The sequence below is a fragment of the Tomitella biformata AHU 1821 genome (assembly GCF_000524475.1).
GTDB classification, from domain to species: domain Bacteria; phylum Actinomycetota; class Actinomycetes; order Mycobacteriales; family Mycobacteriaceae; genus Tomitella; species Tomitella biformata.
In genome coordinates, this window is the sequence record NZ_BAVQ01000023.1 from 57,488 (window position 1) to 266,969 (window position 209,482).

The 209,482-nt window shown below is 67.8% G+C and carries 207 protein-coding genes, 4 tRNA genes, 1 pseudogene and 1 riboswitch (1 of these 213 only partly in view); of the genes and pseudogenes, 94 read left to right on the forward strand and 118 right to left on the reverse strand.

The genetic code is table 11. The features are described 5' to 3' along the window. Nucleotides 1-152, forward strand: the end of a protein-coding gene (locus TBIF_RS09065) for a 2-isopropylmalate synthase (protein ID WP_439654227.1). It extends 1,633 nt beyond the left edge of the window; only the last 152 of its 1,785 coding nucleotides appear in the window; the start codon falls outside the window, past its left edge; it ends in the stop codon at nt 150-152. Nucleotides 153-232: 80 nt separating this feature from the next. On the opposite strand, the gene TBIF_RS09070 is transcribed toward TBIF_RS09065, so the two are convergent. Both TBIF_RS09070 and TBIF_RS09075 read right to left on the reverse strand, forming a co-directional pair. After that, nucleotides 233-1,093 (reverse strand): Bax inhibitor-1/YccA family protein, encoded by an 861-nt coding sequence (locus tag TBIF_RS09070; RefSeq protein WP_024794502.1) that lies wholly within the window; start codon nt 1,091-1,093, stop codon nt 233-235. 202 nt (nt 1,094-1,295) lie between these two features. Further along, nucleotides 1,296-3,620: an ATP-binding cassette domain-containing protein gene (locus tag TBIF_RS09075; protein WP_024794503.1), complete on the reverse strand. Its 2,325-nt coding sequence runs from the start codon at nt 3,618-3,620 to the stop codon at nt 1,296-1,298. Between the two features lie 80 nt (nt 3,621-3,700). On the opposite strand from TBIF_RS09075, the gene TBIF_RS09080 reads away from it, so the two are divergent. Continuing rightward, nucleotides 3,701-5,356: a serine/threonine-protein kinase gene (locus tag TBIF_RS09080; RefSeq protein ID WP_024794504.1), complete on the forward strand. Its 1,656-nt coding sequence runs from the start codon at nt 3,701-3,703 to the stop codon at nt 5,354-5,356. Nucleotides 5,357-5,428: 72 nt separating this feature from the next. On the opposite strand, the gene TBIF_RS09085 is transcribed toward TBIF_RS09080, so the two are convergent. From TBIF_RS09085 to TBIF_RS09120, 8 genes are all read right to left on the reverse strand, one after another. Then, a tRNA-Leu gene (locus tag TBIF_RS09085) sits at nt 5,429-5,502 on the reverse strand. Nucleotides 5,503-5,533: 31 nt separating this feature from the next. Continuing rightward, the gene (locus tag TBIF_RS09090; protein ID WP_024794505.1) at nt 5,534-6,484 is read right to left on the reverse strand and encodes a Ppx/GppA phosphatase family protein; all 951 of its coding nucleotides are present in this window, start codon (nt 6,482-6,484) and stop codon (nt 5,534-5,536) included. Beyond that, on the reverse strand, nt 6,481-7,086 hold the full coding sequence (locus tag TBIF_RS09095; protein WP_051461441.1) for a DUF501 domain-containing protein: 606 nt from the start codon (nt 7,084-7,086) through the stop codon (nt 6,481-6,483). Before TBIF_RS09095 ends, TBIF_RS09090 begins: the two co-directional genes overlap by 4 nt. Beyond that, complete coding sequence (locus TBIF_RS23300; protein WP_051461442.1) at nt 7,087-7,620, reverse strand: FtsB family cell division protein; 534 nt, start codon at nt 7,618-7,620, stop codon at nt 7,087-7,089. Nucleotides 7,621-7,781: 161 nt separating this feature from the next. Further along, nucleotides 7,782-9,077: a phosphopyruvate hydratase gene (gene eno, locus TBIF_RS09105; RefSeq protein WP_024794508.1), complete on the reverse strand. Its 1,296-nt coding sequence runs from the start codon at nt 9,075-9,077 to the stop codon at nt 7,782-7,784. 136 nt (nt 9,078-9,213) lie between these two features. Next, a complete protein-coding gene (locus tag TBIF_RS09110) occupies nt 9,214-9,957 on the reverse strand; it encodes a lytic transglycosylase domain-containing protein (RefSeq protein ID WP_307810583.1) in 744 nt (247 codons plus the stop codon). Between the two features lie 225 nt (nt 9,958-10,182). Beyond that, complete coding sequence (locus tag TBIF_RS09115; RefSeq protein ID WP_038170526.1) at nt 10,183-10,821, reverse strand: hypothetical protein; 639 nt, start codon at nt 10,819-10,821, stop codon at nt 10,183-10,185. An 840-nt stretch (nt 10,822-11,661) separates the two neighbouring features. Continuing rightward, nucleotides 11,662-12,474, reverse strand: coding sequence for a hypothetical protein (locus TBIF_RS09120; RefSeq protein WP_024794511.1), 813 nt, complete (start codon nt 12,472-12,474; stop codon nt 11,662-11,664). A gap of 877 nt (nt 12,475-13,351) precedes the next feature. On the opposite strand from TBIF_RS09120, the gene TBIF_RS09125 reads away from it, so the two are divergent. Next, a complete protein-coding gene (locus tag TBIF_RS09125) occupies nt 13,352-14,284 on the forward strand; it encodes an EfeM/EfeO family lipoprotein (protein WP_024794512.1) in 933 nt (310 codons plus the stop codon). Then, complete coding sequence (gene efeB / locus TBIF_RS09130; protein ID WP_024794513.1) at nt 14,281-15,567, forward strand: iron uptake transporter deferrochelatase/peroxidase subunit; 1,287 nt, start codon at nt 14,281-14,283, stop codon at nt 15,565-15,567. Before TBIF_RS09125 ends, efeB begins: the two co-directional genes overlap by 4 nt. A gap of 324 nt (nt 15,568-15,891) precedes the next feature. Here the strand turns inward: efeB and TBIF_RS09140 are convergent, their stop codons facing one another. Further along, nucleotides 15,892-16,515, reverse strand: a complete 624-nt coding sequence (locus tag TBIF_RS09140; RefSeq protein ID WP_024794514.1) for a hypothetical protein — start codon at nt 16,513-16,515, stop codon at nt 15,892-15,894. 1,088 nt (nt 16,516-17,603) lie between these two features. Here TBIF_RS09140 and TBIF_RS09145 point away from each other — a divergent pair. The 3 genes from TBIF_RS09145 to TBIF_RS09155 are packed head-to-tail and all read left to right on the forward strand — an operon-like array spanning nt 17,604 to nt 19,521. Next, on the forward strand, nt 17,604-17,927 hold the full coding sequence (locus TBIF_RS09145) for a Dyp-type peroxidase (RefSeq protein WP_235174610.1): 324 nt from the start codon (nt 17,604-17,606) through the stop codon (nt 17,925-17,927). 32 nt (nt 17,928-17,959) lie between these two features. Continuing rightward, nucleotides 17,960-18,583, forward strand: coding sequence for a TetR/AcrR family transcriptional regulator (locus tag TBIF_RS09150; RefSeq protein WP_051461443.1), 624 nt, complete (start codon nt 17,960-17,962; stop codon nt 18,581-18,583). Further along, nucleotides 18,583-19,521 carry a TauD/TfdA dioxygenase family protein gene (locus TBIF_RS09155; RefSeq protein ID WP_024794517.1) on the forward strand — a complete coding sequence of 313 codons (939 nt, stop codon included), beginning with the start codon at nt 18,583-18,585 and terminating at the stop codon, nt 19,519-19,521. Before TBIF_RS09150 ends, TBIF_RS09155 begins: the two co-directional genes overlap by 1 nt. On the opposite strand, the gene TBIF_RS09160 is transcribed toward TBIF_RS09155, so the two are convergent. The 4 genes from TBIF_RS09160 to TBIF_RS09175 form a co-directional block, all read right to left on the reverse strand. Beyond that, nucleotides 19,448-22,033: an AMP-binding protein gene (locus tag TBIF_RS09160; RefSeq protein WP_051461444.1), complete on the reverse strand. Its 2,586-nt coding sequence runs from the start codon at nt 22,031-22,033 to the stop codon at nt 19,448-19,450. The genes TBIF_RS09155 and TBIF_RS09160 overlap by 74 nt on opposite strands. Before the next feature lie 54 nt (nt 22,034-22,087). Next, nucleotides 22,088-22,771, reverse strand: coding sequence for a nucleoside triphosphate pyrophosphohydrolase (locus tag TBIF_RS23305; RefSeq protein WP_051461445.1), 684 nt, complete (start codon nt 22,769-22,771; stop codon nt 22,088-22,090). Continuing rightward, nucleotides 22,772-26,356, reverse strand: a complete 3,585-nt coding sequence (gene mfd / locus TBIF_RS23310; RefSeq protein WP_038170592.1) for a transcription-repair coupling factor — start codon at nt 26,354-26,356, stop codon at nt 22,772-22,774. A gap of 127 nt (nt 26,357-26,483) precedes the next feature. Further along, complete coding sequence (locus tag TBIF_RS09175; RefSeq protein ID WP_051461446.1) at nt 26,484-27,209, reverse strand: TetR/AcrR family transcriptional regulator; 726 nt, start codon at nt 27,207-27,209, stop codon at nt 26,484-26,486. Nucleotides 27,210-27,365: 156 nt separating this feature from the next. Between TBIF_RS09175 and TBIF_RS09180 the strand changes: the two genes are divergently transcribed. Next, a tRNA-Gln gene (locus TBIF_RS09180) sits at nt 27,366-27,436 on the forward strand. Between the two features lie 45 nt (nt 27,437-27,481). Here the strand turns inward: TBIF_RS09180 and TBIF_RS09185 are convergent. After that, nucleotides 27,482-27,700: a hypothetical protein gene (locus TBIF_RS09185; protein ID WP_148302217.1), complete on the reverse strand. Its 219-nt coding sequence runs from the start codon at nt 27,698-27,700 to the stop codon at nt 27,482-27,484. A 308-nt stretch (nt 27,701-28,008) separates the two neighbouring features. Further along, nucleotides 28,009-28,073, forward strand: a riboswitch (guanidine-III (ykkC-III) riboswitch). A gap of 10 nt (nt 28,074-28,083) precedes the next feature. Here TBIF_RS09185 and TBIF_RS09190 point away from each other — a divergent pair. From TBIF_RS09190 to TBIF_RS09225, 8 genes are all read left to right on the forward strand, one after another. After that, a complete protein-coding gene (locus TBIF_RS09190; RefSeq protein ID WP_024794521.1) occupies nt 28,084-28,398 on the forward strand; it encodes a DMT family transporter in 315 nt (104 codons plus the stop codon). Nucleotides 28,399-28,592: 194 nt separating this feature from the next. Further along, the gene (gene glmU / locus TBIF_RS09195; RefSeq protein ID WP_024794522.1) at nt 28,593-30,098 is read left to right on the forward strand and encodes a bifunctional UDP-N-acetylglucosamine diphosphorylase/glucosamine-1-phosphate N-acetyltransferase GlmU; all 1,506 of its coding nucleotides are present in this window, start codon (nt 28,593-28,595) and stop codon (nt 30,096-30,098) included. Further along, complete coding sequence (locus tag TBIF_RS09200; protein ID WP_024794523.1) at nt 30,095-31,075, forward strand: ribose-phosphate diphosphokinase; 981 nt, start codon at nt 30,095-30,097, stop codon at nt 31,073-31,075. The genes glmU and TBIF_RS09200 overlap by 4 nt, the downstream gene beginning before the upstream one ends. 83 nt (nt 31,076-31,158) lie before the next feature. After that, on the forward strand, nt 31,159-31,818 hold the full coding sequence (locus TBIF_RS09205; protein ID WP_038170532.1) for a DUF2461 domain-containing protein: 660 nt from the start codon (nt 31,159-31,161) through the stop codon (nt 31,816-31,818). Between the two features lie 255 nt (nt 31,819-32,073). Then, on the forward strand, nt 32,074-32,661 hold the full coding sequence (locus TBIF_RS09210) for a hypothetical protein (RefSeq protein ID WP_051461447.1): 588 nt from the start codon (nt 32,074-32,076) through the stop codon (nt 32,659-32,661). 103 nt (nt 32,662-32,764) lie between these two features. Then, on the forward strand, nt 32,765-33,256 hold the full coding sequence (locus TBIF_RS09215; RefSeq protein WP_024794526.1) for a hypothetical protein: 492 nt from the start codon (nt 32,765-32,767) through the stop codon (nt 33,254-33,256). A gap of 13 nt (nt 33,257-33,269) precedes the next feature. Further along, a complete protein-coding gene (locus tag TBIF_RS09220) occupies nt 33,270-34,070 on the forward strand; it encodes a cyclase family protein (protein WP_024794527.1) in 801 nt (266 codons plus the stop codon). Between the two features lie 140 nt (nt 34,071-34,210). Further along, nucleotides 34,211-35,077 (forward strand): tyrosine-protein phosphatase, encoded by an 867-nt coding sequence (locus TBIF_RS09225; RefSeq protein ID WP_024794528.1) that lies wholly within the window; start codon nt 34,211-34,213, stop codon nt 35,075-35,077. Nucleotides 35,078-35,140: 63 nt separating this feature from the next. Here the strand turns inward: TBIF_RS09225 and TBIF_RS09230 are convergent, their stop codons facing one another. The 5 genes from TBIF_RS09230 to egtA form a co-directional block, all read right to left on the reverse strand. Then, nucleotides 35,141-35,869: a hypothetical protein gene (locus TBIF_RS09230; protein WP_148302218.1), complete on the reverse strand. Its 729-nt coding sequence runs from the start codon at nt 35,867-35,869 to the stop codon at nt 35,141-35,143. A 455-nt stretch (nt 35,870-36,324) separates the two neighbouring features. Next, complete coding sequence (gene egtD / locus TBIF_RS09235; RefSeq protein ID WP_024794530.1) at nt 36,325-37,311, reverse strand: L-histidine N(alpha)-methyltransferase; 987 nt, start codon at nt 37,309-37,311, stop codon at nt 36,325-36,327. Between the two features lie 2 nt (nt 37,312-37,313). After that, on the reverse strand, nt 37,314-38,099 hold the full coding sequence (egtC, locus tag TBIF_RS09240; protein ID WP_024794531.1) for an ergothioneine biosynthesis protein EgtC: 786 nt from the start codon (nt 38,097-38,099) through the stop codon (nt 37,314-37,316). Further along, a complete protein-coding gene (gene egtB / locus TBIF_RS09245) occupies nt 38,099-39,418 on the reverse strand; it encodes an ergothioneine biosynthesis protein EgtB (protein ID WP_024794532.1) in 1,320 nt (439 codons plus the stop codon). The genes egtC and egtB overlap by 1 nt, the downstream gene beginning before the upstream one ends. Next, nucleotides 39,415-40,623 (reverse strand): ergothioneine biosynthesis glutamate--cysteine ligase EgtA, encoded by a 1,209-nt coding sequence (gene egtA, locus TBIF_RS26205; RefSeq protein ID WP_024794533.1) that lies wholly within the window; start codon nt 40,621-40,623, stop codon nt 39,415-39,417. The genes egtB and egtA overlap by 4 nt, the downstream gene beginning before the upstream one ends. Nucleotides 40,624-40,747: 124 nt before the next feature. Between egtA and TBIF_RS09255 the strand changes: the two genes are divergently transcribed. From TBIF_RS09255 to TBIF_RS09285, 7 genes are all read left to right on the forward strand, one after another. After that, nucleotides 40,748-41,938, forward strand: a complete 1,191-nt coding sequence (locus TBIF_RS09255; protein ID WP_024794534.1) for an aminotransferase class V-fold PLP-dependent enzyme — start codon at nt 40,748-40,750, stop codon at nt 41,936-41,938. A 64-nt stretch (nt 41,939-42,002) separates the two neighbouring features. Continuing rightward, complete coding sequence (locus TBIF_RS09260) at nt 42,003-43,478, forward strand: FAD-dependent oxidoreductase (protein ID WP_024794535.1); 1,476 nt, start codon at nt 42,003-42,005, stop codon at nt 43,476-43,478. A gap of 112 nt (nt 43,479-43,590) precedes the next feature. Further along, complete coding sequence (gene arsC / locus TBIF_RS09265; RefSeq protein WP_038170533.1) at nt 43,591-43,962, forward strand: arsenate reductase (glutaredoxin); 372 nt, start codon at nt 43,591-43,593, stop codon at nt 43,960-43,962. Beyond that, nucleotides 43,959-44,843: an oxidoreductase gene (locus TBIF_RS09270; protein ID WP_024794537.1), complete on the forward strand. Its 885-nt coding sequence runs from the start codon at nt 43,959-43,961 to the stop codon at nt 44,841-44,843. Before arsC ends, TBIF_RS09270 begins: the two co-directional genes overlap by 4 nt. Before the next feature lie 190 nt (nt 44,844-45,033). Then, a complete protein-coding gene (locus TBIF_RS09275; protein ID WP_024794538.1) occupies nt 45,034-45,633 on the forward strand; it encodes a 50S ribosomal protein L25/general stress protein Ctc in 600 nt (199 codons plus the stop codon). 95 nt (nt 45,634-45,728) lie between these two features. Next, entirely contained in the window at nt 45,729-46,307 is a 579-nt protein-coding gene (gene pth / locus TBIF_RS09280) for an aminoacyl-tRNA hydrolase (protein WP_024794539.1), read from the forward strand. A gap of 56 nt (nt 46,308-46,363) precedes the next feature. Further along, the gene (locus TBIF_RS09285) at nt 46,364-48,004 is read left to right on the forward strand and encodes a peptide chain release factor 3 (protein ID WP_024794540.1); all 1,641 of its coding nucleotides are present in this window, start codon (nt 46,364-46,366) and stop codon (nt 48,002-48,004) included. A 64-nt stretch (nt 48,005-48,068) separates the two neighbouring features. Here the strand turns inward: TBIF_RS09285 and TBIF_RS09290 are convergent, their stop codons facing one another. Further along, nucleotides 48,069-49,547: an HNH endonuclease signature motif containing protein gene (locus TBIF_RS09290; protein ID WP_084611630.1), complete on the reverse strand. Its 1,479-nt coding sequence runs from the start codon at nt 49,545-49,547 to the stop codon at nt 48,069-48,071. A 231-nt stretch (nt 49,548-49,778) separates the two neighbouring features. Here TBIF_RS09290 and TBIF_RS09295 point away from each other — a divergent pair, with 231 nt between their 5' ends. Genes TBIF_RS09295 through ku form a run of 3 tightly spaced genes read left to right on the forward strand, consistent with a single transcriptional unit; the run spans nt 49,779 to nt 54,331 of the window. Continuing rightward, complete coding sequence (locus tag TBIF_RS09295) at nt 49,779-51,308, forward strand: aldehyde dehydrogenase family protein (protein WP_024794542.1); 1,530 nt, start codon at nt 49,779-49,781, stop codon at nt 51,306-51,308. 9 nt (nt 51,309-51,317) lie between these two features. After that, entirely contained in the window at nt 51,318-53,522 is a 2,205-nt protein-coding gene (locus TBIF_RS09300) for an ATP-dependent DNA ligase (protein WP_024794543.1), read from the forward strand. A gap of 5 nt (nt 53,523-53,527) precedes the next feature. Beyond that, nucleotides 53,528-54,331: a non-homologous end joining protein Ku gene (gene ku / locus TBIF_RS09305; protein ID WP_024794544.1), complete on the forward strand. Its 804-nt coding sequence runs from the start codon at nt 53,528-53,530 to the stop codon at nt 54,329-54,331. Here the strand turns inward: ku and TBIF_RS09310 are convergent. Then, nucleotides 54,324-54,851, reverse strand: coding sequence for a gamma carbonic anhydrase family protein (locus TBIF_RS09310; protein ID WP_024794545.1), 528 nt, complete (start codon nt 54,849-54,851; stop codon nt 54,324-54,326). The genes ku and TBIF_RS09310 overlap by 8 nt on opposite strands. Nucleotides 54,852-55,080: 229 nt before the next feature. Here TBIF_RS09310 and TBIF_RS24905 point away from each other — a divergent pair, with 229 nt between their 5' ends. Further along, the gene (locus TBIF_RS24905; protein ID WP_372435133.1) at nt 55,081-55,443 is read left to right on the forward strand and encodes a putative endonuclease domain-containing protein; all 363 of its coding nucleotides are present in this window, start codon (nt 55,081-55,083) and stop codon (nt 55,441-55,443) included. Between the two features lie 106 nt (nt 55,444-55,549). Here the strand turns inward: TBIF_RS24905 and TBIF_RS09320 are convergent, their stop codons facing one another. The 7 genes from TBIF_RS09320 to metG all read right to left on the reverse strand — a co-directional run bounded on the left by TBIF_RS09320 (nt 55,550) and on the right by metG (nt 64,374). Then, nucleotides 55,550-56,560: an enoyl-CoA hydratase/isomerase family protein gene (locus tag TBIF_RS09320; protein WP_024794547.1), complete on the reverse strand. Its 1,011-nt coding sequence runs from the start codon at nt 56,558-56,560 to the stop codon at nt 55,550-55,552. 28 nt (nt 56,561-56,588) lie between these two features. Further along, nucleotides 56,589-58,427 (reverse strand): ABC-F family ATP-binding cassette domain-containing protein, encoded by a 1,839-nt coding sequence (locus tag TBIF_RS09325; RefSeq protein WP_024794548.1) that lies wholly within the window; start codon nt 58,425-58,427, stop codon nt 56,589-56,591. Next, nucleotides 58,427-59,383 (reverse strand): 4-(cytidine 5'-diphospho)-2-C-methyl-D-erythritol kinase, encoded by a 957-nt coding sequence (locus TBIF_RS09330; protein WP_024794549.1) that lies wholly within the window; start codon nt 59,381-59,383, stop codon nt 58,427-58,429. The genes TBIF_RS09325 and TBIF_RS09330 overlap by 1 nt, the downstream gene beginning before the upstream one ends. 11 nt (nt 59,384-59,394) lie before the next feature. Then, nucleotides 59,395-60,315 carry a 16S rRNA (adenine(1518)-N(6)/adenine(1519)-N(6))-dimethyltransferase RsmA gene (gene rsmA, locus TBIF_RS09335; RefSeq protein WP_024794550.1) on the reverse strand — a complete coding sequence of 307 codons (921 nt, stop codon included), beginning with the start codon at nt 60,313-60,315 and terminating at the stop codon, nt 59,395-59,397. 9 nt (nt 60,316-60,324) lie between these two features. Continuing rightward, complete coding sequence (locus tag TBIF_RS09340) at nt 60,325-61,443, reverse strand: resuscitation-promoting factor (protein WP_024794551.1); 1,119 nt, start codon at nt 61,441-61,443, stop codon at nt 60,325-60,327. Nucleotides 61,444-61,669: 226 nt separating this feature from the next. Next, nucleotides 61,670-62,515: a TatD family hydrolase gene (locus TBIF_RS09345; RefSeq protein WP_024794552.1), complete on the reverse strand. Its 846-nt coding sequence runs from the start codon at nt 62,513-62,515 to the stop codon at nt 61,670-61,672. Nucleotides 62,516-62,529: 14 nt separating this feature from the next. Further along, entirely contained in the window at nt 62,530-64,374 is a 1,845-nt protein-coding gene (gene metG, locus TBIF_RS09350; protein ID WP_024794553.1) for a methionine--tRNA ligase, read from the reverse strand. A 105-nt stretch (nt 64,375-64,479) separates the two neighbouring features. Here metG and TBIF_RS09355 point away from each other — a divergent pair, with 105 nt between their 5' ends. The 4 genes and pseudogenes from TBIF_RS09355 to TBIF_RS09370 all read left to right on the forward strand — a co-directional run. Next, nucleotides 64,480-65,739 (forward strand): DUF2786 domain-containing protein, encoded by a 1,260-nt coding sequence (locus TBIF_RS09355; RefSeq protein ID WP_235174612.1) that lies wholly within the window; start codon nt 64,480-64,482, stop codon nt 65,737-65,739. Between the two features lie 23 nt (nt 65,740-65,762). Beyond that, a complete protein-coding gene (locus TBIF_RS09360) occupies nt 65,763-67,004 on the forward strand; it encodes an aminodeoxychorismate synthase component I (RefSeq protein WP_024794555.1) in 1,242 nt (413 codons plus the stop codon). A gap of 155 nt (nt 67,005-67,159) precedes the next feature. Continuing rightward, complete coding sequence (locus TBIF_RS09365) at nt 67,160-68,026, forward strand: universal stress protein (protein ID WP_024794556.1); 867 nt, start codon at nt 67,160-67,162, stop codon at nt 68,024-68,026. A 195-nt stretch (nt 68,027-68,221) separates the two neighbouring features. Next, nucleotides 68,222-68,452: pseudogene (locus TBIF_RS09370) on the forward strand (succinate dehydrogenase iron-sulfur subunit); the annotation flags it as partial. A 10-nt stretch (nt 68,453-68,462) separates the two neighbouring features. On the opposite strand, the gene rsmI reads toward TBIF_RS09370, so the two are convergent. Then, the gene (gene rsmI, locus TBIF_RS09375) at nt 68,463-69,275 is read right to left on the reverse strand and encodes a 16S rRNA (cytidine(1402)-2'-O)-methyltransferase (protein WP_024794558.1); all 813 of its coding nucleotides are present in this window, start codon (nt 69,273-69,275) and stop codon (nt 68,463-68,465) included. A 201-nt stretch (nt 69,276-69,476) separates the two neighbouring features. On the opposite strand from rsmI, the gene TBIF_RS09380 reads away from it, so the two are divergent. The 3 genes from TBIF_RS09380 to TBIF_RS09390 all read left to right on the forward strand — a co-directional run bounded on the left by TBIF_RS09380 (nt 69,477) and on the right by TBIF_RS09390 (nt 71,881). Beyond that, entirely contained in the window at nt 69,477-70,982 is a 1,506-nt protein-coding gene (locus TBIF_RS09380; RefSeq protein ID WP_038170609.1) for a dolichyl-phosphate-mannose--protein mannosyltransferase, read from the forward strand. A 27-nt stretch (nt 70,983-71,009) separates the two neighbouring features. Further along, entirely contained in the window at nt 71,010-71,390 is a 381-nt protein-coding gene (locus TBIF_RS09385; RefSeq protein ID WP_024794560.1) for a GntR family transcriptional regulator, read from the forward strand. A 77-nt stretch (nt 71,391-71,467) separates the two neighbouring features. After that, entirely contained in the window at nt 71,468-71,881 is a 414-nt protein-coding gene (locus TBIF_RS09390) for a VOC family protein (protein ID WP_024794561.1), read from the forward strand. On the opposite strand, the gene TBIF_RS09395 is transcribed toward TBIF_RS09390, so the two are convergent. Continuing rightward, on the reverse strand, nt 71,878-72,561 hold the full coding sequence (locus TBIF_RS09395; protein ID WP_024794562.1) for an NAD(P)H-binding protein: 684 nt from the start codon (nt 72,559-72,561) through the stop codon (nt 71,878-71,880). The two genes, TBIF_RS09390 and TBIF_RS09395, sit on opposite strands and share 4 nt — an antisense overlap. 101 nt (nt 72,562-72,662) lie before the next feature. Between TBIF_RS09395 and TBIF_RS09400 the strand changes: the two genes are divergently transcribed. Further along, nucleotides 72,663-73,199, forward strand: a complete 537-nt coding sequence (locus TBIF_RS09400; protein WP_024794563.1) for a DinB family protein — start codon at nt 72,663-72,665, stop codon at nt 73,197-73,199. Between the two features lie 13 nt (nt 73,200-73,212). On the opposite strand, the gene TBIF_RS09405 is transcribed toward TBIF_RS09400, so the two are convergent. The 4 genes from TBIF_RS09405 to TBIF_RS09420 form a co-directional block, all read right to left on the reverse strand. Further along, on the reverse strand, nt 73,213-73,890 hold the full coding sequence (locus TBIF_RS09405) for an SDR family oxidoreductase (RefSeq protein WP_024794564.1): 678 nt from the start codon (nt 73,888-73,890) through the stop codon (nt 73,213-73,215). Between the two features lie 126 nt (nt 73,891-74,016). Then, on the reverse strand, nt 74,017-74,880 hold the full coding sequence (locus TBIF_RS09410) for a 3-hydroxyacyl-CoA dehydrogenase (protein WP_024794565.1): 864 nt from the start codon (nt 74,878-74,880) through the stop codon (nt 74,017-74,019). A gap of 101 nt (nt 74,881-74,981) precedes the next feature. Beyond that, nucleotides 74,982-76,730 (reverse strand): oleate hydratase, encoded by a 1,749-nt coding sequence (locus TBIF_RS09415; RefSeq protein ID WP_024794566.1) that lies wholly within the window; start codon nt 76,728-76,730, stop codon nt 74,982-74,984. 220 nt (nt 76,731-76,950) lie between these two features. Continuing rightward, nucleotides 76,951-77,838: a helix-turn-helix domain-containing protein gene (locus TBIF_RS09420; protein ID WP_024794567.1), complete on the reverse strand. Its 888-nt coding sequence runs from the start codon at nt 77,836-77,838 to the stop codon at nt 76,951-76,953. A 97-nt stretch (nt 77,839-77,935) separates the two neighbouring features. Between TBIF_RS09420 and TBIF_RS09425 the strand changes: the two genes are divergently transcribed. The 5 genes from TBIF_RS09425 to TBIF_RS23320 all read left to right on the forward strand — a co-directional run bounded on the left by TBIF_RS09425 (nt 77,936) and on the right by TBIF_RS23320 (nt 82,854). Beyond that, complete coding sequence (locus tag TBIF_RS09425) at nt 77,936-79,120, forward strand: DUF1214 domain-containing protein (protein WP_024794568.1); 1,185 nt, start codon at nt 77,936-77,938, stop codon at nt 79,118-79,120. Continuing rightward, entirely contained in the window at nt 79,117-79,914 is a 798-nt protein-coding gene (locus TBIF_RS09430; protein ID WP_024794569.1) for an SDR family oxidoreductase, read from the forward strand. The genes TBIF_RS09425 and TBIF_RS09430 overlap by 4 nt, the downstream gene beginning before the upstream one ends. 37 nt (nt 79,915-79,951) lie before the next feature. Next, a complete protein-coding gene (locus TBIF_RS09435; protein ID WP_024794570.1) occupies nt 79,952-81,103 on the forward strand; it encodes a sulfotransferase family protein in 1,152 nt (383 codons plus the stop codon). A gap of 43 nt (nt 81,104-81,146) precedes the next feature. After that, the gene (locus tag TBIF_RS09440) at nt 81,147-82,040 is read left to right on the forward strand and encodes a hydroxymethylglutaryl-CoA lyase (RefSeq protein ID WP_024794571.1); all 894 of its coding nucleotides are present in this window, start codon (nt 81,147-81,149) and stop codon (nt 82,038-82,040) included. 160 nt (nt 82,041-82,200) lie between these two features. Beyond that, complete coding sequence (locus TBIF_RS23320; RefSeq protein ID WP_024794572.1) at nt 82,201-82,854, forward strand: hypothetical protein; 654 nt, start codon at nt 82,201-82,203, stop codon at nt 82,852-82,854. 52 nt (nt 82,855-82,906) lie between these two features. Here the strand turns inward: TBIF_RS23320 and TBIF_RS09450 are convergent, their stop codons facing one another. The 12 genes from TBIF_RS09450 to TBIF_RS09505 form a co-directional block, all read right to left on the reverse strand. After that, nucleotides 82,907-84,481, reverse strand: a complete 1,575-nt coding sequence (locus tag TBIF_RS09450; RefSeq protein WP_024794573.1) for an MFS transporter — start codon at nt 84,479-84,481, stop codon at nt 82,907-82,909. A 361-nt stretch (nt 84,482-84,842) separates the two neighbouring features. Then, entirely contained in the window at nt 84,843-86,432 is a 1,590-nt protein-coding gene (locus TBIF_RS09455; protein WP_148302221.1) for an IPT/TIG domain-containing protein, read from the reverse strand. Nucleotides 86,433-86,566: 134 nt separating this feature from the next. After that, nucleotides 86,567-87,337, reverse strand: coding sequence for a hypothetical protein (locus TBIF_RS09460; protein WP_148302222.1), 771 nt, complete (start codon nt 87,335-87,337; stop codon nt 86,567-86,569). Nucleotides 87,338-87,362: 25 nt separating this feature from the next. Next, entirely contained in the window at nt 87,363-87,821 is a 459-nt protein-coding gene (locus tag TBIF_RS26210; protein WP_235174614.1) for a hypothetical protein, read from the reverse strand. A gap of 601 nt (nt 87,822-88,422) precedes the next feature. After that, nucleotides 88,423-89,022, reverse strand: a complete 600-nt coding sequence (locus TBIF_RS09470) for a signal peptidase I (protein WP_038170618.1) — start codon at nt 89,020-89,022, stop codon at nt 88,423-88,425. A gap of 8 nt (nt 89,023-89,030) precedes the next feature. Further along, on the reverse strand, nt 89,031-89,636 hold the full coding sequence (locus TBIF_RS09475) for a SipW-dependent-type signal peptide-containing protein (RefSeq protein WP_024794578.1): 606 nt from the start codon (nt 89,634-89,636) through the stop codon (nt 89,031-89,033). Continuing rightward, the gene (locus TBIF_RS23325) at nt 89,629-90,342 is read right to left on the reverse strand and encodes a signal peptidase I (protein ID WP_024794579.1); all 714 of its coding nucleotides are present in this window, start codon (nt 90,340-90,342) and stop codon (nt 89,629-89,631) included. The genes TBIF_RS09475 and TBIF_RS23325 overlap by 8 nt, the downstream gene beginning before the upstream one ends. Next, nucleotides 90,339-90,884, reverse strand: a complete 546-nt coding sequence (locus tag TBIF_RS09485; protein ID WP_024794580.1) for a hypothetical protein — start codon at nt 90,882-90,884, stop codon at nt 90,339-90,341. The genes TBIF_RS23325 and TBIF_RS09485 overlap by 4 nt, the downstream gene beginning before the upstream one ends. 46 nt (nt 90,885-90,930) lie before the next feature. Further along, the gene (locus TBIF_RS09490) at nt 90,931-91,446 is read right to left on the reverse strand and encodes an alternate-type signal peptide domain-containing protein (RefSeq protein ID WP_024794581.1); all 516 of its coding nucleotides are present in this window, start codon (nt 91,444-91,446) and stop codon (nt 90,931-90,933) included. Nucleotides 91,447-91,641: 195 nt separating this feature from the next. Further along, complete coding sequence (locus TBIF_RS09495) at nt 91,642-92,484, reverse strand: Ig-like domain-containing protein (RefSeq protein WP_235174616.1); 843 nt, start codon at nt 92,482-92,484, stop codon at nt 91,642-91,644. 475 nt (nt 92,485-92,959) lie between these two features. Beyond that, on the reverse strand, nt 92,960-93,838 hold the full coding sequence (locus TBIF_RS09500; RefSeq protein ID WP_024794583.1) for a bile acid:sodium symporter family protein: 879 nt from the start codon (nt 93,836-93,838) through the stop codon (nt 92,960-92,962). 935 nt (nt 93,839-94,773) lie between these two features. After that, nucleotides 94,774-95,415 (reverse strand): FMN-dependent NADH-azoreductase, encoded by a 642-nt coding sequence (locus tag TBIF_RS09505; protein ID WP_024794584.1) that lies wholly within the window; start codon nt 95,413-95,415, stop codon nt 94,774-94,776. A 117-nt stretch (nt 95,416-95,532) separates the two neighbouring features. On the opposite strand from TBIF_RS09505, the gene TBIF_RS25920 reads away from it, so the two are divergent. Both TBIF_RS25920 and TBIF_RS09515 read left to right on the forward strand, forming a co-directional pair. Then, entirely contained in the window at nt 95,533-95,697 is a 165-nt protein-coding gene (locus tag TBIF_RS25920; RefSeq protein ID WP_024794585.1) for a hypothetical protein, read from the forward strand. A 158-nt stretch (nt 95,698-95,855) separates the two neighbouring features. Then, nucleotides 95,856-96,821 (forward strand): aldo/keto reductase, encoded by a 966-nt coding sequence (locus TBIF_RS09515; protein ID WP_024794586.1) that lies wholly within the window; start codon nt 95,856-95,858, stop codon nt 96,819-96,821. A 91-nt stretch (nt 96,822-96,912) separates the two neighbouring features. Here the strand turns inward: TBIF_RS09515 and TBIF_RS26215 are convergent, their stop codons facing one another. Continuing rightward, nucleotides 96,913-97,059 carry an excalibur calcium-binding domain-containing protein gene (locus TBIF_RS26215; protein WP_084611641.1) on the reverse strand — a complete coding sequence of 49 codons (147 nt, stop codon included), beginning with the start codon at nt 97,057-97,059 and terminating at the stop codon, nt 96,913-96,915. Here TBIF_RS26215 and TBIF_RS26610 point away from each other — a divergent pair. Together TBIF_RS26610 and TBIF_RS24445 are read left to right on the forward strand one after the other, a co-directional pair. Next, a complete protein-coding gene (locus TBIF_RS26610; RefSeq protein WP_369385343.1) occupies nt 97,040-97,303 on the forward strand; it encodes a hypothetical protein in 264 nt (87 codons plus the stop codon). The two genes, TBIF_RS26215 and TBIF_RS26610, sit on opposite strands and share 20 nt — an antisense overlap. Next, complete coding sequence (locus TBIF_RS24445; protein WP_051461449.1) at nt 97,213-97,632, forward strand: NAD(P)/FAD-dependent oxidoreductase; 420 nt, start codon at nt 97,213-97,215, stop codon at nt 97,630-97,632. The genes TBIF_RS26610 and TBIF_RS24445 overlap by 91 nt, the downstream gene beginning before the upstream one ends. Here the strand turns inward: TBIF_RS24445 and TBIF_RS26615 are convergent. The 6 genes from TBIF_RS26615 to mqo form a co-directional block, all read right to left on the reverse strand. Then, entirely contained in the window at nt 97,625-98,497 is an 873-nt protein-coding gene (locus TBIF_RS26615; RefSeq protein WP_038170534.1) for a nuclear transport factor 2 family protein, read from the reverse strand. The genes TBIF_RS24445 and TBIF_RS26615 overlap by 8 nt on opposite strands. Nucleotides 98,498-98,643: 146 nt before the next feature. After that, nucleotides 98,644-98,883 (reverse strand): hypothetical protein, encoded by a 240-nt coding sequence (locus TBIF_RS09540; RefSeq protein WP_235174621.1) that lies wholly within the window; start codon nt 98,881-98,883, stop codon nt 98,644-98,646. A 138-nt stretch (nt 98,884-99,021) separates the two neighbouring features. Further along, nucleotides 99,022-99,222 carry a CsbD family protein gene (locus TBIF_RS09545; protein ID WP_024794589.1) on the reverse strand — a complete coding sequence of 67 codons (201 nt, stop codon included), beginning with the start codon at nt 99,220-99,222 and terminating at the stop codon, nt 99,022-99,024. 735 nt (nt 99,223-99,957) lie between these two features. Further along, entirely contained in the window at nt 99,958-101,454 is a 1,497-nt protein-coding gene (locus tag TBIF_RS09550) for a glutamate-cysteine ligase family protein (RefSeq protein WP_024794590.1), read from the reverse strand. Nucleotides 101,455-101,654: 200 nt separating this feature from the next. Beyond that, on the reverse strand, nt 101,655-103,712 hold the full coding sequence (locus TBIF_RS09555) for a CocE/NonD family hydrolase (RefSeq protein WP_038170540.1): 2,058 nt from the start codon (nt 103,710-103,712) through the stop codon (nt 101,655-101,657). A gap of 218 nt (nt 103,713-103,930) precedes the next feature. Continuing rightward, nucleotides 103,931-105,391, reverse strand: coding sequence for a malate dehydrogenase (quinone) (gene mqo / locus TBIF_RS09560; protein WP_024794592.1), 1,461 nt, complete (start codon nt 105,389-105,391; stop codon nt 103,931-103,933). Between the two features lie 91 nt (nt 105,392-105,482). Here mqo and TBIF_RS09565 point away from each other — a divergent pair, with 91 nt between their 5' ends. Further along, nucleotides 105,483-106,391: a LysR family transcriptional regulator gene (locus TBIF_RS09565; RefSeq protein WP_024794593.1), complete on the forward strand. Its 909-nt coding sequence runs from the start codon at nt 105,483-105,485 to the stop codon at nt 106,389-106,391. Nucleotides 106,392-106,402: 11 nt separating this feature from the next. Here TBIF_RS09565 and TBIF_RS09570 read toward each other — a convergent pair whose 3' ends face one another. Further along, nucleotides 106,403-107,218, reverse strand: a complete 816-nt coding sequence (locus TBIF_RS09570) for a pentapeptide repeat-containing protein (protein WP_051461450.1) — start codon at nt 107,216-107,218, stop codon at nt 106,403-106,405. Nucleotides 107,219-107,586: 368 nt separating this feature from the next. Between TBIF_RS09570 and TBIF_RS09575 the strand changes: the two genes are divergently transcribed. From TBIF_RS09575 to TBIF_RS09595, 5 genes are all read left to right on the forward strand, one after another. After that, complete coding sequence (locus TBIF_RS09575) at nt 107,587-108,234, forward strand: HEAT repeat domain-containing protein (protein ID WP_235174624.1); 648 nt, start codon at nt 107,587-107,589, stop codon at nt 108,232-108,234. Further along, entirely contained in the window at nt 108,228-109,217 is a 990-nt protein-coding gene (locus TBIF_RS23340; protein WP_038170541.1) for a HEAT repeat domain-containing protein, read from the forward strand. Before TBIF_RS09575 ends, TBIF_RS23340 begins: the two co-directional genes overlap by 7 nt. A 129-nt stretch (nt 109,218-109,346) precedes the next feature. Further along, entirely contained in the window at nt 109,347-110,264 is a 918-nt protein-coding gene (locus TBIF_RS23345; protein ID WP_235174626.1) for an alpha/beta fold hydrolase, read from the forward strand. After that, nucleotides 110,261-111,151 (forward strand): metal-dependent hydrolase, encoded by an 891-nt coding sequence (locus TBIF_RS09590; RefSeq protein ID WP_038170542.1) that lies wholly within the window; start codon nt 110,261-110,263, stop codon nt 111,149-111,151. The genes TBIF_RS23345 and TBIF_RS09590 overlap by 4 nt, the downstream gene beginning before the upstream one ends. Further along, complete coding sequence (locus tag TBIF_RS09595; RefSeq protein ID WP_024794597.1) at nt 111,151-112,266, forward strand: PDR/VanB family oxidoreductase; 1,116 nt, start codon at nt 111,151-111,153, stop codon at nt 112,264-112,266. Before TBIF_RS09590 ends, TBIF_RS09595 begins: the two co-directional genes overlap by 1 nt. Before the next feature lie 14 nt (nt 112,267-112,280). Here the strand turns inward: TBIF_RS09595 and TBIF_RS09600 are convergent, their stop codons facing one another. Together TBIF_RS09600 and TBIF_RS09605 are read right to left on the reverse strand one after the other, a co-directional pair. Beyond that, the gene (locus TBIF_RS09600) at nt 112,281-114,011 is read right to left on the reverse strand and encodes an alpha/beta hydrolase (protein ID WP_024794598.1); all 1,731 of its coding nucleotides are present in this window, start codon (nt 114,009-114,011) and stop codon (nt 112,281-112,283) included. Then, entirely contained in the window at nt 114,011-114,301 is a 291-nt protein-coding gene (locus tag TBIF_RS09605; RefSeq protein WP_038170543.1) for a hypothetical protein, read from the reverse strand. The genes TBIF_RS09600 and TBIF_RS09605 overlap by 1 nt, the downstream gene beginning before the upstream one ends. A gap of 232 nt (nt 114,302-114,533) precedes the next feature. Between TBIF_RS09605 and TBIF_RS09610 the strand changes: the two genes are divergently transcribed. Together TBIF_RS09610 and TBIF_RS09615 are read left to right on the forward strand one after the other, a co-directional pair. Further along, entirely contained in the window at nt 114,534-114,899 is a 366-nt protein-coding gene (locus TBIF_RS09610) for a RidA family protein (RefSeq protein WP_024794600.1), read from the forward strand. 173 nt (nt 114,900-115,072) lie between these two features. Then, entirely contained in the window at nt 115,073-115,618 is a 546-nt protein-coding gene (locus TBIF_RS09615) for a MarR family winged helix-turn-helix transcriptional regulator (protein WP_051461452.1), read from the forward strand. 45 nt (nt 115,619-115,663) lie between these two features. On the opposite strand, the gene TBIF_RS09620 is transcribed toward TBIF_RS09615, so the two are convergent. From TBIF_RS09620 to TBIF_RS09675, 12 genes are all read right to left on the reverse strand, one after another. Continuing rightward, on the reverse strand, nt 115,664-116,701 hold the full coding sequence (locus TBIF_RS09620; RefSeq protein WP_024794602.1) for a Rieske 2Fe-2S domain-containing protein: 1,038 nt from the start codon (nt 116,699-116,701) through the stop codon (nt 115,664-115,666). Nucleotides 116,702-116,703: 2 nt separating this feature from the next. Next, nucleotides 116,704-116,919, reverse strand: coding sequence for a recombinase-like helix-turn-helix domain-containing protein (locus TBIF_RS09625; RefSeq protein ID WP_024794603.1), 216 nt, complete (start codon nt 116,917-116,919; stop codon nt 116,704-116,706). Between the two features lie 11 nt (nt 116,920-116,930). Then, entirely contained in the window at nt 116,931-117,902 is a 972-nt protein-coding gene (locus TBIF_RS09630) for a PDR/VanB family oxidoreductase (RefSeq protein WP_024794604.1), read from the reverse strand. A 129-nt stretch (nt 117,903-118,031) separates the two neighbouring features. After that, nucleotides 118,032-119,156: an FAD-dependent monooxygenase gene (locus TBIF_RS09635; RefSeq protein WP_038170546.1), complete on the reverse strand. Its 1,125-nt coding sequence runs from the start codon at nt 119,154-119,156 to the stop codon at nt 118,032-118,034. Beyond that, entirely contained in the window at nt 119,156-120,811 is a 1,656-nt protein-coding gene (locus TBIF_RS09640) for a thiamine pyrophosphate-binding protein (RefSeq protein WP_038170547.1), read from the reverse strand. Before TBIF_RS09640 ends, TBIF_RS09635 begins: the two co-directional genes overlap by 1 nt. Nucleotides 120,812-120,836: 25 nt before the next feature. Beyond that, nucleotides 120,837-121,619 (reverse strand): SDR family oxidoreductase, encoded by a 783-nt coding sequence (locus tag TBIF_RS09645; RefSeq protein WP_024794607.1) that lies wholly within the window; start codon nt 121,617-121,619, stop codon nt 120,837-120,839. Between the two features lie 13 nt (nt 121,620-121,632). Further along, nucleotides 121,633-122,391, reverse strand: coding sequence for a 3-oxoacyl-ACP reductase family protein (locus TBIF_RS09650; RefSeq protein ID WP_024794608.1), 759 nt, complete (start codon nt 122,389-122,391; stop codon nt 121,633-121,635). Beyond that, nucleotides 122,391-122,918, reverse strand: a complete 528-nt coding sequence (locus TBIF_RS09655; protein ID WP_051461454.1) for a cupin domain-containing protein — start codon at nt 122,916-122,918, stop codon at nt 122,391-122,393. Before TBIF_RS09655 ends, TBIF_RS09650 begins: the two co-directional genes overlap by 1 nt. Nucleotides 122,919-122,938: 20 nt before the next feature. After that, nucleotides 122,939-123,721 (reverse strand): alpha/beta fold hydrolase, encoded by a 783-nt coding sequence (locus TBIF_RS09660; RefSeq protein ID WP_038170548.1) that lies wholly within the window; start codon nt 123,719-123,721, stop codon nt 122,939-122,941. Next, nucleotides 123,718-124,659 carry a VOC family protein gene (locus TBIF_RS09665; protein WP_024794611.1) on the reverse strand — a complete coding sequence of 314 codons (942 nt, stop codon included), beginning with the start codon at nt 124,657-124,659 and terminating at the stop codon, nt 123,718-123,720. The genes TBIF_RS09660 and TBIF_RS09665 overlap by 4 nt, the downstream gene beginning before the upstream one ends. An 84-nt stretch (nt 124,660-124,743) precedes the next feature. After that, on the reverse strand, nt 124,744-126,264 hold the full coding sequence (locus tag TBIF_RS09670; RefSeq protein ID WP_051461455.1) for an aldehyde dehydrogenase: 1,521 nt from the start codon (nt 126,262-126,264) through the stop codon (nt 124,744-124,746). Beyond that, entirely contained in the window at nt 126,261-127,640 is a 1,380-nt protein-coding gene (locus TBIF_RS09675) for an MFS transporter (protein ID WP_024794613.1), read from the reverse strand. Before TBIF_RS09675 ends, TBIF_RS09670 begins: the two co-directional genes overlap by 4 nt. A 129-nt stretch (nt 127,641-127,769) precedes the next feature. Here TBIF_RS09675 and TBIF_RS09680 point away from each other — a divergent pair, with 129 nt between their 5' ends. Both TBIF_RS09680 and TBIF_RS09685 read left to right on the forward strand, forming a co-directional pair. Further along, nucleotides 127,770-129,782, forward strand: a complete 2,013-nt coding sequence (locus TBIF_RS09680; RefSeq protein WP_372435131.1) for an APC family permease — start codon at nt 127,770-127,772, stop codon at nt 129,780-129,782. A 16-nt stretch (nt 129,783-129,798) separates the two neighbouring features. Continuing rightward, nucleotides 129,799-130,299, forward strand: a complete 501-nt coding sequence (locus TBIF_RS09685; protein ID WP_024794615.1) for a nitroreductase family deazaflavin-dependent oxidoreductase — start codon at nt 129,799-129,801, stop codon at nt 130,297-130,299. 19 nt (nt 130,300-130,318) lie between these two features. Here TBIF_RS09685 and TBIF_RS09690 read toward each other — a convergent pair whose 3' ends face one another. After that, entirely contained in the window at nt 130,319-130,804 is a 486-nt protein-coding gene (locus TBIF_RS09690) for a hypothetical protein (protein ID WP_024794616.1), read from the reverse strand. Nucleotides 130,805-130,820: 16 nt separating this feature from the next. Continuing rightward, on the reverse strand, nt 130,821-131,861 hold the full coding sequence (locus TBIF_RS09695) for a DNA polymerase III subunit beta family protein (RefSeq protein ID WP_024794617.1): 1,041 nt from the start codon (nt 131,859-131,861) through the stop codon (nt 130,821-130,823). 89 nt (nt 131,862-131,950) lie between these two features. On the opposite strand from TBIF_RS09695, the gene TBIF_RS09700 reads away from it, so the two are divergent. From TBIF_RS09700 to TBIF_RS25680, 3 genes are all read left to right on the forward strand, one after another. Then, on the forward strand, nt 131,951-132,394 hold the full coding sequence (locus TBIF_RS09700; protein ID WP_024794618.1) for a hemerythrin domain-containing protein: 444 nt from the start codon (nt 131,951-131,953) through the stop codon (nt 132,392-132,394). A 129-nt stretch (nt 132,395-132,523) separates the two neighbouring features. Then, nucleotides 132,524-133,723 carry a Na/Pi symporter gene (locus TBIF_RS09705; RefSeq protein WP_024794619.1) on the forward strand — a complete coding sequence of 400 codons (1,200 nt, stop codon included), beginning with the start codon at nt 132,524-132,526 and terminating at the stop codon, nt 133,721-133,723. A gap of 75 nt (nt 133,724-133,798) precedes the next feature. Continuing rightward, nucleotides 133,799-133,945, forward strand: a complete 147-nt coding sequence (locus tag TBIF_RS25680; RefSeq protein ID WP_158506331.1) for a hypothetical protein — start codon at nt 133,799-133,801, stop codon at nt 133,943-133,945. 3 nt (nt 133,946-133,948) lie between these two features. On the opposite strand, the gene TBIF_RS09715 is transcribed toward TBIF_RS25680, so the two are convergent. Beyond that, nucleotides 133,949-134,809: a ribokinase gene (locus TBIF_RS09715; protein WP_024794620.1), complete on the reverse strand. Its 861-nt coding sequence runs from the start codon at nt 134,807-134,809 to the stop codon at nt 133,949-133,951. Between the two features lie 95 nt (nt 134,810-134,904). Between TBIF_RS09715 and TBIF_RS09720 the strand changes: the two genes are divergently transcribed. Continuing rightward, nucleotides 134,905-135,486: a DNA-3-methyladenine glycosylase I gene (locus TBIF_RS09720; protein WP_024794621.1), complete on the forward strand. Its 582-nt coding sequence runs from the start codon at nt 134,905-134,907 to the stop codon at nt 135,484-135,486. Between the two features lie 84 nt (nt 135,487-135,570). Here TBIF_RS09720 and TBIF_RS09725 read toward each other — a convergent pair whose 3' ends face one another. From TBIF_RS09725 to TBIF_RS23350, 8 genes are all read right to left on the reverse strand, one after another. Next, a complete protein-coding gene (locus TBIF_RS09725) occupies nt 135,571-136,131 on the reverse strand; it encodes a TIGR03086 family metal-binding protein (RefSeq protein WP_024794622.1) in 561 nt (186 codons plus the stop codon). Between the two features lie 83 nt (nt 136,132-136,214). Continuing rightward, on the reverse strand, nt 136,215-136,808 hold the full coding sequence (locus tag TBIF_RS09730) for a glutathione peroxidase (protein WP_051461470.1): 594 nt from the start codon (nt 136,806-136,808) through the stop codon (nt 136,215-136,217). Nucleotides 136,809-136,816: 8 nt separating this feature from the next. Continuing rightward, nucleotides 136,817-137,470: a DsbA family oxidoreductase gene (locus TBIF_RS09735; protein WP_024794624.1), complete on the reverse strand. Its 654-nt coding sequence runs from the start codon at nt 137,468-137,470 to the stop codon at nt 136,817-136,819. 100 nt (nt 137,471-137,570) lie between these two features. Next, nucleotides 137,571-137,643, reverse strand: a tRNA-Ala gene (locus TBIF_RS09740). Nucleotides 137,644-137,723: 80 nt separating this feature from the next. Then, complete coding sequence (sepX, locus tag TBIF_RS09745; protein WP_024794625.1) at nt 137,724-138,731, reverse strand: divisome protein SepX/GlpR; 1,008 nt, start codon at nt 138,729-138,731, stop codon at nt 137,724-137,726. A 139-nt stretch (nt 138,732-138,870) separates the two neighbouring features. Next, nucleotides 138,871-139,479: a GNAT family N-acetyltransferase gene (locus TBIF_RS09750; protein ID WP_024794626.1), complete on the reverse strand. Its 609-nt coding sequence runs from the start codon at nt 139,477-139,479 to the stop codon at nt 138,871-138,873. Between the two features lie 68 nt (nt 139,480-139,547). Continuing rightward, complete coding sequence (gene glp, locus TBIF_RS09755; RefSeq protein ID WP_024794627.1) at nt 139,548-140,804, reverse strand: molybdotransferase-like divisome protein Glp; 1,257 nt, start codon at nt 140,802-140,804, stop codon at nt 139,548-139,550. 91 nt (nt 140,805-140,895) lie between these two features. Then, a complete protein-coding gene (locus TBIF_RS23350; protein ID WP_038170551.1) occupies nt 140,896-141,834 on the reverse strand; it encodes a UTP--glucose-1-phosphate uridylyltransferase in 939 nt (312 codons plus the stop codon). Between the two features lie 95 nt (nt 141,835-141,929). Between TBIF_RS23350 and TBIF_RS09765 the strand changes: the two genes are divergently transcribed. The 3 genes from TBIF_RS09765 to TBIF_RS09775 all read left to right on the forward strand — a co-directional run bounded on the left by TBIF_RS09765 (nt 141,930) and on the right by TBIF_RS09775 (nt 143,731). Continuing rightward, the gene (locus TBIF_RS09765) at nt 141,930-142,529 is read left to right on the forward strand and encodes a 5-formyltetrahydrofolate cyclo-ligase (protein WP_024794628.1); all 600 of its coding nucleotides are present in this window, start codon (nt 141,930-141,932) and stop codon (nt 142,527-142,529) included. 150 nt (nt 142,530-142,679) lie between these two features. After that, complete coding sequence (locus TBIF_RS09770; protein WP_024794629.1) at nt 142,680-142,955, forward strand: FmdB family zinc ribbon protein; 276 nt, start codon at nt 142,680-142,682, stop codon at nt 142,953-142,955. A gap of 137 nt (nt 142,956-143,092) precedes the next feature. Next, complete coding sequence (locus tag TBIF_RS09775) at nt 143,093-143,731, forward strand: SAF domain-containing protein (RefSeq protein WP_024794630.1); 639 nt, start codon at nt 143,093-143,095, stop codon at nt 143,729-143,731. Nucleotides 143,732-143,735: 4 nt separating this feature from the next. On the opposite strand, the gene TBIF_RS09780 is transcribed toward TBIF_RS09775, so the two are convergent. The 6 genes from TBIF_RS09780 to TBIF_RS09805 all read right to left on the reverse strand — a co-directional run bounded on the left by TBIF_RS09780 (nt 143,736) and on the right by TBIF_RS09805 (nt 148,665). Further along, nucleotides 143,736-143,924, reverse strand: a complete 189-nt coding sequence (locus tag TBIF_RS09780) for a hypothetical protein (RefSeq protein ID WP_024794631.1) — start codon at nt 143,922-143,924, stop codon at nt 143,736-143,738. A gap of 2 nt (nt 143,925-143,926) precedes the next feature. Continuing rightward, complete coding sequence (locus TBIF_RS09785; RefSeq protein WP_024794632.1) at nt 143,927-144,424, reverse strand: MogA/MoaB family molybdenum cofactor biosynthesis protein; 498 nt, start codon at nt 144,422-144,424, stop codon at nt 143,927-143,929. A gap of 80 nt (nt 144,425-144,504) precedes the next feature. After that, on the reverse strand, nt 144,505-145,803 hold the full coding sequence (locus tag TBIF_RS09790) for a S1C family serine protease (protein WP_024794633.1): 1,299 nt from the start codon (nt 145,801-145,803) through the stop codon (nt 144,505-144,507). Nucleotides 145,804-145,897: 94 nt separating this feature from the next. Next, the gene (locus TBIF_RS09795) at nt 145,898-147,286 is read right to left on the reverse strand and encodes a HAMP domain-containing sensor histidine kinase (RefSeq protein ID WP_084611631.1); all 1,389 of its coding nucleotides are present in this window, start codon (nt 147,284-147,286) and stop codon (nt 145,898-145,900) included. A gap of 17 nt (nt 147,287-147,303) precedes the next feature. Continuing rightward, nucleotides 147,304-147,996 (reverse strand): response regulator transcription factor, encoded by a 693-nt coding sequence (locus tag TBIF_RS09800; protein ID WP_024794635.1) that lies wholly within the window; start codon nt 147,994-147,996, stop codon nt 147,304-147,306. 51 nt (nt 147,997-148,047) lie between these two features. After that, entirely contained in the window at nt 148,048-148,665 is a 618-nt protein-coding gene (locus TBIF_RS09805; protein WP_024794636.1) for a trimeric intracellular cation channel family protein, read from the reverse strand. A 185-nt stretch (nt 148,666-148,850) separates the two neighbouring features. Here TBIF_RS09805 and rpsR point away from each other — a divergent pair, with 185 nt between their 5' ends. Further along, a complete protein-coding gene (rpsR, locus tag TBIF_RS09810) occupies nt 148,851-149,108 on the forward strand; it encodes a 30S ribosomal protein S18 (RefSeq protein WP_024794637.1) in 258 nt (85 codons plus the stop codon). An 80-nt stretch (nt 149,109-149,188) separates the two neighbouring features. Next, nucleotides 149,189-149,638 (forward strand): nuclear transport factor 2 family protein, encoded by a 450-nt coding sequence (locus tag TBIF_RS23355; RefSeq protein WP_038170552.1) that lies wholly within the window; start codon nt 149,189-149,191, stop codon nt 149,636-149,638. A gap of 139 nt (nt 149,639-149,777) precedes the next feature. Here TBIF_RS23355 and TBIF_RS09820 read toward each other — a convergent pair whose 3' ends face one another. Together TBIF_RS09820 and TBIF_RS09825 are read right to left on the reverse strand one after the other, a co-directional pair. Beyond that, nucleotides 149,778-151,739, reverse strand: coding sequence for a vWA domain-containing protein (locus tag TBIF_RS09820; protein WP_162472299.1), 1,962 nt, complete (start codon nt 151,737-151,739; stop codon nt 149,778-149,780). Then, complete coding sequence (locus tag TBIF_RS09825) at nt 151,739-153,175, reverse strand: ATP-binding protein (protein ID WP_051461471.1); 1,437 nt, start codon at nt 153,173-153,175, stop codon at nt 151,739-151,741. Before TBIF_RS09825 ends, TBIF_RS09820 begins: the two co-directional genes overlap by 1 nt. A 371-nt stretch (nt 153,176-153,546) precedes the next feature. Here TBIF_RS09825 and TBIF_RS23360 point away from each other — a divergent pair, with 371 nt between their 5' ends. Together TBIF_RS23360 and TBIF_RS26235 are read left to right on the forward strand one after the other, a co-directional pair. Further along, entirely contained in the window at nt 153,547-154,143 is a 597-nt protein-coding gene (locus TBIF_RS23360) for a hypothetical protein (RefSeq protein WP_235174630.1), read from the forward strand. Continuing rightward, nucleotides 154,085-154,282 carry a DUF559 domain-containing protein gene (locus TBIF_RS26235; protein WP_235174633.1) on the forward strand — a complete coding sequence of 66 codons (198 nt, stop codon included), beginning with the start codon at nt 154,085-154,087 and terminating at the stop codon, nt 154,280-154,282. The genes TBIF_RS23360 and TBIF_RS26235 overlap by 59 nt, the downstream gene beginning before the upstream one ends. 106 nt (nt 154,283-154,388) lie before the next feature. Here TBIF_RS26235 and purH read toward each other — a convergent pair whose 3' ends face one another. From purH to sucC, 6 genes are all read right to left on the reverse strand, one after another. Further along, a complete protein-coding gene (purH, locus tag TBIF_RS09835) occupies nt 154,389-155,942 on the reverse strand; it encodes a bifunctional phosphoribosylaminoimidazolecarboxamide formyltransferase/IMP cyclohydrolase (protein ID WP_024794640.1) in 1,554 nt (517 codons plus the stop codon). Between the two features lie 47 nt (nt 155,943-155,989). Beyond that, entirely contained in the window at nt 155,990-156,631 is a 642-nt protein-coding gene (purN, locus tag TBIF_RS09840; RefSeq protein WP_051461458.1) for a phosphoribosylglycinamide formyltransferase, read from the reverse strand. A gap of 103 nt (nt 156,632-156,734) precedes the next feature. Then, the gene (locus TBIF_RS23365) at nt 156,735-158,027 is read right to left on the reverse strand and encodes a cell division protein PerM (RefSeq protein WP_148302223.1); all 1,293 of its coding nucleotides are present in this window, start codon (nt 158,025-158,027) and stop codon (nt 156,735-156,737) included. Nucleotides 158,028-158,158: 131 nt separating this feature from the next. Then, nucleotides 158,159-158,869 carry a DUF5336 domain-containing protein gene (locus TBIF_RS09850; protein WP_024794643.1) on the reverse strand — a complete coding sequence of 237 codons (711 nt, stop codon included), beginning with the start codon at nt 158,867-158,869 and terminating at the stop codon, nt 158,159-158,161. Between the two features lie 239 nt (nt 158,870-159,108). After that, complete coding sequence (gene sucD, locus TBIF_RS09855; protein ID WP_024794644.1) at nt 159,109-160,011, reverse strand: succinate--CoA ligase subunit alpha; 903 nt, start codon at nt 160,009-160,011, stop codon at nt 159,109-159,111. Nucleotides 160,012-160,023: 12 nt separating this feature from the next. Beyond that, entirely contained in the window at nt 160,024-161,190 is a 1,167-nt protein-coding gene (sucC, locus tag TBIF_RS09860; RefSeq protein WP_024794645.1) for an ADP-forming succinate--CoA ligase subunit beta, read from the reverse strand. A gap of 444 nt (nt 161,191-161,634) precedes the next feature. Here sucC and TBIF_RS09865 point away from each other — a divergent pair, with 444 nt between their 5' ends. Beyond that, nucleotides 161,635-162,486, forward strand: coding sequence for a M23 family metallopeptidase (locus TBIF_RS09865; RefSeq protein WP_024794646.1), 852 nt, complete (start codon nt 161,635-161,637; stop codon nt 162,484-162,486). Nucleotides 162,487-162,551: 65 nt separating this feature from the next. On the opposite strand, the gene TBIF_RS09870 is transcribed toward TBIF_RS09865, so the two are convergent. Beyond that, nucleotides 162,552-165,074: a UvrD-helicase domain-containing protein gene (locus TBIF_RS09870; protein WP_024794647.1), complete on the reverse strand. Its 2,523-nt coding sequence runs from the start codon at nt 165,072-165,074 to the stop codon at nt 162,552-162,554. Nucleotides 165,075-165,253: 179 nt separating this feature from the next. Between TBIF_RS09870 and TBIF_RS09875 the strand changes: the two genes are divergently transcribed. The 13 genes from TBIF_RS09875 to pgi all read left to right on the forward strand — a co-directional run bounded on the left by TBIF_RS09875 (nt 165,254) and on the right by pgi (nt 173,138). Next, complete coding sequence (locus TBIF_RS09875; protein ID WP_024794648.1) at nt 165,254-165,532, forward strand: chorismate mutase; 279 nt, start codon at nt 165,254-165,256, stop codon at nt 165,530-165,532. A gap of 46 nt (nt 165,533-165,578) precedes the next feature. Further along, nucleotides 165,579-166,088, forward strand: coding sequence for an Rv0361 family membrane protein (locus TBIF_RS25370; protein ID WP_024794649.1), 510 nt, complete (start codon nt 165,579-165,581; stop codon nt 166,086-166,088). Between the two features lie 39 nt (nt 166,089-166,127). Then, nucleotides 166,128-166,604 (forward strand): hypothetical protein, encoded by a 477-nt coding sequence (locus TBIF_RS09885; protein ID WP_024794650.1) that lies wholly within the window; start codon nt 166,128-166,130, stop codon nt 166,602-166,604. A 19-nt stretch (nt 166,605-166,623) separates the two neighbouring features. Beyond that, nucleotides 166,624-167,115, forward strand: coding sequence for an Rv0361 family membrane protein (locus TBIF_RS09890; RefSeq protein WP_024794651.1), 492 nt, complete (start codon nt 166,624-166,626; stop codon nt 167,113-167,115). A 67-nt stretch (nt 167,116-167,182) separates the two neighbouring features. Further along, complete coding sequence (locus tag TBIF_RS09895) at nt 167,183-167,689, forward strand: Rv0361 family membrane protein (protein WP_024794652.1); 507 nt, start codon at nt 167,183-167,185, stop codon at nt 167,687-167,689. Continuing rightward, nucleotides 167,686-168,195, forward strand: a complete 510-nt coding sequence (locus TBIF_RS09900; protein ID WP_024794653.1) for an Rv0361 family membrane protein — start codon at nt 167,686-167,688, stop codon at nt 168,193-168,195. The genes TBIF_RS09895 and TBIF_RS09900 overlap by 4 nt, the downstream gene beginning before the upstream one ends. Before the next feature lie 126 nt (nt 168,196-168,321). Beyond that, nucleotides 168,322-168,981, forward strand: coding sequence for an Rv0361 family membrane protein (locus TBIF_RS09905; protein WP_024794654.1), 660 nt, complete (start codon nt 168,322-168,324; stop codon nt 168,979-168,981). A 64-nt stretch (nt 168,982-169,045) separates the two neighbouring features. Continuing rightward, nucleotides 169,046-169,483, forward strand: coding sequence for an Rv0361 family membrane protein (locus tag TBIF_RS09910; RefSeq protein WP_148302224.1), 438 nt, complete (start codon nt 169,046-169,048; stop codon nt 169,481-169,483). A 99-nt stretch (nt 169,484-169,582) separates the two neighbouring features. Beyond that, a complete protein-coding gene (locus TBIF_RS09915; RefSeq protein WP_024794656.1) occupies nt 169,583-169,996 on the forward strand; it encodes an Rv0361 family membrane protein in 414 nt (137 codons plus the stop codon). A 28-nt stretch (nt 169,997-170,024) separates the two neighbouring features. Then, a complete protein-coding gene (locus TBIF_RS09920) occupies nt 170,025-170,486 on the forward strand; it encodes an Rv0361 family membrane protein (RefSeq protein ID WP_024794657.1) in 462 nt (153 codons plus the stop codon). A 26-nt stretch (nt 170,487-170,512) separates the two neighbouring features. Then, nucleotides 170,513-170,902 carry an Rv0361 family membrane protein gene (locus TBIF_RS09925; protein ID WP_148302225.1) on the forward strand — a complete coding sequence of 130 codons (390 nt, stop codon included), beginning with the start codon at nt 170,513-170,515 and terminating at the stop codon, nt 170,900-170,902. Nucleotides 170,903-170,904: 2 nt separating this feature from the next. After that, nucleotides 170,905-171,390, forward strand: coding sequence for an Rv0361 family membrane protein (locus TBIF_RS09930; protein WP_038170554.1), 486 nt, complete (start codon nt 170,905-170,907; stop codon nt 171,388-171,390). 59 nt (nt 171,391-171,449) lie between these two features. Further along, a complete protein-coding gene (gene pgi, locus TBIF_RS09935; protein WP_024794660.1) occupies nt 171,450-173,138 on the forward strand; it encodes a glucose-6-phosphate isomerase in 1,689 nt (562 codons plus the stop codon). A 3-nt stretch (nt 173,139-173,141) separates the two neighbouring features. Here the strand turns inward: pgi and TBIF_RS09940 are convergent, their stop codons facing one another. After that, complete coding sequence (locus tag TBIF_RS09940) at nt 173,142-173,990, reverse strand: Fpg/Nei family DNA glycosylase (protein WP_024794661.1); 849 nt, start codon at nt 173,988-173,990, stop codon at nt 173,142-173,144. Nucleotides 173,991-174,066: 76 nt separating this feature from the next. Between TBIF_RS09940 and TBIF_RS09945 the strand changes: the two genes are divergently transcribed. The 4 genes from TBIF_RS09945 (at nt 174,067) to TBIF_RS09960 (ending at nt 177,425) form a co-directional block, all read left to right on the forward strand. Next, nucleotides 174,067-174,894, forward strand: coding sequence for a thymidylate synthase (locus tag TBIF_RS09945; protein ID WP_038170555.1), 828 nt, complete (start codon nt 174,067-174,069; stop codon nt 174,892-174,894). A gap of 16 nt (nt 174,895-174,910) precedes the next feature. Continuing rightward, nucleotides 174,911-175,396: a dihydrofolate reductase gene (locus tag TBIF_RS09950; RefSeq protein WP_024794663.1), complete on the forward strand. Its 486-nt coding sequence runs from the start codon at nt 174,911-174,913 to the stop codon at nt 175,394-175,396. Nucleotides 175,397-175,542: 146 nt separating this feature from the next. Further along, complete coding sequence (locus TBIF_RS09955; RefSeq protein WP_024794664.1) at nt 175,543-177,069, forward strand: carboxylesterase/lipase family protein; 1,527 nt, start codon at nt 175,543-175,545, stop codon at nt 177,067-177,069. Next, nucleotides 177,069-177,425, forward strand: a complete 357-nt coding sequence (locus TBIF_RS09960; protein ID WP_051461461.1) for a VanZ family protein — start codon at nt 177,069-177,071, stop codon at nt 177,423-177,425. The genes TBIF_RS09955 and TBIF_RS09960 overlap by 1 nt, the downstream gene beginning before the upstream one ends. A gap of 24 nt (nt 177,426-177,449) precedes the next feature. Here the strand turns inward: TBIF_RS09960 and TBIF_RS09965 are convergent, their stop codons facing one another. The 4 genes from TBIF_RS09965 to TBIF_RS09980 all read right to left on the reverse strand — a co-directional run bounded on the left by TBIF_RS09965 (nt 177,450) and on the right by TBIF_RS09980 (nt 181,132). Beyond that, nucleotides 177,450-177,809, reverse strand: a complete 360-nt coding sequence (locus TBIF_RS09965; RefSeq protein WP_235174635.1) for a plastocyanin/azurin family copper-binding protein — start codon at nt 177,807-177,809, stop codon at nt 177,450-177,452. Between the two features lie 50 nt (nt 177,810-177,859). Beyond that, nucleotides 177,860-178,417, reverse strand: a complete 558-nt coding sequence (locus tag TBIF_RS24450) for a DUF3558 domain-containing protein (RefSeq protein WP_024794667.1) — start codon at nt 178,415-178,417, stop codon at nt 177,860-177,862. 55 nt (nt 178,418-178,472) lie between these two features. Next, the gene (locus TBIF_RS09975; protein WP_038170562.1) at nt 178,473-180,296 is read right to left on the reverse strand and encodes a hydroxysqualene dehydroxylase; all 1,824 of its coding nucleotides are present in this window, start codon (nt 180,294-180,296) and stop codon (nt 178,473-178,475) included. Between the two features lie 80 nt (nt 180,297-180,376). Beyond that, nucleotides 180,377-181,132 carry a lysophospholipid acyltransferase family protein gene (locus tag TBIF_RS09980; protein ID WP_024794669.1) on the reverse strand — a complete coding sequence of 252 codons (756 nt, stop codon included), beginning with the start codon at nt 181,130-181,132 and terminating at the stop codon, nt 180,377-180,379. A gap of 189 nt (nt 181,133-181,321) precedes the next feature. Here TBIF_RS09980 and TBIF_RS09985 point away from each other — a divergent pair. Further along, nucleotides 181,322-181,397: transfer RNA gene (locus TBIF_RS09985), tRNA-Arg, on the forward strand. A gap of 63 nt (nt 181,398-181,460) precedes the next feature. Here TBIF_RS09985 and TBIF_RS09990 read toward each other — a convergent pair. Then, nucleotides 181,461-182,495: a magnesium transporter CorA family protein gene (locus tag TBIF_RS09990; RefSeq protein WP_051461462.1), complete on the reverse strand. Its 1,035-nt coding sequence runs from the start codon at nt 182,493-182,495 to the stop codon at nt 181,461-181,463. Nucleotides 182,496-182,563: 68 nt separating this feature from the next. On the opposite strand from TBIF_RS09990, the gene TBIF_RS09995 reads away from it, so the two are divergent. Together TBIF_RS09995 and TBIF_RS10000 are read left to right on the forward strand one after the other, a co-directional pair. Then, entirely contained in the window at nt 182,564-183,346 is a 783-nt protein-coding gene (locus tag TBIF_RS09995) for a pirin family protein (protein WP_024794671.1), read from the forward strand. A 33-nt stretch (nt 183,347-183,379) separates the two neighbouring features. Then, nucleotides 183,380-184,024 carry an alpha-ketoglutarate-dependent dioxygenase AlkB gene (locus TBIF_RS10000; RefSeq protein ID WP_024794672.1) on the forward strand — a complete coding sequence of 215 codons (645 nt, stop codon included), beginning with the start codon at nt 183,380-183,382 and terminating at the stop codon, nt 184,022-184,024. On the opposite strand, the gene TBIF_RS10005 is transcribed toward TBIF_RS10000, so the two are convergent. The 3 genes from TBIF_RS10005 to TBIF_RS10015 are packed head-to-tail and all read right to left on the reverse strand — an operon-like array spanning nt 184,021 to nt 187,389. Then, complete coding sequence (locus tag TBIF_RS10005; RefSeq protein ID WP_024794673.1) at nt 184,021-184,962, reverse strand: universal stress protein; 942 nt, start codon at nt 184,960-184,962, stop codon at nt 184,021-184,023. The genes TBIF_RS10000 and TBIF_RS10005 overlap by 4 nt on opposite strands. 42 nt (nt 184,963-185,004) lie before the next feature. Further along, complete coding sequence (locus tag TBIF_RS10010) at nt 185,005-186,513, reverse strand: carboxylesterase/lipase family protein (RefSeq protein ID WP_024794674.1); 1,509 nt, start codon at nt 186,511-186,513, stop codon at nt 185,005-185,007. 39 nt (nt 186,514-186,552) lie between these two features. Next, nucleotides 186,553-187,389, reverse strand: coding sequence for a maleylpyruvate isomerase family mycothiol-dependent enzyme (locus tag TBIF_RS10015; RefSeq protein WP_024794675.1), 837 nt, complete (start codon nt 187,387-187,389; stop codon nt 186,553-186,555). A 92-nt stretch (nt 187,390-187,481) separates the two neighbouring features. On the opposite strand from TBIF_RS10015, the gene TBIF_RS10020 reads away from it, so the two are divergent. Next, nucleotides 187,482-187,961, forward strand: a complete 480-nt coding sequence (locus TBIF_RS10020; RefSeq protein WP_024794676.1) for an adenylyltransferase/cytidyltransferase family protein — start codon at nt 187,482-187,484, stop codon at nt 187,959-187,961. Between the two features lie 10 nt (nt 187,962-187,971). On the opposite strand, the gene TBIF_RS10025 is transcribed toward TBIF_RS10020, so the two are convergent. The 4 genes from TBIF_RS10025 to TBIF_RS10045 form a co-directional block, all read right to left on the reverse strand. Continuing rightward, nucleotides 187,972-188,406, reverse strand: coding sequence for a type II toxin-antitoxin system Rv0910 family toxin (locus tag TBIF_RS10025; protein WP_024794677.1), 435 nt, complete (start codon nt 188,404-188,406; stop codon nt 187,972-187,974). Between the two features lie 10 nt (nt 188,407-188,416). Further along, nucleotides 188,417-188,803 carry a thiol-disulfide oxidoreductase DCC family protein gene (locus TBIF_RS23380; RefSeq protein WP_084611635.1) on the reverse strand — a complete coding sequence of 129 codons (387 nt, stop codon included), beginning with the start codon at nt 188,801-188,803 and terminating at the stop codon, nt 188,417-188,419. 2 nt (nt 188,804-188,805) lie between these two features. After that, nucleotides 188,806-188,994 (reverse strand): antitoxin, encoded by a 189-nt coding sequence (locus tag TBIF_RS10040; RefSeq protein ID WP_024794679.1) that lies wholly within the window; start codon nt 188,992-188,994, stop codon nt 188,806-188,808. Nucleotides 188,995-189,061: 67 nt separating this feature from the next. After that, nucleotides 189,062-191,497, reverse strand: a complete 2,436-nt coding sequence (locus tag TBIF_RS10045) for an HAD-IC family P-type ATPase (RefSeq protein WP_024794680.1) — start codon at nt 191,495-191,497, stop codon at nt 189,062-189,064. 70 nt (nt 191,498-191,567) lie between these two features. Between TBIF_RS10045 and TBIF_RS10050 the strand changes: the two genes are divergently transcribed. Continuing rightward, on the forward strand, nt 191,568-192,050 hold the full coding sequence (locus tag TBIF_RS10050; RefSeq protein ID WP_024794681.1) for a hypothetical protein: 483 nt from the start codon (nt 191,568-191,570) through the stop codon (nt 192,048-192,050). On the opposite strand, the gene TBIF_RS10055 is transcribed toward TBIF_RS10050, so the two are convergent. The 3 genes from TBIF_RS10055 to TBIF_RS10065 form a co-directional block, all read right to left on the reverse strand. Further along, the gene (locus TBIF_RS10055) at nt 192,047-193,174 is read right to left on the reverse strand and encodes an MBL fold metallo-hydrolase (protein WP_051461464.1); all 1,128 of its coding nucleotides are present in this window, start codon (nt 193,172-193,174) and stop codon (nt 192,047-192,049) included. The two genes, TBIF_RS10050 and TBIF_RS10055, sit on opposite strands and share 4 nt — an antisense overlap. A gap of 8 nt (nt 193,175-193,182) precedes the next feature. Next, complete coding sequence (locus TBIF_RS10060) at nt 193,183-193,962, reverse strand: enoyl-CoA hydratase (protein ID WP_084611636.1); 780 nt, start codon at nt 193,960-193,962, stop codon at nt 193,183-193,185. Nucleotides 193,963-194,079: 117 nt separating this feature from the next. After that, a complete protein-coding gene (locus TBIF_RS10065) occupies nt 194,080-194,823 on the reverse strand; it encodes an enoyl-CoA hydratase (protein ID WP_235174640.1) in 744 nt (247 codons plus the stop codon). A 106-nt stretch (nt 194,824-194,929) separates the two neighbouring features. Between TBIF_RS10065 and TBIF_RS10070 the strand changes: the two genes are divergently transcribed. Next, nucleotides 194,930-196,420 (forward strand): carboxyl transferase domain-containing protein, encoded by a 1,491-nt coding sequence (locus TBIF_RS10070; protein WP_024794685.1) that lies wholly within the window; start codon nt 194,930-194,932, stop codon nt 196,418-196,420. A 92-nt stretch (nt 196,421-196,512) separates the two neighbouring features. Beyond that, complete coding sequence (locus TBIF_RS10075) at nt 196,513-198,393, forward strand: propionyl-CoA synthetase (RefSeq protein WP_024794686.1); 1,881 nt, start codon at nt 196,513-196,515, stop codon at nt 198,391-198,393. Nucleotides 198,394-198,504: 111 nt separating this feature from the next. Here TBIF_RS10075 and TBIF_RS10080 read toward each other — a convergent pair whose 3' ends face one another. The 4 genes from TBIF_RS10080 to pdxH form a co-directional block, all read right to left on the reverse strand. Then, a complete protein-coding gene (locus TBIF_RS10080) occupies nt 198,505-198,864 on the reverse strand; it encodes an FKBP-type peptidyl-prolyl cis-trans isomerase (RefSeq protein ID WP_024794687.1) in 360 nt (119 codons plus the stop codon). A gap of 11 nt (nt 198,865-198,875) precedes the next feature. Further along, on the reverse strand, nt 198,876-200,174 hold the full coding sequence (locus TBIF_RS10085; protein ID WP_038170567.1) for a citrate synthase: 1,299 nt from the start codon (nt 200,172-200,174) through the stop codon (nt 198,876-198,878). 221 nt (nt 200,175-200,395) lie between these two features. Further along, nucleotides 200,396-201,640, reverse strand: coding sequence for an MFS transporter (locus tag TBIF_RS10090; protein WP_024794689.1), 1,245 nt, complete (start codon nt 201,638-201,640; stop codon nt 200,396-200,398). Next, complete coding sequence (gene pdxH / locus TBIF_RS10095; protein ID WP_038170569.1) at nt 201,637-202,275, reverse strand: pyridoxamine 5'-phosphate oxidase; 639 nt, start codon at nt 202,273-202,275, stop codon at nt 201,637-201,639. Before pdxH ends, TBIF_RS10090 begins: the two co-directional genes overlap by 4 nt. 210 nt (nt 202,276-202,485) lie before the next feature. Between pdxH and TBIF_RS10100 the strand changes: the two genes are divergently transcribed. Continuing rightward, on the forward strand, nt 202,486-203,613 hold the full coding sequence (locus TBIF_RS10100) for a citrate synthase 2 (protein WP_024794691.1): 1,128 nt from the start codon (nt 202,486-202,488) through the stop codon (nt 203,611-203,613). A gap of 57 nt (nt 203,614-203,670) precedes the next feature. Here the strand turns inward: TBIF_RS10100 and TBIF_RS10105 are convergent, their stop codons facing one another. Next, nucleotides 203,671-204,624 (reverse strand): ferredoxin family protein, encoded by a 954-nt coding sequence (locus tag TBIF_RS10105; protein WP_024794692.1) that lies wholly within the window; start codon nt 204,622-204,624, stop codon nt 203,671-203,673. An 81-nt stretch (nt 204,625-204,705) separates the two neighbouring features. Here TBIF_RS10105 and TBIF_RS10110 point away from each other — a divergent pair, with 81 nt between their 5' ends. The 3 genes from TBIF_RS10110 to sepH all read left to right on the forward strand — a co-directional run bounded on the left by TBIF_RS10110 (nt 204,706) and on the right by sepH (nt 207,969). Beyond that, nucleotides 204,706-205,656 (forward strand): ABC transporter substrate-binding protein, encoded by a 951-nt coding sequence (locus tag TBIF_RS10110; protein ID WP_024794693.1) that lies wholly within the window; start codon nt 204,706-204,708, stop codon nt 205,654-205,656. A gap of 99 nt (nt 205,657-205,755) precedes the next feature. Continuing rightward, nucleotides 205,756-206,880 (forward strand): phosphoserine transaminase, encoded by a 1,125-nt coding sequence (gene serC, locus TBIF_RS10115; RefSeq protein ID WP_024794694.1) that lies wholly within the window; start codon nt 205,756-205,758, stop codon nt 206,878-206,880. 192 nt (nt 206,881-207,072) lie between these two features. Then, nucleotides 207,073-207,969 carry a septation protein SepH gene (sepH, locus tag TBIF_RS10120; RefSeq protein WP_024794695.1) on the forward strand — a complete coding sequence of 299 codons (897 nt, stop codon included), beginning with the start codon at nt 207,073-207,075 and terminating at the stop codon, nt 207,967-207,969. 38 nt (nt 207,970-208,007) lie between these two features. Here sepH and TBIF_RS10125 read toward each other — a convergent pair whose 3' ends face one another. Then, nucleotides 208,008-209,156 carry an acyl-CoA dehydrogenase family protein gene (locus TBIF_RS10125; RefSeq protein WP_024794696.1) on the reverse strand — a complete coding sequence of 383 codons (1,149 nt, stop codon included), beginning with the start codon at nt 209,154-209,156 and terminating at the stop codon, nt 208,008-208,010. Nucleotides 209,157-209,482: the final 326 nt, after the last annotated feature.

The window sequence follows — 209,482 nt, forward strand, 5'->3', positions numbered from 1 at the left end:
CAGACGCGGTGGCCTATCTCGAGTACGCCGCGCCGACCGGCCCGGAGTGGGCTGTGGGCACCGGCTCCTCCACGACCGGTGCCAGCCTCGCGGCTGTCATCTCGGCCGCGCGCAGGTCTGCGGGCGCCCGCGCGGTCGCCGGCGCCCACTGAGCGCCCGCGCAAGGGAAATACCGACAACAAAGGACCCGGACTCTGCGAGTCCGGGTCCTTTGGGTTGGAACGCTACAACGCTATCGGCTCTGGAAGTAGCTGAGCAGGCGCAGGATCTCGAGGTACAGCCAGACCAGCGTGACGGTCAGGCCGAAGGCCACCGACCACGCGGCCTTCTCGGGCACGCCGGCCGCGATCATCTTGTCGGCCTGGTCAAAGTCGATCAGGAAGCTCATCGCGGCGAGGCCGATGCAGACGAGGCTGAAGATGATGGCGATGGTGCCACCGTCTCGCAGGCCCAGGCCGCCGGGCGTGATGAAGCCGGCGACCAGGTTGACGACCATGAGCGCAAGCACACCGAACAGGGCGCCGACGATCATCTTCGTGAACTTGGGGGTGACGCGGATCGCGCCGGTCTTGTAGACCACCAGCATGCCGCCGAACACGCCGAAGGTGCCGACGACCGCCTGGATAATGATGTCGTTGCCAGGCGCCGTGCCACCGTTGAAGCTGAGGTTGGCGAACATGAACGAGATGGCGCCGAGGAACACGCCCTCCGCCGCGGCGTAGGCCAGCACGATGGCGGGGTTGTCCGTGCGCTTGGTGAAGATGGCGACCAGGGCAAGGACGAGACCAACAATCATGCCGCCCATCGAGAGCGGCACCATGAGCGATTCGTTGCCGTGCACCAAGACATACGAGATGACTGCCGTGATCGTCAGCACGCCGAGCGTCATCGCGGTCTTGGTGACGACGTCGTCGATGGTCATCGCACGCTGGTCACGCCCGGTCTTGAATGCCTCAGCCCCGGGCTGGCCGCCGTACTGCTGCTGGCCTACGCCCATCCGCTGGGCGCCCGCGACGCCACCGGCGGCGTTGCCACCGATCTTGGCGTACTCCTTGTCGAGATTCTTGAACACCGGGTTGCTGCTTTGACGCACCGTGTCCGTCCCTCCTGTGTTGGGCGCCGCGAGTTCACGCGGTGCCTGCCGGGTGAGTCCCGGCTCTATGTCCTGTCGGCTTGCAAGTTAAACGAGTAGACGCTGCATTCGGTTCCCAGAGACATTCAGTTGCCTGAACAGCATCTGTCGATACAGTCGCGCCGAGTCTACCCAGTGCAGTGACCAGGTGTTCGCAACCCGCTCAAACCCGGGCGACGGTCTTGAGTCTGCGTAGGGTCACCGCAGAGAACGCGGCGCTGAGGACGAGGAGCATCCCGATGGCGAGCACCCAAATGCCTGGCGCGCTCTGCCACAGCACATCCGGTTTCGTGGTCGCGACGTTGGCGCGCAGGTCCACCGTCGAGGCGCCAGCGGCGAAGCCCCAACGCGCCGGGAACAGCCAGGACAGCTGCTCCAGCCCCGCACGGCCGGTGACGGGGATCAGCCCTCCGCACATCACCAGCTGCGCCATCACGGCGACGACGAGCAGCGGCATCACCTGCTCCGCGGACTTTGCGAACGCGGACAGCATCAACCCGATGGTCACGCAGCAGGACGCCGTCACCGCGATCCCGACGAACAGCTCGAACGCGCCGGAGGGCAACAGCGCACTCGAGTCCGGCAGCCCCTTGCCCGCGAACACGATGGCCATCAGCACCAGCGACTGCAACACCGCGGCCCCGCAGAACACCGCCGTCTTCGCGCTCAGATAGGCCACCGGGCTGAGCCCCACCGCGCGCTCGCGCAGGTAGATGGACCGCTCCCCCACCAGGTCGCGGATGGACAGCGAGGAGCCCATGAAGGCCGCGCCCAGAATCAACAGCACCATGATCTGCATCGCCTCGGTCGGTGCGCCCTGCCCAGCCAGCCCGAAGCCCGCGTTGCCGGGGACCACCAGGGCCAGGATCCCCAGGACGAAGGGCAGCGCGGCCAGGAAGACGAGGTAGCCGCGGTCGGCCAGGATGAGCCGGACCTGCCGCCTGGCGATCGTCGAGAGCTGCCGGCCCGCGGCGATCGTCGGCGGCCGCCGGGGCGCGCCGGCCCGCGGGGGCGCAAGCGCTGGTCGCGGGCCGCGTCGGGCGCGGTAGGCGGCGAAGACGTCGTCGGGGAAGCTGCTCACCCGCACAAAAATGTCCGCCCAATCGGCCACTCCCAGGGTTTTCCCGATGTCCTTGGCACTGCCGAAATACGCCGTCTTTCCGCCCGGGGCGAGCAGTAGGACCTGATCGCACATGTCGAGGTGCGCGACGGAGTGGGTGACCACGATGACCACCCGGCCGGCATCCGCCAGCTCTCGCAGCATCACCATCACCTGGCGGTCGAGCGCGGGGTCCAGGCCCGACGTCGGCTCGTCCAGGATCAGCAGCGACGGACCGGTGAGCAGCTCGAGGGCCACCGAGGCACGCTTGCGCTGGCCGCCGGACAGCCGGTCAACCCGGGTGTCCGCGTGCCCTGTCAGGGAGAGCTCGCCGAGCACGCCGGCGACGGCCTGGTCGCGATCGGCCGGGGAGGTGTCGACGGGCAGACGGAGCTCGGCCGCATAGTTGAGGGCCTGGCGCACGGTGAGCTGGCGGTGCAGCACGTCGTCCTGCGGCACCAGCCCGATGCGCCCGCGCAGCGCCGGGAACTCCGCGTGCAGGTCGTGGCCCTCGAATAGCACCACGCCCTCGGTGGGGTTGCTCGAGCCGGAAATGACCCTCGCCAGCGTTGACTTGCCAGCCCCCGACGGGCCGATGAGCGCGGTGAGCGAGCCTGGCTCGGCATCGATGGTGACGTCCACCAGCAGTCGCTTGTTCTGCGCCACCGTGAAGCCGACGCCCATCAGGTGCAGCCCGCGGTCCCGGGCGCCGCGCTGAATCCGGTGGATCGCGCCGCCGGCGAAGAGCAGGTCCTCGTTGCCCACTGTGATCACGTCGCGGTCGTTCAACCGCGCCTGCCGGGTGGCCCAGCCGTTGACGAAGGTGCCGTTGGCGCTCTGCAGGTCCTGGAGCTCGACTCCCGCGGGCGTCGAGACGAGCCGGCAGTGCTGGCGCGAGACCAGCACGTCCGCCAGCACGATGTCGTTGCCGGGGATCCGGCCGATGGTCACCCCGCGGGTCGACACCGGTATCGCGCCGGTCAGCGTGACGGGGCCAGACCGGTCCGCCGGCGGCGAGTTGGGCGTCGCCATCGCGGTGACGTCCACCATCGGCATGGCCATCGGCGGGCCAACGGCCTGAGGTGTCACCGACAGCCTTAACAACGGTCCGGTGTGGGGATCGCCCAGGCGGATCTCAAGCTGCCGGTCCACCCGCACCGCGTCGACCACCCGCAGCCCACCGATGAAGGTGCCGTTGGTGCTGCCGGCGTCGGACAGCAGCCAACCGTCCCGCCACACCAGTTGCGCGTGGAATCGCGAGACCAGATGGTGGTCGACCACCACCTCGCGTGCCCCGTCCCGTCCGACGGTCACGGGACCCGACGGCTCGAAGCTCCGCTGAACTCCCCCCTTGGCGATCGTGATGTTGCGAATAATCGGCCAGTTCATGCCCGGATCGTATTGGAAACCCCAGCCGATCGTAGAATGGGCTCCTCCCCTGTAAAACGGCGTCTAGAGAATCGGAACCCATGGATCAGAGTTCTGCAGGCTCCCGTGTGGGCAGCGCGTTCGGCCCCTATCAGCTCCGGTCGCTGATCGGCAAGGGCGGGATGGGCGAGGTCTACGAGGCCTATGACACGGTCAAGGGCCGGACTGTCGCCCTGAAGCTGCTGGCTGAGAATCTCGCTCGCGACCCCTCCTATCAGGAGCGATTCCGCCTTGAGTCCCGTGCCGCCGCTCGTCTGCAGGAACCGCATGTGATCCCCATCCACGACTGGGGCGAGATCGACGGCGTGCTGTACATCGACATGCGTCTGGTCCATGGCCGCGATCTGCGGGCGGCCCTTCGCACGGACGGCCCGCTGTCGCCGGCCCAGGCGGTCGCGGTGATCGGGCAGATTGCGGCCGCGCTCGACGCCGCGCATGCCGACGGGCTGGTGCACCGCGACGTCAAGCCGGAGAACATCCTGGTCACCAACGACGGCTTCGCGTATCTGGTGGATTTCGGCATCGCCCACTCCAGCTCCGACGCGCAGCTCACCACGCAAGGGGCGGCCATCGGCTCCTACGCCTATATGGCCCCCGAGCGCTTCGATGTGGGTGCCGTCGACGGAGCGGCCGACACCTACTCGCTCACCTGCGTCCTGCACGAGTGCCTGACCGGCAACCAGCCCTTCCCCCGGGGAACCGTCAGCCAACTTATCAAGTCACACCTTCTCGCCGCACCGCCACTGCCCAGCCAAAAGCCCGGTGTCTCAACGTCATTCGACGGTGTTATCGCCCGCGGCATGGCCAAACAGCCTCAAGAGCGCTACCGCAGTGCTGGAGATTTCGCGCGCGCCGCATACGCGGCGCTGGGCCAACGCGAGCAGAGCGCGGCCGCCGCCATCGTCGAGCAGACCACCCAGAACACGACGGTGGGCCAGGTGGGCAATGTCGGAATATTCCAGCAGACCGCCGTCGGGCAGACTCTGCCGCCCGCCGGGTACGGCCCCCACTACGCCGACCCCCAGTACTCCGGCCCCCAGTTCTCCGGCCAGCCCTACCCCGGCCAGCCCCCCGCACGAAAATCCCCGATGATCCCGGTACTGCTGACATTGCTGGCTGTCCTCATAATCGGTCTGGGCGGGACGGTGGCGTGGGTGAGCCTGTCGAAGAACTCGGCCGTCGACGTCGCGAACACCGCCGACCAGGGAAACACCGGCGCTGTGGCCACCCCGACTTCGCCAGGCAGCCCATTGTCCGCGCAGGCCGCGCCCACCACCGACCAGCCCACCGCGACGGTCACCACCACGGTGCCGGCGCCGTCTGCGCGAACCACCGCGCCGACCAACCGCCCGTCCGCGGCCCGCAACATCGGTGTGTCCGGCGCCGACGGTCAGGGTTTCCTCAACAACCCGAACGCCCGGTGCAACGAGGCGAACCCCGCTGTGGCGGTCGCGCGAACCACCATGTCCTATGTCGTCGTCTGCGTCACCGGCGTCGGCCGCTACTACTACAAGGGTGTGCGCGCATCCGACAACGCCGCGATCGAGATCGATGATCCAGTGCCCAGCGGGTCCGGCTTCACCGCGGTGAGCAGCACCGGCACCACGTACCGGCTGGACTCCAGCTACCTCACGATGACCGGCAGCGGCGGTAGCGTCCTCGGCCAAGAGCCGGTGGTCGACTTCTACCACAGCTGAGAGACCTTGCCCGACGGCGCGTTCGGCGGCCGCGGGTCACCGGGTACGGGTCCCGAGCCGTGCCCTCATTTGTGCCCCCAGTCGGACTCGAACCGACACTTGGCGGATTTTAAGTCCGCTGCCTCTGCCAATTGGGCTATGGGGGCTGGGTGCCCGGGCTCACGGCCCGGGCCCGAATCACCGCCGGACGATCGACGCCGCGATGCCGTCCAGGATGTCATGTTCGCTGACCACGAGCTCGTCAACGCCGGCTCGCTCGGACAGGATCCGCGCGAGCGTCCGGGTGATGAGGGCGCCGCCGCCGATGACGTCGACGCGGCCGGGGTGCATGGGGCCGAGCGCGGCACGATCCTTGCGGCTCATCCCGATCAGCCGATCGCACACCTCGTTCAGCTGATCGAATGGGATGCGGGACAAGTGGATTCGGTCGGCCTGGTATTCATCGAGCCCGAGCGCGATGGCGGCGATCGTCGTCATGGTGCCGGCGACTCCGACCCAGCTGCGGGTCTGCTCGACGGGCACGGTCTCCAGCGCGACGGCGAGCCGCTCGGCAATGAACCGCTCGGCGGCGTCTATCTCGTCGGCCGTGGGCGGGTCGCTGGGCAGGCAGCGCTCGGTCACGCGGACGCAGCCGATGTTGGAAGACTTTGCAGCAGCCACCACGCCGCCGGAGCCCAGCACCAATTCCGTGGAGCCGCCGCCCAAATCCACCACGAGCACCGGGTCCGTGTCGGTGGAAAGGTCGCCGACGGCGCCGGCGAAGGACAACCGCGCCTCCTCGTCTCCGGTGATGACCTCGGCCTTGGCGCCGGCCACGATATCGCCGAGCACCTCCTGCGTCATGTAGAAGAACTCATCACGGTTCTCGGCGTCGCGGGTCGCGGAGGTGGCGACCATGCGGATCGCCGTCGCACCGTTGTCCCGGATGATCTGGGCGTACTCCTCGAGCGCGGTCCTGGTGCGCAGCAGCGCCTCCGGGACGAAGGCCCCGCGGGCGTCGACGTCCTGGCCCAGGCGCACGACGCGCATCTGGCGGTCGATGTCCGTCAGCCGGCCCGCGGCGTCGGCCTCCGCGACGAGCAGCCGGATCGAGTTGGTGCCGCAGTCGATGGCGGCGACGCGGGTCACGCGCTGTCCCCAGTCGCGGTCCCAGTATCCGACTCGGCCTCGTCGGCCGGCCGGAACTCGGCCAGCTCGGGCCAGTCTGCGGGCACCGCGGTGCCGCGCAACCCGGTGGCTGCGATGAGCGCGACCGCCTCGTCGCCGATGGGGTTCAGGCCCGGGCCCTTGGCGAGGGCATGCGCGGCGAGCACGTGGAGGCACTTGACCCGCTCCGGCATGCCGCCGCCGGTGAAGGTGGTGCCGAGGTCCTCGATCGCGTTGCGCTCGGCCAGGTACGACTCGTAGGCGACGAGGTACTGCGCGGCCAGGGGCGCGTCGTGCAGCAGGCGCTCGCTCATCCCTCGCATGATGCCGTCGGACTCCAGGCGTCCGATGGCGATGGTCAGTCTCGGATCGGTCAAGTAGTACAGGGTGGGGAACGGTGTGCCGTCGGGCAGGCGGGGCGCGGTCTTGACGACGCCCGGCGCCCCGTCGGGGCAGCGGAAGGCGATGGCCAGGACACCGCGGGGGGTGCGCCCGAGCTGGGTTTCGACGATCGCCAGGTCCGTCTCGCTAACGGGGCCGCTGGTCTGGCTCAACTGTTTGCCGCCTTCATTTCTCTCACTCATTCAGGGGGTGCTGCTGGGACCGGGGATGACATTCGGCACCGGGGGCGGCGGAGCGTTCTCATCCGGCAACGGTTGCGACACCGAGTCCCAGAGGTTTTTATACCAAGGGTGATCCGAATCATGTACGGCGGCAGCCTCTTCCTGCGGTGCGAACTGATTGCCGGGCAGCTCCACAATGTAGGGGGTCTCACCGCGGGTCACGAATCCCAGCCGCTCCCGCGCCTGGGCACGGACATAATCCGGGTCATCTAGCTGGGCCTTGCGTGCCTCGAGCACTTGCAGTTCGCTGGTGAGCATCGCATGCTCGGCGGCCACGCTGGCAGCCTCGCTGCGCATCTCGAAGAAGGTGCGCAGCGGCGCGGCCAAGGCCAGTCCGAGGAAGCACACCATCGTCACCACAATGACCACCCGGCGCGGCGACATGCCCTCGCCGCCATGGAAGCGCTCCAGGAACTTCGTCCACAGCGCCGGTGCCTCGAACTCGAATCCGCCGTGGCCCTTCTTGGACTCGGCGGCCCGCGGGGTCTGCACCACGCGGGTGCTCTGCCGCGCCTTGCCCGCCTCGCCGGCGGAGCGGGAGGAGGTAGGCGTGCGGCCCTGCTGCCCACGCGCGCGAGAGTCCCGAGCACGCTCTACGCGTCTCGGCTCTCTGCCGCCTGGGCTGCCCTCGGGCCGCCGCCTACCCCGCTCAGCCATCAGCTCTTGGCATCCCCCGCGTTGAAGCGCGGGAACGCGCCAGCGCCGGCGTAGCGGCCGGCGTCGCCGAGAGATTCCTCGATGCGCAGCAGCTGGTTGTACTTGGCGACGCGCTCGCTGCGGGCGGGCGCGCCGGTCTTGATCTGGCCGCAGTTGAGCGCGACGGCGAGGTCTGCGATCGTGGTGTCCTCGGTCTCGCCGGAGCGGTGGCTCATCATCGAGCGGTAGCCGCTGCGGTGCGCGAGGTCGACGGCGTCGATGGTCTCGGTGAGGGTGCCGATCTGGTTGACCTTGACCAGCAGCGCGTTGGCGGCGCCGAGGTCGATGCCCTTCTGCATGCGGACGGGGTTGGTGACGAACAGGTCGTCGCCCACGATCTGCAGCTTGTCGCCCAGGCGCTGCGTCAGCTCGACCCAGCCGGACCAGTCGTCCTGGCTGAGGGGGTCCTCGACGGAGACCATGGGGTATTCGGCGCTGAGCTTGACGTAGAAGTCGATGAGCTCGCTGGCGGACAGGGTCGCGCCCTCGAACGCGTAGCCCTTGCCGTCGGTGTGGAATTCGGTGGCCGCGACGTCGAGCGCGAGCGCCACGTCGGTGCCGAGCTTCAGCCCGGTCAGCGCGATGGCCTCGCTGATCAGGTCGAGGGCCTCCCGGGTGCCGGCGACATTGGGGGCGAAGCCGCCCTCATCGCCCAGCCCGGTGCCGAGGCCCTTCTTCTTGAGCACGGACTTGAGCGAGTGGTAGACCTCGGTGCCCCAGCGCAGGGACTCCTTGAAGGTCGGAGCGCCGATCGGGGCGACCATGAACTCCTGGACGTCCACGCCGGTGTCCGCGTGCGCGCCGCCGTTGAGGATGTTCATCATCGGCACCGGCAGCACGTGGGCGTTGGGGCCGCCGACGTAGCGGAACAGCTCCAGGCCCGAGGACTCCGCGCCGGCCTTCGCGATCGCGAGGGAGACGCCCAGCAGCGCGTTCGCGCCCAGGCGGGACTTGTCGGGGGTGCCGTCGGCGTCGATCAGCTCCTGGTCGACAACGCGCTGCTCCTCGGCGGAGATGCCGATGACGGCGGGCGCGAGCTCGGAGAGCACGGCCTCGACGGCCTTCTGCACGCCCTTGCCGTCGTAGCGGGAGCCGCCGTCGCGCAGCTCGACCGCCTCATGCTCGCCGGTGGACGCGCCGGAGGGCACTGCCGCCCGCGCGAAGGTGCCGTCGTCCAGCGCTACCTCGACCTCAACCGTGGGATTGCCACGGGAGTCCAAGATTTCACGGGCTCCGACCTGTTCGATGACCGCCACGGGTGCTCCTCGATCTTCTAGCTGCAACTAATTTCACTCCCGGGCCAACCCCGACAGCACTGCTCGTGCCGAGAGCCTATCGGTCCGGCCCCTGCACGTCGCGAAGGCACGCGCTAGAACGTTGCGGGAATTACATTCACGGCCGCAACCCCGCCGCGTACGCGTTGGCCCGGTGCTGGACATCCAACGCGTACTGCGTCGACATGTTGTAGGTGAACAGCGCTTTCGACCAGCCCTCCGCGGTGGTCATCGTATCCGTGCTGGCGCACAGATAGCGGGCCGTGGTCAGCGCCGCGTCGTCGATGCTGTCTGGGTCCGCCACGCCGTCGCCGTTCGCGTCGACCCCCCAGCGTTCCCACGTCTCGGGGATGAACTGCGTCGGGCCCAGGGCCCGGTCGTGGACGGCATCCCCGTCCAGGCGGCCGCCGTCGGTGTCCATAATCAGCGCCACGCCGGGACGGCCATCGAGGGCGATCCCCCGGATCGGCGGCGCGACGTTTCCATCTGGGCCGACCGACGCGCCGTTGTGGGTGCCATGCCCGCTCTCGACGGAGCCGATCCCGGCGATCGTCGTCCAGCCGACCCCGCACCCCGGGGCGGACTGGGCCAAGACGGCGGCCGCGAATCCGTAGGCCTCCAGCGCGGTCTGCGAGATCCGCAACTCGTCCGCGAGCGGCGCCGCCCAGTCCGCGAGTTGGTCGGCGCTGCGGTCCGGGGCCTCGATATCGATCGCCGGCAGCGCCGCGCCCAACGCGGGCGGGCTGAACGTCGGCACCTCGGGAGGCGGGGCCATCGCGCACGACGCGAGCGCAGAAGCCGCCACCGACAGCACCGCCACCGCCGAGATGAGCTGGACGCCGCGCGCCATGAGGTGAACCATGCGGGCCATTCTCCCCGGCCGTGCCCGGCCGCACTGGTCGGGGCGCGGCCGCACCAAAGCAGCGCTGTGCCCCTCCGAGATGTTCGTGTTCGCAGAGGGGCACAGCGCGTATTCGCCCGAAACGTATTTCGTGTCCCGAATTAACTACTGATCCGGGCCTGCGAGTTAGCTTATTGGATTCACACTAAGGCTCTTCCAATGCCATTCATCGGGCCAGATCATCGGTCAGGAACCGAATAGCATGCTCAGCGATCCGAGGGACCCAAAGGGCGAGCTATCGGAATCCGACCGAATGATCGGCTTCACGGGGAGCGGATCACCCGGGGTCGGGTATGTGGCTGGCGGGGCCGATTCCAAGATGTCACCTGCCGGGCTGTAGTGGATCCACCGAACTGAGGGACAATTATCGTTGCCGACCTTCGTCTGGCCCAAAATCACGTCGCCATCCTTGAACCCGATGACCACCTTCGCCTCATTTGTCACCATGTCAAACGACGGGTACCACCAGTGGTAAGCGGTGTTCAGTTTGGTTCCACCGTGCTCCGCGTCGTACGCATGGATCGCCGCAAGCTCCCCAGCTGGCGTCTTACCAGCTTTTCCAGGGTCGATGTAGGTGATACCGTCGAACGAGATACTGCTCCACTTAAGACCGCCGGAGATTTTCCCTCCCCAGCTGACTTCCCAACTCTGGGACGAGGGGAAGTAGTTGGCTGCGCACACGTAGTCAGCCTTGACATAAGGATCAGGCGCGGGCGCAAGCTCAAAGGGGTCCGCTGACGCCGGCACAGTCATCGCGACACCGACGAAGACGGCACCACTGACACTCAGTAACGCGCGGACAAGGCCTTTATTCGCATGATTCACTCCCAGGCTTTTCGTCGGATAGGTTATGTACCATTTTCAACTTGTCCGAACATATCACCCAGATAGCCGCAAATAGGGACCTTCAGCACATAATTGACTCAATTAGTAATTCGTTATTCAAACTAATATGTTGCAGACAAACGTCCAGTTAGTGCATGTCACGGAATGACCCCCGCTGCCGTAATGATCAAGTCAATCGTCCTGGAATCTGCACGGGCGGTTCCGTGTGGCATCGCGCCCTGATAGCGGCGCTACGGACCGGAGCCTCAAGGTCGTGGCCCGGTGTGCCGAGCCCACAGCGCGCGAGCCTCAACCTCGGAGCCTCAGGAGGCGGGACGGTCATGCAAGGGGAGCACAGCGACGAAGACCGCACCTTGCGCTACCCGCTCCGAAGCCCTCTTTCGGGTGCCCAAACGTAGTGCGCAACGGCCGGCACCTGCCCAAGCCAGTCCCGCCAGCCTTCTCGAACATGGCTGCGCACAAGCTCCGGCTCGGAGCCTGGATATCGATCGCCTGCAGTGCCGCGCCCAAGGCGAGCGAACTAAAGGTCAGCACCTCGGGGCGCGGAAACAGCGTGCTGGGCGCAGCTACCACCAGCAGCACACCGGATCCACCGCAGGCGACGCTCCGCGAGCATCCTGGCGACTGGTCGCTGTCCGGTTGTGGCACCTGCTGTGTGCGATGTCGGTGCGGATGCTGGCGGAGACTCCTTATATAGCCGCGGGGATCACCGCGCCAGGCTCGGACATGAGACTGGGCCCCAGCTTTACGCTGGGGCCCAGTCTCATTCATCAGAAGCTCAGCAAGGCCACGCGATCAGCGCAGATCTGCCGACACTTCTCAGGAGAGGCCGCCGAACAGGTTCGTCAGCGCCGCCAACGGGCTGGCCTGTGCGGGGACGGCCGCGGGGGCGACGAGCTCGAAGTCCGTGGTGGTGCAGCCGAAGACGAAGCCGTCAACCGCGACGCCCGTGGCAGCGTTCTCCTTGGTCTGCTGAACTCCGTACTCGATCAGCGTGGCATCCGGGTTCATCGCGATGATGTTCTTGAGGGTGGTGCGCTCATTGCGCGGCAGGGCCTCGCCATCACGGACACCCTCGACGCCACGGATATCCCGAGTCACCCAGTACTGGTCGCTATCCCCAGGCGTAGCCGTCAGCCACTTGCTGCCATCCCCATTTGCCGGCGTCCAGACGATGGTGGCGAAGCCATCACCCTCGGTGTCGTAGTTGGCACCCAGGATGCGCAGCTGCAGTGCGGGGGCTGCGCCGTCGGTCAGGTACGAGTACCCGATGTCGGTCAGCTTGCCCTGCGCGTCGACGAGGGTGGAAAGCTTGACGCCCGCGGCATTCTTGTACAGCGAGGTGCCCTTGTTCGACTGCTCGAAGGTGAGCGCGCCGGCTCCGAGCGGGCCGTCGGTGACCGCACCAATGGTGGCGGCAGTCTCATCGCCGGGGGTGCTCCAGCCATTCAGCTTGTCCGGCGTCGTGTACTCAACGGTGCTGCAGTCGCCCACGCCGCCGCCGCCGCCGCCGATCGAGCCGCTCAGGCTGCCGAGGTCCGGCGCAGCGCCAGCCGAAGTCGCCAGGCCCAGCACGAGCGCGCCGGAGAAGAAAGTGGACGCGGCAATGCCCGCAACCTTATTGAAACGCATCTTTCAAACCTTTCATCGCAGCCCCCCGAATCAGGTCGGCTGTCCAGTAATCGGCTGGCGCGATGAATTCGCTCCAGCCGGAAGCACCAGAAGGACATTAACAGCTTCCCCTCCCGGAAAAAAGCCTGCATGCTAGGTCCGGCCTAAAGGATGAGTGGGTGTCAACCGAATGGATGACATGCACGTTAATGGTTCCGGACTGCAAATTGTCGGGTCTGAGACCGCATATCTAGTCCATGCATGACGGCACGAGGAGCGCTCCCGCCTGCTCGGCACGCGAGGCAAGGCACCTCCCCGGCCTCACACTCAGCAACCCGAAACTCGCTAGATTCCTCTCCTACCACCGCATATGCGATACGGATGGCGTCGCATGCCGCGACGTGCAGACCCCACCGGTCCGCGCGACGGCTGGGCCTGCCTTCGCTTCACAGAGAGCGTGGAAGCGCTCGGTTATTCGGACCAAACCGGGAAACTAGTTGAATGCTGCACCAACATGAAAAACCTGAAAGCGGCCAACCACCCATACAATCATCTGCGACTAGGGCCGCTACGACTTCTCTCCGCAACCTACACCAATGCCCCCCTAATTAGTTATCTAAGTGAATAACTTTCACGAAAAGACGAACCGTCAGCCACCCAAAGGGGCAATATTCGAATACGATTGAAAGACATTCGAACGTCCAAGACCCACCTCCGACATACGCCTATGACATTGGCCACACCGGCGTCACGGGCCCACAATCGGGACGTAACTCCCCTTCGCGTCGCCAACGGCCAGGCCTTGCCGCCACCCCATCGCCGACTCGCGGCGGCACACTGTTAACTTTTATGCTCAGAGCCAAGCCTTGCCTTACCATCGGCACCTCAAGGAGCCCGCATGAACCGCACGCGCACGCTGTCCGTGACCACATTCCGCGTCGCCGCGGGCACTATCGGAGCCTTCGCGGTGCTGGCGGCCACCGTCGCCTGCAGCTCCGCGGACACCACAACGGCCACGGGGACCTCCAAGAGCGCCGCGACCAGCACAGCGGCGGTGGCCGATCCCGCGGCGTTCGCGGCGGTGCTCACCACCGGCGAGAATGCGTACGCGGAGTACATCCGCGTCCAGGTCGCCGAGCTGACCACCGGCGTCGACGCGCTCGCCGCAGCCATTGCCGCCGGCGATGTGGCCGCCGCGCAGCAGGCCTATGCCGACGCGCGCATCCCGTGGGAGCGCATCGAGCCGGTCGCGGAGTCCTTCACCGACGGCGAGGACAGCCTCGACGAGGCGATCGACGCGCGCGACGGGGATGTGGACGCCGCCGATTGGACGGGCTTCCACCCCATTGAGAAGGGCCTGTTCGAGGCGCAGTCCGTGGCTGGCCTTGCGCCGCTCGCCACAGGCCTGCAGGAGGACGTGGCGAAGCTCAGCGCGCTAGTCGCCAATCTCGAGTATGAGTCCGACGACATCGCCATGGGCGCCGGCGAACTGCTGAACGAGGTCTCGCAGACGAAGGTGCAGGGCGAGGAGGAGCGCTACTCGCGCATCGACCTGCTGGATATGCAGGCCAACGTCGAGGGCTCGGAGGCCGCGTACGCCACCATCGCCCCGGCCCTGGTGATGATCGACCCGGAACTCGCCGCGACCATCTCCGAGCGGTTCGCCGCGCTGCACGCCGCGTTGGACAAGCATCGCAGCCCCGGCACCGTCGGCGGCTTCATCCTGTTCCCCGAGCTGTCCACTGCCGACCAGCGTGAGCTCGCGGACGCTGTCACCGCCACCAAGGAGCCTCTCGCGGACGGGGCTGGCCAGGTCGCGGCGGCCCGATGAGTGGAGGCCCCAGATCCCAGGCCCCCAGCAGCCAGGGCCCCGCTAGCCAGGGCCGCGGCGTCAGCCGTCGGGGCTTCCTCGGCGGTCTCGGGCTGACCGGCGCCGGTCTAGCCGTCGGCGCGGCGGCCGGGGCATCCCTGAGCTCGAACGGGTCGGCCGACGAGAGCGCCGCTGTCACTGCCTTCCACGGCGACCGCCAAGCGGGCATCACCACGCCGGCCCAGCAGCGCATGATGTTCGGCGCCTTCGACGTCGCGGGCGCCGACAAGGCCCAACTGCGGGAGTTGTTGTCCCGGTGGAGCGCCGCGGCCGCGCTCATGACGCGCGGGCTGCCGGTGGGGCCCACCGAGGCCGCGCCGGGCAGTCCGCCCGTGGACACCGGCGAGGCCGTCGGCCTCGGGCCCGGCGGCCTGACGATCACCGTCGGTTTCGGGGCCTCCCTTTTCGACGGGCGATTCGGCCTCGCCGACCACCTGCCCGACGCGCTCGCGCCCCTGCCCCCTCTACCCGGGGACACCGTCCTAGATCCGGCGATCAGCGGCGGCGACCTGTGCGTGCAGGCTTGCGCCTCCGACCCGCAGGTCGCGTTCCACGTGCTGCGCAATTTCGCCCGCATGGGCCGCGGGACCGTGACGACGCGCTGGATGCAGGAGGGCTTCGGCCGCGCGTCGAGCACCTCCGCAGACCAGAAGACCCCGCGCAATCTGTTCGGCTTCAAGGACGGGACGAACAACACCAAGACCGACGACGAGTTCCGCGACTGGGTGTGGGTCGACGATTCCGCCGACCAGCCGTGGATGCAGGGCGGCAGCTATCTGGTCACCCGCAAGATCGCCATGAGCATCGAGACCTGGGACTCGGACGCCATCGCCGACCAAGAGCGCGTGTTCGGCCGGGTGAAGGGATCCGGCGCGCCGCTGGGGCACACGGGCGAGTTCGACGAGATCTCGCTGACTGCGCCCGGACCCGACGGCACGCCCGCCATCGATCCGAATTCCCATGTGGCCCTCGCCCACCCGGACAATAATGCCGGGGTCAAGCTGCTGCGGCGGTCCTATAATTATACCGGCGGGATCAACCCGGCCACCGGCCACCTCGACGCCGGACTGTTCTTCATCGCCTATCAGCGCGACCCGCACACGCAGTTCGCGGCACTGCAGCGCCAGCTCGGGCGCCGCGACAACCTCAATGAGTACATCAAGCACCTGTCCAGCTCGGTGTTCGCATGCCCGCCCGGCGTGCGCGGCGGGGGCGACTACTGGGGCAGCGAGCTGCTCGCCTAGTAGAAGGGTGGGCCCGACCCGACACGAAACCGTCGAACATCTCACATTGCCACTGGCGTCTGCCGGACGACGCGCGAATCTGTCAACGCGGCCCCTATGCAGAAAAACTCGATGTCGTGGTTGGCACCCGCGACCGTCGCCACGTCATTGGTGACCGCGGGCCGAAGGAACCAGCGCACTAGGTCCACTGGTTCGAAAGCCCAGCCAGCCAACCAGATTGCTGAACGCAATACTGGGTCCCAGCGCAATGCGCTGGGACCCAGTATCCGTCAGTGCCACTCAAGTGTGGTGGGCAAATATGAGCGCCACACTACTTGCGTCAGATCAGCCCTCGAGGCCGGGAAGCAAGTTTCCCAGGCTTCCGCCACCCAAGCTTCCGAAGATGCTATCGGGGCTGTCGGAGCCGTCTTCGGTGGTCGGGCAGCCGGTGACGGTGATCGTTACGACTTTTTGGTAGATGTCATCCGTATGCAGGACCCCGCCCTGGTACACGCCGAACTCGACCTCGTGCGTGCCAGTCTCATTCCGCTCCACGCCAGGCAGCGTCTTAACTTCGTCCGTGTTTGCGGTGGGAACAATACGGGACTCGGTCAGGTCGACGGTGGCCTCGTTGGCGGCAACCGGGTAGGGATTGGCCCTACCTGCGATGGCGTCGGCGATGGCCTGGTTGCTAACGACCACCGGGCGATACGCGGGGCGCGGGGCGCTGATATTGAAGTTGGCGTCCTCGCCGTCGACTCGGTAGTCAGCGCGCCAGTTCGACCGCCCATCCGACAGGTCCGTGAGCTCAAACGTGGCGGTGCAGTCACCGTTGTCAGTCGCGGCGATCTCGAAACGATTTGGCTCGACGATCGGCTCAGCAGCCCCGGCGATGCCGGGGAAGATCAGCGAGCCAGCCAGGGCCACGGCGCCAACGCCAGCGAGGAGCGGGGTGCGGAATGCACGCATTCAGATCACAACTCTTTCTGTTCATTCAGACGGATCCAGATCGTCCGTTTGGAGAAAATTACCGAAAAATATCAACTGTCCAGCAGATTTCCAGAGCGATAAATTTCGCCCCGGGCTGCAAATCCAAACAGAACAATAACATGCACCTCACGAGAAAAGACTCTTCAGGCAAAGTCCGGCCTAAAGTATGATGCGGTGCCGGATGAATCAATACCATGCCCTATGATGAAATTTTCAAGCAGCAAAGATCCGCTCTCACCCCGGCCTCAGCGGGCCCCTGCCACCCGAAGAACCGCATTCGCAGGCGGCGGATGAGGGGACACTGACACCGAAGGCCACTCGGCACGCGGGCCCAGGCACCGCCTCCGACCCCCTACCCAGCGGCCGCACACGCCGCAGTGGACCCGCACAATATCTTATCTACCACTGGTTACGCGACAAGGCGGGTGCCCAGCCCGCGACCTGCTGAGGTCACAGCCTCGCGTGACGGCAAGCATCGCATGCACTTCACCCACGAGGAGCGGGCGCGCCCAACCGGCAGGGCCATACCTGACACCTAGTTGAACACTTGACCACTATAAAATCTCCGTTGCAGATTCTTGGATCGCACATCGGCAATTCACATAAAATGCAATACAAATTTGATTTTCACCTCCGTGAACCACACCACCGGCAGTTGGCCATCCAAATAAATCATTTCTCCAGGAAGCCCAGGACCCAACCGTCCAGAAGGTGGACATTTCCATACCCACCGAGGGGAATTCGGACGTCCAGGATCAAACTTCCCGCCGCGATTAGGTGATATTGATCAGTATTATCTGAGGTCCATAAAGCCCGAGTACGCTGCCTCGATTCTGCGCACGGGAGCGGGCCCGGCGCCCAGTGTCGGCGTCGCCGTCGCGCCGCCGGGAGTCCCCTCGTGGGACACCCACGGTCCCGCATCGCACAAGCTCGACCACGCTGTCGGACTAGGAACCGCTCCCTCTCCGGCGCGTGTCGGCACGCTGCTAATTCTCACCCTCCAAACCCCGCAGGTCACGGTCCACGTATTACGCAGTTTCGCCCGCATGGGCCGCTGAGCCGTGACGATGCGCAGGATGCAGGAGGGCTTCGGCCGTGCGTCGAGCATCTCCGGGGACCAGGAGTGGATGCGGGGCGGCAGCTACCTCGTCGCCCGCAAGATCGCCATGAGCATCGAGACGTGGGACTCGGACGCCCTCGCCTACCAGGAACGCGTGTCCGACGGCACGCCCGCCATGCACCCGAATTCCTATGTGGCCCTGACACACCCGGACAACAACGCCGGGGTCAACACCTGTCCAGCTCGGCATTCGCGTGCCCGCCCGGCATGCGGGGCGAGGTCGACTACTGGGGCAGCGCTCTCCTGGGCCGGTGACTGGACTCGCGATTGACGGACTAAGTCACGTTCCTTAATGTGGCCGTTATGACCGAGACCACTGCCAGGCCCAGCCCCGCCCGCGCCGCGATGATCGACGCGGCCGAGCGGATCGTGGCCGAGCGCGGCCTGTCCGAACTGACCCTGCGCCAGGTGCAGATCGCGGCGGGACAGTCCAACAAGTCGGCCGCGCAATACCATTTCGGCTCCCGCGACGGGCTCATCACCGCAATCCTGGAGGACCGCGTGGCAGGCGTGGAGCTGCGCCGTCGAGAGATGCTGGACCGCGTGGCGCAGCCTGGCCCCCGCGACCTCGTGGCCGCACTGGTGGTGCCGCTCGCCGAGCGGATCCTCTCGCACCCGAACAGCACGTATGGACGGTTCCTCGCCCAGTCCATGCTGGATCCCGAACTCGCCGATCTGATCCAGGCGCACCTGCTCGCCCGCGGTTTCCTGGAGGTGCAGCAGCGACTCCGGGTGTACTCCGCGCTGCCATTCGACGTCGCGTCGTGGCGCGTCGACAGCCTCGCCGGCTACGTGATCGGCGCGCTCGCCGCCGCCGAGGCGCGGCCTCTGCACACCCTCCCCACCGACGTCATCACGGCGAGCCTGATCGACGCCTGCCTGAACATCCTCACCGGTCCACAGTCCACCCCTAGGAGCAATCGCTGATGACCAGCCTCGTCCCCGCCACGCCGATCTACCGGACTTCACCGACGGACCCGCTGATCATCCACGGCCCCATGATCTCCCCGCACCGCCCGGATCCCGCGCCATATGAGCGGATCACCGTCACCCCCGCGGGCACGACCATCGGCGCGGAGATCGGCGGGCTCACCCTCTCGGGCGACCTCGACGAGGAGACCCTCGCGGAGCTGCGCCGGGCATTGCTGGAGTGGAAGGTGCTGTTCTTCCGCGACCAGGACATCGACCGCGACTCCCACCGCGAGTTCGCCCGGCTGTGGGGCGACCTCGAGCAGCACCCCTTCTTCAAATACACCCAGCCCGGCCAGACCGAGGCGGACGTGACCACCCTCGCAAAAGGCATAGACAGCGCCGGCGTGGAGAACTCCTGGCACAACGACGTGACCTGGCATGCGACGCCGTCGTTCGGCGCGGTGCTGCGCGCTGTGGAGCTGCCCGAGCGCGGCGGGGACACCCTCTTCTGCGACACCGCGGCCGCCTACGAGACGCTGCCCGACGCGGTCAAAGCCCGCATCGACCACCTCACCGCGGAGCATGACTGGCTGCACGCGTTCGGCAACGGCATGCCCAAGGACGCCGTCGACCTCCTGCGCCCCAACCTGCCGGCCGTCCAGCATCCGGTGGTCCGCGTGCTCCCCGAGAACGGCCGCAAAGTGCTGTTTGTGAATTCCGTGTTCACCACCCGGATCCTGGGCGTCTCCGAGGAGGAGTCCAACGAGCTGCTCGCGATCCTGTACCGGCATGTGCAGCGCCCGGAGTTCCAGGTGCGTCTGCGGTGGCAGCCGAACACGGTCGCGTTCTGGGACAACCGCTCCTGCCAGCACTACGCCGTCAGCGACTACTTCCCGCAGCGACGGGTGATGGACCGGATCTCGATCGTCGGGGACGTGCCAGTAGGGCCCTGACGCCCCGCTCGGCCTGCTCCACCACCTGCCAGTAGACGAGCCCGACGCCAACACACGCCGCCACCGCCAGCCAGGTGTGCCCCGGGATCTCGGGGTACACCTGGAACTGGGTGAGGTAGATGTACAGGGATGCGCCGGCCAGCAGCCCGGCGATCCGGTTGACCAGGCCCGGCAGCCGCACCGTCGGAACCCACAGCAGGAGCAGCAGGCCCCCGAGGAGCACCGTGTCCCGCTCGGCGGTCTCGAAGAAGCCCGGCACCGCCAGGACCGCGACGATGGTGACCGCCAGTCGATGGCGCACCGTCGTGCACCGGGCGATAAGCCAGCCCAGCGCGAACAGCCACAGCACCGCCGGCGCCAGGAACATGTACCCCGGCCCCTCGCTGTGCGCGGCCACCAGGATGCGGAGCACCAGCCCGACGGCCATCAGCGCCGACGGCAGGACCAGGGGATGTGTCCGCTCGAGGGCGTCAACGCGCCGGAACGCGAACAGCGCCGCGAGTCCCAGCATGAGATAGACGATGGACTCGATGAACCAGTATTGCCAGTTGAACCACCACTCACCGTGGTACGAGTCGGGTCCGAAGAGCTGCCGCACCAGCAGCACGCTGTCGAGGCCATAGTTTCCCGTGGCCCAGGCGGCCCCGCCGATCCAGGCGATCGCCGGCACCGCGATGCGCGCGGCGCTGACCAGCAACGGCCGGCTGGGAGACCCCGTGCGGGAACGGGCAAGCTGGAACCGCGCGAAGTTGAACCCGGCCACCGCCATCAACACGTGCGCGCCGCCGTAGAGCACGAAGACGCCCACATGCGAGCTGATCACCAGCAGGATCGCCACCGCGCGCAGCAGGACGCTCATCTCGATCGTCCGTAGCCAGCGCCGGCCGCCCCCGGCCGCAAGATCGAACTCCCCCAGCGCAATATTCTGCCAGTCCCGCGGCAGCCGGCCGAGCGACTTCTCCAGCCGCAGCGACATCCGCACGTAGGACAGGGAGTCGCCGCCCAGGCTCACGAAGGAGTCGGTATCGCGCACCTCGCGCACGCCCAGCATCGACGCGTAGAGCTCCTTGAGCCCGGCCAGGTCCACCTTGTCGACAGCCTGCTCGTCCGCGCGATTGGCGGCGAGGAACGCGGTCATCGCCGCGTAGTCGGGCTTGCCGCTGGAGGTCCGCGGCAGTGCCTCGACCTCGAACACCCGCACCACCGATTCCGGCAGCCCGGCAGCCGCCGCGGCTGCGGATCGAAGCTGCTGATCTCGCTCGGTTCGCGGAGTGGGGGCGGGAGGCGTCGGGGCCTCGACGATGACCGCCAGCCCCTCATCCGAGCCCACGCAGGAGAGCGGCAGGCCTTCTCCCAGTGCTGACTCCACCCGCTGCAGGTCGATGCGCAGGCCGAAGATCTTGGCGAACCTGCTGCGGCGCCCCACAATTCGGAACAGGCCGTCCTCCCCGCAGGTGGCGAGGTCGCCGGTGCGCAGCTCGGCCAGCTCCGCGCCGAGCGCCAGGTCGGCGGGCGTGAGCGCGTAGCCCATCATCACGTTGGGGCCGGTGTAGACGAGCTCACCCGCCCCCGAGCCCGCGCCTGCATCCGTCCCCGAGTCCGGCACCGGGTCCACGCGCAGTCGCCCGCCGGGGATGGCCCTGCCGATCGCGTCCGGCGCGTCCATCGCGAGCTCTGGCGGCAGGTAGGCCATGCGCGCGGTGGCCTCGGTCTGCCCATACATCACGTAGAGGTCCCAGCCGCGCCGCTGGCCGAGGGCCGCGTAATTCTGCACCCGGGTCGGGGCCATCCGCCCGCCGGCTTGGGTGAGGTAGCGCAGGTGCGGCAGGTCCAGGTCCGCGAAGCCGATCCGCTCGAACAGGTCGAAGGTATAGGGCACGCCGGCCAGGCCCGTGACCCGCTCCTCCCGGACCAGCCGCCAGAAGTCGGGGTCGGTCACGGAGCGGTCGGACAAGACGACAGTGGCCCCGCGCAGCAGATAGCTGTGCAGCACCGAGAGTCCGTAGCAATAGTGCATCGGCAGGGTGGTGATGGTGCGGTCATCGGCGCCGAGGTTCAGGTACTCGGCGATCGACTCGGCGTTGGCCTGGACGTTGGCCGCGGACAGCCGCACCAACTTCGGCGATCCGGTGGAGCCCGAGGTGCTCAACAGCAGCGCCAGGTCGGGGTGCAGGTCCGGCGCAGGGCCGCCATGTCGCGTGATCCGGCCCCCAGCAACGGTGATCCCCGGCCGGTAGGCCTGCGCCACCGCATCGCCCGCAGACGGGTTGTCGCCGGGCGCGATCAGGACGGGGTGCCCCGCGCAGAGTGCCGCGAGGTAGGCGATCACCGAGTCCAGGCTATTGCCGGCGGTCAGCTGGACCAGCGTGCGGCGCGGCCCCAGGAGCGCGGCGAAGGCGTCAACACGCTGCGCGAGCTCGGCATAGGTCAAGCGCTGCGCGCCGTCGATGATGGCCAACCGGTCGCCGTGCCGGATGAGATCGGTCGCCAACGGCACGGCTCCGATATTCACTAGGGCAACTCTCGACGGGCTCAGCACCCGGCCATCATATAAGGGTTGCTATGCCTAATCCGCGGCGCGCCAGCGGCGGGGCCAGGAGCTGGCGCCGCCGTCCAGTTCGTGCGCGATGGACTCCGCCGTGCGCACGGTCGCCATGAACGCGAGCACCGCGGCCCGCAGCCGGTCCTCCGCGTCGCCATCCCTGCCGCCCTCCTCTGGATAGCCCAGCTGCACGACGCGCAACTCGCCCGGCAACAACTCCCCGGGGAATCCGGCCGCCCGCACTCGCGTGAGCACCTTCTGGGCCAAGGCCAAGGCCGGCGCCGCCGTGATGATCCCGTCGAGGCAGGACTCGCGCGGCTTCTCCGCCGCCTTGCGCTCCTGCCACATCCGCTCACGCTCGATCTCGTCGATCACGTTGCCGTCGTCGTCGAGGATGCGCGGCGCGCGAGAGCGCAGCTTGGCCACGAGCGCGTCGGCGACGTCGTCGATGGTGAAGGGGTCATCCAAGTCCTCCTCCGCGATGCGGGCGTGGAAGAGCACCTGCAGCAGGAGGTCGCCGAGCTCCGAGCGCAGCTCCGTCCGGTCGTCCCCGGCCAGCGCGTCGAGCAGCTCGTACGCCTCCTCGAGGAGGTAGGGCCGCAGGGTCTCGTGCGTCTGCGCCACCTCCCAGCTGCCGCCGCGGAGCCGGTCCATCTCGGCGACGGCAGCGAGCAGCCGCTCCCCCACCAACCGATCGCCCGGCGCCATCTAGCGCGCCTCTGCGGGGGCGCCGCCGGCCAGGTTGATCATCCCGGCCGGCTTGCCGTCGAGGGCCAGTAGGAAGTCGACGACGAACTGCAGCAGCGCCACATCACGCAGTCTCTCCGAGCCGATGCCGCCGGTGCGCGGCATCGGGATCTGCACCGCCGACGTCGTGGCCCGGTACGTCGCGCCCGGGTAGATGCGCTTGAGCCGGATCTGCTTCGAGTCCGGCAGTGCCATCGGCGAGACCTTGACCTGGGTGCCGGCGACGGTGACATCAGTGACGCCCTGCTCGCGGCACAGCAGCCGCAGGCGCGCGACGGCGACGAGCCGGAGCACCTCCTCGGGCAGCGGGCCGTAGCGGTCGATCAGCTCATCGATGACGGCGAGCACGCCCGGCTCATCCGCGGCGGCCGCCAGCTTGCGGTAGGCCTCGAGCCGCAGGCGGTCCCCGCCGATGTAGTCGGGCGGGATGTGCGCGTCGACGGGCAGGTCGATGTGCACGTCCTTGACCTCGTCGTCCGCGGTGATCGGGGTGCCGTCGGCGATGGCCCGGTAGGCCTCCACCGCCTCGCCGACGAGGCGGATGTAGAGGTCGAAGCCGACCCCGGCGACGTGGCCGGACTGCTCCGCGCCGAGCACGTTGCCGGCGCCGCGCAGCTCCAGGTCCTTCATCGCCACGGCCATGCCGGCGCCCAGCTCGTTGTTCTGCGCGATGGTCGTCAGGCGGTCGTATGCCGTCTCGGTGAGCGGCTTCTCCGGCGGGTACAGGAAATAGGCGTAGCCCCTATCGCGGCTGCGCCCGACGCGCCCGCGCAGCTGGTGTAGCTGCGAGAGGCCGAGGGTGTCGGCGCGCTCGACGATCAGCGTGTTGGCGTTGGAGATGTCCAGGCCGGTCTCGATGATCGTGGTGCACACCAGCACGTCGAACTCGCGGTTCCAGAAGCCCTGCACGGTCTGCTCGAGCATCTCCTCGCCCATCTGGCCGTGGGCCACAACAACACGAGCCTCGGGCACCAGTTCGCGGATCTTGGCGGCGGCCTTGTCGATGGAGCTGACGCGGTTGTGCACGTAGAACACCTGGCCGTCGCGCAGCAGCTCGCGGCGCAGTGCGGCCGCGACCTGCTTGTCGGCGTAGGCGCCCACATACGTCAGGATCGGGTGCCGCTCCTCCGGCGGGGTGAGGATGGTGGACATCTCGCGGATGCCGGCCAGGCTCATCTCCAGGGTGCGCGGGATCGGCGTGGCGGACATGGTGAGCACGTCGACGTGGGTGCGCAGCGCCTTGATGTGCTCCTTGTGCTCGACGCCGAAGCGCTGCTCCTCATCGACGATCACGAGGCCGAGGTCCTTCCAGCGCACCGCGGTCTGCAGCAGCCGGTGGGTGCCGATGACGATGTCGACCTCGCCGTCGGCCATGCCCTCGAGCGTCGCGCGGGACTCCTTCGGATGGGTGAAGCGCGAGAGGCCCTGGATGTTGACGGGGAAGCCCGCCATCCGGTCCATGAAGGTCTGCTGGTGCTGCTGGGCCAGCAGCGTCGTCGGCACGAGCACCGCGACCTGCTTGCCGTCCTGCACCGCCTTGAACGCCGCGCGCACCGCGATCTCGGTCTTGCCATAGCCGACGTCGCCACACACGACGCGGTCCATCGGGACCGCCTTCTCCATGTCGGCCTTGACCTCGTCGATGGCCGTCATCTGGTCCATCGTCTCGGTGAACGCGAACGAGTCCTCCATCTCGCGCTGCCATGGGGTGTCGGGCGCGAACGCGTGGCCGGGGGCGGCCTGCCGCTTGGCGTAGAGCTGCACCAGCTCGCCGGCGATCTCGCGAACGGCCTTGCGCGCCTTGGTTTTGGTGTTCGTCCAATCCGAGCCGCCGAGACGGCTCAGGCTCGGCAGCTCGCCGCCGACGTAGCGCGAGAGTTGGTCTAGGGCCTCCATGGGGACGAACAGCCGGTCCCCGGGCTGGCCCCGCTTGCCGGCGTACTCGAGCACCACGTACTCGCGCCGGGCGCCAGAGATCACGCGCTCGACCATCTCGACGAAGCGGCCGATGCCGTGCTTGTCGTGCACCACCATGTCCCCCGCCGTCAGCGCGAGGGGGTCCACCTGGTTGCGACGTTTGGCGGGCATCCGTCTGCCGTCGCCGATGGCCGCGACCCGGTTGCCGGTCAGGTCCGCCTCCGTGACAAGCACCAGCCCAGCGTCGGGGAGGACGAGGCCGCTCTGCAGCGCGCCGCGCACCACGGATACCCGGCCCCGGACAAGATCCGCCGGGGACTCCATCACAGCGGCCGGCACGTCGGCGTCCGCGAGGCGGCCCAGGATCCGGTGCGCGGTGCCTGCGCCGCCCACGACGATGGCCGCCCGGCCGCCAGTGCCCACATGGGCGCGCAGCGTCGCGAAGATCGTCGAGATCTGCTCGTCCGAGCCCCGCGCGGTGGGCGCCGCGGTGACGGCGAGGACCAGTTCCTCTCCAGAGCCGGACTCGAGCGGGGTGATCCCCCACCACGGGACGCCGTGCTCAAGGGCCGAGGTGCGGACCTGGTCCAGCGCCCGGTACGCGGAGGCGGACAGGTTCATGCCCTTGGGGTCGATCGGCGAATCCGCGCCCGTCGACGCGGCGCTCCACGACGCCTCCAGGAACTCCTGACCGGTCCGCACCAGGTCGGTGGCGCGCGTGCGCACCCGCTCCGGGTCGCACAGCAGCACGTGGGTGCCAGCCGGCAGCACCTCCGTGAGCATCGACAGCTCCCCCGCCAGGGCCGGCAACAGCGCCTCCATGCCCTCGACGGGGATGCCGGCGGAGAGCTTGTCCAGCATCTCGACCAGTGCCGCGTCCTCCTGGTGCGCCGCGGCGAGCTCGCCGGCGCGGATCCGGATCGGCTCCGTCAGCAGCAGCTCGCGGCACGGCGGGCCGATGAACACCGGCAGGTCCACTTCGCCGAGCGAGCGCTGGTCTGCCACCGAGAACGCGCGCAGCTCGGTGATCTCATCGCCCCAGAACTCGACGCGCGCGGGGTGGTCGGCCGTCGGCGAGAAGATGTCGAGGATGCCGCCGCGGACGGCGAACTCGCCGCGCTTGCCGACCATGTCCACGCGGGTATATGCCAGCTCGACCAGCCGGGTGATCAGCACGTCGTACTCGTGCTCCTCGCCCACCCGCAGCACTACGGGCTCCACCTCGCCCAGTCCCGCCGCCATGGGCTGTACCAGGGAGCGGACCGTCGACACGATCACCTGAAGCGGGGGCCCGTAGACGGCGTCGTCTGGGCGCGCGAGCCTGCGCAGCACCTGCAGGCGGCGTCCGACGGTGTCCGCGCTGGGACTGAGGCGCTCATGCGGCAGCGTCTCCCAAGACGGGAACTGCACCGCCGCGTCGCCGATGAACTCCTGCAGCTCCCGCGTCAGGTCGTCGGCCTCGCGGCCGCTGGCCGTGACGATCAGCACCGGGGCCTGCTGGCCCAGCGCCGTCGAGACCAGCGAGCGCGACGCGTTGGGCGCGACGATCGTCAGCTCCGGAGTGCCGGCCCTGTCAGCGACACCGCGTAGCGCGCTGTCGGCGAGCGCCGCCTCGGCGATCACGGGCATCAGTGCCACAGCAGGGGGGTTTGTTGCAGATGACAACGAGAGGACTCCTCGAATCGAGCGCGGCCGACCTGTGCCTGGGTGACCAACGGGTGGGTGTCCAGCAGGGCGGACGAACGCTTCGACGAGTTTAGTCCTCGTCCTCTTCCTCTCCGCCCTGGACCTTGAGTGTGCTGCCGAATTCGAGTGTGCGCGGATCCAAGGTGGGCTCCGCGTCCAGGTGCAGCAGCCCGTTCCAGCACAGGTTCACCAAGTGCGAGGCCATCTCCTCCTTGGCGGGCGTGCGCACGTCCAGCCACCAGGTCGCTGACGTCGACACGACGCCGACCAGCGCCTGCGCGTACAGCGCGGCCAGGGCCGGGTCGAAGCCGCGCCGCTCGAAGTCATGCCCCAGCAGGTACTCGACCTGGCCGATCGCCTCGTTCAGCAGGCTCGAATACGTGCCCTCCGCCGCCGCCACCGGCGAGTCCCGCACCAGGATCCGGAAGCCGTCCGTCGATTCCTCCACATACGTCAGCAATGCCAGCGTCACCCGCTCCAGGCGCAGCCGCGAGCTATTGCGGGCCAGCGCCCGGTTCGTTGACAGCGACGACGTGATGGCCTTATTCAGCTTGGCCATCTCGCGGTCCACCACCACCGCGTAAAGGCCCTCCTTGCCCCCGAAATGCTCGTAGACAACGGGCTTGGAGACCTGCGCGCGCTGGGCGATCTCCTCGATCGACGTCGCCTCGTAGCCCCGCTCCGCGAACAACGCGCGGCTGATTTGGATCAGCTGCTCCCGCCGCTGCGTGCCAGTCATCCGGACGCGGCGCACTGCGGCAGGACTGCCGGCGGCCGGACGTGGGGGAAGCGCCATGGTTCGACTCCGATGCTGGACAAGGTGGACAGATCTGGCCCCGATACGTGTTTCAGACCACCCTAGGCGGCGCCCGCACGGGACTCGACTCGACCCGGCCATGCCCGGCATGCCAATATCTAGGACGTGCGCGTGACTTCGCGCCTGCAGTGATGATCCCCCGTGGTGTAATGGCAGCACAGCGGCTTTTGGTGCCGCTTGTCTAGGTTCGAGTCCTGGCGGGGGAGCAAATACAGGCTTGACCTCGCATGGGCGAGCCAATCTCCACCGTTCTAGCGGACCTCGCGCTGGACCGTGGACGCGTCCGCCGCAGCATCAGCCTGCTTACGGCCGAGTACCCGAGAGCCCCAGAGCAGGAATCGGGACGTGCGCGTCGGATGGCCGAGACGGCGCTGTAGGAATCGTCCGACTAGCGATAGCCCGGCGGCGACCACCGGGACGAGGACCGACATGATGACCCACCGTCGGACCGGCTTCCCAAAAACATCCACATATCGCCTCCTGGATTTGAGCAGTTGCCGAAGCGTAACTGCGAACTCAAACCCCGTCAGCGCAACTGCTGCCAGCCTCCTATGCAGGTTCCTCGGGAGAAACCGGTCCACCCTCGTTCTCCCAGCGGTCCAGCGCACGCTTCTCCTGCTTTGCCGCCGACTTCCGCTTAGGCGTGAACGACTTCATTGACTTGAGTGCCTCGCTAATTCGACCCATGTTTTGCACCCTACCTGGAGTCTTTCTCCGCCGCCGAACCATTTCGGCAGGTCACAGCTTCTCCAGCGCTGCCGGGCGTGCGATGATGCTCATAGAGTCTCTCCTTGACTCCCGGACGAGCGGGGCCGTACCCGGAACGCGACAAGACGGCTTCCAAGGAGTTCTCATGGCTTGGCTAATTCTTATCGTCTCCGGTGCCTTCGAAGCCGTGTGGGCGACCGCACTTGGCAGGTCCGAGGGCTTCACGCGACTCTGGCCGACGGTCACCTTCTTCTCCGCATTGATCGTCAGCATGGCCGGCCTCGCCTATGCGATGCGCGAGCTTCCCACCGGTACGTCGTACGCCGTGTGGGTGGCCATCGGCGCCAGTCTGACGGTGATCTACGCGATGGCCTCCGGCGCAGAGTCCGTCTCGGTGTGGAAGATCGTGTTCCTACTGGGGATCATCGGCTGTGTGATCGGGCTCAAGGTCGCCAACTAGCCGCTGTGCCCGGATCCGCCCGCTGGACGCTCCGACCGGGAATGGCGGATCGGCGACCTGGGAGTTTCCGACCCAGCACCAGGATTTCACTCGACGGGACGTAGTATCTACCCTTGTCGCCGGGACGACCCGTGCCCGCAAGGGCCCGAGCATGTGCCCGCAACTACCCGCCCGCAGCAACTCTAGGGAGCTTCATGCCTGAGCAGCCCTCATCGACAGATGATGCGCTCGCAGTAGTCATCCTCGCGGCCGGCGCCGGCACCCGGATGAAGTCCAAGACGCCGAAGGTCCTGCAGTCGATCGCTGGACGATCGATGCTGGCCCACGCCATGCACGCCGCCGCGGCGATCGAGCCGGAGCAGCTGGTGGTTGTCGTCGGTCATCAGGCCGAGCTCGTCACGGCCGCCGCCACCGCGGTCGCCGGGGATCTGAAACTGCCCCTCGCGACGCCGCTGCAGCCCGAGCAGAACGGCACCGGCCACGCTGTCGAATGCGGCCTGAGCGCCGTGCCCGACGCGTTCACCGGCACCGTGATCGTCACCGCCGCGGACGTGCCACTGCTCGACGCGGACACGCTGCGCGCCCTGGCCGCCGCGCACGCGCTGCCTCCGCACGCGGCAATCTCCGTGCTGACCACCACCGCGCCGGACCCGACCGGCTACGGCCGCATCGTGCGCGATGGCGCCGGCGAGGTCGCCGCCATCGTGGAGCAGGCCGACGCAACTGCCGCCGAGCAGCAGATCGCCGAGGTCAACTCCGGGGTCTATGCCTTCGACGCCGTGTTCCTGCGCAAGGCGCTCACGGAGCTGTCCGTCGACAACGCGCAGGGCGAGCTGTACCTGACCGATGCGGTCAAGATCGCCCGCGACGCGGGACTGCACGTGCGTGCACAGCACATCGACGACGCGTACCTGGTCGCCGGCGCCAACGACAAGGTGCAGCTCGCAGCGCTGGGCGCGGAGCTGAACCAGCGGATCGTCGAGGGGTGGATGCGCGCGGGCGTGACCATCATCGACCCGGCCACCACCATCATCGACGTGGACGTTCGCCTTGAGCGGGACGTGATCCTGCATCCGGGCACGCAGCTGCATGGTGCCACCGTCATCGCCGAGGACGCCGTCGTCGGGCCGGATACCACGCTCACCGACGTCCAGGTCGGCGAGCGCGCGAGCGTGATCCGCACCCACGGCAGCCAGGCGGTGATCAGCGCCGACGCCACCGTCGGCCCGTTCGCCTACCTCAGGCCGGGCACGGTGCTGGGCACTGCGGGCAAGATCGGCGCTTTCGTCGAGACCAAGAACGCGGTCATCGGCCACGGCTCGAAGGTCCCGCACCTGACCTATGTGGGCGACGCGACCATCGGCGAGCACTCGAACATCGGCGCCTCGTGCGTCTTCGTCAACTACGACGGCGTGTCCAAGCACCACACGGTGATCGGCTCGTACGTCCGCGCGGGCTCGGACACCATGTTCGTGGCCCCCCTCAACATCGGCGACGGCGCCTACACGGCCGCCGGCACCGTCGTTCGCAAGGACGTCCCCGCAGGCGCCCTCGCGATCACCAGCGGCACGCAACGCAATCTCGACGGCTGGGTGGAAAAGCGGTGGCCGGACACGAAGTCGGCGGCCGCGGCCCGGTTGGCCCAGGCAAACGAGCAAATGGCAAACGAGCACGACAACGAGGACGGCGAGAACTCATGAGCGCACTTTCATCAGACAACCACAAGAATCTGATGCTGTTCGCGGGCCGGGCGCACCCCGAGCTGGCCCAGAACGTGGCCAAGTTTCTGGGTGTGGAGGTGACACCCCAGACTGCGCGCGATTTCGCGAACGGTGAGATCTTCGTCCGCTTCGAGGAGTCGGTGCGCGGCAGCGACGCCTTCGTCCTCCAGAGCCATCCCGCCCCGTTGAACACGTGGATCATGGAGCAGCTCATCATGATCGACGCGCTCAAGCGCGGTTCCGCCAAGCGCATCACCGCGATCCTGCCCTTCTACCCCTACGCTCGCCAGGACAAGAAGCACCGGGGCCGCGAGCCGATCTCGGCGCGCTTGATCGCGGACCTGCTCAAGACGGCAGGCGCGGACCGCATCATCACCGTCGACCTGCACACCGACCAGATCCAGGGCTTCTTCGACGGCCCCGTGGACCACATGCACGCGCAGGGCCAGCTGTCCGAGTACATCCGCGAGAAGTACGGCGTGGAGAACATCGCCGTGGTCTCCCCCGACTCCGGCCGCGTCCGCGTCGCTGAGAAGTGGGCGGACACCCTGGGCGGCGCCCCGCTGGCCTTCATCCACAAGACCCGCGACCCGCTGGTGCCCAACCAGGTCGTCTCCAACCGCGTCGTCGGCGACGTCGAGGGCCGCACCTGCATCCTCATCGATGACATGATCGACACCGGCGGCACCATCGCCGGCGCCGTCCGTGTGCTCAAGGACGCGGGTGCCGGCGACGTCATCATCGCCGCCACCCACGGCGTGCTCTCCAACCCGGCCCCCGAGCGCCTCGCTAACTGCGGAGCCAAGGAGGTCATCATCACCGACACGCTGCCCATCACCCCGGACAAGATGTTCGACTCGCTGACCGTGCTCTCGATCGCGCCCCTGCTGGCCCGCACCATCCGCGAGGTCTTCGAGAACGGCTCCGTGACGTCGCTGTTCAACGGCATCGCCTGATCGTCCCGGCGTGAGCAACTAGCTCCAGTCGTCACCGCGTAGCCGCGTCCCGCCTCACCACGGGCCGCGGCTACGCTCGCCTCATGGCCGCATCTTCCCCCGTGCACTTCACTGGGATTCCTTTCGCAGCGCTGGACTTCTACGAAGACCTGGAAGCGGACAACAGCAAGTCTTTCTGGTCCGCGCACAAGCACGTCTACGACGCCTCGGTGCGCCCGCCGATGGCCGCGCTGGCCGATGCCCTGGCGGAGGAGTTTGGGGCGGCTAAGCTGTTCCGTCCCTATCGCGATGTCCGATTCAGCAAGGATAAGACGCCCTATAAGACCCATCAGGGCGCCTTTGTCGGGACCGCGCCGGGCACCGGCTACTACGCGCAGATCGACGCGTCGGGCCTGATGGTCGCAGGCGGCTTCTACGCCGCCTCCCCCAGCCAGCTCGCCCGGTTGCGCGCCACGATCGACGACGACGTGCGCGGCCCAGAGCTCGAAGCCCTCGTCTCCCGCGTGCGTGCCGCCGGCCTCGAGGTGAGCGGTAATCGACTCAAGACCAAGCCCCGCGGCTACGCCGCCGACCATCCCCGGATCGAGCTGCTGCGCCATCGCTCGCTGACAGCCGGGGTGTCCTTCGGCTCCCCAGAATGGCTGAAAACACCAGAAGCCGTGGACCACGTCCGGGATACCTGGCGCACATTGAGCCCCCTGGTGGAATGGTTGACACAGGTTCTTCAGGAGCTTCCCGAGTGACCAGACTCTCAGATTTGAGACTGGACTTCGGGCCCCCGATTTGGGTGCGAGGGCCGGTGTTCACCCACTGTTTCCCGTCCCTTACTCTGGTCGCTCGTGACACTCGCTCAGCCGCTTGACCAAGCATCTTCCACCCCCCACCGCTCTCGCGCACAACGCTGGTCCCCGGGACTTTGCGTCTGGTGCGGCGACAACGAGGATCTCGCACTCTCGAAGAACGAACCCCGTTGCGCCACTTGCCGTCATCACGAAACGTTGATTGACGAAGCCCGCCAGTTCATCGGCATGTACGGTTTGCGCCCCATCGGCGGCTCACTGGACTCCGACGACGAGGAGGAGCGTGAACACCGCCAGCGCGCTCGCGATTCACGCGCCCTCCTGAACTCGATCAAGATGGCGGAACCGCCGTCCCGCGAGCAGGTCCGCAAGGCCCTGGACGCCAAGACGGATACCGCCGTCCGCCGAGTGCAGGCGCTCGTCGACAGCGAGGCCGCAGACACCGCCCAGAGCGCCCCTGCTGGCCTTGCCGGCACCGTCTCGGCCCGCGCCCCCCGGGCGACCCGCTCCACCACCACAAAGTCGGACAGCAGTACAAGTTCAGTGCCCCGCGCCACCGGCCGATCCTCGCGCGCGGTGGACGTGGACCTGGCCACTCTCGAGTCTCGGGTCACGGGCCTGCTGGAGAAGCTGACCACCATCGAGACGCAGCTCGCCGAGCACTCGGACACCGAGAACCTCGGCCTGGCCGCACGCGCGCGGATCAAGGATTTCGAGCGTCAGCGCACGACGGTGCTGCACACCCTCGCCGCGTTGGAGAAGGCGCGCCGACTACAGACTCAGTGACGTAGAAACGCTGGCCCGGGTAGACAATGGCCGAGGACCGCACTTGCGGTCCTCGGCGCTTTTTCCTGGGCGCCCCGACAAGCCCGCTGGAGGTAGCCCCGCCGTGTCGACTCCGCCCGAGCCAGGCCTGCCCGCAGAGCCAACGCCGGAACCAGGCCCCGCACCGAGCCGCCCGGCCTGGTGGCTGCCCGCGATCATCGCCGGCGGCGCCCTGGCCGCACTCGCCGTCACAGCGGTCCTCGTCCTCACGCTCCGCGGACCCGAAACGTTCTCCCTCACTGGCACTCTCAGCATCAATGCCGCCAGCACCGAGGGTCCGCTGCCCGAGGGCTTCGCCTGCGCCGGAGCCGGTCCGCTCGCGGACATCCAGCCGAACCTGCGGGTGATCGTCGCCGACGGCAGACATGAGCTGGTGGGCAAGGGTGAGCTCATCAGCAGCTTCGCCGGCGGCCCCGATGTCTGCGTGTTCGCGCTAGCGGTGCACAACGTGCCGCGTGACCGGGCGGAGTACCTGGTCCAGCTCAGCCATCGCGGCGAGGCCGCGTTCAGCCAAGACGAGGCGGTCGCGGGCATAGAGTTGACGATCAACGGCTGAGAGGGGCCAGTCCATGTGTGGAGACGGCGTCACCGCCCACGTCTACCGGCAGATCGCCCGGCGCGAGCCGCGGACCCCGTCTCCCGCTGTGCCGGCAGACGACCGCCCGTCGTGGCAGCGGCCGCCCGCGGGGCGGGTCATCGACCTGACGCACGTCCTCAACCCGCTGTTCCCCCACTGGCCGGGCGACCGCCCGTTCGAGATGCGCCCCGTCTCCCGATGCTCCGAGGACGACTTCCACGCCAATGAGCTGATGCTGCACGAGCATTCGGGCACCCACGTGGACGCGCCCGCACACGTGCGCGCCGGCGCGTTGACCGTGGACGCCATCGCGCCGGCGGATCTCGTCGCTCCGCTCGTCGTGATCGACATCGCGGACCGTGCCGCCGTCGACCCGGACACCATGCTCGCCACCGCCGACATCCTCGCGTGGGAGGCCGCGCACGGGCCGCTCCCAGCGCGCTGCCTGGTCGCGATGAACTCAGGCTGGCACCGCCGAGTGGCCGCGCCCGGCAAGTTCCTCAACATCGATGCTGACGGGTACATGCGCACGCCCGGCTTCGATCCCGCCGCGGCGGCGTTCCTCGCAGAACAACGGGACGTGGTCGCCATCGCCTCCGACACCCTGTCCGTGGACGCCGGGCTCGCCACAGACTTTGGGGCGCACCTCGCCGCGCTCGGCTCGGGACTGTACGCGGTGGAGGCGCTGGCCCACCTCGACGCCGTGCCCGCAGCAGGCGCGTTGGTCATCGTCGGCGCCCCGCGCCACCAGGGCGGCTCCGGCGGACCCGCCCGAGTGCTCGCCTTCGTCTGACGCCGACTGTAACCAGCATCACCGCTATCTAGGCGTATGCGGTGGCGGGGATTACCCCCATGCGCACCAACCCGCCCGTAGCATGCGGAATGCTGGCGTCAATTGGACGATCGTTCCACCAGCCCACTGGAAGGACCCCCATGACCAACGATTCTGCCGTGACCGGCGTCCGGCACATCGTCCTCGAGGGCGCGGCCAACGCGCGCGACATCGGCGGCTTCGCCGGGGACGGCGGAACCGTGCGCTGGGGCGCGGTGTACCGCACCGACTCGCTGTGCAACCTCACCGACACCGACGTTGCGCGACTGGCGGAGTTGAACCTCGCGGTGGCCATCGACTTTCGCGACCAGAGCGAGGTCGACCAGTCCGGCTCCGACCACCTGCCTGCGGGCACCGTGCCCGAGCACATCGCGATCATCGACTTCGCGGGTTCAAGCGCGATGATGGGGGCCATGAGCGGCAGCTCGGCTGCCATGAGCGGCATGAGCGGCATGAGCAGTGCGCCGGGGCCAGAGATGGCCGCGGCACTGCAGTCGAATCTCGGCGACGGCGGCGGGGCGAAGATCATGTCCGCCGTCTATGAGCAGTTCGTCCGCGGAGCCCGGGCGCACAAGGGCTTCGGCAAGGCCGTTGACCTGGTGGCGAGCATCGACGCCGACGCCGACGCCGCCGCGCTCTACCACTGCCATTCCGGCAAGGACCGCACCGGCTGGATGACCGCGATCCTGCTTTCCGCCCTCGGCGTCGACCGTGACGTGATTATGGCCGACTACCTGTCCTCCAACGATTACCTCCGCGAGTCCAACGAGCAGTTGTTCGCGCAGATCGCCGCGGCGGGCCTCGACGCGGACCTGATCCGTCCGGTGATGGAGCAGTCCACGGCATACCTGCAGGCCTCGTTCGACGCCGTCGACGCGGACTACGGCGACATGGCCCGCTACACCCGCGAAGCACTTGGCGTGACCGACGCGACCATCGACGCGTTGCGCGGGCGTCTGCTCGGCTAGACACCAGAGGCGGACGCCCCTCTCGCCGTCACGGCGAGAGGGGCGTCCGATGGAATCAGGATGTTAGCTGCCGGTACTTCCGGACGAGCCAAGGAAACCGAGCGAGCCGAGCGAACCAAACATGTCGAGCGATGCGAGGCTGCCGGTATTCGGCGCGGTCTCGAGAGCGAATGCGACGTCGTCGACATCCGCATTAGTCAGGTTCACGCCGACGGTCGGAACCGCGATCACGCAACCCGCGGGCGGAGTGACCGTGACCTGGTAGCCGTCGAAGGCCGGCAGGTACTGGAAGAAGAACTGGCCGTCCTCGGTGATCGCGGAGGTCTGGGTCTCAGCGTGGTACTTCAAGTCGGCGGTGTCGATGTCGACCGCGACGGCAACGCCGTTGACGCCATTGCCGTCGCCTGCCTCACAGCCGGTGACGACTCCCCAGATCGAGTAGACCGATACCAGGCCGACGTCGGCGGTGGCGTCCGCTCCGTCAACCGTGACGGGCGCGCCGCCCGGGTAAGGCGTCACTCCGCAGCCGGCGGGTGCGTACGGCACGACCGTGTAATCCCCGTCTGCCACGCCGGTGAAGGTGAAGGGGTCCCCGCCATCGATAAATTGGGAATCAATGGGGGTGTTCGTGGAGTCTTTGAGTTCAATCCAGGCTCCGCCACCGCCGCCGCAGTCATTGGTGAATGTCCCGGAAATGTCATAGGTGGCGGGGGGTGCCGCCATCGCGATCTGCGGTACGGCCAACATTACGCCCGCGCTGAGCGCGATTCCTGCAAATAGTATTTTTCTCATAAACCGAGACGGTAGGCTCACCGCAGTCGATTTGCAATAATTGGAACTATCGTCTAATTCGACCCGGCAGTGGTGCAGGGCCCCGAAATGGCCAATCCCTTGCAGGTCAGGACTACCTCGAGGGTATGATCGGGTTGTCTAGCATTGCGGCATAATTCGGCGTCGATACCCTCTCGCCCGCAATCCTCAGCAAACTGAACGCAATATTTCGGCAGGTCACCCTGATCCTCGGTGTCAGCCCCGAGCGCACCTGTGAGAGCGCCTCCTCGGATGCCATATCCCGCACATAGCGAATGGCCTTTGTCCCCACGAGGAAAGCGCCCCGAACGGCGCGGTCGTGTGCTCGACGGAGGTGGTCAGATAAACCAACTCGACAGAAGAACGCAATTTACAGCCACACTATTTCACACAGGGGATCCTGGCGCAGGGGTTTGACGCGACTGGCCAAATGGCGGTCAGCCCGCCGAGCACTCCGCCTTTCGCGCGAGCACTAGGCCGAAGCGTTGCCCGGGGTCGCACCAGCCTCGCGCCGGCTCCAGGCCGACGGCGGCGAGCTCCGCCTCGAAGTCCGCCAGCGCGAACTTCGCCGAGATCTCCGTGCGCAGCTCCTCGCCGGCCGCGAACCGCACCGTCATCCCGAGTTCGTCGACGCGCACAATCATGTCTCGGCGGGCACGCAGGCGCATCTCGATCCATGAGTTCGCCGAGTCCCACAGCGCCACATGGTCGAATGCGTCCGGCGTGAAGTCCGCCCCCAGCTCTCGGTTCACCACCCGCAGTACGTTGCGGTTGAACTGGGCGGTGACTCCGGCCGCGTCGTCGTAGGCCGCGACGAGCGCTGCCGGGTCGGTCACGAGCCCGACTCCGACCAGCACGTGCTCGCCCACCGTCAGTGCCCCGCTGAGCCCAACTAGGAAATCGCGGCGCTCCGCCGGGTCGAAGTTCCCGATGGTGCCGCCGAGGAAGGCAACCAGGCGTCGTCCCTCGGCGGGCAGCGCGGCCAGGGTTCCGGTGAAGTCCCCGACCACGCCGCGCACCGTGAGGTCGGGGAACTCTGTTTCGAGCAGCCGGGCGGCGGCGCGCAGCGCGCTCTCCGACACGTCCTGGGGGACATAGGTCTTGAGCTGCCCGCAGGCCTCGAACGCGGTCAGCAGCAGCCTGGTCTTGGTTGAGGAGCCCGAGCCCAGCTCGACGAGGGTGTCCGCGCCACTGATCGCCGCGATCTCGTCCGAGTGCCGGCGCAGCAGCTCTCGCTCGAGGCGAGTCGGGAAGTACTCCGGCAGTTGGGTGATGCGCTCGAACAGCTCGCTGCCGACGGCATCGTAGAACCACTTGGGCGGCAACGTCTTCGGTGCCGCAGACAGTCCGGCGGCCACATCCGCGCGCAGCTGCGCCGCCAGGTCTTGCGGCGTCAGGTGGACCTCGACGGTGGTCTTGGCCATCGCTACTCCCCGATCTGCTCGATGGTTGTCTGGGTCAGATCTGCGATTAATAGGCACCGGTCCGGCACCTCCGTCCAGTCCGGGCGCTCGTCCAGCGGTTCCGAGGCAACCCACAGCTCGCTGCTCCCCACTTCACCGCCGACCACTTCACTGGCGCCCCGACGCCACCACAGCGAGTGGTCCCACGCGGTCGCGATCAGGCGCTGGCCGTCGCCGAGCAACAGGTTCAGCCGCGATCCGGGCGCCACGGCCTCGACATCCTCGACCAGCCCCCGCACCGCGGCGGCGGGAGTCTCGCCGCGCAGCCGTCCGCGCAGCAGCGCCCAGAGCAGCGCGGAGTCCGTCGGAGCGTCGAGTGCGACGGTGTCGGCCAGGTCGAGCTCCCCGGCAAGCTGCGCCATCGAACCCGGCCACCCGCGCACCACCCCGTTATGGCTGAAGGCCCAGTGCCCGTCGGTGAACGGCGCACAGGCTTCCTCAGTCACCGGCATGCCGACGGTCGCCGAACGCACGGCGGCCAGCACCGCGCCGGCGGACACGTCCTCCAACACTCCCCGCGCTGCCCCTGTCTCGCCCAGCGCGGTGTCGGACCAGATCGGTTGTGCGCTACGATGTCTGCTGACGCCGCTCGCGCCCCACCAGCACGCGCCGAAGCCATCCGCGTTCATCGTGCCGCCGCCGCGCATGTGCCGCGGCGCCCAGGACTGTGCCCGCAGCGAGTGCTCGCCGGCCGTCAGCACCGACGCGATTGACCGTGCCGGCCCCAGATATCCCAGGTGGCGGCACATCAGATACTTCTCGCACACCGCAGGCCCGCAAAGATCTGCCGCCGGATCGGCAGGTCCCAGTTGCGGAAGGTGCCGCGGCAGGCCACCTCGTCGGTGCCGAACGAGCCGCCGCGGAGCACTTTGAAGTCACCGCCGAAGAACACCTCGGAGTACTCCCGATAGGGGAAGGCCGCGAAGCCGGGATACGGGTCGAAGCCCGAGGAGGTCCATTCCCAGACATCGCCGATCAGCCCGCGCACCCCGAGCGCCGAGTCCCCCCGCGGGTAGGCGCCGACGGCGGCGGGGCCAAGGTGGTGCTGTCCCAGGTTCGCGTGTTCGGGCGTGGGATCCTCGTCCCCCCAGGGGAACCGGCGCGATCGCCCCTCGGCGGGATCCCAGCGGGCGGCCTTCTCCCACTCTGCCTCGGTGGGCAGCCGCTTGCCCGCCCAGGACGCAAACGCCTCAGCCTCGAAATAGCAGACGTGCACCACCGGCTCCGCCCCCCGGATCGGCGCGCTCCGGCCAAAGCTCTCGCGCAGCCACCTGTCCCCGTCGCGCCGCCAGAATTGCGGGGCCGTCAACTCGGCCTCGGCGCGGTGTCCCCAGCCCCGCGCACTCCACAACTCGGGCCGCCGATAGCCGCCGTCGTCGATGAACTCCGCGTACTGCGCGTTGATCACCGGGTCCGCGTCGATGGCGAAGGCCGCCAAGTCCACCGTGTGCGCGGGCCTCTCGTTGTCCAGTGCCCACGGCTCCGCAGTGATCCCCAGCTCGGCTGCGCCCATCGTGAACGGTCCGGCGGGGACGGCGATCTCGCCGGCGCAGGGCCGTCCCCGGCTCGGCGCGGGCGGGGCGGACAGCAGCGGTGCCCCAGCGCGCAGCTGGTGGGTCGCCAGCATCGTCTCAGCGTGTTGCTGCTCGTGCTGGGCGATCATGCCGAAGCCGAAACCGTTGCGCGTCAACGCGTCCGCCGCGCCAAGGTCGCACTCCGCGAGCACCTGCCAGCTGCGCGCGCGGACCCTCGCAACGTAGTCGCGGGCCTGCGCGGGACTCAGCAACGCCAGGTCGGGGCGCGACGCGCGAGGATGCGCGAAGGCGTCGTAGAGCCCATCGATCTCGGGCACTGAACGCGAGTCGGCCGTCGTGCCCGGCAGTTTCCCGATGGCTCGGACCAGCCAGCGGTCCTCCTGGTTGCCGATGTGCGCCAGGTCCCAGCCCAGTGGGGACATCAGCGGCGAATGCTGCGCGATCAGTTCCGTGTCGGGGTGATCGGTCAGCGCGTCGGTGCGGGCGTGTGCACGGGTCAGCGCGGCGGTGATGCGCGCGCGCAGGTCGGTCACTGGTCCTCCTCGGAGGGCCGCAGCCCCCGCTTGCAGCGTAGCGCCGCGGCGGTCAGGTCCTCGCCGAAACCGTCGTCGCCCGCGTGCCGCGCGGCCAACTCCAGGAGGTCTGTGGCGGCCTCCCGCAGGCCGCGGTCGCCTAGCCCGCGCCTGGCCGCGGCGTGCCATCGGCCGCTCGTGCCGGCGGCGAGTCCGCGCGCCTGTTCCAGGACGGCCGGGCTGCGCAGGAGCGCGTCGATGGCGGCGATCGGCACGCGCCACAGCCCGCCCGGCTGCGCGTCGAGGTAGCGCACCTCAAAGTGCCCGCACGCGCGCACCGGCGGGAACATGGTGGTCAGGTGGTAGTCGAGGTCGTCGATCCGCGGCCGGGGCAGCTGATCGACCGAATCCTCGATCCAGTCTCGGAAGCTCAGATCTGGCGCGGACCAGTCCGGGCCGGAGCGCCGCACGCACAGCAACGGGGCGGCGAGGACCCAGCGGGCATAACCATCTAGGAAGCTGCCGTCTCGCGGGCTCCACTCGCGGTCGAAGCAGGTCCGCGCCGGATCCAGCTCAAGCCAGGTCCGCAGCCGCTGCGATGCCCACCCCTCGCCCGGGGGAAAACAGTGCGGCAACTGCGGGGAGTCCGCGAATGCCGCGGCCAGCGCCGGACCCGCTTCGTGCAGCAGCGCCCACCGCTGCGCCGCCTCGTCCTCGTCCACGCCGCAGTCCACGCTGACCTGCACGGCCGCGGTGTTGCACATCATCACTGTCCCGAGGGGGCTGATCCGGGCGAAGTGCTCCTCCATTGCCCGGTATCGCGGCTGCTCCAGTATCCGCCGCGGAGGCCGTGTCAGATCCATTGCTCCGCCATGCATCTCGATGCCGTTCATGGCGAGTAGCCGACCGAGCTCGGCATGGTCGGCCGCCAGCGCATCGCACAGCTCCCGGGCGCTGCGGTGGACATCGCTTGCCAGCTCCACCTGTCCGCCCGGCTCGATGCTGACCCGTGAGCCGGCGCCCAGCGGCTGACTCGAGGTGGGGCGCAGTCCGGGCGGGGTGTGGGGGCCGAGAGCCTCGGCGAACTGCGTGACGGTGGGCCGATCGCCCACGATCGACGTCGGCCATTCCAGCTCCGCGCCGATCAACTCCGGCGGGCCATAGCGGCACACCGCCGCCCGGACATAGGCCAGTGCCTGCTCAGTCGAGACTAACTCTGCGGACATTCTGCTGCTTCCCTTCGAAGCGACGTCCCGTGTCGCTATCGACCCTAGTCATCGGTCCAAGCCACCGCGGGGACTCGGCAGATCCGCGTAGAGTGCGCAGCATCCGCCACGGGAGGGAACAACGGTGTTAGAGCTGGCTCGACTGCGCGCGGACACCCCCGGCTGCCTCGATAAATCGTTTTTGGACAGCGCCGGCTCCGCCCTCCCCCCGACCCCGGTGCTCGACGCGATGATCGGGCATCTGCGCCGTGAGGCAGAGGTCGGCGGCTATCTGGCGGCGGCCGAGCGCGAGGTCGAGCTCGGCGCCGTGCGGGGCTCCATCGCCCGGCTGATCGGCGCGGCCCCCGGCGAGATCGCGCTGACCGATTCTGCGTCGCGCGCTTGGACGACGGCCTTCGACGCGATCGTCACGTCCGAGGGCATCGGCCCCGGCGACCGAGTCCTTGTCACCAACGCCGAGTACGCCAGCAACGCCATCGCGATGCTGCACCACGCGCAGCGCGCGGGCTTCCACGTGGAGCTCGTCCCCAACGATGCGAGCGGCCAGGTGGACCTGGCCGCCCTCGAAGAGCTGCTCGACGAGCGGGTGCGGCTGATCTCGCTGGTGCACATGCCGAGCAATAGCGGACTGGTGAACCCGGTCCGCGCGGTGGTCGACGCCGCCCACCGGTTCGGGGCGCTGGTGCTGCTCGACGCGTGCCAGACCGTCGGCCAGCTCGAGATCGACGTCGCGAGCCTGGGCGTCGACGCGCTGACCGCCACCGGCCGCAAGTGGCTGCGGGCCCCGCGGGGCACCGGTTTTCTCTACGTGCGCGCAGATCTACTCACTCGGCTGGCACCCAGCGCCATCGACCAAGCCGGGGCGAGTCTGAGCGGCGCCTCCTACACCCTCCAGCCGGACGCCCGCCGCTTCGAGTTCTGGGAGTACGACGTCGCGGCACGCTTGGGCCTCGGGGCCGCCGCCGACTATCTGCTAGAGATCGGCATGGCAGAGGCAGAACGGGCGATCCGCGCGAATGCCGAGGCATTGCGCGCGGGCCTTGCGCGGGTGCCCGGCCTACGGCTGCGCGATCGGGGGATCAGACCCGCCGGCATCGTCACGTTCACCCTCGCGCGCCACGATCCCGCACCGGTCCGGGACCGGTTGCGCGCGGCCGGGGTCATCGTCACCGTCAGCCCAAGCTCGTCGAGCCCGCTCAATATGTCCGACGGCGGACAAGTCGACGTTGTGCGCGCATCCCCCCACTACTTCACGTCCCCCGCCGATATCGAGCGATGCGTCGACGCGGTCCATACCGTTAGCCGGGACTGCTAGGACGCCGGTCACACCGGGGTCGGTAGACCTATCTGCAACTAGACCGCGATCCTGGAGGCTCCTCATGACCGATCTGCTCCGCCCGCTCCGCGCCGCCGACATCGAGACCTGGGACTTCGAGGCCGACGTCGTCATCGCCGGTTTCGGCATCGCCGGCGCCTGCGCCGCGATCGAGGCCGCCCGCGCCGGGACCGACGTGCTGGTGCTCGAGCGGGCTGGCGGCTGGGGCGGCGCGGCGGCACTGGCCGGCGGGTTCATCTACCTCGGTGGCGGCACCGCGCTGCAGCAGGCTTGCGGGTTCGAGGACTCAGTCGAGGAGATGACCAAATTCCTCACTGCCGCACTGGGCCCGGGCGTCGACGAGGCCAAGATCGACGAGTACTGCCAGGGCTCCGTCGCGCACTATGACTGGCTCGTCGACGCCGGTGTGCCGTTCAAGATGTCCTACTGGGGCGAGCCCGGCTACGAGCCGCCCTTCGACGACGGCCTGATGTACTCCGGCGGCGAGAACGCGGCGCCGTTCAACGCGATCGCCAAGCCGGCGCCGCGCGGGCACGTGCCGCAGATGTCGGACAAGCGCACCGGTGAGAAGGGCGGCGGTTACATGTTGATGAAGCCGCTCTCGAACACGGCCGCGGAGCTGGGCGTGCGCGCAGAGTACGACATGCGCGCGCAGCGCCTCATTATCGACGTGGACGCCGACGGGGTGGACCGGGTCGTGGGCATCGTCGCCAAACGCTACGGCGCGGACGTCACGGTCCGGGCCCGACGCGGCGTCGTCCTGGCCACCGGCAGCTTCGCCTACAACGACGACATGATGCGTCGCTTCGCCCCGCGCCTGCTCGGCAAGCCCGCCGCCTCGGTCGAGGAGCACGACGGCCGTGCGATCCGCATGGCGCAGGCACTCGGCGCGGACCTGGCTCACATGGACGCCACCGAGGTCGCGTTCTTCTGCGACCCGCAGCTGTTCTACCGCGGCATCCTCGTCAACGGCCGCGGCCAGCGCTTCGTCCCGGAGGACACGTACTCGGGCCGTGTCGGGCAGCTGATGCTGCTGCAGAACGAGGGGCAGTGCTTCCTCATCATCGACGAGGCCTCGTTTGAGGAGGGCATGGCCGGCACCTCGTCGAGCCCGCAGCTCAAGATCCAGCCACGCTGGGTCTGCGAGAGCGTCGCGGAGCTCGAGGCCGAGATCGGGCTGGCCGAGGGTGCCCTCACCTCCACCGTGGACCTCTACAACCGACACGCCGTAAACGGCCAGGATCCGTTGCTGGGCAAGAAGACCGAGTGGGTCAAGCCCATCGGCGGGCCCGTCGCGGCGATCGACTTGCGCGGCATGGCGGGCGGCTTCACCCTCGGCGGGCTGCTCACCGACACCGACTCGAGAGTCATCCACGTGGACGGCTCCCCCATCCCCGGGCTGTTCGCCGCCGGCCGCTGCACCTCCGGCTTGAGCGCCTGGGGCTATGCCAGCGGCGTCTCGCTGGGCGACGGCAGCTTCTTCGGCCGTCGGGCGGGAGTCAGCGCGGCGCAGGCCTGATTGCGGGCTGGACACAATCGCATAGACGAACGTCCACAATGGTTGTGATTCGCTAATGGCATCCGCCTACTACAGTTGGCGGCACCCGATCCCGCCGTAACAGGAGCACCACATGAGCGAGCACATCGACGCCACGATCTACCACAATCCGCGCTGCTCCACCTCGCGGAACACCCTGCAGTTGCTGCGGGACAAGGGCATTGAGCCCACCATCGTCAAGTACCTGGAGAACCCGCCCACGCGCGCCGAGCTCGCGAAGATGATCTCCGACGCTGGACTCGAGGTGCGCCAGGCGATCCGCGCCAAGGAGACAGTCTTCGCGGAGCTAAACTTGGCCGACGCCACCGACGACCAGCTGTTGGACGCGATGGTCGCCAACCCCATCCTGATCGAGCGCCCGCTCGTGGTCACCGACCTCGGCGTGCGACTCGCCCGCCCCCTGCAGAACATCCTCGAGATCCTGCCGGCGGACGACGCCAAGTGACCGTAGCCTGGACCGCCGCCGACCTGCCATCCATGGACGGCCGAACGGTGATCATCACCGGGGCCAACAGCGGCCTCGGCCTGGCGACCGCCCGTGATCTCGCCGGCGCGGGCGCCCATGTGGTGCTGGCCGTCCGCAACCAGGAGAAGGGCCGCGCGGCCGCGGAGTCCATCACGGGCAGCACCGAGGTACGCCCCCTGGACCTCGCGAGCCTCGCGTCCGTGCGGGCGTTCGCGGCCGGCTGGGATCGCCCCATCGACGTGCTCGTCAACAACGCCGGCGTCATGATGGTGCCCCCCGGCCGCACCGCCGACGGGTTCGAGATGCAGGTGGGCACCAACCACCTCGGCCACTTCGCGCTGACCAATCTGCTGCTTCCCCACGTCACGGATCGTGTCGTCACTGTGGGCTCGCTCGCGCACACGTGGGGCCGGATCAATCTCGCGGACCTCAACTACGAGAGCCGCCGATACAACCGGGTGCTCTCCTACGGCCAGGCCAAGCTCGCCAACCTGCTGTTCACCTCGCACTTGCAGGTCCTGCTCGACGGCGTCTCCTCCCCCGTCCGCTCGCTGGCCGCACACCCCGGCTATGCCGCCACGAACCTGAGCGCCCACACATCGAACTGGTTCGGCAACGTCCTGATGCCCATCGGCGACAAGCTTATTGGCCAGAAGGCAGAGAATGGCGCGCTGCCCACCGAGTATGCGGTCGTGGCGGATCTGCCCGGCAACACCTATGTGGGGCCGGACGGCTTCCAGCAGATGCGGGGCGGTCCCACCGTCGTCGGGCGCAATCGCGCCGCGCGGGACGCCGAGACCGCCCGTGGGCTGTGGGAGCTGTCAGAGAAGCTGACCGGCACCAGATTCCCCCTCCGCTAGCTTCTCGCCGAGATGGCCGATTTGCCGTCGCTCCCGGCCTTTCGGTACTGTGGGTCGTTGTCTCGGCGAGGGTGCTGTCTACACGATGTGCACCGTTATCGACGTGTCCAGTGGTTGCCGGTTCTCCGGCCCGGCCCGTGGGCGCACTCGCCGCGCAGAAGCCGAAACCACTATCTTGCAGGAGCACACAATGTCTGACGCCTTGCGCATTCCGTCCACCACCCGCACCGAGTTCGGCAAGGGCGCTGCTCGTCGTGCCCGTCGTGACGCGCTGGTCCCCGCCGTGCTCTACGGCCACGGCGCCGACCCCATCCACCTAAACCTGCCGAGTCGCGAGTTCGCCGGCGTGCTGCGCAACCACGGCACCAACGCCGTGCTGACGCTGGACGTCGAGGGTGCCGAGCACCTCGCGCTGGTCAAGACCGTTGTGGTCCACCCGATCCGCAACTACATCGAGCACGTTGACCTGCTGACGGTCAAGCGCGGCGAGAAGGTCGTCGTCGAGGTGCGCGTCGTGCTCGTCGGCGAGTCTGCCCCGCAGACCATCGTCTACCAGGACGTCACCACGATCCGCCTGCAGGCCGACGCGCTGGCCATCCCCGAGGAGATCAAGATCTCCATCGAGGGTCTGACCGCCGGCACGCAGATCGTCGCGGGCGAGGTCGAGCTGCCCGCCGGCTCCGTCCTGGAGGAAGAGGCCGACACCCTGCTGGTGAACATCGCCGAGCAGGTCCAGCAGGCCGATGAGCCCGCCGACGAGGACGAAGCCGCCGCCGCCACCGAGGCATAAGCACCCTTCCGACGGCGCGTCACCCCATCGCGGGGCGGCGCGCCGTCGGTGTGTTCGGCCTAGCACTCCACGTTTTACACAGAAGGATCACCGCAGTGAGCGACACCCCCACCCTTATCGCCGGCCTGGGCAACCCGGGCTCGCAATACGAGAAGACGCGCCACAACATCGGCTTCATGGTGGCGGACGTCCTCGCCGGTCGCCTCGGCGGCAAGTTCGGCCTGCACAAGAAGAGCGGCACGGACCTGCTGCAGGGCCGGCTCCTCGGCAAGCCCGTGGTCATCGCCAAGCCCCGCGAATACATGAACCTCTCTGGACGCCAGGTGGCCGCGGCGGCCCAGTTCTTCTCCATCCCGCCCACCCAGATCGTGCTCATCCACGACGATCTGGACCTCGACTTCGGCGACATCCGCCTCAAGCAGGGCGGCGGCGAGGGCGGGCACAACGGGCTCCGATCACTGACCGCGTCCGTTGGCACCAAGGACTATCAGCGGGTTCGGGTGGGCATCGGGCGGCCACCCGGCCGGATGGATGCCGCGTCGTACGTCCTCAAGGCATTCTCAACTGTCGAGCGCAAAGAGCTGGACCTGGTGTGCGAGCAGGCGGCCGACGCCGTCGAGCTGCTGCTCGAGCTCGGCCTCGAGCCAGCGCAGAACCGCCTGCACGGCAGCTAAGCGCCCTGCAGGTAACCTGGTAATTCGATTGTCCACAACCCCGGAAGGAACCCCCGGTGACCACCGAGCTTTCTAGCAGCGCCGACGGCTCGTCAACGGGGGAGCACTCGACGTCGAGAAAATCGACGCTAGCCGCCGAGGTCGCGCGCCGTCGCACCTTCGCCGTCATCTCCCACCCCGATGCTGGTAAGTCGACGCTCACCGAGGCCCTGGCGCTGCACGCCCGGATGATCTCCGAGGCCGGCGCGGTGCACGGCAAGTCCGGCCGCAAGTCCACAGTCTCCGACTGGATGGAGATGGAGAAGGCCCGCGGCATCTCGGTCAGCTCCACCGCGTTGCAGTTCAACTACCAGGACCACGTCGTCAACCTCGTCGACACCCCAGGCCACTCCGACTTCTCCGAGGACACCTACCGCGTGCTCACGGCCGTCGACGCCGCCGTGATGCTCATCGACGCCGGCAAGGGCCTCGAGCCGCAGACCTTGAAGCTGTTCCAGGTGTGCCGCCACCGCGGGATCCCCGTCATCACCGTGATCAACAAGTGGGACCGGCCGGGCCGCTCCCCGCTGGAGCTCCTGGACGAGATCGAGGAACGCATCGGCCTGATCCCGACGCCGCTGTACTGGCCCGTCGGCATCGCTGGCGACTTCCGCGGCCTGCTCAAGCGCGACGACAACTCCTTCATCCGCTTCACCCGCACCGCCGGCGGCGCCACCATGGCCCCCGAGGAATTCCTGGACGCCGAGGCGGCCGAGGCCCGTGAGGGCGAGGCGTGGACGGTCGCCGTCGAGGAGTCCGAGCTGCTCCATGAGACCGGCGCGGACCACGACCAAGAGATGTACCTGGCCGGGCAGACCTCCCCCGTCATCTTCTCCTCCGCGATGCTGAACTTCGGCGTGCACCAAATCCTCGACGCGCTGCTGGAGCTTGCACCCGCCCCGCATGCCCGCGACGCCATCTCCGGCACCCCGCGCGAAGTCCTCGACCCGTTCAGCGCCGTCGTGTTCAAGGTGCAGGCCGGCATGGACACGGCCCACCGTGACCGCCTCGCCTTCATGCGCATCGTCTCCGGCACCTTCGAGCGCGGCATGGTCGTCACCCACGCCCAGACCGGGAAGCCCTTCGCCACCAAGTACGCGCTGACCGTGTTCGGCCGCGACCGCACGACGGTCGAGGACGCGTACCCCGGCGATATCGTCGGCCTCGTCAACGCGAACGCCCTGGCTCCCGGCCACACCTTGTTCTCGGAGAAGAAGGTGGAGTTCCCGCCCATCCCGTCGTTCGCCCCCGAGCACTTCGCGATCCTGCGCGCCCGCTCCGCCGGCAAGTACAAGCAGTTCCGCCGCGCCATCGACCAGCTCGACAGCGAGGGCGTGGTGCAGGTGCTGCGCAACGATATCCGCGGCGACGCTTCTCCCGTGCTCGCGGCCGTTGGCCCCATGCAGTTCGAGGTGATCACCGCTCGCATGCAGGGCGAGTTCAATGTGGAGACGACGTTGGACAACCTCGGCTACTCCGTCGCCCGTGCGACCGACGCCGAGTCCACCGACGAGCTCAACCGCCAGCGCGGCGTCGAGGTGTTCACCCGCACCGACGGCGCAATCCTGGCCCTGTTCAGCGATAAGTGGCGGCTGCAGTACATCGAGAAAGAATTCCCGAAGCTGACGCTCGAACCGTTGGTGGCTGCAAGCGACTAGTTGAAGTCCGCGTGCGCCTACCCCGACAGGCCTATCCTGTCGGGGTATCGCACTGTGGTGCTGGTCAAGCGGCTTCTTCGCACCGTTCAACGGGTGGGCCGTGGCCGTCGGGGCCAGGCGGATCCTCGACATAGGATCCGTCGGAGTTCAGCCATCGACGTAACGGGTCGATCTTTGCCGGTGGCCGGAAGATGGGGAATCGCTTCTTGCCCAACATGACGGTCCAGCCGTGATGGTGCACCGCCACGTGATGGTAAGTGCAGAGGTTGCAGAGTCCATCGATCTGGGTCTCTTGCAGCAACTCCCACGGGATCATGTGGTGCGCCTGGGTCCAGGAGATGGGCCGATTGCATCTCGGGAAGGCGCAGCCGCGGTCCCTGTCGGCCAGCGCGATACGGTGCTTCTCGTTGGCGAACCGCTTCGATGTGTCCACGCACAGCGGGGCCCCGTTCTCGTCCGCGCCGATCATCAGCAACTCGCAGTCGCATGCCAGGCGTTGGGCCGCGGCCAGCGAGATTGAGCCCATCCACTGCATCCAACCGCGGGAGGTGTGCTCGAGGAGTTCTTCGATGCGGCCCTCGCGAATCATCTGGCATCGCTCCGCGTGGGTGGGAATGTGTCCGAACAGCAACTCGATGGGGATGTTCACGTTGATCCGCGGGGCCAGGCCCTTCTCGACCTGTCCCTCGGCCGCCGGCTGGTTCCTGCGCAATAGTTCGCTGAGCGCTTCGGCGCGTTGCTGGTCGAGACTGCGCTTGTCGGGTGAGCCGTCTAATTCGGGCCGAGGCAACATGAACGGCGACAGCGCTGCGAAGAGGTTCTCACCGGTCTCCGTGTCGAGGTTGCCCTTCAGGTCGATACGGCCGTCATCGAATTTGATGATCTCCAAAGTGTTGCGGTCGAGGTCCAGGCCCGGGTCCGTCTCCCTCGAGAGCACATTCCGCAGTTCCTTGCCCGCGGAGCGCAGCGTGTCCATGTTCCGAGTGCCGGCGGCGAGGAGCAGGAAGTTCCGCACCACCCCGCGGACCTCGGCCCGCTCCGCCTCGTCCATCGGCACCAGTGTTTCCTCCGCGTCCGAGTCTTCAGCGTTCGGGGCGTCAGCGTCCGGACCCTTAGAGTCCGCGTCCTCAGCCCTCTTCTTGTACATATCCCTCGGCGGGTGCGCGATGTAGTTGACGATGTACTTCGCCTCCCGCTCACCGATCCCCGCATTGGCGTAGGCGGCCAGGATTGTGGGGTTGGCGCACATCCGGATCGCGAGCTTGACGGCGGCGAGGGCATCGCCTGCCAGCAGCCCAGATCTCTGAATCAGCCATTCAGCGGTGATGTCGATGGCGCGGCGACTGCCCTCCCTGTGCGCCATCGCGTCGAGCTGTCGCCACAGGGCCACCTGAACGCCGCGGCTCAAACTCAGAATTTCCTCGGAGTTCTCCACAAGTTGACGATCATTCTGCTGCCACAGAGGCTCCTCGCCCGCCAGGACCGGGGGATCAGCCAGCAGGTCCGACACCTGCTGGCTGATTGCTCTCCCCGGGAGTTCCATAGTTCAACTCTACTCGCTCCGATGACCGATAGATAGCCTTTTCGCAACCTCTACCTGCACTTATGCCCCACCAGCCACACAAGGACACTCCCGCCACAACGGCACGACACCGGCCTGACTTTCACCACGCTATTGCCGAGAACATGCAGGCAAACCGTCGACCCTTTCAATACGCGTCTCCACAGCCGATACTGGATGCAACCGTCAATTCTCGTTAGCGAAGGATCTGCCATGACAGCCATCCAACCCGCCCGCACTGACATCATCGAGGTGCGAAACCCCGCCGATGGTCTTGTGGTGGGCACCGTCCCGATCCATACCGCCGACGAGGTGGCCGCCACCGTGCGCGAGTTGCGGCTCTATCAGACAGAGTGGGAGGCCATCGGCGCCAAGGCTCGCGGCGAGTGGCTGTTGAAGTTCCAGGACTGGATGCTGGACAATTCCGAGCGCATCGCGGACGTGCTGCAGTCGGAGACGTCCAAGCCGCGCTTCGACGCGGAACTGGAGACCCCGATGGTCGCCGACATCGTCGGCTATTACGCTAAGCGCGCTCCCGGCTACCTCGCCGATTCGCGGCCCCACCCGCATAGCCCCCTGGGCATGACGAAGAAGCTGGCCATCGCGCATCGCCCGTATCCCGTGGTCGGCGTGATCACCCCCTGGAACTTCCCATTCACGATGCCCGGCATGGATATTCCGCCCGCGCTCGCGGCAGGGTGCGCGGTGCTGCTCAAGCCGTCCGAGGTCACTCCCCTGTCCGGAGTGCTGTTCGTCGAGGGCTGGAAGGAGATTGGCGCTCCGCCGGTGCTCGCGGTGGCAACGGGCCTGGGCGCGACGGGCGCAGCGGTGGTCGAGAACGTCGACTACGTGCAGTTCACCGGCTCGACCCGCACCGGCAAGGCGATCGCGAAGGCTGCGGCCGAGCGTCTGGTCCCCTGCAGCCTCGAACTCGGTGGCAAGGATCCGGCAATTGTGTTGGCGGATGCGGACATCGACCGCGCGGCGCATGGCATCGCATGGGGCGGGCTGTTTAATTCCGGCCAGGTCTGCATCTCCGTCGAGCGGGTGTATGTGGAGGCGTCGGTGCACGACGAGTTCGTCGCCAAGCTCGCCGCCAATGTCAGCAAGCTCCGCCAGGGGAAGGATGACCGGGACTTCAAGTTCGATGTGGGCGCGTTGGCGACCCCGGACCAGGTCCAGATCGTGAAGAAGCACGTGGACGACGCCATCGCGGCCGGCGCACGGGCGCTGACCGGCGGTAAGCCGCGGGGCGACGGGAACTTCTTCGAGCCGACGGTGTTGGTGGATGTCGAGCAGTCGATGTCGTGCATCAAGGAGGAGACCTTCGGCCCGACCATTCCCGTTGTGAAGGTCGCCGACGAGGCCGAGGCGATCCGCCTGGCGAACGACTCCGAATACGGCCTGTCCGCCACGGTGTGGACCGGGGACAACGCCCGCGGGGAGCGAATCGCGCGGCAGCTCGACGCCGGCGCGGTGAATATCAACGACGCTTTTTCCAACATGATGTCCTTCGCACTACCGATGGGCGGCTGGAAGGAGTCAGGCATCGGCGCACGCATGGGCGGGGCGGCCGCCGTCCTGAAGTACACCCGCTCGCAGGCGATCACCACCCCCCGCATCCCGACCGCCGCCAAGGAGCTGACCTGGTTCCCGTACTCGAAGCCCAAGGCTCGCTTCGCCTTCGGCGCCATGCGGGCCGGCGCCGCACGCGGGCTGCGCAAGTTCGGCATCGCCAGGTAGCGGTGGGGTATGGCCACGATCGGCGGTCGCCAGGTCTCGATCACCCATCCGGATAAGGTGCTCTATCCCTCCGCGGAAACCACCAAATCGGATGTGATCGAGTACTACACCGCGATCGCCCCTGCTCTGCTCCCCCACATCCGAGGCCGTCCGGTCACCCGCAAGCGGTGGCCGGACGGCGTCGAGCGCCCCTCCTTCTTCGAGAAGAACCTGCCGACCTCCGCGCCGGAATGGCTGGCTCGCCGCACCCTTCGGCACCGGGACCACACCGCCACCTATCCCCTGATCGATGACGCGGGCGGCCTGATGTGGCTTGCCCAGCAGGCAGCGCTGGAACTACATGTGCCGCAATGGGTCTATCGCGGCGAGCACCCAGGACCGGCAACTCGGCTCATCTTCGACCTGGACCCGGGTGAGGGCACGGGGCTGGCGGAGTGCACGGAAGTCGCATTCGCGGTCCGCGAGGTGCTCCACTCTGCAAGTCTCACAGCATTCCCGGTGACCTCGGGGAGCAAGGGTATCCACCTCTACGTCCCGCTCCCCCAGCCCGTCACGCCTCCCGCAACGTCGGCCGTCGCGCGACGGGTCGCCGACCTGCTCGCCAAGAAAATTCCGGACCGCGTCACCGCCACGATGGCCAAGGCTGAGCGCGTCGGCAAGGTCCTCGTGGATTGGAGCCAGAACAACGGCGCGAAGACCACCGTCGCCCCGTATTCGCTCCGCGGACGCCAGGATCCGACTGTCGCCGCGCCCCGCAGTTGGGACGAGTTGGCGGACAGCAGTCTTCGGCAGCTGACCTATGCCGAGGCGTTGCAGCGGTTCCGCAAGGACGGTGATCTCCTCGCGCCACTCGACCGCCTCACGGAGTACACGGCCAAACGCGACAATACCCCTGAGCCCTCCTCTACCGCCCCAAAGAACGGGCCGGGCAACAGCTTCGTGATCCAAGAACACCACGCCCGCAAGCTGCACTGGGACTTCAGGCTTGAACGCGATGGTGTCCTCGTCTCGTGGGCGCTGCCGAAGAACCTCCCTGCGGACACGCAGACCAACCATCTGGCCGTGCATGTCGAGGACCACCCGCTGGAATATGGCGCATTCGAGGGCGATATCCCTAAAGGCCAGTACGGCGGCGGGCACGTTGAGATCTGGGACAAGGGCACCTACGACACCCTCAAGTGGCGCGACGGCGAGGTCATCGTGGACCTGCACGGGCAGCGCGCCACCGGCCGCTATGCGCTGATCCGAACCGACGCCGCCCAGGACAAAAACTGGCTGATCCACCTCATGCGCGCCGAGGACGCGATGCCCACCGCGCTGCGGCCGATGCTCGCCACCACCGGGCCTATCGAGACACTCGACCAGGAGCATTGGGCGTTCGAGGGCAAGTGGGACGGATACCGGGCCATCGCCGAGATCGCCGACGGCCACGCGGTGATCCACAGCCGCAACGGCCAAGACCTCACCGCCATGCTCCCCGAGCTAGAGCTGAAGGGGCATCAAGCAGTTCTCGACGGGGAGCTCGTCGCTCTCAACTCCCATGGGGCCCCGGATTTTTCGCTGCTACAGACACATCCCGCGCAATTGAACCTGTTCGACGTCCTGTATCTCGATGGCCGCTCGCTGATCAATAAACCGTATCGTGATCGTCGCCGTGTGCTCGAGGCAATCCGTCCCCTCCTCACTGGCGCACACGTGCCGGATCTGTTGCCCGGCAGCGCCGCCGACGCGCTGCGGGCTAGCCAAGAGCAGGGCCTCGAGGGCGTCGTCGCCAAACGGCGAGACTCCCCCTACCTGCCGGGCCGCCGATCCGGAGACTGGGTCAAGCAGAAGCACTGGCTGGCTGACGAGGTCGTGATCGGCGGCTGGACCACCGGGCTGGGTTCGCGCGAGCCGTACTTCGGCGCGCTCCTGATGGGCGTCCCCGAGACCGGTGGACTGCGGTATCTGGGGAAGGTCGGCGCGGGATTCACCGATAGTGCGCTCACCGAGCTGACGAGAATAATGCTGCCGCTGCGTCGGACATCCTGCCCCTTCCAAGACTGCCCCGGGCCGGCCGTGTGGATCGATCCCGTGCTGGTCGGGGAGGTCCGCCACTCCGGTGTCACCGACTCCGGCAGATTGCGCCACCCCAGCTGGCGGGGCCTGCGCCGCGACAAATCGCCAGCGGACCTCTTGCCGCCAACATTGCGTGGCAACCAAACTGACGGGTGATGACGATGCGATCCACATGGAATGGACAGGTCTCATTCGGGCTGGTGAGCATCCCGGTGCGCCTGTACTCAGCCACCGAGAGCAAGAACATCGCTTTCCACCAGGTTCATGAACGCGATGGCGGCCAGATCAAGTACAAGCGCGTGTGCGAGGTCGATGGCGAGGAGGTGCCATACCCGGAGATCGCGAAGGGCTATGAGACCGACGACGGGCAGCTAGTGGTCCTCACCGACCGGGATCTCGCAGCGGTGCCAGCACCCGCGGCCAAGACCGCCGAGGTCCTCGAATTCGTCCCCCTGGAGGCCATCGACCCGATCTACTTCGACAAGACCTACTACGTGGAGCCGCAGAAGGCCGGGATCAAACCGTACCTGCTGCTACGCGACGCCCTCCAGAAATCAGGCCGCGTCGCTATCGCCAAAATCGCGCTACGCCAACGGGAATCGCTCGCGGTGCTGCGCGTGTACTCCGACGTGCTGATGATCAGCACCATGCTCTGGCCCGACGAGGTCCGCGCCGCCGACTTCCCCTTCCTCGGCGAGGACCATCCCCAGATCCGGCCGCAGGAGATGACCATGGCCGCGACGCTGATCGAGGGCATGTCCGACGACGTCTTCGACCCCGCCAAGTATCACGACACCTACCGGGCCGCGCTCACCGAGATGGTCGAGGCGAAGATCGCAGGGCACGAGTCCATCGCCGTGCCCGCCGCGGCCGGCGCCGATGAGGAGGTGGCGGACTTGTTGGCGGCGCTCAGTGCCAGCGTGGAGCAGGCCCAAAGGCCGCATAGCAATAGCGGACCTAGCTAATGCGCTCCATCGACGCCGCATAGTTCGCCGAGTTGTTCACATAGTTTCGGACCCCGATGCCGAGTCGCTCCGCGAAGCCCTCCGGGTCGGGATGCGGCGTCACCTTCGCCGGCATGCCGAGCAGCCTCGATCCCGCGGGAGCCACCGTCCCCTCGGTCACCAGCGCTCCTGCCCCTACCAGACTCCGCGTGCCGATCACTACCCGCTGCAGGCATGTCGACATCGATCCAATGAGGCAAAAGTCCTCCACCACAGCGCCTTCCAGATGCGCATTGTGCCCAACGACGCAGTCTGCGCCAATAATCGTCGGCCAATCCGGCGACGTGTGCACCACGGTGCCGTCCTGGATGGAGGTCCGCGCACCGATCTCGATGCGCCCGAAGTCCGCCCGTAAGACCGTCGTCGGCCAGATGGACGCGCCAGCGCCGATGGTCACCGCGCCGATCACCACGGCATCTGGATGCACGAACGCGGTTGGATGAATCTCCGGGATCAGCTCACCGAGCTTGTAGACAGCCATGAGTGGATACTGCCGCACGACGGGGAAGCCGCGCCAACCACTCCCACCCAGCCTGACGGGCCGCTAGGCGCATGGGGAAATTCGCTAGACCGTTCCGGGGGTCCATCGCCATGCAGTGCGGCCAGCTGACCAGGCATCAGCTCACACAGCGCTACCGAATATGTCCGGACATCTATATCGAGCGCGGGGTCGGGCTGTCCCCATTGCTGCGCGCCGAGGCCGCAGCGCTTTGGGTAGGAGACGACGGAGTGCTCGCCGGGCACTCGCCCTCGTCGATGCCGGCGCCGAGTTGCTCCTCAGCCGGGCCGGGCTGCCCCCGCTGAATACGCAGGTCGAGGTTCGTAACGAGTGGAACTACCGCATCGCAACCTGCGACATGGGGTGGGAGCGGTGGCGCGTGGTGATCGAATATGACGGCATCGATCACTGGCTGGACGAGCGGACCCGCACCAACGACATCAGCCGGTACGAGGAAATCGAGGAGTTGGGATGGCGCGTCGTCCTCGTGAGCGCCCGAATGCTCCGCGGCGAGAGGCAATTGATCATCGACCGCGTCCGCAGAAAGCTCCGCGAGGCTGGGTGCCCAAGGTAGCCGACGCCCCACCGAGAAGTTACGCGCATCCACGCAGATTTCAACGAACGAATATCTGCATAAATGCGCGTAACTGCCTGGCTGGGGGAGGCCCCAGCGCGGAGCCCTAGGTCGGTGTGTCGAAGACGTCCTGCACCGCGTCCGCCGACACTTCGGCCAGCCGCGCGGGCGACCACGAGGCATTGCGATCCTTGTCGACCAGCATCGCACGCACGCCCTCTGCGAAGTCCGGGCAGCGCGTCATCTTCACCGCGGCCCGCAGCTCGCGGCCCAGGCATTCGTCCAGATCAGAGCCGACGCCCCGCTTGAGCAGCTCCGCCGTGACGGCCAGCGACCACGGGGAGACGGAGGCGAGAGCCTCGCGGGCGGCGACCCGCCAGGGCTCCGAGCCCACCTCGAGCCGCGCAACCATGTCGGCGACGTCGTACCCGGCGAAGGCCTCATCGATCGCGGCGCGATCCAGGGCCAACGAGGACTCGGGCCCCGCCCCCAGCGGGGCCAGCGCGGAGTCCAGCCCGTCGGAGACGATCCGATCCGCGAACGAGTCCAACTCGGCCGCCGGGACAAAATGCGTCGCAAGCCCCAACTCCAGCACATCGCCGGCGGTGAGCCGCGCGCCGGTCAGCGCCAGGTACATCCCCACCCCGTCGAGCTTGGGCAGAAAGTGGCTGGCGCCGACATCGGGGATGAAGCCGATCGCGGTCTCGGGCATCGCGAACATCGCGTTCTCGGTGACCACGCGGTGACTGCCGTGTACGGAGATGCCGAGGCCGCCCCCCATGTTCACGCCGTCGATCAGGGACACATATGGCTTGGGGTAGTCAGCCACGAGCTGGTCCAGCCGGTACTCGTCGGAGAAGTAGCGGTAGACCGCGTCGTTGTCGCCGGCGAGCACAGCCTCTCGGACGGCACGGATGTCGCCCCCCGCGCAGAACGCCTTCGGAGAGGCGCTGCGGACCAGCACGGTCTGCACAGAGTCGTCGGACTGCCAATCCACCAGCGTCGAGTACAGGTCTCGAATCATTGTGTTGTCCAACGCGTTCAGCGCCTTGGGACGATTGAGGACGATCTCGCCGACCCCACCCTTGACCTGGCTATCGATGAAAGAACTCAACACCACTCCTATCCACTAGAACCCGCGGTACTTACTCCTGGTCGCCGAGCAGCTCCATCCACCGTTCCTCGGCCACCTCTTTATCGGCTACCACCTGCAGCAGCTCGGCGTTGAGCTTCTGCAGTGAGGAGGGGTCCGTGGCGGCATCAAGCAGCTGCGCGTGGAGGCTGCGCTCGCGGTCGTCGAGCTTGACCACGGTCTTCTCCAGCCGCGACATCTCCTTCTGCAGCGCACGATCGGAGCCGGTGCCCTTGCCCTTAGATCCCTTGGCATTGGACGCGGGCTGCGCCCCGGCCATGAGCTCGGCACGGCGCTCCAGGTACTGGTCGATGCCGCGCGGCAGGTTCGTCAGCTTGCCGTCGCCGAACAGCGCCCACGTGGTGTCGCAGATGCGCTCGATCAGGTACCGGTCGTGACTGATCACGACGAGGGTGCCGGCCCAGTTGTCGAGGAGGTCCTCGAGCTGCTGAAGGGTGTCGATGTCGAGGTCGTTTGTGGGCTCGTCGAGGAGCAGCACGTTCGGCTCGGACATCAACACTCGCGTGAGCTGCAGCCGTCGGCGCTCGCCACCGGAGAGGTCGCCGACCGGGGTCCGCTGCCGCGCCGGGCTAAAGCCGAGGCGCTCGGCCAGCTGGGAGGCAGAGAGCTCGCGGTCGCCGAGCTGGACCACGCGGGCCACATCCTCGACGGCGTCGAGGACACGCATGTCGGCGGGCAGGTCGTCGAGCTCCTGCTTGAGCCAGCCGAGGGAGACGGTCTGACCGACTTTCCGCGTGCCAGCGCTCAGCGGCCACTCGCCGCCGAGTGCCCGCAGCAGAGTCGTCTTGCCGGAACCGTTGACGCCGACGAGGCCGAGGCGCTCGCCGGGAGCCAGCCGCCAGGTGAGGTCGGAGACCAGCACGCGGCCCACCTCGCCGTCGGCGCCAGTGGGCGCGTTGAGCGTGGCGTTCTCGAGCTCGATGACGACCTTGCCTAGGCGCTTCTTGGCGAAGGCGCTCAGTGCGATCGAGTCACGCGGGGCAGGCACGTTGGCGATCAGCGCCTCGGCGGCCTCGACTCGGTACTTGGGCTTCGAGGTGCGGGCGGGGGCCCCGCGGCGCAGCCAGGCGAGTTCCTTGCGGGCCAGGTTGCGGCGACGCTCCTCGGAGGCGTCGGACTGCCGGGTGCGCTCGGCGCGGGCGAAGACCCAGTCGTTGTAGCCGCCCTCGTAGGCCTCGACCTTGCCGCCGACGACCTCCCAGGTGGTCTGCGCGACGGTGTCGAGGAACCAGCGATCGTGTGTGACGACGACCAGGGCCGAGCGGCGCGAGCGGAGGTGCTCGGCCAGCCACTGCACGCCCTCGACGTCGAGGTGGTTGGTGGGCTCATCGAGGACCAGCAGGTCGAGGTCCTGGACCAGGGCCGCGGCCAGAGCGACGCGTCGCCGCTCGCCGCCGGAGAGCTCGTCGACACGGGTGTGCAGCTGGCGGGTGGACTCGGTGGAGCCGGTGCCATCGTCAGAGTTGTCGCCGAAGGCCGCGCCGAAGCCGATGCCCGCGAGGACGTCGCGGATCCGGCGGTTCGAGGCCCACTCATGCTCGGCCAGCCCGAGGGGGCCGAAGACAACCTCGCCGACGGTGGAGCCGGGGGGCAGCACCCCGCGCTGGGTGACGACGGCAGACCGCATCCCGCCGACCGTGCTCACACGACCGGAGTCAGGCGGCTCGAGCCCCGTGAGGACCTCCAGCAGTGTGGTCTTGCCACCGCCGTTCAGCCCGACCACGCCGATGCGCTCACCCTCATGAATTCCGAGTGAGACGTCATCGAGCAGCGGCTTGATCCCGAAGGTCTTGTTGACCGACTCGAGATTGACCAGCACGGGGTTTGCCATCAGGCTAGATCCTCCGGTTCATCTTCATGGTTGTTGTCGCGGGCAGCCAGCACATGTGCGCCGCCCGCCGGCCCAGAGGCCACGCGGACGGTGCGGCACACGCCGGCGCCCGCGAGTTCGAGGCTGACGGCGAGCGCGGTGTCCGCGTCGCCGCACAGGAATGCGCAGGTGGGCCCGGAGCCGGAGACGATGCCCTTCAGGGCGCCGGCCCGCTCCCCCGCGTTGAGGGTGCGTCGCAACTCCGGCTTGAGGGAGAGCGCCGCGGGCTGCAGGTCATTGCCCAGCGCGTCGGCCAGCTTCCGGACGTCGCCGGTCGCCAGCGCGGAGAGCAGCGGCTCCGGGGAGCCGACGCGCGGCCGCTCGCCGGCGGCGCGCAGGCGGTCGAGCTCGCCGAACACGTCGGGGGTGCGCAGTCCGCCCTTGGCAAGGGCCAGCACCCAATGGTACTTGTTACGCGAAAGCACGGTCGTGAGCTTCTCGCCGCGGCCCGCGCCCAATGCGGTGCCGCCGAGCAGCATGAACGGGACGTCGCTGCCGAGCTCTGCGGCGAGTTGTGAGAGCTCCTCGCGCGGGACGTCGGTCTTCCACATGTGGTCCAGTGCCAGCAGGGTCGCGGCCGCGTCGGCGCTGCCCCCGGCCATACCGCCCGCCACGGGAATCCCCTTGTCCACGATGATGCGGACCTTGGCCCGTCGCCCCACATGCTCGGCCAGCAGCTCCGCGGCGCGCCACGCGAGGTTGCGCGAGTCTGTGGGGACAAACCGCGCGCCCTCCCCGGTGACCCGCACAGACAGCTCGGGCGCGGGGACGACGGAGATCTCGTCGTATAGCGACAGGGACTGGAAGACGGTGTTCAGCTCGTGATAGCCGTCGGCTCGCAGGTCCCCCACTCCAAGATGAAGATTGACCTTGGCGGGAACCTGCACAACGACGGGTTCATGAACAACACTGAGCACAAGGGTCGATCCTAGTCGAGAGCTGGATCAACCATGACCTCAGCGCCGCTGACCTCGGCCAATCTCACAAAGTCCTCAACGTTGATCCGCTCGCCGCGCGCCGACGGATCGATGCCCGCCGCGCGCAGTCGACGCTCGGCCTCCACCGGGCTCCCGGCCCAGCCGGCCAGCGCCGCGCGCAGGGTCTTGCGGCGCTGCGAGAAGGCCGCGTCGACAACGGCGAAGACCGACTTGCGGTGCCCCTCGATGCCCAGCGCGTTCGTGTCCCACGGGAGTTCGTCGTAGCGGTCGATGCGCACCAGTCCCGACTCGACCTTCGGCACCGGCCAGAACACGTTGGGTCCCACGGAGCCGGCGCGGCTCACCTTGCCGAAGTAGGCGCCCTTCACGCTCGGCACTCCGTAGGTGCGGTTCCCGGGCGGGGCAGCGAGGCGGTCCGCGACCTCGGCCTGGACCATCACCAGGGCGGTGCGCAGGCTCGGCAGCTCGCAAAACATCTGGATGAGGACGGGCACGGCCACGTTGTACGGCAGGTTCGCCACCAGCGCGGTGGGCGCCGCCGGCAGGTCTCGGGCCTTGATCTGTAGCGCGTCAGCCTCGATGACGGTGAGGTTCGCTGCCACGGACGGCGCGCGCTCGGCAACGGTGGTCGGCAACTGGCGCGCGAGCTTGGGATCGATCTCGACAGCAATGACCGCCCCGGCGACGTCGAGCAGGCCGAGCGTCAGCGAGCCCAGTCCCGGGCCGACCTCGAGCACGACGTCCTCCGCCGTGACGCCAGAGGTGGCGACAATGCGGCGGACGGTGTTCGCGTCGTGCACGAAGTTCTGTCCAAGGGTCTTGGTGGGCCGCACATCCAACAGCGCCGCGAGTGCTCGGACCTCTGCGGGTCCAAGCATCGCGGCGCGTGAAGTTTCAGGCTCTGAAGGCATCCAGTGAACTTAGCGGAGGCCAAGCTTGCTGGTGCAGGTGGGCCAAGCCCCCCAACCCTGCGCGGCCTGGACCTTCTCGGCAATCTCGATCTGCTGCTCGCGGGTGGCCTGGTTCGCGGTGGCCGCGTACTTGCCGCCGCCGTAGGCACTCCAGGTGCTGGGGGAGAACTGCAGGCCGCCGTGGTAGCCGTTGCCGGTGTTGATGGCCCAGTTGCCGGTGGACTCGCACTGCGCGATGGAGTCCCAGACGCTGCCGTTCGGCACCGCTGCGGCCTCCATGGTGCCCACGCGGAGCTTGGCGGGGACGCCCGGATCGAGCACGACGGCGCTGACCTTCTCGCGGCCGGTCTCGACGCCGTTCACGGTGGTCACCTTGTAGGTGGCGGTGTGCTCGCCGGGGACCGCGGGGGTCTCCACGACGGTCTTGCCCTTGGCCAGAGTGTCATCCGGGGTCTCAACGGCGGCCGGCTCGAACGGCTCGGTGATGACCTCTTCGCTCGCGCGGATGCGGTCCACCTTCACGGTCAGGCCGGCGGTGACGGGGGTGTCGGCGGCGGGCTCGACGGTGTCCGCCTGCTCCAGGGGCGCGCCGAGGGCCTTGAGGGCCTCTCCGACGGTGGCCTCGGTGCTGGTGGTCTCGGCGGTCTGCGCGCCGTCGGTCAGCGTCAGCGTCTTCGGAGTGGTCACGTCGAGTGCCATGCCGTCCAGGGGCAGGCGGTGCGAGCGGTCTGCGGAGACCTTCGCGCTGCCGGTGGCCTCGGAGAACTGCGAGAGCGCCTCGTCGACCGTGCTGGCGGTGGTCCACACCGTCTCCGGCTGGCCGTCGATGGTGATCGTGACCTGCTTGGCCCGGCGCAGGGTGATGGTCCCGTCGTCGCCGATCGAGGCGTCAGCCGAGGGGGCGACGGCGTCGCGCTCGCCCACGGAGTAGCCGGCCGAGTCCAGGACGCTGCCCACATTCGAGCGCATGGTGGTGAGTTGCACCTGTTCGCCGTCCACGTCAAGCGTGATGCTCTTTTGGAATCCGACGACGACGGCCGCGCCTGCCACGAGGGTGATGAGCAGGGCGCTGAGCACGGAGCGGAGCAACAGGGTGCGCGCGCTGTTGATGCGGGTGAAGACTGACATACGAGTCCTGAGTTTGCTGGTTTCGAGCAGGGGTGGACACCGCAAAAAGAACTTGTGCGTGCCACTGTCGCGGCCCGATGTGCCCGGGACTTCCCCATCCCGACTATTACGATCACGTAACGGTAACGAAGAGGTCTCAACTCCGCAATCATTTGGACCGCATAGCCAGGAGTGTCGACCTACTGCACCGAACTGACCTGGTTAGATCACCGAAATGTGACCTGCCTTACGACACGCCCTTTGACCCAATTCGGTACACGCGTTCAGCATTTTCGCAGGCATTTCGGGCCACGACGGCCGGATCCTGCTCGCGCAGCGCCGCCAGGGCACGCACGGTGTAGGGCACGCAGTAGGGCTCGTTGGGGGCTCCGCGGTACGGGTGCGGGGTCAAGAACGGCGCGTCGGTCTCCACCAGCAGTTGGGCGTCCGGAACCAGCCGCGCGGATTCGTGGAGGGCCTTCGCGTTCTTAAAGCTGACGGTCCCGGAAAAGCTGAGCGCATAGCCGGCGTCGACGCATTGACGCGCGACCAATGGCCCCGAGGAGAAGCAGTGGAAGATCACCGTCTCCGGCGCACCTTCCGCCTTGAGCACATCCAGGAGGACCTGGTCGGCCTCGCGGTTGTGGATCATCAGCGGTTTGCCAACGCGCTTGGCCAGGTCGATGTGCCAGGCGAAGCCGTCCAGCTGCTCCTCGCGCGTCGCGCAGCCCTCAAGCTTTCCGGGCCAGTACCAGTCCAGCCCGGTCTCCCCCACGGCCACCACGCGCGGGTCCTGTACCAGCCGCTCGAGCTCCAGCTTGGCTGCGTCGTCGAGGGCGTTGGCCCGCGTCGGGTGCAGTGCGACGGCCGCGTACACCCGCTCGTCCCAGTTCGCGGCGCGCACCGCGAACTGGGCGGCGGCGAGGTCGTCGGCGATGGTCACCACCCGGGTGACGCCGGCCTGCCCCGCGCGGTCGAGGATCTCTTTGACGCTCGCCTGATCGTGCGCCCCGCACGCGTCGAGATGCGTGTGGGCGTCGATCAGCTCCCCCACCGGCTCGGGAATCGGCGGGGCCGGCCTGTCCTGTGCCATCTACTTGTTGACCTTTACTTGTTGACGGGGGCCCACTCGGGGCCGGTCTCGCCCAGCTCCGGCTCCAGCTTCGCGAACAGCGGGGTGGGCTTCTGCAGGGCCGCGCCGACCTTGAGGTCGGTGCGCGCCCACGTGGCCTTCTCCGACGCGTAGTCGCCCATCAGCACCGGGTAGATGCGCCCCTCGTCAGGCAATCCGTGCCCGACGGGGCCGATCGGCAGCTCGCTCGAAACCAGGTCCTCGACCATGCGGACCTCGGGCTGCGCCGCCCAGATGCCGGTGTTGCCCAGCGCCTCGTGCACCTTCTGCGCAGAGTGCGGCAGGAACGGGGTGAACATCGAGTTGGCGTCCGAGACCACCTGCAGCGAGGTGTGCAGGACGGTCGCCAGGCGGTCGGCCTGCTCCGGGTCCTTGGCCAGCTTCCACGGCTCGGTGTCCGAGATGTACTTATTCGCCGCCGTCACCACGCGCATGACCTCCCCCGCCGCCGCGCGGAAGCGGCTGCGGGCCAGGTGCGCGCCGACGGTGTCGAAGGCCGCTTCGGCGGTGCGCAGCAGCGTCGCGTCGGCCTCGGTGATGGTGCCCGGGCGCGGGACCTCGCCGAAGTTCTTATGCGCCATCGAGACCGTGCGGTTGACGAGGTTGCCCCACTCGTTGGCCAACTCGAAGTTGGTGCGCCGGACAAACTCGTCCCAGGTGAAGTCGGTGTCCTGAGTCTCCGGGCCGCCGACGGAGATGAAGTAGCGCAGCGCGTCGGGCCCGAACTCCTTGAGGAAGTCGCGGACGTAGATCACGGTGCCGCGGCTGGTGGAGAACTTGGACCCGCTCATCGTCAGGAACTCGGAGGAGACCACCTCCGTGGGCAGGTTCAGCTGGCCCAGCGCGCCGGCCTCGCCGCCATGGGCGCCCATGCCCTTATAGGCCAGCAGCTCTGAGGGCCAGATCTGCGAGTGGAACGTGATGTTGTCCTTGCCCATGAAGTAGTGGCTCACGGCCTCGGGGTTGGTCCACCACTCGCGCCACGCCTCGGGATTGCCGCTGCGCATCGCCCACTCCATCGACGCGGACAGGTAACCGATGACGGCGTCGAACCACACGTAGAGCTTCTTGTCGGGGCGGCCCGACCAGCCCTCGAGGGGAATCGGGATGCCCCAGTCGATGTCGCGGCTCATCGCGCGCGGGCGCATGTCGTCAATCAGGTTGAGGCTGAAGCGCAGCACGTTCGGACGCCAATCGGTGCGGCCCTTGAGCCAGTCGCCGAGGCTGTCCGCGAGCGCGGGCAGGTCCAGGAAGAAGTGCTCGGTCTCGACAAACTTGGGGGTCTCGCCGTTGATCTTGCTGCGCGGGTTGATCAGGTCGGCGGGGTCGAGCTGGTTGCCGCAGTTGTCGCACTGGTCGCCGCGTGCGCCGTCCGCGCCGCAGATGGGGCAGGTGCCCTCGACAAAGCGGTCCGGCAGGGTGCGGCCCGTGGAGGGGCTGATGGCGCCCGTCGTGATCTTCGGGACCAGGTAGCCGTTCTTATGCAGCGTGCGGAAGAGCTCCTGCACGACGGCGAAGTGGTTGCGCGTCGTGGTGCGGGTGAACAGGTCGTAGCTCAGGCCCAGGCCCTGCAGGTCGTCGACGATGACGCGGTTGTAGCGGTCCGCGAGCTCCATCGGGCTCACGCCCTCCGCGTCGGCCTGGACCAGGATGGGCGTGCCGTGCTCGTCGGTGCCGGACACCATCAGCACGTTGTTGCCCGCCATGCGCTGGTAGCGCGAGAACACGTCGGAGGGGACTCCGAAGCCGGAAACGTGGCCGATATGCCGAGGTCCGTTGGCGTATGGCCAGGCAACCGCGGTGAGCACAGAGGAAGACATGGCCCACAGCCTATTGCCTACGTCAGATAAAACTGTCAGAGCCTCCCCGCATACTCGCCCCGACCGAGAAAATCGCAAGCACTTGCTAATGGATGGGTGGCGATCATGTACCGAGACGGAGCACCGGACGCCGAGTGGGACGAGTTCCTCTTCAACGTGCGCAGCAAACACGGCGGCGCGCCTGGAGAGCACCGGAACACTGGCCCGGCGGGCGGGCGCGGCTATGGTTTTCTCATGCTTAACGCACTATCCGACGCGTATGAACGCGGCTGGCAGCCCCTCGACGTCGTCCACGTGTCCGAGCGCCAGTCCGATCGCCGCGATGGCCCCTATGCGATCGTCGCCGTGCTGTTCCACGCACTGGTCGGCCAGGCCCGGGACCGGGCGCCCGACGATTGGGTAGAGCAGCTCGACGCGCTCGCCGAGCGCGAGCCCGGCACCGGCGAGACGGCCGAGCGGCTGTACCAGGAGGACCCCGACGGCGGCGGCCTCGAGGCGCACCTGCTGATGCACGGTGTGGACACCGACGAGCTGGCGATGGTCTGGCGGCTCATGCCGCCAATGTCCCCACTGTGCGAGCGGCCCTCGGCCTGGCCGAAGTCCCGCAAGCGCCAGGCGCGGTCATCCGCTGCCACCCCGGGCTCCAGCGCCGAGGAGGCAAAGGCCCCCGACGCGAAGATCCTCGGCCGCATTCGCGGGTTGCTCGCCAAGGCCGAGTCGACGGATTTTCCCGAGGAGGCCGAGACCCTCACCGCGAAGGCACAGGAGCTGATCACCCGCTACGCCATCGACTCCGCACTGCTGCACCGCTTCGACACCGGCTACGACTACTCGATCCGGGGCAAGCGGGTGCACCTCGACAACCCGTATCTGAAGGAGAAGGTGCAGCTGCTCACGGAGATCGGGCAGGTGAACTCCGTCCGCACGGTGTGGTCGGACAAGCTTGCCATCGCGACGATCGTCGGGGCCCCGGCCGATATGGAACAGGTCGAACTGCTCTACACCTCCCTCCTCATCCAGGCCACGCGAGCGATGCAGTCCACCGAGTCACGCCACACCCCGCAGAGCACCGCCGCGTTCCGGCGCGCGTTCCTGCTGGGCTACGCGGTGCGGATTGGGCAGCGCATGCGCGAGGCCCGCGAGACCGCCACCGCAGAGACCGCCGCCGACGCCGGCGTGAGCATGGGCGAGCTGGTGCCCGTGCTCGCCGCCCGCACCGCCGCAGTGGACCTGGAGTTCAGCCGGCTGTTCCCACAGACAAAATCATCCAGGTCGCGGTCCGTGGACGCCGCGGGCTGGCACGCCGGCTCCGCCGCAGCAGACCGGGCGCGGCTCGGCGTCGGCGGCCCAGGGATCGAGCGCTAGCGCGGTCGTGCCACGCTGGTCCGGTGCGAATCGAGCAATTGGGACCGGGCCTGCCGGCGGCTGACGTGCTGCGGAACCTCGCCCGCCGCGCCGCCGCCGACGGTCTCGCCCCGCCTGCCGCGCTGATTGGCGACTGGTTCGACTCCGCCGCGGTGCTCGCGCCCAGTGTCGACGTCCTCGAAGTTCCGCCCGCCGACGCCTTCAGTGCCGTGAGCAGCCCAGCCTCGGGCGCGCCCATTGTCGGCGGCGGCTGGATCGGGTACCTCGCGTATCCGGATCTGTCGAACGTGGACGAGTCCCCCCGCCGCATCCCCCAGGCCGCCGGCGGTTGGACCGACCACGTGCTGCGCCTGGACTCACACGGCTGCTGGTGGTTCGAGTCGCTCCTCGATGAGCCGTGCCCCGCTGCCCTGCTCAATGCCCTTACTGCGACTCCCCCGGCCAGCTCCTGGTCCATCGACTGGCAGGCGCCCAGCCGCGCGGATCACCGGGCCGCCGTGCTGGACTGCCTCGACAACATCGCCGCCGGTGAGATCTACCAGGCCTGCGTGTGTACCGCCTATGCCGGCCGCGCCGCCGGATCGGCCATCGATTTCTTCGCGGACGCCGTCTCCCAGACCTCGCCCTCGCAGGCCGCCCTGATCGCCGGGGACTGGGGCGCGGTCGCCTCGATGTCGCCAGAGTTGTTCCTGCGCCGCCGCGGCGCGCAGGTGTGGTCGAGCCCCATCAAGGGCACCTCGCCCATCGACTCCGACCCGGCCCTGCTGCGCGCCTCCATCAAGGACGTCGCGGAGAACGTGATGATCGTGGACCTGGCCCGCAACGACCTCGGCCGCGTCGCCGTCCCCGGATCCGTCACCGCCACAGAGCTCCTCGCCATCCGCCCGGCGCCTGCAGTCTGGCACCTGGTCTCCACGGTGACCGCACGCCTGCGGCCCGAGATCGACGACGCGGCCTTGATCGACGCAACCTTCCCGCCCGCATCCGTCACCGGCACCCCGAAGCACCGCGCCCGGCAGCTGCTCGCAGGCTGGGAATCGTCGAGCCGCGGGATCTATTGCGGTGCCGTGGGAATGGTCTCGCCGCTGGCCGGACTGCAGCTGAATGTGGCGATCCGCACGGTGGAGTTCGACTCGCTCGGCGGGGCCGTCCTCGGCATCGGCGGTGGCATCACCAGCGACTCCGACCCGGACGCGGAGTGGCAGGAGTGCCTGGACAAGGCGTCGAGCATTGTGGGGCTGCAACGGCCCGACTCCCGTGGTTGACGAAGTCGTTGGGGCAAGCTGGACAATATTCACCGCCTGGCTCGCCCGGAACCGCTGACAATGGCATTGCGGCCCTGACATAGTTGTGAATTGTGAGCCGGCCACCCAGCTGAGTTGGGGGACGGCAATAGACCGCACCTGCGAGGGGAAACTATATGAACACCGTGAAGCCTGTCGTCGTCGGCACCGATGGTTCCGCCCATGCTGAGCGCGCAGTCCAATGGGCAGCCCCGTATGCGGCACTGCACGACACACCGCTGCTCATCGCCACGGCGACGAGCGTCCCAGTCGCATATGGGATGGACGCCGCACTGCCTCAGGAGTTGTTCGACGCGCTCCGGATCGACGGGCAACGACTGGTCACTGCGGCGGCCCACACTGCGGCGATGGCCGCCCCCGATGCGAATGTGCGGACCGAAATCGTGCTCGGAGCATCCGGCGCTGCCATGCTGAAGCTGGCCGAGAACGCGTCGACGCTGGTCGTTGGCGCGCGCGGCCACGGCAGTGTGGCGAGCGCCATCCTGGGCTCGGTGAGTTCGCTGGTGGTGCGGCACGCGCATTGCCCGGTGGTTGTCGTTGGCGAGGACGAGCCCGCGGCGACCGATAGCCCCGTCATCGTCGGTGTCGACGACTCGGCAAACAGCGACCCCGCGGTGGCCGCGGCGTTTCGGGAGGCGGCTGCGCGCGGCGCGACACTCGTCGCCGTGCACGCCTGGAGCGATGTCCCGGTTGCGGCCTTCCCCTCGATCCAGGTTCGCGACCGCTACGACGAGGAGAAGGTGGCGGCAGAGGTGCTGACCAAGGGTCTAGCGCCCCTCCGGCGCGAGCACCCGAATGTCATCGTCGAGCAGGTGGTGGTGATGGACCAGCCGGACTCCGCGCTGGTGGACAAGTCGGCTGGTGCCGCGCTGGTGGTCGTCGGCAGCCGCGGCCGCGGCGGGGTCGCCGGCCTACTGCTCGGCTCGACCAGCCGCAAGGTGCTGCGGTCGGCAGCCTGCCCGGTGATGGTTGTCAAGAGCTGATGAGCACGCTCTACGGCGAAGCCCGACCGACCCGCTAATCAGCACCCGGCGGTTCCTCACCAAAAACCAACCGGTCTCTCCCGATGGCCGCACCCTGCTCAAAATCGGTGGCCGCTCCGGCGACGCCTTCTATCGCGACCGTTGGAACCATGACAAGGTCGTGCGGTCCACCCACGGCGTGAACTGCACAGGCTCGTGTATTGGAACGAGGGCAGCTACTTCGGCCCCGCGCCGTTCGTCAATGCGCACCGCTTCATCTTCGATAGCCGCGACTACGGCGCCGCCGAGCGTCTCGACATCCTCAACGACGTCGATGGCGTGTGGCGCTGCCGCACCACCTTCAACTGCACCGAGGCCTGCCCGCGCGGCAGCAAGATCACCCAGGCGATCGCCGATATCAAGCGCGCGTTGATGTTCGCGCGGTGATGCTCCACCGCTACCGCGCGGCGAGCACCGCCTCGTATAGCTCCCGCTTGGACACCCCGAACTCCGAGCCGACCGCCGCGCAGGCGTCCTTGAGCCGCTCGCCGTCGTCGACCCTGCGGTTGACCATGTCCACGAAGGAGGCGGGGTCATGCACCACCGGCGCCGCGCCCTCGAGCACCACGGAGATCTCCCCGCGCACACCCTCCGCGGCCCAGGCGGCGAGCTCGCCGAGGGTGCCGCGCTTGACCTCTTCATACGTCTTAGTCAGTTCGCGGCACACCGCGGCGCGGCGCAGCGGCCCCAGCACCCCGACGGCATCGGCCAAGCAGTCGGCGAGCCGGTGCGGCGCCTCGAAGAACACGCAGGCGCGGGGCTCGTGCAGCAGGTCGCGGAAGAAGGCCTTGCGCGGGCCGGGCTTCCGGGGCGCGAAACCGTCGAAGCAGAACCGCTCGACCGGCAGCCCGGACAGCGCCAGTGCGGTCGTGACGGCGGAGGGTCCGGGCAGGCAGGTCACGCGCAGGCCCGCGGTGATGCACGCGTCGACCAGGCGGTAACCGGGGTCGCTCACCGATGGCATGCCAGCGTCGGTGACCAGGAGAACCGTCTTGCCGGACGCGACTGCCTCGACGAGCCCGGGCAGCCGCGCGGCCTCCACCTGGTCGTAGAAGCTGATGACGCGCCCGCCGATGTGGATGCCCAGCGCGCTCGCGAGGGAACGCGTGCGGCGGGTGTCCTCGGCGGCCACGACATCCGCGGTCTCCAGTGCGCTGCGCAGGCGCGCGGACGCGTCGCCGATCTCCCCCAGCGGGGTCGCCGCCAGCACGAGGCAGCCGCCGAAACTTTCGCCGTCGAAGGACCCGCGGAAGGCGCCGCGGACCGAGCCGCCGCTGGTCGCCGCCTCGTCGTCCACAACCTCGCTATCCGCTGTGCTGTCTCCTGCCGTGTTGCCGTCCATGGCCACGCTCCCGTTCGTCGGCCCACAGCCTACGATCATCGTGTGCCTCCGCTGACCAGCGCCGCCGACGTGCGTGCCGACGAAGCCCCCGACCGTGGGCACATCAATCACGACGACCGCTTCCGCGGCTGGGTCACGACGCTGGTCATCACCCTTATCGCGGCGCTCACCCGCTTCGCGAACCTCGGGTATCCGACGGACGCCGGCACACCGATCTTCGATGAGAAGCACTACGCCCCACAGGCCTGGCAGGTGCTGCAGAACGGCGGTATCGAGGACAACCCCGGCTATGAGCTGATTGTGCATCCACCGTTGGCGAAGCAGCTGATCGCGATCGGCCACGCCATGTTCGGTTACACCGGGTTTGGATGGCGGTTCGCCTCGGCGGTGGCGGGCACCGTCCTGGTGCTGCTGATCGTGCGGATCGCGCGCCGCATGACGGGCTCGACCCTGCTGGGCGCCGTCGCCGGCCTGCTGCTGATCGCGGACGGCGTCGCGATGGTCGCCTCGCGCACAGCCCTGCTGGACATCTTCATGACCGTGTTCATCGTGGGGGCATTCGGCGCGCTGTTGGTGGACCGCCAACAGGTGATTGACCGCCTCGAGATCGTCCGGGCCCAGGGCCGCATCTCGGACAGCCCATTCGGCCCACGGCTGGGCTTCCGATGGTGGCGATTCGGCGGGGGCGTGTTGCTGGGTCTGGCGTGTGCGTCGAAGTGGGGCGGGCTGTATTACGTCGCGTTCTTCGGGCTGCTGTGCGTGATGTCGGACGTCGCCGCCCGACGCGCCGCCGGGGTACCGCGGCCGTGGCTGGGCGCGCTCCGCAGGGACACTCCGGCTGCGTTGGCCAGCCTCGTCCTGGTACCGATCGGCCTCTATCTGGCAAGCTTCTGGGCGTGGTTCGCGTCGGAGACCGGGGTGGACCGCCACATCGTCGGGATCAAGGTGGGGACCGACGGCCCCTTCACCTGGGTGCCCGACGCGCTGCGCAGCCTCTGGTTCTACAGCGCGCACGTCCTGTCGTTCCACGAGTCGCTGACCAACTCCGCGGGCAACCACCACGGCTGGGAGTCGAAGCCGTGGACGTGGCCGATGAGCCTGCGGCCGCTGCTGTATTACATCTCGGACGACGGCTCGCTGACCAGCTGTGGCGCGGAAAAGTGTGTCAGCGCGGTCATGATCATCGGGACGCCGGCCATGTGGTGGCTGGCGCTGCCTGTGCTGGGCTGGGCGCTGTGGCGGATCGCGACACGTCGAGATTGGCGCTACGCCTGGATCCTGGTGGGCTACGGCGCAGGCTTCCTGCCGTGGTTCTTGAACCTGGATCGGCAGATGTACTTCTTCTACGCCGTCCCGCTCGCACCGTTTCTGATACTGGGATTGACGATGGTGCTGGGCGAGGTACTCGGGCCACAATCCGCGGGGGCAGAGCGCCGCAAACTGGGCCTGATGTTGGTCTCCGGCTATGTGGCACTCGTGGTGGTGAATTTCCTGTGGCTATGGCCGATACTCACGGGAGACGTTATCTCCGACCAACGCTGGCAGATGGAATTGTGGCTTCCCAGCTGGAAGTGACCTGGCACCCCGACCTGGAGGATCCCCGTGACCCTTGCCGCTTCGATCGTCCTGCAGCCCAACATCGCGCCCGCGCTCTACGAGCAGTTGCGTCTGCAGATCATTGCGCAGGTTCGCGCCGGGGAGTTGCCCTCGGGTGCTCGGCTGCCCACCGTGCGGGCCCTGGCCGCGGACCTCGAGATCGCCCCGCACACCGTCGCGCGCGCCTATAAGGAGCTGGAGGCGGGCGGGGTGATCGTCACGCGCGGCAAGCAGGGCTCCTTCATCGCGGAAACCGGCGATGTGACGCGCGAGCAGGCACAGCGCGCGGCGGTCGAATATGTGCGCGCCGCGCGGGCCCTCGGCTTCGACGACGCCGCCACCCGCGCGATGGTCGACGCCGCCCTCCGCGTCGACCCCGCCCACTAGCGTCCCAGATTAAACCTAGCAAAATTCCTTCGGATGATTGTGCCTATAGCCCCGCCCCGCGACGCACAATTGGGGGCATGACCAAACGACTGAATCCGTACCTGATTTTCCGTGATGGCGCGCGCGAGGCTATGACCTTCTATCAGTCCGTGTTCGGCGGCGAGCTGGAGATCAGCACCTTCGAGAGCATGCAGGCCAGCGAGGACCCGGCCGAGGCTCAGAAGGTGATGCACTCGATGCTCGATATCGGCGGCGGGCTGACCCTGATGGGCGCCGATACCCCGAACAGCATGGAGTTCAGCCCGCGGGCTAATGCCCCGATCTCGCTCAGCGGCGATGAGGAGCCACTACTCCGCAGCTGGTGGGAGGGACTATCTGACGGCGGCGAGATCACTATGCCGCTCAATAAGGCACCGTGGGGCGACTATTTCGGCATGTGCGTCGACAAATACGGCGTCGAGTGGATGATCGACATCGGCACCGCCGACTAGTTGTCCAGCGCAGTCAGTGCGGCGAGGATCGGTGTGGTGCCGTCGGCGAGGTGCAGGATCTTGCCGACCGCCACATTCGACTCCAGAAGCTCCAGCAGGACGGTGGCCGCGTCGAAGATGGTCACCTGGCCGGAGGCTGCCGCTGACTCCGGCGACGCCTCCTCGAGCCGCACTGTGCCTGACGGCTCCAGATCGCTGAGCGGGCTCACCCGCACGATGGTCCAGTCCAAATCCGTCCGCCTCTGGAGGTCCTGCTCTGCCGCGAGGTACTCGGCGAGCCGCGCGTCCGCCCCATCCTGGTTTGGCGATCCGGACCCGGTGGCGCTGATCTGGATGAACCTGCGCACGCCCGCGACCTCGGCCGCGTCCGCCAGCATTCTGGCCGCGATGCGATTCGCCGAGGCCATACTGCCGCCTTCGACACCGTCCTCGCCGGCGCCCGACGAGAAGACCACCGCACCGGCCTCCTCCAGGTTCTGCTCCAACTCGGAGAGCTTGACCTGCTCGAGGTCGATGTAGACCGGCTCGGCACCCAGCGCTTGCAGCTCGGTCGAGTGATTGGGATTGCGCAGGAGGCTGACGACTTGGTCGCCATGGTCGATGAGAAGTTGCGTCAGAATCAGCGCGACCGGTCCGTGGCCACCCGCGATCACGACCCGCTGCGGAACGTGCTCTGGCATCTCGGACTCTCCTCGCGTTGTCATGACTCAAGCCACATTATGCCGGGGCAATTATCCTCGCTAAATCCTGTACCCGAAACTTCAGTGCCAGTATTGAGCCTATGAACCCAGACGCCTCGACACCAACCCCCCTGGAGACCCGCGATTGGACCTTCGTGGTTCGCCAACCATGCGCGGAATGCGGCTTCAATCCCGCCAGATTGCGGTCCGCCGATGTCCCCCGTCGAATCCTCACAACCATTGATCCGTGGTCCGCGGTGCTGGCCCGCCCCGCCCTCACCGCCCGCCCTACGCAGGGGGTGTGGTCGCCGCTCGAATACGCCTGCCACGTGCGCGACGTGTGCGGCACGTTCACCGCCAGGCTCGCCTTGATCCTCGCCTCGGCTGGCGACGCGCAATTCGCCGATTGGGACCAGAACAGCGCCCAGGTCGAGGGCCGATACAACGACTCCGACCCGGCAGCCGTTGCCGCCCAGTACCGCGCTGCCGCCACCACCTTGGCCAATAAATTCGCGGGAGTTCTTGGCACCCAATGGGACCTAGAGGGCAGGCGCGGGGATGGCGCGGTCTTCACAACCCGCACATTGGCCGCGTACCTAGTCCACGATCTCGAGCATCACCTGGTGGACATTGGTTGACCGCACTCCCCCACTATGCCAATGCGGAAACGGCGTCCTCGACCGCCATGTCCCCGCCCAGCAGTGTCAGGATCTTGCCGACGGCGGCGGGCGCGGCGAGCAACTCTGCGATCACCGCGGCCACGTCAGCCCGGGTGACATTCCCGCGCACAGTCGACGGCCCCGTCAGCGACACCAAGCCCGTGGGTGCGTCATCGGTGAGCAGGCCGGGCCGCACGATGGTCCAGTCCAGCTCGTCTCGCTTGACCAGGTCCTGCTCTGCTGCGGTCTTCGCCACCAGATAGGCCGCGAACACCTCGTCCACGGAATCGGGAATCGGCTCCCCCGCGCCCATGGCGCTGATCTGCACAAACCGGGTGACACCTGCCGCATCGGCGGCGTCGGCCAACAGCACAGCCGCCGCGCGGTCCACCGAGTCCTTGCGGACCACCCCGCTGCCGGGGCCCGCGCCCGCGGCGAACACGACGGCGTCCGCGTCCTGCAGCGCCTCGACGACGTCCTCGAAATCTGCGTGCTCCAGGTCCAGCAGCACCGGCTCGGCACCGAGCGCCTGGATATCGGCCGTGTGGTCGAGATTTCGAATCAGCCCCACCACCTGGTCGCCGCGATCAGTGAGCAGTTCGGTAAGAATCTGCGCGATCTTCCCGTGCCCGCCAGCGATAACGATCCGCTTCGAATCCTGTGCGCCCATGGCCGTGCTCCTCAACGTTTGCCGGTTGTCCCTCCTACCAGTGTGTCGAGGTCACCGCATGGCTGCAAGCCATGCCCCGGCAGATCACTGGCAGAGGGCCAACCGGACAAAGTTGGTAGCGCAGTCCTACTTGGCGGGGTACTTATAGATGCCCTCGCCAGTGCTCAGTCCGAGCTTGCCCTGGTCGATGTACTGCTCTTTGAGCAGCTTCGCCCACTTCTGCTGCGCCGAGGCGGGGTTCGTGGCCGCGATCTCGTAGACCGTGTTCAGGCCCACCATGTCGATGATCTGGAATGGCCCCATCGGCGCACCGGTGCTGACCCGCCAGGCCTTGTCGACCGTCTCCGGGTCGGCGTAGCCATCCACATACAGCTCACTTGCCGCGTCCAGCCACGGCACGAGGAGTGAGTTCAGCAGGTAACCTGCCTTCTCCTTCTTGATCTCGATCGGCACCATCCCCATGTCCGTGGCGTACTCGACGACGGTCGCGAACACCTCGGGCGAGGTGTCGGGCGTGACCATGACCTCGGCGGTCTTGTTGACCCAGAGCATGTTCGCGAAGTGCAGCGCGAGGAAGCGGTCCGGGCGGCCGCTGGAATCCTTGATATCACTCGGCAGAAGCGTGGACGTGTTGGTGGCGAAGATCGTCTTGGCGGGGGCCGCGGCACCGATCTCGGCGAAGATCGACTGCTTGAGCGCCAACTTCTCGGGGACCGCCTCGATCACCAGGTCCGCATCCTTGACTGACTCGGCGAGGACGCACGAGTAGGAGACGCGGGCGTACGCCGCGTCGGCCTTCCCGTCCGCGGCGCCCTCCACCTGCTCCTTGTAGGTCTCGACAAGGCCCTGGAACGTGGCCTTCGCCTTGTCCAGCGCCGCCTCGTTGATGTCATACGCGACGACGGTGAATCCGGCATAGGCAGCCTGGAATGCGATCTGCGCGCCCAGCACACCGGTGCCGAGCACAGTGACATTATTCAATTTCGCCATGAATACTCCTTCAGGCGACGACTCGACCAATTCGAGTCGCCGAGTTAGCGAACAGCGGATGACGAACTATTTATTTCACCGGGGGTGCCAAATGGCACCCGTCAGATGACGCCAAACTCATTGAGTAGCGTGCCCATCTCATTATTGAGCAGGTGCTTGCGGAAAATATGCGGCAGCTCGACCTTATTTCCGTCGCGCATGACCGACGACGCGTGCAGCAACTCGCGCACGTCGTAGATGGAGCCGAAGACCTCGGGCACGCCGCGCTCCACACCCAGTAGTTGGTAGACGGCCTCCATCGCGGTGCGCACCGAGTATTCGGTGGTGAAGATCGTGTCCCGCGAGCCGGTCTCCGCGAACTGTCCCAGGAAGGCGAAGTTCACGACGTTGTCCGGGACGACGTTCGGCCGGTCGCCGGGGCGACGCGGCAGGAAGAACGACGTGACGAAGGGCATCATGCACGGACGGGTGATGGCGCCGGTCTTGGCCAGCTCATCGATCTCCTCGAGCGGCACACCCATGTGGTAGAGCCACTCCTGGGTGATCTCCTCGCCGGTGCAATCGCGCATCGCCTTCTTGACGTAGTCGCCCGGGCGGTCGGTGAACAGGCCGTAGACCCACACGACGGTCTGGTCGTCGGGCTGCGCCTTGAAGTGGGGCTGGCGGTTGACGGTGTAGCTCATGAGCCACGACGAGTCATGGGCCGTGATGATGCCGCCGGTGACGACGCGCCCAGTGCGGGTGCCGCGGCCGCAGATCTTCTCGATATACGCGGGGATGCGCGGGTCGAGGGTCGTGACGGTCGCCGACTCCCACTGGGACTTCTCGGGCGTGGTGCAGTACTTGTCCGGTCGGCCGAAGGACGGGTCCTGCGCAGCGATCTCACGCCAGAGCTGCCAGCTGTTGCCCTCCTTGATTTCCGTGTTGAACGTGGCCGGCGTGGCATGGTCACCCCAGCTGGAGTTCTCGACGAGGGAGCCATTGGTGACCATGACCAGGTCGTTCTCGGTGACGTCCAGGCCGCCAGCCTCGCCGTCGCGTACCCACGCGATGTGCTTGGCGACCTTGCGGGTGGCGGTGATGTCGAACTCGACGTTGGTGACGCGGGTGCCGTTCTGCATCGTGACACCCTTGTCCAGCAGCCAGGTCAGCAGCGGCAGCACCAGGGACTCGTACTGGTTGTACTTGGTGAACTTGAGGGTGCTGAAGTCCGCTAGGCCCTTGATGTGGTGGATGAACCGCTGGATGTAGAGCTTCATCTCGAGGGCGCTGTGCCACTCCTCGAACGCGAACATCGTGCGCCAGTACAGCCAGAAGTGCGACTTGAGGAAGTCCTTGCCCATGACCTCGTTGATGCGCTTGTCGTAGAGGTCCTCCTCGTTGTCCATCACCAACTTCATGATGTCCATCTGGGCCTTCTGGGACAGGCCCAGCTTGCCCTCTGTGCCGCCGTCCTCGCCACGGTTCTGCGTGGTGCGCATCATCGAGTAGTTCGGGTCGTCCTTGTTCAGCCAGTAGAACTCGTCCAGCACCGACGCGTTCTCGACCTCCAGCGACGGGATCGAGCGGTAGAGATCCCACAGGCACTCGAAGTGGTTCTCCATCTCGCGGCCGCCCCGGATCAGCCAGCCAGTCTCCGGGTTGCCCGCACCGTCGAGCGCGCCGCCGGTATCGGCAGAGGCTTCCAGAATGGTGATACGGTCGCCCGCCATCTGCCCGTCCCGGATAAGGAATGCCGCCGCCGCCAGTGAGGCCAGCCCCCCACCCACCAGATATGCGGACTTTTTATCTACCCCTGCGGGCTTCCGCGGCTTGGCGAACGCCTCATAATTGCCATTGCTGTAGTACATATACCCCTCCGCGCAGAAGTTTCCTAACGATATGCAACGCTAGTCGATCTTCGCGCAGCCGACTGCACATTCTCAAGTTTTGCGAAGACACCCCCACTCGACGATCCCTTATCTAAACAGCGATTTATCCAGAAACCCCGTTCACGCAACTTCACAGGCACTGTCAACACCAATAAGTTCTCCCCACACCGACCATGAATGTCCGCCTTTACGCTCTGCCTCAAACGCGCAAGCCGCCCGCCGCCACCGTCACGGCCTGCGCCGCCGCGACAAGGGCTACTGCCCGACGCCGTATCTCCGCCGCGCTAATCTCCGCCCCCACATACAGGGTCAGCACCATGGATTGCCGGCCGGCGGAGTCGAAGGTCGGGGCGGCGATGACGCTTACGCTGTGCGAGCCCTCATCGCCCGACGCCAGATACACCCGCTCCCCCAGGCTGGAGACCATCGCGCCAACGAGTTCGCGAACTTCCGCGGGCAGCTCATCCACCGCGACGCCCTCCATCAACCGATAGAGCTGCTGGCCCACGGGGGTCAGTGATTCCACGAGGTAACCGTCGGCCCGGCACTGTGCGACCACGCGGCGCAGGTGGTCTCTGTCCAGTCGCACAGGCAAGGCCGGCTCGACCTCCAGCCAGCGCTCAAACACGTCGGCCGGCTCCCACAGCACGTACATCAGCCCGACGGGCGGCGCGAATGGGTACACCCGCCCCAGCCCCGCGTTGCCCACGTGGCCCACGGACTCCAGCAGCACGATCTTGTCGCCGGCCACAGCCGAGGCGGAGCACACCGCACCGAACTCGTCACTCAACTTTTCCAGGTGCCGACGGGCCAGCGCGCCGAGCGCGTACCCGTTGTGAGCCGCCCGGCCGGCCACGATCAGCGCCGGACCCAAACCGTATTTCGCCTCGTCATCGCGGGTGAGGTAGCCGGCCGCGGTCAGCTCGTTGAGGATGCCCAGGCAGGTCGGTTTGCTCAACCCCACCGACCGCGCCAGCTCGGAGAGGCCGAGGCGCTCCCGCGGGTTGCGCACCAAATGGTCCAGCACCGAGATGACGCGGGCGGCCGGCGGCGACTGACGACCAGGCACTGTCGACTCCTCAGACATTGACGAACCCCTCCTCGTGGTGACACCATCCAATCAGAAATGTACCACCTCGGTTCAAATATGTACCGCATGGTCGCCGCCCCTAGGGAGTCGAAGAGTGCCCACCGAATCACCCACAAGCACAGCCCCGTTCAACGAGGCCATCGCCGAGGCCGAGCGCCTCGTCCGCGCCGCCCCGCACATCCAGTCGGAGCAAGACCTCGTCGAGGGCCTGCAGTACCTCGCAGGCGGGATCACCTCGATGCTGCACGTGGCCTTCGCCGCCGAACGCACGCACCCGATGCTGATGCAGGGCACCGGCCCGTACACGAAGATGGGCCTGGACAACCCGGACACGCTGTACTTCGGGGCCCGCGTCAGCGCGGATCACGAGTACGTCGTCACCGGAACCCGCGGCACCACAGCCGATTTGAGCTTCCAGGTGCTCGCCGGGCAGTACACCGACGACAACGTGCCCGGCAGCGCCACCGCCTTCGATGACCGTGAGCTGACCATCGCCGACGACGGCTCCTTCACCGTGCGCTTCGGCCCCGGGCCCGCTGATGGCCGCGAGAACTACTTCACCCTGGCCCCTGACGCCGCGCAGCTGGTGATCCGCGAGGTTTACAGCGACTGGTCGCAGACCCCCGGCACCATCCGCATCCACCGCGCGGACACGATCGGCACCGCGCCCCCGCTGCTGTCCGAGACCAGCGCCGCCCGACGCTTCGCCGGCGCAGGAAAGGCACTGGTTACCCGCGTCAAGACCTGGCTGCAGTTCCCCGAGTGGTTTTACCTCAAGCTGCCCGTGAACACCATGACCGAGCCGCGGCTCACCCCGGGCGGCCTCGCCACGCAGTTCTCCTCGGTGGGCCATTACGACCTCGCCGACGACCAGGCGATGATCATCACCGTGCCTGCCTCCGACGCCCCCTACCAGGGCTTCCAGCTGGGCAGCCTGTGGTACGTCTCGTTGGACTACGTCAACCATCAGACCTCGCTGAACAACGCGCAGGCGCAGGTGGATCCAGACGGCATGATCCGCATGGTCGTCAGCGAGCGTGATCCCGGCATCGTGAACTGGGTGGAGACCGTCGGCCATCCGCGCGGCTACGTCCAGTTCCGCTGGCAGCGCACGTCCCGGGATTTCCTGCCCGAGGACGGCCCCCAGGTGGAGATCGTCAATCTGGAGGAGGTGTCGGCCAAGCTGCCGTTCCACACTTCCAACACCATCACGGCCGAGGACTGGACCGCGCGAATCGCGCTGCGCCAGCAGGCCTTCGCAGATCGGATGCCGGCATGAGCACCCCCGTCACAAGCTCTCTCTTGAAGGGCCAGACCGTCGTTGTCTCGGGCATCGGCCCGGGCCTCGGCTCCGCCATCGCGCTGCGCTGCGCCGCCAATGGCGCGAACGTCGTGCTCGCCGCGCGCACGCAGTCACGTCTCGATGAACTCGCCGCCCAGGTGCGGGATTTGGGTGTCCGGGCCCTGACCGTCGCCACCGACATCACGGATGAGGCCGCCGCGATCAACCTGCGCGACGCCGCCCTCGCCGAGTTCGGCCGCGTCGACACCCTGGTCAACAACGCCTTCGTGATCCCGTCACGGAAGCCGTTCGCGGAGACCGACTTCCAGCACATCCGCGACGCTCTAGAGCTGACGGTCTTCGGCGCCCTGCGACTAACGCAGCTATTCACCCCGGCACTCGAGGAGTCCAAGGGCTCGGTCGTCAACATCAACTCGATGGTGCTGCGCCACTCGCAGGAGCGCTTCGGCAGCTACAAGTTGGCGAAGACCGCGCTGCTGTCGATGTCCCAGTCTCTCGCCACCGAGCTCGGCCCCAAGGGCATCCGCGTGAACTCCGTTGCTCCCGGCTACATCTGGGGTCCTATGCTCCAGTCCTACTTTGCGCACCAGGCCGGCAAGTACGGCACCACGGTGGAGCAGATCTACGAGCACACCGCGTCGGCCTCGGACCTCAAGCGGCTCCCAGAACCGGACCAGATCGCGGACGCCGTGGTCTTCCTGGCCTCCCCCATGGCCATCGCCATCACCGGGCAGTGCCTAGACGTCAACTGCGGCGAATACCACAACTAACGACTGCACCATCTAGCGAAAGCTCGAGAGCCACATCATGACTGAACGCACGACTGTCGGCACCGTCCAGGATCTGCACGCTTCTGCCACCAAGATGACAGGCCTGGACGACTACGGGTCCGGCGATTCCGCCTCCGATAATTACGTTGAAGCGCTTGAGGTCCTGCTCGAGTCCTATGCGCGCGACGAGGACCTGACTCCCCTCGGTAGCAAAATCTCCCGCGTGTTCCTGCGCGGCGCTCTGGTCGCCCGGCTCCTCAGCGAGGCAGCGTGGAAGGCCAATCCGGAGCACCTGGAGGTCAAGATCGAGCGGCCGATCTTCGTCACCGGCCTGCCTCGGACCGGCACCACCGCGCTGCACCGGCTGCTCACCGCGGACCCCGGCCACCAGGGCCTGGAGATGTGGCTAACCGAGATGCCCCAGCCGCGCCCGCCACGCGAGACCTGGTCCGAGAACCCGGTTTTCCAGGCGATCGAGGCCCGGTTCAGTCAGCACCATGTGGAGAGCCCCGAGTTCATGGGTGTGCACTACATGTCCGCCAGCGAGGTCGAGGAGTGCTGGCAGCTGCTGCGCCAGACGTTCAAGTCGATCTCCTACGAGTCCCTCGCCCACCTGCCGACGTACTCGAATTGGCTGGCCGGACAGGACTGGACCAATGCCTACGCGCGGCACAAGAAGAACCTGCAGCTGATCGGCCTGCCGGACCAGGATCGCCGATGGGTGCTCAAGAACCCCAGCCACTTGTTCGCGCTCGACGAGCTGATGGCGATCTACCCCGACGCGTTGATCGTGCAGACCCATCGCGAGCCGTCGACAATCATCCCGTCGGTATGCAGCCTCGGCGAGCAGGCCACCGCAGGCTGGTCCAACAAGTTCCGGGGCGACGTGATCGGCGCGGACCAACTTGAGCTGTGGGCCCGCGGGTTGGAGAAGTTCGACGCGGCCCGGCCCAAGTACGACGCCGCGCAGTTCATCGACGTCGACTACCACGATTTCGTCGCCGACCCCCTCAAAGCAGTTGGCGGGATCTACGACCACTTCGGGATCGAACTCGACGCGCCCGCCCAGACTGCGATGGAGGCCATGCACGCCGAGAGCCGGTCCGGCGCCCGCAAGCCCTCGCACAAGTACACTCTGGAGGAGTTCGGGCTCACGAAGGCACAGGTGGACGAGCGTTTCGGGCGGTAGTCGGCCGGTCGCCGCCTCACCCGATAGTCAGGAGCGAAAGCACATGGCGCACATCGAGATCGTCGAGGTCGGCCCTCGTGACGGGTTGCAGAACGAGTCCACGCTGGTGTCCACCGACGCCAAGATCGAGCTGATCGAGCGTTCCATCGCCGCGGGCGCGCGACGCATCGAGGCGACCAGCTTCGTGCACCCGCGCCTGGTCCCGCACATGGCGGACGCCGAGGCCGTGATGGCCGGCGTCCCTCGGCGCGCGGACGTGTCCTATATCGGCCTCGTGCTCAACCGACGCGGGTTCGACAGGGCCGCGGTGGCCGGGGTCGACGAGGTGAACATCGTCGTCGTCGCCTCCGAGACCTTCGCCCAACGCAACCAGTCGGCCACCGTGCAGGAGACCGTCGACGCCTGCGTCGCCATCGCCCAGTCCGCCCGTGAAGCTGGGATCAAGTCCACGGCCACGATCGCGGTGGCGTTCGGTTGCCCCTTCGAGGGCGAGGTGGATCCCGCAGGGGTGCTGGGTCTCGTCGGGCAGGTGGCGGACGCGGGCGTCGACGAGATCGCGCTGGCGGACACCATCGGCGTCGGCACGCCCAACCAGGTGCGCCACCTCGTCGCGGGTTCCGCGGCCCGCGCACCCGGAGTCCCGCTGCGCATGCACTTCCACAACACCCGAAACACCGGCTACGCCAACGCGATCGCCGCACTGGAGGCTGGCGTGCCGGTCCTCGACGCGTCCACCGGCGGCATCGGTGGCTGCCCCTTCGCGCCTGCGGCCACTGGCAACATCGCCACCGAGGACCTTGTCTACATGCTCGAGCGAATGGGCGTCGAGACGGGACTCGATGCGGCGAGCCTCATCTCCACGGCCCAGTGGCTCGGGGGTTATCTGGGCGACGAGGTGCCGAGTCTGCTCACCAAGGCGGGGCTCTTCCCCAGGTAGACGTCTGGCCCAACATCACAACCCGTCTGTGTCGTCGTCACATATTTGTGGGTATCCGTCCCTTCCGTGGCTCTCCAGCCATTACGTTCACTCCGTCAGATCTAGTTGGGTATCTGGATTCATAAATTCGGCCGATCACCCGGCCACGGAAGGTTTGTCAATGACGAGTTCGAAGCTGCACAGGATTCTGGGTGCCGGCGGCGCGATCGCCCTGGCCGCGGGCATGGCCGCCACCCTCGGCATGGGGGCCGCACAGGCAGAGTCCATCTCCTCCGACGAGATCGACGCCAGCTCCATCACCTTCACCCGCACCGTCGCCGGCGACGCCGTTGTCAACGGTGAGGTCACCACCGGCGACGAGATTCAGATCACCAACACCATCAACCGCAAGCTGCTCTGGCTCGTCTACTCGGCACAGGACAACCACCCCACCTGCATCGAGGCCGTCCCGAACACCTCGGCGTGGACCGTGGGCGGAAAGACGTACTCCAACAGCGGCGACACCGAGGACGGCACTATCCAGAAGCCCGACGAGGTCACCACCGGCGAGGGCTGGGCCAAGATCGACGCTGCGGGAATTAGCTCGTGGGAGGCCACTCCCCTGACCTGGACCCAGACCTACACGGTCAACTGCGACCCGGGCACGCTGAACACCGGTGGCTTGCAGTCGGACAGCACCGGCGGCAAAGACAACAAGGCCGACGTCGGCCCCACCATCACCGTGAAGGCCAAGCCGGTCATCCCGGGCCCTGGCGGCGGTGACGGCGCCGGGTCGCTCGGCAGCCTGTTCTCGATTTTCGGATCGCTGAGCTAACGTCGCGATTCCAGTGAGGGACCCGTCGGGCTCGACGGGTCCCTCACTGTTCTCAGGTCCCGTTCTCAACCCGCTGCTGCCGCAAGGGACCCCGGTCTCGCTGGTCCTTCACCGCGACCGCCAGCGCCAGCATCACCACCACCGACACGATGCCGAATCCGACGGCCACCGCCACCGCCCACGAGGTCACGTCGAGCATCCCGAACACGGCCGCGGTGATGACGGCGATGCCGATGGAGGTTCCGATCCGCTGCCCCGTCTGCATAATCGCCCCAGAGCTGCCGGCGTAGGCCAGCGGCACATCGGCGAGGGTGAGCGTCTGGTTGGGGCTGATCACAGACCCCTGTGCCACCCCGATGAGCGAGAGCGAGAGCACCAGCCACCACTCGCTCAGGTGCCCGGCCTCGCGCAGGAGCACCACGGCGATGCTCAGCCCCAGCCCGGCCAGCGCGAAGAGCAGGCCGACGATGACGATTTTGCGCCCGTACCGCATGACCCGCTTGCCTGCCCAGTTCGCGGCCACCGCGGAGATCAGCGCCGACGGCACCCCCACGGCGCCCGCCGCCAGCGCGGACCCGCCGACCCCGTCCTGGATGTAGAGGGCGACCAGCACCCAGATGCTCGTCATCCCCAGGAAATACAACGTGACGATGACGCTGCCGTTGGTGAAGCTGCGGATAGAGAAAATGCCCAGGTCCACCATCGGGCTGCGGCCCCTGCCGGCATACCAACGCTCCCACCGCACCCACGTCCACACCAGGGCCAGGCCCAGCGGTATCAGCAGCCAGATCAGCGGCGACCGCCCGGATTCCATGAACGGGAACAGCACCGCCAGCACGGCCAGCCCCAGCAGAATGGCGCCGACGGGATCTAGCGATGGCCGCGGACCGGAAGACCCCTGCCCGACGGACTCAGGCCCGACGGACTCAGGCCCGACGGACTCAGGCCCGACGGACTCAGGCCCGACGGCAGATGCCTTCGGCATCCGGCGGATCAACGGGCGTGGAAACCACCTCAGCGCCAACGCGATACAGATGATGCCGATGGGCACGTTCACGAGGAACGTCAGCCGCCAGCCGAGGTCCGGCCCGCCAGCGCCGATCAGCAGCCCGCCGATAACCGGTCCGATGCCCACCGCGACGCCGACAACGCTGCCGAAGTAGCCGAACGCCCGGCCGCGGTCCGAGCCGCGGAAGTACTGCTGGATCATGCCGACGCCCTGCGGGTTCAGCAACCCCGAGCCGAGGCCCTGGGCGAAGCGTGCGGCGTTGAGGGCCTCCGCATTTGGGGCGAGCCCCGCGGCCACGGAGGACGCCGTGAAGATAAGCACCCCGAGGATGAAGATTCCGCCGCGGCCCATGAGGTCCCCGGCGCGGCCAGCGGCGACGAGGAAGATGCCGAAGGTCAGCGCGTAGCCGGAGAGCACCCATTGCAGGTCGGATTGTGTTGCGTCCAGGCCGGTTTGGATGGACGGCAGCGCGACGTTGACGATACTCACGCTCATCAGCGACATGAAGATGGCGATGAGCAGCACGGCCAGGATCCGCCAGCGCACGGGGTCGTTGGGGTCGCCAGAGTTTGGATCGGCAGCCGAAGGCTCCGCGGTGATGGGATTGGAGTCGGCCATGTCGGGCTGTTCCTTCACCTCCGCACCTCGACGCTCCGTGCGGTGCTAAGGCACCAGTGCTCTCCGCACTCGATCATCCGTACTGTCGCCATGCGTGCCACGGTAGCGCGCCCTGTCCGCGACGCTCGAAGTGATAGTTGAAAAATGGATGGTCGGCAGCGGCCCCCAAACAGATGACACCAACTCAGTGGCTCCGACACCAAAATGGGTCATGCCCCGAGTCCGGAGGCTCGGGGCATGATTTTCGAATGAGCGGCTATTTATCGCCGATGAGTTATGCACCGACCCGACGCACGGCTGTGCCCCCGAGTCGAGGGACTCGGGGGCACAGTTCAGGGCCTGGCGTTATCAACTGCGTCGGTTAGCAGCCCATCAGGGAGCCGAGCGAGCCAAGGCTGCCGAACACGTCCAGCGAGCCGAGGCTGCCCGCGTTGCACTCGTCGCCGCCTCCGTTGCCGTCGTCGCCGCCGTTGCCGCCGTTGCCATCACCGGGATCGCCGCCCTCGGCGGGCTTCTCGGCGACATTGACCGTGGTGCTCACAGCGGTCCCATCGCCCACCTGGACAACCAGCGTGTGATCGCCGTGGTCCAATGCGGACGTGATGCAACTGGCCGTGCCGTTCGCGCCCAGCGCGGCGTCCTGGCAGATCTCCACGCCGTCGACCTTGATCGACACAGCAGCGCCTTCGACGCCGTCCGGCTGTGTGACGGTGACCGTCACCGTCTCGCCGTCAATGGGCGCCTCCGGGCTGATTGCCACCGTCGGCTCACCGGCCTGGGGCTTCGCGTTGACGGTGATCGACTTCTCGCTGGCCGGCGACGTGCCCGCGTTGTTGGTGGCGGTCACCTTGACGGTGGGAGTGCCCTCCGTCAGCGGACCAACCTGGCAGGAGAAATTCCCGTCGCTGGCGGCAGTGGCCTCGCACGTCTTGCCTGCGATATCGATATTCACAGTGGAGCCGGATGCGGCCTTACCGGAGACGGTGACAGTGTCGCCATCGTGGATCGGCTGCGGGCTGACCGCGATGCCGGTCGGCTTGCCCGGCGCCGCGGGGGCAGCCGCAACGGTGAAGTCCACCGTTGCGGATGGGCTGCCCGCCGTGTTGGTGGCGGTGACCGTCGCGGTGTGCGGGCCCGCGCCGAACGTGGCGGTGTCGATGGCGAACTCGCCGTTGATGTCAGAGTTGCCGGTGAACTCCTGGCCGCCGATCTTCACCGTCACAGCGGTATTCGGCGACGTTTTGCCCGTCACCTTCACCACATCGTTGCTGTTCGGACTCTGCGGGGAGACCACGACATTCGACGGCGTGGCCGGGGCGGACTCAGCGACAGCGATGGTGGGGCCGGCGGACGTCAGACCACCCGCGTTGCCACCAGCCGTGCTGTTCCAGGTCAGGCCGCCTGTGGCCAGGGCCGACTGCACGGCACACTCCACCCGATAATCAGTCGACCAGGTAGCGGAATAGTTCGTGCCGAAGCCGTTGGTCAACTGCCAATCAGTCGGACCGTCGATCCGACTGACCTGCGTAACACCATCGTTGCGGTAATCGGCCGTGTACTCCTTGGACCCCAACTGCGGATCGCTGTCCCCATCGTTTGAGTACGTTTGATATTTACCGTCGGACCACACCGTCAACTTCACAGATTCCGGCACCGGCACCAAGCACGTCGGATGGTGATCCTCCATCCAAGACAAGCCATGCGCCGGCGCCGTGCCGGAGTTCGTCAGCTTATTGGTGATCGTCACCACCTCCCCCACCTTCGGCGCGTCATCACTGACCGACCGACTCCAATCGATCTTCATCCCCGCGACATTGGTATTGATGGTCCCCGATGCCGATACCTCTGCCGCCGACGCCACCCCCGCACTCAAACCAACACCCAACGACGCCGCCAACACGGACGCCCCCACACCGGCGATGACCCGATGGATCACAATTCTCCTGGACATTAATTACCTCTCAAAGATTTGGTGGTACAGGAACCGAACGAAGCCCTCGAGGGGCCGAACGAGAGTTGACATCCGTGCGGGGGTCGGCCCTGGGAAGGCCCCTCATCCCGATCGACGACGTCAGCCGAGTGCGACTACTTCAAGCCGAGCGAGCCGAACAGATCCAGGCTGCCGAGGCTGCCGGTACCGCCGGAGCTATCGCCCGGCAGATTGCCTCCACTGCCATTGCCCCCGCCGTCATTCCCGCCATCACCGGGATTGGGATCTGAGTCCTTCGCCAGGACCGCGATGGTGGGGCCAGCGGACGTCAGAACACCCGCATTGCCACCAGCCGTGCTGTTCCAGGTCAGGCCGCCCGTCGCCAGGGCCGGCTGAACCGCACAGTCGACTCGATAATCAGTCGACCAGGTAGCGGAATAGCTCTTGGTGCTGCCGTTGGTCAACTGCCAATCATTCAGCCCGTCGATCCGGCTGACCTGCGTAACCCCATCGTTGCGGTAATCAGCCGTGTACTCACCGGCCTCCAACTGCGGACCGCTGCCCCCATCGTTGAAGTACGTCTTGTCCTTGCCACTTGATATCACCGTCAACTCCACCGATTCCGGCAACGGCACCAGGCACGTCGGATGGTGATCCTCCATCCACTTCAGGCCATGAAGCGTCTTCGTACCAGAGTTCGTCAGCGTATTGGTGATCGTCACCACCTCCCCCACCTTCGGCGCGTCATCACTGACCGACCGACTCCAATCGATCTTCATCCCCGCGACATTGGTATCGAAGGTCCCCGATGCCGACGCCTCATCCGCCGACGCCACCCCCGCACCCAACCCGACACCCAACGACGCCGCCAACACGGACGCCCCCACACCGGCGACTGCCCGGCGGAACCAAATATTCTGAGTCATGCGCATCCCCTTCTAGGACTATTGGCTAACCGAAGTTGGGCATGTTCTGCCCGCTGTCCTTGTAGAACTTCCACGTGCCGTCCTGGGGCGACTCCATGATTCGGTACACCTCGGTGTCGCCGACGATCCACAGTTGGCCGTTGTGCCAGTGCAGGTCCGAACCCTTCTCGACGCGTCCGCTGGCGAGCTCGTTGCCCTCGGCATCGACGACGGCGATCTTGTTGCCGCCCTTCATCCAGCCTGCGGTCAGCTCGCCATTCTCGACGGTGTCGCTGAGCACGGGCTTCGGGTCCTCTGTCGGAGTGGTCTCCGGCGTGGTCGTGGTGGTGCTGGGCGGAGTCATCGTCAGGGTGGTCGACGTCGGCGGGGTGCTCGTCGACGCCTCAGCGGAGGTTGTCGGAGCCTCCGTGGTTGAGGTCGGGGCCTCCGTCGTCGTGGTCTCGTCAGCCTCGGAGTCCTCAGTCACGTCCTGCTGCGGAGCCATCCGCATTACTTCCGGTGCGCCCCCACCCGCCTGGATGCCACTTGGCACTGGAGCGCTCGGGTCCCAGGTATGGGTGTTCTCCCACGGTTCATTGATTGCCCAGTCGGAGAGTCCGCCCGAGCAATAGGTGTCCGCTACTGTCGAAGTATAAATCCCTTGCCCAATCCAACCGGAAGAAATCTGCCTCGTTGCATCCGTTTCACCACTCGCGATATTCACGGTGTGGACGCGCGCGATGAACGTTTGAGCAGTCCTGCTGAAATTGAACTTCTTGCTTGTGCCACTCTCGAAAGTATCTGAAATAACTTCACCGTTGCTGCGCACCACGACAACCCTGTATTTCATGCCTGGCCCAGCGCTAGGCCAGGAGATGTTGGCACTGCGAAAGCCAAGGGTTCCGCTATTTGAACACGTCGCCGTTGACGGCAGCGGCGTCGGATAAAAGTTCCCCGTCGCCACCTGGGACCCCGTGGTAGTGACGTCATCAGTCGGGTTGGCCATCGTCCCCGTAGCTTGGGCCAGTCCAAAGGTCGCCGCGGCGACGCCGCCGATGGCTATCAAAGACCGCACCGACAACTTGCGGGTGCGCGCACGTCGCAGATCAAACATTGTGAGCCTCCTGAAGGTCCCCGCGGGTTTCGTGAGTGTCGACGGGGGCGTCGTTCGAAGTGCCGGCACCGGTGAGGGCCAAGCGTCGGTCTTTGGTTCTTCCGAATGCGATGACAAGCACAGCGCCTACCAAGCCGCCGCCGAGGAAGATGGCGAGCGGGCTAGACAGCCAGGCGACGATATATCCGAGTCCTCCAACGCTGAAGAACACCCGATCCGCTTCGGTGATCGTGTAGGGCAGGCGGTCAGGGGCGTTGTTGTCGTCGCCCTTGAGGGTGGCGACAACCGCTTCCCCGCCCGTCGGCTCGAGGCTGTACACCCTGTGCGTGATCCGCACGCCATGGTCGTTGTTCACACTGACCACATCGCCGACGGCCAGATCGGTCGCGGGAACGGTCTTGGCCAGCGCCAGCGCGCCGGTGGAGATCTGCGGCGACATCGAGCCCGAGCGGAACACCAGGGGCTTAATGCCGAACAGCAGCGAGGCCAGCGTGGCGATGATGCAGATCAGCCCGGCGGTCGCGGCAACATTCAGCGCGATCTCCTTGCCTCGGCTGCGTGCCGGCGACGCCGACTCATCGGTGAATGTCATCGCGCTGGTCACTGCCCTTCGGCGGTGAAGTCGAAGCCGAGGTCGGCGATCTTGAACTGCTCGGCTTGGCCAGCGCCCGGCGCGACGGCAACCTGAATGCAGACGGTGTCCGTGGCACCGGAAACCAGCGTCCGTTCCGAGACGAGCGTCGGGTTGCTACCGACAATCCCCTCGTCACCGATGCGGTCACCCGAGCACTCGCTGCCATTTTTGACGCCCGCCTCATGCACGCTCACAGTGAGCTTGCCGAGCAGCTCCGACGAGCCCGAACCCGATGCGGACACGGCCCACTTGTAGTCAATAGTTCCGGTGTTCTCGACCGTGATCTCGCCAGCCGTGCTCTGACCAGGCTGCATGCTCGTCTGGTTGAGATTCGTGAAGGTGGCAGTGGGCCGCTGGCCATCGACCTTCATCTGGATCGACGCGGTGCTGAACATGCCGGTGGTCGCGGTGGCGGTGTCGGACCAGGCCGCCATCGTGCCAACAGCGCCCAAGCCCAGGACCATGCCGAGCGAGAGGACGGCTCGGGTGCGGGTCCAGCCGGTTTCCCCCAGGCGTCCGCGCATCCCCGCACCGACACGCGCGTCGGCGCGCGATTGCTGATTGTTAGACATTCTGCTGTCCCATTTTCGTTTCAGTGGTTGATGCCGGCGTGGAACCAGCATGCGAATCGTCTGAGTCGGTTTCACGCCGCTTGTCCCGGAGCCCGCTGATCACCATCCACACCGCGTATCCGCCCAGGCCCGCCGCAGCGACCGTGATGAGGATCGAACGCGATTGGCCGTTGATCACCGTGTTCACCCGGCCGAGGTACGGCACTGAGTAGATGACGCGGCCGTGGATCTGCTCGGGCACCAGCGACCAGGAGTCAGAGATGGGGTTGTTATCGCCCTTGGTGTGGATCCGCCGCTCACCTTCGCCGGTGTAGTAGATGCCGTCGATGCGGTGGGTGACCACCGCGGGATCGCCGGACACCGGCTGGAACGTGATGACGTCCCCCGTCGACAGTTCGTCGTTGGGGATCGGCTTGACCACGATGAGCGTGCCCGGCGGCATCGTCGGTTCCATCGAGCCGGTGAGCACCGTGTACGCCGTCGACCCAGTGAGCCGTGGAATAACGACCATCACCGCGAGAAAGCCGACCATCAACAGCAATGCCACCCAGGAGACGACGGTACGAACCCACCACCAGATGGTGGTCTGCTCGTCCGCGTCCTTTTCGGGCTGGGGCTGCTGATCCGATGCTTCTGCGTGGGCTGAGTGCCGAGGAATGTACTCGACAGTGTCGCCCTCACCGTGGCTGCTCGCGGTGATCGTCATGACTGGCTAACCGAGCTGGCGTCGAAGGTGAACGTGGCGTTGGTTCCCGTGCTGGCACCCGCAGAATTGCCCAGCGTGGCCCGCAGGCACAAGATCTGCATCTGCCCCGCCGGCACGAGCTGCTCAGAGAACCCCGCGCCGTCCATGGGCCCGTCGTAAATCTCCGTGCCCACGTCGCCCGTCTCCGTGCAGGCGGCCTCGTTCGCGACCGTCGCCACCCGCAAGCTCAACGGCGGCGGAGTGGCGCTGTTGAGGATGACATCCGACAACAGATAGCTCATCTGCACGTTGCCGGAGTTGATCACCGGAAGCGGCATCTGGACACTATCGCCCGGGCCCTTGTTCTCCAGGCTGAAGCCGTCGAGGTTGAACTGCTTGACCCCGTCGGTGCCAGCGGAGATATCGAGCAGGCCGGCGGTGATGGTGCCGCCGCCGGACGCTTCTACTGAATCGCGCCACAGCGCGCCGGTCTGCTGCACCGAGACGAACCCGATGAGCAGAGCCGACGACGCTGCGATCGCCCATTTGTACTGGGACTTCACGTGACCTTCTGACTACTAGTTGATGACCTACTAGTTGTGGAGCTGACTACGGGGTGAGTACCTGCTCGAGCAGGACCGTTCCGGCACCGATGGTGGCCGTCTCGTTGAAGCCATCCTGACCCGTGGTGTCCGACTTGAACTCCACCTCGGTGGTGAACGAGACGGGACCGGACGCGATGATCGGCGAGGCGTTGGTGTCCGACGAGCTCACAGTGAGCCGATCGTTGGTCTTCAGGTCGCCAGTCAGGTTGCCGAGCGAGGGAATGAGCTCAGCCTTCAGGTTGGTGCCGCTCAGGGTCACGTTGTACGTGGAGGTGTACTTGACCTTGTCTCCCGGCACGAGCTTGTCGTTGACCTGGTCGAACGCCGTGTTGACCTTGCTGCCGCTGGCCCACGTCCAAACACCGGCCGAGGTCTCGGCAACCGCCATCGAGCCAGCTGTGACCGTGCCAGCACCCGTGGTGTTGCCGGATGCGTTCCATGCGGCGAACGAGCCGGCACCGCCAGCGAGGAGCAGTGCGGCTGCACCGGCGGCGACGGCGCCCTTGGTGGTCTTCTTCATCTGATTTGTCCTTTGCTTCACAACCGACGCCGGTGCGGGACTGCACAGGCGATAGATCGAGAGTTCGGCCTGCTATGCGGCCATCCCCCTGGTCCAACCCGATTTCCCGGGCCGGGTCAGCTGCACAACGCGCCGGAGCGCATCAGCTGAAGTTCTTGTGTGCCGCGGGGCTCGGCCCCGTCGGGTGGATCCTGGTTAGCTGCCGAGGCTGCCGAGGCTGCCGAGCGAGCCGGAACTGCTCCCGGCACTGCCACTACCGCCCACCGGCGTCACCTTCACGGTTCCGGCGTTGGCGGATGGGCCAGTCCCGCCATCGTTCTTCGCAGTGACGCTGACCTGGTGGTCACCCGGCGAGGTGATCGTGAGGTCGCAGCTGAAGGCACCCGTCGTCGCGTCGGCCTCAGTGGTGCATGTCGCTCCCCCGCCGCTCACCGTGACGGTGCTGCCGGGCTCGGCCTTGCCGGAGACCGTGACAGGAGTGCCCGCCTCGACCTGGGAGCCACTGAGCGTCAGATCCGTCGGGGCACCCGGTGCGACGGCAGCGGGCGCGTCCTCGGTCAGCTGGAAGCCCCAACCTGGGGTGATCCCGAAGCCCTGCTTCGTTTCGCTCCCCGGCAGACCGAGGAGGTACTCGACCGGGGTGCCGACATTCTTCGGGAGCGCCTTCTGCTGCAGAACGATCCGAGTCGTCGCTTCCGCACCCGGCCCGATGACGACCTGCTGGCCCTTCTGGCCGTCGATCGCTCCTCGCACAGTCGCGGTGCCGTCATCGGTCACAGACCAATTCTGGCTGTAGATGGTGAGCGTGGCCGGGACGTCGCAGATGTTGCGGACGTCGAACGCCAGGTGTGTGGCCTCATAGCCTGGGATCGGGTTGATGGTGTTCCAAGTTGGGTCGAACTCGTCCAGCCCCACCCACGGGCTTCCGCCCTGAGACGTCTCGAGGCAATCTGCGGTGATGTCATCGCCCGGCGCGGCCGAGGCGACGCCAGACGCGAGGCCCGCGACGAGCAGCGCCGCCGGCAGTGTGGCGAACATCGCAGCGATGCGCCGCGGGAGATGAAAAACACGATCGTTCAGATGCATGCCGATGATCATGCGTCTAGGACTACCGTCTTGTCCAGCTTTTGCTGAACTCAGGACCAAAATTAGACCGTTTGGATGACAAACCCGGGTCGATTCAGCATTTTACGACATGCATCCAATAATTTTGCGCGTGAGAAAGTTTCCACGATCCGCGAGGGATTAACCTCTCGCGACCAATCGCGCGCTCACCTGCGCCGTTTGTAGCTGCCTTCAGGCTCGCACGCCACCGAGATGATTCCTGATTGAACTTCCTCCGCTATCGAAAACGGATTAGACGTACCAATTTCTAAGCTAGGCGAACTACCGGTCGACGGTACGGCCCGACCATTAATTGAAATGCGCGCACATAAACGTACTCTCGCGCCATGAAAGAAGACAGCGCGGGCAACGGAGGAGGGGCGGGCCGCCGCACCCGAGCGCGCGTGGGTCAGGCTGAGACCCTCTCGCCCAGCTTGTCGCCGCGGGTGATCAGGAACCCGAACGCCGCCGCGAAGATATACATCACCACGCTATAAACCGCCGCCGGCACCGCCAACTCCACACTGTCCATAACGGCGATCGCGATCGTCATCGCCACCGTCGTGTTGTGAATGCCGATCTCCATCGCGGACGCAATCGCCAGGCCCTCCCGGATCCCGAACGCCCGCGGCACGAAGTAGCCGATCGACAGGCTGATCACACAGAACAAGATCGCGACCGCCCCGATGGACGCAAAGTAGTCCATCACGTTCTCGCGCTCGCCGATGATCGCGCCGAACACCAGCGCCACCAGCATCACCACCGACGCGATCCGCACCGGCTTGTCCATGCGATCCGCAAAGCCCGGGGCCTTCGCACGGGTGAGCATGCCCAGGACCACCGGGATCAGCACCACGGCGAACACCTGGACCACCTTGTCGAACTGCAGAGTCAGCTCGTTGGCGTTTGCAGAGTCGAAGTAGGCGATCGCCATGTTCGTGATCACCGGCAGCGTCACCACCGCCAGCACCGAGTTGATCGCCGTCAACGAGACGTTCAGCGCCACATCCCCCCGAAAAAGATGGCTGTAGAGGTTCGCAGTGGTCCCGCCCGGCGAGGCGGCCAGCAGCATGAAGCCAATAGCCAGGATCGGGTCGAGCTTGAACGCCCACGCCAGACCGAACGCAACGGCCGGCAACACCAGCACCTGGCAGATCAGCGCGATGAGCACCGCCTTGGGCTGAGTGGCCACTCGCCGGAAATCCGCGGTGGTCAAGGACAGGCCCAGCCCGTACATGACGACCGCGAGCATGAGGGGCAGGCCAACGCTGAGAATCGGTGAGTCCATGACGGTGATCTAAGCCGAGATGACGCGCGGGCGGTGGCATTACGGCCGTCGTCGCCGATTCCGCGCCTGCCGTCGACACCAGCAGGAAGCTCGAGCCGAGGCCTGAGGGCAGGACAGCAACCGGCATACCGCCCCGGAAATGCGAAAACCCCGGCGGGGGGGTGCCGGGGTTCTCGCCTATCTGCACAGGGGGGCTGTGCGAACGCCACGTTACCTGACCTAGGTCCGCTGTCAATAGGCTTTGAGAGATCCACATGATTGCCAAACATAGAACGAGTGTGCGATGATTTCCTCGTCGGGAAGGGAAGCCCGGCAGTGGTATCGGCCCCGCCCCGCCAAGCCCCCCAGGATCAGCGAGGCGGGGTTGACCCGTCGCCAAAGTTCCTACGCAGAGCCGGATTGACCGGCATCATGCCACAACATTGCGCTTGCGCAAGCCTCCTGAGGCAATCTCATGTGAGGCTCCCCCGCGCCGAGACAGCCAGCCCGATCGCCGACACGCGCGGGCTGAACACCACGCACCACCCTGACCTGCAGATATACGTGAGCACCAGGACACAACTCGCTAATTTTTCAAACAGCCTCGCAATATCTCGCAGTCTGCTTTAGTATCGATTCTAGCCACGAGAAATCGCCTTCCCCCCAAGGCGACCGCGGTTACAGGGAAGCGGGGGCCCCTCCCCCCAGGTATAAAATCCTCCGCTTCCCTGGCTCCCATCTCCCCGCATTACGACGTGGGCGGGGGTTTGCGTAGAGCCGCAAGACGGCTCGACCTCAACCCCGGGCCGCGATCCTCCGCACGCGGATCATCTCCGCCGGCCAGCCCAGGAACATGATCAACAGGGCGTAGAAGTTGACCGCCCGGCACCAGCACTCCAGCCAGCAGAGCCGCGAAGAACAGCACCGTCGTCACGATGCTTCCGATATCCGCTGTGTCAGCCGAGAGCCCGCGCGAGATGCTGCACGGACTCCTCTGCGGCCGCCAGGCTCTCCGCGGCCTTCGCTGCGAGCGGAGCCATGGGCGCGATGCGCCCCGCCAGCGTCAACTCCGCGGTCACCACGGTGACGGCCATGCCCAGCGATGTGCCGAGTGTGAGTTCGACCGGCGGCACGGTGTGGTCCTGGCCGCCATTCGGGCCGTCGGCGGCGTAGGTGTTGCCGCGGCTCGACACCACCACGACGGGCGTGCCGGCCAGCGGCTGGTCGGCGGTGTCGAACGGCACCGTGGTGCCGAGGACATGGATGTAGTCCAGCCATGCTTTGAGGGTCGACGGCAGCGACCAGTTGTACATCGGCGCGCCAATTACGACGACGTCGGCGGCGATGACCTCCGCGATCAACTCCGCCTGCAATGCCTCGGCCGCCGCGTCGGGCATCTCCTGAGCGGTGCGCAGCCGGCGCGCGTAATGGAGCCCCGCATCTGGCAAGTGCGGCAACGGGTCTCGGTGCAGGTCCCGCTCGACCACCGAGTGGCCGGAGCCTTGGCCGCGCCAGGTGTCCGCGAACATCCGCGTCAATCTGCGCGAGACGGAGTTGTGGAGGTCCGCTGACGAATCGATGTGCAATAGCTGCGGCACGGCGAGGCCCTTCGATAGGAAAAAGGATGCTGGAGGCACCTTACCGACCTCGCAATCCGACACAGATCGGGCCGCGCCGGGCTACCGTTGGTCGACGGACTACTTATGGAGGTCACCATGCTCGGACTCATCGGCTTGCTCCTCGTCATCTGGATCGTGTGCATCATCATCGGTGCCGTCGTCAAGGGCCTATTCTGGCTCGTGGTCGTGGGGATCATCTTGTTCATCGCCACCGCGGCCTACGGGTGGGTCAAGCGTGAGGCGACCAGAGACCGCGGCTGAACATCTGCCGGCCGAGCTCACGCGGCAACTCCTCGGCGCATGGCTCCAACGGGTCGGTGCCCGCGCGTAGGGTCCTAGATATAACCGTCACCTTCCAAGGGGCGAGCAGATCGACCGTCTCTGGCCTTCTCCCCTCGCGACGAGCGGAGAACTGCATCATGGAGTACCGCAAACTAGGGCAGACCGGGGTCTTCGTCAGCCCCCTCTGCCTGGGCACGATGATGTTCGGCGCGTGGGGCAATGCCGACAAAGCCGACTCCATCCGCATCATCCACCGCGCCCTCGACGCTGGCATCAACTTCGTCGACACCGCCGACGTGTACTCCGCGGGCGAGTCCGAGCGCATCGTCGGCGAAGCGCTCAAGGGGTGCCGGGACGACGTCGTACTCGCCACCAAGTTCTTCATGCCAATGGGCGACGAGGTCAACCAGCACGGCGGCTCCCGCAGATGGATTGTGCGGGCGGTCGAGGACTCCCTGCGCCGCCTGCAGACCGACCACATCGACCTCTACCAGGTGCATCGCCCCAGCCCAGACACCGACATCGAGGAGACGCTCGGAGCCCTCAGCGACCTCGTGCACCAGGGCAAGGTCCGTTACCTCGGGTCATCGACCTTCCCGGCCAGCCACATCGTGGAGGCGCAATGGACCGCCCGCGATCGGCACCTGCAACCGTTCGCCACCGAGCAGCCGTCCTACTCGATCCTGGTACGCGGCATCGAGCAGGACGTGTTGCCCACGATCCAACGACACGGCATGGGCGCCGCTCCCATCTCCAGCGCCCGCAGCCGGCTGGCCATGGCCAGCCGCTACGACCTCGCGCTCAACGCAAACCAGCGCAAGCTCGACGTGGTCGAGGGCGTCATCGAGGTGGCCGACGACGCCGGGCTGACGCTCATCGAGCTCGCCCTCGCCTTCGCCCTCCGGCACCCCGCCGTGACGTCCGCGATCATCGGGCCGCGCACGATGGAGCAGCTCGAGTCGCAGCTGCCCGCCGCGGACGTCACCCTCGGCGACGACGTCCTCGACCGGACCGACGCGCTCGTCGCGCCCGGGACGGCCGTCAACCCCGCCGACAATGGTTACGGCGCTGCGGAATTGGCGGTGAGTGCGCGGCGGCGCTAACGCTCCAGCTTGAGCAAAGGGGCCGCCACAGTGCGGAGCCCGGACGCTGCCGCACTAGGCAGCAAGCGTCCGGGCTCCGACTTTCTGGCGACTACTCGCAGGCGACGCCGTCGCCGTCGCGGTCCAGCTTCGAGCTGTAGCCGGGCTCACCGCGGGTGGACCGCTCGGGCGCGATCTGCATCATCGGCGGCGGACCCGCAGGACTCAGCGCGGCGCGGATTTTCAAGGCCGCCGGCATCGACTACGACGAGTACGAGCGCCATAGCGACGTCGGCGGCATCTGGGACATCGACAACCCGGGCAGCCCGATGAACGAATCGGCGCACTTCATCTCCTCGCGCGCCGCTACCGGGGCGTCGTCTGCGCCACCGGCACCAACTGGCATCCGCGCATGCCACAGCACCCGGGCGAGTTCAACGGCGAGATCCGCCACACCGCGACCCACCGTAGCGCCCTGGCCTTCCGGGGCAAGAGGGTGCTGATCGTCGGGCTCGGCAACTCGGGCCCCGACATCGCTTGCGACGCAGCGCAAAACGCGGACGCGTCGTTCATCAGCGTCCGCCGCGGCCACCACTTCATCCCGCAGCACATCACGGGCATCCCGGCCGACCAGTTCGAGAAGAACGGCTCGTCGCTGCCGCGGTGGCTCGAGCGGCCCGTCATGACCGCGCTGCTGCGCCTCCGCGTGGGCGACGTCCGCCGGTGGGGCCTGTCCAAGCCGGACCACAAGCTCTTCCTACTCCCGGTTGAAGGGCCGAGACAGGCGCTGAGCGCGGGCATCCGCACGGGGCGCCGACGCCGCCCTATGTGACGACGGTGTGCAGGCGGCTCAGTCGCATCGCGGCGATCCGCCAGCCGTCGTCCTCGGCCCTGCGGTATTCCTCGTGGTAGTGGCCGTAGCCACGCAGGTGGCGGAGACCGCTGTCCTCCGGCCACCACAGGTTGTCCTCCATCGCCCACAGACCCGTTGCGGTGGTCGACGAGGTCAGGGCGATCTCTGGCGTGTGGCCGTGGTGGACCGTCGTGACCTGCTCGATATTGGCGCGCAGGAACGGCATGTACTCGTCCACCGAGCGAGTGATCGCGCCGCCCGTCTCGGTCATGTCGATGACGACGTCGGCCGTGAACACGGAGACGAGACCATCCCAGTCCTTGGTGTCCATCAGCCGGAAGTAGCGGGCCTTGAGCTGCATGATCGCCTCGATGTCAGCGGTCGGGACGACAGGGCTGCTGTCTGCAGGCGACGGCCCCCCGAATACCTCGATGGCACCCAACGAGCCGCCCATATTCTTGGCGCGGTGGCTCATCCGCCACACGCCGTCCACTCGGGCCCACTGATCGTGGTAGTCGCCGAGGGTGCAGAAGGACAGTCCCTCGCGCTTGCCCACGCCAAGGTGCATGTCGCTCACGTAGGTGCGGCTGACCGCCTTGTCTCCGTCGACCTCGATCAGCTGGTTGCCCAGCAGATGCTGCGTGGGCCCGCAGTTATCGAGGTAAGAGCGGATCAACGCCACCACCTCGGCGGGGCCGTGCAACGTTCCGGTGCCGAGCTCCGCGGTGGCGTCGGGCAGCAGAATCTCATGCAGCACAGCCCAATCGCGGTCATCCATCGCGCGCGCGAAACGGGTGACCGCGCGGGAGATCTCACGCTCAGCTAGCAGTGCGTCCAGGGTCATCGGTGTTCCTTCCTTCGCCGCGAGGGCGGCAGCCTCCGCCAGGTTAGTTACCTGCGACATGGTCACGTGACGTGGTTTCCACCCGCCGGAACTCTCGCGGGCGGAGCTGCGAGGGCCTCTGCTCAAGACATAGTTTCGGCTCACCCCTACGCGGCGAGAGATTCGCCCCGGTCCACCACGTTCTCGACGCAAACATCTACAGGACCCTGAACCAGGCGGCACACGGCGACGCGGACATCCTCGGCGACGTTGGACACCGCGCTGCCGTAGGCGACGACGATGTGCACCCCCACGCGCTCATACTCGTTGATGTGCACCCCGCGTATGCAGCGGCCGAGCAGATGGGTCTCGGCCTCACCGCGCGATCCGCCATCGAGTCCGATCACTCCGGGAACGGATAGGGCGGCCGCAACTATCTGATCGGCCAACCCTGCGGTGACAACTGTCATTGTGTACTCGCTTCCACCCGTATTGATAGAGCGCGGCCACTCCAGGCTGCCTGGAGTGGCCGCGCTCGAGATCGTCTACCTGTCGCCAGTGATCTTGGCGGCGATCTCGTTGGCCTTGTCCTTGACCGTCTCCGCGGCCTTCTTCACACCGGACGACGCCTGGTCCGCCTTGCCCTCATTCTCGAGGTCGTCGTCGCCTGTCTCCGCACCGGCATATTCCTTTGCGCGGCCCTTCAACTCTTCTGCCTTGTTTTCGAACTTATCCTGAATACCCATGTCAGGTCCTCCTTGATTGGGAATCTCACTTTCCCGCCTATGAACGGGGGATGGCAACTGTGCCGCACCGATCTCTTCCTCTTCGCTGACTACGGCAGCGGATTCGGCTTAACGTCGACGCGCCTACCGGCGAACAGGAGAACGTGCTTTCCTCACGTCGGTCTCACCAACAGGCCCACAGCGCTTCCGCCATCAGCCAACGCGCACGACCGGAAAAAATTGCCTATCCGGGATCAGAATGTGTGGAGCACTGGAACGACGCAGTCACAGCGGCCCAGCGATTGCGGCGCGTACTCCGAAGGATCAACTAGATCCAGGTGCGGCGGCCAGCACTCTTCACACGGGCGCTACCGCGCGGGGTTAATCAGTTGGCGATCAGAGCAGGCTGCCAAGCCCTGCGAGGAGACTAGCCAATGTGAGTGCAAGCGATCCGAGCACCATGATGACGTCCTTTCGATCGTTGAATGATGCACTCTCGACGTTAGGACATGAAGCCATGCGTTGCAACAACTTTCGGCTGTGGACACCAGGGAAACACGCGCTGCCCTGGTATGACACCAACAAAAAATTGCCGTCGATGATGGTGCCGGAAGGGCTGCTCTCCGCCGCGTCGCTCACGCGATGGGCGATGAGTGACCCCCGGCCCCGAGACTGCAGGTGCTCCCCAGCAAGGTCTGGGCTGGCGCCCAACGCCCCAGATAATTGGCTGAGCGTCCCGGATCTGCCGGCGGCGGCCTAAATTGGCCAGGTGTGCACGGGGTCCCCCTCTCCCATCAGGGTGAGGTAGTCGCGGAGCATCCCGGTCAGAGCCTCCGAGCGAGACGCTCCTGCGTCTTCTCTCGCCCGCACCGCATCCCGCTGCCACCGTGCCCCGTTCCGCTCGGCGGTGCACCGCTGTTCAATGATGCCGAGGTACCGCTCGCGGACCGCGCTGTCGATGCCATAGGAGGCGAGGCCTGCGTGCGCGATGGGAAGCAGCAGCCGCAGCACCAGATCCCGGGGCTCCACCGAGCCGACGGCCGGCCAATGCAGCCGGGCGTCGAATCCGCCGCGTGCGGCCGCGGCCAGGTTCTCACCCGCCATGCCGAAGGCCATCTGCGACCACAGCGGCCGATCCGCGTCGACTAGCCCACGCACCAGACCGTAGAAGAATGCCGCGTCAGCGAGGGTGTCGGCCACCGACGGACCGGCCGGCAGCACCCGGTTCTCCAGTCGCAGATGGTGTCCGCCATCGGTGATGTCGTAGACGGGCCGATTCCACCGGTAGATGGTGCCGTTGTGCATCTGGAGCTCGGACAGGAGGGGAGTGCCGCCAGCGGCGAGGACAGCTAGCGGATCCTCGTCGCTGCACACCGGCAGCAGTGCCGTGAAGTAGCGGGAGTTCTCCTCGAACAGGTCGAAGACCGACGTGATCCACCGCTCCCCGAACCACACCCGAGGCCGCACCCCCTGGTTGACGAGCTCGGGCGGGCGTATGTCGGTGGACTGCTCGAATAGGGGCAGACGCGTCTCGTGCCATAGTGCGCGGCCGAACAGAAACGGGGAGTTGGCGCCGACTGCAACCTGCACCGCGCTGATCGCCTGCGCGGCGTTCCAATGGGCGGCGAACTGATCGGGGGCCACTTGCAGGTGCAGCTGCAGCGACGTGCAGGCGGCCTCGGGCGCGATGGTCCCGAAGCTGGCGTCCAGCTGTTCGGGCGCGCCCCACCTCGATAGCGGGATGCCCGTGATGTGCAGTTCAATGTCCTCGCCGCGGGCTCTGAGCATTTGCTCGTTGAGCAGGCCGTAACGGGGGTCGTCGGAGATCGCCTTGCGCGTCAGGTGCTCCTCGCGCAGCGTCGGGAGGATTCCGATCATCGCCAGTTCGCGTCCAGAGCGCCGCGCATGCTCGTTCGCCGAATTCAACACGCCGCGCAGGCTCTCTTCGAACTCGAGCAGGTGCCTGCCGCGCAACGGATGCGGGGGCATGTTGATCTCGATATTAAACTGACCGAGCTCAGTCTGGAACGTGTCGTCGTTGACCGCGTCCAGCACCTGAGTGTTCGCCATCGCCGGCTCTGCCGCTGAGTCGACGAGATTCAACTCGACTTCGATGCCGATCCTGGGCTCGGCGACATCGAAGTCGTCCTGCGCCAGCATCTGGGCGAGCGCCTCGAGGCAACGATTGCCCCGCTCCCGAAAAAGGGATCGATCCTTCCGCGTGAACCTGCGGGGTGCGACGTCTTCACCCATTGCGGAGCCCCTCTCATCTAGCCAAGACCTAGACAACTGACGGTAGTGGCCCGATGCCGACATCGCGTCCCGAACAGTCCAGTTGCGACGTCAATGACTTCGGAGTGTCCGAGGATTCCCACACCCCCGGGCACGCGAGGAGAGGCCCGTATCGGCAGGCAAGCAATCGCGCGCAGCGCCGCATAGCCACCGCTATCGGACTACCCCACCCGCCGGCTCACCGGCACATTCACAAAGCTTGGCTGATTCGGATCCAGCACCAACCGCTGCGGCTTGAGCCCGCTCTCGTTGAGCATCGGCCCCAGCAGCATCCCCTTGGGCAGGTTCGCGGCAAACACGTCGACCCGCAGGCGGTGGCCGGGCTGCAGAATGGCCTCGATCGGCGCCATGCCCACGTCCAGGGTCACCGGCTGGCCGGGCACCACGGGCTGGCGCGAGGCCAGGGTGAGCTTGTAGAACGGGTCGGTCACGTCGCCGTTCGCGGAGAAGCCGGACTGGGCGGGATCGATCGCCCGCAGCGACGAGGTGAGCTGCCCGCTGGTCAGGACCACCGAGGTGCCGTCGGGCGCAACATCATTGAGCGTCGCGGTCCAGTACCCGTCGGTGGCATCGTGCTCGGCGTTCAGGCGCAGGTTGATCGCGCCGGAGATCTCGGTCGCCTCGGCGACGGGGGCACTGGTGAAGGTCAGCGCGCCGGTCTCGGCCAGCCGGGAGTCGTTGCCGCAGGCGTCGAAGGCTGCGGCGACGCCGATGGTCTCCTGCGCAGAGTCCCGGGAGCACAGGGTGGTCAGGCCGGGCGCGATGGTCAGCGAGGTCGGCGCGCCCATGCCGTCAGCGTTGAGGCTGCCGTCGTGCACGGTCCCCGGCGCGGTGCCCGAGGATGCGACGTCGAGATAGAGCCGCTGGTGCGTCATACCCGCCCGCGGGAAGGAGTCCGCGGTGATCCAGCCGCCGCCCATCTGGTCCATCGTGACCGGGCCCCAGTTCTGGATGCCGTTGTCGATGCCCTTGAGCCAGTGGTCGAACCACGCGCGCTGCAGCACGTCCAGGCGCGGCGGGTGGTTGGCCTCGCCGAACGCGGAGCCGGGGTTGAGGTGGTAGGTGTCGCCCATGATCAGCTGCTTCTCGCCGGGCGGCAGCGGGATCTGGTTGTACATCCGCGGCTCGCTGTTGACGAACAGATCGTGCCAGCCGCCGTAGAGCATGGTGGGGGTCTGAATGTTCTCCGCGTGGACGATCAAGCCCTTGCGCATCTCGGACTGGTCGTCGAGCAGCTCGGCCATGTTCGAAGGGATGGACTCCACGGTCGGGGTGGTGGCGCCGGCCCACAGCAGGTCCATAAACGTCAACGGCGACTCCAGCCGGTCGTTCCACCAGGTCGTGTCGAACTCACCCTTGAGCATGGCCTGCACGTCCGGGATGAACTTGGTGGCGTTGATCGCGCCCAGCCACAGCGGCATGAAGCCGATGCCGAGGCCGCCGCCGGGGGCGACGACGTCGCGCAGCAAGTCGCCGCCAGGCTCCACGGGGAAAATCGCCTGCAGCGCCGCGGGGTTCTTCGAGGCCGCCTGCATCTGGTTGATAGCCGAGTAAGAGACCCCGCTCATGCCGACCTTGCCATTGGAGAAGCCCTGGGCCGCAGCCCAACTGATGACCTCCACGGTGTCCTGCTGTTCGCGCTCCTGCAGCACCTGCCAGACGCCCTGCGAGAAGCCGGTGCCGCGGACGTCCACGACCACCTGCGCGTAGCCGCTCTTGACCAACTCCTGATCGATGGTGAACGTGCGCAGCCCGCCGCCGTTGACGGCCTTGACCAGCTCGGTGATCCCGGTGAACGGCTTCGCGTCCGGGTTGAGGCTGCGCGTGAACTCCATGACGGGGTCTATGAGCTCGGGCATTGAGACCGCCGCGTTGGCGACAGCCGAGACGAGCTTGGTGTACGGGGTCATGTTGACGATGACGGGCGTCTGGACGTCGACGGGATTACCCGATGCGTCCGCGGGGCGATAGACGTTCGACTTGAGGACGGTGCCATCGCTCATCGTGATCGGCACGTCCCACTCGACGTGCACGCCCGGGTACTGCTGCGGGCCGTCGTGCGTGGCAGTCCACGCGGCGCCGGCCGCCCCGCCTTCGGGCTGGGCGGTGTCTGTCGCGGTAATTGACGGGGCCGCGCCGGCGGGGGTCAACAGCCCCACGCCCAGTGCGATCACCGCCGCAGGCGCGGCAAGAACGGTCCTGAACTTGCGACGACGCATCGTCTGCTCCCTCTGCTCACATTGCTCGCGTCCCCCGCTTGTGACTTTGCTCGCCCAGCAGAGGTTCCGTGAGCAAGTTAACTCATGAGTAACAAGTTTGCATAACCACACGATGTGTACAGAGATTCCGGTAATTGAGGATTGCACTAGACGTCCAACTACAACTTGCACGTCCAGTCCAATCCTCGGGTTCAGCTCCGGCGCTGGCAGCGGCAGCGCTATCCGAGCCCCAGCTCCCGAGCCGTGCCCGCCAGCGCGGCGTCGACCTTCCCCTGGTCTGCGGTGTCCAGGCTGGGCAGGAGCTGCTGCAAGGCCGGTGCCCAGCGGCCGTAGTCCCGGGGGAAACACTGGCCCAGCAGGTCGGCCATGGCCGACGGAGCGATCGACGCGCCCGGCGAGGCACCGAGCAGTCCCGCGATGGTGCCGTTCGCGCCGGTGACAAGCTCCGTGCCGAACATCAACACTCCCCCACGCTTGCGGTCCGGCTTGATCAGCTGCGCGCGCTGGCCGGCCTGCACCATCTCCCAGTCCCGTGGATCGGCCTCTGGGTAGAAACGCGCGAGCTGGCGGAACTTTTTACTCGGCGACGCCAGCAGCTGTCCCACGAGGTAGCGGACGAGTGCCAGATTCTGGAGGCCGACCGCCAGCAGCGCAACAATGTTGCCGGGCCGGATGGTCGTGAACAGGTCGATCAGCTTGCCGTGCTTGAGCAGCCGGGTGCTGAAGGTGGCGTAGGGGCCGAACATGAGCGCCGAGACGCCGTCGACCTCCCGGCGGTCCAGGTGCGGCACCGACATCGGCGGCGCGCCCACATCGACCTGGCTGTAAACCTTCGCCTCGTGCCGCGCGACCACCTCGGGGTTCTCCGTGCGCAGGAACTGGGCGCCCAGCGGGAACACCCCGTAGCCACGCACCTCCGGGATCCGCGCCTTCTGCAAGAGCTTGAGCGCGTAGCCGCCGGCCCCGACGAACACGAACCGCGAGCGCAGCCGGAATCTCGTGCCGCTCTCCAGTTCTCGTCCAGTCACCGTCCACAGCCCATCCGAGCCGCGCTTGAGCCCGCTCACCTCGTGCCGCAGCGCCACCTGCGCCCCGGAGGCCCGCGCCAGCTCCGTGGTCAGCGCGCCGAAGTCCACGTCGGTGGCCGCGGCGTAGCGGTTCGCCGCGATGGCCTGCCCCGGCTTACGTCCGGCCATCAGCAGCGGCGCCCACTCGCCAATCACTGCGGGGTCGGTGCTGAACTCCATCGCCGAGAACAGCGGGGAGCCCTGCAGGCGCTGGTGGCGGCGGCGCAGATACTCGACGTCCGGCTCGCCGAAGACCACATCCATGTGCGGCGTGGGGTTGATGAAGCTGGTCGTGAGGTCCCCCGCCGCGGCCAGCGAGGCCCAGAACTGGCGGCTCTGGTGGAACTGGCGCGCGATGTCCTCGGCCTGCGAGCCGTTGTCCGGGTCCGGCATGTAATTCAGCTCGCACAGCCCCGAGTGCCCGGTGCCCGCGTTATTCCACGCGCCGGAGCTCTCACCCGCCAGCTCACCGAGACGCTCGAGCATCGTGATGGACCAATCCGGCTCCAGCCGCGCCAGCATCGCGCCAAGCGTGGCGGACATGATGCCCCCGCCGATCAGCACTACGTCCCGCACACTGGCATCCCCGGTCACGCTCGTGGTGGTTCGCATCAGGATCGCCCCTCTCGGCTGGTTGTGAACCCATCGTGCGCCCCACCATTCAATCCGTCCAATGATATTTAGATGGGTTTACGATGCAGATATGGATCAATTAGCCGGCGGTCTCGGCGAGGTCGCCCCACTGCTCGCCGCCTTCGACGCGGCCGCCCGCGAGGGCCACATCACGCGCGCCGCGGAGCTCCTGGAGGTCCCGCAGTCCTCCATCAGCCGACGGCTCAAGGCGCTCGAGCGGGCACTCGGCGTGCAACTGTTCCAGCCCGTGGGCCGACGCGTGGCCCTCACCGTCCAGGGCCGCGACCTGCACGAGCGGACTGCCGGACTGCTCCGGCAGCTCGATGACGCGATCGACGAGGTGCGCGCCGACGCCGACCCCGCGCACGGCCGCGTCCGCTTCGGGTTCCCCCTGACCCTGGGCCCCGTCAGCATTCCCTCGACGCTCGCGCACTTCCACGCGTCGGCGCCCGGCATCCGGCTGCACCTGACCCAGGCGCACGGCGAGGCCCTCGCTGAGATGGTGCGCGATGGCAGCCTCGACCTCGCCGTGACCATTCCCCCGCCCGCGGACCTGCCGTTCACGATGCTCGGCCGCCAGCGGATCCTGGCCCACGTCGCACTTGGCCACCCCCTCGCCGGCCGCACACGCGTCGACCTGGCCGAGCTCGTGGAGGAGCCCTTCATTGCCAGCCCGCCCAGCTTCCACCTGCGAATGCTGCTCGACACCTGGTGCGCCGAGGCAGGTTTCACCCCACGTGTCGGCTTCGAGATCAGCGAGTTCGAGACCATTCGCGAGCTAGCCGCGCAGGGCCTCGGCATCGCTCTGCTACCGGCCGGCGAGACCCCGCGACCGGATCTAGTGGGGATCCCACTCACGGGCGTCCGCGACCGCGCCGTGGGGCTCACCACTGGGCGCCACCGCCCGACGGCCGCCACCACGCTGCTGCACGCGCACCTGGTGACACATGCGGCCGGGTTCGTGAATCTGGGCTCGTGAGCCGGGGCCCGTCACCAATGCCCGGGCGTGTCCACTCCCTCGGGCAGGCGCGTGCGTGCATCGCCGCGGCTCGAGTTGGCTTGGGACTGCGTCAGATACAGCGCGCGAGAGAGATCGGCACCCTCGATGCGGACATCGCGCAGGTCCGCGCCCAGCAGGTCCACCGCAGTGAGGTCGCACCCGCGCAGATCTGCCGCGATCAGGCAGGCTCCGCGCAGATCTGCCCCGCACAGACTCTGCCCACGCAGGTCCGCTCCCGCCAGATCCTTCGACAAGCTTTGCGAGCCGTCGGCTTCGTAGGACGACCGGATCTCCGCGCTCACCGCCATGAGCACTGTCCGGACGTCCGCGTGCAGCGCCGCGATGTCGGCCGCGAGCAGTTCCTCGGCGCTTCCGCCCGTGAGCGCCGCGATGGTCTCGAGGTGCGCCTGCGCCCGGCGGACGAGGTCCCGGTCGTATGCGCGGGACTGGGCCTCGAGGAGGTGCCAGGCCATCTCGTGCACCTGGGTGACCACCGCGAAGGCGGCGAACATCTGCCCTCGGGTCTGGGGCCTCTCTCGCCAGCCGACGCCGGCGAACAGCCGCTGGGACACGGTTTGGCCCGCGCCCAGGCAATCGAAGCTGATGCAGCCGCGATAGCCGCGTCCGCGCAGGCTCTCGTGGATTCCGCAGGAGTATGCCGGCGTCAGATTTGGGCAGGGCGTGCCCGCGGGCTTGTCCACGGGAAAGTCCGCCGACCTCGAAAAGCCCAGGGCGGTGCAGCACAGGGCGAAGCAGTGAGAGCAATCCGCGCGCAGGTCAGCGCGGCGGAGGGATGGGGCAGGCATGTGAGCTCCAGGGAGTGGTTCCGATGTGGGGCGGAAGCGGGGAACCCACACTGGGGTTCCCTCCCGAGGCACACGGAATCACCACCGCGCGCAGGCGCGGCGCACAACGGCCGTTCAGGGCCGGATACGCGGTCTGGATCTAGTTCACAGACGAATCATGGAAGTCACTGCGCTCAAGATAGCAGCAGGCCGCGCTCACTATTGCCCTTCCCCAGCCCTGCGCCGGGCGGGCAGACGCGCCGGGGCCCAACGCGAAACCCCAGAATCTGCCCGCTCGACGTTTTTGGCACTCCTGCGGCAACACAGGCGAATACTTGCCCCTGACACAGTGACAAGGTGTCGAATGGTCGGTGAAGGAGGTGGTTGTCGTGACTGCAACCAAGAACAACCTCGCCGCGCCCACATCGTCGGATCGACTGCACGCGGCCCTGACCGCCGGCACCTATCCCGACGCCCGCCTCGCGGACACGCTGATCGCCCGATGCGCCGTGGAGCCGGACTTCTACGTCCGCGACATGCTCACCTGGGCCCTCTGCCGTCTCCCCGCGGAGAGCACGGTCTTGCGGCTGATCCGCGAGCTCGGCTCGGACACCGCGCAGGCCCGCAGCCAGGCGCTGCACACCCTGTCCAAGATTGGGGATCCGCGCGCGTGGCCCGCGGCGGCGGCGCTGCTGCACGACGCCGATGACGAGGTCGCGCGCAGCGCGTGGCGGGCCGCCGCGGCGCTCGTCCCGGCCGCCGAGAAACCGGCGCTCGCAGCTGATCTGGCCACCGCACTCGGCCGGGGCGACCACGAGATGCAGCGCAGTTTGAGTCGCGCGCTGGCGGGACTCGGCGAGGTGGCCCACCCGGTGCTCAACGCCGCCGCGACCAGTCCCGATCCGCGCGTTCGCGCGCATGCGGAGGCCACCGGGCAGCTCTACGAGGACCCCGACAGCGGGTTCGCCAGCGCGCTGGAGATCGCCAACCGCGTGGCGGCCCTGGGTGCCGTGCAGCGGGAGGAGGCGGGATGCTGATCGGCGAGGTCGCACGGCGCTCCGGCGTGAGCACCCGGATGCTGCGCCACTACGACACATTGGGACTGGTATCGGCCACTGGCCGCACCGTCGGCGGCTATCGCGAGTACGCCCCCGACGACCTCCGTCGTCTCTTCCACGTGGAGAGCCTGCGCACGCTCGGGTTGTCCTTGGGCGAGGCCAAAAGCGCGCTGGACGATCCCGGCTTCGCACCAGCGGACCTGGTCGGCGGCCTGATCCAGCACACGCGTCAGCGCATCGCGGCCGAGCAGGACCTGCTCACGAAACTCGAACGCGTCGACGCCACGGCCCCCGCAGAGTGGGCGGACGTCTTGCGGATCCTATCCCTTCTGCGCGGGCACGAGTCTGAGTCCGCATCGAATCGGCAGCGGGCGGCGCTGTCCCAGACCCCGCTGCCCGGTGCGGTACTGGCCGAGGCCGCGTTGACTGAGGACGACCCCAACGTGGCCGGAGCCTTGCGGTGGGCTTTGGCGAGGTCCGGTGAAGAGGTGCTCGCGCTGCTGGGGGCCGGCCTGCAGTCGGGGTCCGTCGAGGTCCGCCGCCGAGCCTCCGCAGCGATCGCCGCCATCGACACCCCTGCGGCCACAGCCCTTCTGCGGCTCGCGCTCGGCGATGCGGACGCCACCGTCCGGAACCGGGCTGCCCTGGCACTCGGCTCCCGGCAGGAGGCGGATTCGGCGCCCACGCTGCTGACGATGATCGTCGAGGGCACCAGTGATGTCGAGGCCGCCGAGGCACTGGGCAGTGTCGCGTCGGAACCCGGCGCGGCAGGCCGTGTGGTCCAGGCCCTGCAGGACAAACTGGGCGATACCGCAGACCTGCCCACGCGGTTGCGAATCACCCAGGCCCTCGCGGAGATTCCCGGCCCGGCGGCGCGGGAAGCACTCACCGCGTTGGCCCGCAACGTAGACCGGACCATCGCGGCCACCGCGGCGGCGATCCTGGCTACCGAGGACCGCTAGCCCCCGCGGAGAGGACGGCCCGCTCCTCGTCGCCGAACGCTATCTCTTGACACTCCCCCTCCAGGGCGGCAAGCTCACGAGAACTACACGTTACTTTCGGTAACAGATGAATGATTCGGAGTCGCGCCTGTGAGCCAGCCCAAACTACATGTGGCGGACAACCCCGCCGCACCTATTCGCCGCACCGTCAGCCGCGACGGGTACGACCTCGCCGTGTTCGAGCAGGGCAATCCCGACGGCGAGACCATCGTGATGGTCCACGGCTGGCCGGACACGCACCACCTCTGGGACGGCGTCGTGCCGCAGCTCGCGGACCGCTATCGCGTCGTCACCTATGACACCCGAGGACATGGGGAGTCCACCGTGCCCGACAAGATCTCGGGCTTCCGCCTCGAGGAGCTGTCCAAGGACCTCTTCGCCGTGCTTGACGCCGTCAGCCCCGACGCCCCCGTGCACGTGCTGGCGCATGACTGGGGCTCGGTGCAGGCCTGGGAGTCGGTGTGCGAGCCGGACGCGCACGAGCGCATCGCGTCCTTCACGTCGGTCTCCGGGCCAAACCTCGACCACCTCGGCAAGTGGGTCCGCGCCCGGTTTGCCCAGCGCAAGTTCCTGCCGCCGCTCACACAGCTTGTCTCCTCCGCGTACACCGCCTTCTTCATGACGCCCGTGCTGCCGCGCCTGTTCTTCGGTGCCGTGGGCCGGCCAGGCGTGTGGCGCCGCTTCCTGCGCGTGCTCGAGGGGACCCCCGCCGCGCAGATCCACCTGGCCCCCACCTTCAATAAGGACTCGGTCAGCGGCCTGCGGATCTACAGCGCCAACATCGTCCAGCACGTGCTGCACCCGCGCGACCGCCATACCGAGGTGCCCGTCCAGCTCTTGGTGAACCGCCGCGATATCGCCGTGCGCCCCGCCATCTACGACGACGCCGACCAGTGGTGCACGCAGCTCACCCGCATCGACCTCAAGACCGGGCATTGGCTGCCGTTCTCCAACCCCACCCTCATCGCGCATCGGACCGCCGCCTTCATCGAGGAAGTGAAGTCATGAGCCAGCCAAACCCCAGCGCCGTGGATCCCGGCAAGATCGCGCTCCGCGCCCGCAACGTCGAATTCGACTGGGCCGGTGTCCCTTTGCACTGGATGCCTACCGAGGCCTTCGCCTCGCACACCGTGAGCGCGCTGAACCTCCTGCTGCCAGAGGGCGAGCGCTGGTTCTGCGCCACCTACGCCGAGGCGCTGCCGCTGATCACCGATGAGAAGCTGCGCGAGGACGTCATCGGCTTCATCGGGCAGGAATCGGTGCACGCCGAGACGCACAACAAGGTGCTCTACGAGTTCCTCGACGCGAACGGCGTGGATCCGCGCCCATATGTGCGGCAGTCCGAGTTCATCATGCGGAAGGTTCTCGGCCCCCGCGACGCCTCCTCCCCTCGCGTCCAGCACCAGCAGCTGGTCGAGCGCCTGGCGTTCATCGGCGCCATCGAGCACATGACGGCGTTCCTCGGCGACTACGCGTTGAACTCGCGTTGGGACGAGTTCAACGCGCACCCGAAGATGGTCGATCTGTTCCGCTGGCACGGCGCGGAGGAGGTCGAGCACCGCAACGTTGCCCACGAGGTGGCCGAGTATTTCGGCGTCGGATACTTCCGCCGCAACATCGCCATGGCGATCACGTATGCCGCCTTTATCCTCCTGCTGATCCGCGGCACACGGTTCATCGCCAATCAGGATCCGGCGTTGCCCCAGGTCGGTGTACTCGGCACCTGGGGCGGGCTCCTGGGCGCGATGCGTCGCGGATCGCTGCCTTCGCTGTGGAAAATGACGACGGCCGTCGCCGCGTACGTGAACCCGCGGTACTCCCCCGAGACCATCGGCAACACCGCGCAGGCAGTGGCATATCTCGCGAGCTCCCCCGGCGCGAAGGCCGGCGTGTGATGGTCACCCGACACCATGTGCCCGCCGCCACCCCGCCGGATTTGTACGGCAAACGCGAGCAGGATCGCGCCATGCGCGTGCTGAACCGGTTGGCCGACGGCTTCCTCGCCGCCGCCCCGTTGCTCTATCGTCGCCGCGGCCCCGCCGACGGCGTCGTGTCCGCAGATCTCTCCCTGACCCTCGCCGCACGCACCGTGGAGGCCGCAGATCAAGACGTCGTCAGCCTCGTCCTCCAGGCTGCCGACGGTGCGGAACTCCCCGCCTGGACGCCCGGCGCGCACCTCGACGTGCTGCTCCCGTCCGGACGGCTGCGCCAATACTCCCTGTGCGGGGATCCCTTCGAGCGCAACACCTATCGGATCGCGGTGCGCCGAGTGCCCGATGGCGGCGGCGGATCCATCGAGATGCACGCGCTGCCCGTGGGCGCGCACATCACCGTGCGCGGGCCTCGCAATGCGTTCGCGTTCACCGGTGCTGGGCACTTCGGCGCTGGTGAGTCCGGAACTGGGGGCACGAGCCTGCGGTTCATCGCCGGCGGCATCGGCATCACCCCGATCCTGCCGATGGTGCGCCTGGCGGACCGGATGGGCCTGGACTGGTCGCTGATCTACACCGGCCGCTCCGCCGAGTCCCTGCCGTTCCTTGGCGAACTGCGCGCTTTGGGCCCGCGGGTGACCGTCCGCACCGACGACGAGGGCGGCGTGCCCTCTGCCGCTGAGCTTGTGGGCCCGGACCCCGATGCGGCCTTCTACTGCTGTGGCCCCACCGCAATGTCGAGCGCGCTGATGGCCGCGGTGCCGCCTACCGCAGAGTTCCACTCCGAGCGCTTCTCCGCCCTGCCCGTGGTCAATGGCACGGAGTTCACCGTGGAGCTCGCCCGCACCGGCGAGGTGTTGACCGTGCCCGCCGACCGCACCGCGCTCGAGGTCATCCGCGAGCGACTCCCCGATGTCCCGTACTCCTGCCAGCAGGGGTTCTGCCACACCTGCGAGGTCAAGGTGCTGCGCGGCGAGGTCGACCACCGCGACCGCGTCCTCACCGACGACCAGCGCGCGAACGGCGCCATGCTGATTTGCGTGTCCCGGTGCGGAGGCACTCTGTCCCTGGATCTCTGACCACGCCCGCACTGTCAGTAGACCGTGCCGCCGTGGCCCGAGATGATGCGGCCCATGTTGTCCAGCGCCGGCACCGGCCTGCCGTCCTCGTAGTCCCAGTACTCGTTGTGCGAGTCCGTGTCGATCCCGTGTGACCGCCCCGAGTCGCCGAAGGTCGCGGTGAACCGCCGCCCGCCAAACCTGTCGGTGTCGGCGGGGTCGACGCCATGCGGCCCGCTCCCGTCGTACCCGGACTCGATGACATTGCCCGTCAGATCCATCAACTGTCCGAACACGGTGCCGCCCCCCGGCACGAGCAGTCCCGCGAGCCATCCCCCTGCATCGAGCGTGTCATTCGCGCGGGGACCCGCGTGCCCAACAAGGCCCACGAGATCCCCTGGGGCCTTGGTCGAGAACACCCGGTCGCCGATCTCGCTCGGGTCCACCCCCGTCAACGAGAGGTCGGTGACGTGCCCGACCGTCGATCCGGGGCTCCCCACAAACACCAGCGCGTCCGCGTCCAGCGAATGCCCACGAGATGCCGCGTAGGCCACAGTCGTGGCACCGATACTATGCCCCACCACCGTGTTGTAGGAGTCCGAGCCCACGTGCGAGGCCCGCAGCCCGGACTGGAATTCCCGCAGCGCCGGCCCGCCCTTCTCGACATAGGACGAGTCCGCCGCCTCAATGAGGTTCGGCGGCGGGTCGAAGCCCATAAAGAGGGCCACCGAGTGGCGGGCATTCGGAGAGTCGGCCGCACCGACGTCGAGCATCCTTCCGGCTCGATCCATCAGTCCCCCAATCGTCGTCAGGTTCGACCCGGTGCCCGGCACCAGCGTCGTCACGTGCGTGGCGGTGTCAGGATTGTTGAGCGCGACGGCGGCGTGCCCCCGATCGTCGATGTCCAACAGCAAGGCACGCGGATCTGACCTTTGCTCGGCTACGGCCTCATACCCCGCGAGCCGCATTCTCGCGCTCTCCAATTCGAGATCCGGGCCGCCCCCTCCGCCAACGCCGGGCCCCCGGTCGACCCCGCCCGCCAATCGATCCCGCTCTGCGGTGGCCTCTGCCACCAGCTCATCGAGCCTCTCCCGGTTGAAGTAGTCACGCGTTGCCGCGGGCATCCCCGGCCTCGACCCGATCGACGGATCCGCCACTAGCAAGTCCGCCCGATCGCCGACCGAGATCGATTGCCAGTAGTCGCTCAGAGCGGCCGCGTCGGTGGGGACTGGCCCCAGTCGCGCGAGGACCTCCTCCCGTGAGGATTGGTGCCCGGAGTCGTACTCCACCACGTTCGCGAATCGCTGCAGCGCCACATTCAGAGACGCAGCCGACATCCGATCCGCGTCGTCGACTCGGTCCAGAGCCGCGACCAGCCTCGACGCCAGGGCCCGCTCCTCGCGCCGCGTCACACCGCCGAGAATCTCGCCGTTGTCACCGACGTCCACGCCCATCGACGTCAAACCCAGCTCGATGGCCAGCGCTTCCTTGCGGACCGCCTCGAGACGGGACACCGATTGATTGATGGCCTCGACCACCTCGAGCCCCGCTACTGCCATGCGGTTCCCGATGGTCGACTCAGCGTCCATCCGGCCGCAAGCACTCTCGGCGGCGACTCCCCGCCAGCTTTCCGATACCGCCGTCGACGCCCGCCGGACCGCGTCCATCGAATCGTCGAACTCGTCGACCCGCCGCCCCATCCTCGTAGCCGCCGCGATCATGCTCTCCGGCACCCACGCACGCAGCTGAGTTAGCGTGGGGCGCATCAGTTTCCACCCCGGAACACATCGGCCATCTCGAAGCTGTCCGCGTTCTCCTGCGCCACTTCGGATAGTCCCCGCAGCCGGCCCTCCACGGCCTCGAAGGCCGCCTTGACCAGATCCGGAGCTCGCTGCAAGGCAGCGGCGATCTCAGAACCCAACAGGGCCGCTGCCGCCGCCGCGAATGGCGCCTCCACCTCCAGCGCCGCGACCTCGTCGGCGCCGGTCGCCAGTGCGCTGCTAAATCTCCGCAACTCCCTGGGAATGACCACCAGATCGAATAATGGACTAGACATGCCTCCCCCTCCCCGTGCGACCCCCTATCGCGAAAGGGAGATTATCACCGGAGCTTCCATGTCGAGTGATTATCGACACATTTCACCCAGGCAGAGTGATGTAGTTCGAGAACTCGGAAAATTACTTGACCACTAAGATATTTATCGTAGAATGGTTTCACCGGTACCGAGTCGAGCCGACTCATCGTGCACTCTCCCGCCACGGAGGCCCGCCTCCAGAATTGAGCCCACAATGACCGCATCCACCTCCGCCGACCCGCACCCGTACAGCCCGGCCGTCGCCGTCGGCAATCTCGCTTTCGTGTCCGGCGCCCTGTCCATCGACAGCGACGGCATCGCGGTGCCCGGCCGCGCCGAGGCCCTCGACGCCGCCATCGACCGCATGGCCGAACGCCTGGCCACCGTCGGCGGCACCCTGGCCGACGTCGCCAAGCTCACCTACTTCGTCACCGATGTCACGCTCCGTGAGGAGGCCAATCGGCAGTTCGAGCGCCTCTTCGTCCACCCGCGGCCGGCCCGCACCTTCCTCGAGGTGAACGCCCTTCCGTACGGGGCCACGGTCGAAATCGATGCGATCGCCTCGCTACCCAACGCGTAATCGGACCGCCTCGATCCGGCACGCGAATTCCCGGCCGGGGAAACCGCGGCTATAGACGTGACAGCGCCCCGTCCGCCCGATATCTTTGTGCTCAATAGCTGAGCCTTTCAGTTGTTGCACAGCAGGCGGCCGGGGTTCTGCCCTGCGACCGCCTCCTTAGATGAGGACGTGAAATGTCCAACGGTGCCATCGATAGAGACTCTTCCCTGACCAAGCGGGACGCGGTGGACGACATCGTCGACCAGTGGGCGGCACAACGGCCCGACATCGACGTCTCCCCGCTGCAGGTGTTCGGCCGCCTGCACCGGGTCTACCTGCGCTACCACTCCGCGCTAAACGTCCTCTTCGACGCGCACAACATCAACATGGCGTCGTTCGATGTCCTCGCCGCGCTGCGCCGCTCCGGCGCGCCGTACCGCATGACCGCCGGCCAGCTCGCGTCGACCTCCCTGGTCACCACGGGCGGCATCACGCTGCGGGTGGACCGCCTGGAGAAGGCCGGGCTGGTGATCCGGGAGCGCGACGCGGAGGACCGGCGCATCGTCTACACCCAGCTCACCCCGGAGGGCCTGAAGGTCATCGACGCCGTCGCGGGCGCCCACTTCACCAACGAGTCCAAGCTCCTCGCGGGGCTGAACCAGGGCGAGTCCGCGGAGCTCGCCCGGCTGCTGTCCCTCCTCGAGCGCTCCATCGACGCAGAGACGGGCGGGGCCTCCTGACCTGGAGACCCCGCCCGCACCCCGCGCCGCCCAGCACTGGGCGGCTTATCCGTGCGCGTCCAGCAGCGCCTTCGCCTGCTCCTCCGCCTGCCCGCGATAGAGCCGTCGCAGCCTGATCACGCCCAGGTCATGCTGGTAGAGGTTCTCGGCCTGGTCGGCGTCGAGCGCCATCGCCTCGAGCATCACGCGGTCTTGCTCGACGACCGCCCAGTGGCGGGCCTCAATCGTGGTCCGGTACAGGAAGCGCCACACGTCGCGCTCCCAGCCCTCCACCCGCCGATAGCGCCAGAAGAACACCGCGGTGGTCTCCGCGTCGATCGGCGTCGCCATGCCGATAATGCCGAACCCACCGCCCGGGCCGGCGCTGGCGGGGTACGGGATCTCCAGGTCCACCCAGTCCGCGCCGGTCCGGCAATACTCGACCCAGTCGAAGTTCTTGCCCCGCTGGTCGGTCTTCTCGAAGAAAAAGCCGCGGTCAGTCTCCCGGATCCGGAAGCGGGCGGAGGTCTCGCCACCGGACATCGAGTGCGAGTCCGCGTGCAGGTAGGCGCCGTGCATCGGGTCTAGGAGGTTCTCGAGGGCATAGCGCCAGGGTGCCTTCCACTCCATGTAGCTGAGGAAGCTGGAGACCTCGGGGTCCGCGAGGGGGTCAGGGATCCCCAGCTCTACGGGCTGCGAGTCGGGTGCGCTGGCGAAGAAGGCCAAGATGACCCCGCCGACCTCGCGGGTGGGCAGGCTCGTGACGAGTTGCTGGCCCTCCATGTTGCAGCCGGGCATGCCGGGCACCTTGACGACGGTGCCGCCGCCGTCGACCTGCACCCCGTGGTAGCGGCACACAATGCGATCCCCCAGGTGCATGCCCTGCGAGAGCGGTGCGCCGCGGTGGGGGCAGCGGTCGGCGAGCATGCGGATCTCACCGTCGGATTTGCGGAAGAGCAGCCAGTCCAGGCCCCAACGGGTGACCTTCTGCATCGCGCCGCGCTCGACGAAGGTCGACGGGCAGATCGCGTACCACTGGTCGCGAAGTCCGGTGTTGAAAATGTCCTCCGCGGTCAGATCCCTCTGCACGTAATGATTCGCCATGATCAAGCCCCCATCCGGTGGATCTCGGTTGTGAAACTGTCCGCGTCCCACGGCTCTCCGGCCGGGCTGTGCATGCCCATCCCGTTGAGCCCGGAGACCACGCCCTCGAGGTCATGCACGCCGGTGCCGAAGACCTCCTCTATCGCGCCCGCCAGCTTCTCCTCATATGGAGTGGGCGGCGCCGTTCGCGTCTGGATCTCTTGCAGGTAAAGCGTCATTCCACTCACTCCTAGATGTCGAGTACGAGTTCGTCTGTCAATGCGCGGGAAACGCAGATCATCATGGTTTTCCCGGACGCCTGTTCGCTGCTGGAGAGCAGCGAGTCCCGGTGGTCCGGGGTCCCGCACAACACGCGGGTCTCGCAGGTGCCGCAGATGCCCTCGCGGCAGGAGTTCGACACGTCGACGCCGGAGACCTCGAGCGCGTCGAGGATCGACTGATCGGGCCCGACGGTCAGCGCGATCCCGGTCTTCTCGAGGACCACGCGCACCGATTTCTCCGCGCCGTCGCGCCCCTCGGCCTCCTTGGGCGCGAAGCGCTCGAGCCGGATCGACCCGTCCGGCCAGCCGGCGCCGCGCTCCTCGACGGCGTCCAGCAGGCCCGCGGGCCCGCAGGTGTAGACGAGGGTGTCTGCGGCCGCCGCGCCGAGCAGCCGGTCGAGGTCCAGGGGTCCTTCGACGTCTTGGGCCACCAGGCGGACGCGGTCGCCGTAGCACCGCAGCTCGTCCAGGAAGGCCATCGAGGCGTGGGTGCGCCCGCCGTAGTGGAGCTGCCAGTCCGCGCCCCGGCGCTGTGCTTCGGCCACCATCGACAGGATGGGCGTGATGCCGATGCCGCCGGCGATGAAGAGGTACTTCGGCGAGTCGAGGAGCTCGAAGTTGTTGCGTGGCTCGCTGGCCTGGATCCGCTGGCCCGGCCGCAGCCGCTCATGCACGTGCCGAGATCCGCCGCGCCCCCCGTCCCGCTCACGCAGGACCGCGATGCGGTACGTGGCCTTCTCATCAGGGTCCCCGCACAGCGAGTACTGCCGGACGAGGCTGCTGCCGAACTGCTGGTCCAGGTGGATGTCGAGGTGCGCGCCCGGCTCCCAGTGCGACAGCGCCGCATCGCCGGTGGCCTCGAGGCGCAGCGACAGGACGTCCTCGGACTCCCATCGCATCTGCCGGATCAGCAGCTCACGTGTGGTGGATTGCATGGACATCGGATGACAACTCCTTTGGAACGAGCGCTCCCAGCGCCATTGCCTTAACGTTCAATACCTTGGTGCTTAATACTTTAGCACTAAGATATGATCTGTGTCACTACCAAGGTGGAATTCGGTGGACCGCCGCTAGTGCGTGGGCAGCGGCGTGTGCCAGGCGTCGTAGCCGTACACCCAATCCCCGTTGCCGGCGGACTTGAGCCAGTCGTTCGAGCGCGAGCCCCGCTGGATCCTGTCCGCCCGCTCTCGACGCGCCAGCTCGTAGACGCGCAGCGCCTCGGCGCGGTCCGCGTGCTCGATCAGGCAGCGGGCCAGCACCACCGCGTCCTCGATCGCCTGGCCTGCGCCCTGCGCCATGAACGGCATCATCGGATGGCACGCGTCGCCGAGCAGGGTGACGTGGCCCCGCGACCACTGCGGCAGCGGATCACGCACGTAGAGAGCGGATTTGAGCACCTCGTCGCACGCGTCGAGCAGTCCCCGGGCCTCCGGGTGGAAGCCGCGGTACAGCTCGCGCAGCTCCGCGACGCTGCCGGGCGAAGTCCAGGACTCCTCGGTCCACTCCTCCTGCGCGCAGGTCGCGAAGATGAATATCTCCTCGCCCCGACTCAGGGGGAACACGACGATCTGCGTGTCCGGGTCCGGTCCCCACCACTTCGTGAAGGAATCGAGGCCCGGCGTGCCGGCCACGCGTGCCGCCGGCACCACCGCCCGGAACGCGACCACCCCGGTGAAGTCCGGGTGCTCGGGGCCGAACATCGCGGTCCGCACCGCGGAGTGGATGCCGTCGGCACCGATCACGAGGTCGGCAGCGACGCTGGTCCCGTCGGTGAAGGAGACCGCCGGTCCAGAGCCGGGCCCGCACTCGACGCCCGCCACCCGCTTTCCCAGGTGCAGGCGCTCGGGCGGGACCAAGGCCTCGAGCGCGGCCATCAGATCGCCGCGGTGCAGGGTCAGCTGCGGCGCGCCGTAGCGCTCGTCGGGGTCCGCGCCCATGGGGATGCGGGAGGTCTCCGCCCCGGTGCGGCCGTCGCGGCTGATCCGGAACTGGGGCCGGGCCGCGTTCGCGCGCAGCATCGGCCCCAGCCCCAGCCCGTCGAGCGCGCGGACGGCATTGGGCGTGAGGTTGATGTCCGCGCCGACCCGGGCGAACCGGCTCGTCTGCTCGTAGACGTCCACCTCGATACCGGCCTGGCGCAGTGCGATCGCGGCGGTGAGGCCCCCGATGCCCCCGCCGCACACCGCGATGTCCATCAGTTCACCTCCGGCACGGTGACGGGCGGGGTGAACGGAGTCGGCATCTCCCCGTAGGCGGCCAGGTCCACCTCCACGATCACCGGCCCCCGCAGCGCGACGGCCTCGGCGAGCACCTCGTGCGCCTCTGCGGCCCCGCCGATCCGCCGATACGGCAGGCCCAGCGCCTGTGACAGCAGCGCGAAGTCGGGCGTCACGAGGTCCACCGCGTAGGTCTCCGCCGGACTGCCAGAACCGCTGCCGCGCTGCATGTTCCGTAGCACCCCGTAGCCGCCGTCGTTGCACACCAGCAGCACCAGCCACGGCTTCTCCTGCGCCATGGTGAGCAACTCGCCGAAGTGCACGGCCAGCCCGCCGTCGCCGACGAGCCCGAGCGTGGGCCGGGTCTCGTCGGCCAGGGCCGCGCCGAGCGCCATGCCCAGGCCCTGCCCGATGCCCCCGCCCCGGGGGAACACATTGGTCTTGGGGTCGTGGATCGGCAGGAGCCGGTTGCCCCAGGAGCTCGACGCGATGGTGACGTCGCGGGCGATCACGGCGTCCTTCGGCAGCGCCGCGCGGACGGCGTCGCACAGGACCGCGTGATCGCCGAGGCCCGCGCGCTGAGCGGCCCGCACCTCCTCCCGCACGCGTCGGGCCCGGTCAGTCCACTCGGGGTCGGCGGCGCCCAAGTTTGCCGCGGCCGCCAGCGCCAGGAACTCGCCGACGTCGGATAGGACACCAGCCTGGACGGGGTAGACCCGGCCGATCGCGCGCGCCTCGAGGTCCACCTGCACGTGCACCGCGGGCACCGGCATGGTGTAGTCGCCGGTCTCGTTGGAGCGGAAGTGGGTGCCCAGGGACAAGATCAGATCGGCGTCCGCCAGCAGCGCCCGACCGCCGGGCAGGTTGCCGTAGTTGCCGATGCACAGCGGATGGTCCTCGGGGACCGCGCCGCGCCCGGAGTTGCTGGTGAGCAGTGCCGCTCCCCACGTCTCGAGCAGCGCCGCGAGCGCGGGGCCCGCCGAGGTGGTGCCGCCGCCGGCCCAGATCACGGGCCGCTTGGCCGCCCGCATCAGCGCGATCGCCGCCGCCGCGTCGGGCGCCGGATGGACCGGGGCGGGGGCGGGTGACGACTGGGCCTCGAGGTCCTGGCGCGCGTACTGCAGGTCGATGGGCCACTCGATGCTCGCGGGACCGCCCGGCGCGGCGAGCGCGCGCTGGACGCCCTCCCGCAGGATCTTGCCCGCGCCCTCCGCGTCGAGGATCGTCGCGGCGTAGGCGGAGACGGCCTCGAGCATGCCGAGCTGGTCCTTCGTCTCGTGGATGAAGCCTCGGCCCGAGCCCAGGTAGCGGCTCTCCACGTTGCCCGTCACATGCAGAACGGAGGTGCCCGCGCTGAGCGATTCGATGAGTGAGCCGGCCGCGTTGCCCGCGCCGGTGCCGGTGCTGGTGAGCGCGCAGCCGAGCCCGCCCGTCGCGCGGGCATAGCCGTCCGCGGCGCTCACGGCCGTCGCCTCGTGCCGCACCGGGACGAACCGCAGGTGCTTGCTCACCGCCTGCACCAGCGGCTGGTTGTGCACGCTGACGATGCCGAACACCGTCTCCACGCCGGCCTCGCGCAGGACCTGCACCAGCAGATCTCCGCCATTGCCCTGGACTGACTTCACTGACGACATTGCGCCGTTCCCTTCAGCTGATTTTTCAGACATAACGACCGACCCCGCCATCAACGTCGATGGTGGCTCCGGTGACATAGGACGAGCGCGCGGACAGCAGCATCGCGATCATGGCCGCGACCTCCTCGGCCCGGCCGAATCGCCCGAGCCCGATGCCCCGGTCGGCGGCGATCTCCGCCTCCCAGTCGGCATAGGTGCCCGCCACCCCGGACTCGTCATAACGCCGCCGCCACTGCCCGGTGTCGACCAGGCCGAGCGCGACGGAGTTCACGCGGATGCCCTCGGCGGCGAGCTCGATGGAGAGCGACTTGCTGAGGTTGAGCAGGCCCGCACGCGCCGCGCTGGTGGTGATCAGCCGCGGGTCGGGCTGCCGGGCGAGCACCGCGTTGATGTTGACGATCGCCGCCGCCGGCGACTGCCGCAGGAGCGGCAGCGCGGCGGTGACGGTGTTGAGGACGCTGGAGAACTTCAGGTCCAGCTCATCCCGCCAGTCGTTGAGGGTCACCTCGGACCGCGGCTTCATCCGGGATCCGCCGGCATTGTTGACCAGCCCGTCGAGGCCGCCGAAACGCTCCCGCGCCGCGGCCAGGAGGGCCTCGACCTGCGCGGTGTCGCGGACATCGCACGCGATGGCCGCCAGCCGCTCCCCGCCGCCGAACGGTGCCAGCGCGGACTCTAGCCGGCCCAGGTCGCGGGCGCAGGCCACCACGTTGGCCCGCTCGGCGAGGAGCAGCTCGACGGTGGCCAGGCCGATGCCCGAGCTGCCGCCGGTCACCAGGACCGTGCGGTCTTTCAGTTGCAGATCCACGAGGTGGTCCCTTCTAGTTGAGAACGAAGCCGCCGTTGACAACGAGCTGCTGGCCGGTGATGAATGAGGCCTCGTCGCCCATCAGGAACGCGACGGCGCCGACGAGGTCCGCGGGCTGCTGCGGCCGGTCCAGGGCCCGGTTCAGGCGGTAGAGCTCATGCCGCTCAGCCGGAACCATCGATGCGGACTCCGACTCCGTGAGCCCGGGCGAGACCGTGTTCACCGTGATCTGGTGCGGCCCGAGGTCCCTCGACATCGCCCGGGTCAGCGCGGACACCCCGCCCTTGGACGCGATGTAGTGGCCCAGGCGCGGGGAGCCGTAGAGCGCGGCGTCGGAGCCGATGGCCACGACGCGGCCGCCGCCGCCCGCGATGATCGATGGGACAAGCGCCCGGCTGACGAGGAAGGTGCCGCGCAGGTTCACGCCCAGCACCCGGTCCCACTCGGCCACGCTCAGCTCGTGGATCGCCTTGCCGCCGACCCCGTCCGCGAGCGCCGCGTTGTTGACCAACCCGTAGAGCGGGCGGTCGGCGGTAACCACCTCGGCCATCGCCCGCACCGAGTCCTCCTGCGCCAGGTCCACCTGGACGAACCGGGCCTTGACGCCGTCGGCCCGCAGGTCCGCGGCGGCCGCCTCGCCCCAGTCGGCCCGGATGTCGGCCAGCCACAGGTCCGCGCCGTCCGCGCCGAGGCGGCGGGCGATCGCGAGCCCGAGCCCGCGGCCCGCGCCGGTGACGACGATGGCGCGATCCGCCAGCGCCCCGGACGACATCAGTCCCGCCCGATCCCGTGCATGACCGACGTCTCCGGGTAGGTGGGGATCTGCGGCTTCTGGGCACCGATGATCACGCAGAACAGCGCGTCGGACTCGCCGATGTTCTTCAGGCTGCGCGGCACCCCGGCTGGGACGACGATCATGTCGCGGTAGCCGAGGACGCGCTTGACGACCTGGCCGTCGCGGTGCACGCCGACCTCGATCTCCCCCTCCAGCACGAAGAACGCTTCCTCGACGTCGTGGTGGGTGTGCTCGGGGCCCTCGCCGCCGGCGGGCAGTCGCATGTTCGAGAAGGTGAAGCCCTGGGACGGGATGGTGCGGGTGTCGCCCTCGTGGTTGCCCGTCGCGCCGGAGCCGACGTAGCGGATCTGCGCCCGGCGGAACTGCGGGCCGGCCTTCTCCTGGAAGGCGAGGGTGTCCCAGTCCTCCTTGCGGGACTCCTGGGTGAGGATCAGCGAGTCGGTGTAGGCGGCGAGGTCGCCGTCCTGGTAGGTCAGGTCGGTGTGGGTGCTCTGGCTGGTCATGATTCTCTCCTTATTGGTGATCACTGGAATTCGCGGAGCCGCTCGCTGATCTGCACGAACGACTCGGTCCACGCGTTGAACGCGTCCGGGCACTCCTGGTTGACGAGGTGCCCGCCGCCGCGGATGGTGACGAACACGCCGTTGGGGATGCCGCCGGCGAGCGCCTGGGAGGCGTCCACGCCGGTGACCGCGTCGAGGTCCCCGCACAGAGCCAGTGCCGGGCAGGCGATCTTCGCCAGGTCCGCTGTGTGGTCCGTCGCGGCCATCGATTCCGCCGCGTGGCCGTAGCCGGGCAGACGGATCGACTCCGCCATCAGCCGCGTCGCGGCCGCCACTTGCTCTGCGGTCGAGTCGGGGGCGATCAGCCGCGGGGCCCGCTTTGCGGCGAACGCCGCCGGGCCGAGGTCTGCCAACTCCGCGGCGCGGTTTCGCATCGCGGCAGAGCCCGCCTCGGTGGCGCCGGAGCCGACGCTCGCGCCGCCCAGGATCAGGCTGCGGGTGAGGCCCGGGTGCTTGAGCGCAAGCCGCGTGGCGATCACCCCGCCCCAGGACATGCCGAGCACGTGCGCGCCGCCGTCGCCGCAGCGCTCGCGAATGATTGCGGCGGCGACGTCCGCGTAATCGTCCAGGCTCATCGGCCCCGCAGGGTCCGCGCTGCGGCCGTAGCCCGGCGCGTCCCAGGCGAGCACGCGCAGGTCTGTCATCCCGGCAAATTGGGGGGCGAAGGTGTCCGCACTGCCGCCGATGCCGTGCAGCATGAAGATGGGCATGCCCGCGCCGGCGTCGTCGACATGGATGCTCATGACAGCGCTCCCTGCTCGATGGTGGAACCGGGCCGGTCGAAGGCACCGGCGTCGGGGATGCCCGCCATGTGCTCGCGGACCCGCTGCGACGGCGGACCGGCGGTGCCCCACAGGTCCGACAGTTCGGGGACCCGGCGCCACACCCTGCACAGCCACTGGTCCTCGACGATTTGCGCGATGCCCGAGGTGTACTCGCACACCAGCCCCGCCGGGTCCGCGAAGTAGGAGAAGGTGTTATCGCCGGGGCCGTGCTTGCCCGGCCCCCACAGCGGGGTGATGCCGTGGTGGCGCAGCCGGCCGATCCCCCGCATGAAGTGGTCCACAGTCGGCATCTCGTAGGCGACGTGGTTCACCGAGGCCCACCCGGACTGGTTGAACGCGATGCTGTGGTGGTCGCTGTTGCAGCGCAGGAACGCCATCTGGTGCTCGGACCAGTCGGAGACCCGCATGCCGAGCACGTCCTCGTAGAACCGCACGGCCGCGTCTATGTCGACGGTGTTGAGCACCACGTGCGTGACCCCGACTGGGACCGCGTCGTCTCCCCCGATCTTGGGCACCGCGAGTGTCTCGGCGACGAGCTCGATCACCCGTCCCTCCAGGTCCGCGAACTGCAGCCCGTAGCCGGCGCCCACGTTGCCCGTCGGGCCCGGACCAGATAGCGGGACTATCCCGTGCTGGGCCAGCCGCCGCGCCGCCTCGTCGATCTCCCGCGGGGTACCGACGGCGAAGGAGATGCGGCCGAGCCCGTTGCGCTCCGCGTGGGTGAGCTGCAGCGCGTGGTGCTGATCCCCCGTTCCACGCAGCCAGGCGCCGCCGGCGTCGCCGTCCACTAGGCGCAATCCCCACACATTGGCGTAGAAGTCCGCGGATTCCGCGACGGCGGAGGTGCGGAGCTCCACCGATCGCAGCGAACGCAGTCTGGCAATCGGATGCCTCATGATCGTCTCCTTTGCTTAACCTATTAGTATCTTAGCGCTCAGATATATTCTTATGCGGAGATATCGGGATTCTCGCCCCTCCCGTCAGTCGGCCCAGGGGTGAGGCTGGGTGTCCAGACCCAGGTAGACGCTCTTCTGCCGTGAGTAGGCGGCGATCCCAGCCCGGCCCTTCTCGACGCCGAGTCCGCTCTCCTTCACCCCGCCGAAGGGGGTGGAGATGCTGAACTGCTTATAGGTGTTGACCCAGACCGTGCCTGCGGCCAGCCTGCGCGCGAGCGGCCAGGCCCGGCGGTAGTCGCCGGTCCAGATGCCCGCGGCTAGCCCGTAGACGGAATCGTTGGCCATCGCGACCAGGTCCTCCTCGCCGTCGAAGGGCAGCGCCACCAGGACGGGCCCGAAGATCTCCTCCTGGCAGGCGCGGGCGTCGTTGCCCAGGCCCTCGATGACCGTCGGCGGGTAGTAGGCGCCGCCGCGGAGCCGGTCCTCGTCCGGGATCGCGCCGCCGCACAGCACCCGCCCGCCCTCGGCGCGGGCCAGGTCCACGTACGCCGCCACGCTGTCGCGGTGTGCCGGGTGCACCATCGGCCCCACCTGGGTGCGCGGGTCCAGGCCCGGCCCGACGCGCAGCTGGGACGCCTTGCGCGCCAACGTGTCCACGAACTCGCGGTAGATCTTGCGGTCGACGAACAGCCGTGAGCCCGCGACGCAGCTCTGGCCGGTGGAGGAGAAGATCCCGTACAGCACGCCGTTGACCGCGACGTCGACGTCCGCGTCGTCGAGCACGATGGTCGGCGACTTCCCGCCCAGCTCGAGCGAGACGGGGATCAGCCGCTCGGCGCCGTGGTGGGCGATCCGCCGGCCGGTGGCCGTGCCGCCGGTGAAGGTCACCTTGCCCACGCCGGGGTGGGTCACGATGGCCTCCCCCAACACCGAGCCGCGGCCGGGGAGCACCGAGAGCAGCCCCTTCGGCAGGCCTGACTCGTCGATCAGCCGGCCCAGCGCCAGCGAGACCAGGGGCGTCCACTCGGCGGGCTTGAGCACGACCGCGTTGCCCGCGGCGAGCGCCGGCGCGATCTTCTGCGCGTCGCTGGCCACCGGCGAGTTCCACGGCGCGATCGCCCCGATGACCCCGATCGGCTCATGCACGCTCATCGTCAGGGAGTTGCCCCGGCGCGAGGTCAGCTCGTCGTCGCCGGTCTCGAGCGCCGCCGCGAAGTAGCGGAACGTGCCGGCCGCGCTTGCGACCAGCGCCGTCGTCTCCGCCAGCGTCTTTCCGGTGTTGTAGGTCTGCAGCAGCGCCAGCCTCGCCGCGCCCGCCTCGATCGCGTCGGCGATGCGGACCAGGTGGCGGGCCCGCTGATGCGGCAGCAGGTCGCGCCACGCGGGGTCCGCGGCCGCCGCCGCCCCGGCCCGCGCGGCCGCGTCGACGTCGTCTGCGGTGGCCTGGCCGACGCGCTGGAGCACGTCGCCGGTGGCGGGGTCGAGCACCGCCGACTCGGGGCCGCCACCCCTGCGCCAGCGGCCGCCAACGAGGATCTCGTCGGGCACCGGCACGAAGGCCTGGCCGGCCGCGGCGGTGGTGGGCTCTGCGATCACGGTGCTCATTGGTTGATCTCCTCTAGCGTCTTCTCCTTGGTCTCCACCGCGAAGAGTCCGACTGCGACGGCGCCGATCAGCGCGACCACGGCGAACACCCCGAAGACCCAGACCAGCGAGTTGTCGGTGTGCTGGAGCACCTGCCCCACGACCAGTGGGCCGAGGATGATGCCGAGTCGGCCGCTGGCGCCGCCGAACGCGCAGCCCATCGCCCGCATCCTGGTGGGGTACAGCTCCGCGGTGTAGACATAGAGCGCCATGTTGACCGCGAAGATGAACAGCGCCGAGCCGGCGGCCCAGAACAGGACGTTCACCGCGGAGCCCGTGCCGAAGCCGGCGAGCAGGAACAGCAGGATGCTGGACATCATCAGCCCGCCCGCGATGCAGACGCGGCGGCCGGCGTGGTCGATCATGAGCGCGACGATGATGCAGCCGATCAAACCGGCGACGCTGGTGACGATGCTGTAGTGCAGCGCCGTGGACACGTCGACCTTGAACACCTTGGTGAACAGCGTCGGCAGCCAGGACGCGATGCCGTAGTTGACGAAGTACGCGGTGAGCCACGCGGCGGAGAGCATCAGCGTCCGGCGCAGGTAGATCCCCTTGAACAGGTCCGAGAACGTGGACCTGCCCCCGCCGGCCGAGCCGATGCCCAGCGGTTTCGCCTCCGGCAGCGGCTCGCCGAACTGGTCGATCACCGCCGTCTCGATCCGGCGCATCGATGCCTCCGCCTCCTCCATCCGGCCACGGGAGGCGAGCCAGCGCGGGGACTCCGGCAGCCGCCAGAGCAGCGGGGCCAGCACGATCGGCGCGGCGCCCATCATGAACAGCACCTTGTAGCCGAGGTTCGGCACCACCCACGAGGACACGATCGCGGAGGCAACGAGGCCGATCGGGAAGATGACCTCGTACATCAAGACGAACCGGCCGCGCTTGTGCGCCTTGGTGATCTCGCCGATGTAGCTGGCCGCGATGGGCACCTCCGCGCCCAGGCCGACGCCCTGGATGAAGCGGAAGATCAGGAACCACTCGAGGCTATCGGTCCATCCCATCGCGAAGCTCATGATCGCGTAGATGACCAGGGAGACGACGATAACGTGGAGGCGCCCGACCCGGTCCGCGAGCCAGCCCCCGCCGAGCGCTCCCAGCAGCATGCCGATGCCGCCGATGGCGATCACCCACGCGATGCCGCTGGCGGTCAGGTTCCACTTGGGGACCAGGACCGGCAGCGAGTAGGCGATCATCAACTGGTCGAATCCGTCGAAGAAGGTGACGGCTCCGACGATCACGCGCGCCTTGATGTGCCAGCGGCTGAGCGGGAGCCGCTCCAACCGGGCGCTGATCATCTCTTCAGCGCCGGTCACCTGTGGCGAGGTAATAGTCATGGGGATCCTTAGCCTGTGCTCGAACCAGAGTCGGGGTGACTTGTCTTAGCTCTAAGTCTTTTACCACTAAGATGTAATCTCACACACACCGGTTTCGTCAAGGGTTGATTTTTACACAAGCCTTCTGATATGACTATCGCGGCGGCAGGCTGGCCGTACGATGAGTCGATGCCGCACCTTGCGAGGTCTGCTCGTCGGATCTTCCTCGGCCCCGCGCTGCGCGATGACAAACTCGCCGGGCAATTGCTCACAAAACGTCTGGCCCTGCCCATTTTCGCGTCGGACCCGCTGTCCTCGGTGGCCTACGCGACGCAGGAGATCCTGCTCATCCTCTCGCTCGGCGGGCTGGCGTATCTGTACCTGACGCCCTACCTTGGCGCGGCCGTCGTGCTGCTCTTGGCCGTCGTGGTGCTGTCCTACCGCCAGGTGGTGCACGCGTACCCGAGCGGCGGCGGCTCCTACGAGGTGGCGTCGAAGAACCTCGGGCCGAGCGCTGGCCTGACCGTGGCCAGCGCCCTGCTGATCGACTACGTGATGACGGTCGCCGTGTCGGTGGCCGCGGGCGTCGACAATCTGATCTCCGCGGTCCCCGCGCTCAACAGCTACCGGGTGACGTTGGCCGTCGGGTTCATCGTCATCCTCACGGCCATGAACCTGCGCGGAGCGCGCGAGTCCGGCAAGGCGTTCGCCGTCCCCACCTACGCGTTTATCGCGGGCGTCCTGGCGCTGATCGTGACGGGGCTGATCCAGCTGGCAGTCGGCTCCGCACCCGTGGCGGAGAGTGCCGGCTACACGATCACCCCGGAGGTCTCGGGCCTGACCGGGCTAGCGCTCGTGTTCTTCGCGCTACGCGCGTTCTCCTCCGGCTGCACCGCGCTGACCGGCGTCGAGGCCATCTCCAACGGGGTGCCCGCGTTCCGAAAGCCCAAGAGCCGCAACGCCGCGATGACACTGGTGATCATGGGCACCGCGGCGATCACCATGTTCGCGGGCATCACCGCCCTGGCCATCATCAGCAAGGTCCACATCGCGAGCAACACCTGCGACCTGGTCGGCTTCGCCGGGGACTGCGCCACCGCGCCGCAGCGCACCGTGATCGCCCAGATCGCGGCCGCGGTCTTCGGCGGGCACTCCAACGTGGGCTTCTACTACATCCAGGCGGCGACGGTTCTGATCCTCGTCCTCGCCGCGAACACCGCCTACAACGGCTTCCCCCTGCTCGCGTCGGTCCTGGGCCGGGACCACTACCTACCCCACCAGCTGCACCACCGCGGCGATCGTCTGACCTACAGCAACGGCATCATTTTGTTGGCGCTCGCAGCCGGCGCGCTAATCATCGTCTTCCAGGCCTCCGTGACCCACCTGATCCAGATGTACATCCTCGGCGTGTTCACCTCGTTCACCCTCAGCCAGGCCGGGATGGTGCGGCATTGGACCCGGCTACTGGCCGGCGAGCAGGACTCCGCCGAGCGTCGCAGGATCCGGGCCCGACGCCTGCTCAACGGCACCGGCTCGATCCTGACCGGCGCCGTCCTGGTGATCGTCACCATCAGCAAATTCACTGAGGGCGCCTATCTGGTGGTTATCGCGATGCCCATCCTGTTCACCGTCATGCGCGCGGTCCGCAAGCATTACGACGGCGTCTCGAAGCAAATGGAGCTCGACGCGGACAGCTTCATCCTCCCCGCCGACGTCCACGCGATCGTGCTGGTCTCCGAGCTGAACAGACCCACCGCGCAGGCGCTGGCCTATGCCCGCGTCGCCCATCCCTCCGAGCTGGAGGCCGTCACCGTGGAGTCCGAGGGGACGGCCGCGCTGCAGAAGAAGTGGGACACGCTGGAGGTACCGGTGCCGCTGAAGGTCCTCGAGTCCTCTTACCGCGAGATGACCCGGCCGATCGTGCGATACGTCAAGTCGCTCAGCAAGTCTGGGACGATCGTCACCGTCTATCTGCCCGAGTACATCGTGGGGCATTGGTGGGAGCAGATCCTGCACAACCAGTCCGCGCTGCGCCTGAAGAGTCGACTGCTGTTTATGCCAGGCGTGGCGGTGACGAGTGTGCCGTGGCTGCTCGAGTCGGCGCACCGCCGTGGGCCGCCGAAGCCCAAGCCCACGCCGGGCGATGTGCGGCGCGGGCTCTGAGAACGGAGGATTCGCCATGGCTGAGCACCACAACTCGATCCGTCGCGCAGTATCCGGGACCGCCAGCCGGATGCTGCGCACCCGCTGGCTGGTGCGCGCACCGATCACCCTGTACCGCGCGCGTCTCGGCTTCCTGATGGGCCCGCGGTTTTTGCTGCTCGAGCACATCGGCCGCAAGTCCGGGCAGACCCGCTATGTGGTCCTCGAGGTCATTCTGCATCCGAGTGCCAGCACGTACGTAGTGGCATCGGGGTTCGGCGGCCATGCACAGTGGTTCCAGAATATCTCGGCCAACCCTGCGGTGCGGCTCCACATCGGCAGCCGCGCGCCCCTGCCCGCGACGGCCCGGACGCTGTCGCCCGGCGAGGCCGAGACCGCCCTCGCCCTGTACGCCCAAGCTCATCCCAAGGCGTGGGCGGCCATCCAGCCGGTGCTGGAGCGGACCCTTGAATGGGGCGAGGCAGCGGGCGGAGCCGGGGACCTGCCGCTGGCCGAGTTCACGCTCGACGGCCGCTGACCCCCAGGCCAAGCGCTGGTCAGTCCCGCGGGGGCAGTTGAACCGAAGTTCCGGGGCCGCCAAAGAAGCCCGCCGAGCCGGTGACACTCTGCGGGGTGATCATCCCGACCGAGGCGCGCACGGGCCCGGCCGCCGGCAGGATCCCGTTGAGCACCACATTCGTCCACTCGGTGGCGTCGCCGCGGCTAGTCCGGCAGTGGTAGTACACGTCGTACTCGCCGGTGTGCAGGTCGGTGAAGGTGTGCGCGGCGCTGGGGTCCTCCGCGCTGAGCTCGATGCGCCCCTCGGCCAACGGCGCCGGATGCCCGAACACCGCGATCGGCTTCTCCGCGCCCCGCGGATACACCGCCACACGGCACACGTCGCCGTCGGACGCGTGCGGATAGAAAACGCTGACCGTGATGGATTGCGCCGACCCGGCGGCGGTGATCTCGAGTGCTCCGGCGTCGCCCTCGGTCTTCTCCTGCCCGAGGCCGGTCCGGCCCTGCCCTGCTACGAAAGCCATTACGCCAGTCTAGCCGCTAGGTTGCCGCGGTCGGCATGGCGAGCGTGGTGAGGTCCCCGTGGTCGGCGGAGCGGATCGTGGCCGGCAAAGCGCTCCCGCGCAGGTCCAGGAGCAGGTCCGCGCCGATCGCGCTGGCGACTCCCGGATACAGCGTCGCCATCTCGAAGGACACGTCCGCATCGGGCCCGTTCACACTCGCCGGCACCGTTACGCCGTCGATCGCGATCTCGCCCGGCCGGGCCCCCAGCGCGATGACTCCGACCGGGTTCTCCTCCAGCGCGCGGAGCAGGCTGGTCTTCGCGATGACGACGCGGGTGGTCACCTCCGGCAGCGCGTCGAGCATCGCCCGGTAGTCCGGGAACGGCTCCGCCAGCAGTCGGCAGGGGATGTCGTCGCGGCCGGCCAGGATCAGCCGTAGCTCCTGGCGTCCCGCCGCGAGCACCGCCCGTGGGCTGCGGCGAAGCTGAGGCAGGCAGCCGCGCAGATCGTCCGCGTCCACCGTCGCCTCCCAGGTCGTGGCGGCCGGCTCGAGGGTCGCGAGAGTGCGGGTGGCGAGGCGGTATCGGTCCGTGGCGACCAGGGTGACGGCCTCAGGACCGACCACCACGCGCACCCCGTTCAGGACCGCCAGCCCCGGCTCCCGTGTGGTGGCCGTGAGGACCTGCTCGATGGCCGCGGCCAGCACTGGACCGCTCAACACCGCCACCGTGGTCCGCGGCTCGCTATCCAATGACGCTGTGATGACGGCGGCCTGCTGCTGGGCCGTCGCGGCATCGCCGACCACCTTGCGCACATGCTCCTCCACCAGCCGCTGCGCCTCGCCGGGATCGGCCCGCAGGACCGATTCGACGCCGGCGAGGGGCATGCCGATCTCCCGCAGCCGCCGCAGGAGGACGGCCCGGTCGAGCTGGCCGGGGTCATAGAAGCGGTAGCCGGAGGAGGCGTCGACCTCCGCGGGGACAAGGACCTGGGAGTCGGCGTAGAAGCGCAGCGCGCTCGCCGTCAGGCCGCTCTGCTGGGCGAAGGCGCCGATGGACATCAGCTCAGAATTGGTCACCACGCAATCATGGGCCTTCCACCAGGATGAGGGTCAACACATTTAAGTCGGACTACAATCCTCCTATCGTCGACACCCAGGAGCACGCCATGGCCCGCGAGACCCTCAGCAGCGCCCTCGAACGCGAGCATCAGGAGATCGACGCCGCAATCGAGGCCTATGCCGCCTCGCTCGACCCCGCCGACCTGCGCGCCGCCCTCACCGCCCTACGCCGGCACATCTACCTCGAGGAGAAGTACCTGTTCCCGCCCCTGCGCGACGGCGGCCTGCTCGGCCCGATCTTCGTGATGCTGCGCGAGCACGGAGAGCTCTGGGCTGCGATGGCGCTGATCGACGCCCGGCTGGCCGCCGACGAGGACGCGATCGCCGCCTGCCGGGATCTGCTCGCCCGGCTGGCCGCGCACAACGACAAGGAGGAGCCGATCGTCTATCCGGAGGTCGACAAGATCGCACACGCCGACGCCGTCCTGGAATTGCTCTCCGGTGCGACCATGCCCGACGGCTGGGCGTGCGAGCGTGCCCCGGCAAACTAGCCGATCATGACCGAACTCACAAGACCCCCACCTGCAGCGATCCAATCCGACTCCTCTCGTCCACCATGAGGCCCCGGGGAGTTTGCCTGCCGTTCACCTTCTGCTGTGAGTGTGTTCCACAGACACTCTATGACGACAAAACCACTGATCGCCCCGCTCGGCGCTGACGCCGACCACGCCGCTGCGGCCACGACGGCACCCCCCGCGCAGACCGCCTCGCGGTGGCTGGGCGTCGCGGCGATGCTCTACCTGTTGATCTGCGCCATCGGCGTTATCGGCAACGGGTTCAAGGGCCTGGGCGCGGATTCTGCGCAGGGCCTGTTCGACTTTGCGACCAACCCGCTGGTGGGCCTATTCGTCGGTGTCCTGGCCACGGCGATCATCCAGTCGTCCACCACCACCACCACCCTGGTCGTCACCGCGGTGGGCTCGGGCGTGATGCCGGTGTCGGTGGCGATTCCGATGATCATGGGCGCCAACATCGGCACCTCGGTCACGAGCACGCTGGCGTCCCTCGGCTTCGTCGGCCGCAAGGACGAGTTCCAGCGGGGCTTCGCCGCCGCGAACGTGCACGACTTCTTCAACCTGCTCGCCGTGTTCATCCTCCTACCTCTCGAGTTGCTGTTCCATCCCCTCGAGAAGGCGTCCGGCGCGCTGGCGGATCTGGTGTACGGCACCGCGATGCCCAACCCCGAGAACGCCGACCTCATCGGCATGGCCACCGGCCCGATCACCGACGCCCTCGGCATCAACGGCGCGATGGGCCTGGTCGGGGGAGGCTTGGTTAGCGCCGTGGCGACGATCGCGCTCGGCATCGCCATGATCTTCCTGGCGATGCGCTACCTCGGCAAGCTGCTGCAGGTGCTCATGGTCGGCAAGGCCAAGTCTGTGCTGGAGCGCACGGTCGGCGGCAACCCTCTCGTGGCGATGGGCGCCGGCGCCGGCGTGACCGCGGTGGTGCAGTCCTCCTCCGTGACGACCTCGATGATGGTGCCGTTCGCGGCCTCCGGCACGCTGACGACCAAGCAGATTTACCCGCTGACGCTGGGCGCGAACGTGGGCACCACGATCACCGCGCTGCTCGCGGCCTTCGCGGTCACCGGAGCCAACGCCGAGCTCGCCCTGCAGATCGCGTTGGTGCACGTGCTGTTCAACGTCTTCGGCATCATCATCATCTACGGGCTGCCCTTCCTTCGGATGGTGCCGGTGATCGCCGCCGAGAAGCTGGCGAAGGTCGCCGTGGACCACAAGTCGGTCATCGCCGGCTGGGTGGTGTCGGTATTCCTCGTCATCCCCGCTGCCGGGATCTTCATCTCCACGGCGCTCTAACTCCTACCCGACACGATTTGTTCACCTTCTGTTAACCTTGGAGCCATTGGCACTAGGCCCAGGAGGTCACAAAGCATGGCGAAGCAGCGCTACATCGCACGGGACGACAATGGCCGGATGGCCCTCGCCCACGCCCAGATCGCGATGTTGCCGCAGGACTGGTCGGGGCTACGCGGCAGTTGGGGAAGCCTGTTCCGCTTCATGAGCGCCGCCTCGGCCTGAGCGCTACCGCCACTCCTCGATCTCTACCCTGCTAGGCGCCGACGCACCCTCGGCCCTCGTCGCCAGCGCCCCCGCCACACATCCGAAGCGCAGCGCCGCCGACGGCTCCCACCCCACCACACCGCCGCCCTCCGCCCACGCCACCGCTAAGGCCCCGGCGAAGGCGTCCCCGGCCCCCGTCGTGTCCACCACGCGCACTTCCGGAGACGACGCACGAGCGTCGCCGCCCGGGCCCCGATAGCGCGCGCCGCCCGCGCCGAGCGTCGTCACCACATGCTCGACGGCATGGCTCCCGATCTGCTCCGCCTCGGACTCGTTGACGATGAGCAGATCCACCCGTTCCAGCAACTCGGTCGGCAACTCACGCGCCGGCGAGGGATTGAGCATGACGAACGCGCCGGCGTCATGCGCCGCCCGCGCGGCCTCGATCACGGTGGCCAGCGGAATCTCCAACTGGCACAGCAGTACTGACGCCGAGGCGACGACGCTTCTATCCTGCGCTGTCAGCCCGGCGAACTCCCCGTTGGCCCCCGGCACCACGATGATCGAGTTCTCCGCCGTGCCATCCACCGTGATCGACGCGATCCCGCTCGCCCCGTCAAGAAGCCGCAGCCCCGTGATGTCGACCCCGGCCGCGGACAGGGCATCGCTCATGGTCTTGCCGAAGCCGTCTGTGCCCACCGCGCCCAGGAACGCGACGTCGCCGCCCGCCCGCGCCGCCGCGATCGCCTGATTGGCGCCCTTCCCACCGGGCGCGGTGGCGAATGTCGAGCCCAATACGGTCTCCCCGGGCTCGGGGCGGCGGCCCACGGTGGTGATCAGGTCCATGTTGGCGCTGCCGACGACGACGATGCGAGGGCTCATGTGCCGATGCTATTCGAGGTCAGCCCGCCGCAGCCGTCCGACCCGTCCTCGGTCGGATCCAGTCGTCCGCCGGACGCGAGGGATAACATCGCGCTATGACAACGCCGCGCCCCGATGTGACCACCCATGCCGACGGCAAGGACCGCTGCGGCTGGCTCAACGCCGACGACGACTACGTGCGCTACCACGATGAGGAGTGGGGCCGGCCGCTCCACGGCGAGCGGGAGATGTTCGAGCAGATCACGCTCGAGGGCTTCCAGGCCGGGCTGTCCTGGCTGACCATCCTGCGCCGGCGCGATCACTTCCGCGAGGTGTTCCACGACTTCGACCTGGACCGGGTCGCCGCAATGTCCCCCGCCGACGTCGAACGCCTGCTGCAGGACGCCCGCATCATCCGCCACCGCGGCAAGATCGAGGCCACCATCGTCAACGCCCAACTGGTGCGAGATCTCGACGGCGGCCTCGACAAGCTGATGTGGTCCTTCGCGCCCCCAAGCCGCAAGAACCGCCTCCAGCGCCTCAACCAGGTCCCGGCCGTGACGCCGGAGGCCGAGGCGATGAGCCGGGCGCTGCGCCGGCTCGGATTCAAGTTCGTCGGCCCCACCACGATGTACGCGTTGATGCAATCGACGGGGATGGTCGACGATCACGTGACGCGGTGCTGGCGCGCCTCCTGAGCCATCGCTATCCGCCAAGTTCTCCCGGCAGACCACCTGCGGAGAAGCCACGTCGGCTTGCGCAGAGCCGGCGGCGACGGCCGACTATCCCACCGACCGGCCGAGGAATGCCGCCAGCCTGTCGAGGGCCGGGGCGCTCTCGGCGATACGTCGCGGCTCCCCGAAGCGTCCCGCCCGATTCTGAGTCGCCATCTGCACCTGGATGAAGGCCAGCGCGTGCTCGGCCATCTCCTCGGGGATCCGCAGCTCGATACCCGTTGCCTGCCGCAAGTCCCAACCATGGGTGATCAGGTCGGTGAGGCGGATCTGTAGCCGCTCCGCACCCGTGGCGGTCCCGAGCGGACCAGGGAACTCGCGCGCGAGCACACCCGGCTCCCCGAACGCCCGCTGCAGCGCCGCATTCGACTCGCGGTACGCCCCGAGTGGATCCTCGCCCAGGATGTCTACGCCGCGCTCGGGCATGGGCCCACTGGTCAGCATCGCGGTGAAGACGAGGTTCAGCCCAACGATGTGGTTGACAACGCCCCAGACTGACCATTCGGCGCACGGCGTGGGGCCGGCCCACTGCTCTGGCCGGATTCTTGCGATCAGTGCGCCAACTTCCGCGCTCGCGAGCGCGAGATCCTGCGTGGAATCTCTCTCCATCCGTTCAGGTTACGCGCCAACCTCTTGCCCCTGCCCTGCTTCGGCAGCATTTTCGCGATCTGCCACAAGCCAGCAATCGCGTGCTACTTCGCGAGCTCCGTGTCGATCGCCGAGCGCAACTCTTCGGCATCAGGCATGGTCTGCGGCGCGAACCGCCCGGCGATGGCGCCATCACGGCCGATAAGGAACTTCTCGAAGTTCCACAGCACGTCCGGGTCCTCCGTCGGGGTGCCGCCGTGGCCGCGCAGGACCTCGCGGAAGCTATCCTTGTCCGCGACAGCCGGGGCCTGTGCGGTCAGGGCCGCATAAAGCGGGTGCTGCTCCGGGCCGACCACGCTGATCTTCGACATCACTGGGAAGGTCACCGCGTAGGTGAGCGAGCAGAAGTCGGCGATCTCGGCGTCGGTCCCCGGCTCCTGCCCCATGAAGTCGTTGGCGGGGAAGCCGAGCACGACGAGGCCGCTGGCGGCCAGCTCCGCGTAGAGCGCCTGCAAGCCCTCGTATTGGGGCGTGAGGCCGCACTTGGAGGCGACGTTGACGACCAGCACCACCTGCCCGACATAATCCGCCAGGCTCGCGGTCGCGCCATCCATAGTGGTGAACGGGATCGCCTGCACCGCTGTGGGAACGGCGCAGTTGTCGTCCGCGCACACTGCGGCGTCGGTGTCGCCGACCATCTCGAAGGTCATGGGTTGGTTGTCCTCTCGTCGTGCGCCTGGGTGAGCGCCTGGGCGAATACTGCGGGGTCTTGGGCGCCGGAGACGGCGTATTTCCCATCGATCACATAGAACGGCACGCCGCGGATCCCGTGGGACTGGGCCTGCGCGATGTCGGCTTGCATGGCGTCGAGGTGCTCCCCCGCCTTGAGGCTGCGGACCACATCCGCCCGGTCCAGGCCGATCTCCGTGGCCAACTCGGCGAGGTCCCCGATGCGGCCCACATGGCGGCCCTCGGTGAAGTGAGCCCGCAGCAGCCGCTCCTTCATCTCCGCCTGCCGGCCGAGCGCATGGGCGTAGTGCAGCAGCTGATGGGCCAGGAGCGTGTTGGCGGGCTGCATCCGCGCATAGTCGAACTCGAGGCCCACTCCGCGGGCGGTCTCCGCGATCCGCTGCTCCATGGCGCGCGCCTCTGCCTCGCTCACGCCGAACTTCTCCGCCAGGCGCGCGAAGTTTCCGCCGGGCAGGTCTGCCGGCGCATCCGGCGTGAGAATGAAGGACCGATACTCGACGGCGACCGCCACGCCCGAGTCCGCCACCCCAGCCTCGAACTTGCGCTTGCCGATATAGCAGAAGGGGCAGGCGATATCGGACCAGACTTCGACTGTCATTGCCTCACTCACCGCGGTACTCCCCTCTCGTTGCCGGTCCCGCCCGATCATGCCACTGCCCGCGGATACAAAAAACCCCGGCCGGCACGTGCGCCGGACGGGGTTCTTACTGTGGAGCTGGGGGGAATCGAACCCCCGACCTTCTCATTGCGAACGAGACGCGCTACCAACTGCGCTACAGCCCCGAGGCGGTCTTTTGGACCGCTGAGAAAACTTTAGCAGGCTGATCCCCAACTTCCCAATCGGGCCTCTACCTGCAACTTCACTAGCCCGCTGCCCGCGTCTCATGGCTGCGGACCGAGGACTCGTAATGCGGCAGATGCTCAAATGCCGGGTCCTCGTCATCGGCCTCGAGGACCACCGCGCCATAGCGGCGGGCTTCCCCGGGCACGGTGTGCACAGCACGACGCTCGGCGACCGCATCGCGGCGCGAGCGCTGCAGACGGGCGAGGCGGCGCTCCCGGATCTGCTGCTCCATCCGCACCTGCCGACGCATATAGGCCATGTACGAGGCCAACAGCAGGCCGAACACCACAGCGCCCCACACGAACAGGGTGCTGAGGATGACGGCCCCGAGGATGCTGATGACGGTCGCGCCAGCCAGCCCCAGCATGGTCCGCTGGCGGTTGCGGTTGCGGATGGCACGGGCGGCAGCGTCGGCCTCCGGGTCAAATCCACCCCGGCCGACGCGGTGCACCGAGACCTTGGTGGGGACGTTCGCGCGGATCTCGTCCGCGTCCGTCACAGGCACGTCTTCGGCCGCATCCTCAATCACGTCATCCACCAGCTCGTCAGTCGCATCCTCCGCCACATCGTCTTCGACAGGCTCGACCACCTCCGCGGTCACATCGTCCGAGACAGCCTCGGCAGCGTCCTCGTCGTCGGCCTCATCGCCAACCACGACGGCGTCGAGCACCAGCGTCGCATAGTTCGGGACCTCGTGGGTCTCCGGAGCGTCGAGATCCTCGGACTCGGAGTCCGTTGCTGCACTATCCATCTGAGCCTCCACATGGGCGGTCTTCGGATCGTTCGAGCTGGGGACGAAGCGTCGGGCCTGCTCCTCTTCTGGGGAGGGCTGCCATTGGGGGTCGCTGAGGTGTCCGGCGGCGGGACCACGGCGCACGGGCCGGGGCTTGCCGCCACGGTGCAGCACCCGGGTCTCCTCGGTGGCAGCGCCGGTGCGGCTGACCGGCTTGCGGCTTCCCGAGACCATCGGAAACAGAACGAGGACCCACCCCGCGACCAGTGCGACCCAGATCAGTGAACTTGGCACGTGGCGACCTCCTCTTCGATACCCCTCGCGGACCGCTCCGCAAACACTTCGACAGTTCTCAAACAGGCTATGCCCAACAACGCACTGGGAAGCACAGGCACGCCGCGACTCGCCGGGTTTACCGGCATAACCACAGATCTCACGGTTCGCCGCCAGCCCACGTGGCCCGGCCGCTGCGAATCAGTCTCGAGACGGCGCTGTCCACGTGGTCCTCGATAGTCTGCGCTACCAGGATGTGATCTCGCCACCCGCCGTCCACATCCATGTAGTCACGCAGCAGACCTTCCTCGCGGAATCCCGTCTTGCGCAGAACCGATTGGCTCGCAAGGTTTTCCGGGCGCACGGTCGCCTCGAGGCGATGTAGGCCGACAGTGCCGAAGCAGTGGTCCACCGCCATGGCGACGGCCGCGCTGGCGACGCCCTTCTCCGCGGCCTCGCTGGCCACCCAGTAGCCGATCCACGCAGAGCGCAGCGGCCCGCGCACGATGTTCCCGATGGTCAACTGCCCGCAGTACGCGCCGTCGACCTCAATGACGAAGGGCAGCATCAGCCCGCGCTTGGCCGCGCTGCGCAGCCGCATGTACATCGCCGGCCACTGGCTGGGGCGGTGCCGATCGATCCACGGGTCTATCCCCGTCGGCTCCCACGGCCGCAGATACTCCTCGTCGCGGATGCGGATCCGGCTCCAGACCGCCGCATCGAGGATCCGCACGGGCCGCAGCCGCACCTCGCCACCCGACACCTGCACGCCCGAAAGCGTTGCGGGCCAACCTGGATGATTCGATGGGCGGCCACCGCCCCGATCAGTCACGCTGCTCAGCCACGCTGCGCCAGGAAAAGAACCTCAACCTGCTCGCCGGTGTCCACGGAGGTCACCTCGGGGTCGATGGTGACGAGGCAGTTCGCCTCGGCGAGGGTGGCAAGCAGGTGCGACGAGGCGCCGGCCGCGCCGCCAAGCGCCTGCACCAGGTACTCGCCGGTGGTCTCATCACGCATCAGTTGGCCCCGCAGATAGGCCTTGCGGCCCTCGATCGAGGTGATCGGCGCGACGGTGCGGGCCGTGACGATCCGGCGCATCGGCTGGCGTCGGCCGAGCGCGATCCGTACCAGGGGGCGCACCATCATCTCGAAGACGACGAGGGCGCTGACGGGGTTCGACGGCAGCAGGAACGTGGGCACCTCGTCCGCGCCCAGCAGCCCGAAGCCCTGCACAGAACCCGGGTGCATCGCCACGCGGGCGATCTCCAGCTTGCCGAGCTCGACGAGCATGTCGCGGTAGCGCTCGGAGGTGGCGCCGCCGGCCGCGCCGGCGATCACCACAATCTCCGAACGCAGCAGCTGTCCCTCGACGGTCTCGCGGAACTTCGCGGGGTCGCCATCTGCGATGCCGACCCGATTGACCACGGCGCCAGCGTCGCGGGCGGCCGCGGCGAGGGCATAGGAGTTCACGTCGAAAACCTGGCCGGGGCCAGGCACACGGCCGATGTCGACGAGCTCGCCGCCGACGCTGATCACGGACAGGCGGGGCCGCGGATGCACCAGCACCTTGTCGCGGCCCACCGCCGCGAGGAGGCCCACCTGTGCCGAGCCGATGATGGTGCCGGCCTGCACTGCCACGTCGCCGGGCTGCACATCGTCGCCGACGCGTCGCACGTACGCCCCGGACAGCACGCCCTGGTAGACGGTGACGCGGGCATGCCCGCCGTTAGTCCAGTCCAGGGGCAGGACTGCGTCGGCCAGGGTGGGCAGCGGGGCGCCGGTCCGCACGCGGACGGCCTGGCGCGGCTGCAGGCGGGTCGGCTGGCGGGAGCCCGCGGACACCTCGCCCACGACGGGCAGGGTCAACTCGTTGGGCTCGCCCTCCGAGCCGGTGATGCCCCCGGCCTCAGCAACGTCGATGCTGCGGACCGCATAGCCGTCGATAGCGGCCTGGTCGAATCCGGGCAGCGGACGCGTCGCCACGACTTCCTCGGCGCACAGCAACCCCTGCGACTCCGAGATCGCGACGCGGACAGGCCGCGGCGCCACGGCCGATGCCGTCACCAAGGACTGCTGTTCCTCAACCGAACGCATGCGGCATTATTCCCTTCACAGATCCGCGACCTGCATCGCGCCCATCATTCACGCCCGACCCAAAAGAACCTGCGCGATCACTTCCCCGAACTTACGCGAGTCGCCACGTCAACCACTCGCGCAGCGCCGGGGCGTACTCGTCCGAGTCCAGGGCGAAGTCCACCGCTGCGCGAAGGTAGCCGCCAGGATTGCCGAGATCATGCCGGTGGCCGCGATGGACCACCACATGCACGGGGTGGCCGGACGCAATCAGATCCGCGATGGCATCCGTGAGCTGCAGCTCCCCGCCAGCCCCGGGCTCGATGCGGCGCAGCGCGTCGAAGACCGCACGGTCCAGCAGATAGCGGCCAGCCGCGGCCAGGTTCGACGGCGCGTCCTCCTGCTTGGGCTTCTCCACCATGCCGGTCACGCGCAGGACGCTGGCGGCGCTGAAGTCACCGTCGCCAATCTCGCCGTCCGCCGGGTCCCCCGTGCCCTCGACCGTGAACACGCCATACGAGCTGACCTGCTCCGGCGGCACCTCGAACGCGCAGAGGACCGAGCCACCGAAGCGGCGCCGCACCTCCGACATCGCATCGAGCACGCCGGTGGGCAACACCAGATCATCCGGCAACAGCACGGCGACAGCGGTCTCGTCGTCGCCGAGCACCTCTTCCGCGCAGCCGACCGCGTGTCCCAGCCCATGCGGCGACGGCTGCACCACCGACTCGACGGCCAGCAGCGAAGGCGCGCGCAGCACCTTTGCCAGCAGCTCTTCCTTGCCGCGATCGCGCAGGGTCTGCTCCAGGTCCTCGTCGTTGCGGAAGTGCGCGACGACGCCGTCCTTGCCCTCGTTGGTGACGATCACCATGCGCTGCGCACCCGCCTGCGCCGCCTCGGCCGCCACCAGCTCGATACCGGGGGTGTCGACCACCGGCAGCAATTCCTTCGGCACGGTCTTCGTCGCCGGCAGAAAACGGGTCCCGAGCCCGGCTGCCGGAACAATCGCCGTGCGGAACTGTCTGGCCCGCCCCTCCGTGCCCTCTGCCATGTGAATACCCTAACGATTGAGTGATCGCGCAACAGTCGCGCCGGTGTTGATGGCTCCGCCCAATGCGGTACCACTATAAATAAGGACGGTAACCGATGCCGGAGCACATTGACCCATCGAGCCGAACGAAAGCCGCATGGCGACGCCGACTACTGGACGGCCGTGCAGCCCAAGGAGATCCGGGCCGCGCCGCGGACGCCGCCGCGCTCACCACGCACTTCGTCGAATCTTTACTGCCCGCCGCCGGGACGATATGCGCCTACGTTCCCATTGGCACCGAACCCGGCTCCCTGGCCATGCTCGACGCGGCGGTCGCCGCCGGGGTCCGCGTCCTGCTGCCGCTCACCGGCGCTCCCGGTCCCCTCAGCTGGGCCCAGTACAACTCCGCGGCGGGCCTCCACACCGGCCGCTTCGGCCTCCGCGAGCCCGACGGCCCCCCATTGCCCCCCACCGCAATCTCCGCGGCCTCGCTGATCCTGATCCCGGCCCTGGGCGCGGACCGCCGCGGCGTCCGACTGGGCCGCGGCGCCGGCCACTACGACCGTTCCCTGCCCCTTGCCTCGCCGGACGCGGCATTCGTGGTGGTGGTGCGCGACGCGGAGCTTGTCGCGCACCTCCCCCACGACCCCCACGACGTCGCCATGGACTACGCATTAACCCCTGACCTGGGGCTTGTCCAGCTTGGCGCTACCTGAGCGGCAGCTCCAGGCGGGTCCTCACGGCCTCCCGTGGCCCATCGATCTGGAACAACGGATAGCATGTACGCGTTGGCACTCATGTAAGCCGAGTGCTAGTACACCCTCTGCGCATCGAATTGATCGCGGTATGACCCTGGGAGGTTGCCCGTGCCCACCTATTCCTACGCCTGTACCAAATGCGATAACCGATTCGACATTGTGCAGTCCTTCACCGAAGATTCGCTGACGGTGTGCGATGACTGCGGCGGCAAGCTCCGCAAGTTGTTCAACGCCGTCGGCATCGTATTCAAGGGCAGCGGCTTCTACCGCACCGACAGCCGGGCCGGCTCCGTGCCGTCCAGCTCGTCCTCTTCATCGGAGTCCAGCACACCCGCGCCCAAGGCCGAAAAGCCCGCCGCGAGCACCTCCGCTACTAGCAGCTAACCCGTTTTCCACAGGCCACCGCCCTCTCCACAGGGTGGTGGTTTTTGGCATGTTCGGGCCCGCTCGACCCGCTAGCCTCGGGGTAACTGGGGGGTCATATGTGGGGATCGGATCGAGAGAAATCGCTGGCGCCGCGCTTGGACGACAAGCTCGCGCAACTGCTGCAGCCTGGCTGGGCGCGCACTGCGCTGGCCCGGCGCGCGGTGGCCGTTGTGCTGCTGGCCTGCGCGGTGGTGCTGCTGCTGCGGGGGGATCCCGGCGAGGACCCGGTGCCGGTCCTGATCGCCGCGCATGACCTGGTGCCGGGGATCGTGCTCACGGAGGACGACGTGCGGTTGGTCACCCGGGAGTCCCGCACGGTCGCCGAGGGCGTGCTGACGGACCCCGCCGCCGTGACCGGCAAGACCCTGGCCGCGCCGCTGCGCCCCGGCGAGCAGATCACAGATGTTCGGGTGCTCGGCAGTCCCCTCTCCGCAAGCGTCACAGGCGTCGAGGAGTCCCGGCTGGTGCCACTGCGCCTCACAGACGCCGCGCTGACCGACCTGATCCACGCTGGGGACCTGGTGGACGTCATTGCGGTCGAGGGCGCCGAGGGGGCAGGCGGGTCAGGATCCGGGGTGACCCTGGCGACCGCGGCGCCCGTCGTCCTGGTGCCGCCGCCGACAGGCAAGCAGGCCGCCCGCGAGCGGGTGATCCTGGTGGCCCTGCCCGCGCGATCTGCAACGGCCGTGGCGACCGCCTCGCTGACCCAGGCGATCACCGTGACGCTGCATTAGCAATTCAACCGTGGTGCGGGGGCACGTTCTGCCGCAGCCAGGCATCGGCGTCCGGGTCCTCGCGTCGGGCGTTGCCGCGGGCGCGCTCATCGGAGGTGGTCTCGGGCAGGACATCCCCGAAGATGCGGTCAAGGCGCGCCCGCTCCGCAGCGGACTGCGGGGTCGGACGCGCCTTATCGTCGTGCTCAGCCATAGCTAGTCGTCCACACGGGACAGCTCGGCGATGACGTGGCGGGCCAGCCGGCCGAGCGTCGCCATGCCATCTCGCACCGAGTCCCGCGAGCCCGCGAGGTTCACCACGAGCGTGCTGCCGGAGACTCCGGCGACGCCGCGGGAGAGGCCCCCGTGAATCGAACCGGCGGACAGCGCCGAGGAGCGCAGCGCCTCCCCAATGCCGGGAATCTCGCGGTCCAGCATCTCGATGGTGACCTCGGGCGTGATATCCCGGGGCGACACGCCAGTGCCACCGACCGAGACCACCAGGTCCACTCCGCCGATCACTGCGGTGTTGAGCGCGTTGCGAATCTCCGACTCCTCAGAAGAGACCACCACCGTGCCGTCCACCAGGAAGCCCTCCTCGATAAGCAGTTCGCTGACCAGCGGGCCCTGTATATCACTCGTGTCGCCGCGGGCGGCACGGTCGTCGATCACGACGACCAGTGCGCGCCCCGCGAGCGTGTTGCGGATCTCCATACGCTCCACCGTAGTGCTCAACAGGCCGATCGTTGCAATATCTTCGACTCCGATTTCCAGCATCAGTTCTGGCCTCTCATTCAGTTGGGTGCGGCCGCGAGCGTCACTTCGACCGTTTTCGCGTTGCTGCCTTGGGCGTCAGTGACGGTGACCTGGACTTTGTCACCGGGTGCGTGCGAGCGGATGGCCGCGATCAACGCGTCCCCGCTGTCGATCGCGCGGCTGTCGACCTTCGTGATCACTTCGCCCTTGGCGAGGCCGGCCTCCGCTGCCGGACCGCCCGCCACCACGTCGAAGATCTCCGCGCCATTCACCGTCGACGAACTGGGCACCGAGATGCCGATCTGGGTTTTGGTCGCCTTGCCGGTGGACATCAGCTCAGTGCTGATGCGATGGGCCTGGTCGACGGGAATCGCGAAGCCCAGGCCGATCGACCCGGACTGATCGCTCTGCGAGTTGCCGCCCATGGTGGCGATCGCGGTGTTGACCCCGATCAGCTCCCCATTCATGTTGACCAGCGCGCCGCCCGAGTTCCCGGGGTTGATAGCCGCGTCAGTCTGGATCGCGTCGATCACCGAGGCTTGGTCGCCGGTGTTGCCCGACGTCGACACCGGCCGGTTCAGCGAGCTGATGATGCCGCTGGTGACGGTGCCGGACAACCCCAGCGGCGAGCCGATGGCGACCACGTCCTGGCCCACCGCCAAGTTCGACGAGGAGCCGATGGCGATCGGCGTCAGACCAGTCTTGTCGACCTTGATCACCGCGATGTCCGAGGACGGGTCCGCGGCGACGAGCTTCGCCGGTGCAAGGGAGCCGTCGGAGAAGCTCACCTGCATCTCCACCGCGCCCCGCCCGTCAGCAGAGGCCACGTGGTTGTTGGTCAGGATGTATCCGTCCGCAGTGAGCACGATGCCGGAGCCCTCGCCGCCGCCGCCCTGCGCCTTCACCTGGATGTCGACAACGCTCGGCAGCACTTTTGTCGCCACCGACTGCACCGAGCCGCCAGGCGCTGTCGCCGCGGGCTGCGCGTGCACCGAGGTGCCATTGCTCATCTGCACGGTGCTGGTGCCGGAGTTCTGCGACGCCACATAGCCGCCGACCGCACCGCCCGCCGCGCCGCCGACGAGTAGGAACGCCAGCGCGCCCCCGACCAGGATCGCCGCTCCGGGACGCCGCTTAGGTGGCTGCGGTGCCGGTCCCTGCGCGCCGCCGTGCGATGGAGGTCCAGTTGGCGGCTGGCCCGTCGGCGGGTAGCCGGCGGGCGGCTGGCCGGCCCCGTAGTACTGCGGGGAAGGCTGCGCGGGGAACCCCTGCGTTGGTTGATGACCGCCGGGGTTTTGACCGCCGGGGTTTCCGTACGGGTTTCGCTCATCGCTCATGTCAACACCCTCCTGTGCTTCCCACCTGCGCAGTGCCGGTGAGGCTGAATGTCCTTAGTCTCCGGCACAGAACTGAGAGGCCCGTAAGAATGAGCTAGCGATTTGCCGTGGGATTGCCGCCGCCCCCGGATTCGGCCGCGCCCGGCAGCACGATGCGGATCAACGCCCCGCCCCGATCCGACTCCCCCGCCTCGATGCTGCCGCCATATTTCTGCACCACCTGACGAACAATCGCCAACCCGAGCCCCGAGCCCGGCATCGATCGGGCGTCGGTGGAGCGATAGAAGCGCTCGAACACCAGCTGCCTATCCTGGGCCGGAATGCCGGGGCCCGCGTCGCCGACGAGCAGCTCCGCGCGGCCATCTCCGATCTGCCGCAGCATCACCTCGACATGCTCGCCGGGCGGGCTCCACTTGGCGGCGTTGTCGAGCACGTTGAGCACTGCCCGCGAATAGCCGCCCGGATCGCCGTACACGGTCCACGGCTCTGCCCACACCCGGAAATCGATGTCTGCCCGACGCCGTCGCACCCGGTCCAGCGCCCGGTCTAGCACCTCTAGCAGGTCCACCTCCGCGTGGACCAGCTCTGGACTGTCCTCGCGGGCCAGGTCTACCAGGTCTGTGACCAGGGTGGACAACTCCTCAAGCTGCCCCATGACATCATCGCGGAGGCCGGTCATGTCCTCATCCGGGATGCTGCGCGCCCCGGGGCGGCTGACCGCGATAAGCAGCTCCATATTGGTGCGCAGCGAGGTCAGCGGAGTCTTGAGCTCATGGCCCGCGTCGGCGACGAGCCGGCTCTGCCGCTCCCGCGACTCCGCCAAGGCCCGGAGCATGGAGTTGAAACTCATCGTCAGCCGCGCCAGCTCGTCATTGCCGGTCACCGGTATCAAGGCGAGGTCGTTCGTCTTCGCGACGCGCTCGGTCGCGGCCGTCAGTCGGGACACTGGGCGTAGCCCCGTGCGGCCCACGACGGCGCCGGCCGCGGCGGCGAAGAACACACCAATCCCGCCGACGATGCCGAGCACCAACGCCAAGTGGTCCAGGACAGCCTGGGTGCCGTCGAGCTTCTGCGAGAGGACCAATGTGACACCGGTCGTGGAATGCTCGGCGAGGATCCGCTGCCCCCGCACCGTGCGGAGGGAGAAGGGGCGCAGGCCGGCCGCGACCGCGATCTCCGGATCACCGATGGGGATCGGCTCGCCCGGTGCGTAGACGGTGCCGTCGGGGTACATCAGGGCCACGTTGATATCGGTGGTGAACGCCGTGGCGAAGGTCGCCACGGCGCGTGGCTCCGCAGCGAGGGCGGAGCTGGTGGTGAGCGATGCGGCGCGGTTGCGGAGAGCCGTGTCGACGTTGCCGTACAGCGCTTGGCGCACCACCAGGAACGTCGTCACCGCCATGACGGCCACCAGCACGACGGCCACCGTCGCGGCCAGCGCCGTCACCCGCCCGCGGAGGGAGACCTTGCGGAGCATCCCCATCGGCGTGCGGCGCCGGCTCACGGCGGGGAGTCCCGCAGCACGTAGCCGACCCCGCGCACGGTGTGGATCAAGCGCGACTCGCCCTCCGCCTCCGTCTTGCGGCGCAGGTAGCCGACGTAGACCTCCAGCGCATTGCCGGACGTCGGGAAGTCGTAGCCCCAAACCTCCTCGAGGATCCGCCCGCGCGTGAGCACCCGCTTGGGGTTGCACATGAGCATCTCCAGCAGCGAGAACTCGGTACGCGTCAGGCTGATCGGCCGCCCGTCGCGCACCACCTCCCGGCTGCCCACGTCCAAAGTCAGGCCTGCGAACTCGAGGGTCTCGTTGTCCTCCTCGGAGTCCGGGTCCACGGTGGAGCGGCGCAGCAGCGCCCGCAGGCGCGCCAGCAGTTCCTCGAGCGCGAAGGGCTTGGGCAGGTAGTCGTCCGCGCCCGCGTCGAGACCCGCCACCCGCTCGGAGACCGAGTCCCGGGCGGTGAGCATCAGGATCGGCATGTCGTCCCCCGCCCCGCGCAGCCGCCGGCACACCTCCAGTCCGTCGACGCGCGGCATCATGACGTCGAGCACCAGCGCGTCAGGCCGCTCGACGGCCAGCTTCTCCAGGGCGTCGAGCCCGTCGTGCGCGGTATCGACCGTGTACCCGTTGAAGGTCAGCGAGCGCCGCAGCGATTCCCGCACGGCGCGGTCGTCATCGACAACCAAAATGTTCATTCCCACAGTGTGACCCTACGAGCTGAGACCCAGATGAGAGCGCAGGCCCGGCTAATCGGCGCGCTCGGGCCAATGCGGCGCGGTCGGCAGATTCCATCCCCGTGCCAATGCCAGCAAGCGCAGAGTCGTAGCCGTCACCGTGCCGATGACGAGACCCCACGGAAAGGGCAGGCCTATCGCATGCGCCCCGACAACCAAGCCCGCGCCCACCAAGGCCGGAGTCGCATACAGGTCCCTGCGCAGCACCAGGGGCATCTCGTTGACCAACACATCTCGCAGCACACCGCCGCCAATAGCGGTCGTGGCGCCGATGATGACCGCCGCCCACCAGTTCGCGCCCAGCACCAGAGCCGTGGATGCGCCGGTGGTCGCGAACACCCCCATGCCCAGCGCGTCGAGCACCAGCACCGCGCCCTTGATCCGGTCGACCGCAGGATGGAACACAAACACCGCGAGCGAGAACACCAACGCCACCGTGATGTTCTGCCAGCGGTCCATCGAGACGGGCGGTGTGACGCCCAGCAACAGGTCTCGCACGATCCCGCCGCCGATGCCTGTGGTGATGCCGACGACGCACACCCCGAACAAGTCGAGCCGCTTATAAACGCCGATGGACGCCCCCGACGCCGCGAACGCCGCGGTGCCAATCAAGTCGAGAGCAGTGAGCAAAGGTCCTCCAAGACCAGGCGGTGAGCGGGCTCAGCTACTCTATCCAGAGCGGCTCGCAGACCATCGATTGGACTCTGAGCGCTGCGCTGCGTAAGTTTGTCTTGTCACGGGTCAGCTCCTCGAGGGACCCCTTCGGGTGGAGCGACCCGGCAATAAACATAAACAACCTGGTAGGAGACCGACAGATGGCTGGCAAGAGGAATTCTGCCCCCCGCAAGACCCGCGCTGATGCGCCCCGCAAGCCCAAGAAGAACCCCTTGATCGTCGCCGGCATCACGCATGTCGACTACAAGGACATCAACCTGCTGCGCACCTTCATCTCGGACCGCGGCAAGATCCGCAGCCGTCGCGTCACGGGCCTGACGCCGCAGCAGCAGAGCCAGGTCGCCGTGGCCGTGAAGAACGCGCGCGAGATGGCGCTGCTTCCTTACACCACGCACTAAGCCATACAGCACACTCAAAGCCGGGCAAGACGTATTCTCGTCTCGCCCGGCTTTGCTGTGTCTAGAGACTGGAGTTTTCCGTGGACCTTGTCGCTCTCGAGGAGATCAAGCGCCTCAAGTACCGTTACCTGCGTTGTCTCGACGGCAAGGACTGGGACGAGTTCACCGAGACCCTGGCCCCCACCGTGCGCGCCCAGTACGGCAAGTTGGTCTTCGACGACCGCGAGCAGCTCGTGCAGTTCATGCGCAAGCACATGGGCAAGATGGACATGCTCACTGAGCACCACTGCGGCCACCCCGAGATCGACATCGACGGTGACACCGCCCGCGGCACCTGGCAGCTCTCCGACACCGTGCTCATGCCGGCGGCCGGCTACCTTTTGCGCGGCGCCGCGCTCTACGAGGACGAATACGTGCGCGTCGATGGCCGCTGGCTGATCAGCCGCACCGGCTATCAGCGCACATTCGAGTATCACGTCAAGCTTGAGGACATGCCCAGCTTCCTGCTGACGGCCAACCGCTGGGCCTGATCTAGGGCTCGCCGGATGCTGGCTGGCTGGCTGGCTCGCTGGGGCTGTTTGCGCCTCGTGTGTGCCCTTGCGCATGCCGCAGCGGGCGTAAGCGCACACACGAGGCGCAAGGACGTCGGGGCTCTGGGCGGCCGGGCGGCTAGCGACGTTTTCGGGCCCGCAGATAGTCCCCGACGACCGCCGCGCCGAGTCCCTCCGCGTCCGGCGCGACCACCCGGCCGGACACCCGCCGGGCCATCTGGTCGACGAAGCGCGCCAGGCCCGGGTCCTCACCGAGTCGGAAGAACGTCACCTGCGCCCCGAGCCCCGTCATCGCGTCGAGCTGCTCGACGGTCCGGGCGAGCGTCAGCGGATGCGGCGGATAATCGAAGAATGGCTCCCCGTTCGGCTCCAGGTGCGCCGTCGGCTCACCGTCGGTGACGATCAGGACCACCGGCTGCGCGTCTGGGTGCTTGCGCAGGTGCCGGCCGGCGAGCAGGAGCCCATGGTGCAGGTTGGTGCCCTGCTCGAAGATCTCGCCCAGGCCCGCCAGCTCCCCGATGCTCATCGACCGCGCGTAGCGGCCGAACGCGATGATCGTCAGGTCGTCGCCGCGGAACCGGCTGCGGATCAGCTGCTCGAGGGCCAGCGCGGTGCGCTTCATCGGCACCCAGCGCCCGTCCATCACCATCGAGAATGAGATATCGACGAGCAGCGCGACCGCGGCCCGGGTCCGCTGCTCGGTCTCTGCGACCTCGACGTCCTCGGGTGTCAGGCGCACCGGCATCGCGCCGGCCCGCGTCACCGCGCTGATGACTGTCCTCGTGACGTCCCACGGCTGGGTGTCGCCGAACTCCCACGGCCGGCTCGAGCCCGTCAACTCCCCTGCCGCCCCGGCGTTCCGCGTCTCCCGCTGCCCCGTCCGCGAGGACAGTTGCTTCGCGACATCGCGCAGCGCGGACTGGCCGAGTTGGCGCATCGCCGTCGGCGAGAGGCGCAGGTCCCCGTCCGGACCGCGGTCCAGCAGCCCCTGCTGATGCAGCGCCTTCTCCAGGTCTGCCAGAGTTTTGGCCTCGACGGCCGCCTCCGCGCCGAGCTGTCGCGCGAGCATGTCCAGGTCCACGTCGTCGAGATTCGCGCCCGGATGCTCTTGGGCGAGGGCGTCCGCCAGCTCATCTAGGTCCCCGATATCCGAGAGCGCCCCGGTACCCTCGCCCAGGCCCATGCCCTCGTCGCCATCCATGTCCTCCGAGCCGCCCCAGTCCTCGCCGGGCCGGGCACCCTGCAGGTTGGCGTCGAGCCGCCCGAGCTGGTCTGCGATGGCCGAACTGCCAAAGGCCTGCTGCGCCAACGCGTCCAGCTCCGCCCGCTGGTTCTCGGTGAGCGAGTTCCGGAGCCGCTGCGCCGCGGCCGCGCGCTTGGCGAGGGCGTCGATCAGCTCGTCGGTGTTGCTCGGCCGCTCCGGAAACAAGTCGCCGAACTCGTCCATAAACTGGCCGAACTCCTGGGTGGTGTCCTCGCCGCGGCGATGGGACTCGAGGAGGTTGTTGAGCGCGTCGAGCATCTGCGCCACCCGCTGCTTGTCCTCATCGGTGGCGTTCTCCAGCAGCTCCTTCATCCCGGCGAAGCGCTGGTCGAGGATCTCGCGTCCCAGCAGGTCCTTGATCTGCTGATACTTCTGCGCGGCGTCGCTGCTGCGCCACTGGTACTCGGCGAGCTCCTCGACAGCCTTGGCGGGCGATGAGCTGAGCTCCGCGATCTGCATCTCCGCGAAGCGGGCGCCGTCGTCCAGTGCGCGGGCGAGGGTCTTGCGCTCTGTGAGAACTGCGTCGTCGAGGAGCTTCTTCACCTCGTCGAGGGTCCCGGCGAGGTGCCCCTTCTCCAGCAATTCCCGGCGGCGCTCATGCACTCGCCGCATCAAATCCTCGAGCCCCTTCTGCTGTCCGGTCCCCCGGCGCAACAGCTCCCGGATGGCATGACGAGGGGATGCGCCGGCCAGCACCTGCTCGCCGATGTCCGCGAGCGCGTCACGCAGGTCGACCGGCGGCGCGAGCGGATCCGGCCCGCCGACGTAGCGGCCGTAGCGGGCCCGGCGCATGTCGGGGCGCGGCGTGGACGGCATTAGCCGTACACCGTCTGTCCGTCGTCCCCGGCCTCCTTGGCGATGCGCCGGGCAAGGAACAGCCCCTCCAGTGCCAGCTCCACGGCGGCTGCGCGCTCCCCCTCTGTGCGGGCGCCGAGCCGCTCGATGACCGCCGCCACCGACTCGGCGTCTGGCAGTGACTCCAGCACGTCCGCCGCGGCCACCTCCTCCCCCGTGACGACCTGTCCGCCCAGATCCAGCGCGGACACCAGCGGCCCGAGGTCCAGCCCGGACAGCCGTGCCCTGGCCGTCTCCGCCGTGGCCCGGCGCAGCAGATGCTCCAGCACCGCGAACTCCCGGCCCTCCTCGCCCGGCTCGAACTCGACCTTGCCGCGGAGCACCGACAGCACCGTGTCGAGATCGATGGGCCGCGCGACCGCGTGCTCCTCGCCGAGAATCGCGGCCCTGCGCGTCGCCGCCGCGGCCACCGTCTCCGCCCCCGCGACCGCGAACCGGGCCGAGACGCCCGAGCCCTGGTCTACGGCGTTCGACTCGCGGAGCAGGCGGGTAAACCTGGCGAGAATCTCGATCAGCGGGGCGGGGACCTGGGCGGTCAGCACCGCCTCCTGGTCGATCACCGCGATCTCGTCCGCGAGGTCCATCGGATAGTGTGTGCGCACTTCCGCGCCAAAGCGGTCCTTCAGCGGGGTGATGATGCGGCCGCGGTTCGTGTAGTCCTCGGGGTTCGCGCTCGCGACCAAGAGCACGTCCAGGGGCAGTCGCAACGTGTAGCCGCGGATCTGGATGTCGCGCTCCTCCATGACGTTGAGCAGCGCCACCTGGATACGCTCGGCCAGGTCCGGCAGCTCGTTGATGGCGAGGATGCCGCGATGCGCCCGCGGGATCAGGCCGAAGTGGATTGTTTCCGGGTCCCCCAGGCTGCGGCCCTCGGCGACCTTGATGGGGTCGACGTCGCCGACGAGGTCGCCCACACTGGTATCCGGCGTCGCCAGCTTCTCGAGATAGCGCTCGCTACGGTGCCGCCAGGCGACGGGCAGCTCATCGCCGAGCTCCTTCGCTCGGCGCATCGACTCCGGGGTGATCGGCGAGTACGGGTGCTCCCCCAGCTCCGAGCCCTCGATCACCGGCGTCCACTCGTCGAGCAGCAGCGGCAGGGTCCGCAGCAGCCGGGTCTTGCCCTGGCCGCGCTCGCCGAGCAGCACGACGTCATGGCCGGCGATCAGCGCGCGCTCGAGCTGCGGCAGCACGGTGTCCTCGAACCCGAGGATGCCGGGCGTCGGGTCCGCGCCAGCTCTGAGCTTGTCGAGGAGGTTCTCGCGGATCTCCTGCTTGACGGGGCGCTCGACGTGGCCGGACTTGCGGAGTTCGCCGACAGTGGTGCGCTGCGGCGCCTGGTGCTGGGCGTTCTGGTGCTGGGCGTTCTGGTGCTGGGCGTTCTGGTGCTGGGGGGTCACGATCACCAGGCTACGAGCAATCCGGCCGCGGTCAAGGGCGAATGATTCTTCCTGCTCTCTTCCACCGGGCCCCTCGACTCCGCCGAGAATGCGCAAATGCAGGTGCTCATCGGCGTGTCGCCTGCATTCACGCATTCACGCATTCTCGAGCCGAAGACCGGCCTCAGCGCACGTCTCCGGCCTGTGGATAACTCCGGTTTTCGGCCGATTCATATCCGACCCATCAGCGAACATGCGGCATGGGGGAATTCGAACGGCCGTTTCGCGGGTCGACGGCCATCCGTGCAGGCACGCTCACCCGTCATCGGCTCACGCGGTTTCGGCGGCTGCACCGAGATGTCTATGTGGCGCGCACCGCCGAACGGTCGCCCGTGAATCGTGCCCATGCCGCAGCACTGTGGGCCGGCGATGGCAGCGTCCTCGCAGGCGTCTCCGCGGCCGCGCTGCACGGCTCGAAGTGGATAGACGACACGTTGCCCGCCGAGCTGATTCGGACCGGAACCGCGCGGTCGCCCAGCGGAATCATCGTCCACACCGATGCCCTGCTGCCCGACGAGATCACCATGCGCGACGGCATCGCGGTCACGACGGCGGCCCGCACCGCATTCGACCTCGGCCGTTGGCTTGCGGTGGATCCGGCGATCGTCGCCATCGACGCGCTGTGCAACGCCACCAAGCTGGAGCGGGCCGACGTGCTGCAGCTCGCCGATCGCTATCCGGGCGCCCGGCGGATCTGCCAGCTTCGCCGGGTGCTGGACCTGGTCGACGGCGGCGCCGCGTCACCCCGGGAGACGATGACCCGACTCCTCATCGTTCGCGAGCCTCCCCCGCCCCGAGACGCAGGTGCCGATCCTGGACGAGCGGGGCGTCCTCGTCGCCGAGTCGGACATCGGCTGGGAGCGATGGCGGTTGGTTGTCGAGTACGACGGCAAAGATCACTGGCTAAGCCGCACGCAGCGCTCCCGTGACATCGACCGATATCAGATTCTCGAGGAGCTCGGCTGGGTTGTGGTGCGCGTGGACGCGAAACTGCTCGACGAACGGCCCGCCGTGACGCTGCTGCGCATCCGGGCCAAGCTGACCGCGGCCGGAGTAGTCCTGCCCTGAGAGCTCGCGAACAGGACCTCGCCGAGTATGCGAAAATGCAGGCCACACTCCGGCGTGTCGCCTGCATTTCCGCATTCTCGAGCTAAGGACAGAGCCAGATAGGCGGCTAGTGCGCGAAGTGGCGCGCGCCCGTCATGTACACGGTGACGCCGGCCTCGCGAGCGGCTTCGATGACCTCGTCGTCGCGGACGGACCCGCCGGGCTGCACGATTGCCTTGACGCCGGCCTCGGTGAGCACCTGGAGGCCGTCGGCGAACGGGAAGAACGCGTCGGACGCGGCGACGGAGCCGACGACGCGGTCACCGGCACGGGTGACCGCGAGGCGCGCGGAGTCGACGCGGTTGACCTGACCCATGCCGACACCGACGGTCGCGCCGCCGGAGGCCAGCAGGATGGCGTTGGACTTCACGGAACGGCATGCGCGCCAAGCGAACTCGAGGTCCGCGAGGGTCTCGGCGTCCGCTTGCTCGCCCACGGCGAGGGTCCAGCCGGCGGCGGTGTCGCCGTCGGCCTGCAGCACGTCGCGCTCCTGCACGAGGGCGCCGCCGCTGATCTCCCGCAGCTCCACGCCGGCTGGCTTGGGCGCGGGGGCCCGCAGCACGCGGATGTTCTTCTTGCGCTGGAGCACCTCGACCGCGCCGTCTGCGTAGGACGGGGCGATGATGACCTCGGTGAAGATGTCGGCGACCTGCTCGGCCATCTCGACGGTGACCTCGCGGTTGCTGGCGATCACGCCGCCGAACGCGGATACGGGGTCGCAGGCGTTGGCCTTGCGGTGCGCGTCGGCGATCGCGGCGTCGCCAGCGAGGGCGGAGATGGCGAGACCACAGGGGTTCGCGTGCTTGATGATCGCGACACACGGCCCGGTGTGGTCGAACGCGGCGCGCCAGGCGGCGTCCGAGTCCGTGTAGTTGTTGTAGGACATCTCCTTGCCGTGCAGCTGCTCGGCCTGGGCGAGGCCAGGCACGGCGTTGGTGCTGACGTACAGGGCCGCGCGCTGATGCGGGTTCTCGCCGTAGCGCAACTGCGCGGAGCGAACGAAGGTGACGCCCTTCCAGGACGGCAGGTCGTCGGCGGAGTCCGCGTCGGTGAGCCTGGTCATCCAGCTGGCGACGGCAACGTCGTAATCGGCGGTGTGCCGGAACGCGGCGGCGGCGAACGCGGTGCGCTGTGCGAGGGTGAAACCGCCCTCGGCGACAGCCGTGAGCACGTCGGCGTAGCGGGTGGGATCGACTACGACGGCCACCGACGGGTGGTTCTTCGCCGCGGCGCGAACCATGGAGGGGCCGCCGATGTCGATCTGCTCGACGCACTCGTCATCGGTCGCGCCGGACGCGACGGTCGCGGTGAACGGGTACAAGTTGACGATCACCAGCTCGAAGGCGGGGATACCCATCTCGGTCAGCGTCGCGAGGTGATCGGCCTTGCGCGTGTCGGCGAGGATGCCGGCGTGCACGCGGGGGTGCAAAGTCTTGACACGGCCCTCGAGGACCTCTGGGAAGCCGGTGAGCTCCTCGACGGGGGTCACGGGGACGCCGGCGGCGGCGATGGTGCCGGCCGTCGAGCCCGTGGAGACCAGCTCGACGCCGGCCTCGTGCAGTCCGCGCGCCAACTCGACCAGACCGGTCTTGTCGTACACGCTGACCAGCGCCCGCTTGATGCCCCTGCGTCCTGCTGAGTTATCCCGGTTCACGGGGCTGTCCTGGCTCACTGGATTACGGCCTTTCGTCCATCGGATTTCACACCACGGGTGGCGACTGCGGCGATGACCTCGACCAGCAATCGTCGTTCCACAATCTTGATTCGCTCGTGCAGCGAGTCCTCGTCGTCCCCGTCGAGGATCGGCACGGCCTCCTGAGCCAGCACCGGACCGGTGTCCACGCCGGCGTCGACAAGGTGCACCGTCGAGCCGGTGACCTTCACGCCGTATGCCATCGCGTCGCGCACGGCATGGGCGCCGGGGAAAGAGGGCAGCAGGGCCGGATGGGTGTTGATCACGCGCCGGTCGAAGCGGCCGAGGAATTCGGGGCTCAGGATCTTCATGAAGCCGGCGGAGACCACCAGGTCCGGGGAGAACGACGCGACCGTGTCGGCCAGCGCCGCATTCCAGGCGGCGCGGTCCGGGTACTCGCGCAGGGACACGCGGCGAGAGTCGACGCCGGACTTGGCCGCACGCTCCTCGGCGACGCAGGCACGGTCCACCACCACCCCGACGACTTGCGCGGGGTAGGCAGCCACCGCGGCGGCGTCGAGCACCGACTGCAGCAGAGTCCCGGAGCCCGACGCGAGCACCACGATGCGCGATGAGGTGGACGGCGCCAGCTCACTGGACCCGATCGAGGCGTTCAGAACTCACTCCAGGGTGGAATAGACAAGTTTTCGGCGACTGCCGACGGTGATCAGCCTAGTCTCCGCGGGTTCCAGGGGCTCGGGGCAGGCCCTCGGTAGTGATCTAGGACTCCGAGCCGGGGTCCTCGTCGGCGGTGTCGGACTCGCCGGCGCCGAGTTCTGCCAGTCCGCCGGACTCGTCGTCCATTTCGTGCGCATCGTCATAATCATCGAACTCGTCCTCCACGGCCACGGCCGCCGTGTCGCGGCGCCTGCCCAGGGCCAGGGCGCCCAGCGCCACCGCGAGGCCCCCCACCGTCACCCAGCCGAACACGTACATCGCGTAGACCGGAGGGTCCACGCCGAGGTATCCGAAGGAGCCCATCTCCCCGCTGGCGAGGAACCCGAGGGCCAACGTGATCATCGCCGCCACCGCGCCCGCCGCCACGAAGAAGCGCACAACGTCCATGGCGGTCTCCGCCGCCGCACGGTACCGCCAGCCGAGCCACAGTCCGATGGCCGCGCACACACCCAGCAGCAGCGGCCAGAACCCGCCGAGCTCGGCCTGCGGCAGCACGCCGAGCACTGGGACCGCGGGCACTGGGCCAGGATGTACGTGGAACAGCGAGTAGCTGGCTTCCCCGATGTGGGCGGTCGAGCCGGCGAGCACCCCGGACCCGGCAACCATGACGTTCGGCAGATACAGGATTGAGAGCAGAAGCAGGCCCAACTGGCCGATCATCGTGGGCTCGGCGCCGATCATCTCCGCGATGTCGGTCCAGCCGACGAAGGTGCCCACCATCGCCAGCAGCGCGCCGACGCTGAAGAACGCGGCCGCCGCGACAACCCCAGCCCGCAGGCTCGTGAGCATCCAGTCCGGCACCGCCCACCGCTCGGCGTTGGCCCAGAGCACGCGCAGTCCCACCCCGACCACGGCTGCGAGGCCGTTCACCGCGACGACCCCGCCGATCGACGCGAGGGGACCCGGCCCAGACACGCCCAACGCGGAGGAGGAATCGGCGATCAACGCGAGTGCCACCACCGTAACCACCAGGGGCCCGCCGACCGCGGCGCCGATTACCTGGAGCTGTCGAACGGGATTCGCGTGGATGTCCGTGAAGCGGTACGTGCACCGCGCCACGCCGGTGAACACCAGCAGGGTGGGCAGTAGCGGCAGCGCTCCGAGGTCCGTGCCCCCGATGTAGACCGGCACCTGGTGCACCGCCAGCCAGACGGAGCCGATAGCCCCGAACACGCCGGTCAACGCGCTGCCCGCGCTGAGCAGGGTGGCGAGCACTGCGGTAATCACCAACAGCGCCGTGATGCCCGCCGGCAGGAAAGCGACACGGAGCAGCGACTGCTCCCACCTACCGGCAGCAGTGTTCTCGGGGGACCCACGGTCAAGCACAAGACTCATTGTTTCCAGCCTGGCATCAAGGCGGACGCGGCAGGCTAAGGCGCGCCGAAACATTGGCCACAAATGCGACCGGGCCCACCCAGCACGACGCCCCGACCGCGGATGATCCGAGATCGGGGCGCTCGAGCAAACTACTGCTGGCTGGGCGGCTGCGGCTGGCCGTACTGCTGGCCGGTCTGCGGCCCCGGCTGCTGGCCCGGCTGGCCCGGCTGACCCGGCTGCTGGCCCGGCTGCGGCTGTCCGTAGGGCTGCTGCTGCGGCTGACCGTAGGAGGGCTGCGCTGGCTGCTGCTGCGGCTGGCCGTAGCCGTAGTTCTGGGGCTGCTGGGGCTGCGCGTACTGCTGCGGGGCCTGGCCGTACTGCTGACTCTGCCTGGACGGGCTCCCGCCGATGATGCCCGCGGTGATCAGAACCGCGGCGATCGCGATGGCGGCCTGCACCAGGGCGATGACGAACACGAGCCAGTAGCCCCACGCCGTGGAGGTGTCCGCCGAAAGCAGGAACAGCATAACAATCACGGTGGTCAGGCTCAGTGCGCCGGAGATCGCGAGGTAGGACTGCTGCTGCGGGATAAGCCCGACCACGGCGATCAGGCCCGCGAGGAAGACAAACCCGATCGGCAGGAGCAAGCCGGTCTCGTAGAAGGATCGGGTGGAGGAGGACATCAAGCTGCCACCGCCGAAGTCAAAGGCGCCAGCGAGGCCCATGAGCACACCGGCCACACCCAGAACCGCGACGGCCAATGGCACCAGGAACCCGACTAGATCGGGGCCCGCCTTCGGCTGCTGCGGCGCGCCGTACTGCGGCGCTCCATAGCCGCCCTGACCCTGTGGATACGTCATCGTCATCCCCTCATTCCAATGGCGCTCAACGATTGCGCGCCGATAACCTTTGCCTTCGATCATTCACGATATTCCGGTCGGCAGGCCACTCGGGGTAAGGCGGGCGCCAAATCTCGCACCCCCCGCGGCACATCCAGCTACTGGTGTTGCCACACAGGAGGTTCAACAAGAACGCCCCGCACCAGCAAGCGGTGCGGGGCGTTCCATGATGTCCTCAGGCGACTACTGCCGCCGTCGCATCAGAGATTCTTGAAGATCTCGCGTGCCAGGTCGGCGGTGGCAGACGGCGTCTTGCCGACCTTCACGCCGGCGGCCTCGAGGGCCTCCTGCTTGGCCTGCGCGGTGCCCGAGGAGCCGGAGACGATGGCGCCGGCGTGGCCCATGGTCTTGCCCTCGGGAGCCGTGAAGCCCGCGACGTAGCCGACGACCGGCTTGGTGATGTTGGCCTTGATGTACTCGGCCGCACGCTCTTCGGCGTCGCCGCCGATCTCGCCGATCATGACGATCAACTTGGTCTCGGGGTCGTTCTCGAACGCCTGGAGGGCGTCGATGTGCGTGGTGCCGATGACCGGGTCGCCGCCGATGCCGATGGCCGTGGAGAAACCGATCTCCTTGAGCTCATGCATCATCTGGTAGGTCAGGGTGCCGGACTTCGAGACGAGGCCGATGGGGCCCTTGCCTGCGATGTTCGACGGGGTGATGCCAGCGAGTGCCTCGCCCGGGGTGATGATGCCGGGGCAGTTCGGTCCGAGGATACGGGTCTTCTGGCCCTTCTCCACGTTGTGGGCCCACGCGTACGCGGAGTCCTGCACGGGGATGCCCTCGGTGATGACCACCAGGAGGGGGATCTCGGCGTCGATCGACTCGAGCATCGCGTCCTTGGAGAACGCGGGGGGCACGAAGGCGACGGAGACGTCGGCGCCAGTCTTCTCCATGGCCTCGGCGACCGTGGCGAACACGGGCAGCTCGATGGTGGAGCCGTCCTTCGCAGTGTGCGTGACGACGGTGCCGGCCTTGCGGGCGTTGACGCCGCCCACGATGTTGGTGCCAGCCTTGAGCATCAGCGCGGTGTGCTTGGTGCCCTCGCCGCCCGTGATGCCCTGGACGATGACCTTGGAGTCTTTGTTAAGGAAGATAGACATTCGGTGCGTCCCTTACTTTCCGGCGGCGAGCGCAGCGGCCTTGTCGGCGGCCTCGTCCATGGTTCCGACAACGGTGACGAGCGGGTGGTTCGCCTCGGCCAGGATGCGGCGACCCTCTTCGACGTTGTTGCCGTCGAGACGGACGACCAGCGGCTTGTTGGCGCTGTCACCCAGGGTCTTCAGTGCGCCGACGATACCGTTGGCGACCGCGTCACAGGCGGTGATGCCGCCGAAGACGTTGACGAACACGCTCTTGACCTGCTCATCACCAAGGATGACGTCCAGGCCGGCGGCCATGACGGCTGCGGACGCGCCGCCGCCGATGTCCAGGAAGTTGGCGGGCTTGACGCCGCCGTGCTTCTCGCCCGCGTAGGCGACGACGTCCAGCGTGGACATGACCAGGCCGGCGCCGTTGCCGATGATACCAACTTCGCCGTCGAGCTTGACGTAGTTGAGGTCGCTCTCCTGAGCCTTCAGCTCGAGGGGATCGGTGGCGCTGTGGTCCGCGAAGGCCTCGTGGCCGGGCTGGCGGAAGCTGGCGTTCTCGTCCAGGGTGACCTTGCCGTCGAGGGCGAGGATCTGGTCGTCCGGCGTGCGGACGAGCGGGTTGACCTCAACCAGGGTCGCGTCTTCGGCGATGAAGACCTCCCACAGCTTCTGGATGGTCACGGCCGCGGCGTCGAGCACCTCGGCGGGCAGGTGGCCCTGCTCGGCGATGCTGCGCGCGAACGCCAGGTCGACACCCTTGACGGGGTCCACGGCGATCATGGCCAGGCGATCGGGGCTGTTGACCGCGACCTCTTCGATCTCGACGCCACCCTCAACCGAGCACATGGCCAGGTAGTTGCGGTTCGCGCGGTCCAGCATGAAGGAGATGTAGTACTCCTCCGCGATATCACTGGCCTCGGCGACGAGGAGCCGCTTGACAACGTGGCCCTTGATGTCGAGCCCGAGGATGTCCTCGGCGTACTTCTGGGCATCGTCGGGGGTGGCTGCGTACTTCACGCCGCCGGCCTTGCCGCGCCCGCCGACCTTGACCTGCGCCTTCACCATCACTGCCTTGCCAATTTCTTCGGCAATCTTCCGCGCATCGGCAACCGTGTCGGTAACACGGCCGGGCGACGTCGGCACTCCGTGCTTGGCGAAGAGTTCTTTCGCCTGGTATTCGAAGAGATCCATCTGTTCACCGTCTCGTCTACGTTTTCGCCCACTCAAGGGGTGGAGCGGGTCTGTTCGGACAATATCGGCCCTGCGCCGATTCCTATCACACGCCCCTGGAACATGTGCGCCCGCTCACAGGAAGCAATGTGCGCGCGGCCGACAGGCATTGACACCATATCGGCACCCACCGTCATCCCTGACATTCGTCCCGGCCACCCGACCTCGACACTCTCGAGCGGAGGCGCGGCGCCTGCCCCTGAAACACGCCCGACGCGCGCACAGCCCCAAAATAGCTGTGCCCGCGATCACCCCAGGTCAACCGGTAGTCGCACCCGATTGCTATGCCATCCGTCCAACTACTGACTTGCCAAGGCCGAGATCGTTTCGTTATGGTCGCCGAGGAATTTATTACGAACAGGTCACGGGCAAAGGCAGCCTGTCAAATGCGAGGAAACCACAGTCTTGGTGCACAAGCAGAACGACACGACGTCGGATCACTCCGCCGACTCGGCTAACGAAGCCCCCCGCACTGACCCCAAGTTCCACGATCTACGGACCCTGCCCGCTGGCGTCCGCCGCGGCGGCGCGCACCGGATCCCCACCCCGCCCTCCGCACTGAAGGGTCGCGCGGCCGTCGTCGCAGTCGCCGCGGGCGCAGTCGTCGCCGCTGGCCAGACCGTCAGCGACGGCACGCCCGCCCCCACCACCTCGACCGGCGCGATCGCCTTGGCCGCCGGCACCTCGATCGCACTGCCCGGCGGCATCGACACCGCGAGCCTGGGCGAGACGTCGAATGTCCTGACCGTGCCGGACCTGTCCGGCGCCGAAGAGGCCGCCGAGTACGCGCAGCAGCTCGCGAAGGGCGCCGAGGCCGAGATCGCTCGTATCGCCCGCGAGGCGCTGGCCCTGCGCCCAATGTTCGTCAAGCCCACCTCCGGCACGCTGACCTCCAACTACGGGTCGCGCTGGGGCACCATCCACGGCGGCCTGGACATCGCGAACGCCATGCAGACCCCGATCTTCGCCGTCTCCGACGGTGAAGTCATCGACTCCGGCCCCGCCTCCGGCTTCGGCCAGTGGGTTCGCCTCAAGCACGCCGATGGCACCGTCAGCGTGTACGGGCACATCGACTCCGCCCTGGTCCAGGTGGGCCAGCACGTGACTGCCGGCGACGAGATCGCCAAGATGGGCAACCGCGGCTTCTCCACCGGCCCGCACCTGCACTTCGAGATCTGGGAGCACGGCACCGATCGCATCGACCCCGCGCCCTGGCTGGCCCAGCGCGGCATCAGCACCGCCGACTTCGCGGGCTGACCCCAAGCTATGACAGACAGCTGGCCGGTCACCGAAAGGTGACCGGCCAGCTTCGTACTGTAGGGCTACAGCTTTGTCATCGGGACCCCGCCGATCAGCATGAGCCGCACCTTGCCCGCGCTGCCGAAGTCGATGGTGACCGTGGCCCGGTTGCCCACGCCGTCGCTCGCGATGACACTGCCCAGTCCGTATTTGTCATGGTTGACGCGATCGCCCACCGCCAACACCAATTCCGAGTTGCGGGGCCGGGCCTTGCCGAAGCTCTCCTGCTGCTGCTGATGCCCGCTGCCAATGGACCGGCCGCCGCTGAAGCGCTCTCCGCCCCCGCCATAGCCGCCGCTGCCACCCCCGTAACCGCCGCTGCCACGTCCGCTGTCGCGGTAGCTGTTGCCGGAGCCACCTGACAAGCCAGGGTCGACCCGCCGCCAGTCCAGCAGATCCGACGGCAGCTCATTGAAGAAGCGGGACTCCGGATTGGTGATCGGCTGGCCCCAGGCAGACCGCAGCACGGCCCGCGAGATATACAGCCGCTGGCGGGCCCTGGTGATGCCCACATAGGCCAGCCGACGCTCCTCCGAGAGCTCCTGGGGATCGCCGAGCGCACGCATATGCGGGAACTGCCCGTCCTCCCAGCCGGTGAGGAACACTACGGGGAACTCGAGGCCTTTCGCCGTGTGCAGGGTCATCATCGTCACGACGCCGTCCTCGCCGTCGGGCAGCTGGTCCGCGTCGGCCACCAGCGAGACCCGCTCGAGGAAGGCGGCGAGGGAGCCGGGCACGGGCTGGCCGTCGTCCTCCGGCTCCTCGTCCACATCGGAGGAGACCCCGTCGGCCGCCTGCTCATCGGCATAGTGCTCGGCGGCGACCGCCGCGTTGACCGCGTCGGCGCTGAACTCGTGTGCGACGCTGACCAGCTCGTTGAGGTTGTCCAGGCGGGCGCCATCCTGGGGGTCGCTGCTGGCCTCGAGCTCGGCGCGGTAGTGGGTCCGGTCCAGCACCGCCTCGACGATGTCACCGACGGAGTGGCGCTCCGGGTCCAGCACGGTCGACTCGGGGTCCCCCAACATCGTGCGCAGCTCCGCCATCATCTCGGTGAAGCCAGCGATCGCGTTCTGGGCCCGGGTGTTGAGGAACGGCACGTCGCCGGCCGCCGCGTCCAGCAGCGCCGCGCCGAACCCGATGCCCAGGTTCTCCGCATGCACCGCCACGCAGGCCTCCGCGCGGTCACCGATCCCCCGTCGCGGGGTGTTGAGGATGCGGCGGATGCTGACTGTGTCGTCGGGGTTCGCCAGCGCCCGCAGGTACGCCACGATGTCGCGGACCTCCTTGCGCTCGTAGAACCGCACACCGCCGACCACCTTGTAGGGCAGGCCGAGGCGGATAAAGACCTCTTCGAGGGCGCGCGAGGAGTTGTTGGTGCGGTAAAACACCGCGACATCGCCGTACTTGGCATTGCCGGCGTCCACCAGACGGTCAATCTCCGAGGCCACGAAGGACGCCTCGTCGTGCTCGTTGTCCGCCACATAGCCGGTGATGAGCTCACCATCGCCGGAGTCCGTCCACAGCCTCTTCTCCCGCCGCCCGGTGTTCTTGGAGATCACCGCGTTCGCCGCGGCGAGGATGTTCTGGGTGGAGCGGTAGTTCTGCTCCAGCAGGATGGTGCGCGCGTCCGGGTAGTCCCGCTCGAACTCGATGATGTTGCGGATGGTCGCGCCGCGAAAGGCGTAGATCGACTGGTCCGCGTCGCCCACCACGCACAGCTCGGCCGGGGCCACCGCGGAGTCGTCGACATCGCCGGACACGCCGCCGACCAGCTCCCGCACCAGTGCGTATTGGGCATGGTTGGTGTCCTGGTACTCGTCCACCATGATGTGCCGGAATCGACGCCGGTAGTACTCGGTGACCTGTGGGAAGGCTCGGAACATGGCGACCGTCTCGCCGATCAGGTCGTCGAAGTCCAGGGCGTTCGCGCTGCGCAGCCGCTGCTGATAATGCCCATAGACCTTGGCGACCAACCGGGGCAGCTCGGCCATCTCCGACTCCGCGTCGACCGCGGCCTGCTCCGCGTCGATCAGTTCGTTCTTGAGGTTCGAGATCTGGGTGGCGAGCAGTCGGGGCGAGAACTTCTTGGTGTCGATCTCCAGATCCTTGGCGATCATCGTCAACAACCGCTTGGAGTCATCCGAGTCGTAGATCGAGAAATTCGTGTTCAGGCCCGGGATCAGTTTCGCCTGGGTCCGTAGAATCCGCACACACGTCGAGTGGAAGGTGGCCACCCACATCGAGTTGCCGCGGGGGCCGATCAGCGCGGAAACCCGCTCGCGCATCTCCGCCGCGGCCTTGTTGGTGAAGGTGATCGCGAGGATCTGGCTGGGCAGCGCCCCCCGCTCGCCCAACAGATACGCGATCCGGCGCGTCAGCACCGTCGTCTTGCCCGAGCCCGCGCCCGCCACGATCAACAACGGCCCGCCCGCATGCATCACCGCCTCCCGCTGCGGGGCGTTGAGACCCTCGAGCAGGGCGTCCTGGGAATCGTTCCGCTGGACATGACTGGGTGAGCCTGACCGTGCAGGTGAGTAACTGTTCATCGCACAACTACCGTACAAGCAGGCCCCGACATTCCTCCCTGGCTGCACCACGCGCACCCGTCCGCCGCCGCTCGTGGCAAAATGTGCCGGTACGCCGAATCAGCTTTGGCTCGCTCCGAGATGGCCGTCTGGCCGACGGGCATCCGCAGCGCTTCGCCACCCCCACGTAGAAAACCGGTATGAACATGCCAGCCGCCGATTCCACCCCGGAACAGCCCGCCGACATCGAGGCGCTGCGCCTGGAGATCGACCGGCTCGACTCCGAGATCCTTGCCGCCATCAAGCGCCGTAGCGAGGTCTCCCAGGAGATCGGCCGCACCCGGATGGCCACGGGCGGCACTCGCCTGGTGCACAACCGCGAGATGGCCGTCATCGAGCGCTTCAGCGATTTGGGACAGGAAGGCAAGACCCTCGCCCTTCTGCTGCTGCGGCTGGGCCGTGGCAGACTCGGGCACTGACCGCCCAGCCATGACCGCCCGGCCGAACACAAGGATCACACAGCCGATGCCCTCCACACCACGCCTGAACCTCGCCCGAGCCGCCACCGCTGCCCTCGCGACGCTCACCCTCGGCGGCGCGTTGATCTCCTGCTCCTCCACCACCGAGGACCCACCCCCCGCGGCCCCCGTCGACTCCGCACACGGTGCCATCGCACCCTCGACGGCGGCCGGCGCGCCCCTCGACCCCGCCGAGTATCCCGCCGATGCGGCTGATGCCGCGGCGATCACCACGCTGATCGACCAGTACTTCACCACCACCAACGCACAGGATGCCGACGGGTTCCGGGCGATCCTCTGCGCCGCGGCGCAGCCCGAGTTTGCGGACATCGAGAATGCCGGCCCGGTCTCTGACCCGATGCAGCTCGAGGAGCTCGCCGACATCGCCGTCGACGCCGACACCGCCACCGCGAACCTCACACTCACCATGGGCCAGAGCGCGAATAGCCCCTCTGAGACGGTGCCGTTCAAGTTCACCCGTGAGAACGGCGAATGGAAGGTGTGCGGCAGCCCCTAATCGGCGGGCCCACACCATCGGACTACTGCAAGGACGGCTATGAACTCGATCCTCGCCCGCGCCGCCATGGGAGCAGTGGCGACCGCGGCCCTCGCTGGCACACTGCTCTCTTGCTCGTCGGCCACCGAAGCGCCCGAGGCTGCCCCCGTCAGCGCGGAGACCACCGCCGCCCAGGCTCCGGGTCCGACCGAACCCGCCTCCACCGCGGACGAGGCCGCCATGTCGGAGGTCTTCCAGCGCTATCTTGAGACATCCAACGCGGGCCAGGCGCAGGCGTACCTCGCGACGGTCTGCGCCAGCGACCCCGTGCATTCCCAGGGCATCACCGACAGCGAGCCCAACCCGTATCCCATGAGCCTGGTGGGAATGAAGGACTTCACCGTCGACGGGGACGACGGTCTCGCGACCGTGACTGTGAAGATCGGCCTGGAAGAGTCCGCCGACAACATCACCCAGCGATTCACCTTCGTGCGTGCGAACGGCGCGTGGACCGTGTGCGGCGAGCAGGGGAAATAAATCCGGCAATGGAGGATCAGTGACCGAGCACCACGAAAAGCCTGACAGCCCCAACACGACCAAAGCGCTCTTGATCGGCCTTGCCCCCGCCCTCCTGGTCGTGGTGCTCCTCGTCGTCGGCGGACTGCTCTACACCGCGCCCGCGCCCGACTCCCCCGCCACCGCGACGCCTGCCGTCGCGCAAGCCGAGGGCTCCGCGGCAGCAGGGTCAACGACGGACGCGGCCGAGATCACCGCGGTGATGCAGCGGTATTCGGACGGCATGAACGCAGGCGACGCCGCACTATTCAAGTCCGCACTGTGCGAGAGCAGCCAGGCCCTCACCGCCGACTTGGCCGACCAACCCCCGCTCGAGAGTGGCCGGGGCAAGCTCGAGTCGGTCTCCGACGTCCAGGTGTCGGGCAACACCGCCACCGCGCTTATCACCGCGACGGTGGAGGACGCCCCGGACCTAGGCTCGAAATCGACGCAACTTAATTTCGTCAACGAGGACGGCTGGAAGCTCTGCTGATCCGATCCCCGGATCGGCGGCAGGTAACCTGGGCTGTCGTCCACCACCGCACCCCTGAGGAGCTCCGATGAGCCCGTCCGACCCGAGCGGCACCGCGGAGATCCCCAATCCGGTCCCCGCCGATGCCGAGTTCCCGGAGCCAGCGCTTCCGCGCCGGCCGCTGAACTGGATCCTCGTCGCCGCGGCCGTCGTCGTACTGGCTCTGATCGCGGCCCTCGGCGTCGCGACTTGGCTCAACATCCGGGAGGCGCCCGCCTCCGCAGACGAGGACCAGATCACGAACGTCATCACGGACTTCATCGACTACACCAATCAGGGCCAGAACGCGAAGGCGCAAGAGTTGGTCTGCTCGGGCATGACCGTCATGCAGAGCCTGACCGACAGCCCCGCAACTTCCAACCCCACCGACATCGTCCGGATCACCGGCATCTCGGTGGACGGTGACCGCGCGACCGCGATCGTCACCACAAGCAGCAGGTCGACGCTCAGCTCCGACGCCGGCCAGGAAAGTCAGAACACCCTGACAATGGACTTCCGCAATCAGGGCGGTTGGAAGGTGTGTACCCCGCAGTGAACGTGCCCCAAGATTTCGGCCCCGAGCCGGACCTCGATGATTTCCTGGCGCCCGACGAGCCCCGCAAGTCCCGACGGCTGATGATCAGCGTCGTCGCCGCCTTGACCGTGTTGGCCATGGTGGCTGTCGCGGTCACCTCAGTTCTCGTGTGGGCCGGCGACGACGCGCCCGCCGCAGGCGCCCAGGAACCCGCGGCGCAGGCCTCGAACCCCCAGATCACCGACGCCGCCAACCAGTATGTGGCGGCGGTCAATGAAGGCATCGCCGCCGACTACCTCGGCTCCATCTGCTCACCGCTGCGCACTCAGCTCGGCGACATCACCGACACCACGCCGGCCGACCCCAAGATGGCGGTCCTGGAGGTCACAGATGTGACTATCCGGGGCGAGATCGCCACTGCCAACGTGGCCATCGCCCCGGCCGACGTGCCCGACGCGACGCCGCGAACGGACAAGCTTCGGTTTCTCAACGAGGACGGCTGGAAGTTCTGCGGGCAGGCCCAATAGTCGAGTGTGGCCAGCAACGTCGGTGCCGCGCAAATAGTGTCGATCGATTTCTGACGGGTGTCCAATCATTCTGTAGTGTTCACGTGTTGACGGCACTTCGCCGAACGACAAACTTTAGGAGAGTTGATGAGTCCGACTGATAAGGGTGCAAACACGCCGGAGTCACCCAAGACGCCGGAGCCGAATGGGGAATCGATCCCAGACGAAACCACCCCCGTCGAGCCCGTCAGCGAATCGTCCGAGATCTCCCTCGCGAAGTCCTCCGGCGCGGAGGACGCCACCGCTGAAGTCCCCACCGCTGAGGCCCCCGTCGCAGACGCTCCCATCGGCGACGCGTCCTACCCCGCACCGGAGGACTTCGCCTCGTCCACCGCCGCATCCGGCCGCAGCAAGAAGCTCCTGGCGATCATCGCGGGCGTCTCCGTGATCATCATCGCGGCTATCGCCGTCCTCCTGGTCGTGATGCTGAACAAGGATGACAGCTCCTCGGACCGCGAGGCCCAGGTCAACCAGATCATCGAGACGTTCATCGAGGTGCAGAACACTGGCGAGGTCACCAAGGCCGCGGGGATCTTGTGCCAGGAGAACCTGGCCGAGTTCGGCGAGTTGAAGGATGGCGAGCCTGCGGCGGTCCAAATCAATCTCGATTCGGTCGACGGCCTCACCTTCTACCCGGTGTCCGCCTCCGCGACGCTCACGATTTCCGCCAAGGATGACCCGAGCCAGCCAGCCCAGCAGGTCCCCGTGCGGTTCTTGAACGAGGACGGCTGGAAGATCTGCAGCTAGTAGTCGCCCCGTCGACCACTGGAACGCCCACTCACTCAGCTTGACACTCACTTGAGGAGCCCTCGTGCGCGCTAGCCCGTTCGCAGCCCCGTCAATCCCTTCCAGGGCAAAGACCTTCGCGGCCGCCAGCGCTCTCGCTCTGGGCGCTGTTCTGCTCGCGTCGTGCTCTTCCTCCGCGTCGGACGCCCCCGACGTGACGCCCGGGGACCAGATCACGCAGGTCACCCAGAAATTCATGGATGCCACCAATAGCGGCAAGGTCTCCGCGGCGTCGGAGTTCCTCTGCAAGTCGACGGTGGATGCTCTGGGCCCCGACTTGACGGATGAGCCGGCACCCGAGGCGCAGATGCAGCTCGACAAGGTCGCGGACATCAAGATCGACGGCGACACGGCGACCGCGCAGGTCACCGTCTCCATGGCCGGAGATGGCGCTAGTGACGCCAAGCCTCAGGAGAGCACCATGAAGTACGTGAACGAGGACGGCTGGAAGGCCTGCCAGTAGTGCTCTCGACTCACAGCACCTAGATCACACGCCAGCAGTGCATCGCACTGCTGGCGTGTGTGTCCCACCGGCAAGCACCAGGAATACCCGAGGAGTCCTATGCGCCACCGCCCCCACGCCGCCACGGTGAAGACCACCGGAGCGACGCTCGCACTGGCGCTGGCTGCGGTTCTGTTGACGTCCTGCTCTGCGGCGGACGGATCGGGCTCAGACTCCGCAGAGGGACAGATCAAGCAGGTGACCCAGGACTACATCACGGCAGTCAACATGGGCAGGATGACCGAGGTGTCGACCCTGATCTGCAGCCGCCTAGCCAGCACTGTCCAAGGCGGTGGCGAGGACCTGCCGGAGTCGGCGAAGAAGGCACAGATCAACAGCTTCGACGCGATCACGGTCAACGGGGACTCGGCCACCGCGCACGTCACCGTGTCCGTGATCGACGATGCCGCCACTCCCGCGCAATCGGTAGAGATGCTTTTCGTCAACGAAGACGGCTGGAAGCTGTGCCAATAGCGAGCCAGCCCAACACTAAGGAGATCGAATGACGAACAACCTGACGTCCTTCCGCAAGGGCGCCACCATCGCGGTCGCGATTGTCGCCGGCACGCTGCTCGCGTCCTGCTCCTCGAGCAGCGACGGCGGTGAAGCGAATGCCGTCAGCACTGGCAATTCCGTCGTCGCTGGCGATTCCGCTGCCGATGGCGATTCCGCCGCCGCGATCACCCAGACGACCAACGACTACCTGACCGCAGTGAACTCGGGCAAGCTCGACGCGATCCGCGCGGTCTCCTGCAAGCAGGTCGTGGACGCGATCCCCGCGGACACCACGGACGGATCACCGCTTGCCCAGCAGATCGTGGTCGACTCCGTCGATAACATCGTGGTCGACGGCGACACCGCCACCGCCGACGTGACCGCCTCCCTCAAGGACACGCCCGACGTGGAGTCGCAGACAGAGTCCCTCAAGTTCGTCAACGAGGACGGCTGGAAGATCTGCCAGTGACGCCCCGCTCCCCCAAGTTTTGGTCCGTGACGTCGTTGGTGGCCGCGGTGCTGGTGATCATCGCGGCAGTGGCGGTCACGGTGGTGCTCACCTCCGAGGACGATGCCCCGGACACTGATAGCGCACAGATCATCGCCGCCACGCAGGCGTTCTACGAGGCGAACGCCGCGGGCGACCTGCCCGCTCTCACCCAGGTGACGTGCGCTCGGACTATGGCGACCTTCCCCGGCTTTCCCGAGGATCGGGCGCGCACAGAGTTGCGCGGCGTAGCCGAGATCGTGGTCTCGGGCGACACGGCGACGGGCTCGGTCTTGGCCGTCGACCCGGCGAGGCCAGAGCTCGACTCGGCGCTGATGCCGATGATCTACGTGAATGCGGACGGGTGGAAGCTGTGCCCGCCAACCAGCGAGGAGTGATCATGAATATCAGGCATCGAGCCACCGCGGTCGGCAAGACCGTGGCCGCCCTCGCGATCATCGGCGCCGTCGCCGCGTCGTGCTCCTCGAGCAGCAATGACGCGGCAGCCGCGAGCACCACAGAGGAGTCCTCGGCGAGCGCCACGGCCGACGTCCCGTCATCGGGGGCGCCAGCAAGCCCCGAGGACCAGGCCGAGATTGTCGCGATCACCAAGACCTATGTCACCGGACTCAACAACGGCGACGCCAAGATGCTCGAGCACGCGATGTGCCAGGCGACGTTGGCCAAGTACACCGATCTCAGCGTCAACGCGCGTCCCAGCGCCACACCGCAGCAGGTCAACACGATCACAGACGTCACGGTGGCCGGGGATCTCGGCTTCGGGACCGTCGAGTACTCGCTGGTCAACGATCCGTCGGCATCTGTCAGCACCGTTCCGCTGGCGTATAAGAACGAGGGCGGCTGGAAGGTCTGCGACGAGCCCTAATCGCCATTCCTGGCACTTGCCCCTCCGTCGCCCGGAATATTGCGGCTAATGTAATGGGAATGGACCACACCGCAGCTCGCGCCGACATCACGGACAGCGACGCCTGGCACGCCCTGCAGGCGCATTTCGACCGGATCGCGCCGACGCACCTGCGTGAGATGTTCGCCGCCGATCCGGAGCGCGGCTCGGAGATGACGATCGAGGCCGCGGACCTGCACTTCGATTACAGCAAGCAACGGGTCGACGCCGAGACCATCGCGCTGCTGGTGGATCTGGCGCGGGCCGCGGGCGTCGAGGAACGCCGCGACGCCATGCTGGCCGGCGAGCACATCAACACCAGCGAGGACCGCGCCGTCCTGCACACCGCGCTGCGCCTGCCCGCCGACGCGACGCTCACTGTCGACGGCGCGGACGTCGTGGCCGAGGTGCACCAGGTCCTCGCGGATATGGGCGCGTTCACCGACCGCCTCCGCTCGGGCGAGTGGGTGGGAGCGACGGGCAAGAAGATCGAGGCCGTCGTCAACGTCGGCATCGGCGGCTCCGACCTCGGCCCGGTGATGGCTTACCGGGCGCTGCGCAGCCACACCGACCAGGTGCATGTGCGGTTCATCTCCAACGCGGACCCGTCCGACGCCATCGCGCAGTTGGCGGGCCTGGACCCAGAGACGACGCTCATCGTGGTGGTCTCGAAAACCTTTGTCACCGTGGAGACTTTGACGAATGCGACCGTCGCGCGCCGCTGGCTGCTCGACGGCCTCGGCCTAGCCCCCGCGGCCGGAGAGGACCTCTCCCCCGCCGCCCGGGATGCCGTCGCCAAGCACTTCGTGGCGGTCTCCACCGCGGCGGACCGAGTGCGCGAGTTCGGCATCGACCCGGTGAACATGTTCGGCTTCTGGGACTGGGTCGGCGGACGCTACTCGGTGGACTCGGCGGTGGGCCTGGCCCTGATGGCCGCCATCGGCAAGGAGGCCTTCGGAGAGTTCCTGGCGGGCTTCCACGCCATGGACCACCACTTCACGACGGCGCCGCTAGAACACAACGCGCCGGTGATCTCCGGGTTGCTGGGTGTCTGGTACTCGAACTTCTTCGGCGCAGAATCACGGGCCGTGCTGCCATATGCCAACGACCTCAAGCGTTTTCCCGCATATCTGCAGCAGCTGACGATGGAGTCCAACGGCAAGTCGGTGCGCTCCGACGGCGCCCCCGTCAGCACCAAAACCGGCCAGATTTACTGGGGCGAGCCCGGCACCAACGGCCAGCACGCCTTTTACCAGTTGCTGCACCAGGGCACGCGCATCGTCCCCGCTGACTTCATCGGCTTCGCCCACCCCAATGAGGACCTGGCGACGATAGACGGCGGCAGCATGCACGATCTGCTGATGTCGAACTTCTTCGCCCAGTCCAAGGTGCTCGCGTTCGGCAAGACGGCCGACGAGATCCGTGCCGAGGGCACCCCCGAGCACATTGTGCCGCACAAGGTGATGCCCGGGAACCGGCCATCGACCACGATCCTCGCCCCGCGACTCACCCCGTCGGTGCTCGGTCAGCTGATCGCCTTCTATGAGCACTCGGTGTTCGTCGAGGGCACCATCTGGGGCATCGACTCCTATGACCAGTGGGGCGTGGAGCTCGGCAAGACCCAGGCGATCGAGCTCATGCCGGCACTCACCTCCGAGCAGGAGCCCGAGGGCCTGGGCGACTCCTCCACCGACGAGCTCGTGCGCCGCTACCGGGCCCAACGGAAATAGCCGTTATTTAAGCAATTTGGACATGCGGCGGTCGGCGAGGATCTTGCCGCCCGTCTGGCAACTCGGGCAGTACTGCATGGAGCGGTCCCGGTAGGACACCTCCCGCACCGTGTCCCCGCACACCGGACAGGGCAGGCCAGTCCGCGCGTGCACGGCCAGTCCCAAGCGCTTCTGCGCCTTGAGCCGCGCCGCGTCCTGGCCAACCAGGTGCCCGACGGCTTCCACGAGCACTGTCCGCAGCACCGCGTGCAGCGCCCCCGCGTCGACCCCCGAGGCTGGCGCGAACGGCGAGAGCCGCGCGCGGTGCAGGATCTCGTCGGAGTAGGCGTTGCCGATGCCCGCGAGAATCCGCTGATCGGTCAGCACGGTCTTGATCTGCTTGCCGCCCGCCTCGGCGAGCACCGCCGCGAACTCGTCCGGCTCGATGGTCGCGGCGTCGGGGCCGAGCGCAGCGATCCGCGGCACGTCCTGGGGGTCCTCGACCGCCCAGACGGCCATCGACTTCCGCGTGCCGGCCTCGGTCAGGTCGAAGCCCGCCCCCGACTCCAGATGCACCCGCAGCGCCAGCGGCCCCCGGCCGGGCCGGGCTGGGGCCGCCGGCACCGCGTCGGACCACCGCAGCCAGCCCGCGCGGGCCAGGTGCACCGCCAGGATCACGCCGTCACAGTCCAGGAGCAGATACTTGCCGACTCGGCCGACCCGGCCCACTGTGCGGCCGGTGAGCGCAGAGATCGGCGGGTCGAAGGACTTCACGACGCTGAGCGCGGCGACATCCACCCGGCCGATCTGCTCCCCGACAGCGTGCTCTCGCAAGAAATGGGCCAACGCCTCGACCTCTGGTAGTTCCGGCATGCCTCCCAGTCTGCTGGGTCCGGCGCGCACGCGCATGTGGTTCAGCTCACCTGGTCGCACATGGCAGACTGTGCCCGTGGCGATACCGACCCAGACTGGCCCCGTAGCAATACCGACTCCGTACGAAGATCTACTGAGGCACGTATTCGAGAACGGCACCCCCAAGGCCGACCGCACCGGCACCGGCACCCGCTCGGTGTTCGGGCACCAGATGCGCTTCAACCTAGCCGAGGGCTTCCCGCTGATCACGACCAAGCGCGTGCACCTGAAGTCCATCGTCTACGAGCTGCTGTGGTTCCTGCGCGGCGACTCCAACACCGAGTGGCTCCACGAGCACGGCGTGAGCATCTGGGACGAGTGGGCCAGCGCGGACGGCGACCTCGGCCCGATCTACGGCGTCCAGTGGCGGGCGTGGCCCACCCCGTCCGGCGAGCACATCGACCAGATCGCGCAGGTCATCGAGACTCTCAAGACCAATCCCGACTCGCGCCGCATGATCGTCTCCGCATGGAACGTCGGCGAGATCCCGCAGATGGCGCTGCCGCCGTGCCATACCTTCTTCCAGTTCTATGTGGCCGACGGCAAACTGTCCTGCCAGCTGTACCAGCGCAGCGCGGATCTGTTCCTGGGCGTGCCCTTCAATATCGCCAGCTACGCGCTGCTCACCCACATGGTCGCGCAGCAGGCCGGCCTCGAGGTCGGCGATTTCATCTGGACCGGCGGTGACTGCCACATCTACGACAATCATGTGGAGCAGGTCACCACGCAGCTGGCCCGCGAGCCCTTCCCGTACCCCACGCTGCGGCTGACCCCGCGCGAGTCCATCGAGGACTACACGTTCGAGGACATCGAGATCGTCGGCTACGAGCACCACCCCGGCATCAAAGCCCCGGTGGCCATCTGATGTCACGGAGAATCTGATGGCCCTGGGCATGATCTGGGCGTGGTCGCGCGGCGGCGTCATCGGCCTCGACGACGCGATGCCCTGGCATCTCCCCGAGGACATGGCGCACTTCCGCGCCACCACGTCCGGTCACCCCGTGATCATGGGCCGCGTGACGTGGGATTCGCTGGCCCCGCGATTTCGTCCGCTGCCGAGCCGTCGCAACATCGTCGTCACCCGCGACGAGCACTGGCGGGCGGAGGGCGCTGAGGTGGCGCTAACCCCCAGCGCGGCAATGGAGCTCGTGGGGGACGCGCCCAGTTGGGTAATGGGCGGCGCCCAGATCTACGCGGCTCTACTACCGCTGGCGGACCATCTCGAGGTCACCGAGATCGACGCGGACTTCGACGGTGACACCCGGCTGCCACCGCTGGGCCCCGAGTGGACCCCCACGCCTGGCCCCTGGCTGTTCTCGGAGCGTGGAGGCTTGCGTTACCGGTTTGTCAGCTACCGCCGGCTCTGACTCAGGCCACGTGGCGCACAGACCGTGGCGCCTGCCACTTGCCCGGCATTGCCCGGTGCCAGCCGATACCCTGGTCGAAGTGTGTGGGCCAGCCCGGACCGGGCAGGCCCCGCGTTAACTTCCCCCACGTACGACGGAGCAGCCTGATGAGTGTTGACCTGACTGTCGCCACCGACGCCGGCCTCGTGCGCGGCGTGCTCGCGAAGGGCCTGCCAACGTGGCGGGGCATCCCCTACGCCGCACCGCCCGTCGGCGAGTTGCGCCTGCGCGCTCCGCAGCCGGTGGCCCCCTGGCCGGGGCTCCACGACGCGTGCGACTGGGGCAACGGCTCCGTGCAGGACCCGCGCGCACTGTTCATCCGCCCCGGCAAGAAGCAGCTGCCCAGCGAGGACTGCCTGACGCTCAATATCCAGGCCCCGCCGGTGCCCGGCGAGAAGCGGCCCGTGATGGTATTCATCCACGGCGGCGCGTACCTCCTCGGCAGCTCCTCCATGGGCCTGTACGACGGCAGGCGGCTCGTCCGGCGCGGCGACATCGTCTACGTGTCCATCAACTACCGGCTCGGCGCGCTGGGCTACCTGGACTTCACCAGCTTCTCTACGGCGGAGAGGCCCTTCGACTCCAACCTTGGCCTGCGCGACCAGGTGGCGGCCCTAGAGTGGGTGCAGCGCAACATCGCGGCGTTCGGCGGCGACCCCGACAACGTCACCATCTTCGGCGAGTCCGCGGGCGGCAGTGCCGTTGTCGCGTTGATGGCCACCCCCGCCGCGAAGGGCTTGTTCGCCCGGTCGATCGCCGAGAGCCCCGCGGTGGACCTCGTCTCCTCCCCCGCGCAGGCCGACACCTTCGCCCGGGACTTCGTCACATTGCTGGGCACCGACCCCACCGACACCGCCGCCGCGGTCACCGCGCTCACCACGGCTACCCCCGCGGAACTGTGGCAGGCCAGCCGCCGCGTCACCGGCAAGACCATGAGCACCCAGCCCGGCCTGAGCCCCTTTGCGCCCACGGTGGACGGGGACTTCCTGCCTGTGCACCCCGTCGACGCGTTCACCACCGGCTCCGTGCACCAGGTGCCGCTGATCATCGGCTCGAACAAACGCGAGGGCACACTGTTCCCGAAGTTGCTCGACGCGCTGCCCAGCGACGCCCGCCGCATCGAGTTGTACTTCCAGGCCACCGACCCGGAGGCCATGGAGCGCATCTTGGCTCACTACCCCGGCTACCCCGCCCGGAACGCGGCCATCGATTTCGGCGGCGACTCGATCCTGTGGGCCCCCACCGTGGAGTTGGCTCAGGCGTACTGCTCGATCGCGCCCACCTACATGTACCGCTTCGACTACTCGCCGCGGGCCATGAAGTGGCTGGGCCTCGAGGCGACACACGCGTTCGAACTGCTCGCGGTGTTCGGCTACGGGGCCGGAGCCGTCGGCCGAGCGCTCACGCTGCCCGGCGGCAAGCGCAGCATGCGGGCAGTCACCGACACCGTCCAGCGCGAGTGGCTGTCCTTTGCCCGCACCGGCAAGCCCACGGCCGCCTGGCCCGCATATGACACGGCCTTCCGCACCACGCTGATCATCGACGATCCGTCCTACCTGGCCCATGACCCCCTCCGCCCCCGGCGGCTCGCCTGGGCCGGGTACTCCGCCTATCGGAACCTGCCCGCACATTGATGGGGAGGCTTTCGGAGGCCGTCCGGTGGAGCGTGTTCCCCCTGTCGGCCGTGTTCGCGCTCAGCCTGGTGATTCTGTTCTCGCCCGGCTCCACGGTGCCGTCGGGCCCGCCGAACTCCGACAAGGTGGTGCACGCGCTGCTCTTCGCCGCCCTCGCCGCGGCCTCGCGGCTAGCGGGCGTCGGCTGGCGGGTCACCATCGCCTGGGTCTTGGCCTACGCGGCGCTGTCCGAGGTGCTGCAGGCAACCCTGCCGATCCACCGCAGCGGCTCATGGTGGGACCTCGCCGCGGATGCTTTTGGCATGGCCTTGGGGCTCGTGGTGTGCGCCGTGATCACGAGGTCACGGCGCCTCTAAGTGCCCCGCGCGGAGTACTGCGTGTCAGCCCACCACGGTGATCTGTCCTCGCATGTCCGGGTGCGGCGCGCAGGTGTAGTTGAACGTGCCAGCCTCAGTGAACGTGTACGACCACTCGCCGCGCATCTGCGGATTGCCGCTGTCCAGCGGCTTGGGGTCGTTGACGTTGGCGACCTCGCTGACCACGTTGTGCGCCACGCCCTGATCGTCGAACTTCCAGGTCACGGTGTCGCCGACCTTCACCGTCAGGTTGGCGGGCGAGAACTGCATGCCCCGCACCAGGACCGTGTTCGGCGGGAGGGGTGCCGGATCGTCGCTACCGCACGCCGCGAGCGAAGTGACCATGAGCATTCCGACGAGCGCAACCATCAATTTTCTCAGCACCCGTACATTGTGTCCTGCCCTTGGCCCGAACGCCATCAGGGGTGGGCGCGTCAGTCTGGGAGATTGCCCGACGCGATCTTGGCGAGCTCGATCGCCGTGTCCACTGCGCCTGCGGGGGCCGGCACAAGCTCGACAGCGACGGAATACACCTGCTGGTCCTGCAGCCACCAGACCGTGGGCGCGGAGTGGGTGGAGCTGAAGGCCTGCTGGCCGAGTTCGGACACCTGCTCCACGCTGCCGAGCGCCTCCTGCATCGCCAACTGCTCCGCGAGCACCCGCGCGCCGTCTCCGTTCTCATCGCCGGTCTGGACCAGGCTCACGACCAGCTCCTGCCCGCTCGCGCCGGGGGCGCGGCCGCTCCAGCTACAGCCCGTGCCGATGTTGCTTGTGCGCTCTATCGACGCGCCCGTGGCGGCCGCCACCTGCGCCGACGTGATCAGCGCGCAACCGCCGGTGTCGCTGTGAGCATTGCCCGCCTCCACGGTGGCGGGCACCGTGGCCGAGTCGATCTGCGCGTCGTCCGGGCCCGCGGCCGTGCCGCTGCAGCCGGCCAACGCGGCCAGCAATATCAGCCCCGCGACCGCGCCTGTGATCTCTCGCCGCGCCATCTCCCCAGAGTGCCACAGATCACACGCACTGTCAGTCCGTCTCCGGCACCGTCGGCTACGGCGTCCGCGCATCGAAGATATCGAACACATTCGACTGGCCCGCGCGGTAGCGCTCGCGGTCCACCGCCTTGAACGGCTCCCACCACGGGGCCTTCGCCAACACCTCGATCTTGCATGGCCGCTCGGCTGAGCCGGCGGCCTTCAGCAGCGCATTCACCGCTTGGCGCCCACCCTCGTTGGCCCCCTCCATCGTGGTGACGTTCACATCCGTCTTGACCCAGTCTCCGGCTAGGAACATGTTCTCCACACCGGTGGCGGACGTGGGCCGCAACGCCCATGATCCGGGGCTCTGGATGAACAGCGGCTCGTCGTTGGACACCGCTGGCGTGCCGGAGCCCTCGATCGCGGGGTCCAGCATCCACGAGTGCAACATGCCATCACGCAACACGTCGTCAGTGTCGTTCAAGTGCGCCTTGATCTGCGCCCACGCCTCCGCCGAGATCTCCTCCGGAGTGCAATCCCGCGCCTTCTTCCCATTGAACATCCCCGGCGTGTTCCAATCCGAGATGATGACGGACAGACAGTCCTGCACGCTGCCGTCCCCATATGCGGCGAGCCCGCCCTTCCAGAACTGGCCCTGGCTGATCGACGTGAGGGCCCACGGCGAGTCCACATAGTTCACGTGCCCGGTGGTCACCGGCGCCCGCTCCCGGAGGAAGAACTGCAGGCCGTTCATCCAATCCGTCTCCAGTTGAAGGATGTCCGCGAGCGTGCCGTCGGCCGCCAGCATCTTCTCGTCGATCATCGGCTGGAACTTGTCGACGGGGATGGCGGAGATGAACCAATCCGCGTCCAGACTTTGCCTCCCGCCGGGCGTCGACACCTGTGCGGACGCCACGCGCTGGCCGGAGATGTCGAAGCCCTCGAGTTCCCAGCCCACGTGGAATTGCACCCCCAGTCCCTTCAAATGCGCTACCCACGGGTCGAGCCACCGAGTGGATGTCGGGCCGTTGAGCACCCGGTCGACGGAGCCACCCTCATCGTTGCCGAAGGTCAGCACGGACCAGACCGTCGCCTCCCCCACTATGCCGATTGAGAGGGTGCTCGCGTTGGCCGATTTGATCGCGGCGAGGTTCCGGATGATCCCGTCGGCCATAAACCGGCCGTACTCGGGCGAGGACCAGTCCGCCCGCATGTAGTCATTCCACGCCACGTTGTCCCACTGCCCGAGTTTGCGCTCATCGCAACTGGTCACGAACACGCCGAGCTTCTGAGCCGCGAACACCGCCTCCCACGGGGGCAGCCGGAACACCGTCTCGAACACGGAGGCAACCGAGTCGATGAAGTTCTGCGGGGTGATCGGCGACGGAATCGCCGGAACGGGGAACGGGAACGGGATCGTCAGGTCGTGACGGCCTGCGCCCGAGTGCAGGTAGGTGGTGGCCCTCGTCAAGTTGTCCCAGCACCCATTCGGGTTGCCGGGGAAGGGCGTTCGCCGCATGTTGTCGGTGAGATTTCGGTAGAAGCCCGGCCAGAACCGGAAGCCGTGCTCGCCGGGCAGGCCCTTGTCGGAGAAGATCGTGCGGGCCTTGCCGCCCAACTCCTTCCGCTCATACACCGCCACCTCGAAGCCGCGCTCGATCAGCTCATGCGCTGCGGTGAGGCCGGCGACGCCCGCGCCGAAGATGGCGACCGACCGGCCGGCGCCATCCGACCTCGCGTCGGCGGGTCCGGGGCCGGGGGCCGCGTGTGCCACGGTGGCGAGCGGGCCGCCTCCGATCGCGGCGATCGTGGCCACCGCGCCGCCCACGATCGCCGCCGACCGCAGAAACCCCCGCCGGGTCGAGCCCGTAACACTCACCTGTTCACTCACTGACATCCCCCACCGTCTCGGCCGGATTACTCGATGATCTCTGACTACCGATGCCCAGAACCATAACCGAAGAGCCAGAATGTTGACTAACTTATCGCCAGATTACGTCCCGCCGCGTCGACCACATCCTGAAGTCCGCACTGGACCAGCCGGGCGATTTCCATGGGCTTGGCCGGAAATTCTCGCACTGGATTCCCGATGTAGACGCTGGCGGCCCCCACGGACCCCACAGCCCCCGCCGCACCGCCGTAACGGATGCCCAATGGCAGCAGTGCCAGGGCCGCGCCGAGCTTGATTGCCCGCGCGGCGATGTGCCCGATGCCGCTGTTAACCCGCTGAACCTGCGCGGGATCAAGCAGGTTGCAGGTGCCCTCAGGGAAGATCGCCAGGCTGTCTCCGCGCGCGAGCCGCTCGGCGGAGATGTCCATCATCCGCCTGCCCGCATCGGCCACCGCCCGCATGCCGTGGTTCTTGCCGCGGAAGACGGGAATGCCGCCCATCATGTCGATCTGCCTGCGCTGCTTGGGATCCGCGAACAGCTCATCCTTCGCCAGCACCCGGGTTCGGCCGATGATCGAGCGCAGCGGCGACCGCCAGGCGGTCGCCGCCAGGATGTACTGATCCTTATCCGACAGGTGGTTGACCGCGATGATCAGGCTCCCGCCGCCGGCGAGCAGGCCCTCGATCGCCTCCCGCGCCCCATCCGCATAGCTGACCCGCGGCCGAAACCTGACGCTGAGCGCCGCATATGCAGCCTTGGAGGTCAACCTGTTCTGCTGGTGCTCCAGGTAGTAGTCATAGACGTCTTGCTGGTTCTCCAGCGTCACGACAGGTTTGCCCATGCGATCTCAGCCCTTCAGATTGCTACCCACTATTTGACCTACGCTACCGTAAGTTACGCAACCGTAGGTTTGCCAGTCCGCAGGTGCTTCGAACCCCGTGAATAATGGCCGGGTACACTCCCAAACGTTCCAGGCGCAGCTTTGTTGAGCCCGCGTTTGGGGCCTCCCGGCCGTCAGCGGCCGGTCCCCGCCCTCGTAGCTCAGGGGATAGAGCACCGCTCTCCTAAAGCGGTGGTCGTAGGTTCGAATCCTACCGAGGGCACCACATCACCGCAGGTCAAGCTCCATCTGGCCGCACCTTCTCGAGCCCTCCAGTCCTTACCCGCAGCTAGATCCAGTCCTTCCGGCGGAACAGCACGAACAGCCCCACCGCCAGGACGAAGATGGTGGCGGCGCTCATGATCAGCCCCCACACCTGGTCGGAGCCCGGGTAGGGCACGTTCTGCCCGTACCAGCCCGTGATCGCCGTCGGCACCGCGATGATCGCGGCCCAGCCTGTGAGCTTCTTCATCACGGTGTTCAGCCGCGCGTCTTGCAGGGCCAGGTTCGTCTCAAAAATGCTGGCGATGATCTCGCGCAAGGACTCTGTCGACTCCCCCACGTGCACCACGTGGTCGTTGAGGTCCTCGTAACTCGCATCCAGCTCGGGCAGCCGACCGGACTCGATGCGATAGCGCATGATCGCGGTCAGCACCTCCCGCATCGGCGTGACGACCCGGCGGAACTCCACCAGCTCCTTCCGCACCCGATAGTTGAGCTCCTGCACCTTGCGGGTGTCGGAGTTCTGGGCGAACAGCATGTCCTCCAGGTCCTCGACGCGATCGTCAAACCTGTCGGCGACGGCCTGATGCCCGTCAACGATGACATCGAGCAGACCGTGCAGCAGGGCGGCGGAGCCGAAGCGCAGCAGATCGCCCTCCTGTTCCCAGCGCTCGATGACGGCCTGCATGTCGACCCCGTCGTCGGGCCGAATGGTCACGATCCCGTCGGGCAGCACGAAGATGGAGACGCGGCTCCGCCGCAGCCGGGAGTCCATCGCCTCCAGCTCGTCGGCGTCGGGCCGGCTGAAGTCGGTGTCGTACACCGTGACGAACATCTGCCCACCGCGGCGGGTCGCGCGCGGGCGCTCCCCCGGGGCAATCGCATCCTCGCGCTCGTGCGCGTTCAGGCCCAGCTCCTCGCTCAGTCGCTCCATCATCGCGGCGCCCGGACGGCAGAGGTCCACCCACAACAGCGCCGTCGGGTCCAGCCGGTGCTCGGACAGGTCCGCCAGCGGGAAGTCGTCGAGCGCCACGACCCCGTCGCGCCACAGCCTGGTCCGAACCACTTCGCCCTCGATGCTCACTTCAGCAGTGTCCCCCATTTCCCGTCGCGGCGGCGCGACCTCGGCTGCGTAGGGTGGTGGCGAGCCGTCGACCTTGGAGGATCCCCATGCCCGCGTCTGCCAGCCCGCGCCTTGACGTCCGTCGCGCGGCCGACCGCCTCGCAACGAAGATCGACTGGCTCGACTCGAAGCACTCATTCTCCTTCGGCCACCACTACGACCCCGAGAACACCCACCACGGCCTGCTGATGGTCAATAACGACGACATCATCGCCCCCGGGCAGGGTTTCGACACCCACCCGCACCAGGACATGGAGATCGTGACGTGGGTGCTGCGCGGCTCGCTGGTGCATCAGGACTCGATGGGCAACTCCGGGGTGATCTACCCGGGTCTTGCGCAGCGGATGAGCGCGGGCACCGGGATCATGCACTCGGAGAAGAACGACTCCTGGCGCCTGGCCGGTGCGAGCGGCGGGGCGCACGACGAGCCGGTGCGGCTGATCCAAATGTGGGTGCTGCCCGACGAGGCCGGCGTGAACCCCGGCTACGAGCAGCTCGAGATCGACCGGGAACTGCTCGCCGGCGGGCTGGTGACGGTGGCGTCGGGCATGGAACGCTATCGCGACCACGCCGCCATCCGAATCAACAACCGAGGCGCCGCAATGCATGTGGCCCGCCTGGCCCCCGGCGGGCCCGCCCTCACCCTGCCCGACGCGCCCCTGCTGCACGTGTTCGTGGCGCGCGGCGCCGCGGAGCTGGAGGGGGTGGGCCCGCTCGCGGAGGGCGACGCCGTGCGGGTGTCCCGCGGCGGCGGGCAGCGGCTGAGCGTGGACCCGGCCGAGCCAACCGGGGCCGAAATCATCGTGTGGGAGATGAGCGCCCAGCACTAGCACAATCGAAAGCTAGAGCGTATGTTCTAACTCATGACGGCACCAGCACTGGCACCCTTCCAGCCCTCGCTGTTCGACGTGACGGACGGCGGTCCCACCTTTGACGCCCTGACCGGCGGACCGCGCCGGCGTCTGCTCTCCGACGGGGCCTGGGTGGACCTGCACCCCAATTGGCTGCGTGGGGCGGACCACCTCATGCGGAACCTGACGATGGCGGTGCCGTGGCGCTCGGAGCGGCGGATGATGTATGACCGCGTCGTCGATGTCCCCCGGCTGGCCAACTTTTACGACAGCTCCACGCAGCTGCCGGATCCCCTGCTAGAGCAGGCGATCTCGCGTCTCAACGCCCACTACGGCCCGGTGCTCGGCGAGCCGTTCGCCACCGCCGGGCTGTGCTACTACCGGGACGGCTCGGACAGCGTCGCCTGGCACGGTGACGACCTGGGCCGCGGCGCCACCGAGGACACGATGGTCGCGATCCTCTCGCTCGGGGCCACCCGCTCCCTGCTGCTACGCCCCCGAGCCGGCGGCCCGTCCCTGCGCTTCCCCGTGGGCCACGGGGACCTGCTGGTCATGGGCGGCTCCTGCCAGCGCACCTGGGAGCACTGCGTGCCGAAGTCCAGCCGGCCGACGGGGCCCCGGATTAGCGTCCAGTTCCGGGTGCAGGGAGTCCGCTAGGGCAGCACCGCGTCTGGACGCACCACCATCAGCGGACACCGGGTGTGTTGGAGCATCGCATGGCTGGTCGAGCCGAGCAGCAGGCCGCGGAAGCCGCCGCGGCCACGAGTGCCGACCACCACCAGTTGTGCCCGCCGGGACTGCTCCGCCAGCATCCGCACGGGGTTCTCCCGCTCCACCAAGGTCCGCACCGGCACGTCGATATAGATCTCCCGGTAGCCGGCCAGTCGCTCGGACAGCACCTGTTCCTCCATCACCTGCACACGGCTCCACTGCGGGCCCTCGGGGGTCGAGCCGAGCGCCGGGTGCACGGTCGCATCGCTCCACACGCTGATGGCCACCAGCGGCACGCCCCGGGCCGAGGCCTCCCCAAATGCCATCTCCACCGCGGCCTCGCTGGCCGCGGAGCCGTCCACCCCAACCACCACTGGGAGCCCCGACATCTCCTCCGGCTTCGGGGAGTCCGCCTCGGGACGAGGGATCACCACCGCCGGGCACTGGGCATGCCCCACGACGGCCCGCGCCACCGAGCCCACGAGCATGCCCGTCACCTCGCCGTGCCCACGCGTGCCCAGCACCACGGTCCGGGCATCCGCGGACGCGTCCAGCAGCAACTCCGCCGCCCCGGCGATCTGCTGCATGTAGCCAATCTCCAGTTCCGGGCCACCCACGCGGCGGGCAATCGTCTCCGCCCGGCGCAGTTGCTGATCCGCGACCCGGGCCAGCTCACCCTCGATGAAGACGGCCGGGGACGGCTCCATATAGAACATGGACGGCACGCTGACCGCCGTCGCCAATTGCAGCGGCCACGCCCGCTCCGCGGCGGTGCGCGCGGCCCACTCCACAGCCCGGTCGGAGTCCGGGGAACCGTCGACGCCCACCCACAGCGCGTCCGGCAGGACCACATTCTCACGGATCGTCTCAGGCTGCTCAGTCACTGTTCCCCCATCTCAATGTCGTTTGCATTATTGGCCGAACTGTCACCGATAGCCCCGGAACCCCTCCCACGCCAGGCGTCGGTGGGGCCGGGGATCCTTCACCACCTTGTCGTGGTCCTTGAAGATCATGGTAAGTCGATCATGCGGGTTGTACTGCGGCCATGTGGACATCGGCTTGCCGTCGCGCGCGAACCCGAGCCAGTGGGACTGCATCCGGTGGCTCACTCCCCGCATGCCACGCTGGCCGCCCAGCGTGGTGAACGCCTTGCCAAATGTGGTGTCCGCCAGCCCGAATACGGGGATCAGCTCGGTGGCATGCGTCGCCCCCATGCCAAGGACGTCGAGCAGCCGGGTCGAGTAGTCGTAGCGGTAGCTATAGGTGGGCGCCACCGCGGAGTGGCCCGCGGCGCAGTCGATCGACGGCTTCCAGAACATGGCGTCGCCGCAGATGTCCTCCAACGCGCGCTTGTCCGGATAGCGCGAGTAGCCCCCGATCATGTGAGCCAGCAGCTCTGGCTGGGTATTGGCGAACATCTTGTTGATCGAGTCGACGGAGAGCGGCATTCCGTCATCGCCGAAGCGTGTGAACAGCGCCGCCTCCCGATCGTTGGTGCCGATGATCAGCGGCACCTTGTGCGTGGTGCCGGCGGCGAAGGCGTCGAGCGGCGCCAGCGGCAGCAGATCGCCATCAACCACCGGCGCATAGCCGAGGGTCCCGGGATCGGCCTGCAACGCGTCGCGCATGAACTCCAGCCCCGCCTTGCCCAGCTTGTGCACACTCGTGTCCTCAAGCGCCTCCACCGCGTGCTCGGAGTCCGCTCCCAGATGGTCCGTGAATATCCGCGCCCACTTGTCCGCGCGCTCCTTGCCGTAGCAGACACCGGCATTCGCACTCTGGGCGATCGCCTGGTGGAACAGCCCCTTCGCCGACGGTGTGCTCAGCAGCGTGACGACCGAGTTGCCGCCCGCGGACTCGCCGAAGATCGTGACGTTCTCCGGGTCCCCCCCGAATGCGGCGATGTTCCGCTGGACCCATTCCAATGCGGCGATCTGGTCCCGGAGCCCCAGATTGGAGTCGAATTGCCGCTGGTGCGACGAGAATTGGCTGAAGTCCAGGTAGCCAAGCGCGCCCAGGCGGTAGTTCAGCGACACGTAGACCACATCACCGCGCTCCACCAGAGACTGCCCGCCGTAGACGAGGGTGGCGCTGGAGCCGAGCAGGTAGCCGCCGCCATGGATGTAGAACATCACCGGCCGCGGCTTGCTGCTGGGCTCCGCCGGGGCGAGGACGTTGAGAGTGAGGCAGTCCTCGCTCATCGCCTGGTACTTGCCGACGCCCTGCATCGTCGCCAGCTTCATCTGCGGCGGGGCGAATCCCCAGCGCAGCGCATCGCGGGCGCCTGCCCACGGCGTCACCGGCTGCGGCGCGCGAAACCGCAGCTGCCCCATCGGCGGCTTGGCGAACGGGATCCCACGCCAGCTGAGGAACTCACGATATTGCCGGCCGCGAAGCCAACCCTCCGCGGTCTCAATCTCGGTGTTTAACGGCATGGCAGCACTATACGGAACAATTGGTCGTACGTCCTATCATTACGGGGTGAGGCGCAGATTCCGGGCTAGGCGCTCGCCGAGCTCCCGGCCGAGCTGGTCTGCCGCCTGAATCTCGATGCGCGCCAAGTGATCACCGGCGTGGACCCGACCGCCCGCAAGCCTCGCGAACAAGCCCCATGGCAGCCGCACCGTCACGTCGGGCCTCCGGTCCAACTCCGCGACGATCTCGGCCCGCCCCTCCACTGCCACGTCGACGGTGCGCTCGATATCCCCGGTCAGCTCCAGCCGGACGCGGGCACCATCCTGCGCGGCAGCCCGCTTGCCGACGAGCAGGGGGATGGCGCCGGATATCTCTTGGAAGGCCGCCTCCGCACGCGGGCCACCCTCGAAACCCGGAACATCAAGGGCGTCACGCAGATCCAGCTCGTGGTACCAACAGTCGAAGGTGCGCACGCGCATGAACCGGCCGTACGTCTCGGGCCCGACCGGCGTCGTCATGTCCGCGTCAAACTGCTCCTGCGACATCTCCCCCAGCGCCGCCGCACGGGCCGTCATGATCTCGGACCAGCGGGCGAGCATCTGCACGGGGCTGTCGCCGCGCATCGACTCGACCCAGCTCTCGTTGAGCACCCCCATGGGGTTGCGCACATGCTCTGCCTCGGTGACCTGTGCCGGAGCCTCGGGGGTTGGACGTCCCGCCAGTAGGGACTCCGTGCCGATCACGTGCGCGGCGACGTCCTGCACACTCCACCCGGGCAGCGGGGTGGGCCGCGACCAGGCCTGCGCGGGCGCGTCGGCTAGCAGCCCCTCTAAGACCCGCCACTGCTCGATCAGCAGGGGCACGATCTCAGACTTGGGAACAATTGTGTGGGCCATCGACACTCGCCTCCAGATTGTGGTTTGCCGCTGCGGCAAACACTATCCGGTACCAGCGCCGCGGCGGCGGCAGACAGAGGATACTTACTGCTGTGGAAGAACCCTGCACAACGGACCAACAGCTGGCCCTGGCCTGGACCACCTCGAAGGTCCCCCCGCGGCCCGTCATCGCCACCGGCGCCTTCGATATCCTGCACATCGGCCACCTGCGGCTGCTCGAGGAGGCGCACCGGCGCGGCCACCCCTTCGTGGTCGGCGTGGAGAGCGATCAGCGGGTGCGGAGCTGGAAGGGCCCGTCCAGGCCGGTGAACTCCGAGTTAGACAGGGCTGCATTGCTTTCCGCACTCCGGTGCGTGGACGCCACTTTCATCATCTCCGGCGATCCGGAGCGGGCACACTGGCAGGACTACGTGCGACTGCTCGCCCCGCTGCATCCCTTCGCGCTGGTATTCACGCAGGGCGATCCGTTCGATGGCCCCAAGCGCCGGGCCGCCGTCGAGCTCGGCTCCCAGGTCTGGGATGTCCCGCATGTCCCCAAACGGTCCACATCCGCGATCGTCGACCGCCTATAGGCCGGCCCGCTCACGCGTCGGGCAGGACCGCCAGCTTGGCCAGCGAGCGCTGAATGTCGCCCTTGAGGGAACGCGCGATGGCCGAGCCGATCAGCCCGCGCGCGAGCGGATTCGAGAAATCAACGTCCATGGTGACGGAGGACCCGGCGCCATGGGGCGCGATAGACAGGCTCATCGAGACCTTGGTGCCGCCCTTGCCGGTGCCCACCAGCGCGATGCGCTCCATGGGCACGAACTCGGTCAGCGTCCAGTCCACCCTGTTGCGCATGCCGCGCACGGAGATCACCGATGTCATCTCCAGACCCTCGGCGAGCGTCTCCGGAAGCTCACTGCGCCAGCCGTCGTGGATGGTCAGCCACTTTTCGAACCGGGACAGATCCGACGCCCGCGCCCATGTGGCCTCGGGATCGAGGTTGAAGTTCTCCGACACCTGCAGCTTGGTCATTCTGTAGACCCTACCTATCTAGGGCACACGATCCGGCGCTGCCCGGCAGCCGATACCGGTTCGCGGCCACGGCGCGGTAGACCTGGTCCTGGCACCAGCGCACGCCCGGCAACCGGTAGAGCCATAGCGGGCCGGCGAACCCCAGCGCTGCGGACAGCGCGACGTTCGCGGCCTCCGCCCCGCCGTGGCGTCGCCCCTGCTCATCCAGCGACCACAGCTGCTCCAGCGCCGCCTCCCGCGTCAACCCGAATTGCCTCAGCGCCGCGGCACTTTGGAGCGGGTGGACACGGACCCGCACCTTGCGGTCGACCCGTCCAAGCACGCCCACGGCCTGCGTGCAGAAACCACAATCGGCGTCATAGAGCAGGTCTATCCGGGGCTGGGCGTGCTTGATGATGCCTAGTCCTTCTTCAGGTTCTTCTTGACGGCGTCCTGCACGGTGTCGACCTTGTCGGCGTACTTGCCGCCGGTCTTGTCGTCGATGAAGTCGCCCGCCTTGTCGACGGCACCCTCGATCTTGTCCGCGTTCTCGACTGCCAGGTCCTTGGCCTTGCCGATGGCGCCCTTGAACTGATCCGCAATACCCATTTCGGTGATCCCATCGTTGGAGCTTCGGCGATTCCGAGCGCTTCTACCCACCAGCTTTCCAGAAGAATCAGCGCTGTGCGAACAATCGCCGGCCATCACCGGTACGCGACCCGTCGATCCACCACACGGCCTCGATGAACACGATCGCCACCGCCGCGCAGCCGAACGCGAGCGCAGTCCACTCCATGTTCCCGGGATCCAACTTGAAGAACTGGCGCGCGAAGGGGATCGAGAACAGCACCACATAGGACAGTCCGGAGACCGCGACGAGGACCAGCTTCCACCACACATACGGGCGGGCCACCACTGCGAGGACCCAGAGGCTCGCGGTGATCAGCGTGATGAGGACCGTCGTGGAGACCTGGGTCCGCACCTCCTCCGACACGTTCGGGCCCTGGTAGACCAGCAGGTAGCAGACGAAGGACGCGGTGCCGATCGCAATGCCCGACGGCACCGCCAGCCGCAGCACGCGCGAGACGAATCCCGTGCGCGCCCGCTCGTTGTTGGGCGCCAGGGACAGGATGAATGCCGGGACGCCGATGGTGAACCACGCGGCGATGGTCACGTGCCGGGGCAGGAACGGATACCCCATCGGATCGAAGCCGAACATCTTCGAGAGCACTCCCGTGATGCCCACCGCGAAGGCCAGCAACACCGAGTACACGGTCTTGGTCAGGAACAGGTTGGCGACGCGCTCGATGTTGCCGATGACACGCCGGCCCTCGGCCACCACGTACGGCAGCGTCGAGAACTTGTTGTCCAGCAACACGATCTGCGCGACGGCGCGGGTGGCCGGGCTGCCGGCGCCCATCGCCACGCCGATGTCGGCATCCTTGAGGGCCAGCACGTCGTTGACGCCGTCGCCGGTCATCGCGACGGTGTGTCCGCGGGACTGCAGTGCGCCGACCATCGCGCGTTTCTGGTCCGGGCGCACCCGCCCGAACGTGGTGGTGCGCTCGAGGACGTCCGCGATGCCCTCCTGGTCCTCGGGGAGCGTGCGGGCGTCCATCGCGTTCGTGCCGTCGGACAGGCCGAGCGACTCGGCGACCGCACCCACCGACACCGCGTTGTCGCCGGAGATCACCTTAACAGTCACGTTCTGGCTGTCGAAGTACTCGAGCGTCGCACGGGCATCGGGCCGGACCTTTTGCTCTAGGACCACCAGCGCGACGGGCACGACGGTCTCGAGGACGTCATCCGCGTCGACCGGGCACTGGCTCTCGGCGAGCAGCAGCACCCGCAGCCCACGGGCGCCGATCTCCTCGGCCGTGCGGGCCGTCCCGCTCGCGGGGTCCAGCAGCACATCGGGTGCGCCAAGGAGCCAGTTCCCGTTGCCGCCGAAGGACATCCCGCTCCACTTCTTGGCAGAGGAGAACGCGGCGAGGGCGCTCTGACGCCAACCAGGATCCTCGGTCAGCGCATCCTTGATCGCCAGGACACTCGCGTTCGGCCGCTCCTCCGCGGCGGCCAGCGCCGCCAACGCGGTGCGGGCCCGCGACTCGTCTGGAGACTCGCCCACCGCGCGGACCTCCGCCAACCGCATGCCGGCCTCGGTGAGCGTGCCCGTCTTATCCGCGCACACCACGTCCACGCGGGCCAGGCCCTCGATCGCCGGCAGCTCCTGGACCAGGCAGTTGCGCTGCCCCAGCCGCACCACACCCACCGCGAACGCGATGGACGTCATCAACACGAGCCCCTCGGGGACCATCGGCACCAGTGCCGCGACCATGCCCACAAGCGACTCGGACCAACCGTTATTCGAGGAGAAGAGCTGGTTATAGATCGTCAGCGCGCCAGCCGGGATCAACAGGTAGGTGATGATCTTGAGGATCTTGTCGATGCCGCCCCGGAGCTCGGACTGCACCAAGCTGAACTTGCTGGCCTCCGCGGCGAGCTTGGCCGCATAGGCGTCCGAGCCGACCTTCGTGGCCCGATAGGCGCCGCCGCCGGCAGAGACAAAGCTGCCGGAGAGGACCTCGTCCCCCACAACCTTGACGACCGGGTCGGACTCGCCGGTGAGCAGCGACTCGTCGATCTCCAGGGCCGAGTCCTCGATGATCTCACCGTCGACCACGATCTGATCGCCCGCGCCGAGCTCGATGATGTCGCCGAGAACCACCTCGTTGGGCGGCACGTCCGTCGCGACGCCGTCGCGACGGACCACGGGGCGGGCCTGCCCGACGATCGTCAGCCGGTCCAGCATCCGCTTGGCACGCAGCTCCTGGATGATGCCAATTCCGCTATTGGCGATGATCACCAGGCCGAACATGCCATCAATTGGCGAGCCGGCGGCGAGCACGATGAGCAAGAGCACGCCGAGAATCGCATTGATCCGCGTGAACACGTTGGCCCGGATGATGTCGCTGGCACTGCGGGATCCGTGCTCCTGCACATTGTTGCTGCGCCCGTCCCGCAGCCGCTCGGCGACCTCCGTCGCGGTCAACCCACGCTCGCGGTCTACGGCCATCGAACCCGCCCCCGGTTCGCTCTGTTCCAATCGCATCAGGTCAGCCTAGGCGAGCGGTCCGACCTGGGCGCGGCAGCCCGGCCCACGCGTGCCATAAGATCGCGGCATGTCCGAGCCCTTCCGCCCATCAGTGCGCGAACTCTTGATCCTGCTGGTGGTGGCGGTGGCCGCAGTCACCGGAATTGCGTTCCTCGTCAACGACATCCGCCAGCCGCCCACGAACTACTGCATTGCGGTCGAGGACGGTGTGGCGGCGAACATCGCCGGCTCGCAATTGCTCCCGATCAAGGCCGTCGCCGCGCGCGATCCCTGGATCGCGAACCGCTCGCCCGAGCCCTTCGCGAACTATTACGTGGTGGCAATTCAGGTGACCACCCCGGACGGCTCCACCGGGGAGGGACTGTGGGGTGTCGGCACCAATGCCCCGGCCCCCGCCGAGGGCGCCGCGCTGTCGTTCGACCAGGACCACGCCGTCATCACCGCACTGGACCCGCTAGCTGTGGAGCACACGAACTGGCCGGACACGAGCCTGCCGTTCGAGTCCCCCGGCACCCCTGCCAGCCGAGCCCAGGAGTGCCTCATCCGCTAAAGCCCGCGCCACCAGGTTTCGACGTCCGGCTCGTCGCCGACGACCATGCGCTCGCCTGGCCTCGGGATCAGGAGCGCGGCACCGACATTCCCGTCGGCCACCGCCGCGTCGACTGCCGCGACAAGTCGCTCGATCGGCTCCGACCAGCTGTGCCGGGCCAAGACGAACGTGGCCCAATGGATGGGCAATAACGCCGCCGTGGCCCCCGGGTTGAGGTCCTGATGTGCGCGCAGCGCCTCTTCCGGATTCATGTGCACGTCCGGCCAAAACTCGGAGTACGCGCCGATCGGCAGCACCGTCACGTCGAAGGGCCCCAGCTCCAGCCCGGTCCTTTCGAAGCAGGCGGAGTAACCGCTGTCACCGCCGAAGTACGCGCGCGCCGTCGGGCCGAGGATCGCCCAGCCGCTCCACAGGGTGTCATTGCGCCGCAACCCTCGGCCGGAGAAGTGCCGGACCTCGGTGCACACCAGTTCCAGCGCGCCGACGCTCGCACGCTGGCCCCAGGTCAGCTCGATGACCCGCTCGGCGGGCACCCCCCAACCCCGCAAGTGCTCGCCGAGGCCGATCGGCACCACGAACCGGCAGCGCCGATGCTCCGCCAGCCATACGATGGTCGACCGCTCGAGGTGGTCGTAGTGGTCGTGGGAGATCACCACCGCGTCGATCTCCGGAAGTTCTGCAAGCCCGAGCGGCGCCGCATGCAGACGCGTCGGGCCCAGCCACGTGGAGGGCGAGACGCGCGACTCCCACACGGGGTCCGCCAGCACCGTGTGCCCGTCGATCTCGAACAGCACGCTGGCGTGTCCGAGCCAGGTGACGGCCAGCTCTGCGCTCGCCGGCCCAAAATCGCTGTGGACCAACGGGATCGGGCCCGACGGTCGTACCTCATCGACCCGCTGAAGCATCGCCTTGGCGACGGTCAGCGCGCCCCCGTCGGCCACTTCAGTGGCAGGCTCGGAGTTGTGGAACCTCGTGCTGCCGGCCGGACTACTGCCCGCATGCTCGCGCAGCGCCCTCCGGGTTGCCCCGATCTCAGCCCGGACCCGCCAAAGCTCCCGCACCAGCGGCAAGCCCACAACGAAGCCCGCCACCGCCGAAACCGAACTCTTCGCCACCACTGTCATCGCCTACCTCACCGACCCTGGAATTCCGGCGCCCGGCCCTCTTTCCGCGCCTGGCGGGCCTCATTCTTGTCCGCACTGTTCCACGCCGCCTGGAATGCGTCAGCCTGAGCGGGAGTCGCCTGATCCCGCGCGCCGTCGTCGTTGAACACCATCTTCAGGTGCCGCAGCGAGAGCGGAGCGAGGGCGGCCAGCTCATGCGCCCAAGCCAGCGCCGCGGGCAGCTCCCCGAGCACGTTGGCGAGCCCGCGCTCGAGCGCCTCGGGGGCGAACATGGCCCGCGCGCCCAACAGCATCGTGCGCGCCGGGCCACCGCCGACGACGTCGCTCAAGCGCCGGATGGTCCAGTTGTGCACCGTTAAGCCGTTCTTGGCGACGGGCACCTCGAACCGCGCGTCCTCTGCCACCACCCGCAAATCGCAGGCCAGCGCGAGCTGGACGCCCGCGCCGATCGCCGGCCCGTTCACCGCGGCGAGAACCGGCACGGGCAGCGTCTGCAACACATCCAGCATCCAAACAAGCGCCAGCGGGAACCGGCCGCTGTACACGTCGCCGGACAGATCCGCCCCCGCACAGAACACGTCGCCTCGGCCGGTGAGCAGGAGCGCGCGGGCGCCCTCGGCCACCGCGGCCTCCGCGGCGACGCGGATGTCATCGCACATCTGGGTGTTGAGCGCGTTGCGGCGCTCCTCCCGGCACAGTTCCAGCACCACGACATCCCCCTCGCGGCGCACCTCGACAAACGAAGCGGCCTCGGGCCTGTCGGCGAGAATTGTCGACGATTCGGTCATGGCGGTTCTCCTTTTCGACCCTAAGTTCATGCGTTCTGGCAAGAAAACCCCGCCACGCCTACGCCACCGTAAGGTTACCGACAGGTAACCGGATGTGCCAGGAAGCTCCCAGCACGCTCAGCGGCCCGTGAACTCCGGCGGGCGGCGCTCCGACCGGGCCAGCCGGGCCTCGTCCTTGTCCTCGCTCTGCCAGGCCGCCTCCAACGCCGCGTGCAGCTCGGGGCTGTCGGGATCACGGGCACCGTTCTCATTGAACGCCATCTTCACGTGCCGCAAGCTCAACGGCGCGAGCTTGGCCAGCTCACGTGCCCACGCCACCGCCTCCGTCAGGCCGCCGGCCCGGTTGCCGAAGCCTCGCTCGAGCAGCTCGGGGGCGTGCATCGGTTCGCCGGCGAACATGATGTTGCGAGCGCGCCCGCCAAGGACCTCGGCCAACCGCCGCATGGTCCAGGTGTGCACCGCCACGCCGACCTTGACCACCGGCACCTCGATGCGGGCGGACTCGGAGACCACGCGCAGATCGCAGGCCAGCGCCAGCTGGACGCCCGCGCCGATCGCCGGCCCGTTCAGCGCCGCCACCACCGGCACCGGCAGCGCCTCGATAGCGTCGAGCATCCCAATTAGCTTCTCGGGGAAATCGCCCTGGTAGACGTCGCCGGACAGGTCCGCCCCCGCGCAGAACGCCGAGCCTTGACCGGTGATCACGAGCACCCGCGCACCATCGGCCACAGCCTGCTCCGCCGCGCCCCGGATCGCCTCGACCATCACCGTGTTGAGCGCATTGCGCCGATCCGCACGCTGCAGTTCCAGCACCACGACACCGCTATCGCCGTCCTGGCGCGCATCCACCGACCCATTCACTGGCTCTCCCACCGTTGCTCCCCATCTAGATTGCCGAGACCAGTGCAACATACCGGCCCACCGCGGCAGTTGGCGGAAGATACGCTCAGCCGCAGGAGGTGTCACCATGCCGACACAACGTATTTCCGCCGCCGCGGTGATCGACCGCATTGTGGACTCGGACAGCTTCGCCACGTGGGACACGGAGCCCCTCACGGTGGCCGCCGACGCCGCCTACACGGCCTCGCTGCACCGCGCTACGGAGCGGGCTGGCACGGACGAGTCTGTGGTTACCGGCGAGGGCCTGATCGCCGGCAACCGGGTCGCGATCATCGCCTGCGAGTTCGCCTTCCTCGGTGGCTCCATCGGGGTCGCGGCCGCCGAGCGCATCACCGCCGCCATCGAACGGGCCACCGCCCAGCAGTTGCCGCTGATCGCGTCGCCCACCTCCGGCGGCACCCGCATGCAGGAGGGCACCGTCGCGTTCCTGCAGATGGTGAAGATTGCCGCAGCCGTGCAGCTCCACAAGGACGCGCATCTGCCCTACCTGGCGTATCTGCGTGATCCGACCACCGGCGGAGTCTTCGCGTCCTGGGGCTCCCTGGGGCACATCACGTTCGCCCAACCCGGCGCGCTTATCGGCTTTCTCGGCCCGCGGGTCTACGAGGCCCTCTACGGCGAGGAGTTCCCGCCGGGCGTGCAGACGGCGGAGAACCTCTACCGACGCGGCATTGTCGACGGGGTGCTAAATCCGAAAGACCTGCGCGCCGTGCTGATCCGCGCGCTGCGGGTGTTGGGCCCGGCCGCCCCGGCACCGGAGTTCGAGCCCGCCACCACAGAGATCGCCGACGTCCCCGCGTGGCAGTCCGTGATGCTCTCGCGACGCCTCGATCGGCCCGGCATCCGCCAACTACTCGAGGCCTCCGCCACAGATCTCGTCCCGCTCAGCGGCACCGGCCAGGGCGAGACCGAGGGCTCGATGGTGTTGGCACTGGCACGTTTTCACGGTCAGCCGGCGATCGTGCTCGGCCAAGATCGCGTCGGGCAGACCGCGCTGACGCCCCTCGGGCCCGGCGCGCTGCGGGAGGCCCGCCGCGGCATGCGTCTGGCCCAGGAGCTGCGGCTACCGCTGGTGCTGGTGATCGACACGTTCGGGGCGGCCCTCTCCCAGGAGGCCGAGGAGGGCGGGCTGGCACCCGAGATCGCCCGCTGTGTGGCGGAGCTCGTCACGCTGCGCACCCCCACCGTCTCTCTACTGCTGGGCCAGGGCACAGGCGGTGGGGCACTGGCGCTGCTTCCCGCGGACCGGGTGCTGTGCGCGCAGCACGGCTGGCTGGCGCCGCTCCCACCCGAGGGCGCCAGCGCGATCATGCACCGGGACACCACGCATGCGCCACAGATGGCGGCTGCCCAAGGCATCCGCTCGCGGGATCTGCTGCGCGACGGCATTGTCGACGCGATCGTCCCCGAGTTCCCCGACGCCGCCGTCGAGCCCGCCGAGTTCTCCGCCCGCGCGGGCCGTGCCATCGCCCGCGAGCTCACGGGGCTGGCAGCCGTCGAGCCCGCGGACCGCATCGCCGCTCGGCTGGCGCGGTACCGACGGCTGGGCTTGCAGTGAGACTCCACCCGTTCGGGGGCTTTCGCCGAATTTATTGCTGAGGCAAGATCATAGAGCTGAAGTGAACCGATGAACCGAGGAAGGATCCACTGATGAGCCCAGCAGGCGGCTACCGCGAGGCGTATGAGCGCAGTATCTCCGACCCCGACGGCTTTTGGCTCGACGCCGCGCGCGCCGTCCAGTGGTCCACCCCACCCACCAGGGCACTCGACCCCGGAGGCTGGTTCCCCGACGGGGAGCTCAACACCAGCGTGAACGCCCTCGACAGGCATGTCGCCGCCGGCCACGGGGACCGCGCCGCGCTGATCTACGACTCCGCGATGCTCGGCACCACACGCACCTACACATACACGGAGCTGCTCGACGAGGTCTCACGCTTCGCGGGTGTGCTCGCCGCCCAGGGCGTGGCCAAGGGCGACCGCGTCGTGATCTACCTGCCGATGATCCCCGAGGCCGCAATCGCGATGCTCGCCTGCGCCCGCATCGGCGCCGTGCACTCGGTGGTTTTCGGCGGCTTCGCGGCCAAGGAGCTCGCCGCCCGCATCGAAGACGCGCAGCCGAAGGCGCTGATCACCGCGTCGGGCGGACTGGAGCCGGCGCGCGCGATCAAATACCTGCCGATCGTGCGCAAGGCCCTCGACATGTGCTCGACGCCGCCTGCCTCCGTGATCGTCAAGGAACGACCGATGATCGCCGGCTCCGCGGACGACCACCCCTCCTGGCTGGATTGGGACGAGCTGATGGCCAAGGCGGTGCCCGCCGCGCCCGTGACTGTCAACGCCACCGACCCGCTCTACATTCTCTACACCTCCGGCACCACCGGGAAGCCCAAGGGCGTGATCCGCGACAACGGCGGGCACGCCGTCGCGCTGGCCTGGTCCATGGCCAATATCTACGACATCGCGGCGGGGGACGTGTGGTGGAGCGCTTCCGACGTCGGCTGGGTCGTCGGACACTCCTACATCGTCTATGCGCCCCTGCTGGTCGGCGCGACCACCGTGCTCTACGAGGGCAAGCCCGTCGGCACTCCCGACGCCGGCGCGTTCTGGCGGGTGATCGCCGAGCACAAGGTGAAGGCCCTGTTCACCGCGCCCACCGCGATGCGCGCCATCCGGAAAGCCGACCCCGACGCCGCCGAGCTCGCGAAGTACGACATCTCCTCGATGCAGGTGCTCTACACCGCCGGCGAGCGCCTGGACCCCAACACGTACGACTGGTGCGGCGCGGTGCTGGATATGCCCGTGGTGGACCACTGGTGGCAGACCGAGACGGGCTGGGCCATCTGCGCCAACCTCATGGGACTGGACCCGATGCCCATCAAGGCCGGCTCCCCCACCGTCGCGGTGCCCGGCTATCAGGTGGAGATCCTCGACGCGAGCGGCGCCGCCGTGCCCGCCGACACCGAGGGCAACATCGCCATCAAACTGCCGCTGCCCCCGGGCACGCTGACGGGCCTGTGGGGCGACCCCGCCCGCTTCAGCGCGTCGTACCTGGAGGCGTACCCCGGCTACTACGCCACCGGCGACTCCGGCTACATCGATTCCGATGGCTATGTCTTCGTGTTGGGCCGCAGCGACGACGTCATCAACGTCGCCGGCCACCGCCTCTCGACGGGCGGCATGGAGGCCGTCGTCGCCGGGCACCCCGCCGTGGCCGAGTGCGCCGTAATCGGCATCAACGACGAGCTCAAGGGCCAGCGTCCCAGTGGCTACGTGGTGCTCAAGGCCGGCGTGGTGATCGACCCCGACGTGCTGCGGGCTGAGCTCGTCGCCATGGTGCGCGAGCAGATCGGCGCCGTCGCGAGTTTCCACGACGTGACCGTGGTGGAGTCGCTGCCCAAAACCCGCTCCGGCAAGATCCTGCGCAAGACGATGCGGCAGATTGTGGACGGCGAGGAAGTCGTGGTGCCCTCGACCATCGAGGACACCGCGGTGCTCGACGCGCTGCAGACGCAGCTGCGGGGGTCTCACTAGCGACTTTGCGTCCGCTCTTTGGCCATGCGCACGTGTTCCGGGGTGCGCAAGGTCAAAGAGCGGACGCAAGGTCAATCCAGGCCGGGACTCACGAGGCTCCACAAAAAGGGGCTAGGCGACGTCCAGCAGGTCGATGATGAAGACCAGGGTCTTGCCGGACAGCTGGTGCCCGGAGCCCTCGGGGCCGTAGGCAAGCTGCGGCGGGATGGTCAGCTGGCGACGGCCGCCGACCTTCATGCCGGGGATGCCCTCCTGCCAGCCGGCGATGAGGCCGGAGAGCGGGAAGTTGATGGACTCGCCGCGGTTCCAGGACGAGTCGAACTCCTCGCCCGTCTCGAACTCGACGCCGACGTAGTGCACATCGACGCGCGCGCCGGGGGTGGCCTCGGCGCCGTCCCCGACGACGAGGTCGGTGATCACGAGGTCAGTGGGCGCGGGGCCGTCCTGGAACTCGACTTCTGGCTTGCTCATAGGTTTGCCTTTCAGCGCTGGGACAGGTCGACGTAGCCACGCTGGGGGTAGCCGGTGTAGATCTGGCGCGGGCGGCCGATCTTGGTGGCCGGATCCTCGTGCATCTCACGCCAGTGCGCGATCCAGCCGGGGAGCCGGCCAAGTGCGAACAACACCGTGAACATACGCGGGGGGAAGCCCATCGCACGGTAAATCAGACCGGTGTAGAAGTCCACGTTCGGGTAGAGGCGACGCTCGATGAAGTACTCATCGTTGAGCGCGACCTCCTCGAGGCCCTTCGCGATGTCGAGCAACTCATCGCTGACGTTGAGCTTCGCGAGGATGCGGTCGGCCGTCTCCTTGACGATGGCCGCGCGCGGGTCGTAGTTCTTGTAGACGCGGTGCCCGAAGCCCATGAGCTTCACACCGTCTTCCTTGTTCTTGACCCGCTTCATGAAGTCCTTGGTGTCGCCACCGTTGGCCTTGATGTCGTCGAGCATCTCGAGCACGGCCTGGTTGGCACCGCCATGCAGCGGGCCCCACAGCGCGTTGATGCCGCCGGAGATCGACGTGAACAGGTTCGCGTTGGACGAGCCGACCAGGCGCACCGTCGACGTGGAGCAGTTCTGCTCGTGGTCGGCGTGCAGCACCAGGAGCATGTCCAGGGCCTCGGCGATCTCGGGGTCCACCTCGTACGGCTCGGCGGGCAGGCCGAACGTCATCCGCAGGAAGTTCTCGACCAGTCCCAGCGAGTTGTCCGGGTACAGGAACGGCTGCCCGACGGACTTCTTGTACGCGTACGCCGCGATGGTCGGCAGCTTCGCGAGGAGGCGGATCGTGGAGAGCTCCACCTGCTCGGGGTCGCTCGGGTCCAGGGAGTCCTGGTAGTACGCGGACAGCGCGTTGACGGCACTGGAGACGACGGGCATCGGGTGCGCGTTGCGCGGGAAGCCGTCGAAGAAGCGCTTGAGATCCTCGTGCAGCAGCGTGTGCCGGCGGATCCGCGTGGTGAAATCCTCGAGCTGGGTCGCGTCTGGCAGCTCACCGTAGATCAGCAGGTAGCTGACCTCGATGAACGTCGACTTACCCGCCAACTCGTCGATCGGGTACCCGCGGTAGCGCAGGATGCCCTTGTCGCCGTCGATGTAGGTGATCGCCGACTTGCAGGACGCGGTGTTGACGAATCCGCCGTCCAGGGTGACGAAGCCGGTATCGGCCAACATCGACCCCAGCGCGATGCCGTGATTACCCTGCGTGGCTTGCACCACGTTCATGGAGTGCTCACCGCCCGGGTAGCTGAGTACGGCTTTCTGGTCATTCTCAGCAGACACAGAACATCCCTCTCCGATTGGTCGCTCAGTAACGTGGAAGTTCTTGGGCCAGATGCTCTTGGTGGAGCATTGCCCTTGAGAGGAATCTAGTCACTAAGCGTTCCGTTCGTTCAATCAGGTCCGCATCCTAGTCCCAATTTCCCCGCCCCGATGCGGTCCCGACGTTGTGACCTGCCGCAATGCCTCAGCCCCCATCGTGGTCGTCACCGTTCTGTGACCAACTAGCGGGTAACCCGGTATCGGATGAAGGCCGGCAGCGCGAGCCCGGCGATCACCACACCCACGACCACCAGCACGCCGCCGCCCGCCGCGGCGACTGTGGTCCCGACGGCATACGCCGCCGCGCCGTGCGCCACATCCCCGATTCGCGGCCCGCCCGCGACCACCACCACGAAGACCCCCTGCAGCCGTCCCCGCACCTCGTCCGCGGCGACCTGCTGGAGCATGGTCGAGCGGAACGCCGCCGACACCATGTCCGCGGCCCCGCCCAGCGCGAGGAAGCCCAAGGCCACCCAGAGCCAGCCTGGACCTCCCATCGCCGCCAGTCCGAAGCCCAGCATCGTCAGGCCCCACAGCACGATCGCGACGAGGACCGCCAGCCCCTGCCTGCGCACTCGTGGCAGCCAGCCGGAGAAGACCCCGCCCAGCACGGCACCGATCGACATCGCCGCGAACAGCAGGCCCAGCACGGCGCCGCCGCCCTCGGGGCCGCCGAAGCTGTCCTCCGCCATCTGCGGGAACAGCGCTCGCGGCATGCCGAAGACCATCGCGATGATGTCCACGATGAACGACGCCAGCAGCACCTTGTGCCCGGCCAGATACCGGAAGCCGTCGATGACCGAGCGCAGTCCTGCCTTCACCGCAGCGGCCCCGGGCGCGAGCGCAGGCAACTTGAAAACCGCCCAGAACGTGGCGAACAAGAACACCGAGTCGATCAGGTATAGCCACGAGAGTCCCACCGTGGCGAGCAGCACGCCGCCGCTCAGCGGCCCCACGATCGCGCCGAACTGCATGACCGTCATGTGCAGCGAGTTCGCCGCCGGCAGCTGGTCGAAGGGCAGCAGCCGCGGGTAGATCGCCGCCCGCGTCGGCGAGTTGACGGCGAAGAATGCCTGCTGCACGGAGAACAGCCCCAGCACCACCCACACGTTGCCGATTCCCAGGAAGGCTTGCGCCCAGAACGCCAGTGCCGTCACGCACAGGCCGACGGTGGTGATCATCATCAGCGAGCGTCGGTCCATCGCGTCTGCGAGGGCCCCACCCCACAGCCCGAAGACGATCAGCGGCACCAGCCCGAACAGCCCGGCCAGGCCGACATACGCGGAGCTGCCCGTGATCCCGTAGATCTGCGCGGGCACCGCGACGACAGTCATCTGCGCGCCGATCACCGTAATGATCTCGGCGGTCCACAGCCGCCGGAAGTGCGGGTTCTGCAGCGGGGTCGTGTCGGCGAACACCCGGCTCACGGCTGGAGGTGCTCCACCGACCAGCCGCCGTCGCCCGCGGTGAGCCGGATCCGATGGTGCAGCCGGTCCTTGCCGCCCTGCCAGAACTCCACCCGCTCCGGGGCGAGCTGGTATCCGCCCCAGCCGTCCGGCACCGGGATCTGCGCCACCTTGTCGAATCTGGCCGCGACGGCGGCGAACTGCGCCTCCAACGCAGCGCGCGACGCGATGGGCCGGGACTGCGCGGAGGCCCACGCCCCGAGCTGCGCGCCCCGCGGCCGATCTGCCCAATATTCCTGGACCTGTGCGTCGGTCAGCTTGTGGACCGGCCCGCGCAGGTGAACCTGGCGGTAGAGCCGGAGCCACGGAAAGGTCACGGAGGCATAGGGCCGCAGCGCGAGGTCCTGGCCCTTCCCAGAGCCATAGTTGGTGAACCAGCGAACGCCGTCGCCGTCCAGGCCCTTGCACAGCACGGTGCGGGTGCTGGGGCGGGAGTCGGCGTCGACGGTGGCGAGCACCATCGCATTGGGCTCATTCAGCCCGGCCACCGTCGCGTCCTCGATCCACTGCCGCAGCAGGGACAGCCAACCGTCGGCCACCGCAGCCTCCATGGCATCTACGGGCACCGCCCTAGGCCCCGGATAGTCCACACGCATATGTTCCAGATCGACGGAATGCTCGGAATCCGCACGCCCGGGTATCGTATTCTCGGGTTGCACCGATCAAACGCTACGCGGTGCTACCCCGACTCTTACTCCAGTGCCCCGCGGCAGACCAACGTCGATCCCCCGCGCCCGGCGCAACTTGGCCGATGCGGCGATCCCGTGCCTGCCATGCAGATCCACAGACTTCAAGGAGCACACCACATGGCATCACGCGACGACCTGCCCGAAGGCTTTGTCGAGGGTCTCGAGGGCGTCACCGCCTTCACCACCGAGATCGCCGAGCCGGACCGCGACGGCGGCTCGCTGCGTTATCGCGGCGTCGACATCGAGGACCTGGTGGCGCACAAGACCACCTTCGGCAATGTGTGGGCTCTGCTGGTGGACGGCAAGTTCGGCCAGGGCCTCCCGCCCGCCGAGCCGTTCCCGCTTCCCATCCACACAGGCGATGTGCGCGTCGACGTCCAGGCCGGGCTGGCGATGCTCGCCCCGATTTGGGGCTTCGAGCCGCTCCTCGACATCGACGAGGCCACCGCGCGCGACCAGCTCGCCCGCTCGTCCGTGATGGCGCTGTCCTACGTGGCGCAGTCCGCTCGCGGCATCTACCAGCCCGCCGTGCCGGAGAAGCTGATCGACGACAGCCCCACGATCACCTCCCGCTTCATGACGCGCTGGAAGGGCGAGCCCGACCCCAAGCACGTGCGCGCCATCGACGCCTACTGGGTCTCCGCGGCCGAGCACGGCATGAACGCGTCGACGTTCACCGCCCGCGTCATCGCCTCCACCGGCGCCGATGTGGCCGCGTCGCTCTCGGGCGCTGTCGGCGCAATGTCCGGCCCCCTGCACGGCGGCGCGCCCGCCCGCGTCCTCCCCATGATCGAGGAGACGGAGCGCAGCGACGACCCCCGCGCGATGGTCAAGCGCATCCTGGATAGCGGCGACCGCCTGATGGGCTTCGGCCACCGTGTCTACCGTGCCGAGGACCCCCGCGCCCGCGTGCTGCGCGCCACCGCCAAGGAGCTCGACGCGCCCCGCTACGAGGCCGCCGCCGCACTGGAGCAGGCCGCCCTGGCAGAGCTGCGCGAGCGTCGCCCCGACCGCGCGATCGAGACCAACGTCGAGTTCTGGGCCGCGGTCATGCTGGACTTCGCCGAGGTCCCGCCGCAGATGATGCCCGCCATGTTCACCTGCGCCCGCACCGCCGGCTGGTGCGCGCACATCCTCGAGCAGAAGCGCCTCGGCAAGCTCGTGCGCCCCGCCGCGCTGTACGTGGGCCCCGAGCCCCGCGCCGCCGACTCGGTCGAGGGCTGGGACTCCATCACCAAGGGGTAGCCAGATCGAAGTCGGGCGGGGCGCTGTGACAGCGCCCCGCCCGACTCGTCTGTCTGGTCAGCCGTTCTCGGTGATCTCGGAGACCTCGACAACTTCTTCTACTACCCAGCTGTTCCACGCGACGCGCCCGACGCCGCAGCCGTGCGTGAGGTCCTCGCCCTGCCGCGCAAGGTGCAGCGCGACCCGGAACTCCCGGCCCTCGAGCCGGATCCGGACCTCCCAGCCGTCGCCGGCCGGGCGCGCGTCCGCCGCCTCGAGCGCGTCGATCCGGGCGATGCCCGTGCGCTCCCGCACCACATGCTCGGCCGCCTGCGCGGGCATCGGCAGCGCGGAGCGGCCCCGGAAGTGCGGCAGTGCGAGGTCGCCGGCGCGGTGTGCCGCAATGGCCTCCTGGGCGGTCGACGCCGACAGCCTGCTGAAGAACAACCCCTGCGGGTACACGACCATGTTGGCCGCGAACCGGTCCCCTCCCGTGTGCGTGCACTCCCACGCGTCCACCTCGCCCAGCGCGTCGAGCGTGGCCAAGATCGGCCGACCGAACGCCGCGCAGCACATGTCCTTCTTCCCGTGCGTGCACACGGCCACCAGCGGCCGCCGCCGCACGACGCCGAAGTCCGGCTCGACGCCGTCCGCGATCCTCGCCAAGTCCAGGTCCTCGAGGTCGCTGTAGCCGTCGAGCGTGCCCTCGCGCATCCAATGCCGGGTCCCGTCGGACCAACTGATCACGCACAGTGGAGCGGATACGGACCTGTCGCGGCCCCGCCGAATCAGCAGCACCCGCAGCCTCCCGGCCAGCACTCCCGCGGCATCGACCACCGCGGCCGGCAGCAGGCCCGCGGGCGCGTCCTGGGGCCACGGGCCCGGGTGCTCGACCAGCACCCACGCCTGCGCGACGCCAGCCCGGCCGACGAAGCTCTCCCCCGCCGCCGCGGACCGCGCGGCGCACCCCGCGTCGCGGCGGCCGGGCGCCTTGCTGCCAGCCAGCGAGTCCAACTCAGTCGAGATCGACATCGGTCAGCACCTCCTCACGGTGATGCTAGGTTACGCTCACCTAATTTGAATACTTGAGCACGTTTCTAGGAGACACCGATCATGTCCAACCGACCTCGCAAGGCGAAAGCCATTACGGCTCTCGCCATCGCTGCCGCACTGACTGTATTGACGGCGTGCTCTAGCGGCACCGCTGACAACACCTCCGAAACTGGCGGCTCGGCCACCGCCGGCACACATGCCGTCGAGCATGCCCGCGGAGTCAGCGACGTGCCCCTCTCGCCGCAACGCGTGGTGGTGCTCGAGCCCGTTGAGCTCGACACCGCGGTCGCGCTCGATGTCATCCCCGTCGGCACGGCGGTGCTGAGCCAGAAAACCGGCGTCCCCGCCTACCTGGGCGAGAAGGCCGCGTCAATCGAGATGGTCGGCACCGTGCCCGAGCCGAATCTCGAGGCCATCGCGGCCCTGGCGCCGGATCTCATCCTCGGCACCGACTCACGGCATATGGAGCTCTACGACAAGCTCAGCGGGATCGCGCCGACGGTGTTCCTCGCGGACCACGCGGCGCCCTGGCAGGAGAACGTGCAGCTGGTCGCGAAGGCACTGAACAAGACCGCCGAGGCCGACGCGCTGCTCGCCGCCTACGAAGACCGCTGCGCGGAGATCGCCGCCGAGTTCGACACCGCTGGACAGACCGCGCAACTGGTCCGGCCCCGCAAGGGTCTCCTCACCCTCTACGGCCCCACCTCCTTCGCCGGCGGCACGCTGGAGTGCGCGGGGTTCACCACTCCGGCCCGCGACTGGGAGAACTCGATCTCGGTGGACCTGTCCCCCGAGCTCGCCAGCCAGGCCCAGGCCGACCTGGTGCTCGTCACGTCCGCGGACCCCAGCGATCCCTCGACGATGCCGGTGGAGATGACCGCCAACGCCGAGTTGATGCCGAACACCCACCTCGTCGACATGTCGTTCTGGATCACCGGGGTTGGGCCGCTGGGAGGCCAGACGGTCCTCGACGACCTCGCCCGAATCCTGGGCGAGAACGCCAACGGTTGAGCTCGGGCGCCGCGCAGCCACCAGCTCCCCGAGCGGCGGCAAACCGAGCGGCTAAACTAGGTCTGCACCGAACCCGCCTAAATGAGGACGCACTGACACATGGCTGACGCAAGCACACTGATCATCCCCTCCGACATGAAGCCCGTCGACGGCCGATTCGGCTGTGGTCCCTCGAAGGTGCGCCCCGAGCAGCTGCAGGACCTCGTCGACACCGGCGCCTCGGTATTCGGCACCAGCCACCGCCAGAAGCCCGTCAAGGATGTTGTCGCCCGCGTGCGCAACGGCCTGCGCGAGCTGTTCTCCCTCCCCGAGGGCTACGAGGTCATCCTCGGCAACGGCGGCTCCACCGCATTCTGGGACGCTGCGGCATTCGGCCTGATCCGCGAGCGCTCGCTGCACCTGACGTTCGGCGAGTTCAGCTCCAAGTTCGCCTCGGTCGCCAAGGGCAACCCGTTCATCGGCGACCCCATCGTCATCTCCTCCGAGGTCGGCAGCGCGCCGACCCCCGTGAGCGACCCGTCCGTCGACCTCATCGGGTGGGCCCACAACGAGACCTCCACCGGCGTCATGCTCCCCGTCAGCCGCCCCGCGGGCTCGGAGAACGCGCTCATCGCGATCGACGCGACCTCCGGCGCCGGCGGCCTGCCCGTCAACATGGCCGACGCCGACGTCTACTACTTCGCGCCCCAGAAGTGCTTCGCCGCAGACGGCGGACTGTGGATCGCCCTGATGAGCCCGGCCGCACTGGCCCGCGTCGCGGAGATCAAGGAGTCCGGCCGCTGGACCCCCGATTTCCTGTCGCTGCCCATCGCGGTGGAGAACAGCCTCAAGGACCAGACGTACAACACCCCGGCGCTGGCCACCCTGCTGATGTTCGCGAACCAGATCGAGTGGATGAACTCGGGAGGCGGCCTCGGCTGGACCTCCGCACGCACTGCGGACTCGTCCTCGCGCCTGTACACCTGGGCCGAGCAGAGCTCCTTCGCGACGCCGTTCGTCGTCACCCCCGAGCACCGCTCACAGGTCGTCGGCACCATCGACTTCACCGACGAGGTCGACGCCGCCGTCGTCGCCAAGGTGCTGCGCGCCAACGGCATCGTCGACACCGAGCCCTACCGCAAGCTGGGCCGCAACCAGCTGCGCATCGGCATGTTCCCGGCGATCGACCCGGCGGACATCTCCGCGCTGACCGCCAGCATCGACTGGGTCGTCGGCCAGCTCTAAAGACTCGCACGACGCACTGACGGCCGGTCTCGATCACCTCGAGGCCGGCCGTCGCCGTCCTATCACACACCTACTCAGCCCACTTACCGGTACATTGACCAATGGCAAGCATTTGGAACGCGTGTCCTCCCCAACCAGGACCTCAACTCGGTTACGCTGAAAACTATTCGTAGTTGCCCCAGGAGGTTGTCTGTGCGTGAACTCAAGGTGATCGGCCTAGACGCGACCGGGCAGAACGTGATCCTGCAGGACCCGGCCACCGACGACCGCTTCTCCGTCCCCGCCGACGATCGTCTTCGCGCCGCCGCACGAGGCGACCTCAGCCGCCTCGGCCAGATCGAGATCGAGATGACCAGCCAATTGCGCCCCCGCGAGATTCAGAAGAAGATCCGCGCCGGCGCCAGCGTCGAGGAAGTGGCCGAACTCTCCGGACTGCCGACCTCCCGCGTCGAGCGCTTCGCCCATCCCGTCCTGCTGGAGCGCAGCAACGCCGCCCATCTGGGTTCGAAGGCCCACCCCATCCGCCCGGACGGCCCCACCGTGCTCACCCTCGGCGAGGTCGTCGCCTCCGCATTTGGGGCCCGCGGCCTAGACCCGGAGTCCGGGGAATGGGATGCTTGGCGCCCCGATGGCGGCGAATGGGTCATCCAATTGACTTGGCTCGCAGGGCGTTCCGAGAACTCCGCGCACTGGATACTGCACCGTGACGCGCACGGCGGCACCGTCAGCCCTATGGACGACGCCGCGACAGAGCTCATCGATCCGAACTTCACCCGTTCGCTGCGACCCATCGCACAGCTCACTCCCGGCATCAGCCCCGTGGACCAGGTTCTCGTCGCCCCCACCACCGGCGACTTCCTGCCTGCGCCGGCCAGCGAGCCGGCCCAGCCCCTGACACAGCACGAGGCTCCTACAACGGAGGCGGCTCCCGCCGAACCCACCGCCAACACCGCACCGGTGAGCGATGACGAGCCGCTACCCCAGCCTGATCCGGCCACCCGCAGCTCCAAGAAGTCCCGCAAGAACAAGCCGACTATGCCGTCCTGGGAGGATGTCCTGCTGGGCGTCCGCAGCAACATCAACGGCTAGTATCTGACACGCCGTTGTGCGCGTTATATGCTGTGGGACTAGATATCCAGCGACCGGCCGATGATCTCCTTCATGATCTCCGTGGTGCCGCCGTAGATCCGCGTCACGCGCGCATCCGCGTAGGCGCGCGCGATGGGGTACTCGTTCATATAGCCGTAGCCTCCGAACAGCTGTAGGCAGCGGTCCACGGTGCGCCCCTGGAGCTCGGTGCACCAGTACTTGGCCATCGACGCGTCCACGGCGCTCAGCTCGCCCGAGTTCAGCGCTAGCAGCGCCTGGTCGACGTAGTGCTGGGCGACCTCGATCTCCGTGGCGATCTCCGCCATGGTGTGCCGAGTCGTGGGCAGGGAGCCGACAGACTTCCCGAAGACCTTGCGCTCGCGCACATACTCGGTGGTCCACTCGAAGGCCGCCGCCGCCGCCGCGACACCCGCCACGGCGATGGACAGACGCTCCTGCGGCAGGTTCTGCATCAGGTGGGTGAAGCCCAGCCCCTCCTCGCCGAGCAGGTTGGCGACGGGCACGCGGACATCCGCGAAGAACAGCTCGGCGGTGTCCTGCGAGTGCAGCCCCAGCTTGCTCAGGTTGCGGCCGCGGTCGAAGCCGGCCATGCCGCGCTCGACCACGATCAGGCTCAGGCCCTTGTGCTTCTGCGTCGGGTCCGTCTTGGCCGCGACGATGATCAGGTCCGAGTTGATGCCGTTGGTGATGAAGGTCTTGGAACCGTTGAGGACGTAGTGGTCGCCGTCGCGGATTGCGGTGGTCGAGATGCCCGCCAAGTCCGAGCCGACGCCCGGCTCCGTCATGGCGATCGCGGTGATGAGCTCACCGCTGGCGATGCCGGGCAGCCAGCGCTGCTTCTGCTCGTCGTTGGCGAGCGACATGAAGTACGGCAGGCAGATGTCGTTGTGAAGGGTCAGGCCCAGGCCCGCCGCACCCGCGCCCGCGCGGGCGAACTCCTCGCCGATGATCGCGTTGAAGCGGAAGTCCTCCACCCCGCCGCCGCCGTACTCCTCGGGGATCTCCATGCCGAGGAATCCCCCGGCCCCCGCCGCGGCGAAGAGGCTGCGGGGCACGATCTCGGCAGATTCCCACTCCTCGATGTGCTCCACCACCTCCCGCTGCAGGAAAGTTCGCAGGCTCTCGCGGAAGTCGGCATGATCTGAGTCAAAGATTGTGCGGCGCATAACACAAGAGACTAGTACGACCCGACTAGCGAGCGTTAGTCCAGACTGCATTGTCATTGAGAAATTTGGTCGGCCCAGTTTTTCAAGTTACATAAGCGCAGGATAAAGATAGGAAGTTCCAGCAGTAGCTCACGAGTTCGGATAAAATGGACACATCGAGATCAGCTCGGCAGACTTCCACCCTGGGTGATCGTTGAATATTTGATCCGAACGAGTTTTCGCTTTTCCCCTCAAACTTGGATCCCGTTGCGGTAAACTTGGATCACGCATTCGGGGGAAAGGGGATTCCAGTGACGCACGACGTACTGCCTCCGGTGCCGCTTCCA

Excerpts from the sequence above, each read along its gene's own strand:
- TBIF_RS09145 (WP_235174610.1), top strand. The coding sequence starts at position 17,604 with ATGCGCAGGATGCAGGAGGGCTTCGGCCGTGCGTCGAGCATCTCCGGG.
- TBIF_RS10075 (WP_024794686.1), top strand. The coding sequence starts at position 196,513 with ATGAGCCCAGCAGGCGGCTACCGCGAGGCGTATGAGCGCAGTATCTCC.
- TBIF_RS25680 (WP_158506331.1), top strand. The coding sequence starts at position 133,799 with ATGGCGAAGCAGCGCTACATCGCACGGGACGACAATGGCCGGATGGCC.
- TBIF_RS09920 (WP_024794657.1), top strand. The coding sequence starts at position 170,025 with ATGACGAACAACCTGACGTCCTTCCGCAAGGGCGCCACCATCGCGGTC.
- TBIF_RS09630 (WP_024794604.1), bottom strand. The coding sequence starts at position 117,902 with ATGTCCATGCAATCCACCACACGTGAGCTGCTGATCCGGCAGATGCGA.
- TBIF_RS09600 (WP_024794598.1), bottom strand. The coding sequence starts at position 114,011 with ATGCGCCCCACGCTAACTCAGCTGCGTGCGTGGGTGCCGGAGAGCATG.
- TBIF_RS10025 (WP_024794677.1), bottom strand. The coding sequence starts at position 188,406 with ATGACCAAGCTGCAGGTGTCGGAGAACTTCAACCTCGATCCCGAGGCC.
- TBIF_RS09930 (WP_038170554.1), top strand. The coding sequence starts at position 170,905 with ATGAATATCAGGCATCGAGCCACCGCGGTCGGCAAGACCGTGGCCGCC.
- TBIF_RS09355 (WP_235174612.1), top strand. The coding sequence starts at position 64,480 with ATGTACCGAGACGGAGCACCGGACGCCGAGTGGGACGAGTTCCTCTTC.
- TBIF_RS09605 (WP_038170543.1), bottom strand. The coding sequence starts at position 114,301 with ATGTCTAGTCCATTATTCGATCTGGTGGTCATTCCCAGGGAGTTGCGG.
- TBIF_RS09550 (WP_024794590.1), bottom strand. The coding sequence starts at position 101,454 with ATGGGTGAAGACGTCGCACCCCGCAGGTTCACGCGGAAGGATCGATCC.
- TBIF_RS09545 (WP_024794589.1), bottom strand. The coding sequence starts at position 99,222 with ATGGGTATTCAGGATAAGTTCGAAAACAAGGCAGAAGAGTTGAAGGGC.
- TBIF_RS23365 (WP_148302223.1), bottom strand. The coding sequence starts at position 158,027 with ATGAGTCTTGTGCTTGACCGTGGGTCCCCCGAGAACACTGCTGCCGGT.
- TBIF_RS10050 (WP_024794681.1), top strand. The coding sequence starts at position 191,568 with ATGTCCGAGCCCTTCCGCCCATCAGTGCGCGAACTCTTGATCCTGCTG.
- TBIF_RS23320 (WP_024794572.1), top strand. The coding sequence starts at position 82,201 with ATGACGAGTTCGAAGCTGCACAGGATTCTGGGTGCCGGCGGCGCGATC.
- TBIF_RS09670 (WP_051461455.1), bottom strand. The coding sequence starts at position 126,264 with ATGAGCACCGTGATCGCAGAGCCCACCACCGCCGCGGCCGGCCAGGCC.
- TBIF_RS09960 (WP_051461461.1), top strand. The coding sequence starts at position 177,069 with ATGGGGAGGCTTTCGGAGGCCGTCCGGTGGAGCGTGTTCCCCCTGTCG.
- TBIF_RS09990 (WP_051461462.1), bottom strand. The coding sequence starts at position 182,495 with ATGGGGGACACTGCTGAAGTGAGCATCGAGGGCGAAGTGGTTCGGACC.
- TBIF_RS09800 (WP_024794635.1), bottom strand. The coding sequence starts at position 147,996 with ATGAACATTTTGGTTGTCGATGACGACCGCGCCGTGCGGGAATCGCTG.
- TBIF_RS09410 (WP_024794565.1), bottom strand. The coding sequence starts at position 74,880 with ATGGCGAAATTGAATAATGTCACTGTGCTCGGCACCGGTGTGCTGGGC.
- TBIF_RS09155 (WP_024794517.1), top strand. The coding sequence starts at position 18,583 with ATGACCAGCCTCGTCCCCGCCACGCCGATCTACCGGACTTCACCGACG.
- TBIF_RS09915 (WP_024794656.1), top strand. The coding sequence starts at position 169,583 with ATGCGCCACCGCCCCCACGCCGCCACGGTGAAGACCACCGGAGCGACG.
- TBIF_RS09080 (WP_024794504.1), top strand. The coding sequence starts at position 3,701 with ATGGATCAGAGTTCTGCAGGCTCCCGTGTGGGCAGCGCGTTCGGCCCC.
- TBIF_RS10105 (WP_024794692.1), bottom strand. The coding sequence starts at position 204,624 with ATGTCGATCTCGACTGAGTTGGACTCGCTGGCTGGCAGCAAGGCGCCC.
- TBIF_RS09450 (WP_024794573.1), bottom strand. The coding sequence starts at position 84,481 with ATGGCCGACTCCAATCCCATCACCGCGGAGCCTTCGGCTGCCGATCCA.
- TBIF_RS09650 (WP_024794608.1), bottom strand. The coding sequence starts at position 122,391 with ATGTCGTCCGGGGCGCTGGCGGATCGCGCCATCGTCGTCACCGGCGCG.
- TBIF_RS09570 (WP_051461450.1), bottom strand. The coding sequence starts at position 107,218 with ATGCCTGCCCCATCCCTCCGCCGCGCTGACCTGCGCGCGGATTGCTCT.
- sucC (WP_024794645.1), bottom strand. The coding sequence starts at position 161,190 with ATGGATCTCTTCGAATACCAGGCGAAAGAACTCTTCGCCAAGCACGGA.
- egtA (WP_024794533.1), bottom strand. The coding sequence starts at position 40,623 with ATGTCCGCAGAGTTAGTCTCGACTGAGCAGGCACTGGCCTATGTCCGG.
- TBIF_RS09420 (WP_024794567.1), bottom strand. The coding sequence starts at position 77,838 with ATGTCTGAGGAGTCGACAGTGCCTGGTCGTCAGTCGCCGCCGGCCGCC.
- TBIF_RS09405 (WP_024794564.1), bottom strand. The coding sequence starts at position 73,890 with ATGGGCGCACAGGATTCGAAGCGGATCGTTATCGCTGGCGGGCACGGG.
- glmU (WP_024794522.1), top strand. The coding sequence starts at position 28,593 with ATGCCTGAGCAGCCCTCATCGACAGATGATGCGCTCGCAGTAGTCATC.
- TBIF_RS10055 (WP_051461464.1), bottom strand. The coding sequence starts at position 193,174 with ATGACAGTGGTGGCGAAGAGTTCGGTTTCGGCGGTGGCGGGCTTCGTT.
- TBIF_RS09655 (WP_051461454.1), bottom strand. The coding sequence starts at position 122,918 with ATGACCAGCCAGAGCACCCACACCGACCTGACCTACCAGGACGGCGAC.
- TBIF_RS09190 (WP_024794521.1), top strand. The coding sequence starts at position 28,084 with ATGGCTTGGCTAATTCTTATCGTCTCCGGTGCCTTCGAAGCCGTGTGG.
- TBIF_RS10060 (WP_084611636.1), bottom strand. The coding sequence starts at position 193,962 with ATGACCGAATCGTCGACAATTCTCGCCGACAGGCCCGAGGCCGCTTCG.
- TBIF_RS26210 (WP_235174614.1), bottom strand. The coding sequence starts at position 87,821 with ATGGCTCCGCAGCAGGACGTGACTGAGGACTCCGAGGCTGACGAGACC.
- TBIF_RS09870 (WP_024794647.1), bottom strand. The coding sequence starts at position 165,074 with ATGAACAGTTACTCACCTGCACGGTCAGGCTCACCCAGTCATGTCCAG.
- TBIF_RS25920 (WP_024794585.1), top strand. The coding sequence starts at position 95,533 with ATGCTCGGACTCATCGGCTTGCTCCTCGTCATCTGGATCGTGTGCATC.
- TBIF_RS09730 (WP_051461470.1), bottom strand. The coding sequence starts at position 136,808 with ATGGTCGGCGACACCGACGCCGCAGTGTGCGCGGACGACAACTGCGCC.
- TBIF_RS09205 (WP_038170532.1), top strand. The coding sequence starts at position 31,159 with ATGGCCGCATCTTCCCCCGTGCACTTCACTGGGATTCCTTTCGCAGCG.
- TBIF_RS09675 (WP_024794613.1), bottom strand. The coding sequence starts at position 127,640 with ATGACTATTACCTCGCCACAGGTGACCGGCGCTGAAGAGATGATCAGC.
- efeB (WP_024794513.1), top strand. The coding sequence starts at position 14,281 with ATGAGTGGAGGCCCCAGATCCCAGGCCCCCAGCAGCCAGGGCCCCGCT.
- TBIF_RS09345 (WP_024794552.1), bottom strand. The coding sequence starts at position 62,515 with ATGGCACAGGACAGGCCGGCCCCGCCGATTCCCGAGCCGGTGGGGGAG.
- TBIF_RS09275 (WP_024794538.1), top strand. The coding sequence starts at position 45,034 with ATGTCTGACGCCTTGCGCATTCCGTCCACCACCCGCACCGAGTTCGGC.
- TBIF_RS09220 (WP_024794527.1), top strand. The coding sequence starts at position 33,270 with ATGTGTGGAGACGGCGTCACCGCCCACGTCTACCGGCAGATCGCCCGG.
- mfd (WP_038170592.1), bottom strand. The coding sequence starts at position 26,356 with ATGCCCGTGATCGCCGAGGCGGCGCTCGCCGACAGCGCGCTACGCGGT.
- TBIF_RS10125 (WP_024794696.1), bottom strand. The coding sequence starts at position 209,156 with ATGCGCCGCACAATCTTTGACTCAGATCATGCCGACTTCCGCGAGAGC.
- TBIF_RS09940 (WP_024794661.1), bottom strand. The coding sequence starts at position 173,990 with ATGCCGGAACTACCAGAGGTCGAGGCGTTGGCCCATTTCTTGCGAGAG.
- TBIF_RS09430 (WP_024794569.1), top strand. The coding sequence starts at position 79,117 with ATGAGCACCCCCGTCACAAGCTCTCTCTTGAAGGGCCAGACCGTCGTT.
- TBIF_RS09325 (WP_024794548.1), bottom strand. The coding sequence starts at position 58,427 with ATGGCAAACCCCGTGCTGGTCAATCTCGAGTCGGTCAACAAGACCTTC.
- ku (WP_024794544.1), top strand. The coding sequence starts at position 53,528 with ATGCGATCCACATGGAATGGACAGGTCTCATTCGGGCTGGTGAGCATC.
- TBIF_RS09680 (WP_372435131.1), top strand. The coding sequence starts at position 127,770 with ATGACTATCGCGGCGGCAGGCTGGCCGTACGATGAGTCGATGCCGCAC.
- TBIF_RS09995 (WP_024794671.1), top strand. The coding sequence starts at position 182,564 with ATGCCCGCGTCTGCCAGCCCGCGCCTTGACGTCCGTCGCGCGGCCGAC.
- TBIF_RS10080 (WP_024794687.1), bottom strand. The coding sequence starts at position 198,864 with ATGAGCAAGCCAGAAGTCGAGTTCCAGGACGGCCCCGCGCCCACTGAC.
- rpsR (WP_024794637.1), top strand. The coding sequence starts at position 148,851 with ATGGCTGGCAAGAGGAATTCTGCCCCCCGCAAGACCCGCGCTGATGCG.
- TBIF_RS09555 (WP_038170540.1), bottom strand. The coding sequence starts at position 103,712 with ATGCGTCGTCGCAAGTTCAGGACCGTTCTTGCCGCGCCTGCGGCGGTG.
- TBIF_RS09125 (WP_024794512.1), top strand. The coding sequence starts at position 13,352 with ATGAACCGCACGCGCACGCTGTCCGTGACCACATTCCGCGTCGCCGCG.
- metG (WP_024794553.1), bottom strand. The coding sequence starts at position 64,374 with ATGTCTTCCTCTGTGCTCACCGCGGTTGCCTGGCCATACGCCAACGGA.
- TBIF_RS09950 (WP_024794663.1), top strand. The coding sequence starts at position 174,911 with ATGGCCCTGGGCATGATCTGGGCGTGGTCGCGCGGCGGCGTCATCGGC.
- TBIF_RS09885 (WP_024794650.1), top strand. The coding sequence starts at position 166,128 with ATGAACTCGATCCTCGCCCGCGCCGCCATGGGAGCAGTGGCGACCGCG.
- TBIF_RS09795 (WP_084611631.1), bottom strand. The coding sequence starts at position 147,286 with ATGGGGATGCTCCGCAAGGTCTCCCTCCGCGGGCGGGTGACGGCGCTG.
- TBIF_RS09615 (WP_051461452.1), top strand. The coding sequence starts at position 115,073 with ATGTCCAACGGTGCCATCGATAGAGACTCTTCCCTGACCAAGCGGGAC.
- TBIF_RS09225 (WP_024794528.1), top strand. The coding sequence starts at position 34,211 with ATGACCAACGATTCTGCCGTGACCGGCGTCCGGCACATCGTCCTCGAG.
- TBIF_RS09715 (WP_024794620.1), bottom strand. The coding sequence starts at position 134,809 with ATGAGCCCTCGCATCGTCGTCGTCGGCAGCGCCAACATGGACCTGATC.
- TBIF_RS09590 (WP_038170542.1), top strand. The coding sequence starts at position 110,261 with ATGAGCCAGCCAAACCCCAGCGCCGTGGATCCCGGCAAGATCGCGCTC.
- TBIF_RS10000 (WP_024794672.1), top strand. The coding sequence starts at position 183,380 with ATGACGGCACCAGCACTGGCACCCTTCCAGCCCTCGCTGTTCGACGTG.
- rsmA (WP_024794550.1), bottom strand. The coding sequence starts at position 60,315 with ATGCCTTCAGAGCCTGAAACTTCACGCGCCGCGATGCTTGGACCCGCA.
- TBIF_RS09230 (WP_148302218.1), bottom strand. The coding sequence starts at position 35,869 with ATGAGAAAAATACTATTTGCAGGAATCGCGCTCAGCGCGGGCGTAATG.
- TBIF_RS09365 (WP_024794556.1), top strand. The coding sequence starts at position 67,160 with ATGAACACCGTGAAGCCTGTCGTCGTCGGCACCGATGGTTCCGCCCAT.
- TBIF_RS09150 (WP_051461443.1), top strand. The coding sequence starts at position 17,960 with ATGACCGAGACCACTGCCAGGCCCAGCCCCGCCCGCGCCGCGATGATC.
- TBIF_RS26615 (WP_038170534.1), bottom strand. The coding sequence starts at position 98,497 with ATGACCCTGGACGCACTGCTAGCTGAGCGTGAGATCTCCCGCGCGGTC.
- TBIF_RS09850 (WP_024794643.1), bottom strand. The coding sequence starts at position 158,869 with ATGACGTATCCACAGGGTCAGGGCGGCTATGGAGCGCCGCAGTACGGC.
- pgi (WP_024794660.1), top strand. The coding sequence starts at position 171,450 with ATGGACCACACCGCAGCTCGCGCCGACATCACGGACAGCGACGCCTGG.
- TBIF_RS09415 (WP_024794566.1), bottom strand. The coding sequence starts at position 76,730 with ATGTACTACAGCAATGGCAATTATGAGGCGTTCGCCAAGCCGCGGAAG.
- TBIF_RS09140 (WP_024794514.1), bottom strand. The coding sequence starts at position 16,515 with ATGCGTGCATTCCGCACCCCGCTCCTCGCTGGCGTTGGCGCCGTGGCC.
- TBIF_RS10100 (WP_024794691.1), top strand. The coding sequence starts at position 202,486 with ATGGCATCACGCGACGACCTGCCCGAAGGCTTTGTCGAGGGTCTCGAG.
- pdxH (WP_038170569.1), bottom strand. The coding sequence starts at position 202,275 with ATGCGTGTGGACTATCCGGGGCCTAGGGCGGTGCCCGTAGATGCCATG.
- TBIF_RS09595 (WP_024794597.1), top strand. The coding sequence starts at position 111,151 with ATGGTCACCCGACACCATGTGCCCGCCGCCACCCCGCCGGATTTGTAC.
- TBIF_RS09120 (WP_024794511.1), bottom strand. The coding sequence starts at position 12,474 with ATGCGTTTCAATAAGGTTGCGGGCATTGCCGCGTCCACTTTCTTCTCC.
- TBIF_RS09290 (WP_084611630.1), bottom strand. The coding sequence starts at position 49,547 with ATGGAACTCCCGGGGAGAGCAATCAGCCAGCAGGTGTCGGACCTGCTG.
- TBIF_RS10045 (WP_024794680.1), bottom strand. The coding sequence starts at position 191,497 with ATGCGATTGGAACAGAGCGAACCGGGGGCGGGTTCGATGGCCGTAGAC.
- TBIF_RS09705 (WP_024794619.1), top strand. The coding sequence starts at position 132,524 with ATGACGACAAAACCACTGATCGCCCCGCTCGGCGCTGACGCCGACCAC.
- TBIF_RS09175 (WP_051461446.1), bottom strand. The coding sequence starts at position 27,209 with ATGGCGCTTCCCCCACGTCCGGCCGCCGGCAGTCCTGCCGCAGTGCGC.
- TBIF_RS09635 (WP_038170546.1), bottom strand. The coding sequence starts at position 119,156 with ATGGACATCGCGGTGTGCGGCGGGGGCATCGGGGGCCTCACCGCCGCG.
- TBIF_RS10070 (WP_024794685.1), top strand. The coding sequence starts at position 194,930 with ATGCCGACACAACGTATTTCCGCCGCCGCGGTGATCGACCGCATTGTG.
- egtC (WP_024794531.1), bottom strand. The coding sequence starts at position 38,099 with ATGTGCCGCCACCTGGGATATCTGGGGCCGGCACGGTCAATCGCGTCG.
- TBIF_RS09075 (WP_024794503.1), bottom strand. The coding sequence starts at position 3,620 with ATGAACTGGCCGATTATTCGCAACATCACGATCGCCAAGGGGGGAGTT.
- TBIF_RS10010 (WP_024794674.1), bottom strand. The coding sequence starts at position 186,513 with ATGCCGTTAAACACCGAGATTGAGACCGCGGAGGGTTGGCTTCGCGGC.
- TBIF_RS09620 (WP_024794602.1), bottom strand. The coding sequence starts at position 116,701 with ATGGCGAATCATTACGTGCAGAGGGATCTGACCGCGGAGGACATTTTC.
- TBIF_RS09110 (WP_307810583.1), bottom strand. The coding sequence starts at position 9,957 with ATGGTTCACCTCATGGCGCGCGGCGTCCAGCTCATCTCGGCGGTGGCG.
- TBIF_RS09700 (WP_024794618.1), top strand. The coding sequence starts at position 131,951 with ATGGCCCGCGAGACCCTCAGCAGCGCCCTCGAACGCGAGCATCAGGAG.
- TBIF_RS09300 (WP_024794543.1), top strand. The coding sequence starts at position 51,318 with ATGGCCACGATCGGCGGTCGCCAGGTCTCGATCACCCATCCGGATAAG.
- glp (WP_024794627.1), bottom strand. The coding sequence starts at position 140,804 with ATGCGTTCGGTTGAGGAACAGCAGTCCTTGGTGACGGCATCGGCCGTG.
- TBIF_RS24445 (WP_051461449.1), top strand. The coding sequence starts at position 97,213 with ATGCCACAGCACCCGGGCGAGTTCAACGGCGAGATCCGCCACACCGCG.
- TBIF_RS09725 (WP_024794622.1), bottom strand. The coding sequence starts at position 136,131 with ATGGAGAGAGATTCCACGCAGGATCTCGCGCTCGCGAGCGCGGAAGTT.
- TBIF_RS09665 (WP_024794611.1), bottom strand. The coding sequence starts at position 124,659 with ATGAGGCATCCGATTGCCAGACTGCGTTCGCTGCGATCGGTGGAGCTC.
- TBIF_RS23340 (WP_038170541.1), top strand. The coding sequence starts at position 108,228 with ATGCTGATCGGCGAGGTCGCACGGCGCTCCGGCGTGAGCACCCGGATG.
- TBIF_RS09490 (WP_024794581.1), bottom strand. The coding sequence starts at position 91,446 with ATGAAGAAGACCACCAAGGGCGCCGTCGCCGCCGGTGCAGCCGCACTG.
- TBIF_RS09785 (WP_024794632.1), bottom strand. The coding sequence starts at position 144,424 with ATGGAGATCCGCAACACGCTCGCGGGGCGCGCACTGGTCGTCGTGATC.
- TBIF_RS09980 (WP_024794669.1), bottom strand. The coding sequence starts at position 181,132 with ATGGGCAAACCTGTCGTGACGCTGGAGAACCAGCAAGACGTCTATGAC.
- TBIF_RS10040 (WP_024794679.1), bottom strand. The coding sequence starts at position 188,994 with ATGGGTATTGCGGATCAGTTCAAGGGCGCCATCGGCAAGGCCAAGGAC.
- TBIF_RS09455 (WP_148302221.1), bottom strand. The coding sequence starts at position 86,432 with ATGTCCAGGAGAATTGTGATCCATCGGGTCATCGCCGGTGTGGGGGCG.
- TBIF_RS09400 (WP_024794563.1), top strand. The coding sequence starts at position 72,663 with ATGAACCCAGACGCCTCGACACCAACCCCCCTGGAGACCCGCGATTGG.
- TBIF_RS23325 (WP_024794579.1), bottom strand. The coding sequence starts at position 90,342 with ATGACGATCACCGCGAGCAGCCACGGTGAGGGCGACACTGTCGAGTAC.
- TBIF_RS23305 (WP_051461445.1), bottom strand. The coding sequence starts at position 22,771 with ATGGCGCCGGGCGATCGGTTGGTGGGGGAGCGGCTGCTCGCTGCCGTC.
- TBIF_RS09470 (WP_038170618.1), bottom strand. The coding sequence starts at position 89,022 with ATGACATTCACCGATGAGTCGGCGTCGCCGGCACGCAGCCGAGGCAAG.
- TBIF_RS09875 (WP_024794648.1), top strand. The coding sequence starts at position 165,254 with ATGAACATGCCAGCCGCCGATTCCACCCCGGAACAGCCCGCCGACATC.
- TBIF_RS09440 (WP_024794571.1), top strand. The coding sequence starts at position 81,147 with ATGGCGCACATCGAGATCGTCGAGGTCGGCCCTCGTGACGGGTTGCAG.
- TBIF_RS09610 (WP_024794600.1), top strand. The coding sequence starts at position 114,534 with ATGACCGCATCCACCTCCGCCGACCCGCACCCGTACAGCCCGGCCGTC.
- TBIF_RS09895 (WP_024794652.1), top strand. The coding sequence starts at position 167,183 with ATGAGCCCGTCCGACCCGAGCGGCACCGCGGAGATCCCCAATCCGGTC.
- TBIF_RS10015 (WP_024794675.1), bottom strand. The coding sequence starts at position 187,389 with ATGGCCCACACAATTGTTCCCAAGTCTGAGATCGTGCCCCTGCTGATC.
- TBIF_RS26215 (WP_084611641.1), bottom strand. The coding sequence starts at position 97,059 with ATGCCGGCGGCCTTGAAAATCCGCGCCGCGCTGAGTCCTGCGGGTCCG.
- TBIF_RS09765 (WP_024794628.1), top strand. The coding sequence starts at position 141,930 with ATGCCGGAGCACATTGACCCATCGAGCCGAACGAAAGCCGCATGGCGA.
- TBIF_RS09435 (WP_024794570.1), top strand. The coding sequence starts at position 79,952 with ATGACTGAACGCACGACTGTCGGCACCGTCCAGGATCTGCACGCTTCT.
- TBIF_RS09500 (WP_024794583.1), bottom strand. The coding sequence starts at position 93,838 with ATGGACTCACCGATTCTCAGCGTTGGCCTGCCCCTCATGCTCGCGGTC.
- TBIF_RS09475 (WP_024794578.1), bottom strand. The coding sequence starts at position 89,636 with ATGTCTAACAATCAGCAATCGCGCGCCGACGCGCGTGTCGGTGCGGGG.
- TBIF_RS09975 (WP_038170562.1), bottom strand. The coding sequence starts at position 180,296 with ATGTCAGTGAGTGAACAGGTGAGTGTTACGGGCTCGACCCGGCGGGGG.
- TBIF_RS09395 (WP_024794562.1), bottom strand. The coding sequence starts at position 72,561 with ATGCCAGAGCACGTTCCGCAGCGGGTCGTGATCGCGGGTGGCCACGGA.
- TBIF_RS09340 (WP_024794551.1), bottom strand. The coding sequence starts at position 61,443 with ATGTCAGTCTTCACCCGCATCAACAGCGCGCGCACCCTGTTGCTCCGC.
- arsC (WP_038170533.1), top strand. The coding sequence starts at position 43,591 with ATGAGCGAGCACATCGACGCCACGATCTACCACAATCCGCGCTGCTCC.
- TBIF_RS09720 (WP_024794621.1), top strand. The coding sequence starts at position 134,905 with ATGACAACGCCGCGCCCCGATGTGACCACCCATGCCGACGGCAAGGAC.
- TBIF_RS09310 (WP_024794545.1), bottom strand. The coding sequence starts at position 54,851 with ATGGCTGTCTACAAGCTCGGTGAGCTGATCCCGGAGATTCATCCAACC.
- TBIF_RS09390 (WP_024794561.1), top strand. The coding sequence starts at position 71,468 with ATGACCAAACGACTGAATCCGTACCTGATTTTCCGTGATGGCGCGCGC.
- TBIF_RS23350 (WP_038170551.1), bottom strand. The coding sequence starts at position 141,834 with ATGGCAGAGGGCACGGAGGGGCGGGCCAGACAGTTCCGCACGGCGATT.
- TBIF_RS09460 (WP_148302222.1), bottom strand. The coding sequence starts at position 87,337 with ATGACTCAGAATATTTGGTTCCGCCGGGCAGTCGCCGGTGTGGGGGCG.
- TBIF_RS09685 (WP_024794615.1), top strand. The coding sequence starts at position 129,799 with ATGGCTGAGCACCACAACTCGATCCGTCGCGCAGTATCCGGGACCGCC.
- TBIF_RS09690 (WP_024794616.1), bottom strand. The coding sequence starts at position 130,804 with ATGGCTTTCGTAGCAGGGCAGGGCCGGACCGGCCTCGGGCAGGAGAAG.
- TBIF_RS09095 (WP_051461441.1), bottom strand. The coding sequence starts at position 7,086 with ATGAGTGAGAGAAATGAAGGCGGCAAACAGTTGAGCCAGACCAGCGGC.
- TBIF_RS25370 (WP_024794649.1), top strand. The coding sequence starts at position 165,579 with ATGCCCTCCACACCACGCCTGAACCTCGCCCGAGCCGCCACCGCTGCC.
- TBIF_RS09295 (WP_024794542.1), top strand. The coding sequence starts at position 49,779 with ATGACAGCCATCCAACCCGCCCGCACTGACATCATCGAGGTGCGAAAC.
- TBIF_RS09905 (WP_024794654.1), top strand. The coding sequence starts at position 168,322 with ATGAGTCCGACTGATAAGGGTGCAAACACGCCGGAGTCACCCAAGACG.
- TBIF_RS09790 (WP_024794633.1), bottom strand. The coding sequence starts at position 145,803 with ATGAGCGATGAGCGAAACCCGTACGGAAACCCCGGCGGTCAAAACCCC.
- TBIF_RS09780 (WP_024794631.1), bottom strand. The coding sequence starts at position 143,924 with ATGGCTGAGCACGACGATAAGGCGCGTCCGACCCCGCAGTCCGCTGCG.
- TBIF_RS09495 (WP_235174616.1), bottom strand. The coding sequence starts at position 92,484 with ATGTTCGCCACACTGCCGGCGGCGCTGCTCGTCGCGGGCCTCGCGTCT.
- egtD (WP_024794530.1), bottom strand. The coding sequence starts at position 37,311 with ATGGCCAAGACCACCGTCGAGGTCCACCTGACGCCGCAAGACCTGGCG.
- sucD (WP_024794644.1), bottom strand. The coding sequence starts at position 160,011 with ATGTCTATCTTCCTTAACAAAGACTCCAAGGTCATCGTCCAGGGCATC.
- TBIF_RS09955 (WP_024794664.1), top strand. The coding sequence starts at position 175,543 with ATGAGTGTTGACCTGACTGTCGCCACCGACGCCGGCCTCGTGCGCGGC.
- TBIF_RS09565 (WP_024794593.1), top strand. The coding sequence starts at position 105,483 with ATGGATCAATTAGCCGGCGGTCTCGGCGAGGTCGCCCCACTGCTCGCC.
- TBIF_RS09625 (WP_024794603.1), bottom strand. The coding sequence starts at position 116,919 with ATGACGCTTTACCTGCAAGAGATCCAGACGCGAACGGCGCCGCCCACT.
- mqo (WP_024794592.1), bottom strand. The coding sequence starts at position 105,391 with ATGCGAACCACCACGAGCGTGACCGGGGATGCCAGTGTGCGGGACGTA.
- TBIF_RS24450 (WP_024794667.1), bottom strand. The coding sequence starts at position 178,417 with ATGGCGCGGCGAGAGATCACAGGCGCGGTCGCGGGGCTGATATTGCTG.
- TBIF_RS09260 (WP_024794535.1), top strand. The coding sequence starts at position 42,003 with ATGACCGATCTGCTCCGCCCGCTCCGCGCCGCCGACATCGAGACCTGG.
- TBIF_RS09200 (WP_024794523.1), top strand. The coding sequence starts at position 30,095 with ATGAGCGCACTTTCATCAGACAACCACAAGAATCTGATGCTGTTCGCG.
- serC (WP_024794694.1), top strand. The coding sequence starts at position 205,756 with ATGGCTGACGCAAGCACACTGATCATCCCCTCCGACATGAAGCCCGTC.
- TBIF_RS09640 (WP_038170547.1), bottom strand. The coding sequence starts at position 120,811 with ATGTCGTCAGTGAAGTCAGTCCAGGGCAATGGCGGAGATCTGCTGGTG.
- TBIF_RS09515 (WP_024794586.1), top strand. The coding sequence starts at position 95,856 with ATGGAGTACCGCAAACTAGGGCAGACCGGGGTCTTCGTCAGCCCCCTC.
- TBIF_RS10110 (WP_024794693.1), top strand. The coding sequence starts at position 204,706 with ATGTCCAACCGACCTCGCAAGGCGAAAGCCATTACGGCTCTCGCCATC.
- TBIF_RS09660 (WP_038170548.1), bottom strand. The coding sequence starts at position 123,721 with ATGAGCATCCATGTCGACGACGCCGGCGCGGGCATGCCCATCTTCATG.
- TBIF_RS09820 (WP_162472299.1), bottom strand. The coding sequence starts at position 151,739 with ATGCCGTCCACGCCGCGCCCCGACATGCGCCGGGCCCGCTACGGCCGC.